The organism is Salisaeta longa DSM 21114, from assembly GCF_000419585.1.
GTDB classification, from domain to species: domain Bacteria; phylum Bacteroidota; class Rhodothermia; order Rhodothermales; family Salinibacteraceae; genus Salisaeta; species Salisaeta longa.
In genome coordinates this window covers 2,510,343-2,741,028 of the sequence record NZ_ATTH01000001.1, presented here as the reverse complement: position 1 = coordinate 2,741,028, position 230,686 = coordinate 2,510,343, and the positions used below count along the sequence as shown (strand labels likewise).

Sequence of the window (230,686 nt, the reverse complement as noted above, 5' to 3'; positions counted from 1 at the left end):
CGCAAGCGAAAGGCCCAAAAACGGGGCGGCGACGCGGCCCATCTGCAACTGGAGGATGCCGTGGTGGCCGCCGACGAATCGGCCGACGTTTTCCTTGCGCTCGACAAGGCCCTCTCCCAATTGGCCACGGTGGACGAACGCCTGGCCCGCGTGGTGGAGTATCGGTTCTTTGGCGGTATGCAGGAAAAAGAGATTGCTGAGCTGCTCGACCTCTCGCCGCGCACCATTCGCCGCGACTGGCGCAAAGCCAAAGCCTGGCTCAGCCGTGCCCTCAAGGAGTCGCCGGAACCGGTGCCTTCGGCCTAGGGCTCTATGTGGGCTCGCGGCGTGCACGTGAGCCTGTGGCAGACGTGGGGAACGCCCCAGCCGGGTGTCGTCCGCGCGGGGTTTTCAACAGCGCGTGCGCCCGGGCGCCGTATGCTGGTATGCTGTGCTTTATCAACCAAACAACACGACATGGCGGCTTCTGATCGGTGGGCAGAAATTAGTGCGCTATTGGATGCGGTGCTCGACCGCCCGCCCGATGAACAGGCGGCGTATCTGGAGGCCAACTGCGACGACCCCGCGCTGCGCCAGGAGGTGGAGGCGCTCCTTGCAGCAGAAGCTGATGCGCCGTCGTTCCTGGATGGCGCGGCTGCCGATCTTGCCGAGGACGCCTTCGCCTCTGGAGAGGCCATCCACGGCCCGGACCTGCTGTCGCCCGGCACCGAACTTCCCCCCTACCGCATTGAGGGGGTGCTGGGACGCGGCGGCATGAGCGTGGTGTACCGCGGCTCGCGCAGCGACGGATCGTTCACGCAAGACGTGGCGCTGAAGGTGATGCGCTCGTTTGCGGGCGATGCGTCGTTTGTGCAGCGCTTCCTGAACGAGCGCCAGATCCTGGCCTCCATCACGCACCCAAACATTGCGCGCGTCTTTGATGGCGGGACCACCGAGGACGGGCGCCCCTACTTTGTGATGGAGCTGGTGGAGGGCACGCCCATCACCACCTATTGCGATGAGCAGCGGGCCTCGATTGATGAACGCCTCGCCCTCTTCGACACGGTGTGCCGCGCGGTGCAGCACGCCCACCAGAACCTGATCGTGCACCGCGACCTCAAGCCGTCAAACATTTTGGTGACCAAGGACGGCACGGTGAAGCTGCTCGACTTTGGCATTGCCAAACTGCTGGATGAGGCGCCCGCCTTTGCGCCCGACGCGTCGCTTCCGCGCACGCGCACCGGGCTGCAACTGATGACTCCGGAGTACGCGGCCCCCGAGCAGGTGACCGGCGAAGCCATCACCACCGCAACCGACGTGTACGCGCTAGGCATCTTGCTCTACGAGCTACTGACCGGCCACCGCCCCTACCGGCTGGACGAGCGCTCTACCTACCAGCTGATTCAGGCGATTTGCGAGGACGCCCCCACGCGCCCCAGCACCATCGTCACGCGGACCTCGCCTGACCCTTCGGATGACCCGGCCGACGCCCGCCAAACCTCCACCGATCAGCTGCGGCGGCGCCTCAGCGGCGACCTCGACGCCATCATCCTTAAAACGCTCCGCAAGCCCCCGGCCGACCGCTACCCCACCGTTGATGCACTGACGGAAGATCTCGACCGGCACCGCTCCGATGCGCCGGTGCACGCACGCGCAGGCTCCACGGCCTACCGGGTGCAAAAGTTTGCGCGGCGGTACTGGGCCTCGCTGAGCACCGCGGCCGTCATCCTGCTGCTGCTCGTCACCTACGCGGTAACGGTGACGTGGCAGGCCGAGCAGATCGCACAGGAACGCGACAAGGCCGAGGCGGTGACCTCCTTCCTGACCCGCCTGTTTGAGCAAACCGATCCGCTCCGCCAGGGCAATCCCAACCTGAAGGTGCGCACCGTGCTCGACCGCGGCGCAGAGCGCATCGACACGCAGCTTGACGGCCAGCCCGCCGTGCGCTCGGATCTCCAAACCGTAATGGGCAACGTGTACACCAGCCTGGGCTTGTATCCGCCGGCCGACGCACTCCTGCAATCGGCCCTTGCCGCCCGGCACCGAACGGAGGCGCGCCCCGAGGCCCTCGCGGCCACCGAGCAGGCCCTCGCCTACTCGGCCTTTCGCCAGGGACGCTACGCCCGTGCCGATAGCCTCTACCGCGAAACCCTGGCGCACTACCGAGCGGCCTACGGCGCTACCGATGTCCGCCTGAATGACGCGCGCAACGGCTTGCTGATGACGCTCAACGAAACCGGCCGACACAAAGAGGCGGAAGCCATTGGTCGCACCAGCCTTGCGACGTACAAGGCCGCCGACGCCCCGGTGCCCGCTACGCTGCTGCACAATTTTGCCAGTACGCTGCAAAACATGGGGAAATTTGAGGAGTCGCTTGCGCTTCGCAAACGCGCCCTGCGCCGCTACCGCGAACAATACGGCAGCCGCCATCCGGCCATTGCCAACGTACTCGTGCGCCTGGCCTTCACCTACCACCGCATGGACTCGCTCGCGGTCGCCGAGTCGCTGTATTACGATGCGCTGAACATGCGCCGCAAGCTGCTCCCGGCCGGGCACCCGCACATCGCCTCGTCGCTCGTGCGCCTGAGCTGGCTGCTGGCCGAGCAGGGCCGCACGCAAGAGGCGGCCCCGCTCATTCGTGAGGGGCTGTCCATCCTACGCACGCTTCTGCCGGCCGACCACTGGCAGATTGCAGCCGCCGAGAGTGTACAGGCGCTGGTGTGGGCCCGGCAAGGAAAGGTTGCGGAGGCGCTGCCCGTCATGCAGCGCAGCTTCACGGTCTTCAAGCAGCAATTTGGGCTGGACAACTGGCGTACGCAGTCGGCGGCACGGGCGCTGATGGGCATGTACCAGGCCGCTGGACGGCCCCAGGCCGCCGCCCGCTATCAACGAATCGTGCAAGCGGCAGCCAACGTACCATCGGGCTCCTGATCATCCCACGCGGGCAAAGTCGAGATCGCGCCGCACGTAGTAGCGCTCAAAGTGCGTGCGGATGTCGGCGTGGGCCGGGTCGCGCAATTGCGGATCCTGCGCCACGATCTGCTGCGCGGCGGCCCGCGCTTCTTCGAGGATGTCCTGATCCTGCGTGATGTCGGCAATCTTGAGGTCGGGCAAGCCGCTTTGGCGCGTGCCAAAAAAGTCACCGGCCCCGCGAATCTTCAGGTCCACCTCGCTAATCTCGAAGCCGTCGTTGGTGCGCGCCATGGCCTGCAGGCGCTGCTTCGCCTCGGCCGATTGCTTGTACCCGGCCATCAGGATGCAGTAGCTTTGCTGGTCGCTGCGCCCCACGCGGCCCCGCAGCTGATGCAGCTGGCTGAGCCCAAACCGCTCGGCATGCTCAATGATCATCACCGTGGCATTGGCCACGTCGACGCCCACTTCAATCACGGTGGTTGACACCAGCAGATCGATGGCGCCGGCTTTGAAGCGGCGCATCACGTCGTCCTTTTCATCCGTGGGCAGTTGGCCGTGCACCAGGCCCACCGTAGCCTCCGGAAATTGGGCCTGCAGGGCCTCGTAGCCGCTCACCGCGTCTTTCAGGTCCACCTTTTCGCTTTCCTCCACCAGCGGATACACCACGTAGGCCTGGCGGCCCTGCGCCAGCTGGTCGCGCAGAAAGGCGTATACCTCGCCGCGGCGCTTTTCGGTGCGCAGGCGCGTTTCGACCGGCTTGCGGCCCGCGGGCATCTCGTCCATGATCGACACGTCGAGGTCGCCGTACAGCGTCATGGCCAGCGAGCGCGGAATAGGCGTCGCGGTCATCAGCAGCATGTGCGGGCGCTCGCCCTTCTCGAACATCGTGGCGCGCTGCTCTACCCCAAAGCGGTGCTGCTCATCTACAATGGCCAGTCCCAACCGGTCGAAGGCCACATCGTCTTGGATGAGCGCGTGCGTGCCCACGCCCACCGGCACCGTCCCTTCGGCCAGCGCGGCTTGCGCCTCACGGCGCTCGGCAGCCCCCTGGCTGCCGGTGAGCAGCGCGGGCGCCAGGTCGAGCGGCGCGAGGTATTGCTTCAGGCTGTGGTGGTGCTGCTCGGCCAAAATCTCGGTGGGCGCCATAAAGGCGCTCTGGTAGCCGTGCGACCACGCGTGGAGCATCGCGGCCACGGCCACCACCGTCTTGCCGCTGCCCACATCCCCCTGCACCAGCCGGTTCATCTGATGCCCCGACTGCGTATCGGCGATGACGTCTTTTAGCGCCTCCCGCTGCGCGCTCGTCAGCTCGAACGGCAGCACCTCGTTCACAAACCGGGTGAGCAGCGGCTGCGGCGCGCCAAACACCGCACCGGGCACGGCGCTGCGCTGCGCGCGCAGGGTGGCCAACAGCAACTGAATGTAAAACAACTCCTCAAACTTGAGGCGCACGGTGGCGCGGGCAAGCTCGGCCTGCGTTTTGGGGAAGTGGATCGCACGGCGCGCCACCCGTCCATCCATCAAGTCAAACGTGGAGCGGAGCGTCTCCGGAAACGGGTCGCGGAGTTCGAGGCCATGCTCCTTAAAAAACGTGTACACGATGCGGCGCACCCGTCGGCTGGTGAGCCCCACGTTGTCCATGGCCTCGCCGCCCGGGTAGAGCGCCACGATGCGGCCCGTATCCAGGCGGGCCTCGGCGGCATCGAGGCGGTCGTAGTCGGGGTGCGTCATCGAGAACCAGCGGCCAAAGCGCTGCACCTTGCCATGGAAGGCCACGCGGTCGCCCGCCTCGAAGGCGCGTTGCACCCAGCGGAAGCCCCGAAACCACACGGCTTTCATGCGGCCGCCGTCGGCCCCTTCCACCACCAGTTCGAGGCGCTTGGTGGACCGCCCGTCCACCACCCGGGCGTACTGCACGGTGCCCACCACCGTTACGGGATCGGGGCCTTCCGTCAGTTGGCGGATGGAGGCCACGGTGGAGCGATCGAGGTAGCGCCGCGGGTAGAAGTGCAAGAGGTCGCGCACGGTGCGCACCTGATGGGCCTCGGCCCACACCGACGCCCGTTTTTCGCCCACGCCTTTCAAAAAGCGCACCGGGCGATCCAAGATGTCTGATTCTGTTGATGCCGGCATGGCTTGTGCAGCGTCGGTTGCACAACGTGTAGCGGGTGTATTGCACGCGGGCGGCGCGGCATGGTGCCTTCCGTGCAGCCGCTACCGCTCCTCTGTCCGCTCCAGTTGCAGCGCATCCAAGATCGTTGTCATACCGGCGGCAAACTTCTTCGCCCCGCCCTGTGAGGGATGCCGCACGTAGGTCGGATCAGCGCCCACATCCCGCAGGGCGCGCTCGGCCTTGCGCCCCACGCCCACCACGCGCTCCGGTTGCACCGCGTCCAGCAGGCCCCGGGTGAGGTCGTCCCACCGCGCCACCTCGCGCCGCCGCGGCGTACGGATGGAGAGTGGCGCGCCCGCATCGTGCGGATGCAACGGTACGCTATTCCACACCATTACCTGCGCGGCGTACGGCTGCAGCGTGCGCCAAAAGATGGAGGCGCTGTACTCGGTATGCGGCGCGGGCGTCCGGCTGGTGCGTTGGCCGCCAAGCGGAAACGACGGATCGAGGAGCTGCGCTTCGCTGGTGATGGGCACGCCGGTAAACCGGCAGCCCCATGGGCCGGGGGCCTCAAGCAGCAAAAACAGCCGGGGCCGGGGCACGAGCTGTTCGAGGTAGGCACGCAGGTTGGCACGGCGCGTCGCAGCAGCTTGGGGACGGTCGAGGATGGGATGCGTGGTCGCGTACGGGTTAAACAGCGTGTCGGTCGAAGGCACATCCGAGAGATGCGTGTCTACCAGCGACCACAGGGTATCGTGCATGGGCGGCGAAAGGGCGTTGACGGGAGGTTCGAAGGCGGCACGTGCTGGCAATGCACGACCGGACCCGCAGATCCCTCTGCCGCCGGGTGGCGCCGGTGGGGGCGTGGATCGGACGGGCGGTTGCGTCGTAGCACAGAGCCCGCTGTCTTGTTGCCTTCGCCTGCTTCCTCGCTGTGTCTGTGCTCCGATTCACGCGTTTGGTTCTCCTCATCGGCCTGCTGGGGTGGGGTACGCCGCTACCGGCTCACGCGCAAACGGCCGTTCCGCCAGCGGTGGAGACGCCCGCAGCATCGTCGGCCTCGTACACGCTCGATACCGCACCGCGCGATGCCGCCCTCTACTACATTGCGGGCGACGAAGCGACGCTGTACCGCTTCCCCAACAGTCAAACGTCGCTGGCTACCCTTGCGGTGCGCACCCCCGTGCACCGGCACTACTGCAACGACGGGTGGTGCCAGATTGAAACCGAGAGCGGCCGCGTGGGCTACGTTGCGCGGCGCGCCATTTCCAATGTATGGATTCGCGTGTCGAAGCGCGGGCATCGGGTGGAGCTGTACCGCGGCGCTGCCCGCCTGCACACCTTCAAGGCCGACTTCGGCTACAACGCGTTCCTCGACAAGGTGCGCCAGGGCAGCACCAGCCGCCGCGACCACTGGCGCACGCCCGAGGGCCTGTTCTACATTGTGCGGAAGAATCCGAACAGCGCCTTCGATAAAGCCCTGGTCCTCAACTACCCCACGGCTGCCGACGCGCGCCGCGGGTTTGCGCAAGGGCTCATCTCGCGCACGACGCGCAACGCCATCGTGCAGGCCAATGCCCAGCGCCGCATGCCGCCCATGAATACGCCGCTCGGCGGCTGGATTGAGCTGCACGGCGATGGCACCGGTGCCGGCGTGAACTGGACGCAGGGCTGCATTGCACTGCACAACCGCGACATGCAGACGCTGTGGTGGTGGACGCAGGTAGGCACGCCTGTGCTCATTGAGTAGCGCCGTTTGCTTTTGCAGGGCGCGGCCCGTTTTCTTTTGCTTGCTTTGCTATCTCCATAACCAACGCCCCACCGCATGTTCACGCGTCTTGCTTCGCTCCTTTTTGCTGCGCTGTTGCTCATGGGCTGCGGCAGCAGCGGATCCGACCCGACCGCCGTTCCTGACGGCTGGACCGCCGCCGATACCCGCTGGTGGCGCCCCGGCACCGACACCACCCGCGCCTTTCGCTCGCTCACCGATCTGCAGGCGATGGGCCTCGCGGAGCAATCCCGCGCCATGATCTCGCAACAGGGCATCTCGCGGCAGCAGCTCAACCGCGCCGTGAAGCGTGCGCTTCTGCCGATGTATCGGCACAACCCCGAGGTCGTCGATTCGTTGTTTGCCGCCTATGCCGTGCCGGTCCTTCAGGATGCCGACCTGAGCGGCACGCCAGCGGCCATCAACAAGCGCGTGCGCGGCCCGCTCAAGCAAGAAGCGTATCAGGCCCTCAAGCGCCACTTCCGCGATCCGGTGGAAGTGCAGAGCGACGCCCCGCCGGTCGCCTACCCCGATAGCCTGCGCCAGCCGTCCACCAGCGGACGCGTGCGCCTGCAGGTGTACCTGAACAAAGAGGGCGTGCCCCAGGCCGTGCGCGTGCTGCAGGGCGTACACCCCACCCTAAACCGCATTGCCCTGCGCTCGGCCGCACTGCGGCGCTGGCAGCCCGCCTTCGTCTTGAACAATGGCGACTGGGCCCCCATTCCGTCCTGGGTGCACTTCACGCTCAACTTCCAAGCCCCCTCCACGTCGTAGCAGCCGGCGGATATGCGGTGTTTGTTTACCATCCAGGGCGAGGGCCGTGGCCACCTGACGCAGGCCCTTGCCCTGCAAGACCTGCTGGCGGAAGCGGGCCACGAGGTGTGCGCCGCACTCGTGGGCCATAGCGAAGAGCGCCCCGTGCCCGCGTTCTTCCGGGAGCGGTTGCGCGCGCCCATCACCTCAATGCCCAGCCCCACGTTTGTGGCCGATGCCCAGCGCCGCGCGGTGCATCCGTGGCGCTCGCTGCAGCGCGGGCTGCGGCGGCTGCCGATGCTGTACCGCACGCTCGACGCCATTGGCACCTGCATCGACCGGCACCGTCCAGACGTGGTGATCAACTTTTACGAGCCACTGACGGGTGCCTACATGCTGCGCGACCGGCCCGCAGTGCCCATGGTCAGCATCGCGCATCAGTACATGTTTTTGCATCCGGCCTACCGCTTCCCGCCGGGGCGCAGGCTGCACCGCTGGGGGGTCCAAGCGTTTACGCACCTCACCGCCGCGCGGGCCGCGGCCTGCCTGGCCCTCTCGCTCTATCCGGCGCCTGCGCACGGCCGCTTGCAGGTGCTGCCGCCGCTGCTGCGACGGGCCGTGCTCAACGCCCCACAACGTACGGCCGAGCCGTTTTATCTAGTGTACATCGTGAATAGCGGCTACGCCCAAGAGATCATTCGGTGGCACGAGCGCCACCCGGCGGTGCCGCTGCACTGCTTTTGGGACCGCCCCGCGGCTCCCGCCACCGACCGGTACGATGCCACCCTCACGTTTCACCGGCTCGACGACCGGCGCTTCATCGACCTCATGACCCGCTGCAAGGGCCTGGTGTGCACCGCGGGCTTCGAGTCGATCGCCGAGGCCATGTACCTCGGCAAGCCCGTACAGGTCGTTCCGGTGGAAGGCCACTACGAGCAGTGGTGCAACGCCTTCGACACGGTGCGCGCCGGCGCGGGCATCCGAAGCACCCACTTCGCACCGGCCCACCCCGAGCGCCTGTGCGCCGCTGGCCGGTCTCATCAAAACACCTTTCGGACGTGGGTGCAGCGCCACCGCACGCGCTACGTGGCGTGCATCGAACAGGCCGTGGCCTCCTTTCTTGAATGATTCTTCGCGGTTTGCGCCGCCAACAGCCCTCACCCTACGTTGCGATACGCCCACATGGCCATTACTTTCGAGGGTACCGTAACCCTGTCGTAACGTACAGGCACACGCTACCGTGCAGGCTTTCTTTCCATCTATCCAATAGCGCACTATGGCAACGGCAACAGCAGACCGCGAGCAGTGGGGATCTCGCATCGGTTTTGTACTGGCAGCCGCCGGTTCGGCCATTGGACTCGGTAACATCTGGCGGTTTCCATACATCACCGGCGAGAACGGCGGTGCCGCGTTCGTTGTCCTCTACCTGCTGTGCATTGCCTTCATCTGCCTGCCGTACTTGTTTGCGGAACTGGCGCTGGGGCGGAACAGCCAAAAGAACCCCGTGGGCGCCATCGCTGCCATCAAGGCCCGCACGCCCTGGATGCTCGTGGGGGCGCTGTGCGTGCTCACCGGTGTGTTCATCTTAAGCTACTACGGCGTGGTTGCGGGCTGGGCGTTTGGGTACATCTTTAAGGGCCTTGTGGCCCCTGCGACCGATGCCGGCACCTACTTTGCGTCGTTTATTGCTGATCCGTGGACGGTCATCCCGCTCATGGGGTTTTTCATGCTGTTTACCATCAGCATTGTGGCGAGCGGCGTTGAGCAGGGCATCGAGCGTGCCTCGAAGGTGCTCATGCCCATTCTGCTGGTGCTCATCCTGGTGGTCATCTTTCGGTCGGTCACACTGCCAGGGGCTGGGGCCGGGTTGGAGTTTTACCTAAACCCCGACTTCTCGAAGGTAGACGGCGGCGTTGTCCTTGCCGCGCTGGGGCAGGCGTTCTTCTCCCTTAGCCTGGGGATGGGCGCGATGATTACGTACGGCTCGTACCTGCCCAAAAGCGAGAACCTGCTGGTCTCGGGCGGCTACGTGGCGCTCTTCGACACCGCGATCGCACTCCTGGCAGGCCTCATGATTTTCCCCGCCGTGTTTGCGATGGGGCAGAACCCGAGCGAGGGACCGGCGCTCGTGTTTGTCATTTTGCCCGAAGTGTTTGGGGCCATGCCGCTGGGCTCGTTCGTGGGCGCGGTGTTCTTCACGCTGCTCTCCATCGCGGCCCTCACCTCTACCGTGTCGTTGTTGGAGGTCGTCGTGTCGTACTTCGTCGATGAAACGTCGTGGTCGCGCAAGAAGTCGGCGTGGCTCGTGGGTGGCTTCACCTTTCTGGTAGGCGTGCCGTCGGCGCTGTCGCAGGGCGGCTCGGATTTCTTCACGAATCAGCTTCAGCTGTTTGGGCAGACGGGCTTCTTGAACATCATGGATTACATTTGGGGCAATGTGTCGCTGGCCTTGGGCGCGCTGCTCCTTAGCATCTTCGTCTCGTGGGTATGGGGCGCCGATGCGGCCGTGCGTGAGCTGCAACAGGGCGCTGACGGCTTCACCGGTATGGCCGTGGCCGTGTGGCGCTTCTTCGTGAAGTACGTCTGCCCGCTCTTCATCGCGGCCATCTTGGTGGGCAAGGTGCTGGGCACCATTTAATCGAGCCCCCACGGGCTCACCCGCTATTATGCGCATTGCGTTCCTGCATGCCCTTCTCGCGATTGTCCTGGCCACGGGCGGCTGCGCCCCTGCGGCGATGGGCCAGCGCTCGGGGGCGCCTGCACGCGCGACACCTCGCGGGCTGTCGGTGCGTCCGGCGCTTACGCCTGCCGCCGACCGCTGGTGGGCGCGCGACAAGGCCAAGCACGTGGCGTTTAGCACGCTGTGGACCCTCTCCACGCAGTACGTGCTCGTACAGAAGGCCCACTGGACGCGCGGCGACGCGCTTCCGCTTTCCGTAGGCACGGCCGGCGCCGTGGGCGTGGCCAAGGAGGTGTACGACTGGCGCTGGGGCACAACGCGGCACTTTAGCCGCCGCGACCTGGTGGCCGATGCGGTAGGCATTGCCCTGGGCGTGGGCATCATTCTGCTGTAGCGCCGGGCGCTTGGATTCGCCACCGGGCTGGATCAATCCGCCGCGGCCCGCGGTTCACGGAGCGTCTCTTGTCTGTCCGGTCATTCCTGCTGCTCCATGAGCGTTAAAGACCACTGCGGCATCTTCGGCACGTTCAACGATCCGGAGGCCGCCCGCCACACCTACTATGGCCTGCATGCCCTGCAACACCGCGGCCAAGAATCCTCGGGCATCGTCACCTCCACCTTCGATGAGCAGCACGAACAGCCGGTAATGCCGGTGCACAAAGATTTTGGCCTCGTGCTGGACGCGTTCGACGATCCGGGGCTGTTCGACGAAAAGCTGCTGGGCGACGCGGCCATCGGCCACAACCGCTACTCGACGAGCGGCGCTGCGGCCAACCGGGCCAACATTCAGCCCTTCGTGGTGCACCACCGGCGCGGCAACCTGGCCCTCGCGCACAACGGCAACCTCTCGAACGCCCGCGAGCTGCGTACGAGCTTCAGCGAACGCGGCACCCTCTTCCAAACCACCAGCGATAGCGAGCTGATCTTGCATCTGGCGGCCCAGAGCCGTCGGCAGAACCATCTCGACCAGATCATCGACGCGCTCATGCAAATTGAGGGCGCCTACTCGCTCGTGCTCCTCACCGACGAGCAGCTCATTGCGGTGCGCGACCCCAACGGCTTTCGTCCGCTTGCCCTGGGCCGCATCGGCGCGCCCGACCAGCCCGGCGGCGCGGCGTACTGCGTGGCCAGCGAAACGTGCGCCTTCGACATGATCGGGGCCGAGTACGTGCGCGACATTGCGCCCGGCGAGGTGCTCGTCATCGACCGCGAGGGCTGCGCAAACGGCGGCTCCTTCACGAGCTACGAGCTGCCCAACAAGTTTGGCATCAGCCAGTGCGTGTTCGAGTACGTGTATTTCTCGCGGCCCGACTCCAAAATCTTTGGGGAAATGGTCGATAAGGTGCGGCGGCGCCTGGGCGTAGAGCTCGCCAAGGAAGCGCCGGTGCCCGAGGTGGGCGACGATGAGAAGACCCCGATCGTCATTCCGGTGCCCGACTCGGCCAACACCGCCACGCTGGGCTACGCCACCGAGTGCCAGAACATGGGCTATCGCTGCCGCTTCGAGCTGGGACTGATCCGCAATCATTACGTGGGCCGCACCTTCATTGCCCCGGGCCAAGACCGGCGCGAGATGAAGGTGCGCCTCAAGTTTAACACCGTCGAGGGCTTGCTGAAGGATCGCACCGTCATCGTGCTCGACGACTCGATTGTGCGTGGCACCACCGCCCGCTACCTCATCGACATGCTGCGCGACGCGGGCGCAAAGAGCGTGCATTTTCGCGTGTCGGCCCCGCCGGTTATCAGCCCGTGCTTCTACGGCATGGACTTCCCGAGCAAGGACGAGCTGCTGGCCAATCAGTTTGACAGCGTCGAGGAGATGGGCGACTGGCTGGGCGTCGACTCGCTGGCCTATCTCTCGCCCGAGGGCCTGATGCGCGCCGTACAAGGCGCCAACAAGTCGGAGATGGGCTATTGCAGCGCCTGCTTTACCGACAACTACCCGGTGCCCGTCAACAAAGACGCGGCGAAGGAGGAAAACGAGTGGCAGGTGTAGCGCACTCAACCCCGCGGGCCGCCAACGCCCGGAGACGTTGACGGCCCGTTGGATGGCACTGCGCTGTGCGATGCAGTTCCGCGCGGAAAGGGCGCGGGCTACGCGTCGTCGTCGGTGGGCGCGTCGTCAGTGGGATAGAGCGCCCCGCCCTGTGCCCGAAAGGCTTCGGCCTTGGCATCCAGCCCGGCTTTCAGGGCATCATCGGGCGAAAGGTTGTGCGCTGCGGCGTATTCCCGAACGTCCTGCGTGATCTTCATCGAGCAGAACTTGGGGCCGCACATCGAGCAAAAGTGCGCGCCCTTGGCCGCATCGTTGGGCAGCGTCTCGTCGTGGTACGCACACGCGCGCTCCGGGTCGAGGCCCAGGTTGAACTGGTCGGTCCACCGAAACTCGAAGCGCGCCTTCGACAGCGCGTTGTCGCGGGCCTGCGCGCCGGGATGCCCCTTTGCAAGGTCGGCCGCGTGCGCCGCAATCTTGTACGTGATGACGCCCTCGCGCACGTCGTGCTTATCGGGCAAGCCCAGGTGCTCTTTGGGCGTCACGTAGCACAGCATCGCCGTGCCAAACCATCCAATCATGGCCGCGCCAATGCCGCTGGTGATGTGGTCGTAGCCCGGCGCGATATCCGTCGTCAGCGGCCCCAGCGTGTAAAACGGCGCCTCCTCGCACCACTCCTGTTGCTTCTGCACGTTCTCCTGAATCATGTGCATGGGCACGTGGCCCGGCCCCTCGTTCATCACCTGCACGTCGTACGTCCACGCCCGCTTGGTGAGCGCGCCCTGCACGCGCAGCTCGTCAAACTGCGGGGCGTCGTTGGCGTCGGCGATGGCCCCGGGGCGCAGCCCGTCGCCAATGGAGAGGGACACGTCGTAGGCCGCGCAGATTTCACAGATCTCGTCCCAGTGCGTGTACAGGAAATTCTCCTCGTGATGCGCCAGGCACCACTTGGCCATGATGGAGCCGCCCCGCGACACGATGCCCGTCACCCGCTGGGCCGTCTTCGGAATAAAACGCAGCAGCACGCCCGCATGGATCGTGAAGTAGTCCACGCCCTGCTCGGCCTGCTCGATGATCGTATCGCGAAAGAGCGCCCACGACAGGTCTTCCGGCGCGCCGCCCACTTTTTCCAGGGCCTGATACAGCGGCACCGTGCCCACCGGCACCGGACTGTTGCGCAGGATCCAGGCGCGCGTCTCGTGGATGTTGTCGCCCGTCGAGAGGTCCATGATGGTGTCGGCGCCCCAGCGCGTGGCCCACACCATCTTCTCCACCTCCTCGGCGATGGAACTGGTGACGGCCGAGTTGCCCATGTTGGCGTTCACCTTCACCAGGAAGTTGCGCCCAATGATCATGGGCTCCAGCTCGGGGTGGTTGATGTTGGCCGGGATGATGGCGCGCCCGCGGGCCACCTCGGCACGCACAAACTCGGGCGTGATGGGATCGGGGATGGCGGCGCCGTGGGGTGCTCCGTCGTGCTGCTTTAGGAGGTCGCGGCCGGCGGCGGTGTCGCGCAGTGCATCGCGGCGCTGGTTCTCGCGGATGGCGATAAACTCCATCTCGGGCGTGATGATGCCCTGCCGGGCGTAGTGCATCTGCGTTACGCGGTGCCCGGACTTCGCCCGGCGCGGCGCGCGCTGCGCCTCAAACCGCAACGGTTCGGTGGAGGGGTCGTTACGCCGCTCGGTGGCGTAGGCCGAGGTGGGGCCGTCGAGCAGCTCGGTGTCGCCGCGCGCCTCGATCCAGTCGGCACGGAGCGGTGCCAGGCCCTTGCGCACGTCAACGGTCACCGCCGGATCGGTGTAGGGGCCGCTCGTGTCGTACACGGTAAGCGTGGGGTTGGCCTGCGCGCCGAAGGACGCGGGCGTGTCGGATTGGTCGATGGCCCGCATGGGCACGCGCACGCCGGGCTGGGTGCCATCAACGTAGATCTTGCGCGAGCCGGGCAGCGGACGCGTCATCTCGTCGGCTACGCGGGCGGCCTCGGGGCCAACGGCTGTAGTGGGGGCGCCGGCAGACGAAGCGCGGGCGTCGGTGGGGGTGGAGGGGGGACGGGTAGGCATAAGGTGGCTTGCAGCGTTTAGGGAATACAAAACGATGCGAAACCAGCGGTGCGCCGTGCACCGGCATGCCCTACGGCACCCACAGTCGGGAAGCTTTCCTTCGCCGGTATGAACCGGATCAGGTTCGAAGGGTGTTTCTCAGTCTGGCGCAACGGCTCAGACACCCCTAGCTTCGCATGACCTCAAGCTAACGCGGCACCCGCGCAAATACAACCGGCGTCTGCGCTGCCGTGCGCCTTTTGGTCTTCCTGGAAGGGAGGCGTTAGGTTAACCTGGAACGGAGGGCGCAAGGTCATCCTGGAGGGGCACTCTCCGCAATCGATCGTTTACCTTCGCACATGGAGATTGCCACGTCACTCCCTACGGTCGTTCCTCGCGATGACAAGGAGACTGCTTTTTGTGTAAACTAAGCCGAGTGGCCGAACCCTCGACGCGCGGTTTATCGGCGCTCACGTGGCGGCGCGTCGGGCGCGTTGTACACAGGGCCCAACAGCTGCTCCAGGCGATGGTCAATCATCGCCTCCTTCATGGCTTCGCGGCGCTGTAGCTGGCGCTGCAACTCGGCCAGTTGCTGCTGGATCTGCTCGATCTCGCGGCGGCGGTTCGCCTGCTTCAGGGCGAAGATGTCCCGTAGCATCGCGCGCAGCGAGTCGATCTGCTGAGCCCGGGTAGGACTTGGGGCCATCAGGCGAATGGCGCGTGCGTATTCCAGCGCCTGGGCCTCCAGGCTCCGTTCACGCAACAGCTGTTGGTAGAGCGTCTGGCTCTTGCGCTGCATGGCCTGCAGATACGATTGCTGGGCGTTGGTGCCCACGCTGCGCGGGGCCACGGCCCGCTCCACCATCGATGGCCGCGGCGAACGCACGATGACGGCGGCCTCGTGCGCCCGCACCTGGGCTTCGGTGACTGGAATGAGGCGGCTGCCTACGGCATACAGGCGGCCGTCGAGCTCGACCACCGGCTGCTGGATGCCGACAAACTGGTAGTGGGCCTCGATGCCCTGAATGTTGAGCGAGTCGGGCAGCAGCGCGCTCGACACCGCGCGGCCGTCAACGTACACCACCCCGTTCTGGATGGTGAGCGTGCGCACGTTTGGGGCCGACGATTGTGCGTACGCGGTGGTGGAGAGGGCCACGCACAATGCCACGAGCGTAGCCGTACGCTGCACAGTAGACGAGAAGATCGACATAGCAGAAAGCTTCATCATGAGGTACAACAGTTACGGCGTCGTCGGCTGCATGGCAGGCTGAAACGGGGCCCACGCGGCGGCGCGACTGCGACGCTCAAGCTGTTGCGCCTGGTGGTAGAGGCGCTGCACCTCGCCGCTGGTGTCCCAGGCCGGAAGCGAAGCCTCAGTGGCTGGGGCGGGCGGCGTACTGGCGGTCATTCTCGCAGGCGGCGCCTCCGTCTCCCATTGCCACCAGCCTACGCCAAGCAGCAGGGCCAGGGCCGTTGCCGCCACCGTGGCGCGCATCCAGCGATGACGACGAGGCCGGGCGCGCTCGGTTGCGGGCCGTGCACGACGCGCCGCCGCCTGCCGGTCGCGCGCAACCGCCCCGGCACGCGCCACTACGTCATCGACCACCGACGGCGCCGGGCGGTGCTGTCCGCGCACGGCATCCAGATGGGCTTTCGTCTCCTGCATCGCCTCGTAGCGCGCCCGCAGGGCCGGATCGTCGGCTAGCGCATTGGCCAGGGCCTCGGGGCAGGCCGTCTCGTTGTACAATATGGGAAGCAGTTGTAGCTCTTTTTCCATCACGTCATGTAGCCAATCCAAAAGTAGTTAGTCTAGGCGCCCGGCCAGCGAAGACTGGCCCGCTCCTTCAATCATTTTCCGGAGGTTCTTCAGCGCATAGCGCATGCGGCCCAGCGCCGTATTGATCGACACGTCGGTCAGCTCGGCAATCTCCCGGAACGTCAGGTCGGTTTCCTGGCGCAGCAGGAGCACTTCGCGTTGCTCGGGGGCTAGGTCTTGGATGTACGCATCCAATAGCTCGCGCTGCTGCCTCCGGTGCAGGGCTTCATCGGCCGCGGGCTCATCCGTTTCGAGGGTATCCCAGAAGGATCGCTCGTCGGGGGCGCGGTCGTCAACATCCGCCCACTTTTTCTGCTTGCGCAGGTGGTCGATGGTGGTGTTGTGGGCAATGCGCATCACCCAGCTCTTCCACTGGCCCTGGCGGTTGTACGACCCGCGGCGGCCGTTCATGGCGTCGATGACGCGCACAAACGTCTCCTGAAACAGGTCGTTGGCCACGGCGCGGTTTTTCACCATGCCCATGATGTATCCAAAAATTTGATTCTGGTACCGCTCCACCAGCTGACGAAAGGCCTGGTCATCGGCCTCGTCGAGGTAAGCAGCTACCAGCGCTTCGTCGCTGGGCGTGTCCGGCATCCGGGAAGAGACTGCGTGGCGAGCCATCGATCGAGTGCCTCGGGTGGGTGTAACGGAGGCAGGCGGTGGATTAGTATACGCGGGGCGCGGCCGCAAAGATCGCCGGTTATAGCAGGTTGTACGCATCCACGTCGATGCTTACGTGGTATCCGTTGCCGGGCGCCCCGCAGGCGTCGCGGGCCTGTTGCAAGGCCTGCTGCAGCGGAGGGTGGCGCCGCGCCTTTAGGATGATACGGTAGCGGTGTTGGCGCTTGACGCGCTGGATAAACGCGGGCTCGGGGCCCAAAACGGTAATGGCCTCGTGGGTGCAGAGGGCATCAACCCACGTGTTGGCCAAGCGCTCCACCCGCTGCTCGCGCGGCCCCCGCACCTCAACGCTGGCCACCGATCCAAACGGGGGGTAGTTGAATTGCTGCCGCTCCTGCAGGGCGTGCGCCGCAAAGGCCTCGTAGTCGTGCGCCTGGGCGCATTGGATGGCCACGTGCTTGGGCGTGCGCGTTTGAAGCAGGACCTCTCCGGCCCGTTCGGCGCGGCCCGCGCGGCCCGCCACCTGCGTGAGCAGCTGAAACGTCGTCTCCTCGGCCCGGAAGTCGGGGAAGCGCAGGCCCACATCGGCATCCACAATGCCCACCAGCGTAACGCGCGGAAAGTCGAGCCCCTTGGCAATCATCTGCGTACCCAGCAAAATGTCGCCGCCGGTGCGAAAGGCTTCCAGGATTTGGTGGTGGCCGTGCTTACCGCTCGTGGTGTCGCGGTCCATGCGCAGCACCGTAGCCGCCGGAAAGTGGCGTTTGAGGGCCTCTTCGATGCGCTGTGTGCCCTGCCCGAGGCGCGCGAGGGCCTCCGAGCCGCAGGTGGGACACCGCGCCGGCATGCGCTGGGCGCGCCCGCAGTAGTGACAGCGCAACTGGCGCTTGTGCTTGTGGTACGTGAGCGACACCGAGCATGCCGTGCACTCCGGCGCCCAGCCGCAATCCTCGCACTCAATCACCGGCGCAAAGCCGCGGCGGTTGTGCAGCACAATGACCTGCTCGTCGCGGTCTAGCCGCGTCGCGATGGCCTCGCGCAGCGGCGCCGAAAGGCCCTCGTCGAGCGTGCGCTTTTTGCGCTCCTTCGTCAGATCGATGACGCGCACCGGGGGCAGCTGTGCCGTGCGGCCGGCCGCGTTGGGCACACGCTCGGGAAGCGACAGCCGCGTGTACTTGCCCCATTCGGCGTTCATGTGGCTCTCCAGACTGGGCGTGGCCGAGCCCAGGATGCACACGGCGTCGTTTTGGTGGGCGCGCATGACGGCCACGTCGCGGGCATGGTAGCGCGGGGCCGGATCGAACTGCTTGTACGACGTCTCATGCTCCTCGTCGACCACGATCAGGCCCAGATTGTCGAGCGGCGCCAGCACGGCCGACCGCGGGCCGATCACCACCGAGCGACGGCCCGCGCGCAGCGCCCGCCAGGTGTCGTAGCGCTCCCCAGCGCTCATCTGCGAGTGCAGCACCGCCACGTCGTCGCCCACGTGCGCCCGAAAGCGCTGCACCGTTTGCGGCGTGAGGGCAATTTCGGGCACAAGGATGATGGCCGTGCGCCCGGCGGCCCGCGTGGCCTTGAGGGCGCGCAGGTACACCTCCGTTTTGCCGCTGCCGGTAACGCCGTGCAGCAGAAACGTCTCGTAGCGCGCATCCGCTGCAGCATCCGCTAGCGCCTCGACGGCCGCCTGCTGGTGTGCGTTGAGGGTATGATTGGGCGCGGGCGGCGGGGCGGGCAGGGCGTCGAGCGCCGAGCGGTGCACCGGCTGCTCGACCAGCTCCACCACGCCTTTATCGGCCAGGTTGCGCACGGTGCTGTACGACGCATCGGCGCGCTCCATGATGGTGGTGCGCAGGGGCAACGCCGGCGCCTCCCAGGCCGCGAGGGCCCGCACCACGGCCTGCTGCTTCGCCCCGCGCAGGTCGTCCAAGAGCGCGGCAAGCGCCTCGTCGGTTTGGTACGCCTCGGCCAGTTGGAGGTGCGTCTCGGTGCGTATCGTAACGTTGGGCTCGGACAGCGTGGTGGTGAGCGTGAGCAGCCCGTCGTCGGCCAGTTGCCGGAATAATGCCAGCGGAATCGTTTCGTTGACGCGCCGCCGCAGCGCGCGCACGGTAGTATCGGGATGCGCCGCCAGGTCGCGCAGCACCGCCTGGGCCCGCGCGTGCCCCGTCCAGCCGGTCGCCGGCGCCTCGGTGCGGCGCACGCGGCGCTGCGTGCGCACGTTGGTGCCCGACGGCAGGGCCGCCTTCAGCACAACGCCCCAGCTGCACACGTAGTAGCGCGCCATCCATCGGGTCAGCCGCAACAGCTCCTCCGACACGGCCGGGGTGTCATCCAGCACATCGGCGATGGGCTTCACCGCAAAGTCGAGCGTGTCCGGCGCGGGCCCTTCTCCTACAATGACGCCGGTGATGGTGCGCGATCGGAACGGCACCACCACCCGGCACCCCACGCGGGCGTCGGCCGTGAGCGCGTCGGGCACGCCGTAGGTAAAGGTGCCTTGCAGGGGGAGAAGCGGTGCAACGTTAACGGTCACAAACGGCAGAGGAATTAAGCGAAACGGCTACGCGCACCCCTCCCAACTTCTAACCCAAAGGCGATGATTCGCCCGCGGCGCTCCTGCCGCTGCTCTGTGCGGAGCGACCCGATGGGGCGATTTGTTACGTTTCGGTCGCGGGCGCGCAACGCATACGTTACATTGAGGAATCGCAATTTACGATGCTATCGAAGAGGTTACAGCGTATGCCAAGTGGAACTGCCCAAACCATTGCCTGTACATCGGACGGATCTGATTTTTCTACGTCGGCAGGTATTCCACGCCATTTTCTGTCGACCGGCGTACTTCCAACGGCCGTGCTGCCAGCCCGCAAACCCATGACGACCACCGCGCCTCATACACTTACGCTCCAGCTGCAGCCGCAGCAGCGCATCGACGTGATCGATGTGAACAAGCACGTGGAAGCCCACGCTGATGGTTTCCTGGAGACCTACGCACACGCGCTGTACTGCTCGCATCACACCACAGCGGGCTTCCTGGAGGAGACCATTTGCAAGCGGCTGGAGTGCCGCGACGGCATCCACGATTTCCTGGAGCCCTTTCAGGAAATCTTCCCCTTCGGCGCCGACTATCAGCACGATCAGATGCACCGCCGGACCGAGCTGAGTCCGGAGCAGCGCAAAACCGAACCCCGCAACGCCGACTCGCACCTTACCTTTATTGGGTCGGGGCTGGAAAATTGCGTGACGTACCCCAGCAGTCCGCAGCGGCCGGTCTTCTTCATCGACCTCGACGGCATCAACAAGGACAATGCGGCGGTACGCAACCGGCGCGCTACCGTGATTGGCTACAATACCGAGGAGGTGGTGCACGAAACCACCATTTCGGTGCCCGTCTCGCAACATCCCATTGACTCGGTGAGCTTGCGCGACCCGCGGCTCGGCGTTTTCGATGAGCTGCACGAGCTGATTGCCGCGCACGACATCACGCAAGGACGCGTGACGCTGGCCCTTCCGCGAGACGAGCAGCACGCGGGCCTTACGGTGAACGAGTACGAGACGCTGCTCATGAAGGAGGATCTGGCGCGTGTGCTGCGCGATCCGCTGCGCTTCATGGCGCGCAAGGGCCGCAGTGCGCTGCGCGACCCGCGCTCGGTGCCCGACAAGATGAAGAACTACGCGAAGTACGACCTCGTCCGTCTCGTAAACCGCGTCCTCGACACGCTGGGCCTCAGCGAGTCGCTCGTGGAGCGCGTCATTGACCGGTGCATGGCCTTTCCGGCCGAGCGCTTCCTGCGGATGAAGCGCCGCGTGAACCTGCTTGTCAACGAAGATCCGGCGAACGGCGAAGGCACCATCGTGCAGGGCCGCTACCAAAGCCCCATCTTGGTGCAGTGGCGCAACGAAACCGCCCAAGCCCGCGAAGTCACCGTCCGCCTTACGCGGTTTGCGTAACGGCTGTGCTGTTCGCGCAGGGGACGCGTGCCGGGCGCCGATCGGGGGAAACGTTTGGCCGCATCAGCGTACGAAACGGCCCTTTCCCACCCAACAACGGACGGACTGCCATGACGCTGTGTGCGGCGCTGCTCTGCACTTTTCTTCTTTTGGTTGGCTGCGCCACCCCCGACGATAGGCCGCGCGCGCCCGCCTCTTCGTCTGTCCCCCCTGCAGCATCCGGCCCCACGGCGCTGCCCGACTCGCTGCTCACCCCGCCCGACCCCGCCACGGCGGCGCGCTTCGACACCCTCATGGCGTACGCCCGCGCGGCAGATCTGCACACCGAGCCGGTGGGCCGCATCATGCAAGCCCTGGGCGTGCGCTTTAAGGGCGCGCCGTACCTGGCGGGCACCCTCGATGCGCCGCCGCGCGAGACGCTGGTTGTGCGCCTCGATGGCTTCGACTGCGTGACCTACATCGAAACGCTGCTGGCCATAGCGCAGGGCATAGCCCGGCAAGACTACCGCTACGCATCGTTTGCGCGCCGGCTGGCGGCCGGGCGCTACCGCAGCGGCCGCATGAACGGCTACTGCAGCCGCCTGCACTACTTCTCGGACTGGCTGCGCGACAACGCGGGCCGCGACCGCGTGCAGCCCCTCACGCAAGCCCTGGGCGGGCGCGTGCTGAAAGACTCGCTCACGTTTATGAGCGCGCACCGGTCGGCCTACGACAAATTTGCTACCAACGACAGCCTGTACGCGTGCATCCAGGCGATGGAGGCGCGCCTTGCGGGGCAGCCCATCTACTACGTCCCAGAGGATTCGATTCGGGCGGTGTATCCCAAGCTGAAGGCCGGAGACATTGTGGGCTTCGCGACGGACCTGAAGGGCCTCGACATGACGCACACGGGCCTCGTGTACCGGTTCGATGACGGCCGTGTGGGCCTGCTGCATGCCTCCACGACGGGCGGCGTGGAGGTTTTGCCCGATCTTCAACGCTACGTCCAACGGATCGACACGCAAATCGGTATTGTGGTAGCGCGGCCGCGCCCCGGTGCGTAGCCCCCTCCGATACTCCCCGAATCGATTGCAACGAGCCCCTCATGCAAGACATCGAACGGATCGGCGTGTACACCAGCGGCGGCGACGCTCCGGGCATGAATGCCTGCGTGCGCGCCGTGGTACGGGCCGCCGTGGCCAACGACCTGGAGGTCATGGGCATCCGGCGTGGCTACGAAGGAATGATCGAGGACGACTTTGTAGAGATGGACCGCCGCTCGGTGTCTAACATCTTGCAGAGCGGGGGCACCGTACTCAAGAGCGCCCGCTCGGAGGTCTTTCGTACCCCGGAGGGCCGCGAAAAAGCGGCAGCCAACCTACAAAAGTATGGCATCAGCGCGCTTGTGGCTGTGGGCGGCGACGGCACCTTCCGTGGCGCCTCGAAGCTGCACGAGGAGCACGGCATCGCCGTGGTGGGCTGTCCCGGCACCATCGACAACGACCTGTTTGGAACCGACGCAACCATCGGCTTTGATACGGCGCTGAACACGGCGCTGGAAAATATCGACCGGATCCGCGACACCGCCGACGCCCACAACCGCCTGTTCCTGGTGGAAGTGATGGGCCGCGATGCGGGCTTCATTGCGCTGCACAGCGGCATTGGCGGCGGGGCCGAGCTCGTCCTCATCCCCGAGACGATCACGGAGATGGACATGATTAAGGAGCGCATCCTCTCGCTCATGTCGGCGCAGCGGCGCTCCACCATCGTCATCGTGGCCGAGGGCGACGAGTTTGGCGGGGCCCGCGGCATTGAACAGGCGCTCCGCGAAGATTCCGACTTTGCCGACATTGACCTGCGCGCTACCATCCTGGGCCACACGCAACGCGGGGGCTCGCCGTCGGCCAGCGACCGCGTACTGGCCAGCCGGCTGGGCGTGGCCGCAGTAGAGGCGCTTGTCGACGGACACGCCGATGTAATGGTGGGCGTCGTGAACGGCGAAACAAAGCTGACGCCCCTCCGCAACGTGTACAGCCGCAAAAAGTCGATCGACTACGACCTGCTGAAGCTTACGCAGGTGCTAAGCTAACCGCGCTTCCGCCCGACGCCCTCCATCAACCGCAAGCGGCTATGTCCTGGACGCACGCAGCGCTCCATCGTGCAGGCTTACTTGCGCTTCTGCTGGTGGCCTACCTGTATGCGTGGACGCCGCTGCGCCACGCCGTCACCGCGCACGTGGCGCGGCCGCTGCTTGTACGGGCCGCTGGCGACTACGCCCTGGTAAGCGCTCCGCCCGGACGCCTGATCTTTGAGGCACCACACGCGCCAGCGGTTTCGTTCACCATGATCGGCGGCATCCTGCTGCTCCTGCCGGCGGCGCTGCTCCTCGTGGGCTGGCCGCACCGGCTGTACTGGCTGTACGTGGCCCTCTTTCACCTGGGGTTTGCCGGCGTGCTCATCGGGGCGGCTGCCCTCGCCGTGGCCGGCGCACCGGCCGGCCGCCTGCTCGATGACTTTTTGCGCACGCTGGTGCTGCGGGCCGTTGCCATTGGCGCGCCCATCGCGGCGTGGCTCGCGCATCGCCAAACCAGCTAGGAAGGAACCGGGGCATCGACCGGCACGAAGGCCTCGCGCACGCTGGCCTCCAGGGTTTGGGCAAGCATCTTTCGGTCGTCGGTAGCGTTCGGGGCTTTCTGGAAGGTGACCGTCGCCTGCACGCGCGGCAACTGCAGCAGGCCCCACCCGTGCGGCGCAAACGCCATGTCGCCCCACCAGCACACCGCATCGCTCGCGGGCGGCGCACCCTCGGGCGTGTCGTAGTGGATGGTGGCCACCTGCACGGGTTGCGTAGACGCGGCGATGGGGGCCAGGAGCGATGCCTTAAACGGTAGCACGCGGTCGCCCGCCGTGGTGGTCGCTTCCGGAAAGATCGCGATGCCCGCGCCGCGGTCGAGGGCGTCCTCCAGCAACCGGTTGATGCGCAGCACGTCGCGCCGGGCCTCGCGGTCGATGAAGAGCGTGCCGCCGATGATGGCCAAAAAGCCCAGCACCGGCCACGAGCGCACCTCCGCCTTGGCCACAAAGGCCGTGGGCGTTAGCCCCTGCAGCACAAACACATCGACGTAGCTGAGGTGGTTGGAGACCAAAAAGAAGGGCGGTGTGGGCACCGCGCCGCGCACTCGTATCCGCACGCCCGCCAAGAAGATAAGGCCGCGGGCCCACCACGACACCGAGCGGTCGCGCCACGAATAGCTGAACGGCAGGCCGCCCCAGCGCTCGTGCCCCCACACCAGGGCGTTGCCCGACAGCACCGGCACGAGCATCAGGAGCGTCCACCCGATGATGCCAAGCAGGCGGCGCACGGCGCGCGCTTTACCGATCGTACCCAAAGAAACGGGCGGCGGAGTCGCTGAGGGCGTTGATGTCGAAGAAGGCAAGGAAGTCGATGGTTTTGAATGCACGGTCGATAGCGGGCGAGCTGCAGATGCGCGTTCCCATGCGCAGGTAGACGCGCATCAGGCGTGGGATGGCAGAGGCATCGGCGGCGGACGGCGCGTCGTCACCGGCCAGTACACACGCGTGCCCCGGTTGGGGCGGCGCATGAAGCGTTGGATGGACCACACCTTCGTTCTGGAGATAGCGGTGCAGCGCCACCCCAACGGCAGGGTCCTGACTGTCTACCGAGCAGCAGCCGAAGAGGTAGCGCGCCTCGTGATGGGCCAGGTAGGCCCCAATGCCGCGCCACAGCAGGTTTAACACGGGCAGCGCCCGGTGGTCGCGGGCAATGCAGGCCCGGCCCACTTCCACCGCCTGCTGCTGGACCGCCAGCGGCCAACTGCTCAAATCGAACAGCGACGTGCTGTACCAGCCGTTGCCCGCTTGCGCCATGGCATGCGTTTGCATCCGGTAGGTGCCCACCACCGATTGCGTAGGGCTGTGTTGCACGATGAGGTGATGGCAGGCCGGGTCGTACGCATCGGCGTCACGCCCCGCGGGGCCGGCGGCAAGGCCCTGCGCTTTTTCCATGTTGAAGACCTGGTACCGCAGGCACTGCGCGGCCCGTATGGCGCGGACGGTGCGCGCAAAAAAAGCTTCGTACGCGCCGCTCGCAAAGGTCTCATCGGGGATTGAGGCGGCACGGGATTGCTCGGAAGCCGCAACCATGGCAATGGAAAGACGAGGAAAAAGCTATCGTTATACCGGCCACGCCTGCTGCGTCCACGCTTGCTCCCAGAACATCCACTCGTAGCGCACACTGGTTCGGAACGCCGCAACCGCTCGCTGCCGGGCCGCATCATCGGCCGCCTCGGCAAAGCGCTGCAGGCGCGTCAGCAGGTGGTCCATGTATTCGTTGAACGACGGGTCGCGGTAGGTGGCCAGCCAGTCGGCGTACGGGTGGTCGTCGGGAATCTCGGGAAGCACGCGTGCCAGCCGCTGGCCCAGGTCGACGTACAGCCACGGACACGGCGTAAGGGCCGCGGTGGCTTCCACCAACGAAGCCGTTTGCGCCTGACGGATCATGTGATCTTGGTAGGCCCGGTTGTTGGGCGTGAGCGTAAGGGTGCGAATGTCGTCGGGCGTGTAGCCCAACGTGGCACCATATTCCGCGTGCAATTCGCGTTCCACCACCAGGGCCAGGCGCGCCGCGTCGATAAACCACTCTTTGTCTGCAGGGCGCGGGCACCGTGTGGCGATGAGCGCCGCGGCGTCGGCAAAGGCTTCGAGGTAGCGGGCATCCTGCATCTGGTAAAATCGAAACCGGTCGGTCGCCAGCGAGCCTTCGGCCAGCGCTTGCACGAACGGATGGCCAAACGCGGCGCCCCATGCGTCGTGCGCCGCCTCCATACAGCGAACGGCAAACGGGGGCACCGCAAAGGGATACGCGTCGAGCGGGGTGGGCGCTTCGAGGGCGTCGGCAGATACAGACATGGCAGAACGTAGGATTGTGCACGGAAGCAGGACGGCTGGCCGTGCTGCGGGCCGAAGCGCGACGCCTACGCACCACGTCGCTTGGCTTTCCTTCGCCGGCATAATCCGGAGCAGGTTCGGGAGTATGTTCTCAGCGCTGCGCGCGGCGCAGGCACCTCCAGCCACGTGTAGAATAGTGGTTACGCACGTGGGTTGCAAGGGCCACTGGTTGGAACGCGCGCGGGCCGCGAACAATTTCAGCACCGCGTCACAATCCACCATCAACTGCTTGTTTATGGCCCATTTTGCCATTGTAGGCGCCGGGGCTGCTGGGTTGGCCGCGGCGTTTGCGCTCCAGCCGCAACCTATCAACTGCACGATCTTTGAGAAGAGCCGCGGCTACACCGGCCGGGCAGCAACGCGCGGCCGGCGCGAGGTGCGCTACGACCATGGGGCGAACTACATCAAGCCCACGTCGCCGCGCGTGCGGCGCCTCATCACCGAGGTGCTCCCCACCGATCAGCTGGAAGACATCGACGGGGCCATCTGGACCTTCGACCAAGACGGCACGCTGGCGCCGGGCGAAGACCGCAACGAGCCGCAGTGGACGTACCGCTCGGGCATCAGCACGCTGGGCAAGCTGCTCGTGCGCACCGGGCAGCTGACGGTGGAAACCGAGACGCGCATCGAGCGGCTCGACCGGCGCCGCGATGGCTGGCGCCTGATCGACGACGAGCACTCTTCGTACGGGCCGTTCGACGGCGTCCTCCTCACGCCGCCCGCCCCCCAAACGGCCGACCTGCTGGCCGCCAGCGCCCTGCCCGATGCCTTTAAGAACGCCTACGATGCACTGAGCGCGGTGGCGTACGATCCGCAGTTTAGCTACGTGCTGGGCTACGACCGCCGCCTGAAACGCCCCGGCGACTTCTACGCCGCCGTAAACACCGACAAGGCCCACGACGTGGCCTGGATTGCGTACGAGAACGACAAGCCCGGCCACGTGCCCAGCGGCCACAGCACCCTCGTGATACAGATGGCCCCGCACTGGACGACGCAGCGCGTTGACAGCGATCCGGACGACTTCTTCTCTGATGCCAAGGAAAAAGCGGCCGACGTGCTGGGCATCGATCTGCGCCGCCCGGCCTGGTACGACACGCAACGCTGGCGCTACGCGCTGCCCACCGCTGCGGCGGATCGCTCCACGCTGCACGGCTACGCCAGCGACGGCCTCTTCTTTGCGGGCGACTATGTGGCCGGCAAAGGCCGTGTGGGGCTGGCCCTCGACACGGGCTTCGACGCAGCGCTCCGCATCACCGACGCGCTCTCATGAGCATGCCCCTCGCTGACACTACGTTCGTCGTCACCGACACCGAGACGACGGGCACCAAAACGCCCACCGACCGAATCATCGAAATCGGCGCGGTGAAGCTCCGCGGCTCCACCATCGTCGACCGCTTTCAGCAGCTCATCAATCCCCAGCGCAGCATCCCGCGGCGCATCACGCGGCTCACCGGCATCAGCACGGGGATGGTTGTCGATGCGCCGCCAATGGACGACGTGCTGCCGGACTTTCTCGACTTTCTGGGCGACGGCGTGTTCGTGGCCCACAACCTGCCGTTCGATGAGCGCTTCGTGAACGCGGCCTGCTCACGCCTCGGGTACGATCCGCTGGCTAACGAGGGCCTGTGCACGCTGCGGCTCGCCCGTCGCCTGCTGCCCGGCCTGCGCAAGCGCGGGCTGTCGCGGCTGATCGACTTCTACGGCATCACCATCAACGGACGGCACCGCGCCCTGGGCGATGCCGAAGCCACTGCGGTGGTGCTCCAACGCTTTTTGAGCCAGCTCGCGTTTGAGCATGAGGTGGATACGACGAAGGAGCTCTTGGCCTTTCAGCACCGCAGCTACAAAACCGTGCGCTCGGCGCCCAAGCACCTGGAGCGCCTACGGACGGAGGTGCTCCCGGATGTACCCGACGCGCCCGGCGTGTATCGCATGACGCGAGCCAACGGCGAGGTGCTCTACATTGGCAAGGCCAAACGGCTGGCGCGGCGCGTGCGCAGCTACTTCACCGGCATTGAAAGCCACACGCCGCGGCGGCGTAAGCTCATGAAGCACATGCGCCGCCTGGAGTGGACCCCCACCGACACCGAGCTGGAGGCGCTGCTGCTGGAGTCGCGCCTCATCAAGCGCCACAAACCCCGCTACAACCGGGCGCAGCGACGCTACCGCAGCCGTCCGTTTTTGCGCCTGTCGACCGAGGAAGCCTTTCCGCGCCTGGGCTGGGAACGCACCCTGCACGATGACGCCGCCGAGTACTACGGTCCGCTGCGCAATGTGGAGCAGGCCGAACGCATCATCGAGCGCATCGGGCAGCAGCACCGCCTGCGCACCTGCGACAACGACACGCTGCGCCTGGGCCAGCGCTGCCTCTACGCCGACATGGACCGCTGCACGGCGCCGTGCGAAAACGACGACGAGACGCGCTATGCGCACGCCGTGGCCAACGTGCAAGCCGTGCTCACCGGCCGCGACCGTTCCATCCTCGACCACTTGCAGCAGCGCATGGCGCAAGCCTCCGAGCAGCTTGCTTTTGAGCAGGCCGCGGCGTTCCGCGACGATCACGCGCTGTTTGAGCGCTTCCTCGACCGCCAGGCCGCCCTGCAAGCGCCCGTGCGTCAGCAGCATGCGGTGGTGCTCTACCGGCCGCCGCACGCGGAAGGTCACACCCTTTTGCTCATCCGCCACGGCCGCTTTGTGGCCAGCCTGACCGGCGTTTCCAACAACGGATCCTCGATGCAACGCCTCACGCGCGCGCTCACCCCGCACTTTGCCCCCGATGTAGAGGCGCCCGCGGGGCTCTCGAAGCGAGCGGTGGACGAGATGCGGCTGCTTGCGCACTGGCTGTACGGCCACCGCGAGGCCATCCACGTGGTGCGCTGGAACGCGTCGGCGCCCGGGGCTTTCGCGGGCCGCGTGTTGGACGCACTGGACGCTGCCTGATGCGCCTTCGCAGCAAGCTGTTTGGCCACGCATTTTGGCGGCGCGCTCGCAAGGTTTTTGTAGTATCGCGTAATGTTGTCGCCCGTGGCGGAACCCAACGCCGTACGGCGCAATGCAAGTGCTCGTCCCTCATCGCCTGTGCGCATGCCTATGCCTTCTCGTGCAGCCCTCCGCAAATACCTGCCGCCCCTTCTTGGGCTGGTGCTCTTTGGTGCTGCCGCATGGTTTATTTACCACGAGGTGCGGGGCTTTCCGTACTACGAAGTAGGCGACTATCTTTCGCGCCTGCCCTTGCTCAACATCGGGTGGGGCATCGTGCTCACGGCCCTCAACTTCGTCATCCTCTCGGGCTACGATGTCCTCGCGCTCCGCTTTGCCCATCGCCGCCTGGCGTACCGGCGCGTGCTGCTGGCGTCGTTCATCGGCTACAGTTTTAGCCACGCCTTAGGGGGGGCGCTGGTTACCGGCGGCTCGGTGCGGTACCGGCTGTACTCGGAATGGGATGTGGACCCCTACACGATTGCCACAACGGTCGTGTTTGGCGGCGTTTCGTTCTGGATTGGGCTGCTGAGCATTGGCAGCCTGCTCCTGTTTATGGAGCCGCCGGCCCTGGTGGGCGCGCTTGAGATGAAGCAGCACGCCTGGATGGTGGGCATCCTTATCGGATTGCCGGTGGTGGCCTACGTGGTGACCGCGGCGGTTCGCTCGCGCCCTGTACGGCTGATGGGCACCGTCCTCCCCATGCCCAAGCTCTGGATGATTCCTGTGCAGGTGGGCCTGGCCGCACTGGAGCTGATGGTTACGGCGGCGGTGCTTTACATCTTGCTGCCCACCAGCGCTTCCATTCCCTTCTTTTACGTGGTGGGCGCGTTTGTACTGGCCCTTAGCGCAGGCGTACTGAGTCAGATTCCGGGCGGGTTGGGCGTGTTTGACGGCCTCCTGCTTCTCCTCTTGCAGCCGTATCTGGAAACTTCGACCATCGCGGGGGTGCTGCTGGCCTTTCGTGGTATCTTTCACTTGCTGCCCTTGGTGATCAGCGCCCTGATGCTGGGGCTGTACGAGGCGCTGCAATGGAGCGATGAGACCTCTTCGCCGATCAGCGAGTGGTCGACCTCAACGGAGGATGCCTAGCCCTTACCCGGCCGAGGAGGCGGCCGCCTGATGCACGCTGCGGATGTGACGGATGAGGGTGGCAGCATCGCGGACGCCGGCTTTGGGACGCGGCTCCGTGTACACTTCCAGGCTTAGGGGGCCGCGGAAGCCAAGGGCGTCGAGGAGCTGAAGCTGTTCGGACCAGTCGATCATTCCTTCGGTGAGCAGCGTGTCGGTCCAGTGCCCGTCTTCGGTGATCGTGCCGTTGCTGCACCGCACCAGGCTAATGCGCTCGCCCAGCGCCATGATGCCTTCGGCGGGATCTTCGCCGGCCCGCACGGCGGCCGCGGGGTCCCACACGGCGCGCACATTGGATCGGTCGATGGCGATAAGCAGATCGGCGAGGGCGGCGCCCGTCGGGCATCCGGTGGCGGGACCGTGCGCAAGGGCCAGGTGCACGTCGTGCCCGGCGGCCCGGTCACTGGCGCGGCGCAGCGCCTCGGCCATGGCGTCCACATCGGCCGTGGGCGTGGCCGCAAACGGCGGAATGACGATGCGCGGGCACCCGAGGCGCTCGGCAAAGCGCAGCGCCTCGTCCAGCCGAATCAGGTCGTTCATCCACGCGGCCCGCGCGGCCACGGGCCCCTCAAACAAGCTGGGGTTGATGGCGGCGACGAGCACGTGCCGGTCGCGCAGCTGCTCCACCACCTTCTTCTCGTTGACCTCCGGCACGCGATCCTCCGGCCCGCCCACGGTACGCAGCTCAATGCCTTCCAGCCCCCACAGGTTGGTGTAGTGCAGGGCGCGGTGCAGGTTGGGCGTAACGGTGTCGGTGAGCCAAACGGGAATCATGCAGGCAAGCTATAAGCAAAAAACGTCAGTGGGTAAGCGCATACGTTAGAATGTTCGTTCCCATGCGCAGTGCCGTGCGGCGCACATCGGGCGGATCGTGGTGCACGCTGGGCGCCTCCCACCCGTCGCTGATGTTGGTTTCGTACGTGTAGTACACCGCCAGGCGCCCCTCCACAAAGAGGCCGAAGCCCTGTGGCGCTTTGCCATCGTGCGCGTGGATCTTGGGCGGGCCGCCGCTGAACGAAAACGGCGTCTGGTAGATGGGATGGTCGAACGGCACCTCTTGCAGCGCGCGCTCGGGAAAGACCTTCTGCAGCTCGCGCCGGATGTGCTTATCCAGGCCGTAATCGTCGTCGACGTACAGGAAGCCGCCGCCCATCAGATAGCGCCGCAGGGTGCGTGCTTCTTCTGCACTGAACACCACATTCCCGTGGCCCGACAAGAAGAGCACGGGGTAGCGGAACAGGTCGCTGCCGGAGAGCTCCACCACGGCGGGCTCGGTAGCGATGGGAATGGCCGTTTGCTGCCGCACAAACTGCAGCAGGTTCGGGAGGGGCGTTTTGGCTTGGTACCAGTCGCCGCCGCCGTCGTACTTCACCGCGGCAACGGTAAACGGCGCGGCGCCACTGCCGCTACCAAGCGCCACCAGCGCACAGAGCAGCCCGATGCGAAGCAAGCGTAGCATAGCGATACAACACGGAAGAAAGCGGAACGCGGATGGCGTTGTACGCCCGAGGCGGACGCAAGATCACGCCGGGCGGTCGAGCGCCAGGAACGGAGCGAAGGCATCCAGGATGCGCCCCCGGAGCGCCGCGTTGGGGGCGAGCGGCTCCAGCGGCAACCGCACGCGGTCGGCCATGGCGCCGGTGGCCGCGAGCACCGTTTTTACGGGCACGGGATTGGTTTCCAGGAAGCACGCCCGCATGGCCGGCAGCAACGCCTCGTGCTGGGTGCGCGCCGCATCGAAGCGTCCGTTGAGGGCAGCGGCAACCATGGCGCAGAAGTCGTCGGGCACGGCGTTGGCCACCACCGAGACGACGCCGTCGGCCCCAAGCGCGGCCAGCGGGAGGAAGATTTCGTCGTCGCCCGCGTACACCGCAAACCCATCGGGGCGCCCCGCCAGGATGTCGCCAATTTGGGCCAGGTTGCCCGAGGCCTCCTTCACGCCCACCACCGTCTCTACCGTGGTGGCCAGCTTGAGCGTCGTGTCGGCACTGATGTTGAAGCTGGTGCGGCCCGGTACGTTGTACAGTAGGATGGGCAGCGGCGTGGCCTCGGCGATGGCCCGCACGTGGGCCTGAAAGCTAGCCTGCGAGGGTTTGTTGTAGTAGGGGCCCACCACCAGCAGCCCGTCAGCACCAGCGGCGGCGGCTTCTTCGGAGAAGCGGATGCTTTGGGCGGTGTTGTTCGTCCCGGTGCCCACAATCACCGGCACGCGCCCGGCGGTGTGCGCCACGGCGGCGTCCACGAGCGTCGCCCGTTCGGCATCGGTCACGGTCGGATTTTCGCCCGTGGTGCCCAGCACCACCAGCGCCGACACGCCGCCGTCGATTTGCGTGTCGATGAGGCGCCGAAACGCCGCGAGGTCGAGCGCGCCGTCAGCGGTGAACGGCGTCACGAGGGCCGGGGCCGCGCCCCGAAACAGAAGATCAGACATAAGGCAAGAGGAAGCTTGGAATCAGTCGGTGGGCGCTAGCCAGTCGTCGAGCACGTCGTCGAGCGTAAACACGCCGGTGCGGCCCTGCACCCACTCCGCACAGCGAAGCGCGCCAAAGGCGAACCCGGTGCGGCCCTTCGCGCGGTGCGAGAGCTCCAGGCGGTCGTGCGCGCCGTCGAACCCGACGGTGTGTTCGCCAAACGTGGTGCCCACGCGGGTCGACGACACGTGCAGCGCGGCCGGATCGATCCGTTCGTGCTGCGCCTCGGGGGTGGCGTGCGTCTTCCGGTCGAGCGCCGCCAGCACATCTTCGGCCAGCATCTCCGCCGTGCCGCTGGGGCTGTCGACCTTTTGGTTGTGGTGCGTCTCGTGGACGAACGCGTCGTAGTCGGGCAGCGCGTTGAGGAGGGGGAGGGCGCCGGCCAGGGCGCGGCGCAGCACCGCGATGCCAAGCGAGAAGTTGGCCGCGTAGAGGAGCGTGCCGTCGTGGGCCGTGAACCAGTCGTGCACCGTGGCGCGCGCGTCGTACCAGCCGGTGGTGCCCATGACGGCCGGCACCTGCCAGCGGGCGTAGCGCTTGAGGTGCGCGAGGGCCACATCGGGCAGCGAGAAGTCGATGACAGCGTCGACGCCCGCGAGGGCCGCGGGGGCCGCGTCGGTGAGCGGGCGGTCGGTGTTGAAGCGGGCGGCGATGGTATGGCCGCGATCGGGCGCGAGCGCCGCGACGGCCTGGCCCATCTGGCCGGTTCCAACAAGCGCGAGGGTCATGGGCACACAAGCATACGAACAAACACATGGACGTGTGTGCTATGAGCGGGCGGCGGTGTTGGTTGCACCCGCTGCGCCATAGAAACGAGCTACTCTTTCGTCTTTAGACGGGCTTTCAGCTGCGCCACATTCTCACGGATCTGATCCAGTGCCTTTTTCTTTCCTTCCGCCTACCGACCAATGGCGATTCCAAGCCCCATGAGCAGCGACGCGACCGATCCACCCGGTGGGCCGTGCGTAGTGCCGCTTATCATCCCCCGACCGTACACCCACCGTGAAAAGTGCGCACTGCCCCCATCCACCACAATGTAAAGGTCTCTGCGAGGATACTGCGTGCGTAGTAGTTCGTCGGACCCGCTACAGGAGGCCGACAATCCATTGCAATACATCGGGACGAAGTAGCGTCGCGAGTATCGCTACACCACTGCCCACAGCAAGTCCATACACCACATCTGCTCGACCAATGTCCGACCACCCCTTTCTGAATCCCCGGTTCAAAAGGATAAAGGCAACCATGCTAACGCCCATGGCCACCGGATGATTGGTGGACAGATCGTCTGCGCCAAGTTGGTAAGCCAGGGCTTTAAACCCCATCATTACCACCACCGCAACCGCAACAGACAAGGCCCAAAGGCCCGCCGAGCGCGCGAACGAATCCTTGGTCTCCTTAGTCGCTGCATCGTTCATCTCAACCTGTACAGCCCTTGACCTTTTTACAAAATACATCAAAGGATAAACAACCCATGACCTAAAAGTCAACGCATTGGCCTGGCAGCACGCAGGTTGGCTTGCTGCCCATCTTTCCTCGACAGGTCTGCCGGTTGCCGCGGCGCGGCTTCGCCTCATGCGTTTGCTTTGACGACAAACACCTCCGACCGGACATTTTTCGACGGCTCGGCATCCGGGCTCGTCTCGTATGACAGATGTACCCGGTAGCGCCCTTCCTCGCTTATGCGCACGGTAAAGCGGAAGGTGGCGCCAGGAGCGACTCGTTTGTCCTCCCAACCCAATACCGCCGGACACAGTACGACGCTGTGGGTTTTCCACGTTGCGCGCACCCGTCGCTCTACGCTGTAGGACAAGTTGGGGCCGCAGGTTGGGAGGAAGAGCGCTTGCGGCGATTTGTTGGTCACAACCAGCGTAACCTCCGCTACGGGATTGAGCGTGTATTGCGCTTGCTCGGAGACGACGGTGAGGGCTTCCTCGATGTCGGGCGCGCCCGTCACGTCACAGCCCCAGAGCACAAGGGGCAGGAGCAGAATCAGTGCAACCTTTCGGATGCTGCGTTGGACACTCATGATGCCGTAGAAGCTTTGAAGATGACGCGGCAAATGGCGGCACGCCGTCTATGCGGCCATCAGATGGTTTGCCGGTTCTGTCAGAATGTATACGTTCCGACAATGCCAAATACCAGCGCGTGGTACTGTTCGTTATATTGCGTATTAATACTAGTATCAGACCTCTCCATGAACGTAGCCCTGTACTCCATCGCAAGTCCAAGTGCCCATCGATCATTTACCCGGTACTGCGGCGTGAGCCCGACCCAGAACCCGCCGCCGTTTAGTGTGGCGACATATTTTTCGGGTCTTACGACGTCGTTCACGAATACGAACCGCGTGTAGCTTCCGCCCACGGCGGGGATGATCGCGATGCGATCGCTGACCTTCCATTGGTAGGCCAGTCCAACGCGCGGGGTATAGATGTTCGCGTTTGTACCCGCGCGGTCCCAATGCAACCGGTTGTACTGGAGCCCAAGACGAAGCGCAAAACGTCCGCCGATCGGCTGTCCCATCGTGACGCTACCGCCGACGACACCGTCGTACTGGGAAAGAAACGTATTGCCAATTGGAAGCGGATAGCTTGCTTCAAGCGATAGGGTGCGGTGTTGGGCGCACACCGGGGCGGCCCAGCAAAGGCCAACGACAAGGAGAAGGGAGAGGTATCTCATGCTGCAACTGTTTGATCTGTTCAACTACCAACGAGTGCAAGGGCTAGATAACGCCGCAGCTCAGGCGTTCATCATTTTTACCATACAAAAGCTGCAGCAAAGACGCCACCTTCAGACGTGATTGATACAGAAAACCGTCTTTCTGCTTTCATTACAAAGCATGAAGCGTAGCGCGCGTTGCCAGCGCGATTGGATGCAATCAGAACGGCCCGGTCCGTTGTCAGCTGTAGCGCAGTTTTACCGCCACGAGAGGTGTAGGCCAGCGACCTGTCACGTAGCGGCTCTGCTCTTCCTGCGCTCCGGGTCTGTCACCACTGCCAGAGACTCGCAGGTCGCACTCTTGCACCGCCACTGGTTGATAAATCGATGCGGCCGAAACAGTGCCGGATGCCCCCTCGCACTGACGTATCCCCGGACGCTTATTCAGTCACGGGGAATTATCGCGCTTCGTTCTCCAATGGAGGAAATGCTTCAACAAATGCTCTTGGCCTCGCAATACGTACACCTCGAAATGGATCAAGGACCAAAAGATTGTTGTCTCCACTGATGATCACTTCTGCACCGCCAGCAAGAGCCAGCTCCAGGAACTTATCGTCATCTGGATCGCGGCTCGCTTCTATTGTTTGTGACCGCTACAAATTGTGCTTCTCGATGCAATAACTCTTCAAATTCTTCTCGCTCACCTACGCTGAGATACGCCTCGAATTTTTCGCGTCCGGCCACGTCGTCGAACGCGCCTACGACCTCATCCGAGATCAAAAGCTGATAGTAATCCAACGCTTTGTCAAACGCTCTACGTGGGACAGAGGTGCTAATCAGGAGAGCACTAATAAGACTGTTGGTGTCGAAAACGCACGGAGGTCTATCCTTCATTCAGAAGTGAATCCAAGATTTCAGGAGTAAGTCCACGCTGTTTTGCTCGTCGACTGATCTCGTCCATATACGTTTTCAGGGACACCTGAGAGCGTGTAGCGCTGCGGAGCTTTAGGTTGAGCAGCGAATCGATCTTGCGACGTTCTTCCTCAGAAGCGGCCCGATAGGCTTGTGCAGCCTTGGCATCTACTCGGATGGTAATCTGGTCGGTCTTCATGAGATCCACCGTTCTTATGGTCGAGGTTTTTAGACAACGACTGCTCGCAGGTCGAGTTCGCGTGAAGCGGTCGAACGCTGCCGGATCGATTGCCTCAAATCTGAAAAAGCAAAAGAGGCGCTGCTGTAAGTAACTGACGTCAGACCGACACGGCCCGCACCGTGGCATCAGTGAGCGAATTTGTACGGACGAGCGGTCTGCCAGCCTTTTCCCTTAAGACCAAAGCGCAATGTCAAGTATGCCGGGCAAGGTCTTTTTAGTCCCTGTCGGCAGACGACACGTGTAACTGCTCGGCCGCCCACGCGAAGACGTCGTGGGCATGGCTCACCCGTGCGCGGGCCGCGGCCGCCGGAACGCCGTCGGTCCAGGTATCGGCGTAGAGCGCGGGCAGGCCGCCCCGCGCAAGGGCGTCCAGGGCCTCCTCCACCAAGGCGGGCACCGGCCCCGGCACATCCTCCCGCAGGACCGGCAGATGGTGCGTCACCGGCGGCGTCCCCCCGTGGCGCGCCTGCCACACGGCCTTCATGGCCCTCTCGGCGGCCAGGTGGGCCAGCACGGCGGCATGCCGCGCAAAACCGCCCGTCAGCAAGTGCTCGGCGGCGCGCAGGTCGGTGGTGGCCTGGGCCATCCAGTCGTCGGGAGAGCGCGGGGTGGGCATCACACGTCGATCAGGGTTTTTAACGCACGTTCGTGGATGCGCAGCGCGCGGTCGTCGTACAGCACGAAGCGAACGTACGTAACGACGTCCAGCGTAGGAGCCTCGTCCAGCACGGCTTGCAACGCGACGCGCGCGGCGTCCTCCATCGGATAGCCAAAGGCGCCCGTCGACAGCGCGGGCGTAGCGAGGCGCGCAATGCCTTCACCTTCGGCACAAGCCAGTACGTTGCGGTAGGCCGTAGCTAGCAATTCGTCGGAGGGCGTATCGCGGCCGTACACCGGCCCCAGGGCGTGGATGACAACGTCGTTGGGCAGGTTGTGCCCGCTCGTCACCACGGCCTCACCCGGCGCAAGGGGCGCCAGCGGAGCCGCCTCCTCGGCCAGTCCCGGACCCGCGGCGCGGTGCAGCGCGCCCGCCACCCCGCCGCCCGACCGCAGTTGCGCGTTGGCGGCATTCACCACCGCGGTCACATCGGCCTGATGGGCAATGTCGCCGGTGCGCACGTCGATCGTTACGTCGTGCGTGGTGTGCGTCATGGATCGGCTGAAGGCATCTCCGGGGGCTGTGCACGGCCCTGCACGACCCATCCGCCTAAAAGTTCGGGGCGATGCGCAGGCCAATAGATGGTCGGTAGCCCTCGCCGTTTACGTTGCGCAGGGGCCAGGCCACCTCCAGGCGCAGCTGGCGGTCGTCGAGGCCAATGCCAAACCCAGCGGAGGGCAGCACGTCGGCAGCGGCAAACCGCACGCCGGGCGCGCCCACCCAGCCCGCATCGGCAAAGAGCGAGAGGAAGACATCATCGAACGGATCGATCAGCGTGGCGTCGCGCATCAGCACGCTCACGGTGCCCACAAGGGCTTGCGTGCCGCGAAAGGCGTTCTGCGGATAGCCGCGCATCGTACCGCGTCCGCCCAGGGCAAACTGTCGTTGGATGGGCGTGCCAGCGGTGCCGTAGCCCCCGCGCAGACGCATGAGCAGCCGGGTGGCGTCCGATGTGCGCAGGTAGGCGCGGGCATCGGCGCGGTAGCGATTGAACGAGAAGTCGCCGCCCACGCCCTGTCCAAGTTCAGCCGTTACCCGCAGCGCGTGCCCCGTGGGAAGCGACGCACGGTTGCGCACGCGTCCGGTGGTGGCGGCAAGCACTACGGCGTGCAATTGCCCCGGTGCGATGGCCGGGTTGGGCCGGAAGCGATCGCCAAAGACCGACCAGTCGGTGCCTTGCGGCAACGAGCGATGCACGGCCGCCTCGAAGCCTCCGCTCAAGACCAGCGCGGGCCCCAGGCGCTGCATGGCATACGCCCGCACGCCCTGCGCCTCGTAGTAGTCGAAGGCGTCGTATCCCGCGACGAGGGCCGCGAGCGAGTTCTCCACCCAGGCGCTTTTCCAGGCGTCGATGGTGTGCGTGTTTTCGTGATAGAAGGCGCCGAGCTTGAGCCCCGACGCGCGCGTTTCGTACACGCGCACCTCGCCGCCCACGGCATAGCGGATGTCGCGCAGCGCGGTGGCGTAGCCGACCTGGCCGAACACTTTTGCGTGCCGGCTGCCGTGCCAGTTCAGCGGATCGCGGTGCAGGCCCACCACCAGCCCCTCGGCGCGGTTGTAGCGCACCGGCGGCACGTCGAGATACAGCGGCGACGCGGTGCGGAAGGGCGACGCGGCGTGGGTGTAGCCGACCGACGCCCCGGCATACGCGGGCCACGGCGGCGGATCGAACAGGGGGCGCACCGGCTCAACGGGATGCGTTGCGGCCGTGGGATCTGTCGAATCGGGCGGGGTCAGGGCGCGGGCTGCGGCGGGCGCGAGGCTCCACCCCAGAAGCAGCAAGAGGCACAGGATACGCATGGCAAGCAGCGGTAGATGAATCGAAGGATCGTTCTACGGGTACAGACGCCGCAACGCGCGCTTTCGTTACACCCCCCGGTCTTTTTATGGACATCGCAGCCCCCGCCAAAATTAACATCGGCCTTCACGTCTTGCGGAAGCGCCCAGACGGCTTCCACGACCTTGCCACCGTCTTTCATCGCATCGGCTGGGCCGACCGGATTACAGCGGAACCCGCCGAGGCGCTCACGCTCACCTGCTCCGATCCGGCGCTGCCCACCGACGCGGAGAACCTGTGCCTGCAGGCGGCGATGGCGCTGCGCGACGCCTTTGGCGTGTCCCATGGCGCACGCCTGCACCTCGACAAGCGCGTGCCTTACGGCGCGGGGCTGGGCAGCGGATCGAGCGACGCCGCGGCTACGCTGCGCCTGCTGGTTCGGCTCTGGGAGCTTGACGCGCCGCCCGCGCAGCTCCACGCCCTCGCCGCCCGGTTGGGATCGGACGTGCCCTTTTTTCTGCTCGATGCGCCGGCGGCCTACGCCACGGGTCGGGGCGAGCAGCTGACCCCGCTGCATACGGCCGGCGGCGGGCCGTTTCGGCTCACGCATCCGCTGGCGGTGGTGGTGCCGCCGGTGCACGTGTCGACGCCCGCGGCGTACGGCTGGGTGACGCCGTCGGATGACGACCGGCCCGACCTGCCGTCGCTGGTGCGTAGCAACGCCCCGGATCGGTGGCGCGCGGCCCTCGGGAATGATTTCGAGGCACCCGTCATGGACCGGCATCCGGCGGTGGGAACCGCGCGGCAACTCCTGTACGACAGCGGCGCCGTCTACGCGGCCCTCTCGGGCTCGGGCGCGGCCGTTTGGGGTGTGTTCGCTGATACCGATGCCGCGGCGCGGGCAGCCGCCACGGCCCGTACCCGCGCGGGCTGGCGGGCCTACCACGAGGCCCCACAGTAACACGCAGGCCGATTCGTCTTGAGGGAGGAACCGCCACCGTGAAGCGTATCCTTTTGCGGCATGGAGATCCTCACGTCATTTTAGTGCTGTAGGGCAAACCGGCCCGAATGGTCATCTGAACCATCGACGCTTGACGCTCCCCCCAACCTTTCATGTCATTGCGAGCGAAGGGATGATTTGCCAGAACGTTGGGCGGGCTGTTGCACAGCCGACTGAGCCATCGCTAAAAGACGAGCTGCATGCGTCCGAGGAGGGCATGCTCGGTGGGGCGATCGGCGGCCGCGCCGAAGGTATCGAACGCCGTCTGTTCGTAGTTGAGCACAAAGCGGACGTTTTGGTTGGGATACCAGCTGAAGCCCACGGCCCAGGCCCGCGCCGACTGCGCCGCCTCCGCCGGCCGCGCAAAGGCCGGAAAGGTGGCGGCATCCAACGAGAGGCCGTGCACGCGTGCATCCAGCGAAAATGCGCCGATGCCGCCCGCGTGGAGCGGCTGCTGCGGCACGAGGCGCCCGAAGCGCGCGTCTTCGCCCGTGAGCATGACGCCCGCCGCAACCTGCCACGCGGTGTGCGTGAGGGTGGCCTGGGCCCCGCCGTTTTGTACCGCCTGCGTCGCCCACACGTACTCGCCCATGAGGCCCACCGGCCCCACGTACCAGTAACCCTGCGGCGCGAGGTGCTGGCGAACGCCGTCGGCGACGGTGGACGGCGCGTAGGCAAAAAAGGATTGGCGTCCGGAGGTGCGAAACCGGCTGAGCTGGGCCGCCTGCGCCGTGCCCTGCGCCTCGCCCGCCGAAGCGCCAACGCCCAGGCCCAATCCGCGAAGGGCCGGGGCGCCCTGCGCAAACGGATGCACGAACACGCGCGCCGCCACATCGCTCAGGTTGTCGCTGTCGGTGCCCGCGCTGGTCCCGCTGGGCACGCCGTTAAAAACGCCCACGCTGTACTGCACCCGATCGGCGGCCGCGCTGCCATGCACCATCACGCCCGCGCTGCGGCCCGGCACCAACGCCGTGGGAAAGGCCCGCTCGATGAGGTGCATGTAGTAGGGGCTCTGGGCAAACTCAAGCCCCACGGGCATCTTAAACGTGCCGCCACGCAGCTGAAGCGCCGGCGCCAGCCGCATGTTCACGTACGCATCGTCGAGGCCTGCAGTCCCTTGCCCGAAGTTGGGCATGACGCGGACGCTAAAGCGCTCGTAGATCGTTCCCTCCACGATGATGCGCGCGCGGCGCAGGGCGAACTGCTCGGCGCCCGGGGCCGGCTGATCGGTCGGAAAAAAGCGGCCATCGGCCTGCACGGCGCCGCCCACGTGCACGGTTACCGCTTCCGTTTGCACGTTAAGCCCGGACGGTTGGGCATATCCATTGGCAACGAACAACACAAAGAGGGGCACGAAAGCCACAGCACGAAAGAGCGCACGACGCATAAACACGAGGTGTGGTGAGGAGAACGAGGCGATACCGAAACGTACGGCACGCGTCGTATGCGCCCGAGGCGGTAGCTGGTTCCCATCGCGCCGGAGCGGCGACAGCCCGCGCTGCACGCCGCAGGTGTCACGATTGACTGGCGCGCTCTAGGGTTTCGCGTTCCTCTGCGCTCAGCGCATCGTAGCCCTTCTCGCTGATCTTATCGAGGATGCGGTCGACCTCCTTATCCATTGCCCGGCTGCGCTGGCGCCACGCCCCTTTCTTGTTGCGCGCTGAGCCGTCGGTAGAGGACGAGCGTCGCATCCATCCGCCGCCCGATGCGGACGAGCTCGTAGAGTCGGAGCGGTCGGTAAAGGCGCGGGCCCACGAGGAGAGGTCGAGGCCGCGTTGCTCGCCGCGCACAAAGCCCCACGCCACCAACGCACCGCCCCAGTGGGCCGTCACCGACACGCTCGATCCGAACAGGAAAAAGAGCAGGTCGAGGGCCAAAAAGACGAGCAGCACATTCAGCAGCCGGAACGTGCCAAACAGGAACAGCGCGATCTTTTTGTAGGGATAGAAGAGCGCCACGCCCATCAGCACGGCAATCACCGACCCGGAGGCACCGTAGATGACGTCGCCCACAAAGAACGGCGCAATCGGGTGCAGCAGCACCGAAAGCAGCGCGCCGCCCACCCCACCCATCAGGTACAACGCCAGCAGCTGATGGCCGCCGTGCAACTCTTCCAGCTCGCGACCCACCCAGTAGAGCCAGAGCATGTTGAACAGGATGTGCAAGAAGCCGCCGAGGCCGCTGCCCAGGTGCAAAAAGCTGTAGGTGACGAGCTGCCACGGCTCCAGCAGAATGCCAGGCAGGGCCGGATGCAACGCCAGGTGATCCCACACGAAGCGCATGCCGGCCGGCCACAGGCCCAGGAGCACCGTAGCCACGTACAGCGCAGCGTTGATGGTGAGCAGCGCGCGCAGCACCGGCGGCTGCTGGCGGTACCAGGTCTGAAACTGATTCACGAGGCTCGGGCGTGAGGCATTGAGGACAGAAACAATCCGCGGGCCACGGGCCGCAGCGGATGATGTTATACCACCGGTGCGGCTAGAGGTTTTTGCGCAGAAGAAGCGTGGGCAGGACTCTAGCACGGGCAGCGAAATGCTCACGCATGGTTCGCGCAGTGCCAACAAAGTGGCAGATCTACTGGACGGGTTCTTTCAAAAAGAGCAGCGATCAAAGCCCTTGTCTTTTTGCATATTTGCATTTGGTTGTCTTATTTTAGAGTTACACTATGTGTGATAAACAAGAACAAACGCATACCCAGTCCGATGAGGATGTCTCGAAAACTCAAACGGGGGGGCAGATCCTCCTCTTAGCCTTCTGCTCCTTCATGCTTGCTCATGAAGCCCACGCTGGAGACTGCATCGCTACGGTGAATGCCTGTCTCCATATCGTGGATTATGAGTCAGATACCAATACAACGACGGTTACGGTGACTTGTGGAGGAAACGTGTCGTCTGAAACCTTCCAGGGAGACATAAGCACGCAAATGTGCCGCCTATACACCCAGGTGCGTGAAGCCTGACGCGTGGGAATAAAACAACCCGTAGACGCTCAAACAACCAATCCATATAGACACATGTACGCATTACTCCGCTTACCTTGTGTGCTCCTATTCATTTTTGCTTTCGCCTTTGGTGGCTGCGACGACCCGATGGCACAAGAGGCAAAACAGCCAGTAGCGCCCACGCCGTCGTTTTCGCTTGATTATGCAACGCCTGCAGAAGGCATTCCGACGCTGGAATCCCACGATGAGGCGACCGTGCGTGTCTTTATGCAGAACCTGACGGACACGTATCAAGCTCTTGAAGCGGCATCAAATGCCGACACGTGGCAGAAGGCTCATACGGCCGTTCAATCTATCCTGAACAAAGGAACGACTTGTCCCGAGCCGTTCATGTGCAAGCAAGCAGCCGCCTACTTCATGATCGAGCGCTGGCTCGTTCGTGCAAAGGCAAACGTCCCAGATGACGTTGTGGCATCGTACACGTCCATGCTAATCGACACAAAGAGCCCAATGGCGCGTGCAATCTTACCAGCACTGCAGGCGCTGAAGGACACCTGGAGCGCGGCACGCATTCAGAAGGCCGCACACGTAGCCGCACAGGCAGGCATCAAAGAATTGTCTGAGACGGCAAAATGCGCTGGATGCGACCCGCAGACCGTGCTCCGGTCAATTTCCAACAAGACAGATGGGGCGTACGATGCACTGACCTATGCGCGTGAAGATGCTGTCATGGCACTCCTTGAGATGGCGCAACCGAAGAAATAGGCGCTGCAACGACAATGCACGTGCCGGTAGTGCAGAAGTAACGAAGCCTCGGCAGACGGTTGTCTGTCGGGGCTTCTGGCGCTGGACGCTATGATTTGTCGCTGGATGCGTGTAGCATTACAGAACGATGTCGAGCGCATCGGTGAGCCGCTTGGCGCCTTCCAACGCGAGCCCCTCGGGCGGCGCCGACACGCGCTCCAGGTTGTTGTGCGGAACGACCGCGCGATCGAACCCGAGCTTGTCGATCTCCTTAAGGCGCGGCGGCAGCTGGCTGACGGTACGAATTTCACCCGCGAGGCCCACTTCCCCCACAAGCACCGCCGTCGTATCGCTGGGGATGTCGCGAAAGGACGAGGCCGCCGCCACGGCCACGCCAAGGTCGACGGCCGGCTCGTCGAGCGTCACGCCGCCGGCCACATTCACAAACACGTCGTAGTCGCTAAACGCGAGGCCCGCGCGCTTTTCGAGGACGGCCAGCAGCATCTGCAGGCGCTTGTACGGAAAGCCCGTCGTGGTACGTTGGGGCGTGCCGTACGAGCTGGGCGTCACCAGCGCCTGAATTTCCACGAGCACCGGGCGGGTGCCCTCCATCGAGCACACCACCGCCGAGCCGCTGACGCCGTAGCCGCGCTCCGATAGAAAAATCTCGCTGGGGTTGGGCACCTCGCGCAGGCCGTCTTCGCGCATCTCGAATACGCCAATCTCGTTGGCCGCGCCAAACCGGTTTTTGACGCTGCGCAAGATGCGGTACGCGTGGTGGCGGTCGCCCTCGAAGTAAAGGACGGTATCCACCATGTGCTCCAGCACGCGCGGCCCGGCGATGGTGCCCTTTTTGGTGACGTGGCCCACGAGGAAGCTCGAAAACTCGAGGTCTTTGGTGAGCTTGAGGAGCGAGGCAGTGCTCTCGCGCACCTGGCTCACCGACCCCGGCGCGCTCGTCAGGTCGGGCCGGTAGATGGTCTGGATCGAATCGACGACCATGAGGTCGGGCGCGAGGTCTTGCACCGCCGCGCTGATCTCCTCGACGTTGGTTTCGGCCATCAGGAAGAGGTTGTCGGTATCGACGCCCAGGCGCTGCGCACGCAGCTTCACCTGGCGCTTCGACTCCTCCCCCGTAACGTACAGGATGGTGTGGTGGGGCAGGTGGCGGCCCAGCTCCGTCATGAGCGTGCTCTTGCCGATGCCGGGGTCGCCCGCGATGAGGCTAAAGGAGCCCTGCATGATGCCGCCGCCCATCACGCGGTCGAACTCGGGGCGTCCGGTGCGCAGGCGCGCCGCCTCGGTGAGCTCCACGTCGGTGATGCGCTCGGGGGCCACGCGCGGGCCGCGGCCCGTTGTGCCGTTCGAGGGCGCGTCCGATGCCCCCTTGGGCACGCGGGCCTTCACTTCAGCAGCCGGGGCCTCCTCCACGAGCGTATTCCACGCGCCGCAGCCTGGACACTTGCCCATCCACTTGTGGGCGACGTGCCCGCATTCCTGACACACGAACTGCGGATTATCTTTGGCCATGGGGGCGCGGGGGCTCGGCAGGGGGGATGCGAAGCATGCAGCGACGCCCCGTATACGAGCGGGCCCGGCGGGGCGTTGCATTACTTACAGCGCTTTTCCTGTGCCGAACGACCCAATCGCTGTGTGATTACTTTTTTGTGTTTGTGCCGCTGACTCGCTTTTCTATCGTGCACTATTCATTGAATTGGTTCGTCTATGTCCGATATCAAACGCTTTCGCACAGCGAATGGAACGGTCGAAGAACTGAGCGACCGATCTCTTGCCGTGGAAAACCCATTCAGGAGCTCATCGAAAAACATCTAGACGCCTTCCTCGGGGTACAATTTCTTGCTTCCTAATTTAGCACCGGCCCAAAGCACGGCGGACGCATCGACTCGCTCGGACTCGACGAAAGTGGCTATCCAGTCATCATTGAGTACAAGCATGCGATATATCAGAATGTCATCAACCAGGGGCTCTTTTACTTGGACTGGCTGATGGACCATCGGGGCGACTTCGAGCTGCTGGTGATGGAGCAACTCGGCAACAATGCCGCAGAGACGATCGAACGGCGTCGGCGCAAGAACGACAAGCAGGCGCATCGTTGGGCAACGCGACAACCTATAAAACCGTCACGGATTATCTGGCGACCGTCAATCGGGAATTAATAGATCGCTACGAAGCGGTGCGAGCATACTGCACCGAACTCGGCGACGACGTCCAAGAGAACGCTCAAGTATTACGTTGCTTTCAAGCGGCGAAAGAACGTTGCGTGCGTGGAGGCCCCCCACCAGCAGTCCGGTGGTTGTGTACGTGAAACCTGACTTCGAGGACTCCGCGCTGATAGGCTGCATCGCAGCCGATGAAGCACTTCGGGACGTGCGCGACGTTGGGCACTACGGAACCGGTAATCTCGAAATCCGGCGCACGCATCCGGGAGATTTTGAACCCACGCAAGACCTAATCGCCCAGTAGCTACGAGCGCAGCTGATGGTTGATGACGCAAACGTCATTGGAGCCTTTACGTGCTTCTTTCCCTTCGACAAAGATCTTGCGAACAAAGCTGTAGCTAAACCTCTTGCAATTCTTCAGCGGTTTAGATAGATTAGTATGTGAGCGCTAAAAGCGATATACCACATCATCCAATCCTGCATGTTGAAGTTTCTCGGTAGCAATATGAAAACATAAAGGACTCCTTTTGATCACCTCCACCTCCTGATGCGCTTCCTGTCGCCCGTTGCGACTGTCTCTTGATATGGCCCGCACACGCACCGATACCCTCAACGTTTGGCCGGCGTTCACCGATACCATGCTAGCATTTGTGCTGGTATTGGTGTTGATGATCAGCTATCAGGTGGCCCGCTCTGTTGATCTTTCAAAACCTACGAAAGTCGATCCTGGGGTACGCCAGCGCGAACAAGATCAGCAGCGCGTTGCGCAACTTGTTAACTCGTTTCAGGCACAGGGATACAACATCCAGCTCAATACGAATGGGGTCATTCAAAACTTGTCGTTTGGTTCAGATGTGACGTTCCAGAGCGGTGATGCGGTACTCAGTGATCAAGGGAGCATGCTGCTTGATAAGTTGGCGCGCGCCATCACGGGGCACAGCGGCAATCAACGGTTGCAAACGCTCAAAGAGATCCAGGTGGCCGGGCACACCGACAACGTGCCAATCAACAATCAAAAGTTTCAGTCGAATTGGGAGTTAAGCACGGCACGCGCCACGCGCGTCGTGGAATCACTCATTGCCTCAGGCGTCGACCCAAGTAAGGTGACGATGTCAGCCACAGGATATGGGCAATACACGCCCCGTGCCTCCAACGCTACTCTTACGGGGCGAAAACGAAATCGCCGCATTGAGATGCGGCTCATTTACACCAACAAGCTTTCCCAAAAGGGATGAGGTACTGATGGATAAGACGAATCGCCACTACTTTCTGAAAGCGACATGTCCCTGATGGATATTGGAACCAACAAACCATGGGTTGTGGGGGGCGGCCTAGTTGTCGTTGCCTTACTCGTCACAATCGTTTTGTCTTCGTGCAACGGGTTATCGCAAGAAGAGGCTGCAGCCGTAACCGAGCGTGTAATGGATAAGGTGCGGCCTGTGGGCAGCCTTGTGTCGGTCCCGCAGAAAGATCTTGGTACCATTTCTGCTTACGTGGATCGGTCGCTAAGCATGCGTCCCTTCACTACGTCCTCCTCGTCCACGTATTTCGATTTACTACGTGGTCTAAGCAACTTGCTGGCAGGCAACATTCAGTTTTATGGATTTGGGTTTCCGTCAGAGGCGACCGGCCAAAAGGCAGCACCGATCAACCCGGTGCTGTTAGAGGAGGCTTCAGCGTACACATATGTAAACAACGACTACGGTTCTTTTTTTGCTTCGCTCGTTGACACGGCGCAGGCGCGCACGCACTTGGTGATAAGCGACGGCGTACAGTCGGACGTGGACGGTGCGCGCTTCGGGGAAATCGTCGCAGCCATTGGCAACTGGCTCGAAGGCGGAGGCGTCTTTACGCTCATGGCTTATCGGGCGCCCTACCGGGGCACATATTATCACGAAGTACCGACCACGGGAACCGTGCAATACGCGTGTGACAATCGTCCCTTTTACATTTTTGGGTTTTTTCCCTCGCTCGATGCCCAGAAGGAAGCGCTTAAGATTCTTCGGAGCGGTAGCATGGCACCTGCACATGTGATTCGGATTGGGCAAGCAAGCGCTGCGATTGTTGCCCAGGAACGAGCCTACGCCCCGGTAAACAAGAGACGAGCACCGCGGATACTGGCCAACTTCGTCAAACACGGACGCACAAGTGCGCGGTATGATCATGTGTACTCGGGACGTCCAACCACTCCCAATAAGCGTGTGCCGCTGAGCTACGAAGTTCGATTCGACAGCACTGCTCCCTGGACGAACCTTCCAGATCGCGAAATGGAAACAGTGCGCGGGTCGCTGCAACCATCGTATACGCACTGGCGGATCGACACACTGGAGGTAGACGTGGACCCTCCAAACGTAGCTCTGACGCTCACAGAAAAGCCGCGCGTATTCGAGGCCCGCACAATTCCCGTGGCCGGCCAGCCGCTGCGCGCTCATCTCGTGACGCCCATGCTGTATCAAGCCAGCCAAAGCCGCCAGCGCGTCGCATCACTCCTTACTATCGGCCTGGAGCCAGCCGGAGCTAACGCCCTGGTTCCTGATGCCTTCTCCACGCGCCGCGACGACCGTCCCTCGGCCTGTAGCCAAACGCTCAACATGAAGCGTACCATGGGCGCTATACTGCGCGAGCACTATGTCGTAGGCCGCGCGCTACTCATTTTGCAATGGACAACTTCCTAACCTTCCACTACTCACAATCTTCCGAATCCCCTGAAGCTTTATGGTCATTTTTCTCATCGCGATTGGCTGTGGTATCCTTGCATACATCGGCGCTTGGGTAAAAGCAGACAGCGATATCAAAACCCAGTGGAGCCATGACGGCCCCGGACGCATTGCCGATCGACTGCGGAGCCGAAACCGTACGTGGCTCGGCGTCTCGTTTGCTATTTTTGTAGGACTGGCACTGCTTGAGGCGTTCATCCCCGACGTGCACTATCTGTTGGAAGACCTGCAGTACGTCATTGGCTCCCAGCCGTTGGGAATGCTTACCCTTGGAAGTGGCGGGGGCATCTCGTGGGCGCTCTACCTACTTACGCTATTCGCTATCGCCCTCGGCATACTGTTTGGTGCTAAAACAGCCTGCAATGCCCACGGCACAACGCGCGGCATTGCGCTCGGCCAACTCATATGAGTGAGTGTTGCCTGCGCGTCGTGAAGTAAGACGCTTGGCCTGTCTCAGCCGCTCCTTTTTGCTTGATGGCGGCTGGCCAGACCCACGCGAGCGCTTTACGGCGGCCGTTCAACGAAGCACCATAGCTTTATCTTCTGCTCTTACGATAACCTCTTATGTCTGACACTCTTTTTCTGATTACTGGCGGTGGCACCGGCGCGAAGGTCGCAGAATCGTTTGTTCACTTGTGCGCGGCCGGGCTTGCCCCGCCCAACGTGCACATACTGATGATTGATACGGATGCGACCAACGGCAATGTGCAGCGGGCTGCAAGCACCGAAAAGGCGTATTCGAATCTTCAGCAATACCCTTGGAGCGTAGATACCACCGTAAAAGAAAGTGGGTGGAACCCATTAGATCGTGGGAGTGCCGTTGGAACCCGTCTGTTCTCAACAACGCTGCGCTTGTATCCACTAACCGATCCATTGGATACCGTTACGGATGGAGGACTCAAAACGATGGTCGGCGACGACCGCGACATGCGGCAAGTCCTCGAACTGTTCTTTGACGAAAGTGAGCGGTCTGCAAAATGCGATGACGGCTTTCGGGCACGCCCCAATCTTGGTTGCCTGCACATTACCAACCACCTAAACAATCGGCTGCGCAAGAACAAACACGCGCAACGCTTCTTGAGCGCCCTTGGCGGCGCTGGAAACGGTGCAACGGCTCCCGTTCCTATTGTTGTTACCGCCTCGGTATTTGGCGGCACCGGAGCCTCCCTGCTTCCTGTGGTACGTGGATGTGTGGAACGAGCCCTCAAGGAGGAAGGCCACCTTCGGAATCTTGAAGCACTGACGTGGAATGCGGTCAAAATCCTACCGCACTACCGACCGACACACCGCAAAGAAAGCGTAGATCCCGATCGTTTTCTGCTGGATACGGCTAGTGCGTTGCAGTTTTACAGTAAGGTATATGGCAGCACTGAGTCATCAACCTACGAGGGCGTTTATCTCATTGGGTCTGATAACCCAGCACGCAATACCGTTGAGCCCAGTTTGGGAAGCGAGAAGCAGTCAAACCCTTCGTACTTCGAGGAGTTTTTGGGTGCACTCGCTGTGCTTGATGCCGCGAACGCTGCCGGAGATTCCCATGCGCGGCCCATTCGAGCATTCGTGCCCAACACCGAACAGTCTAGCATTGGGTGGAAGACGTTACCATATGCCAACGGTGAGGAATTAAAAGAACAATGGGGATACCTCTTGCACCTGGCAGCATTTTACTTGCACGAGGGCGGCCGTGACGACCTGAGTAAAGGACTTGAGCGACTGCTGCGCAGTATCTCGCCCGACCATCTGCAGCACTTCGGCTGGTATCGAGACATTATCGACCCCTGGGCGGAAAATAACCCTTCGTATAAAGGAGCAAGCAAAAACCGCCGTCCTGAAATGATTCAGGATGATGCATCATTAGGCAGTTTTACCTATGGACATATGCGAACGGAAGTAGCCGAGTACTTCGGCCGCTTGCTGCTCTGGGCCGAGACGGCTCTCAACGGCCCAAGCATCGATCTATTGGACTATGACGATAGCGACTACGCGGCCGTCCATAGTGCGATGTCTCAGATTAGTCCCGACGATGTAAACACGAGACATGCGAAGGGCGAATCGCGCACCATTGCGCCAGACGAGGACAACGCCATGATCCGAACGCTGCGCGCAGCACTGGCTGCCATGATACGTCTGAGCAATAATGATCGCCGGGTGAAGACAAAAGTCGCTACGTTTAACCTTATAAAAGGAAATCGCATACCGCTTGCCATCACGCGCGGAGATGTAGAGGCTGCTTTGAGCCGCAACGGCCTGCACAGCGTTCCTGATGGATACACGCGAACGGCCGTGACGGCCTAATGCCTGCCGCCATCTGTCGTTTGTTGCCGACACGCCTATTGCAAATGCCGTACGTCTGTCGTTGACGAAGGCATTAAACACCGTAGATTCTTCAACATCAATTTTTTGCTTTCACATGTCTCGATTTCTTCCTCCCGGCAATGCATTTCCATTCAATTCCCAAGACGGGGCGTTCGCTGAGGGCCCGACCGAGCGTCTCGAACAAATTGGAAGCGCCATGAACGTAAAGGATGCCTCCACGCTGGGGCGCATTCCATCGCCCGTAACCCGCGCGTACCTGTTCTATGCGAATCTATTTTTGCGCTCCCTGGGCGACGCAGAGGACCGCGACGAGGGGCATGCGTTAGCCTCCAAAGGTCGCCAAACTTTGCAGGCCAAGGCACGCCGTACGCTGCGGGGATTGCTCGCGACGTTTGCGTTACGCGATGTTTTAGATCTTGACATTCGGCTTCGCAGCATCCGGCTCAGCGAAAACGCCACGGACACCATTCGCTCGGTGCTGGTGCCCGCGCTACAGGCTACGCCGGGCGGCACCGATCAGTGGAATCCGGTGCGCTTCTACACGATATGGAACGACGGAACGGAAGAAGTGCTTGCCGGACGCTCGCCACTCACGGGCATCTACCCGGCGGCCACCCCGCCCAAGCGCTTATCCGGCCTGTACTGGTACGACCATGCCGCCCCAAACGCCCCGGTGCAGTGGTATGACCCCACAAGCGAAATGCTCGATCCCGAGGGCGCGATTAAAATTAGCCCCGAGACCCGCGAGCGCATGCGCGTGCTGATGAAGGCTTGGCTAGAGTATGCCATTAGCAATGTGGGCCGCAGCAAATTGAAGACCTCTGGCATGGAGGATCGCGATGCTGAGGCGCTCTTGGATGAACTGATACGCTGGCGTGATGACCTGTACAGCGTAGCGGTTCCCGACGATGTGGAGGTTGACACCCGTTCCATAGCCGACGATAACACTCCGGCGTTCCCGCTTCTGGATATCGTGGTGGACGCCTCCGATAAGTTTCTTTGGAGCGACTTGCCCATCCACGATGGTCGTCTTCTTGTAACCCACGAGCAGCTGCGATCAGAGAATGTCCGCGTGTACGGCCGGTACTTTGGTGGCTCTAGCTTGTTTAAGAATGAAGAAACACAAAGAAATCGTGGTGCGGAGCACTACGACACCATCATTCAATCGCTGCCGCGCGAAGGAGAAAATCTGGGGCAAGCGCTGGGGCTGGGGAGTGAAGCCATCCCTGTGCCCTTTTTGAATGTCGACAATCTCTTTACGCCGAATCTCACGATACTTACGACGTACGACCCCGAGCATGAGGAGCGGGGGGGGCTTTCCGCGGAATGGAAAGGGCTGGAGATTCAGACAAACAATATTGTGGAGTACTGCCTGCTCCCATTCGATCCTAAAATCTTGGAGATCATTGACGCCGAAACGTTGCTGGCGTCGGCCGAGGCCAACCTATCGCGCGATGGACAAAACTACATCGTGCGGCTTCGCTTTGGCGAGACCACCATTACAAAGCAGTACAGCGCAACCGGCGACGGTGCATACTGCATTGATCAGGCCATTGGACGCGACCAGTTCGATCTGCGGCTCTTTCCTAACTACGATGTAAGCGCAGTACGCCATCTCATCACGGCAAGCGATGATGGCGCAGGCTCGTCTGATGACGTATACTACGCCCGCTTACGCCTCTCGCCCCACTGGGATTTTCGAGATGTGCACCCGTTTGCGAAGGATGCGGAAGGCGCTGTTCGCATGCGCATTACCGATAACAGCGTGGAAGTTGGCGATGAGATAGAGCGCGGGGGTAGTGTGCGAAGTACGGGGGCCGCAATGTTCTATTCCATGTCCACGCAGCCCGATGGCTTTCACGTGCCAGACCGCGGGTTCTGTCTGCTCGACCTCAAAGATCCACGCAAGCCCGGGCAAGATGCTACCGAATGGGCTGTGGGTATCGACTTTGGCACCTCCAACACCTGCCTCGCCGTACGCAACGCCAGCGACGAAGCAGCCGAGCCCGAGATTCTGCAGCTTCCGGTGCTTACCACCACACTCCTCGAACGGCCCAACTACAACGCCCAATTTGGGCACGTTTTTGAAGGAGCAAGCGCCGCGTTGGACTTCTTCTATAACTTTAGCGGAGGCGACGATGCGCTAATGTCGCAGCTGTACTTTCCCACCCAAATCCTTACGCAGCAAGAGGCCGTGAGCCCGGGCGGGTCGTTTGAAGTTAAAAACGGCTTGATCTATTTCGATAACATCAGCCTAGCCGACCCTACGCTGCTCAGTCTCATCAGAGGGTTCCCGCAAGTACAGAGCGATGTCGCGCAACGCTTTAATCTGAAGCAGGACATCAAGTGGGATAACCGCGACTGGCTGAAAGTCTTCATGCTCCACCTCCGTAAGCAGGTGGTCCTCACAGCTGCAAAAGAAAATAGGCGCATCACCGACATTCACTTTTCGTATCCAAAGTCGTTTACGTACACCTTCCGCAACGACTTTAGAGATGATCTGGAGATGGTGTGGGGCGATCTTGTAGATACGAGACCGCTTCCCATGACGAGCGAAAGCGAGGCCGCCCGCGATTACGTGGTGGAGGGATACAACCAACACATCATCTTTGATGTAGGCGGTGGAACGACGGATATCATTGCCTTTGACGGACAGGCCCCCATTTTCCAAACATCATTCCGTTTGGCCGCTGGGCAGATGAACGATTACGTGCTGGCGTCTCCGGACTTCCGTCGGCTGTTCGTGGAGGCTGTAAAAGAGCGGGCGCCGCGCGTCCTTGAGGGCCAGATCAGCGACAACCTGTTGGAGAAATTCCAGAGCGGTGCCACAAGCGCCAAGGATAAGGGCGTCGTTCTTCAGCTGTGGCTGGGGCTGTTGCAGCGTATTTCTGACGTGAGCGAAGCGGGCAGATCGCGCCTGTTGGAGCGCACGCTTAATCACATGCGCTCGCAAGCTGAAGGGGCCAACGTCGTGAAAGGATTTTTCCTTACCAGCACGCTCCTCATGGGCGGACTGTCGTACTACACGGGGCAGTTGCTGCGTGTGGCCGCTGATGGTGGATTTGACAACGAGCCGTTTGAACTGTCGAAGGTTACGCTCACCCTAACGGGTAACGGTAGCCGCTTATACAACGTGTTGGGCGACGCCGAATACGCCTTTGATGACGTCATGGAGCAGCTCTTTCGGGCAGGAGCCAAGATCGACAACAACGACCTCCGCCTCGACTTTGAGGGGCTGTACGATTACAACGGAACGCCCGCGCCCAAAGTCACCGTCGCACTTGGCCTGTTGCGCTCCCAAGATGGAGACGAAATGGAAGACATCCCTACCGCAAATGTTGCTGCGGAAGCGGGCTATCCTATGTCCGAAGGCGAAACCTCTTTCGATACCTCACTGGTCGAGCTGTACCAGTCGGTGCTTAACAGAGACACCCGCTTTGAACCGCCTCGTACGGCACCGCCCAACCTGACGAAGTTCTTTGATGTGCTGGGCGAGGCGATGCCGTACGGAAAGAATGGTCAGTTCCCCGTTGTCCCGGGAGTCGCAGAGCATTGGACCAATGACTTGAAAGGGCCGATGTACACGCATGCGGTGCCCGACATCAAAAACCGAGGGTACGCCAATGCGCAATTGGCTGAGGGCTTTGAGAAGATGCCAGAGAATGAGCGGCCGGCGCTGGAGCCGCTCTTCATCGCGCAGCTCGTGGGACTGATAGACGCCATCCGCGAGGAGTACGCTGCATAACGCGTTGCGCGCATTCGCTTGGTCTGCTCACTTTCCTTGCCTGCTCCTCATGATTGCTTCCGCCCGACGCCCACAGCCCCACAGCCCATATCGTCTTGTTTGCGCGCTCCTGGCGCTTGTGGGGCTCGCGGCCCTCGGGGGGGCGCCACCGGCCGAGGTTAAGCTAAAACTGCTCTACGAGACCCCTGATTCGTCAAATACGCTGCCAAAAGGTACGGTCGTGCTCGTGCTGCAGCGCAAAGGCAGCAAAGCACAAACGCTTGCGGAGGTGTATCGCGAAGCGAAGCCGCGCACGGCGCTAAAGAGTGCGCTTGTTAAGGCAGGCAAAGACTCGCTGGGAGCTGTGCGCGACACGTTGGACGCACAAGGGGAAACCAAGGACAAATACCAAAAAAAGGAAATCTACTACCTCTTGGCTGAAACGCCGGATGGTGTGCTGTACGAAAGCACCGTATACGGATCAGAGGGCGAGAGCAGGGTAGCTGGCTTTGATTTAGTCAAGAGCGGCAAGATGACTATGCACCCCGTGCCAAAGGATGCGCGCGAGCAGATGGATGGGGCATTCAGTCAAGCCATGGGTGACTCATCACCCGAGGACGATGGGAAGCAAAAGGACAAGCCTGGGGGTTCAGGACCGAAAGACGGCGGGTGGGGGCTCTGGCTGTGGGGAGTCCTTGGCATTGTAGCCGTAGGCGGCGTGGCCTTGTGGTTGGTTTGGCGCAGGCGCGCGGGGCACCCGGGGCCTCCCGAAAAACACCATGCGAAGGTGAAAGAAGCCGAGAACTATCAGGAAAGCAATCGAAAGACACACAACGTAGGAGATCCAACAGAGCCTAGGGGTAAGCGGGTTGACAGCATACGCCTGAAGACGCCGGGCGGAGAAGCTACGGCCTCCGACTCCGCGTCTCCTGCACCTGATGCGCGGGCCCCGCTTCAGGACGAACTGGACGCGCTGCGACAAGAAAACAAACGGCTCAAGCAAGAGAAGCAAACCCTCGAAGATAAAATAGCAGCGCTGGAGGGTGACAACGATCCCGCCACCTCCACTGGGACGGCGGCCTCGTCGGCGGCCGCTGCTCCAACGGCGCCTCCGAAGCAAACCCCTCAGGAAAAAGTGGGCGACGTTTTTACTACCTGGTGCACGAGCCAGCCCGCCACGATGGTTGACAGATATTATGTCTTCAAAAACAAGGTGGAGGCTATCGCATCAGACGTTCAATTTCGGCGGATCTTCCGTGAGAAAAATGCTTCGGGTATCTTGTTTACCAAGAATGCCAGCGACCCGGTTGAGCACTGGCTCGTGGAGATTCGCGGCGAGTACTTGCTGCTTCCGCAGCCTTCTCGCGGACGCTTTTCAGAGCTTGCGCCCTGTTTTGGGGGCGAAAACATGCCCCCGTCGGCTATATCCAGCGCAACGCCGGCTGTTTTGAAGCGAAAGAATGGTCGGTTCGTCCTAGCGCAAAAAGGCCGCGTATCGTAGCGCAGCCCCTTCTTTAGTTCTCGTTTCATTTCGTTCAACAGCAGTTGGCATGCTTGGTATTCCGTGGTATCTCGTCCCAATCGTTGGATATCTCCTGCTATATGCCGGATTGTACTTTGGGCCGCTGCTGTGGCGCGTGACGATCAGCGCGCCGGGCGACGCGGTAGAAACGTTGGAGCGACGGATCCAAAAAGAAGTGCGCAAGGAAAAGAAGCGCAGGGCTGCCCCCAACGGTACAACGAAGGAAGAGGCCGGCATGGCCTCCGATGAGTCTCCCGGCGATGAGTCTCTTAACGAGGAGGCTCCCAACGAGGAAGCATCTTATGCCGAAGGCCGCGCCTTCTCCGAGGCAGACGATGATCGTCCACCGTCCGCTAAAGACGACCCCACGGAACGAAGTCTGCTTTCTCGCACACTGGAGAGCTCATTTTCGAGTCGCATCGTGCAGCAGGCGGTTGAGCAGCTGCGCACCAAGTACCCACATGCCGACTTCCGGCGGTTCGAGCTGGAGCGGTTGCCGGCGTACGCGGCTTACGACGAACGCCTCACCGCCGCCCGCAACATGGCCGGGCTGTTCGTCTTGTTCGGATTGCTGGGTACCATGATTAAGCTTAACAGCATCGTCCGCCAAATTGGAGCCTCGGCGGCAAAAAACCAGGTAGCGGCCGATGTCTTTCTGAGCGACATGGGCAATATCATGGCCGATATTGGAGGGGCATTTGACAGCAGCATCTGGGGGCTGGCCGCCATGATTCTCTTTCTCGTTGCTATTGGCGTGCTCGACCGCTGGATGCAAAAGACCTTCGACACGCTCGACCGGACGATACAACTGGAGGTAGTGCCAGGACTCTCGAAGCTGCAACTGATGCAGGCACCCAACCTGTCCATTGGCGACCTGATTGATGAAACCAGCGGCCTGCTGAACAAACTGAATCACTCGGTGGAAGGCATGACAGAGGGCATGAATGCCTCCCTGGGCGAGCTAGCCACCGAGATTAATAAAATGATGCAAGACTTTGGCTCCTTCCAAAACCAGTATGCGCAACTCAACGACCTCATCACCTATCTGAAGGAGTACACCGAAAGCGTTGACAATGCAACCTCTGCAATTAAAGGGGCAAGCCACACGCTGGCAAACCCAATCAGCCAGATGAACCACGACCTAAACGAAACCATCCGCGAGCACATGGGGGTGGTGGGCGAGTCCATTACGGCCAGCGCCAACGACCGCGATGCGCTCATTAAAAGTTTTCGAGCTGTTGAGAACGACCTCAAGCGCCAGACCGAGGAGATCCGGACCCTGGCGCGCGCGAGCTTCGACGCGATGGAGGGACAACAATCGCGCAATGAGGAAATTCTGGAGAAGGAGATTGAACTGCTTGCTGAGCAGAGCGACGCCGTGCAGGCCGAGTTGCGCGCTGTAGCCGAGGCACTGCAAATGGCCAACAGCGAACAACTGGCCGAGATTATCGCACAGCTCAAGGAACGCGTAGACGCCAGCTCCGACACCTTGGCAAGCAGCGCCGGTGCCTTATCAAGCAGCGCCACCGATATTTCCCAAAGCGCCCAAGAGCTACGGCGCGCCTCCAACGGAATGAAGATCAGTAAGACCAGTCCGAACTCGGCGTTTGAGTGGATCTACCGTGCGGTACAGGAGGCGCGTAATGGAAGCAATTGACTTCTCCCCCGGCCAAAGCGCGGGGGATTCTCTCTTGCGAGATAGACTTTCTGTTTCAATGGACCTGCTTCGATCATTCGCTTACCTCTGAAGCGATTGCTTCATGGCAGAGACCGGCCGAAGTCTTACGTGTCCTCCGCAGACATTAGCACAATACGCAGAAATTTCTGTGCATGGTGCTCCCGTCAGCCCGACGGTACGTTTGTCTTACTCAATACGTTTGTCTTACTCAAAAAGCGCCGCCCTTGGTTATCGGTGCGACATCAAATGGCATCTCGAAGCAAGCTAATTGTTCCGTTGTGGCTGGCGAGAGAGTCTGTGTATCTTTCGGATAAATCCGGGAGTTTTACTACTCTCTCGCGCTCACTCAATACTATAACGTCATCCAATAGGCCAAAAGCTCGCTAGGAATGTCATGTCATCATCCTTTTCTTTTTTAGAAGACCAAGAGCCGGATCTCTACCAGCTGGCACGTATAGCCGAAGATCTCGTGCATCGCTCCCCCACCACCTGTCTGCGCGAGCTGCGCACCTTCGGGGAGGTGCTTACCAAACGCTTCATGCAGTTTGAGAACCTTGCAGTAGAAGGAATGACGCAGCATGACCGGCTTGTCAAGTTGCAGGAAGCCGGCATCATGCCCGAGCCCATTGTAACCTGCATGCATCAGATCCGAATGCGGGGGAACGACGCAAGCCACAACAATGAAGGGAGCGACCAGCGAGCGCAACGCCAACTGCGTAACGCATGGACGGCAGCCCGTTGGGTCCATGAGCGCCTGTACCCGCAGGCATCTCGCCCATCCTCATTTCAGCTTCCCAATCCCAAGGAAGAACGAAGCCACGAGGCCGTTCGCGAAGAGCTAGAGCTGCTCCGCGACCGCTTGGCAAAAGTAGAAGATGAACGTACTGAAGCACGTTCGTCTACGTCTGTAGCGCACTTGGAGAACCACATCAAAGAGCTTGAACAGAAGATCCAGCAGCGTAGCACCGCTTCGACGGCAAGGTCGACTCCAAAGCCTTCATCAGCCCCACGGGGGCCGTCCATTGGCACGCGTATAGGAGCTTCGCTACGATCTGTAAGCAGCCGTTTGGGGCGTGCGCTTCAAGCAATTCGCCAAACGGTGCAATCCATTGTGGGGGCTGTTTGGAGGGGCATCAGCAAGACGGTCCGAATGGTTGTGCGCGCCGTGCGGCGGGTGGTGCGGTGGGCGGTCATTCTCGCACTGGTGGGGGCGACATTTTTCTATTTTCCCACGTTGTATCGAACGGGGATGGGCTGGCTGCCGCAGGAGGCGCGCAAGGGATTGCCCGCTCCAACAGTGGTAGAGGAGACGCACCGCACGGTTTTGCCAATCCAAACGCGCGCCACTATCGTGGAATCCGTTGCGAGGGGCTGGGAGATTCTGCGCACCGAGGGCAAAGAACTGGCCGGTGATGCAAAAGCGGTCCTTGTCGATCAGTGGAAGGCGTGGCAGTCGGAAAAAAGCGCATCGGAGACCCGTTAAGCAGGCACGCCACGGCTGTTTTCCAGGGCGTGAGATTGGTAAAGGAATTATACGGTTACGGCTCTTCTCAGTAAGAAATTGTGAGGTGGCTCAAAGCTAAAGGGCGTCACAACACATTCTGTGTATCATTACCATTGCCCTCGGCCTTGTTTGATCAGAACTTCCTGTTCCAGGCCGCACCCGTAGTGCATTAGCAAATGTGCGACCGTCTTTGCTCTTGGCGGTGCGTCGTCCATCGAAGAAAGAAGTGCGCGATTGTCACGATAGAGGGACCGCTTGCCGTATCGTTGTAGCAGGTCTTCCAGATCAGAAGGGCAATACAACTGGACGCGCGAGCCGCAGCGCGCCCATAGTTTTTGATATTCTTGCACCCCCACCGGGTCGTAATCGGGGCAGTGGAGCAGCTCTGCTTGTTGCATGGCAGGGCTTGCGAGCCATTCAATCACGCGGCCCGACAGGCGTCCGCGGCCATACAGCGCCACGTCAAACGTGACGCCTAAATCCTCAGCGTGCAGAAAGGCGGTTTGATTTTCAATAATCGCAAGGGTGCCTTCAACAGATACACGGCGATGTGTCGTTAACACGACCGCCGCCGCCCCCGCTGTTGCCGTCAACTGGCCCACAGGTATCTCGACGCCATCGCACCGAATAGAACTGTCAGGACCTCCCCGAATCAACAGTACGTCGGCCTGTTGCGCCCCTCGCTTAGCATCCCGAAAATGCTGCACGCCGTCTACAGGGGACAAAGCCGCTCTATGCTGATCAGCTGCTATAGCCTCGGAAAGTCCGCTGGGATACCTTTGTACAGCAAAGCGCCGCAGCACTTCTCGATTCTCCACGATGAGCCGCTCTCCTGCGCCCGAGCGCTCACGCGCAAGAACGCTAGCATCCAGTAACGGCTGCAACACGCGTCGTTGTTTTTGGCTTATGGCACTCCAGGGCACTGCACCATCATCGAGCAAAGATGCTAACGTTTTGAGCAATCCATCGGCCATCGCATGGTATCATCGATTGGGAGAAAAGAGCAGTGCATGTTACGCAGGAAACGTGTCCGCGTCCACATCGGCGTCAGATGCAGGCTGCAGGCGGACACGCTGGTCTTGACTGAGGTACACCCGGTCGTCGGTAGAACGCAAGTAGTACAAGTGCTCCACGGCCGTCGACTCTGTTGGACTTGCCAAGATCGGGACGAAGTCCATCCGCTGTGCTGCTCGCACGATGCCCGCGAGATTTCGATCGTCTAAACTGGAGGCCTCGTCCAGATAGAAGGGGATCGTGCACCGTTCGTCATTGAGCAGGTCGTTAATCAACACCAGGTATACTAACACTTTGATGCTGATGCTTGTGCCATTAGACTCAATTGCCCGAAGGCCGTCATAAGATTTAACGGTTCCGTCAGCGGTTGTGACTTCAAAGGCCACATCGAATAACTCGGTGAGATGAATACGCGGGTGTTCCCGAAGCATTGCATCCAACCGTTTTACATCATCGGCATGCGCCTTAGCATTGCTAAATAGGGGCATGGCGTCCTGCTCGGCCATGCGTTTCAGCAAGCGAACAACATCGTTGTCAGGAGCAATTACCAGTTTCAGTTGCTTGAGGTCGGATATCGACGTGCCCCGTAGCCGTCGGTTAATGGCATCGACTTTGGCTTCGAGCGCGTCGAGGCTCTCCAATAGGTCGTTCAGCTTTCGCCCAATGCCCGTCATCAATTGTTGCCACATCCGCTCAGTCGCCGTGCGGCGTTGTGCCAGCCCGTCCAGTTCTTCCTGGAGCGCATCGAGGGTTTCTTGCAGCGTGTCACGCTCATACTGCGACGTGGTTTGGCGATGAATGCGGCGGAGCATGCCCTCCAGTTGCTTGTCGGTTCGCTGTTCTTCGTCCATGATTCTGTTGTACCGACTGGTTGCTGAACGACAATCGGAAAGCAAGTCCTCGGGAGAGACGCCATTGTTGTCCGATAAATGCTGCGCGGGGGCTTCTACCGGGGCTGTCTCGTTTGACGTATCCCACGCAGAGGGCGGCGCCTGCACCTCTTTTTGCGCTGCCTGTAGTGCACGCTGGACTTTCTGAATCTTTTGTTGCTGAGCACGGGCTGCTCGAATGTGTTCGTCGTGCGTCCAAATGTCGTCTCGGATGGCGTCACGCTCTTGGGTAACGGAGCGAATTTTTGCCTCTGTGTCTTCCTTCCGAGAGCGAAGCTCGGTTATCTTTGAAGCTGCAACTTGGGCTTCGCGATGTTGGCGCAGCCTCTCCTGCAATGCGTCGATGGTGTTCTGCAGCTCTTCTGCTTGGGCTTCTAACGTGCTCCGGTTCTCCGCAATGCGCAGCTGTTGCTGCAGGCGGTTTTTGTGCTGCTTGCTGTTTTCGATGTTCGTGCGTATGCGCTCGGGATCGATGTATTCGTCCAGCGGAGGAGCGGCAAGCCCATCTAGCGACAACGTTCCCCACGGTGCCCTCAAACAATCGTCGGACAACGCGTCATCCAAACGCCTAAGACGGTCCAGCAGGGCATCCACATCGGTCAAATGCAGATGGGGACTGCCTCGGTGCATGTCCAACAATTGGGGATTCAGCACACGAAACAGCCGGTCGAGGCGCTCCGCTCCCAGTTCCTTTCGAAGCATTGGACCTACCGCATCCTTGAGATTCGCCAACCGGCGCTGAGATTGCTCCAAGCCCGATGTCACTTGTCGCAGCTGTGTGCGAATCCGCTTCGGATCATGGGCGTCGATGGATTGCACCTTCGCCCGTAGGGAGATTTGTTTCTGCCGGTTGCGATTGAGCATGTGCTCGATTGTGTCGACATCGTGGGCTGCTGTGGCATCAGCAGCCGCCTGCATACGCTCCAACTCGCTCTCTACCTTGCCACGCACGCTGAGCAAGGCGTCGCGCTTTTCATCCAGCATGTGCCGCTCTTTCTGAAGGTGGTTTCGCGCATGCTCATCATTTTGAATCGCCTGTTTTACATCTGCAGCTTCGTCGTTCAGCTTGGTTTGTGCATCTGCAATTGCAGAGGTTAAGCAGCTCCATGCGTGCACGGCATCGGTGCGAAGCGTTTGCCGTTGCTCGTAAAGCGACAGCACCTGTTTGATGTCGTCTTCAATGCGTTCCAACTTCCGCACCACGTCCCGCTGGTCCTGCATTCTGTTAAACTGGCCCGCATATTCCTTCTTCAAATCCAACGACACGGTGCCCAGTTCGTCGGCGTACGTTTTGCAGAGCGTAGACCTGAGCGTCTTTTGGTCCAGATGCCGGAGCCGGATCAAGCCCTTAAACAGGTCGAGGAATCGGTTGTAGCCACGGTGGCTTTGTACAGGAACGAGCCCAAGACGTACCGTTTTGCTGTTGCCGATACCTGTTAGCGCCGCCCGCAGATGACGCGCTTCTAGGAGCCGAAAGTTCTTCAACGCCAGTTCGGGCTTTACCTCGTCGATGGGGCGCGGCGCATTGTTTTCGGTCAAGAAGTCGCTACGATTCCATGAGCCTTTATAGGCAAAGCGCTGCACGTTGTAGCGGTCGGTAGGACCCGTTCCATGTACGCCAAAGACTTGCAAACCCTCGGGGGTCTGGCACTCGAAAAGCACGTAGCTGTGTCGCTCTGGAAAGTAGTAGCGCCGCGTTTCGCGGAGGCTGTATCCCGCAAACGACATATGACTGAAGCTGTCGACGTACAACAGCTGAAGCAGATTCACCAGTGTGGTTTTGCCAACGTTGTTTGGTCCTACCAAATGCAACGGGCGGGTCAGGTCTACGTCGGCAAAGTCAAACGTACCGGAGCAGATAAGAACGAGGCGCGTGGGTCCGAGGATGGCCATAAGTGAATGGATTAAGGGGAGGGGACGAACATGCACGCCCGGTGTTTACGAATCGGGGGGGCGAGGAGCGGAAGGACCGTCAGGTTCGGTCTCATTGGGCTCCGCATCTGGAGTCATTTCAACAGCCTCTATACATAGATCCAGAAAGCGGTGGGCTGCAGTTCGAAACTGAAAGGCCCCATCGGCGCGGGTCTCGGCAAAGCCGTACCTCGTAAGCGACCCGATGACGCTATTAAGGTCGGCGGTATTCGTCACACCCACCTGTTCCATGTACGTGGCGTAACGTTCGGACGCAAGATGGGGAAGATCATCAACGTGCCACCAGGTGTCGAAGAAGTCCGGCACGATCGTCGGATACTCGTTGCTCATCCATTCGACCAAAACTAGCACAAACAATCCCATGGCTCGCGCTTTCTTGCCTGGATTTTGCGAGGAGCCAGCAAAAAGGTAGACCGTGCGTTCACGGTGCTTCCGCAGGTCCATACCAAATGCCTCAAACGCCGCCTTGTACGCATCAAACCGCTGCCAAAGGATCCGAAAGACTTCTCCATCAGCAGGGGTGTAATGGTAGCCTCGACGAAGTTGGCTGAAGATCTCGGAGAGATGCGGAAGGTCAGTCATGACAAGGCAATGAAAGATGACGTTTTAGGAGAAGCGTTTACGCGAACACAGGCGGGGGTGGCTGTGAGCACGTAGTCGCCGTGCGTGTAACTGCGGGGCGGCCCACGAAAAGAGACGTGCAGATCTGGAGCCTCTAGCACATACCGGTAGGCAGCCAAGAGATGACGCGTGGGGGCCGCTGCGTAGCGCTGCACAAGCCAAGCCATTACGTCGTGAATGGGAGAGGATTGCCGCGTGCGTGCAAGTACGTGGTTGCGGTTGGGAACATCTACTGGGAGATTATGGGCTGACGGTTGGGAAATCGGCGCGGGAGGTGCGGGCGTGTAAGCGCGCATATCCAAGAGAAAACCCCGCATGGCATCGTCGTCCAAGACCGTTCGTATGTTGAACCGAAGCAGTCGGATTTGCTTGGGAAGCTGCAGCGCATCAGGACCTTCATGATGCACCGTTTTCAGCAACTGAGACGCACCACGCACAAGCATAGAATCGCGCCGTTGTTCATCGAACAGGGGCAGCACTTCTTTCCGGGCTGCCTCGAAATTACGGAGAACATCGCGGCGTACGCGACGGAGGCGGGCGCTGGTAGATTTCAGTTCGCGTTGTACGGCAGGTGCACTATCAAATGCACGCTGAACGCGCTCAAGGGTCTTTCTTAGGCGTGCAAAGTGCGTTTCGGCAAGCCCATTTGTACGAACGATTTCCTCGAGCGGCCGAATATGGTCCTCCATCATTTCCAGAACGGCAGCGAAGCGTTCCTGAATGCTCGTATCAGACGTTGCCGCCCGCAACGTTGTCACCCGGTGGAGAATAGCCTCACGGTTTGTTTGGGAGCGCATGCGGATCTCTTCCAATTCAGTGTTGATCCGTTCTAATGCTCGGTTGGCCCCCTCTTGCGACGCTTGTTTACCACACTGAAGGAGACGGCTCCGGTCCGTGCCAATTTGCTCCAGGTGCGCACGAATCACCTTGGGCGTAATCAGTGATTGCTCATGCTGGAAGTTGCGCAAGGGCTTCTGAATGAGCGGCGTGAGCTCGTAGAAGGCCGATTTCTCCGGCAGCGGCTGGATGAGCCGATGGGTGCGCAACTGCTGAAAAACGTAAGAGGGCGCAGGAGCCGCAGATGCTCCCGCAAGCTCATCGCGTACATGTGCACGAATGTCGGCCTCTCGCATGCCGTGTGGCGCATCATGCACGGCTTGTAGCACGTGAAGATAGTCGTGCGCCAGACGCAGGAAATTTTTGAAGTCCGGATGGGTCATGCTACGTTAAGCCTTGCGACGTTGCTAGGGTACGCTACAAGATGACTACAGAAGAAGCGCTTGCCATTTTTTTTAACATTGGCGTTAAGAAATACAAATGCAACGATGCGTAAGACGAAATAAGACAAAGACCGTTGACACCTATTGCCCTATCAACTACAATCTGTTGGAGCCACCCGGCTGAACCGCGACCCACTCGACACGGCCCTCCCCTCGAAATTGGCTTTTCTCGCAGATGAGAGAACGACCGGCGGGTTGGGCCTACTGTGACGTTGGAAGCTCTTCACGAACGGCTGCATGACGATCCTCGGCGCTTGGTATTACGCCACAAGCATTGTACATTATACGCCGTCCGCTGCGCTTCGTCTCATGCCCCCTCGTCTCCCTGTATGCAGACCCACAACGAGATCGTCTCCTTTCTTTGGGGAACCGCCAACCTGATCCGCGACTCCTTCAAGCGCGGCAAATACCAGGACGTCATTCTGCCCTTCACCGTCCTTCGACGCATTGACAGCGTGCTGCAACCGACAAAGGAGGACGTGCTGCAGGCGTATCACACCTACAAGGACGACCTGGATAACCTGGACGGCCTGCTCCGCAAGAAGGCCGGATACGCTTTCTACAATACGTCGAACTACACCTTCGAGCGGCTGCTGCAGGAGGATCCGGCGCAGCTCGCGGACAACCTGAAGGCCTACATTGCAGGCTTCTCGCCAAACATGCGGGACGTAATCGACAAGTTCGACTTCCGCAATACGATCGACAAACTGGCGCAGGCTGGGCTGCTCTTCCAGGTCATGGAGCGGTTCAAGAATGCCGACCTGCATCCGGATACGGTGTCGAACGAGCAGATGGGCCTCGTCTTCGAGGAACTGATCCGCAAGTTCAACGAGGCGCTGGACGAGAATCCCGGGGAGCACTTTACGCCGCGCGAGGTCGTGCGCCTGATGACCGAATTGGTGCTGGCGGGCAAAACCGATGTGCTGGGCGAGGCCGGGCGCGTCTTCCGGATCTGCGATCCGTGCTGCGGGACCGGCGGGATGCTGACGGCGGCCCGCGACCGCATCTTCGAGATGAACGCTGACGCCGACATCTACCTGTACGGACAAGAGGTGAACCCCGAAACGTATGCGGTCTGCAAGTCGGATCTTTACCTGAAGACCGAGGATGGCCGCGACGCCGACCGGATCGCGTTCGGCTCCACGCTCTCAAAAGACAAGCATGCCGGGCAGCGGTTCGACTTCCAGCTCGCCAATCCGCCGTACGGTAAGGACTGGAAGCGTGACAAGAAGGATGTGACGGATGAAGCGGAGCGCGGGGCCTCCGGGCGCTTCGAGGCCGGAACGCCGCGCATCTCGGATGGGCAACTGCTCTTTCTGCAGCATATGATCGCCCACATGAAGCCGCCGAGCGAGGGCGGCGGGCGCATCTCGATTATCATGAACGGCTCGCCCCTCTTCACGGGGGATGCCGGAAGCGGCGAGAGCGAAATTCGCCGGTGGCTGCTCGAAAACGATTGGGTTGAAGCGATCATCCAGCTTCCGGAGCAGCTGTTCTACAACACCGGCATCGCCACCTACGTGTGGGTCCTCACGAACGTGAAGGAGGCGGCGCGTCGCGGCACCGTGCAGCTCATCGACGCTTCCGACATGTGGCAGCCGATGCGCAAAAGCCTCGGCGACAAGCGCCGCTACATCGGCGAGGGCGCGAACGGCGACCCGGACCAAGTGGCCGAGATCTTGTCGCTCTACAACACGATGGACGACAACGACGACCGCGTCCGCGTCTTCAATACCGAGGACTTCGGCTACCGTAAGATCCGCGTCGAGCGTCCGCTGCGCCTCAACATCGTGCCCAGCGACGAGCGCATTGAGCAGGTGTGGGAGCAGCGCTACTTCAAGCGCCTGGCCGAGAGCAAGAAGAAGGACCCCGAGGCACGGCAGCGGGCGATCGACGAAGGCGAGCGCACCCAAAAGCAGATCGTGGCCCTTCTGAAGACGATGCCAGCGGAGAAGCACACCAACTACGCCGACTTCCGCGACAGGCTGAAACAGCGGCTCAAGGACGAAGGCATCAAGGTGCGGAAGCCCGTGCGCACCGACATCCTCGATGCCCTCTCCGCGAAAGACCCCGACGCCGATCCGGTCCGCGACACCAAGGGCCGCCTCGAATCCGACACCGACCTGCGCGACTACGAAAACGTGCCGCTGAGCGAGGACGTGTTTGCGTATTTCGAGCGCGAGGTAAAACCGCACGTGCCCGACGCCTACATCGACGAAGACTACACCGACGAGCAAGACGGACGCGTCGGGCGCGTTGGCTATGAGATCAACTTCAACCGCTACTTCTACGAATACGAGCCGCCGCGCCCGCTCGCAGAGATCGAGGCGGACATCCGCGCCATCGAAAGCGACATCGTGGACATGCTGACGGAGGTGACAGCATGAGCATAGACGTTGGTGCGCTGGTTGAAGAGCTCAAACAGACAGGTGAGGATGATCGGATTACTGGAGGTAACCAAACCTACTACGAACCCACCGACCGATTGCTCGCCCCTCCAAGTCAAGTCCAGCCGGATCTTTTCGATAACGAACAGACTGCTGGAGGCGAAGCAACCACCCAAGATGAAAGAGAAACCACACAAGCTGACGAGCAATCCTCAAAGCTTGAGGAGGAAACCCAAAAGCTTGAGGAGGAAACCCAAAAGCCAAAAGACGCAACCCAAAAGCTGGATGCGTTGGTATCTGGGGGCCCCCTCCCGGACGCACTCAGGCAGATGATCCTTGAAGTACGAGGCCAAAGAACCTCGCGTGAGAGGTTGGAAGACGTGATTCATGCATTGTGTGCATGGCGCGCTCTTTCATCTTCGGAGGTGGCGGCACTTCTTGACAAAAACCCATCTCACATCAGCAGTAGTTATCTGGCTCCAATGACGAAAGACGGTCGGTTGGAGCGCACCCGCCCCGACGCGCCCCGCAGCCCTAACCAAACGTACCGTACAGCTTCAGACAAGTAGTCGCCCCCAATTGCACATCCCCTCATCCCGCATGAGCGCAAGCAACGCCCCCAACATCGCCCGCCCCTCCGCCTCGAACGCCGACGCACGTGTGTCGCCTCTCCCCCGCTACGACGCCTACAAAGATTCGGGCGTGGACTGGCTGGGGAAGATTCCGGAGCATTGGGAGACAATTCGCCTCAAGTTCCAGTCGGCATTCAAGGGGGGAGGAACGCCGTCAAAGGACAACAAGGAGTATTGGTCAGGAGACATTCCGTGGGTCTCCCCAAAGGACATGAAGGCAGACAGAATCACGGATACCCAAGACCACATCACACCGGAGGCAGTAAAGGAGAGCTCTACAAGTTTGGTAGAGCCTGGAAGCGTCTTAATCGTGGTGCGCTCCGGCATTCTGAAGCATACAATTCCAGTTGCGATTAACTCGGTTCAGGTGGCTCTGAACCAGGACTTGAAGGCGATGACACCAGCCGAAGACCTCGACTCTGCGTTTTTGGCATACCTCATTCGCGGTAAGAATGACGTTCTCCTCCTCGAATGGACGAATTCGGGGACGACAGTAGAGAGCCTGGAGCAGGACCGGATAGCGAATACGGAAGTGCCCGTCCCGCCCCTCCCCGAGCAGCGCGCCATCGCCGCATACCTCGACCGCGAGACCGCGCGCATCGACGCCCTCCTCGACAAGAAGCAGCGCCTGATCGAGCTGCTGGAGGAGAAGCGCACTGCCCTCATCAGTCACGCCGTCACCAAGGGCCTGGACGACGACGCGGAGATGCAGGACTCGGGCGTGGAGTGGCTAGAGAAAATTCCAGAATCGTGGTCCACTGCTCGGCTGCGATTTCTACTGGAAACGTCGCCGTCGAAGACTGAGGTCAAAGACTGGGACCCTGAGACGGAGGTGTCTTTCGTACCGATGGAGTCCGTTGGGGAAGGCGGCGGTTTGGATTTGAGTGAAACGAAACCTCTGGAAGACGTTGTTAGCGGGTACACTTACTTTCGAAACCAGGACGTGCTCGTCGCGAAGATTACTCCGTGCTTTGAAAACGGGAAAGGTGCTCTGGCACGGGATCTCGAAAATGGAGTTGGCTTCGGCACAACAGAGCTTCACGTGCTTCGGCCCGGAGACAATCTTGACGCCCGTTTTCTCTTTTATACGACCATGTCCCACCCCTTCCGGAAAATGGGGGAATCGACGATGTACGGAGCGGGAGGTCAGAAGCGGGTGTCTGACGACTTCATCCAGAACCTCCGGTGGCCCATCCCGCCCCTCGCCGAACAGCGCGCCATCGCCACGTACCTCGACCGCGAGACCGCGCGCATCGACGCGTTGGTGGACAAGATCCGTGACGGCATCGCCCGGCTGAAGGAGTACCGCACGGCGCTCGTTTCGGCGGCGGTGACGGGACGGATTGACGTGCGGGGGCAGGTATAACAGGCAGCAGGTCTGGCTTGTAATACAACCGAATACTGGCAAATTTTGGTGCCCTTCTGCGTCTTGACTTGACATGTAAGCGAAACATTTCTTGACTTTTAGCCTATCGCCTCTTACCTATCCCCGTACCAATGGACTTTGGATTCAAGCTTGTCTTGCTAGATGAAGGAGACTACGCAACGCTGTACTCTTTCCAGAAGGCTGGTGCCGAAAAGACGGAGTTGGAGCGGTTCTGGGCAACGGACGCTGTGCAGAAGGCACCCGACTGCGACAACCTAAGGGTGCGCCTGTACCAGGAGGTGCTGGATGAGCATAACTTCAATCACTACAAGTGCTTTCAGGGACCGGACCGGTGGTTTCGAGACGAGGGCAACGCGACCGACCCAGAAGGCGTTCATGCCGAGGCGCTCTGCGCAAGCATTCCGGCGAAAGACAAAAAGCACTTGCCGAAGCCGTATCCGCGCCTACGCCTCTACTGCTTTCGGATGCGCAAAATCCTCGTCGCCGGAAACGGCGGCGTCAAACGAGATCCACGCATCCAGGATGACGCTGTGCTGACAGCCGCCTGGAAGGACATCCGATACGTAATGAAGCGGGTCCACGAGCGCATTACGTGGACCGACACGCTCAACTTTGAGGAGTACACATTCGACGACGGATGCGTTGAAGACGAATACTTCTTCGAAGGCAATCATCACTTTGAAGCACGCGACCTCCCATGATGACTTCGAACCCTTCATTCGCTGTCTCCGAAGCGCGCATCGACAAGCGCGCCACCCGCTTGACCCACGCGATTGCGGAACGCATCCGCGACGCAATGGGCAACATGACGCAACGCGCCCTCGCCGAGGATCTTGGATACCGCAGCGGATCAACCGTGAGCGCGCACCTCAACGGTCGCACCAACCTGACGCTGAAGACGGTAGTGCGCTATGCTGTGGCGTTGGATGCAGACATCGTTTTCGTGCCCAATGTGAAGCGCCCGAAGAAACGCCGCCGTCGCGGGGGCAAGCGCACCATTTCGAAGGAGCGGAAGGCGCTGGCTGACATCGATCCGGTGAAGCGGAAGCTGCATCGGTTGCTGACGGATCTGACGGCTCGCATCGGCCAGATCATTGAAGCGGACAATGAGCTGTCGCAGCGTGAACTTGCGCGCAGGATGGATCGAGACGAAGCCTACGTCAGCCGTGGCCTGGCGGGAGGCATCAACTTCACGCTGAAGACGATTGCAGCGTTCGAGGAGGCGTTGGGTACACGCTTGCTTGCCGTAGCGGGCAATGGCGCAAATGGATCAAGCACAACGCACAAGCAAGGGGCGTTCGTCCCGCAGGTGCAGGCATCCAGCGACGGTGGGTACTGTAAGGATACGAGCGGCACGGCTACGCGAGCCGTTACGTTCTCCGACTATCTGATTCGCAAAGAACAAACGGCCACAGAAGATGAAGAGCTCCAAGCGGCTTAAGCAATGATTGCTCCCCTCCAGCTTCTTGATTATCGGTCGGAGCTCCTGACGTACGAGCGTCTTGATCCTGAACCGATTCCCGACGACGTAGACGCTGGCGTTGGCGTTGGGATCGAGCTTGAAACAACATTCGACAAGGAACGCAACGCTCGATGCGTGCACCTCACGGTTGCTTTCAACGCGGACGATGAACTACCCGAGGCCATGCGCCCCTATGTCATGCACCGCGGGCGGCTCCGCGTAACAGGATGGCTGACCTGGATCGATGAGGAAGTTGCAGCGCGTGATGATGCCGAGCGTCTGCTTCTCGTCAACGGTCTCTCGATGCTGTTTGGCATCGCACGCGTCCACATCTCCGATCTGACAAGCACAAGCCGCCGCCGACTGGTGCTGCCAAGTATTACCTTCAAACCGATTGTCGAGGAGTTTCTGCGGGGCGACCGTGAGTCGACCTTGGAACCTTCTTGATCAAATAAGCTACACTTGACGACATGTGTAGCATCTTCATCCAATATCAATGAGCGTTGCTGATTCAACGATCGCGTCCGCCCTACGGGAATTCCGGGCGGCGGGCGGAACGCTACGGGCCTCAGAAGCTCGCGCACGGGGCGTGCATCCCCGCACGCTCCGGCACCTGGAAGAGGCCGGAGCCATCGATAAGGTCAGCCGGGGGGTATACCGCTTGGCTGAAGCAGAACCAACGCGCTACGATGACCTGGTGATTGTTGCGAAGCGTGCGCCGAAAGCCGTTGTAACGCTGCTCACGGCGTTCGACGTTCACGATCTAACCGACGAGATTCCGCACGCGGTGTACATCGCGCTGCCGCGGGGCATCCACGCGCCGCGCCTCGACCACCCCCCGCTCCACACGGTTCACGTTTCGGAGCCGGCCTATAGCGCGGGCATCGAAACGCACGTGATTGGCGGCGTCGATGTCTCGATGTACAGTGCCCCCCGTGCCGTTGTCGACGGCTTCAAGTTTCGCTCAACGATTGGTGTTGACGTAGCGACGGACGCTCTGAAACGGTATTTGCAGCGTTCCGACCGTTCACTCCAGGATCTGCATCGCCATGCGGAGACGTGCAATATGACGAATGTGATGCAGCCCTATCTTGAGGCCCTGATGTAATCCTCCGAAGCTCTTCTCGGCAACCCACGCGGCATGAGTTCATCCATAGCAAATATGGCGCACTCCGTGCACACGCGTCTCAAAAATGCGGCGCGGGCGCAGGGACGTCCGTTCAATGACATCCTGCAACGGTACGGGATGGAGCGGTTTCTGTACCGGTTCAGCCAGACCGCACACGCGGCGGCCTTCACCCTGAAAGGAGCGCTTATGCTTCAGGCGCACAACATGACGTTGACGCGTCCAACGCGAGACATCGATATGCTGAGAGCTGGAGCAGATTGACGTGCGGCAGGAAGCGAAGACGAACGCGGAGCCATGAACGACACGCAGCCCCTGAAATGAACAAAACGTCGGCAGTTGGCTTTAATTGCCAACATTACGTCACAGCGTACCACGTTCAATAACCGATATCCGATCTGCTTCGCCGGATCGCTCTTCGCCGCGGAGACTGCGGTGGGCTCCGTTTCATTGTCCCGTCTACTGACATGCCTGCTTCCACAACCAAACGCGATCAGCTTCTCGATCTTGCCGACGAGACAGGCGTCTTCCGCACGCAGGACGCCGAAGAGCGTGGCATTCATCGGCAGTACCTCTCCCGGCTCGTTGATGCCGGAGAACTGATCCGTATTGGCCGGGGGCTTTACGAGCGCTCTGGACAAGACGTCACCGCCCACCACTCCCTCGCCGTCGCAGCGAAGCGGGTGCCGAAGGGAACGATCTGCCTCCTGTCTGCCCTGCAGTTCCACGACCTGACGACGCAGAACCCGTTTGACGTCTGGATGGCCATCGGACACAAGGACCGCGCGCCATCGGTCGATGCCGTCTCGCTCCGAACCGTGCGGATGTCCGGCACAGCCCGCACCGAAGGCATCGCAGAACACGACGTCGAAGGCGTTTCGGTCCCGATCTACAATCCAGCGAAGACCGTGGCCGACTGCTTCAAGTTTCGCAATAAGATCGGCCTCGATGTCGCCATCGAAGCGCTCCGAGAGTACGTCGAGAACCGTGGCTCTGTGGATGCCCTCTGGCACTACGCCGACGTCTGTCGAGTGCAAACCGTGATCCGCCCGTACATGGAGGCTGTGGCATGAGCCCAACGAATGTGTCGCAATCGGTTCGAGATCGGCTCCTCAACCGTTCGCGGGAGAGCGGAGAAAGCCACCAGGCGCTCCTAACGCGCTTTGCCTTGGAGCGGCTCCTGTATCGCATCGGGGCCTCTGATGTCGAGGATCAGTTCGTGTTGAAGGGGGCGTATGCCTTTCTCGTTTGGCAGAACGACTTGCACCGCCCCACGAAAGACCTCGATCTCCTTGGATACGGCGACCCGGCGCAACTCGAAGCGATCTTCCAAGCGGTGTGTCAGGTGGACGTGCCTGACGATGGCGTTTCGTTCGATCCCGACAGCGTGGAGGTTGCGGCCATCCGGGATCAGGAGACGTACGGTGGAGTGCGCGTGACCCTTAACGCATACGTGGGGAACGCACATCTTCCGCTCCAGATCGACGTGGGCTTCGGGGATGCGGTTCACCCAACGCCACAGACGACTACGTTTCCGACGCTCCTCAACTTCCCGGCGGCCACGCTTCGCACGTATCCCCGAGAAACCGTCATCGCCGAAAAGCTTCATGGCATGGTGGTCTTCGGGATCGCCAATAGCCGCATGAAGGACTTCTACGACGTTTGGTATCTGAGCCGAACGTTCGCCTTTGACGGTTCCACTCTGACCAAAGCCATCGACGCAACGTTCGAGTGCCGCGCTACCGGTCTCCCTGAACGTACGCCAAGTGCTCTCACGGAGGACTTTGCCCGTGACGATCGTAAGCAGACACAGTGGAAGGCGTTTGGCAAGCGGACACGACTGCAAGCATTCGAGGAAGATCTGCGTCCTGTGATCGACCAGATCCGACGGTTTCTCTACCGCCCCCTTGCGTCTCTTCGAACTGGAGATCCCTTCAACCAGCACTGGTCTCCAGAGGGCCCCTGGAAACCCCGTTCTTGAAAGCGAGCGATTCGTACACCCTCCCGCCTCCCGTCACGAACCCGAATCTCTATGCCCGTCGACACCTCCGAGAAGGATCTCGAAGCCGCCATCGAATCGGTCCTCGTCAGCGAAGCGAAGGGCACCTCGGCCGAGCCGGATGCGCCCTACGACGTGGGCGGCTACACGCCGGGCGGCTACCGCAAACGCTCGCCAGCCGACTACAACCGCGCGCGGTGCCTGATTCCCGGCGACCTGTTCGACTTCGTTGTCGCCACACAGCCCAGCGAGTGGCAGAAGCTCAAGAAGCAGTTTGGGACGGACGCGAAGGATCGGTTCGTTCAGAAGGTGTATCAGGAGATCGAGAAGCGCGGGACGCTGAACGTCCTGCGCCGTGGCGTCCGCATCCACGGCGCCCGCTTCAAGCTCGTCTACTTCAAGCCGTCTACGGCGCGGAATCCGGACCTGCAGGAGAAGTACCGCGCCAACGTCTTCACGGTTGTGCGGCAGCTTCCGTACAGCACCGACTCGGAGCACACGCTCGACCTGGGCCTCTTTCTGAACGGCCTGCCGATTTTTACGGCCGAGCTCAAAAATCCGCTGACGGGGCAGACCTACCGCGACGCGATTCATCAGTACCGCAGCGCCCGCGATCCGCGCGAGCCGTTCTTTCAGTTCGGCCGGTGCCTCGCCCACTTCGCCGTCGGAAGCGAGGAGGTCTACATGACGACGCACCTGCGCGGCGACGATACGTACTTCCTGCCGTTCAACCAGGGGTACGACGGCGGCGCTGGCAACCCGCCCAATGCACGCGGGCCCCGCACGAGCTATCTGTGGATGCACGTATGGGCCCGCGACAGCATCCTCAACCTGATTCAGCACTTCATTGCGACCATCGATCGGCTCGACGACGACGGCACCCCGACGGGAGAAAAAATCCTCATCTTCCCGCGCTACCATCAGATGCGCTCCGTTCGCCGCCTCGTCGCGGATGCACGAACGAACGGAGCCGGCCAGCGCTACCTCATCCAGCACTCGGCCGGCAGCGGAAAGAGCATTTCCATCGCGGTTCTCGCACACCAGCTCGCCTTTCTCAACGACGCCGACGACCAGTCCGTCTTCGACACCGTCATCGTCGTCACCGACCGCCGCGTCCTCGACAAGCAAATCGCGCAGGTCATCCTCCAGTTTGAACAAGAGCGCGGCGTCGTGGCCGACGTGAAGGAGGGTGCCAGCGGACTCGGGAAGGCGCTGAAAGAAGGCAAGCGCATCGTCATCGTCACGCTGCAAACGTTTCCCCATGTAGCGGAAGCGATTCGGAAGCGGAGGGGCCATCGGTTCGCCGTCATCATCGACGAGGCCCACAGCTCGCAAACCGGCGAATACCGGAAGCACCTGAACGATACCCTATCCGCGCCCTCGCTAGAAGCGGCAGAAGCGCAAGATGCAACCGACAGCGACCTTGAAGACAAGATTGCCGCCGAGATTCAGAAGCGCGGCCATCAGCCCAACGTGAGCAACTTTGCCTTTACCGCTACACCGAAATCCAAGACCTTGGAGCTGTTTGGCGATAAGCAGCCCGACGGCAGCTATGCCCCGTTCGATCTGTACTCGATGCGACAGGCCATCGACGAAGGGTTTATCCTCGACGTCCTTCAGAACTACACGACGTACACCGACTACTGGAACCTGCTGAAGCAGATCGACGAGGATCCGGCGTACGACTCGAAGAAGGCGTCGCGCCTCCTGCAATCGTTTGTGAGCCGACACGAGCACACGATTGGCAAGAAAACCGAGATCATGGTGCAGCACTTCGCCGAGAAGGTCGCCCACCGAATCGGCGGGCAGGCCAAGGCGATGATCGTCACCCGCTCCCGGCTGCACGCCGTCCGCTTCAAGGTCGCCTTCGACCGCTACCTTCAGGAAGAAGGATATCCGTACAAGGCGCTTGTCGCGTTTTCGGGGACGGTTGAGGATAAGGGCATCGAGCATACCGAGCGCTCAATGAACGGCTTCTCCGAGAGCCAAACGAGGCACGTGTTCGACCGCGACGCCTACCGATTCCTGATCGTGGCCAACAAATACCAGACCGGCTTCGACCAGCCGCTGCTGCACACGATGTATGTTGACAAGAAGCTTGGCGGCGTCAACGCGGTACAAACGCTCTCCCGCCTCAACCGAACGCATCCGCAAAAGAACGAAACCATGGTGCTGGATTTTGCCAACGAGGCCGAGGCCATCCGCGAGGCATTCCAGCCGTACTACGAGCGGACGACGCTGCAGGAGGGCACGGATCCGGGGCTGCTCTACGACCTGGAGCATCAGATCCGGGAGCACGGCATTGTGACCGACCGGGACCTGGACGACTTTGCCGGCATCTGGTTTTCTGGCACCGGCACGCAGAAGCAGCTGCACAGCGTCCTGGATCGCTGCGTTGACCGATACGAGCATGCGACCGAAGAAGAACAGTACGACGTTCGCCAGCACCTCGGCACGTTCGTCCGGCTCTACGCCTTCCTTGCGCAGGTGGTGCCGTTCGAAGACGTTGAACTGGAGAAACTGTACGTGCTGGCGAAGCCGCTCCTGTCGAAGCTAATCGCCCGCCTTGATCCGTCCGATATTCCGCGGGAGCTCTTGCAGTACGTCGACATCGATTCGTACCGCATCCAGGAGGCGCACACCGGTGGCATGGAGCTGCCGCAGGGGCAAAAGCCGCTTCCGCCACAGAAAGAATCCGACGGACGAGCATCGGCGACCGAGCCCGAGAAGGAGCCGCTATCGAGGATCTTGGAAGCGCTGAACGAGCGATTCGGGTACGACTTCGACGAAGACGATCGGATCTTTATCGAGCAATTACAGCGCAACGTTCGGGGTAGCGACGCCGTGCGCAAGAGCATCGAAGTCAACAGCGAGAGCGACGCCCGGCTTACGTTTGACGCCGTAGCCGAAGACGAGCTGCAGGAAATGATCGACAAGAACTTTAAGCTGTACAAGAAAATCGTCGACAACGACGCGTTTGGCCGGCTGCTATTCGACTTTTTGTTTGATCGCACCTTGGAAGCGATGCAAGCGCAGGCGACCGATGTGTGACGACAGGAGACCGAGCATCGCGCAGCGGCTGTGAAAAACCGCGGCCCGCGTGGGGCGAACCTTGACGCGCGCCCCGAGGTATGGTATGCTACAGCAGTGCTACCCGGAGGGGTGGCAGAGCCTGGTTGAATGCACCGGTCTTGAAAACCGGCAGGCCCCTCGCGGGTCTCGGGGGTTCGAATCCCTCCCCCTCCGCCGCCGGCCGCTTGGGGCACGCCCCGGGCGGCTTTTTTTCGTGGCGCGCCATAAATAGCGGACGCTACAGCACCATGCGCACGCCCACCGTCCACCACCGGCCCGGCATAGGCGCGTCGAAAACTTCGGAGTATGCGGTGTCGAAGAGGTTGCGCACCTGAAGCGTGAGCGTGGGCTGCGCGGCCCACGGGAGGCGGTATCCGGCCCGCACGTTCCACACGGTGAACGAGCGCGTGGCGCCATCCGGCGTTTGCATGCGCTCCTTCCACAGCCCGCTCGCCCCCACCGACGCCCGCCCCCACTGCAGCTGACCGGCGGTTTGGAGCAGGTGGCGCGCCTGGTACTGCGCGTAGGTGTACTGCAGGGCCGGATCGGCACCGTCGAGCGTCGCATCAAGCAGCGTATAGCCCACCTGAAGCCGCGCGCGGCGCCCCGGCGCCCACTGCTGCCGCAGCGTCGCTTCGGCCTCCAGCCCCCGGGTGGTGACGGCGTAGATGTTGCGCGCCACAAAGTACCGATCGCCCGGCCGCCGCGCATAGTCGATCAGGTTGTTGGTGGTGCGCACGAACGCGGTGGTGTGCAGCGTGAGCAGCGGGTGCGCCCGCCAGTCCAGGCCCGCCTCGTAGTTCCAGGCCGTCTCGGCGTTTAGGTTCGGGTTGCCCAGGCTGGCGTCGGGCGGCTCGGGCAGGGCGGTGTTGTAGAAGCGCTCCACATAGTTGGGCGCGCGCACCGCACGGCCCACGCCGCCCCGCAGCGTCCACGCGCCGCGGGTGTACGCGCCAAACAGTTGGGGCACAACCGCCCAGCCAAACACGGCATCGTAGTCGAGGCGCGCGCTGCCATTGAGGGTTACGCCGCTTACGGGCTGCCAGCGCAGATGCGTGAAGCCCCCCACCCGATGGTCGCTGTGGGCGCCCAGGTTGTTGCTGTCAATGGCGCGGAGGCTCGCCTGCACGCCGCCGGTGGCCACGAGGCCCGGCGACAGGCGGTGCTGCACGTAGCTCTTGCCCACCAGGCGCCGGCTGGTGTGCCGGTTGGGCGCGGGCACCTGCGGGTTGTACCAGTACGCGTCGGTGTGACGCTTGGCCGCCACCTGGGTGGTCCACTGCGTGCGGGCCGTGGGGGCGAAGCGCGCCCGCACCTGGCCCCACTGCGTGCCGGTGGCCTCGCGGGCGGTGTCGCTGGCAAACGCGGTGTAGTAGTGGTACGCGCTGAAGTCGCGGTCGTCGACGCCGGCGCGGGCGTAGAGCGACCAGTCGCCCAGGGCCTGCGCGAGCGCCGCGGTGGCCGTGCGCCGGTCGAAGCGCGTGTGCACCGCGCCGTTGGTGCCCGCAATGGCTTCGCCGTCGGTGCCTTGCAGGGCCGCTGCGGCGGTGACCGCGGTCGCCGCGCCCCCGTAGCGCGCGCTCCCTTCGGTGGCATACAGCTGATGCGCACCGTACCGCCCCGCCAGGGTGCCGCCCGACGAAAGCGCCGTGCCGCGCAGGCCCGCATGGGTGATGAGGTGCACCACCCCGCCGATGGCATCGGGGCCGTACAGCGCGGCCGCCGGACCGCGCAGCACCTCCACGCGGGCAATGGACGCTAGCGGCACGGGCAGATCCATCGCAAAGTGTCCGCTCATCGGGTCGTTGAGGCGCATGCCGTCCAGGAGTACCAGCACGCCGTTAAACGTGGAGCCGCGGATCGTGAGGTCGCCCTGCACGCCAAAGCCGCCCCGGCTCTGCACATCCACGCCGGCCACTACGTTCAGGAGCTGGTCGACGGAGGTCACGGGGAGCCGGTCGATGGCGCGGGCGTCCCACACCAGCACGCGCCGCCCCGTGGTTTGCGCGGGCGTCGCGTAGCGCGTGGCGGTTACCACCACCGAGTCCGAGAGCTGAACGGTCATCGCTACGTCGACGCTGTCGGCCGGCTGGGCGGCGAGCGGTGCGGCAGCGAGCATGAGGAGGCAAAAGCCAAGAACAGAGCGCATGGCGGGCAACGGCTGGTCGGGGGGCGGCGCACTACAGGGTACAACGCGCGCCCCGATTTCCCAAGCCGCGACACCCAATTTCCAAAAGCTTCGAGGCGACACGGGCGAATGACTGTTTTGTATTGCCCGTATGCAGCGGGACGCGCTGATTTTCTCACACACCCAGCTTGTAAAAACTATAGCGAATATCGTATACTGGAAAATCACCGGAGGGCTGAGCTGTGTGCAACAGGCACGGAATAGCCTTACCCCCTTGTACTTCGTACTCGTGCCCAGCACCATGTCCTCATCAAGCTTTGATGACCCCAACCGCGGGCAACCGCGGCCCTCGTACGATCAGATCGATCTGCCCCGCTCGGAGGACGAGGTGAAAGAGCTCCTGAAGCGGGTGGTGGAGGCGGCCAACAATTCGCTGGTCATTACGGATGTGAGCCAGCCCGACAATCCCATTGTGTACGTCAACCAGGGCTTCAAGGCGCTGACGGGCTACGACGAGGAGGAAATTTTGGGGCGCAACTGCCGGTTTTTGCAGATCGACGGGGCGGGCAACCACCACCGCGACCAAGTGGCCCTCGATACGCTGCGCACGGCGGTAGCGAACGGACGCTACTGCCGCACGGTGCTCCGCAACTTCCGAAAAAATGGCGAGATGTTTTGGAATGAGCTCTACCTGACGCCGGTGTATAACCCCGACGGGGAGGTGACGCACTTTGTGGGCGTGCAAAACGATGTGACCGAGCGCGTGCAGCTCAACAAAGATCTGGAGCGACGCGTGGAGGAGCGCACGCGCGCTTTGGAGCAGCAGACGCAGGCACTGGAGCAGCAGCGCGATGAGCTGGCGCGGGCCAAAGAAAACGCAGAAGCCGCCAGCCGGGCCAAGTCGGCCTTTTTGGCCAATATGAGCCACGAGATCCGCACGCCGCTCACCGCTATTTTGGGCCTGGCCGACGTGATGCGCGCCAAGAGCGAGGGCAACCAGTTCGACGAGCACATCCGGCGGATTAAGTCGGCCGGGAGCCGCCTCATGGATACGCTCTCATCGCTGCTCACGCTGGCCAAGCTCGAAGCCGACAGCATGAACGTGGACCTGGAGCCGGTGCCCGTGGCCGACGAGGTGTTGGAGGTGGTGGAGCTGTTTCGCGAGCGCGCCGAAAAGAAGGGCCTCGACATGCGCTTTTCGCTCGATGAGGCCGCACACCACGCCACCGCGCGGCTCGACGCCGGCGCCCTGAACAGCGTGCTGCAGAACCTCATTTCCAATGCGGTGAAGTTTACCGACACGGGCCACATCGAGGTGCGCGTAGAGGTGCAGCGCAACGGCGTAGCGCCGCAAATTTCCGTCTCCGTGGCCGACACCGGCATTGGCATCGGCGAAGGCTTTCAGTCGCAACTCTTCGAGAGCTTCCAGCAAGAGTCCGAGGGCCTGACGCGAGAATACGACGGCTCGGGCCTCGGCCTGTCCATCGCCAAGCAGCTCGTCGAGGCCATGGACGGCACCATCGCCGTGGCGTCGGAGGCCGGTGAGGGCAGCACGTTCACGGTGTCCTTTCCCCTTGCAGAAAACGGCACATCTGCCCGTGCAACCGAATCTGGAGCACCTGCAATGCCACGTTCCGATGGCCGCGTGTTGGCGGTCGAAGACAACGACAACACCGTCTTTTTGCTGCGCAGCCTGCTCGACGACGTCGTGGAGCTATCGGTGGCGCAAGACATGCAAGAGGCGCTGCAACAAACCGAAGCGCAGGCGTTTGATGTGCTCCTCATCGACATTAACTTAGGCGCAGGCGGCAGCGGCGTCGACGTGCTGCGGGCCCTGCGCGAGCGTCCGGCATATGCCGACGTGCCCATGGTGGCCGTTACGGCGGTGGCCATGCCGGGCGACCGGGAGCGGCTGCGCGCGGCGGGCTTCGACGAGTACCTCGCCAAACCGTTTGCTGCCGAGGCGCTGCTCGAAACGGTGGAGCGCTTCCTGTAGCCGGGCCTGGCCGGCGGGGCGACAGCAGCGGATCTGTACAGCCTCGTGCATCGTTAGGGCGTGCAATGGCTCTTGTCACGAATGGGTTATGTTCTATGGGCTCTCTTCGCCGCCCGGCATTCTGGTACGCGGTGGTTTGCATTCTTGTAGTGCCGCAGCTCTCGGCAGCGCACGGGCAAAGCCGCACGGCCCCGGAGCGACGCTTTGGCCTTGTGGCAGGCATTAACGCGGCCACGCTGCGCACGGCGCCAAACCCGGTAGGCTACCGAACGGCCTACCTCATTGGGGCAACCATGCTGCAGCCGCTCGGCGGCCGCTTTACCCTGCGGCCCGAGGTGCTCTTTAGCCAAAAGGGCGTGGCCGTCGCTTCCGAAAATGGCAGCGTGCGCTATGGCGCAGCCTACATCGAGCTGCCCCTGCTGCTGCAAGTGCGCGGGCCGCGCGTGGCGGCCTCCCGCCTGCACCTGATGGCCGGGCCCACCGTGTCGGTGAAAGTGAACGAACAGCTCAGCGTGGGCAACGCCGACGCCCGCTTTCCGCTCGAAGCCGATCAGTCGTTTTACCAGCGCCTCGACGCCGGCGCCGTAGGCGGCCTCGGCATCACGCTGGGCCCCGAGCCCGCGCGCATCGGCCTCACCCTGCGATACACCCTGGGCCTTGTGGATGTCGCGCACGCCGTGCGCACGCAGCCCTTCCCCGATCGGCCCTTTCCCGAAGACGGCGCGTACGGCATCTGGTCGGTAGTGGCCACCCTGCAGTTCTAACGCCCGCCGCTCCCTTTTCGCGTTTGTCCAGAGATTCTATCGCAGTGCATGTACCTCCGCACGCTTTCGCTCAACGGCTTCAAGAGCTTCGCCGACGACACCACCCTGACCTTTGACCGCGGCATTACGGCCATCGTAGGCCCCAACGGCTGTGGCAAATCGAACGTGGTTGATGCCGTGCGGTGGGTGATTGGCGAGCAGCGCCCCACGGTGCTCCGCTCCGATAAGATGCAGAACGTCATCTTCAACGGCACGGCCGATCGTAAGCCGCTGGGCATGGCCGAGGTGCAGCTCACCATCGAAAACAACCGCGGCGTGCTGCCCACCGAGTACAACGAAGTGACGGTGGGGCGGCGCCTCTTTCGCGACGGCACCTCCGAGTACCTGCTGAACGGCACCGAGTGCCGCCTGAAGGACATCACCAGCCTGTTCATGGATACGGGGATGGGCGCCGATGCCTACTCGGTGATCGAGCTGAAGATGATCGACGACATCCTCTCGGGAAACAAGGAGGAACGCCGCCGCCTGTTTGAGGAGGCCGCCGGCATCACGCGGTACAAGATGCGGCGGCGGCAGGCGCTGCGCAAGCTGGACAACACGCAGTCGGACCTCGACCGCATCCGCGACCTAACCGACGAGATTGGAAAACAGGTGCGGCGCCTCAAGCGGCAGTCGAAGAAGGCTGCCACCCACCAGGAGGTCACCGAGGAGCTGGCAACGGTGGAGCAGCACGTGCTGCAGGCCCGCTTCAACGCGCTCGCCGCGCGCCACGCGACGCGCACCCAGCAGCAGGCCGAGCAGCAGGAACAGGCCGAGACGCTGCAAGCCGCCATTGAGGCCAAAGAAGCTGCCCGCGAGGAAGCGCGTGCCACGCTCGACGAACGCACGACCGCCCTGGAGGCCGCGCGCGAGGCCCTGCAGGACCACCGCGCGCACATCCGCGACCTGGAGGCCGACCAGCGGGTGCAGCGCGAACGGCTGAATCAGGCGCGCCGCGACCGGGCGCGGGCCCAGGAGGCGCAAGAGGCCGCTGCAGAGGAGCAGGAGACGCTCCAGGCCGCTGCCGAGCGACTCACACAGGCCCTGCAAGAAGCGAAGCCCGCCACCGCCGCAGCTGAGCAAACCCGCGACGAAGCCCGCGCGGAACGCGACGAAGCCCGCGCCACGGCCGAGGCGTTGCGCGACGAGGTGCGCACCCATCGCGCGGCCGTCGAGGCGGCCGAGCAGGAGCAGGCCCGCCGCCGCCGTACGCTCGACCGCCTCACCAACCGGCAAGAGCTGCTGAGCGACGAAGCCGAGCGCGCACGCGACGAACACGCGACCCTTGCCGACGAACAAGAAACCCTTGACGCGCAAGTTGCAGCGGCCGAAACCGCCATTGCCGAGGCCCAAACGGCACGCGCCGCGGCACAGGACGCCCTGGCGGCTGCCCAATCGGAACGCGACGCGCGCGCGTCGGCGCTGGAGGAGGCCCAAGCGTCGCTGCGCACGGCCGAGCGCCGCCGCGACGCCGCCGCGGCTGAGGTTGACCTGCTGGAGGGCCTCGTGACCAGCTACGACGAGTTTTCGGACGCGGTGCAGTCGCTGGCGGAGGGGCCGCTCCCGGAGCTGGACACCGTGGCCGATGGATTGGCGTGCGACGATTCGCTGCGGCGCGCCCTCGACGCCGCCCTCGGAGACCTCGCGGCCTGCGTGGTGGTCGAGACGCCGGCCGAGGCCCGCGCGGCCATCGCGCACTTGCAAGACACCGAAGCCGGGCAGGCGACGTTTCTCATCACCGAGCGGCTGCCCGAACCGCCGCCCACGCCCGCCCTCAAGGGCGCTCGGCCGCTACGCCCGTTGGTGCGCGCCGCCAACGATACGTTCGCACGCATCGCCGATGTGCTGCTCAGCGGCGCCTTCGTGACCGACACGCTCCAAGACGCCGCGCGCAGTGCGCGCCAGGCCGCTACGTCCGTGCGGGTGTTTACGCCGGACGGCGCCTGGGCCGATGCCCGCGGCTTGCAACACGGCGGAAGTGCCGCCTCCGCATCGCCGGTGGCCAGTCGCCTGGGCCGCCACGAGCAGTTGCAAGAGGCCCGCGCCGCGCAGGCCGCCGCGCAAGAGTCGGTTGCTGCCGCCACGCGCGCCGTCGAAGAAGCCCAGGAGGCGCTCGATGCGTATGCGCTGGATGCCGAGCGGGCCGCGGTGGAGGCGCAAGAGGCGGCGCTGCAAAAGGCCGAGCGCCGCGCCGAGCGGGCGCGCTACGAGCAGGAACGCCTCACCGAACGCCGCACGGCCCTCGACGCGCGCATCGAAGAGATCACTGCCGAGCAGGAAACCATCGCCGCGCGCATCGACGACCTGGAGGCGGCCGTGGCCGAGGGCCGCGCCACCGCCGCGGAGGCCCGCACCGCCCGCGACACCGCCGTTGCGGCCCTTGAGGAGGCCGAGGAAAAGGAGCGCGCCGCTACCGAAGCCTTCAGCGAAGCCAACGTGGCCGCCGTGCAGGCCGCCAACCGGGCCGAAAACCTCGCGCGCGACCTGGAGCGCACCCGCACGCGCCTGGAGACGCTGGCGGACGAGACCGAGCGCCGCGCGCAAACCATCGACGAGCTGGAAGACACCATCGAGGCGGCGTTGGATCGGCAGACGGCGCTCGATGCGACCATTGACACGGCCCGTACCGAGCGGGCGTCGTTTGAGGAGGCGGTGGAAACCGCCGCGGCCGCGGTAGAAGAAACCAAGGCCGTCATCGAAGAACAGAACGACGCCCTGCGCACGCTCCGCTCCCAGCGTGAGGAGGCGGTGCAGGCGGCCAACGAACGAGCCGTGCAGGCCGCCGACCTGGAGGCCCGCCGCGCCGACCTGGTGGAGCGCGGCCAAGAAGCGTTTGGACGCGATATCGCCGATGCTCCGTTTCCGCTCCCCGACGACTTCGACCGCGAAGCGGCACAGGCGCGCGCCGAGACGCTTCGCACCAAGCGCGACCGCATCGGCGACGTGAATCCGCTGGCGCTTGAAGCCTACGAGGACGAGAAGGAACGGCTGGCCTTTCTCCAGGAGCAACAAGAGGATCTGGAGCACGCCGAAGAAACGCTTGTCGAGACGATCCACGAGATCAACCAAACGGCAGCCGAGCGCTTCAACGCGACCTACGAGGAGGTACACAGCAGCTTTCAGCGACTCTTTACCGAGCTCTTTGGGGACGGCGCCTCGGCTCGCTTGGAGCTCGAAGAAAGCGACGACCCGCTCGATGCCGGCATCCAGATTATCGCCCAGCCGAAGGGCAAGCGCCCGGTCACGCTCGAACAACTCTCCAGCGGCGAAAAAACGCTGACAGCCATCGCACTCCTGTTTGCCATCTACCTCGTCAAGCCAAGTCCGTTTTGCATCCTGGATGAGGTGGATGCGCCGTTGGACGATGCCAACGTGGAGCGCTTCATGGAGCTGATCCGGCGCTTTGAGCACGACACGCAGTTTATCCTCGTAACGCACAACCAGCGGACGATGGCCCTGGCGGACCGGCTCTACGGCATCACGATGGAAGAGCAGGGCGTCTCGAAGCTGGTGGGCGTGCAGTTCGACGAGGCCGTCGCCCTCACCGGCTGATGCGCACGTTTGCATGCGCTTTGGGATCGGGCACACAGCGCTGCTACGAGGACGGGGCTGCTTTGTGTGCGGGCAGCACCTCTTGCAGGGCGGCCTGCAGCTTTTCGGCGGTAAACGGCTTGGCCAGAAAGGTTTGCGCGCCAGCGTCGAGGGCCTGGTCGGTGCGCCCGTCGGCCAGCCCGCTGGCCGCGATGATCGGCAGGTCGGCGCTTCGCTCACGGGCCGCGCGGATCAGTTCAAAGCCGTCCATGCCGGGCATACGCAAGTCCGTGATGAGCGCATCGAAGCGGTCAGGCCCCGTGGCATCCAGCCGCTCAAGGGCCGCCGTGCCGCTGCCCGCCGTTTCTACGGCGTAGCCGGCATCCTCCAGCGTCTGCTTGGCGGTGTCCAGGATGAACGCCTCATCGTCAACCACGAGGATGCGTTCGCCCTGGCCTGCGCGCAAGGCTTCCGGCGCCGGGGTGCTGCGCTCGCGCGCATCGGCATCGGCCACCGGCAGGTACAGGTCGAAGGTCGTCCCCTCGCCCGGCGCGCTGTCCACATCCATAAAGCCGTTGTGGCTCTTGATGATGCTGTAGGCCGTCGAGAGGCCAAGGCCTGTGCCCTCGCCCTCGGGCTTTGTTGAAAAGAACGGCTCAAACACCTTGTCGACCACGTCGGGCGGAATGCCGCTGCCGGTGTCTTCCACCGAGACGCGCACGTACGTGCCCGGCGCGGCATCGAGGGTGCGGCGGGCGTCGGCGTCGGTAATGGTGACGGTGCTGGCGCTGATGGTGATGCGGCCGCCGTCGTCCATGGCGTCGCGGGCGTTCACGCACAGGTTCATGAGCACCTGCTGAATCTGCGTCGCGTCGCCCACAATGTTTGGAAGCTCCTCGGGCGGATCCGTGACCACCGAGATGGCGTCCGAGAACGTCTCGCCGGTGATCTTCTCCACCTCCTCGATGATGGTGCGCACGTCGAGCGCCACGCGCTCGCCCTCTACGCCGCGGGCAAACGCCAGCACCTGCTCGACCATGTTTGAGCCGCGCTCGGCGCTTTTCTGAATCATGGAGAGGGTGCGCTCGGCCTGGTCGTCGTCGCCAAACCGTTGTTGCAACACCTTCACGCCCAAAAGGATGGGGACGAGCAGGTTGCCCAGGTCGTGCGCGATGCCGCCCACGAGGCGGCCGATGCTTTCCATGCGCTGCGAGCGGAGAAACTGCGATTCGAGTTGCTTCCGCTCGGTGATGTCGGTGTTGATGACGAGGATGGATTGGGGCTGCCCGGCGTCGTTGCGCACAAGGGTCCAGCGGCTCTCCACGATGAGTTCCTCGTCATCGCGCGTTTGTTGCCGCAGCTCGCCGGTCCACTCGTCTTCGGCCTCGATGGTCGCGCGGGCCTCGGCGAGCTTCTCGTGCTGACTTTCGGGGTAGAGGCGGTCGCGGGCCGTGGTGCCCAGCACGTCGTCGGCGCTCCAGCCGGTGAGGCGCTCGGCGCTCTTGTTCCAGTACACCACGCGCCCGTCAAGGTCGTAGGCGATGATCGCATCGCGGGCCTTGTCGAGGAGCTGGGCCTGCTCGCGGATGCGTTGCTCGGCGGCGTGGCGCTCCACGGCATACCGAATGGAGCGCTCTAAAAGCGGCGCGTCGATCTGCTCTTTCGAGAGGTAATCGGCCGCCCCGGCCGTCATGGCGTCCAGGTCCACGCGCAGGTCGCCCTGGCCCGTGAGCAGAATGATGGGCGTGGGCACGCCGCCGCGTTCCTTCACCTCCTTGAGCAGGTCGAGCCCGTTGCGGGCCCCCAGGCGGTAGTCCACAAGGCACACGTCGTAGCTCCCGTCGAAGATGGCCTCGAGGCCTTCGTCGTAACTCTGCGCCCAGTCGATGGCGCACTGGATGGTTTGCGCCTTCGAGAGGAGCGCTTTGGTGATGAGGAAGTCGTCCTCATCATCCTCAATGAGCAGAAGGTCGAGCGCCTCGGGAGCTGTCATCATGTAGGATCAGTCGATTACTTCGCGCTCGGGCGGGAGCTTCACAATCTCGAACCAGAATTCCCCCAACGCCTTGATCGCATCGGCGAGGCCTTCGAAGGTAACCGGCTTCGTCACGAAGGCATTCACTCCCAAATCGTAGCTTTGCAAGATGTCTTGCTCGGCATCAGAGGTTGTTAACACAATGACCGGGATCCGACGGAGATCCGCATCTGATTTAATTTGCTTGAGGGCTTCACGGCCGTCCATGCGGGGCATGTTCAGGTCGAGCAAGATCAGGCCGGGGCGCGGCGAGGTGGAGGGGTCGCTGTAGGGCCCCTCGTGGCGCAGGTACTGCATGAGCTCCTCGCCATCCTCTACGGCCGAGATGTCGTTGGCAAGGCGGCTGCCCTTGAGCGCGCGCCGCGTAAACATGCGGTCGTCGGGGTCGTCCTCTGCCAAAAGAATGTCAATGCCGCGTGCTGTATTCATCCAACTGCGTCGTAAGTCCATAGGATGCTGTATCGGTCCGGCGCACGCGCGCTGCCGTACGGGTTACGCGGCAGGACGTACCGGAAGGTAAACAGTGAACGTTGTTCCCTCGTTGGGAACGCTCGCTACGGTAATATAGCCACTGTGGCGCTCCACGATGCGCCGGCAAATGGCCAGGCCCATCCCGGTGCCTTCGTAGGCACTGCGGCCGTGGAGACGCTTAAAAGGAGAAAAAATACGGTCGGCGTATTTGTTGTCGAACCCAATGCCGTTGTCGGCCACGGTCAGGCGGCACACCGGGCCGCTGGTATCGACATACACCTCCTCAGGCAGCGAATCGGCAGGTACAGTATCCGCGCGTACGGTTACAGCTGGAGGGACGTTCGGGCGGTGAAACTTGAGACCGTTGCCGATCAGGTTTTGGAGGAGCTGGCGAATTTGGGTGTGGTCGGCCGTAAGGGTGGGCAGCGGGCCAATGTCTACCGTGCCGTCTACGTCGCGGATGCGCAACTCGAGGTCGCTCTTTACGTTCGCCGCCACCGTGTTCAGGTCGACCGGCTTAAAGGGACGGCTCTGTGTGGTGACGCGAGAGTACACGAGCAGGTCAGAGATAAGCTGCGACATGCGCTGGGCTGCGTCCTGCATGCGCTCCAGGTAGTGGCGGCCGTCGTCGTCCACCACGTCCCCGTAGTCTTCCAGCACGAGATTCGAGAACGCACTAATTTTGCGCAGCGGCTCTTGCAGGTCATGCGAGGCCACATACGCAAAGTCGCGCAGGGCACGGTTGCGTTGCTCCAGCTTGGCATTGGTAGCCGCCATGGCCTGCGCAGCTTCTTTGCGCTCGGTAATATCGCGGAAGGTAACCGCTACGCCGTCCTCAATCTTGACGGCCATCACATGATACCACACCGTGCGCGGCCCCTCGTCGTCCTGCGCTACGGTACGCTCTACTTCAATCTGCTGCGGATCGCCTTCTGCAATAACCGCCTGGTAGGTGGCAAAGAGGTCGTCGGTTACAGCTTCGGGCAGCTCCTCGCTAAGGGACGTACCCACGAGGTCATCGGCGGAACGCCCAAACATCTTTTCGGCCTGTGGATTGGCCAGCAGGCACTCGAAGTCGGTGATGGTGCTTTGCGAGTTGCGCACGGCCGCAAGCACAAGGATGCCGTCGAGCGAGCTGGTGAGGACGCTGGACAAGAGGTCGCGCGAGGTTTGCAGCGCCTCGTCTTTGAGCTGCTGGTCGGTGACGTCCTGAAAGCAGGCCAAGACGCCGTACGGATCGTCGCTGTACGAGTCGAACAGCGGACGGGCGTTCACACGAATCCACCGGGGCGGCTCATCGGGCGGATAAATGCCCATGAGCGCATCTTCGATCGGCTCTCGCATAAAGTAGGCCCGCCAGAACGGAAATTCGGCGTTGGGCATCGGTGTGCCGTCGGGGCGCAGGCCGTTCCACTTGTCGTCGTTAAAGCGCGCCCCGATGATTTCATGCCGGGGCCGTCCAAAGATGCGAGCGGCCGTGGCATTGCAATCGCGAAAGATGCCGCGACGGTCCATGAGCAGCACGCCTTCGTTGACGGTGTTAAGCAGGGCATCAAAGCGACTGCCCATCTGCTCGCGGGCCGCGTGGGCCTGGCGCGCCAGCGTGCGATCCGTCAGAATGAGAACGCTGCCGGTCGGCCCGTCCGGCGGGTGCCACGGGCAGGCCGTCCAGTCGACCCAGTACTCCTTGCCGTTCACATGCTTGAGGCGCTGGTCGGTGCCGCGTTGGCGCACCTGCTCGCGGCGTGTCGTGTCCAGCACGTCCTGCCAGTGGCCAGCGGCGTCCTCCACCAGCTCGGCCCAGGGCGTAGGCCCTTCCATCTCGAAGACGGCGGCCCATTCCGGGCTCCACGCCTGCACCACCCCCTCGGCATCCAGCACGCCCACCACGCCCGGCCAGGCGTCTACCACCGACCGCAGCACGGCCAGCGGCTGGTTGAGCGACACGGCGGCCGCGGAAGCATTGGGGAATGTAGACTGAAGCGCCGAAGCCTGCGTCATGGAACCATAGCGCGCATGGGCAACCCTACCGGCATAGGCGTCGAGGGCGCGGCATGCGTCTGTAACGGGTTTGTAAACTATTCAAATATACGATGCAGTATGTTGCGTGTCAACATACCGCTGGAAGTTATAGGGGAAACCGGCGCTACGGGCGCTGGCTCCCGGGTTGCGCCGTTCCGTTGGCCACATGGGCACGTATTTCCTCCAGGTGGTCGCCCCCGAATTTTTCGAGGAAGGCGTTTGCGATGGTGTAGGCCACGGTGGCCTCGGCCACGGTCGACGCGGCCGGCACGCTCGTGATGTCGCTGCGCTCGTAGCGGGTGGTTTGGGCCTCGCCGGTGGCCAGGTCTACCGAGTCGAGCGGCTTAATGAGCGTGGGAATGGGTTTCATGTAGCCGCGCACGATGATGGGCATGCCGTTGGAGGTGCCGCCCTCAATGCCGCCGGCATGGTTGGTGCGGCGCGTGAGCGATCCGTCGCCGTCGGGTGCAATGGGGTCGTGCACCTGCGAGCCGGGGCGCGCGGCATTCTGCACGCCGTCGCCAATCTCGGCGGCTTTTTGGGCTTGAATGGAGCAGATGGCCTGGGCCAGCTGGCCGTCGAGGCGCCGGTCCCAGTGCACGTACGACCCCAGCCCGGGGGGCACGCCGGTAACAACCACCTCGTAGACCCCCCCCAGCGAGTCGCCGGCTTTCTTTGTGGCTTCGATGTGTTCGACGGCCTCCGCCGTGAGGTCGTCGTCGAGCATGCGCAGGGCACTTTCGTCGGCCGCTTCGTACAGGGCGCGGGCGCCGCCGTCCTCCAAGAGGGCATCCCGCCGGGCGGCCCAGTCGGACGCATCGTCGTAGGTGACGTCGCCCAGCCGCACCACGTGGCTGCCCACGGCAATGCCAAACTGTGCGAGCAGCTGGCGGGCCACCGAGCAGCACGCCACGCGCATGGCCGTCTCGCGCGCGCTGCTCCGGTCAATCACCGGACGGATGTCGTCGAAGTTGTACTTTTGCAGGCCGGCCAGGTCGGTATGGCCCGGTCGCGGCAGGGTGACGGGGTCGATGTCGTCGCCGGAGCCCTCCAGGGCCATCTTTTCGGGCCAGCCGGCGCGGTCCTTGGTGTAGGCGGCATTGTCGAGCCGAAAGGCAATGGGGCTGCCCATGGTCTTCCCAAACCGCAGCCCGCTATAAATGTGGACCTTGTCGTTCTCGATCTTCGAGCGGCCGCCGCGGCCGTAGCCCAGCCAGCGGCGCGCCAGGTGCGTATTGATGTCGGCAGCCGTCAGCGGAACGTGGGCGGGCATGCCCTCGATGATGCCAATGAGGGCCTCGCCGTGCGACTCGCCGGCGGTAAGGTAACGAAGCATAAAACTACACAAGACAAATGAAAAGAGCGGGCAGGATAGGCCGTGCTGCCCTTAAAGAAGTTCGTAGAAGGCCGTGGTGCCGTCGCTCCGGCGCACGCGCACCAGCATAGGCGGCTGGGCCGCTTCAATGCGTTGCGCGAGCTGCGCTGCGGCGTTTACCGCTTTACGGTTCACATGCGTGAGCACCACGTCGCGATTTAGGCCGGCCGCCGCAGCGCGGCCGCCGTCGCGCACATACGCCACGTACAAGCCATCAGCAGTGCCAAAGCGTTCGCGCTCCACCGCCGTAAGCGGCCGCACGCCAATCCCCCAGGCCGCAATGGGCGTCACCGCCGACGAATCAGGAGCGGGGGCGGCGTCCGGAAGCATCGGCGCATCGTCATCCGGCGCGGCATCGTTCGGCGGGCCTTGCAAGCGGTCGCGCCATTGCTGGTAGGCTGCATCGCTGCGTCCCATCAGGGTTACGCCCAGGCGCCGCTCGGCCCCGTCGCGCCACACGGTCAGTTGGATGGTGTCGCCCGGACGGTGGCGCGCCACGGCGCCTTGCAGCTCGTTGGTGGCGTTGACGGTGCGCCGGTTCACGGCCAGGATGACGTCGCCCGCCTGTACGCCGCCTTGCGCAGCGGCGCTTCCCGGCTGCACATCGGTCACGTACACCCCGCGGATGCCGCCCAGGTCAATCGCCTCGGCGCGCTCGTCGTTTACCGCGGCAATGCTTACGCCCAGGTAACCGCGCCGCACCTCGCCGTAGCGGATCAGGTCGCGGGCCACGCGCTCCATGAGGGCGCTGGGAATGGCAAAGCCGTAGCCCTCGCTGGTGCCGCTGTCGGTGGCAATGGCCGTGTTGATGCCGATGAGTTCGCCGGAGAGGTTGACGAGCGCCCCGCCCGAATTCCCCGGATTGATGGCCGCATCGGTCTGGATGAAATCCTCAATGCGGAAGCTGTTGTCGATGATGTTGATCTGGCGGCCCAGCGCACTCACGATGCCGGTGGTTACCGTAGAGGTCAACCGAAACGGGTTGCCCACGGCCATGACCCAGTCGCCCACCTGCACCTTCCGCGACGCCCCGATGGGTAGCGCAGGAAGAGGACGCGGGGCGTCAATCTTGAGGACCGCAAGGTCGGTGGCCGGGTCGGTGCCCACCAGCGTGCCCTGAAACTCGCGCTTGTCGGCCAGCGTGACGCGGATCGTCTCCGCATTTTTCACGACGTGGCGGTTGGTCACGATGTGGCCGTCTTCGCTGATGATGACGCCGCTGCCCACGCTCTGGTGCGGATTGGGCGAGCGGAAAAAGTCCTGCAGGTCGCCTTGAAAGCGGCCCGCCTGTCCATCGGGCGGATCGACAACCACTTCCAGATACACCACCGAAGCCGTCGCCTCGCGCGCCACCGAGCGAAAGGTTTCGTTGATGCCCGGCGAATGCGGCGTCACCGGCGCTGCTTCGGCCGAGTCGGCAGCGGGCTGCACCGGGTCGTTCGCGGCCCCCAGCACCACGCGGTTGGTTTGGGGCGTGGGCGGGCCGGCCGGCGGCGCGGGCGCCGTGATGAGCATAAAGAGGATGCCGCTGAGCAATCCCACCAGGAGCAAACCGATGCCGAGAAGGGCGGCCGTGGAGCGACGAAGCGTGTAAGCCATAAAACTCTCGGATGGGCGGCGACGGGCACGATAGACATAGGTCAGTAAAAAGCACCCTCCGCCGACCCAAATGTTTCGGCGCGCTTACGTCCGCGCCCGGTGTGGAACTGCGCCTCACGGACGTTCTTCTTACGTGGCGTACAGCTCCGCTCCACCCGCAACGCACCTTGCAGTATGCGCGTCAGTTATTGCGACGGTTACTACGTTCCGCTGCCCGACGGGCATCCCTTTCCCATGGCCAAGTTTCCGGCGCTGCATGCGCAGCTGCTGCGCGAGGGGCTGGTGCGCGCAGAAGATGTGGTGGCACCGCGCCCGGCCGATTGGTCGGATCTACTGACGGTGCACACGCGCGACTATCTCGACCGCCTCGCCCGCGGCGCGCTCACCGATCGGGAGGAGCGGCGCATGGGCCTGCCCTGGTCGCCCCGGCTGGTGCGGCGCTCGCGCTTGGCCGTGCAGGGGACGCTCAACGCCGCCCTGATGGCCCTACAGGACGGCGTGGCAGCCAACCTGGCAGGCGGTACGCACCACGCGGCCCCCGGCCACGGCGAAGGCTTCTGCGTGCTGAACGACGTGGCTGTGGCCATCCGCGTGCTGCAGCGGGCCTGCTGGGTGCAGCGCGTGCTGATTGTAGACCTCGACGTGCACCAGGGCAATGGCAACGCGGCGTTCTTTGCGGACGACCCCGCCGTCTACACTTTTTCGATGCACGGCGCCAAAAACTATCCTTTCCGCAAGCCGCCCTCCACCCACGATGTCGGCTTGCCCGATGACACGCCCGACGCTGCCTACCTCGATGCCCTTGCGGCACACCTCCCCACCGCCGTGGCTCGCGCACGCCCCGACCTGATCATCTACCTGGGCGGAATTGACGTGATGGCCGGCGATCGGTACGGCCGCCTCGCCCTCACGCGCGACGGCTTGCACGCCCGCGACCGCTTCGCGCTGCGCACCTTTGCTGCATCGGATGTTGCCACGGTGCTGCTGCTCTCGGGTGGGTACGCCACAACCCCTGCCGCCACGGCCGACCTGCACGCGGTCATGCACCGGGAGGCTGCAACGCTTTGGTAACAGAGCCTACGCCCGGCAAACATTTTAAGCGCGTGCCGCTGTGTTGTGGCACAAGCGTTCATTGATTGCTCATAACCCATCATTGATCGCTATGGCAACAGCAACCGCCGAACCAGCCGACACGCTTGCAACCCTCACGGCCGACTCGCTGAAGCGCGAGCTGCGCAGCGACCGGCCGCCCATCCTCATCAACGTTCTCGATGCCGAGGCCTATCAGGCGCGCCGCATTCCCGGCTCCATCAACGTGCCCACAGACAACATCGCTGTGGTTGAGGAGATTGTGCCGGATCGCGAGGCGCCGGTGGTGGTCTACTGCGCAAATGCCGACTGCACCGCGTCGCCGGAGGCGGCCCGCACGCTGCAAGAAATGGGCTACCGCAACGTGCGCGATTTTGAGGACGGCCTGCAGGGGTGGCGCGCGGCCGGCTACGACCTGATAGGCAACGCGGCGTCCTAACGCCCCAAAGCACGCGGCCCCCGGTTGGGGGACGTTTGAACAGATTGGCGGGCTACGCTCGTGGGCATCGTCCCAGCGGCGTAGCCCGCGCGTCATTGCAGGCCAAGGTTGTTAGAAAGCGCCTAAAACGGTGCATCGGCGCGTTGGCCGGTGCCGTCGCCGCCGGGCGGCCCGTTGTCCCAGTCGTCGTTGGGCGGGGGCGGGCCGTCGTCCCAGCCGCCGTCGTCGGGGAAGCCGCCCGGCCCGGGGCCGCCGCTCCGCGAGAGGTTTTCGAAGCGCGCGTACTTCTTCACGAAGGCCAGCTCGGCCACGCCAATCGGACCGTTCCGCTGCTTGCCAATGATCACTTCGGCGCGGCCCTCGGTGGGGTTGCCTTCGTTGTCGGTGGTAATGCCGTAGCGCTCGGCGCGGTAGATGAACGACACCACATCGGCATCCTGCTCGATAGAGCCGGATTCGCGCAGGTCCGAGAGCTGCGGGCGCTTGTCGCCGCCCCGGTTTTCAACGGCGCGGTTGAGCTGCGAGAGGGCAATCACCGGCAGGTTCAGCTCTTTGGCGAGGCCCTTCAGCGACCGCGAGATGTGGGCGATCTCTTGCTCGCGGTTGGCGCCGCTGCGGAGCTTGCCGGAGGCTTGCATCAGCTGCAGGTAGTCGACCACCACGAGGCCGATGTCGTGCTCGGCTTTCAGGCGGCGGCACTTGGCACGCAGCTCCAGCACGCTCAGGCCCGGTGTGTCGTCGATGTAGATGGGCGCTTCGCTGAGGCGGCCGGCGGTGCGGGCCAGGCGCTGCCAGTCGTCGTCCTTCATACGCCCGGTGCGGGCCCGGTGCGCATCCACGCGGGCCTCGGAGGTGAGCATGCGCTGCGCGAGCTGTTGCGCGCCCATCTCCAGCGAGAAGATGGCCACGCCGGTTTGCCGTTCAGGATGCGTGGCTGCGTTTAGCGCGCACGCCAGGCTAAACGCCGTCTTTCCCATCGACGGCCGTGCCGCAACGATAACCAGATCGGAGGGCTGCCAGCCGCTCGTGAGCCGGTCGAGCGCGTCGAAGCCGCTGGGCACGCCGGTAATGCCGGTATCTTGCCCGTGGATGGCCTCCAGCTGCTCCAGCGTATCTTTTACCACGTCGTTCATAGGCGCCGCCGCGCGGCGCATCTGCGTGTCCGAGATGCCAAAGATTTCGCTCTCGGCCTCGTCGAGCAGCTCAAAAGCGTCTGCGCCAGGCTCGTACGCGTCGCCCACTAGGCTCGTGAGCTTCTCGATGAGCTGCCGCAGCAGCGACTTCTCCGCAATGATGCGGGCGTGATATTCTACGTTGGCCGCCGAAGCCACCTGCGTCGTCAGCTCGGTGAGGTAGTACGGCCCGCCGATGTCGTCGATCGCGTCGCGCCGCTTCAACTCCTCGGTGAGCGTGACGAGGTCCACCGGATTGCCCCGCTCAAAGAGGCTGAGGATAGCGCCGTAAATTTTTTGATGCTTCGCGCTGTAGAACGCCTCCTCGGGCAGAATCTCGATGGCCTTGGGGATGGCCTCGCGCTCCAAGAGCATGGCGCCCAGCACGCTCATCTCCACATCGGTGGCCTGCGGCGGCACGCGGCCCGATTTTTTATGGACCGCCTCGGCCCGGGCCCGCCGGCGCTCGCTTTGGCGCCCGCGCATCTTGTCGAGCGGGTACGAGGGCCGCCCGCTGTCGTCGATGTTCAGGCGCTGCTTCGAGTCGTCGGAGTCGGCCATGGCATGGGGCACCTTGTGAACGAGCGGACTGATTAACGTACGGGCGCTGGCCCATTTCTACAAATGAAGAATGACGCCTCACGCGTGATAGGTTACGCGGCGTCGGTCAACGCATCGTAGCGCGTGCGGAGCAGCTTCATGTCCTCCCACGTGGGGCGCTTCCAGTTTGGGTTACGCAGCAGCGCGGCCGGGTGATAGGTAGCCATCACCGGAATGCCGTAGAAGTCGTGCTCTTTGCCGCGCAGCGACTTGAGCGACGAGCGCCGGTCGAGCAGCGTGTTGGCGGCCACCTTACCCACGCACAGGATAATCTGCGGGCGGATGAGTTCGATCTGCTTGTACAGGATCGGGATGTGCGCCTCCACTTCTTCCGCCTGCGGGTCGCGATTGTTGGGCGGGCGGCTCTTGAGGATGTTGGTGATGTAAATGTCGGAGCGATCGAAGTTGATCGCCGCCAAAATTTTGTCCAGGAGCTGCCCCGAGCGGCCCACGAACGGCTCGCCCTCTTTGTCTTCGTCGCGCCCGGGCGCTTCCCCAATGACGAGGAGGTCGGCCGTGGGCGTACCGACGCCAAACACCGGGTTCTGGCGCTCCTCATCGAGCGGGATGAACACAGTGTTGGCGACGATGGCTTCCAGTTCCTCAAGCGACTCCACATCGCGGTACGGCGCCTCCTCTGGGATGAGCGCGTGGATGCGTGCGTGCGGCGGGAGAGACGCGTCTTCGGTCGGGTCGATCGTGTTGCCGAACAGGTCTTGGTTGGGCATGTCGTCGTCGGAAGCGGTGGCAGAGCGATGAGCGTTTAGGGGAAGCCAGGAGCCCGTGAGGGCGCGTTCGTGCGCGAGCAGCTGGCGCGTGCTGCGAAGGAGGTCACGCATGGGGGGCTTCAATTACATGATCCAAAAGAGCGCCGGCCAGGGCAAATTTGTCCATCTGGGGGAACGCGGTGCGGGAGCCGTCCGCACCAAGCAAGGTAACGGCGTTGGTTGACGGCCCGAAGCCCGCGCCCTCCTCCGTCGGGTTGTTCAGCACAATCCAGTCCAAGTTTTTGGCTCGCAGCTTTTCTTTGGCGTGCGCGAGGCCGTCGTGGGTTTCCAGCGCGAAGCCCAGCAGGCGTTGCCCGTCGTGCTTGTGGGCGCCCAGCGTTTTCAGAATATCGGGCGTGCGCCGGAGACGAATGGTGAGATCATCGTCACGCTTTTTTTGCTTGCGGTCGGACGGATCGGCGGGCGTGTAGTCGGCAACGGCGGCGGCCATCAGCACCCAGTCGGCGGTGTCGCGGCGGCGCTGCACGGCCTCGTGCATGGCGGCGGCGGTGCGCACGTCGACGCGCGAGACGCCCGGCGGCGTGTCGAGCGTGGTTGGCCCGGCCACGAGGGTGACGCGGGCCCCGCGGGCGGCCGCGGCCTGCGCAAGGGCAACCCCCATTGTGCCGGTCGACGGGTTGGTGAGGTGCCGCACCGGGTCGATGGGTTCTTGCGTTGGGCCGGCGGTCACGAGCACGTGCTGGCCGCTGAGGGGGCCGTCGGTGGGCAGCAGGCGCTCGGCAATCTCGCGCACGATGGCCGCAGGTTCGGGCATGCGGCCCTGCCCCACCAGGCCGCTGGCGAGCGCGCCGTGCGCCGCCGGCATGACGTGATAGCCGTAGTCGGCAAGCTGCCTGAGGTTGCGCTGCGTGGCCGGGTGCTGGTACATGTCGCGGTCCATGGCGGGGCACACCAGGAGCGGGCAGTTGGCCGAGAGCACCGTGGCGGTGAGCATCGAGTCGCTGAAGCCCCCGGCCAGCTTGGCGATCGTTTGGGCCGTTGCAGGGGCAATGACGAACAGATCGGCCCAGGTGCCCAACGTGACGTGCTGCGTCCACGAGCCGTCTTCGTTGGCCGGAAAGATTTCGGTGAGGACTTTCCGCTCGGAGAGGGTGCCCAGCGTGAGCGGCGGAATAAAGCGGGCGGCGTCGGGCGTCATGAGCACCTGCACGGCGGCACCGGCACGCTTTAGGAGACGCACGAGCAGGGCTGCTTTATACGCCGCAATACTTCCCGTAACGCCCAACAGCAGGCGCCGGTCGGTGAGGTCGGGGAGGGCCATGACGGCACACGAGGCACGAGACAACAAAACATCCGGCGGCCCGGCCCTGCAGGGTGGTGCACAGGCTTCATCGGCGCCGGATGCGAGGCGGACAACGGACGCCGGTGCTTATTCTTCGTTGGCGTGACGGAAGTACAGCTCGTCGTCCACAAAGTCTTTGATGGCGCGCTCGGTAGGCTCGGGGCGCTTCTCGAACTCCTTCGAGGCGGCCGCTTGCTCTTCTTGCATGTGCACGTCTTCCATCTCCGGCCCGAAGCCCTCAAAATACTGGAGCTTCTCCTCAATCTCCGTTTGCTCGTTCGACGCAATTTGGCGGGCACGCTTCGAGAGGATCGCTACCGTCTCGTAGATATTTCCGGTACGTGCAGCAAGGTCATCGACGTCGAGGGTTTGGATAGCCATCGGCGGCAGGCGATTCTATAAAGAGTGGCGTGTGCGTTAGCTTTCGATAAACTGCCGGATGTACGCCAGGGTTTCGTCGACGGCTTTGTCGAGGTCGTCATTCACAACAACGGCATCGAAGCGATCGGCCTGCTGCATCTCCCAGCGCGCACGGTCGAGGCGCTCGGCCACGTCGTGCTCGTCCTCGGTGCCGCGCCCGCGCAGGCGGCGCTCCAGCTCCTCCATCGACGGCGGCTGAATGAAGCACACGAGCGCATCGTCTCCAAACTGCTGCTTGACGTTCAGGGCGCCTTTTACGTCAATATCGAGCAGCACCCCGCCGGTGCGGCCTTTTGCGTCCACTTCCGATTGCAGCGTGCCGTAGAACATGCCGGGGTACACTTCTTCGTATTCGAGCAGCTGGCCCGCCTCCATTTTTTCCTGAAAGTCGTCCGTCGACAGGAAATAATAGTCGGTGCCATGCGCTTCGCCCGGACGCGGCGCGCGCGTGGTGGCCGACACCGAAAAGTCGACCGTGGGGAGTTGGGGCATCACGCGGCGGGCAATGGTCGTTTTGCCCGCCCCACTGGGAGCGGTGAGGACAATGATGCGACGAGCAGACATACAGGGCAGACCGTTCAATGCGTTCGGACGAGAGCGGCCGCCGGGTGCGGCCGTTGGGCAGGAGGACCACGTGGCGCCGGAGAAAACAGCCCCTAGCGGTGGCTCGGCCCGGGCTTATTCGACGTTATTAATTTGCTCGCGGAGCTTTTCGATTTCTTCCTTGATGCCCACCGCATGGCGCGACACCACATCGTCGTTGGCCTTTGCGCCAATGGTGTTGGCCTCGCGGTGCATCTCCTGCACCAAAAACTTGAGCTTGCGGCCCACCGGCTCAGCGCTCTCCAGCGCGGTTTCAAACTGATCGACGTGCGACCGCAGGCGCACGCACTCCTCGTTGATGTCGAGCTTGTCGGCGATGATGGCAATTTCGGTTTCGAGGCGGTCGCGGTCGAGGCGATCGTCGTCGAGCAGCTCGGCCAGACGGGTGCGCAGGCGCTCTTGGTGCTCCTCAACCCGCTGCGGCGCCCGCTCTTGGATGACCGCCAAGTGGTCGCTCATGGCATTCAGGCGGTCCTGCAGGTCGTCGTGCAGGGCAGCGCCTTCCTCGCGGCGCATGGCATCGAGCGCATCGATGGCGTCCGCAAGCGCCGCTTCTACGGCAGGCCACACCGCCGCTAGGCGGGCGTCGGGATCCTCGTCGTCCGGTTCTTCGGTGGTAAACACGCCCGAAAAGTGCAGCAGGTGCTCCAGGCGAATGGGCTCCTGCAGTTGGGCGGCGGCGCGCAGGCGCTCAAGCACCTGTTTGTAGTGCACCGCCGCGGCGGTATCCACGCGGACGGCGGGCGTGTCGGCGTCTTCGGCATCGAGGCGCACGTTCACCTTGAAGCGGCCGCGGTCGAACCGGTTTTTGATCTGCGTCTCGATGGCGCGTTCGCGGGGCGCAAGCAGGTCGGGGGCGCGCAGCGAGAGATCGAAATGCCGTTTGTTCACCGATCGAATTTCTACGGTGGCGGTAACGCCTTCGGCCGTGGCCGTGCCGCGGCCAAAGCCGGTCATGCTAGCAATCATAACATCGAGAACGAGACGAGCGGGGCTGCGAGATATACGACAGCCGAGCGCTCCGGGTGAACACTCGGCCATGGACGGGACACACATCAGCGGAGGGGGAGGGATTCGAACCCTCGGTACCGCAGGACGGCACACTCGCTTTCCAGGCGAGCCCCTTCGACCGCTCGGGCACCCCTCCAAACAAACGGGGGCACGGCCCCCGGTGGCAAAACGTCAGACTTGCATGATTTCCTCTACCTTGCGTTCCATCAGCTGGTCGATGCGCTCCGTAAATTCGTCGGTAAGCGCCTGGATGTCTTCTTCGCCGCCGTACAAGACGTCCTCCGACAGGTTTTCCTCGGCGATGGTTTGCTTCAGCTCGTCCTTAAACTCGCGCCGGATATTGCGAATGGAGATTTTGGCGTCTTCGGCGCGCTCGCGCACGGTTTTGGCAATTTCCTTGCGGCGCTCCTCGGAGAGCGGCGGCACGGGAATGCGAATTTGCTGGCCGTCGTTGTTCGGGTTGAGGCCCAGGTCGGAGGTCATGATGGCCCGCTCGATGTCCTGGATGGCGTTCTTGTCGAACGGCTGGATGAGGAGCAGATCGGCCTGCGGCGCGGTGATGGTGGCGAGCTGGTTGAGCGGCGTCTGGCTGCCGTAGTAGTCCACGCGAATATTTTCGAGCATGGCCGGGCGGGCGCGGCCCACGCGAAAGGCCTTAAGCTCGGAGCGCAGGTACTCCAGCGTTTCGTCCATCTGCGTGTGGGCGTCGTCCAGCAGATTTTGAATGGGGTCGTCAGCCATAATGCAATAGGGGATGAACGGAAAGGAAGCGTTGGGATTACGCGGGCTGCGTGGCGGGCGCGTCGTCGTTCCAGTGCACGCGGGTGCCTATGGCGGTGTTGCCTTGTAGCACGCGGGCCAGGTTGCCTTCAACGCCCATGTTGAACACGATGATCGGCATCTCCGACTCCTGGCACAGCGTAAAGGCTGTCATGTCCATCACCCGCAGCCCGCGCCGAATCACTTCGTCGCCGTGAATACGGGCGAAGCGCGTGGCCTCGGGGTTTTCTTCGGGGTCTTCGGCAAACACGCCGTTTACGCGCGTGCCCTTCAAAATCACCTCGGCATCAATCTCAAGGCCGCGCAACGCAGCCGCCGTATCGGTTGTAAAGTACGGATTGCCCGTTCCTGCACCAAAAATGACGACGCGCCCCTTTTCAAGATGGCGCATCGCCCGCCGCCGGATGAACGGCTCGGCAATCTCCTCCATCTTGATGCTCGACTGCAAGCGCGTCTTGAGTCCGGCTTGCTCCAGGGCATCTTGCAGGGCCATGCCGTTAATCATTGTGGCCAGCATGCCCATGTAGTCGGCGTGGGCGCGCGTCATGCCCTTCATGGCATTCTGCACCCCACGAAAGATATTGCCGCCGCCAATCACGATGGCGATTTCGGCGCCCAGCGCTACGGCTTGTTTAATTTCCTGCGCGTAGGTACGCAGCACCGACTCGTCGATGCCAAACGAGCGATCGGCGCCCAGGAGGGCTTCGCCGCTAAGTTTGAGCAGGACGCGCCGGTGCGTGAGCGACGACGCGGCAGCTTCGGGCGATGCATCGGCCATGGGAGAGACTAGCAAACCGGGTGAGGAAGAACGAGTTGGCGCGGTGATGCGCGCACGTCGGGGGGTTTAGTTGCCCAGGGCGTAGCGCACAAACCGCTGCACGTCAACGCCGGCCTCGTCAAGCATGTCGCCCACGCTCATCGAGCCGTCCTTCACGAATTTCTGCTCCAGCAGCACGTTGTCCTCAAAGAAGCGGTTGAGCTTGCCCTGCACGATGTTGTCGATGACGTGCTCGGGCTTGCCCTCGTTGAGCGCAGCCTCGCGTGCAATCTCCATCTCCTTCTCCTGCTTCTCTTCGGAGACTTCCTCGCGGCGCACAGCAATGGGGTTCATGGCAGCCACCTGCATGGCCGCGTCGCGGCCGGCATCGTGCACGTCGCCGTCGCCCGTCACCTCAATCAAAACGCCCAGCTTCGAGCCGGGGTGTACGTACGACAGGATCGTGCCCGCGTCGCTGTCGAGCACATCGAAGCGGCGGATGGCAATTTTCTCGCCGATCCGGCCTGTGATGGCTGCCAGCTCTTCGTCAATCGTGTGGTCGTCGTCAAACGGAAGCGCCTTCAGGGCATCAAGGGCGCTCGGCTGCTCGGCCAGCACCTGATCGGCGATGGTGGCGGCAAACGTTTGGAAGTCGTCGTTGCGCGCAACGAAGTCCGTTTCGCAGTTGACCTCCACAATGGCGCCGGTGCTTTCGTCGTCGCTGATGCGCGTAACGACCAGGCCCTCTTCGGCGGTGCGGTCGGCCCGCTTGGCCGCTACCTTCTGACCTTTCTTGCGCAGCAGTTCAACCGCTGCCTCAAAATCGCCGTCGGCTTCTTTCAGGGCTTTCTTGCAGTCCATCATGCCCACGCCGGTCGCGTCGCGCAGCTTTTTAATGTCTTGTACGGAAATGCTCATGCGTTCAGGGAGTCTCTGTCAACAGTCAAGGATCCAGCGGAAAAAAGCCGGACCGTGCGATGCACGACCCGGCGGACCGAAACGGCCTTAGGATTACGATTGCTTTTTCGCCTGTCGCTCTTTCTGGCCTTCTTGGATGGCCGCGGCGATGGTGCTTGTTACCAGCTCGATGGAGCTGAGCGCATCGTCGTTGGCCGGGATGGGGTAATCAATGTCCCGCGGGTCGCCGTTGGTATCTACCATGGCAATGATGGGAATGCCCAGCTTGAGGGACTCGCTCACGGCGATGTCCTCGCGGCGCACATCCACAATAAAGATGGCCCCGGGCACGCGCGGCATATTGCGAATGCCGCCCAGGGTGTTTTCGAGCTTCTCATGCTCGCGGAGGCGCATGAGCTTTTCTTTCTTCTTGAGCTTGTCGAGCGTGCCGTCTTTTTCCATCTTCTCGATCTCCTCCATGCGGCGAATCGAGCGACGGATGGTTTGGAAGTTGGTCATGGTGCCGCCCAACCAGCGGTCAACCATAAACGGCATGTTGCAGGCTTCGGCGTGGCGCCGCACGATGTCGGAGGCCTGCTTTTTGGTGCCGGCAAACAGGATGCTCTTGCCGCGGCGCGCGAAGCGACGGGCCGCCTTGGCTGCTTCGGCGAGCATGCCCTGCGTTTGCATCAGGTCGATGATGTGGATGTTATTCCGCTTCATGAAGATGTACGGCTCCATGCGCGGATTCCACCGGCTCGTGAGGTGGCCAAAGTGGGCGCCGGCCTTCAGCAGCTCCTCGATGCTCACGAGCGGATCCGCGTCCGCGTCGTCTGCATCGTCATCATCCGCCGCGTCGTCTTCGTCTACGTCGTCTTCGTCTACGTCATCCGTGTCGCCCGCCTCATCCGAGACGTCTGCTTCCTCATCGTCGGCATCGTCCGCGTCGGTGTCATCCGTCGCAGGCGCATCGTCCGCAGCAGATGCGTCCGTCGCCGCATCCTCGGCGGCGGCGTCCGTATCGGCTGCCGAAGCCGCATCGTCGGTGTCGGTGGTGTCGTCGGTCTCCGCTGCAGCAGCGGCTTCTTTTGGCGTTTGTTCGTCAGCCATGTTCGGTGGTTGGATTACAGGGTAGATGGGTTACGCTACTACGACCGTCGGTTGCTCGGCGAAACCACGCAGCGCGCGGTCACCCCGCCGCAGCATCGGGCCGTATGATTGATGGAAGGCCGGAGCGCGCGGCGAGGACTTGCACACCTCGCCCGGCGCCTCCGGAATTGCGTTGGGTTAACGCTTGCTGTACTGGCCTTTCTTGCGCGCTTTGGGCTGGCCGTACTTTTTGCGCTCGACCATGCGGTCGTCGCGCGTCAGGAAGCCGGCGTCGCGCAGGGGCTTGCGCAGCTCCTCGTTATAAGAGACGAGCGCGCGGGCGATGCCCAGCCGAATCGCCTCGGCCTGCCCGGTAAGTCCGCCGCCGGAGGCATTCACGACGACGTTGAAGTCGCCGATGGTTTCGGTGGCCACAAACGGCTGGTCGAGCGCGCGGCGGCGCCAGGCTACCGGAAAGTACTCGGACGCGTCTTTGCCGTTTACAACGAAGGTGGTGCCATCGCCGGGGCGAAGGTAGACGCGCGCCGTCGAGGTCTTGCGACGGCCCACGGCGTTAAACTGTGTGATTGAAGCCATAAAAAAGCGGAGGTTGTCAAAACGAGGAAGCAACGGAGCGCATCAAGCGTGCGCGGTAGGCGCTACAAGTCCAGCGGCTGGGGCTGTTGGGCGTCGTGCGGGTGGTCGGCACCGGCGTATATCTTCAGCTTCTTCAGCATGCGGCGCGCCAGGGGGCCGCTGGGCATCATGCCCTTTACGGCGTGCTCCAGGATGTACGTCGGCTTTTGCTCGCGCACCTCTTCAGGCGTCAGCTCGCGTTCGCCACCCGGATAGCCGCTGTAGGTACGGTACGTTTTATCGGTCTCTTTGCGTCCGGTAAACCGTGCCTTGTCGGCATTGACGACGACCACATAGTCGCCGGTGTCGATGTGCGGCGTAAACGACGGCTTGTGCTTGCCGCGCAGCACGTGCGCGATGCGCGAGGCAAGGCGACCCACCACCTCGTCCGTCGCATCGATCACGTACCAGGCACGCTCCACATCATCGGGTTTGGCGCTATACGTCTTAAAGCTCTGCGTGTCCATATCAATTTATGCATCCAAGGGCTAAACGGTACCGGAAGCCATGAAGCAGATGGGGCGCGCGACAGGTCTTTGCTGCACCAGTCATCGGCGCGTAGCCCCGTTCCATGGCCGGGAAGGGAACGTAGACAATTCAGTCTCCTTCCCACGTATCCTCTGTGGATAGGTTTTCAAGCATCCCTGTATTCCATCAATCTTGATGGAAGGCCCGGGTGCGTTGTTTTTCTTGACGTCTGGCATTAAATTGCGTTCATTGGCGTTGCGGTCATTTAAGATTTGTTAGGCTCGGCGCCGATCAGCCATCTTGCCTTCGTTCTACCAGTTTCAGTTAGTTGGTACGGTACGCTCGCCCATGTCGTCCCCTCCCTTTCAGCGTGTTGCCGAGGTGTTGCCTTTTGCCCTGGATGATACCGCCGCGGTGAACGACGTGTTTGCGCGGTGGTGCGCCAACGCATCGCAAAAAGACTTGAAGCTGGTTGAGCTGTGGACGTACGGATACGTGCAGCGCTACTACTTCTACAAGATGATTCGGGGCGAACTGAAGCAAGCCTCCGACCTGGACGCACTTGTTGAGAAGGCGCACACGCGGGCGCAGTCCTCGCGCGATACGGTGCGCAACCCGAAGCGGTACGCAAACTGGGTGAGCGTCATCTGCAAGCATACGTTCTTGAACTACCAGCGGGGCGACCGGCACATGGACTCGCTGGATGACGAGGAGGCCCCAACGCTCCCGGCCGATACCCTGCCGCCCATCCCCGAAGGCGCCTTCCTGCGACAACCGATTGAGAATGCCATCGAGGCCCTGCCGGATTACCTGCAGGTGACCGCGCGGATGTGCCTGCTGGAGCATGCCTCGTTCGAGGAGGTGAGCGAAGCCATCGGAAAATCTGTGGGCACCGTTCGGGCATACAAGTCGCGCGCGCTGAAGCAACTGCGCCAAGACGAGGGTCTAAGGGAATATTTTGACGCATGGAAGCAGCGGTAATGGAGCAACCTGCGACTTATTTACAATTCAGTCCGTTACGTTGGGTAGCGAGGCGTGTCATACAAACAGTTTAACCGAGTACATAGTATTTGAGATCGATAGCTACGTGCTGAGGCCGGCGTGGTATTGCGGCTGTGGCGCGTTGGATGAGACAGAAGCTCTTCATGGATGATCAGCGATTAGAAGATCACATTTTGAACTACAGCGCGCTGTCGGCAGAAGACCAGGCAGCGGTTGAGGAGGCGGTGCGCCATCGTCCGCAGATGCAGGCGCTCCTGCGCGATGTGAAGGCGCTCGAAGCCCTGGGGCAGCAGGCGTATGCCCCGGCTACCGGCGCGGAGGCCCACCCGCTGCTCGCCTACTACGTGGCCGTGCAGTTCATGCATCCGGGCGACGTGGCCCCCGCGCTCAAGGCGCGCTTCGAGGTGCTCGAAGCCCAACTGGCGACGGACGAAACGCTGCAGGCAACCTACGAGCGGTACCGCCAGCGGGCTGCGGACGCCGCCGAGCACTTCGACCGCGCCGATGAGCAGTTCGAGGCGCTTACCGGCTTTGCGTTAGACGATACGCTGCTCGACGATTCGTCTGATGATGGGTCGCCCGACGCCTCGGGCGACAGGGAGGGGCCGGCGCCGTCGGTGGCCGAGCGCCCGCCGGAAGGCACAAGCAAACACATGCATCTATGGGGCGCCCCAATGCGCACGGTCACGCGCTGGGCCGTGGCCGCGGTGCTTCTTGTGGGCCTCACGTACGGCGCGCTCTACGCGATCGGCCGCGCGCAGCAGTCTACGGCCGAACGCCTTGCGGCCGTGTCGATGCAGGAAACGCGCATCGAGGGCTACACGACGCGTACGCGGAGCGCCGCCGACGCCGCCAAGGCACCAACCACCCCCGACGCCCGCTTTCTACGGGCGCTGCAGGCGCTCCGTTCGGCCCGCTCGGCCCCGCTCGGCCTGTTTCCGTCGTACGACTCCACCGCCCTTCGACAGGCAACCCAAGACCTAACCTACGTCCTGACGCACACGCCCGAGGGCTCCTTCCTCGCCCTTGAGGCCCGCTTCTTCCTCGGCAAGGCCCTGCTTGCCCAGGGCAAGATTGAAGCCGCCCGCCAGCAGTTCAAGACCGTTGCGCTGCTGCAGGGGCGCCGGTCGCAAGACGCGCACCGCATCCTGCGGAAGCTGCAGGCGGCCTACCCCGCAGCGCCGCCATCGGCTTCCTGAATCTTGCATGGAGACACACGGCGGACGACGCACAGGGGAGCCGAATGGTGAGCGTCCGCCCCTCGGCTCTCCTACGCATTGACCCGACAGGAGGCGAAGGGCCGGCAAGAGAACGCATGCGCCTGTTACGTATTCCAAGGAGCGGACGCGTTCTCATTTGCCCACTCACCGATTGCCGTTCTCATGAAGCACGCCCTCGCGTACGCCAACGACCACGCCGATACGTTCGTTGAGCAGCTCGAAGCGCTTCTGCGTATTCCATCGGTAAGCACCGACTCGGCCTACGCCGATGAGGTACAACAGGCGGCCCACTGGCTGGCCGATCATCTGGAGGGGCTTGGCGTGCAGCACGCCGAAGTGTGCCCTACCGCGGGCCATCCGGTGGTGTACGCCGAGCACGTCACCGGCGACTACAAGCCGACCGTGCTGGTCTACGGCCACTACGACGTGCAACCGCCCGACCCGGAGGAGCTGTGGGAGACGCCGCCGTTTGAGCCGACGCGCAAAAACGGGACGCTTTATGCCCGCGGCGCGTGCGACGACAAGGGGCAAATGTTTATGCACCTGAAGGCGCTGGAGGCGTACCTGAAGGCCGAAGAGACGCCGCCCGTAAACCTGCTGTTTGTGCTGGAGGGCGAGGAGGAAACCGGCTCGCCGCACCTCGTGCCGTTCATCAAAGAGCACAAGGCGCGGCTCTCGCAGGCCGACGTCGTGGTGGTCTCGGATACGAGCATGTTTGCGCCTGGTGTGCCGTCGATTACGTACGGGTTGCGCGGGCTGGCGTATGCCGAAATCTCGCTTACGGGCCCGCAGCGCGACCTGCACTCGGGCCTGTACGGCGGCGCGGTCGAGAATCCGGCCAACGCCCTCAGCGCGCTCATCGGCAGCCTGCACGACGACGACCACCGCGTCACCATTCCGGGATTTTACGACGACGTGCGGCCGCTCACCGACGAGGAGCGCGCGACGTACGCGGCGCTTCCGTTTGATCAGGCGGAGTGGATGGACGAGATTGGGCTGCGCGAGGTGTGCACCGAGAACGGCTATAGCGTGCTGGAGGCCATCTCGGCGCGGCCAACGCTCGACGTCAACGGCCTGTGGAGCGGCTACACGGGCGAAGGGGCCAAGACGGTGCTGCCGTCGGTGGCGCATGCCAAACTGTCGATGCGCCTGGTGCCAAACCAGCAACCCGACGCCATCTACGACAAGCTGGAGGCGTGCCTGCGCGCCCGCGTGCCCGAGACCATGCGGCTGGAGGTGAAGCGCCTGCACGGCGGCAAGCCGGTGCTGGTGGATCGCTCGCACCCGGCCATGCAGGCAGCGCAGGAGGCCATGTCTACCGTATACGATACCGAAACGCGTCTCATCCGCGACGGCGGCTCCATCCCGATCGTGGCCGACTTCAAGGAAATCCTGGGCCTGGAGACGGTGCTCATGGGCTTTGGGCTCCACTCGGATGCCATTCACTCGCCCAACGAGCACTTTGGCCTCGACCGCTTCCACGCAGGCATTCAGTCCATCATTCGGTTTCACGCGCGCTACGCAGCACAAACGGCCTAGCGCAGCTCTATCGCTTGTGTGCTTGTGAGCTTCAATCGCCTCATGGATACCCACCGTCGTTGGATGCAGCAAGCCTTTCGCGAAGCCGAGCGGGCCTACGAGGCCGATGAGGTGCCTGTGGGCGCGGTGGTGGTGCGCGGCGGGCGCGTGGTGGGCCGCGGCCACAACCGGGTGGAGCGCCTGCAAGACCCCACCGCCCACGCCGAGGTGATTGCCATCACCGCGGCCTGCGATACGCTGGGCACTAAATTCCTCACCGACTGCACGCTCTACGTGACGTTAGAGCCCTGCCCCATGTGCGCCGGCGCGCTGGTCAATGCACGGCTGCAGCGCCTCGTCTTCGGCGCGCGCGACGCAAAGGCCGGGGCTGCCTCCACCCTCTACAGCATCGTCTCCGACGACCGGCTCAACCACAGCATGGAGGTCATTGAGGGCGTGTTGAGCGATCGCGCGGCCGACCTGCTCCGCGCCTTTTTCCGTCACCGCCGCTCCGCCACCGAATGACCTTAGGCATTGTCTCCGACACGCACGGCTACCTGCACCCGGCGCTGCTCGACGACCTCGCCGGCGTCGATCACATCTTTCATGCGGGCGACATCGGCGACCTGTCGATTCTGGATGCCCTCGAAACGATTGCGCCCGTTACGGCGGTGTTCGGCAACGTGGACGGCTGGGACATCCGCCATCGCTGCGAGGAGCGCGTGCGCCGGACGTGCGCGGGCGTCGATGTTGCCATGACGCACATTGCCGGGCGGCCGGGCCGCTGGCAGCGGCGCGTTGACGACTGGCTGGCGCAGGATCCGCCCGACGTGTTCATCTGCGGGCACAGCCACATCCTGCAGGTTGAGCGCGTGCCGTCGCTGGGCAATCTCCTGTTCGTGAACCCCGGCGCGGCGGGCCGCCAGGGCTTCCACCAGGAAAAGACGTGCGTGCGGCTCCGGCTGACCAACGGAGCACCGGCCCAGGCCGACGTGATTCATCTGGACGGCTGAGCGCGGCGGCGCGTCTTACGCTCCCTCCTCGAAGGCCGCATCGAAGGCGCGATCGGACGGCGGGAAGTCGAGGGCACGCACCCGCTTGCAGGCCTCTTCGGCCCCGTGGGCGCGGTCCATCCCGGCGTCTTCCCACTCAATGGAGAGCGGGCCGTCGTAGCCGATGCGGTTGAGGCGGCGCATGATCTCCTCAAACCGCACCTTGCCCCGGCCAATGGAGCGGAAGTCCCAGTACCGATCCTCGTGCCCAAACGGCAGATGGCCGCCAAAGACGCCCGCCGTGCGCGGCCCGTCGGCCCACCATACGTCCTTCATGTGGACGTGAAAGATGCGGGCGGCGTGCGTGTCGATGAAGTCGAGGTAGTCGGCGCGCTGATAGGCGAAGTGGCTCGGGTCGTAGTTGAACCCAAACGCCGGATGATGGTCGACGGCTTCAAGGGCGCGCTGCGCCGAGGCGCCATCAAATGCAATTTCGGTGGGATGAACCTCCAGCGCAAAGCGCACGCCGGCTTTGTCAAATACGTCCAGGATGGGCGCCCACCGGTCGGCAAAATCCCGAAAGCCGGCGTCAATATGTTCAGGGGAAATGGGGGGGAAGGCATAGAAGAGGTGCCAGATGCTGGAGCCCGTAAAGCCGGTGACGGTGTCTACGCCCAGGGCCCTGGCCGCGTGCGCAGTGGCTTTCATCTCCTCGATGGCGCGTACCGTAACGCCGGCGGGGTCGCCGTCGCCCCACACGCGCGCAGGCAAGATGGCCTGATGGCGCGCGTCGACCCGGTCGCACACGGCTTGCCCCACCAGGTGATTGCTGATGGCCCACACCTTCAGGTCGTGCGCGGCAAGGGCGTCGCGGACGCTTTGCACGTAGCCATCGTCGCTTGCGGCGCGCCGCACATCGAAGTGGTCGACGGCACAGGCCATCTCGATGCCGTCGTAGCCCCAGCGGGGCACGTGGTCGAGGATGGTGTCAAACGAAAGGTCGGTCCACTGACCGGTAAACAGGGTGACGGGGCGAGGCATAGGCATGGCGGGAATGCTTAGCAGAGCGTGCGTTACGGCGCAGGCGGCGTGTAGCGGGCATCCACCCAGGCGTCTTGGCGACCGCTTTTGAGTGCCGTTTCGATAAAGTGGACGCCGATGGCGCCATCCTGCACCGTTGGAAAGTCATGATCGAGCGGATCGACCGTGGTGCCCGCGATGCGCGCGCCAATGGTGCGGGCGGCGCTGCGGTAGATGTTGGCGAAGGCCTCGATGAAGCCCTCGGGGTGGCCGGCCGGCAGGCGGGTGTAGTGCTGCGCGGCGGCCGCGAGGTATTCGCTGCCGTGGGTGTACACCTGGTGGGGCTGTCCGTTGCGGCGCACCACCAGGCGGTGCGGATCTTCCTGGCGCCAGTCGAGCGACCCGGTGGTGCCATAGACGCGCATCCGCAGGTTGTTCTCCTCGCCCTGGCTGACTTGCGAGCAATAGAGGACGCCCCGCACGTCGTTCGTGTAGCGCACCAGCATGTTCACGTCGTCGTCTACCGCCCGACCCTCCACCACGGTGCCCACATCGGCACACAGGCGGGTCATGTCTAGACCGGTGACGTAGCGCACCAGGTGTTCGGCGTGCGTGCCAATGTCGCCCAGGGCGCCGGCCCCCGCGCGCTGCGGGTCGGTGCGCCAGTCGGCCTGCTTGTCATCCGCGGCCGCCGGGGCGCTCAGCCAGCCCTGGGGGTACGCAACGACAACCTTGCGCAGCGTGCCCAGGGCACCATCGGCAACCATCGCGCGGGCCTGCTTCACCAGCGGATACCCGGCATAGGTGTGCGTTAGCGCGAACACCACGTCGTGCGCGGCAACGAGCTCACACAGCGCCTCGGCGTCTGCAAGGGTGGTGGTGAGCGGCTTGTCGCAGATCACGTGGATGCCCGCCTCGATGAACGCGCGGGCCACGTCGTAGTGCAAGAAGTTGGGCGTTACGATAGACACCGCGTCGATGCGCTGCTCGCGGGGCAGGGCCGCTTCGCGCGCGGCCATCTCCTCGTACGAGGCGTAGACGCGCGCCGGGTCGAGGTGCAGCGCCGCGCCCTGGGTCTTCGACTTTTCGGGATCGGACGAGAACGCCCCAGCTACGAGGTCGAGTGCGCCGTCGAGCGCGGCGGCGGCGCGGTGCACGGCGCCAATAAAAGCGCCGGGGCCGCCGCCCACCATGCCGTACCGAATCGGACGATGAAGGGCCATGACGTTGCGGGAGGTTGGTGGCGAAAAGCGAAACGGCGCTGCCTAGGCGCGCCCAAAACAGCGAGTGCTTAGGGCAAGAGGCCTTGCAGATGTTGCATGCTGGCGCGCAGCGAGGCCAGCGGATCGCTGGGATTGTCGTGCTCCACAAAGCCGTACTGCAATCCGGCCGTGGTAGCATGAGAAAAGAGCGCCCCAAAGTCAATGGTGCCCTCCCCGACCGGCGCCATGGCACCGCTAGCGGTGCGATCTTTGAGGTGCCAGAGCGGAAAGCGCCCGGGGTACTTCCGAAAATAGGCCACCGGATCGACGTCCGCGGCATGCATCCAATACACATCCGCCTCCATCTGCACCAGATCGTCTTCGGTGGCCGATAGCAAGAGGTCATAGGGCACGGTGCCGTCGAGCGCGGCAAACTCAAAGTCGTGGTTGTGATAGGCCAGCTGCACGCCGGCGTCGGCGCAGCGTTGCCCAAACGTGTTGAGCAGCTCGGCGATGCGGCGGTAGGCGTCGAGCGAGCCGCGATCCTTCTCCTGCAGATACGCACACACGAGGTAGCGGTGGCCCAGGGCCTGGGCCCGGTCGATGAGGGCTTGCGGGCGCTCGCGGATGTCGGCGGGCATGCAATGGGCCGAGGGGGCTGCAAGCTGCAACCGCTTGAGCAGTGCCCCGACCCCGGCCGACGACTGATCGTAGTAGCCGGCAAACTCGAGGGTTTGGTAGCCCATGCCGGCCAGCTGCTCGATGGTGCCTACAAAGTCGTTGGCCAGGAGCGTGCGCACCGTGTACAGCTGCACGCCAATGGGACGAATGGCCGCGGCCCGCGCGCTGGTCGTATCGGCTACGGCAGAAGACGCAGCGGACGGCTTGGGATCGGCGGTGCAGGCGGTGAGCGCGGCGACGGCCGACCCGCCCGTGAGGCTCGCCGCAAGCTGTAGGAAGGAGCGTCGGTTCATGCGGCAATGTTGGGTGTGAGTGAGAAGAACAAGGCGGCCTACCGTACTACAGGGTGCCGTTTTCCAGCTGACGCACGGCGTATTCCGCGGCCCGCGCGGTGAGGGCCATGTACGTAAGCGAGGGGTTTTGGCAGGCGGCGCTGGTCATGCAGGCGCCGTCGGTAACGAAAAGATTCGGCACGTCGTGCGCCTGATTGTGGGCGTTGAGGACAGACGTTTGGGGATCGCGGCCCATGCGGGCGCCGCCCATCTCGTGGATGCCCTCACCGGGCCAGTACCGATCTTCGAACACTGTGATGTCGGTAGCACCCGCTGCATCAAGCATCTCGGCTGCCGCCGCTTTCATGTCCTCGCGCATGCGGCGCTCATTTTCGCCCAGGGTCACGTGCATCCGTAGCGCCGGCATGCCCCACGGGTCGGTAGTGCTTTCATCGAGCGTCACGTAGTTGTCCTCGTACGGCAGTATTTCCCCAAAGCCGTAGAACATCATCTTCCACGGCCCCGGCTCGCGGATGCGGTCTTTGAGGCCCGCCCCGATGCCCTCTTCGTTGAGCGCGCGGCCCCAGCTCTCGCGGTATGCGCCGCCCTGGTAGCCGTAGCCCCGCAAAAAGTCGACGGCGTCGCCGCCGCCCGGCAGGTTCCGAAAGCGCGGCACGTAGATGCCGTTGGGCCGGTTGCCGTAGTAGTAGGTGTCGTCGTAGCCCGGCATGGTGCCCACGGCGCCCACTTTAAAGTGGTGGTCCATGATAAACTTGCCCAGCGTGCCGCTGCTGTTGGCCAGGCCGTTGGGAAACGCCTGCGAGGTCGAGTTGAGCAAGATCTTGGTGCTGCCCAGCGCCGAAGCGCACAAGAAAATGACGTCGGCGGTATAGGTGCGCTCCGCTTTGGTCTCCCGGTCGATGACGCGCACGCCGGTGGCCCGGCCGGTGGCGTCGTCGTACAGCACGCTGTGCACAATGCTGTTGCATTGCATGGTCATGCGGCCGGTTTTGCGGGCCGCGGGCAGCGTGCTGCTCTGGCTGGAGAAGTAGGCCCCCACGCTGCAGCCCCGGTCGCAGGGTCCGCAAAAGTGGCACGCCTGACGTCCCTGCTCGGGCTTCGGCTCGGTGAGAATAGCCGCGCGCCCGATGGTCATGGTGCGCTCCGGAAAGTTCTCCTCGATGCGCGAGCGCAGGTCTTTCTCCACCACGTTCATGGCCATGGGCGGCAAAAACTCGCTGTCGGGCAGTTGCGGCAGGTTTTCCTCCCGGCCGGTAATGCCTGCGTAGCGCTCCACGTAGCTGTACCAGGGCGCTACATCATCGTAGCGTATGGGCCAATCGACGGCCACGCCCTCCTCCGCATTGGCGCGAAAGTCCATCGGACTCCACCGGTACGTTTGGCGGCCCCACGTAAGCGAGCGCCCGCCCTTCTGGTACCCGCGGATCCACAAAAACGGGGTGTCTTCGTCGAAGGTGTACGGGTGCTGGGTGTCGTTAACGAAGAAGTGGTTGTTGTACGGATTCACCGGCCCTGCCATCGACTGGCGCGGCTGCTCCTCTTTCATCTGTTGTTTGTTGCCCTGGCCGTTGTAGGGCATCTCCCACGGGGCCTTGTGCTCGGTGGGGTAGTCGCCGTGCTGCACGTCGGGCCCGCGCTCTAGCACAAGGGTTTGCAGGCCGCGCTCGGTGAGCTCCTTGGCGGCCCACCCGCCCGAGATGCCCGAGCCCACGACGATGGCGTCGTAGTGATTGCTGCGATCAGACGATTGTACGTAAGGCATAACACACTGCAAAGGAAAGACAGAAAGAGACCGGCGGTTAATCTTGCGACCAGGCGCGCCCGATGTCGGCAAAGGGCACGTTGCCGTCGTAGTAGCCCGGCACGATGTTGAGGCGTAGCTCCTGGGTGGCGCCCACTTCGGAGGTGTAGTAGCCCACGAGGGTGAGCTCTTTGAACATGCGGAAGAAGGAGGGCGCCTCGGGATCGGGCGGCGGCGCATCGGGGCCAAAGGTGTCGTCGTCGAGGGTGGCCACGGCGGCCGTCTGCAGCGCACGCGAGAGTTCAGCAAACGGGCGTTGGTGCGCGGCGCGCACTTGTGCGCCGAACGCTTGCAGACCGTCCATGAAGCGCTTCCGATCCTTCGCCAAAAAGCTGTCGCCCACCATGCGATCGATGAACCGCGGCACGCCGGCCGCGCGGGCCCCAGGCGTGTCCGTCGGCGGAATGATGATGTCGGTCATGGGCGCCACGAGCTCAAACTGCGCCTCGGACAAGAGGACGAGCGGCCCGTCGCTGGTGGGCGCACAGCCGGTGAGGGCGCTGCTCCACACAGGCGCCGAGACGAGCCCGCCCACGAGGAGGGCGGTGCGCTTGAGCGCCTCGCGGCGCGAGATGTTAGCGGAGGAAGCCATAAGCCAAAAGCTAAGGTCAGACGTTAAGAGGCATCGGAGGTGGCGGCAAGGGATTCGACTTCGTAGCCCCCGCGCCGCCGGTCGCGCAGGTAGAGGCCGCCAAAAATGAGGATGAGGAGGGCCGTAAAGGGCACGATGTAGCGAAAGGACATGCGTCCGCCGTAGTTGTCGGCCGGCCCCAGCAGGCCTGCAGCCCGGTCGGGCAGGGCCTGCGCGGTGGCGTTGGTGGTAGACTCCACGGCGGCTTTACTATCCACCACGGCGCGCAGTGCGTTGGCGGTGGTGCCCTGCGGCAGCGCGCCGCTTTGCTGGTGGGCGGCAAGGGCCTTTTGGGCCGTCGTGATTGCGCGTTCGAGGTCGCCCGTGAAGCCGCTGGGCACGTCGGCGGTGAGGGCCGGATACGTAGCGCGCACCGTTTGCAAAACGTCCACCACGCGCGCCTCGGGCAGCCGTTCGTGGGCGTATTCGTCGGCGATGCCGCCCATTTGCGGAGCGGTGACGAGGCCCACAACGGCCATGCCCACCGCGCCCATCAGGCCCAGCCCCAGGGCGCCGGTACGCGGCATGCGCTCGTTGACAAAGCCGAGCATGGTGGGCCAAAAATACGCGACGCCCAGCGCAAACACCGTTGCCGAGCCGAAGGCCATGAGGGCCGTGTCGGCGTAGCTCAGCCAGAGGAGCCCGCCGGTGGCGACGACGGATGACGCCAGGAGCACCAGCGTGGGCGAAAAGCGGCCCACGATCTTATCCGAGTTGTAGCGCATGAGCGCCATGAGGCCGTTGATCCAGGCGAGCACAAGCACCCCGATGCCCACAAAGCCCCCGGCGGCCTGGCTCAGGCCCGACTCCAGCACGGCGGGCACCCATCGGTTGGGGCCCAGCTCGGTGGAGGCGGTAAGCGCCATGCAAAAGAGCATCAGCCACATCAGCGGCGTGGCAAACGTGGCCTTAAACATCTGGCCAGTGCTCACGCCAGCCTGTACGTTCTCGGTCGGCGGAAACGAGGCGCGCAGCATCAGCACGCCGTAGACCACCGTAGGAATGAGGATCAGTCCCAGTTTGAGCTCCCACGCCCCGAGGCCCACTTGGTCCAACACAAAACTTCCGACCCCACCCAGCACCACACCGCCCGGAAACCAGACGTGAAATTGGTTGAGCTTAACGGCTTTGTTGTTGGGGTAGAGGGTGGCAACCAGCGGATTACACGCCGCCTCTACCAGCCCGTTGGCCATCGCAATGACGAGCGCGCCGGCAAAGAGCATCCCAAAGCCGGTGGCGCCAATCATGCAGGCGGTGCCCGCGAGGTGGCCCACAAACGACAGGCGCAAGAGCGTGCGCATGCCCAGCGTGTCGCAAAGCGGCGCAAACACCACCTGCGACACGGCAAAGCCCCACAGCGCCGCCCCGCCAATCCACCCCACTTCCGCATTGGTGAGGATGAATTCGCGCTTCAGGGCCAGCATGATCGCGCCCACGGTGGCAAAGGCCACGGATGTGGCGATGAGCGCTATGCAACTGCCAAGGAATAAACGCTTACGGTCGATGTCGGGGAGCGGGGCGCTCATAAAGCCAGGGGCTGCACACGAGAAGGGCTGCGGGTTACGGGTTCAGCGTGCGAATCTTGATGTCGCGAAACCACACCGGATCGCCGTGATCTTGCAGGGCAATGTAGCCGCTATCGAAAGAAGCGTAGCCCGGCATCTCGCCAAATTTGCTGTTTTGCACGCGCTGCGTCCACTCCTCGCTGCCAATGACGTAGCGCACCAGTTGGGTGCCGTTCAGGTAGTGCGTCACGGTATCGCCGCGCACCACCAGGCGGGCTTCGTTCCACTGCCCCACCGGCTTGGTGACGTCTTGCGCCGGGGCGTAGAGGGCATAGTTGGCACCGGCGGTGGTCTTGGGATTTTCGCCGTTCGGATGCCGCTTGTTGTCGAGCACCTGCATCTCGGGGCCGGTTTGCCACGGCCACTCGTAGCCCTCTTCGCGCACGTTGAACATGATGCCGCTGTTGCCGCCTTCCGAGATGCGCCATTCCAGCCGCAGATCGAAGTGGTCGTACATCTGACGCGTGATGATATCGTCGGGCGCGTCGTCGTTCGCACCGGTAAAGTGCATCGCCCCGCGGGCAATCGTCCAATCGTCGGGCATCGAATCCTGCGTAAACCCACGCCATTGCGCCATCGACGTGCCGTCGAACAACAGGCGCCACCCGTTGGCCTGGGCCGCCTGCGATAGGGCATTGACGGAGTCGGGGAGGGGCGCGGCCGCCGCGTTGGAAGCGTCGGGGGCGGAGGCGGCATCAGGCGTGGCCGAGGCGTCGGGCGCGTCGGAGCCGCACCCTACGAGCAGGCCGGCAAGGAAAAGCGTGCTTGCCAGGCAACAACAGCGGGTCCACATAAAGACGGAAAAGCAGGTGGTGGAGAATCGGTGAACGATTTGAAAGATAGGGTGAAGGAGGCATATTTCCAAATAGTTACGGCATTATTTTGCAGAAGAGCGCCAACGAGCGCCGCAAACCATAAAAAAGCCGCAGCCGTCGCCTACACAACGGTGCAGGTGACAGCTACGGCAGGCCCATTCACGAACCGCTCGTGACGTTGGCGGCGTCGCGAGTGATTACCTGAAAATGGGAGGCGTGGTGAGGACCAGCCCCGCTAGAACCGGAAGAGCAGCCCGCCCATGATGTTGAACAGCGAAACGTCGCCGCCCACCTTGGCTTTGGCTTGCACAAACGGCTGCAGGCTGCCGGTCTGGAATTTGGCGCCGCCCACCAGGTTCAGGCCGATGTCGGTGTCGCTGCCGGTGCCAAACGAGCCGGCATCGAACGAGGTGCGCACAATGCCGAGCCCGCCGCCCGCGTACGGCGTGAAGACCTGGTCGCTGCCCGTAAACTCGTAGAGCGCGTTCAGGCTAACATTGAAGAGGCTGACGCCGTCGGTGCTGACGAAGTAGTAGTCGAAGGCCGGGTTGATAACCACCGGCAAGCTGGCGGAGCTGATGCGCGCGTCGGCACCGAGGAAGATGTCGCCCCCGATGTCTGCGGCATCGCCCAGGCTAATGCCAAGGCGCGGCCCAACCTCAACCGTTGTTTGGGCGGTCGCGGAGGCCGGCAGCAGCAAAAGCAAGACGGCAAGCACCGAGAGACCTGTAGAGAGATAGCGCATGGTAAAAAGGGTTCGGTTTGTGTGAGATACGTGCACGGGCCATAGGCCCGATCAAGGATGCACTTTCCACTGCGTAAACACCGCTCCGCACAGGACACATGCCGGGCGCGCGGAGCCCGGCGGCATGCATTAAAACAGGTTCTTAGTCGCCCCGCTCGATGCCGTACTTGTTGAGCTTGTTGTAGAGATGCGAGCGCTGGATGCCGATGGTTTCCGCCGTTTGGCTCACGTTCCAGTCGTGCGCATTGAGCTTGTGCTGGATGAAGGCCCGCTCGAAGGCATCGCGGGCTTCGGTGAAGTCCTCGTGGCTGTGGATGAGGTCGGTAGCCAGCGAGTCGCCGGGCGCCGAGGGGCCAATGTGGCGCTCTACGGCTTCGGCGGTGATGGTGTCGCCGTCGGCCAGGATGAGCAGCCGCTCGACCACGTTCTGCAGCTCGCGCACATTGCCGCGCCACGGGGCTTGGCGGAGGTGCTGAATGGCCGCGTCGGTAAAGGTGCGGGGCTGCATGCCGTGCCGGCGGGCCAGGTGCTGGGCGAAGTGGCGCGCGAGCGGCGGAATATCGTCGCGGCGATGCCGCAGCGGCGGCACGTCAATCAGGATGACGCCAATGCGATGGTACAGGTCTTCCCGAAAGCGGCCCTCCTCCATCTCGGCCATCAGGTCTTTGTTCGTGGCCGCAACCACGCGCACGTCCACCTCGATGGGCTGGCCTCCGCCCACGCGCTGGATGGTCGATTCTTGCAGGGCACGTAGCACCTTCGCCTGGGCCGAGGCGCTCATGTCGCCAATTTCGTCAAGGAAGAGCGTACCGCCGTCGGCCTGCTCAAACTTACCGATGCGCTGCTGCGTGGCGCCGGTGAAGCTGCCCTTTTCGTGGCCAAACAGCTCACTCTCGATCAGCTCGCTGGGGATGGCCGCGCAGTTGACCTCCACGAGGGGCGCGTCGGCACGGCCCGACTTCTGGTGGATCCACCGCGCGACCAGCTCCTTGCCCGTACCGTTTTCGCCGGTGATGAGCACGCGCGCCTCGGTGGCGGCCACCCGGTCGATGGTGGCCTTGATGTCGGCAATGGCGTCGCTCTCGCCGATGATGGGGGAGAGGTCGCCGGCCTGCTCGGTAATCATTTGCCGCATGCGCTGATTTTCCACCTCCAGCGTGTTGCGGTCGAGCGCATTGCGAACGGTGACGAGCAGGCGGTTGAGGTCGGGCGGCTTCTCGATGAAGTCGTACGCGCCGAGCTTGGTGGCCTCCACGGCGGTCTCGATGGTGGCGTGGCCGCTGATCATGATGACGGGCAGCGTGGGCTGTTCGTCGGCCAGGGTGCGCAGGACCTCCATGCCATCGGGGGCGGGCATCTTGATGTCGAGCAGCACGGCATCGTACGTGGTTTCGCGGAGCATGGTGAGGGCTTCGCTGCCCTCGGTGGCCACGTCGACCGCGTAGTCCTCATACTCCAGAATTTCCCGCAGCGTGCGGCGGATGCTTCCTTCGTCGTCAACAACCAGGATGGTGGGCATGGCGCAGTGGGTGAGCCTTGGGGATTGCCAGCGTTAGGGGGCCATTGCAGCAGGCGGCACGTTGCCCGTGAGCAGGTCGTCGGTGGTGGTGACGGTGAGCGTGCGCCCGAAGGTGTCTTCAAAGCGCGCCGCTTCTTGCCGCACGGCCCACACTTCAAGCTCCGGATCGGCGTTGGTATGCAGGGCAAGGGTTAAGCGTTCGCTGGTGAGGGCGAGCCGCAGGGCGCGCACGTTCTGGAAGTGGCTCCGGTCGAGGCCCTCGGCAATGCGTAGCAGCACGCTCAGCTTCCGCACGCGCTGCTGCTGCGCGGGCGTGAGGGCAGCAAAGGACGGGTGCGTGGCGTCGGGCGACGCGCCGCGGTGATAGCGGGCCACAAGGGCAATGATGGAGACCTCCAGCGGCTGAAACCCGCGCAGATCGGCGTTCTGGATCAGGTAATGCGAGTGGAGGTGGTGGTCGGGGTGGTTGATGTGGTAGCCCACGTCGTGGAGCAGGGCCGCGTACTCCAGCAGCTCGGCATCGGCGGCAGGGCCCGCGTACAACGGCGCGCACACGTCGAAGAGAAGCCCCGCGGTGGCAGCCACGTGCTGGGCATGCTGCTCCTCCCACGAGAAGCGGAAGCCAATCTCGTAGACGCTGCGGCGCCGCACCGTGCGGAACGGCGCCAGGTAGCGCAGCCGCTGGTAGTTGTCTTCAATAAACTGCACCACCATGCCCTCGCGCAGGGCGTGCGACGACACCCGCAGGCGCCGGATGGGAAGCTGGGCGAGCAGCTCGTCCATGAGCAGCGCCCCCGCGCCAATCTGATCGGCGCGTTGCGGGTCGATGGCCGCCAGGGCCATGCGCTCCTCGGCGGCCGCGTCAATCACGCGGCGCAGGGCCGTCCGAAAGTCGCCGGCGGCGAGGTCCTGCTGGAAGATGGTGCGCTCGCCATCGCCGTGGGCATTCACGCACACGCGGGCCAGGCTCTTGACCGTGCCCGACGAGCCCACGATGGTCTCGACGCGGTGGGCCCGCGCCGCCTCCAGAACCGCTTCCAGCGACATGCGAAAATGCGCGCGCATCGCGTCCTGCTCATCCGGCGTGATGGGGTCGGTCGTCACGAACTGCTCGGTCATGCGGGCCGCCCCCAGTTTTAGGCTCGTGGCGAGGTGCACCGTGCCCTTGGCCACGACGATAAACTCCACCGAGCCGCCGCCCACGTCCACAATCATCGACGGCTCCGAGAGGTCGACGGCCCGCGCGACGCCCTGATAGATGAGCTGGGCTTCCTGCGCTCCGCTGATCGGCCGGATGCGCAGGCCAAGGGTGTCCCACACGCGCTCGATGAACGCCCCGCCGTTTTGGGCCTCGCGGATTGCGCTTGTGGCGTAGGCAAGAAACTCGCGGACGTTCCACCCCCGCGCCAGCAGATCGATACGCCGCAGGGCTTGCACGCCGCGCTCCATGGCCTCGGGCGGCAGCACATGATCCATCAGCCCGTGCTCGCCCAGGCGCACCATTTCCTTCATGCGGTCGATGACCTTGAAGCTGCCGTTGGGGTGGGCATCCACAATGACGGCGTGGAAGGAGTTGGTGCCCAGGTCAATCACGCACAGGCGCACCGGCGAGGCGGCTCCGTTGGCCTCGTACGAGGTATGCGGAAGGTGAATACACGCCGTGCGTTCGCGAACCGAGGAAGGCATGAGCGGTGGTGCTTTCAAGAAAATACCGGATGGAAAAGAAAACGAAGCGATCCGAGCGAAACAGCACGGTGCGGGTTCTTCCTGTAAAATTTCTGGACAGTTTGGCGATATCGGGCAGTGTAGCGTGCACAATGACGCGGGAGGCGATGCATCCGGCGCAGCCACAAGTGCTCAGGAGATCCCGAAGTGGTAGGTGCCGCGGCGCAGCAGCATCAGAAAGAACGGCACGCCGCACAGGGCCGTGAGGATGCCCACGGGAAGTTCCTGTCCGGGCAGGAGGCTCCGCGCCGCCACGTCGGCCCACAAGAGGAAGAGGGCGCCGCCGAGGAAGCTGAGCGGCAGCACGCGCCGGTGCGGCACGCCCACCACCGCGCGCACGGCATGCGGCACGATGAGCCCCACAAAGCCGATGGCGCCCGAGACGGCCACGAGGGTGCCGGTGATGAGGGCCGCGAGAGCGAGCAGCACGTGCTTGAGCGTCTCGACGGGCACCCCCAGGTGCAGTGCGGCCTCCTCGCCCAGGAGGAACGCATCCAACGGACGGGCCAGGGCCCACAGCACCACGCCCCCGCTAAGCGTAACGACCGCCGGTACCGTCAGCATGGTCCACTGCGTGCCGCTTAGCGAGCCCAGCAGCCAAAACAGCACCGCCCGCAGTTTGTCGGGCTCCGGCGACGCAAACGTGATGAAGGAGGTGACGGCGCCCATCAGGGCCGAGAGGGCGACGCCCGCGAGCAGCAGGCGGGGGATGGACAGGCGCGCGCCGCGCTGGGCCACGGCGTACACCACCAGCAGCGTGGCCCATCCGCCCCCCACTGCCGCCAGCGGCATGGAGACGTGGCGCGCCACGAGCGGCGGCAGAAAGCCCAGGTAGAACAGCGAGGCCCCGGCCGAGGCACCGCTGGAGATGCCCAGCACGTACGGCTCGGCCAGCGGATTGCGCACCAGCGCCTGCATGGCGACGCCCACCACCGAGAGGCCGCCGCCCACAAGGAGCGCGAGCACCGCGCGGGGAAGGCGCAGCTGCCACACGATACGCGCGGCCACCGGCGCGTCGACCGGCGGCCCGCCCAGCTGCGCCCACAGGACGCGCGCGGCCAGCGTCCACGACACCTCTACGCTGCCCATAGCCGTCGCCCCCACCACCGACCCGCCCACCGCGAGCAGCAATCCAAGGCTCAACAGGAGCGGGCGGCGGGGCATACGGAGCGGGCGGTTCCAGGGCACAGTGGAGCAGCCCTAACGCTGCGCCCAGCCGGACGGTTTTCGGAAGCCGGGCACGATTTTAACTCCGAGCGTACAACTGCTCATCGAGTTCTCTTCTCCTGAATGGGCGGCTGGCGGAATGGCGCGATCATAATCATGTAGGCATGAGAAAAAATTGTGGGGTTATCGATGGCATTTCTGTTCCACAGCGCTTTACGTGCATGGCCGTCACCCAAAGTTCCCGCCTGCTGAAGCACGCCAAGGCCGGGCGGCCCTTGGCGCACCACGCACGACCTATCTCCGCTCCAGCGGAGACTTCTCAACGTGCTAGGCAACCGGGGCCGATGGCGCTCTCGGACCTCATCGAGACGATCGATTCAGGCGGCTCGATTTTCCTGAACGCTCCAAGGGGAAACAGCGTACACATACTGTCCCTTAACCGATGATACCATCCATGCGCACCCTCGACGCCATTCGGCGGCAGCTCCGGGCCGAGATGCCTGTCCTGCGCGAGCGCTACCACGTGGAGCAGCTCGGCATCTGTGGCTCATACGTGCGCGAGGAACAAACCGAGGCGAGCGACCTGGACCTGCTCGTGACCTTCACCGAGACGCCGGGGCTCTTCGATTTCATTGGACTCAAGCACTACCTCGAAGATACGCTCGGCCTTTCGGTGGATCTGGGCATGCCGGATGCGCTAAAAGAAGGCCCTGCGGCCGACAACATCCGCCGGGAGGTGGAATACCTGTGAGCCGTGGCCAGACGCAGTACATTCTCGACATTGTGGAGGCCATGGACGCGGCCGAAGCGTTCGTCGAAGACGTGACGTTCGAAGCACTGGAAGGCGACCGGCGCACGCAGTACGCCCTGCAGCGAGCCTTCGAGATTATTGGAGAGGCAACGAAACAGATCGACGAGTCAATTCAGAAGCGCTATCCCGATGTGCCATGGCGCAAAATGGCTGGCATGCGAGACATCCTTGCTCACCAGTACTTCGCTGTGAACCTGGAGGTCGTATGGAATGCGGTCCATGAAGACTTTCCCGAGGTACAGCTGCACCTCCAAGCAATTCTGGAGGAGCTGCAGACGACAGGAAAGGACCAGTAGAAAACCCAGCGGGCCGCCGATTCCAGACAGCTCAAGGCATTTGGTCCCTCGAAATGGTGCCGGAGGTGGGACTCGAACCCACACGGTGCACAAGCACCAACGGATTTTAAGTCCGTTGCGTCTGCCGATTCCGCCACTCCGGCCTATGCTACAGCTGCTCCAATTGCGTGCGTGCTTTAGCATACGCACTGGGCCGCTGCCGTACAACCTTGCGCGCCGGCCGCGCCAATGCAAGCCGCGTTCTGCGAAACTTTCGGTGAATCAAGCGATACTGCCGGTCCCTGGATTCCCGATTGCCCCGCCGCACGCCGTATGGATGCTTCGCCCCCCTGGCTCGCCGCCCTCTTGAACTGTGCCGAAACGGCGGCCCCACGGGCGTACGTTCCCTTCTCGGAGGCACCGGTGGGCGCTGCGCTGCTCCTCACCGACGGCCACTGGATTCCCGGCGTGCGCGTCGAGAGCGCGTCGTTCTCGCTCACCCTGCCTGCGCTGCACAACGCGTTCACCACGGCGGTGGCGCTGCAGGCCACCGCGCGCATCGTGGGCGTGGCCTGCAGCCGGCCCGTGCGCCCCGAGGAGGCCACCTACCTGGAAGGGCTTTCCGTGCCCCTCACGCCGACAACCGACCGCGTGTGGCACGTGCACGGCAGGCACGGGCCCGAGCAGATCGGCGATCCGCTGTCGCCGCTCTTGGAGGCGGCGCCGGTTGATGACGCGGCCGGCCGGGCCCTGGCGCGCCGCGTGGCGGAGCGGGCCTATGTCCCGGCTTCGGCGTTTCCGGTGGGCGCTGTGCTCGAAACAACGAACGGGTGGGTGTCCGGGGTGAACGTGGAGCATCCGGACTGGGCGCGCATCCTGTGTGCCGAGCGCAATGCCCTGGGCACGGCCCGCTCATATGGCTTGCACCCGGCCGATCGGCTCTACCTTACCTGCCTGCGCGATCCCCACGGGTCGCCCTGCGGGGCCTGCCGGCAATGGCTCGTGGAGCACGCGCCGCAGGCCACGGTCATTATGGATCGTGGCGATGACTCGGCGGTTCATCAGGCAGCCGTCCCCGACCTCCTGCCCGATTCGTTTAACGGGCGCACAATGCTGAACGCTTAACCTCCTGACCCTTTTCGGATACGTCCATGCTGGTTGATGTTGCACTGTTCGTTGTTGGGCTCATCGCGCTGTACTACGGAGCGGAGGGCCTCATTGCCGGGGCGTCAAGCGTCGCACTCCGCTACGGCATCCGTCCCATCCTGGTAGGCCTCACCATCGTGGCGCTGGGCACCTCGATGCCCGAGTTTGTGGTGAACCTCCTTGCCGCCGTACAGGGCGAGTCGGCGCTGGCGCTGGGCAACATCGTGGGCTCCAACATTGCCAACATCGCGCTTATCCTGGGCGTCTGCGCGTTGGTGGTGCCGCTTACCGTGCAGGCGCCGGTGCTCAAAAAGGAGTATCCGTTCATGCTGCTTACCATGCTCGTGTTTTACGGATTGGCGTGGGACGGCGCGGTTACGGCGCTCGACGGCGGCATCCTGCTGGTGGGCCTGGTGGCGCTGCTTACGTACCTGGCGTCGCAGGGCCGCACGGCCGAGGCGGTGTCTGCCGAGGAGGTCGGCGTCTCTGGCGTCCGCCGCACGCTCTACATCGTGGGCGGCATTGTGGGGCTGGCCGTTGGCGCACACTGGATGGTGGAGAGCGCCGTCTCGATGGCCGACCGCTTCGGCATCGATCATGCCGTGGTGGGCCTCACCGTGGTGGCGCTGGGCACGAGCCTGCCCGAGCTGGCCGCGTCGCTCGTGGGCACGCTCAAAGACGAAGCCGATCTCTCGTTTGGCAACGTGGTGGGCAGCAACATGCTCAACGTCCTGTTTGTGGTGGGCCTCGTGGCGCTGTTTCGTCCGCTGGATGTGGATGCTGCAGCGCTGCGGATTCACTTTCCGGTGATGATTGGATTTGCATTGTTGCTGTTGCCCCTGGCGCGCACCCATTACGAGTTGGCGCGCTGGGAGGGGGGCTTGCTGGTAAGCGGCTTTGTGGCCTACATGGGCTATCTGATCGTCCCGTACCTGTAGTCATGCGCACCGGCCGAATACTTTGGAGCCTGGGGCTTCTCGTGCTCTGCACGGCGGGGGCGGCGCACGGACAGTCGGCACCTGCGGATGCGGAGCGCACGTTCTGGGTGTTTTTGGAGCGGCAGCCGGCGGCGTGTCCGGGGACCGATGCGGCCCGGGCCCGGCGCGCGCTACGGGGGCGCAACGGCGTGCACTGCTGGCAGCTACCGCCTGCTACCCAGCGCGCGCTGCGGGCAACCGCCGGTCCGCTACGCACCGTCAGCCGGTGGCTGGGCGCTGTAAGCGTGGCCTTGACGCCCGCGGAGCGCCGGGCGGTGGAGGCGCTGCCGATGGTGCGCCGGGTGCAGCCGCTGGGCCTTCGGTTGCAGCGGACCGCCGTGCGCGCTCCGGAGGTGGTACAGCCGGGCCTCGCGGGGTTGCAGCTCGCAACCGTAAACGCCGTGCGCGCCCTCGACGACGGTTTCGATGGCCGCGGCGTGCACCTCGGGTTTATGGATGCCTCGTATCGCGGCTTCCAACACACGGTGTTTGCGCCCCTGCGCGCCTCGGGCCGCCTGCGCGGGCTGCGCGATTTTACGCCGGGCACGCAGCAGGGCCAGCATGGCCAGATGGTGGCCTCGGTTGCGGTGGGCTACCAGCCGGGGCGCTACGTGGGGCCGGCGCACGGCGCTACCGTGTGGGCCGCAACGACCGAGCACACCCCCTACGAGCGGAATATCGAAGAGGACTTTTTTGTGGCGGGCCTGGAGTGGCTGGAGCGCCAAGGGGTGGATGTCGTCAACATCTCGCTGGGCTACACGCGCTTCGATGAGGGGGAACGCAGCTACATGCCGGCGGCGCTGGATGGCGACACGGCGGTGACGACGCGTGCGGCCGACCGGGCCGCGGCCCTGGGCGTAACGGTCGTTACAAGCGCGGGCAACGGCGGCTGCGCGCGCGCCGAACGCTGCTGGTACTATGTGGGCACGCCGGCCGATGCCGACTCGGTGATCACCGTGGGCGCCGTCCGCCCCGACTCGTCGCGCGCTTCGTTTAGCGCACGCGGCCCCACGGCCGACGGCCGCATCAAACCCGACGTAGCAGCGCTGGGCACGCGCGTTGCTGTTGCCAACGGCCGCGATACGTTTGTGCGCGGCGGCGGGACCTCGTTTGCCGCGCCCATGGTGAGCGGCATCGCAGCGCAGATGCTGCAGGCCAACCCGCGCCTCCGGCCCCTCCAGGTGCGGGCCATCCTGCGGCAGACGGCCTCGCACCCGGGCCGCCCCAACAACCGCACGGGCTGGGGCATCGCAGACGGCACGGCCGCCGTGCGCACCGCGGTGGCATGGACGCGCCTCTGGCCGCCGCCGCTCACGCAAATCGAACCGCCGTACCCGCTGCGGGCCACCCGCCGGGTGCAGGTTGTAGTGCGCGCCGCGGCGGGGGCGCGCCACGCCCGCATCACCCTCGTCGACCGGCTCGGACGGGTGCAGATAGCCCAGACGATGCCGCTACGCGCGGGCTACAACCGCCACGCGCTCTCCGTACACAGCCTACCGCCTGGCGTGTACGGCTACCGGGTGCAGGCCGACGGACACACGCGCCGTGGGGTTGTGTCCGTGTTGCCCCCATCATAAACGCCGAGGGCCTGCATGCGGCAGCACTGGCAAACCTGCATGACACGTTTGCAGCAATTGGAACGACCGACGAGGTGCTCGCGGATTGGCATGCGGCGGGCGATGCAAACAATTCGACCCGCGGGTAACCCTCCGCGGCGCGGCTACGCAGCGGCCGCGCGCTCCTGATCGCGGTACTGCAGATCGTACAGCTTGCGGTACAGGCCCTCGTGAGCCAGCAGCTCCTGATGGGTGCCGCGCTCGCGAATCTCGCCTTTGTGCATCACCAAAATCTGATCGGCATCGCGGATGGTGGAGAGGCGGTGCGCGATAGCCAGCGTGGTGCGGTTTTCGGTCAGGCGCTCCAGCGCGTTCTGAATGAGCTGCTCCGTCTCGGTGTCTACGCTGGAGGTGGCTTCGTCGAGCACCATCACCGCTGGATCGTACAGCAGCGCCCGCACAAACGCCAAGAGCTGCCGCTGCCCGTGCGAAAGCGACGACCCGCGCTCTTTCACGTCTTGCTGATAGCCGTTGGGCAGGCGCTCGATAAAGTCGCTGGCTTGCACCAAATCGGCCGCGCGCTTCATCGTGTCGGGGTCGATGGTGTCGTCGCCCAGCGTCAGATTCCGCTCTACGGAGCCCGAGAACAAAAATACGTCTTGCAACACCAATCCCAGGTGCTGGCGGAGATCATCGAGGCGCAGGTCGCGGATGTTTACGCCGTCGAGGAAGATGTCGCCTCGCTGCACGTCATAAAACCGCAGCAGCACGTTCATCACGGTCGACTTGCCCGCGCCCGTGGCGCCCACCAAAGCGAGCGTCTCGCCGGGCTCCACCGTGAATGACACGTCCTTCAGAATCCAGTCGGGGGCGCCCTCCGCATCGTCCTCGTACGCAAACCAGACGTTCCGAAACTCGATCCGGCCCGCCACGGCGTCCAGCGTCACCGGGTCGTCGCGCTCGGCGAGGCGTTCGTCCTCATCGACCAGCCCGTAGATGCGTTCCGCCCCCGAAAGGGCGCGCTGCAGCGTGTCGTACTGGTTGGAGAGGTTGCGGATGGGCTGGAAGAACTGCCGCACGTACTGCAAGAACGCAATGAGCACGCCCAGCGTGAGCGTGCCGGTCATGGAGCGCAGCCCGCCAAACCACAGAACGGCGCCCAGGGCCACATCCGATACAATTTGAACCGCCGGCCAAAAGACGGCGAAGTAGAAGATGGTTTTGATTTGCGCCTGCCGGTGGTCGTCGTTGATCGACCGGAAGCGCTCCATCTCGTCGGCCTCGCGCCCAAAGAGCTGCACGATGGCCATCCCGGTGACGTGCTCTTGGATGAACGCATTCATGCGTGAGACCTGCTTGCGCGTCTCGCGGTACATGGCCCGCGCGTTTTTGCGAAACCACGCCGTCACCGCAATCATGAGCGGCAGCACGGCCAGCGTGACGAGGGCGAGCGTCACGTTGTAGTAGAACATGAAGGCGGCGATGAACAGCACGCGCATGCTGTCGCCCAAAATGACGACCACGCCGGAGGAGAGCAGGTCGCTGAGGGCCTGCACGTCGCTCGTGGTGCGCGTGATGAGCTTGCCGATGGGCGTGCGGTCGAAAAACGACAGGGGCTGCCGCTGGATGTGCTCGAAGACGCGCGTGCGCAGGTCGTCGATGGCGTGCTGGCCGATCCACTGCGTAAGGTAGTTTTTGCCGAACGCAAACACGCCTTCGCCCACGAGCGCAAGCACCAGAAAGCCAATGATGCGCCCCAGGCCGTCGAGGTCGCCCGTCACGATGTAGTTGTCGATGGCCTGCTGGATGAGCCACGGGCGCAGCGGCCCCAGCAGCGACGCGGTAACGGTAATGACGAGCGCAAGCACCACCCACCCGCGATAGGGCGCGAGCGTCGCGATCATGCGGCGCAAGAGGGTACCGTTGAGCGCATCCAGCTTCTGCTCTTCGGTGCGTGCGTCGGTTGTAGACGAAGAAGCCACGTGCAGGAGGCCAAAGATCGGAGGTCCAGAACAGTTGCCCAACTCACACCGGCAAATCCATGTTGCGCCACGTGCCAGCCGCGGGCCGCTTGTTGCCCGGGCTTTCACGATTCGCGGGATGTCTCGCGCGGGTCGAGCACGAAGGGCCGACCCTCTTCGGCGGCCACCGACGCGCTGAATACGTCACGTGCCTCTTCCACAAGTACCTCGGGGGTGGGGTAGCGGGCACTGAAGTGGGTGAGCGCAAGCTGCTTGGCCCCGGCGGCTTGCGCTACGCGGGCCGCCTCGCGGGCGGTGCTGTGGCCGGTGTCGGCGGCGCGGGCGCGGTGCGCTTCGCTGAATGTGGCGTCGTGCACGAGGAGGTCGGCGTGGCGGGCCAGCGCGCGGCCCGCGGCACACGGACGCGTATCGGTGACGTACGCCCACGTAACGCCCGGTCGCGGCGGCCCCATAACGTCGCGCGGATGCACCACGGTGCCGTCGTCGCGCGTCACGGGGGTGCCGCGCTGCAGGGTGCCAAAGAGGCGTTCGTCCGTGACGCCCAGCGCCCGGGCCTTTTCCGGAAAGAAGCGCCCCGGCCGATCGTCTTCGTCCACCCGATAGCCCGCGGTAAACGTCCGGTGCGTCAGCGGGCGCGCCGTCACGCGGAGCCCGTCCGCGGCGTACACCGTCTGCTGCGTGAGCGATTCGTCGAGCAGCACGCGCTCAATAGGAAACGGCTGCCGGTCGGGATCCAGGCCGGGCAGTGCCTGCAGCATGGAATCGAGGGGCGCCGGGGCGACAAGCGTAAGCGGGGCCTGGCGCTGGTTGAGGGCCATCGAGGAGAGGAGGCCGGGCAATCCGAAGCAGTGATCGCCGTGGAGGTGCGTGATGAAGATGGCTGCGATGCGTGCCAGCGCGTAGCCTTCCTCGCGCAGTCGGTACTGTGTGCCCTCGCCGCAATCCAACAGGTAGAGCGTGCCGTGGCGCTGCATCACCCAAGCCGAAAGGTGACGACCGTGCGCCGGCGTGGCAGACGCTGTGCCCAGCGGGCAAACAACTGTTTCCATGAACACACCACGCAGATCAGGGGCTTACCGGCGACGCCACCAGAGGAGCAGGGCGGCCAGACCGGCGCCGGCAAGGGCAGCGGCCCAGGGGTGATGCCGAGCGGCCACGCGGGCCGCGCGCGCCGGGTGCACCTCGGCCTGGGCAAGACGCAGCAGGCGCGCCGAAGCGTTGGGTTGGGCGCCCGCGCCCAGCCGCCCCAGCACCGTTCCGTCGCAGCGGATCTCCAGTGTGAGGTCGCCATGCCGTAGCGCCGCATCGAGCCACTCGGTACGGGTTGCGCCCGCCGCATCGGCAAGTTGTCGGAACGTGCGCAGCCGGGGCACCTCTACCATGAGGGTTGCTCCGCGCCCGCGCACCGTCACCGGCGCACCGTCGACGGTAATCGAAAGATCGGCGTCAATGCTGAGGGGACGGCGCGGCACGGGCGGGGGCGGCTTGTGGGGGATCGGAGGTGCGGGCGCAACGGGGTTAGCTGGCGTTGTCGCGCGTGCGGATGCGGAGCGTGCCGTTCATGCGCCACTGGGCGTGGTCGGCGCCATCGCCCACCTTGCTGGGCACCGACAGCTCAAAGTCGTCAAACTCATAGGTGATCTCGGCATCGCGGCCCGTCAGCTTGTCGTACAGGCCAATGGCCAGTTCGGGCCACGTGCGGGTGTCATCGGAAGCGTCAGCCATGGGGCAGTTGGATTAGATGAAGGAATCGCAGCGTGTCAATCAAAATGTATGCGCGACCGCAGGAGTTCTTGTGCAGGTGCTATATTCCTGTAATTCGGCCGCGGACCTTAACAATGGTGTCGCGCGGGCACGGAAGGGCGTGTGGTCCGTTCAGAGAACAAATGGAATAGCACAACACGACCCCGCACCATGGCAGCAGCTAAACACATTCTGGTCACGGGCGCCACGGGATACGTGGGCGGCCGGCTGGTGCCATGCCTGCTGCGGGAGGGCTACCGCGTGCGGTGTTTTGTGCGCGACGCCCGCCGCGTACAGGCGCGCCCGTGGGCCGATCGGGTGGAGATTGTGGAGGGCGATGCGCTGGAGCGCGACACGGTTGGGCCCGCCATGCAAGGCATCGACGCGGCGTACTATCTCATCCATTCGCTGGGCGCCGGGGCGTCGTTTGCCGAACGCGACCGGATGGCCGCGACCAACGTGCGTGCGGCAGCCGCGGACGCCGGCGTGGGGCGCATCATCTACCTGGGCGGCATCCAGCCCAAGGGCGAGCAGCAATCGAAGCACCTTCGCAGCCGGCTCGAAACCGGCGACGTGCTGCGCGAGGGCCCGGTGCCCGTCACCGAACTGCGGGCGGCGGTGATTGTAGGATCGGGCAGCCTGTCGTTTGAACTGGTGCGGTCGCTCACCGAGCGCGTGCCCGTCATGCTGTGCCCGCGCTGGGTGCAAACGCCCACGCAGCCCATCGCCATCCGCAACGTCCTGCAGTACCTCGTCGCGACGCTCTCCACCCCCGAGAGCACCGGCGAGACCATCGAGATTGGCGGCAGCGACGTGCTCACCTACGGCGATATGTTTCAGATTTACGCGAAGGTGCGCGGGCTGAAGCGGCGCATCGTCAACGTGCCGTTTCTTACGCCGCGGCTTTCGTCGTACTGGGTGGGTTTCGTCACGCCGGTGTCGTCGACCATCGCGCGGCCGCTCATCGAGGGGCTCGACAACGAAGTGACCGTCGACCGGCCCGAGGTGGCACGGACGATGTTTCCGAGCGTGCGGCCCATCAGCTACGAGGCGGCGGTGCGGCTGGCGCTGCGGCGCGCCGCGAGCGGCGATTTGCCCACGGTGTGGAACAGCGCGCAGTCGTCCGTTCCTTCAGCCCCCGACGATACGCCGACGCTGGAGGTGACCGAAGGGCTCTTTCGGGAGACGCGCACCGCTACGGTGCAGACCTCGCCTGCGGCGGCGTTTGCGGAAATTGAGCGGCTGGGCGGACGCAACGGCTGGGGCTATGCCGATTCGCTTTGGCGCCTGCGCGGACGGATCGATCAACTGCTGGGCGGCGTCGGATTTCGCGCGGGCCGCCGCGATGCGGAGACCCTGCGCCCCGGCGATGCCGTCGACTTCTGGCGGGTTGAGGCGCTAGAGGCCAACCGCCTGGTACGGTTTCGCGCCGAGATGAAGCTGCCGGGGCGGGCATGGCTTCAGTACGAGGTGACGCCCGCCGCAGCGGAGACGCGCATTACGCAGACGGTCTTCTTTGAGCCGCGCGGGCTGTGGGGCACGCTCTACTGGTACCTGGTGGCCCCGGTGCACCGATGGGTCTTCCGCGGCATGCTGCGGGCGCTTACGCAGCGGATTCGGCAGCGGGAAGCCCCAGCCGCTCGCGAAGCGTTGCCCACGACGTAAACGCGAAGCCGCGGGCGTCGGTGGTGGCGTCTTTGGGCGGCTCGTCGCGCAGGTACCAGGCCACGCGCCACCCGGCCCGCTGCCCACCTTGTACATCCGAGGGAAAGGAGTCGCCCACGTACAAGATGCGCTCCGGCGGCGTCTCGGCGGCCGCGCTGGCCTGCGCAAACACCTCCGGGTGCGGCTTCATGTAGCCGGTTTCCTCGCTGATGATCACGGCCTGCGCGCGCTCCGCCAGCACCGGAAATTGCTTCAGCTTTTGGGCTTGCACCTCCGCAAAGCCGTTGGTGAGCAGGCCCACCGGGTACCGCTGCGCAATGGCCTCGAACGCCGTGTGGGCGCCGGGGACGAAGCGCCAGTGGGCGCCGTAGCGCTGCATGTAGTAGCTGCCCACGCGGGCCGCATCGGCGTGCGGCGCCTCCACCGCTTCCAGAAGCTTCACAAAGCGCTGGTCCTTTACGTCGGTTTTGTCAATGGCCCCCTGCGCGTACTGCCGCCACAGCGGCGCGTTGATGGTGTGATAAAGCGTTTGGAGCTCATCGACGGAATAGCGTCCAAACGTCTCCAGGTAGCGGGTGCGCACGTCCGCGAGGGCCGCGCGCTCGGCGTGGCGGTGGTCAAGCAGCGTATCGTCGATGTCGAAGTACACAAACGCAACGTCCATAGGCCGTGGGGAAGAAGAGACAAAAGCGATGCGTTGGATACGCCAGCCGCAGGGGACCGTTGCGTGTCGCTTCAGGGCCTTGCGGCTGCGCAGCACCCCTCTCCGCTTCCCTTGGGCCCTAGGTGTTGAGACACTGCCTGAAGAATCAGCGGCTCAACGAGCCTGCGCGCTCCGAGGGGGCGCCCGTGCGCAGCCGACGCGTGCCCTGCCTCATGTGGCGCCTGTAGATCGGCATCACGATTCCAAGCAGTGCGTATGGCCAGCCGCCAATTGGCAGGGCATTCGGAAAGGCCGCAGCGGTTATCGTCGACAGCAGAGCTGCGATGAACAGGATGCACCACGTACCGAGCTCCATACGCGTCTCGATGCGCTCCGTCTCATCCAGCGCCAGCGCGTGGCGATGCCGCCACGCGTGCAGGTTAAGCAGCGCAATAGTCATGGACATGAACATGAAGCCGATGCCGTAGATCACGAACATCAGGTTTACATCGTGCACGCTGGTGATACCAAGCGTGCGAATGTCGGGCCCAATCGGCAGGCCGATCAAGCTCGCGGTGGCGCCTGTGACGGCGCGGGCCATGTAGCGCAGCGGGTAGACGAAGACGAGGATGGTGAACACGAGAAGGCAACTAAGCACAATGCTCGTGCCATCATCCAGGCCGTAACGCCGGCTCCAGCGGTGGTGTCCATTCCAGAACACCATGAGCAGGGTTGCGCTGAAAACGAAGCCTGGCACGTGTACGAGCGCGCCGGTCAGCGCCTGCATGGTCGTGGGCGGATCGAGCGAAATGACAAGCAGCGTCAACGCGAACGCGAATGCTGCGTCCGTAAAGGTCTCGATGCGCGTCGTATCCAGCCCGCGCAGCCTGAATCCGCCTGCGTCACGTGGGGTGGCCATCGCGCGCGCCTCCTCTGCAGCATGCACCGCTCAATCGTCGGTCGTGCTGATTCAATGGGCTCATTTGCTTCACATAAGTTCAAAAGAGCCCCCTTTACACCCCTAGCGAGGGCGGGGTTTCTGCACGGGTGTTTTTGGCTTCTGGCATAACGGATGATCTCTGCCGCAAAGGGCAATGGAAGGGCGCAGCGCCAGCAACCGAAATGCCGCCGTCAGAAATTAGCCGCTGCCCGTCGTCGGCAGCAGTGCTGGGTCATATGGGGCTGGAGACTAGCGCGGCGGTTCGAGAAATCGGGAGAATCCTTTGGCCCGGAGCCCTTCTTTCAGTTTCTGATCGCCTGTCCAGAGGCGTTCTCCGGTTTCAAGCGCAATGGCCACGTGCGGCGCATCGGTTAGGTCCACGTCCTGGCATAGCTCAGCGGCTTTGGCCCGGTTGGCCGGCGCGATAAGCTCTTCCTTGTAAAGCTCCAATTCGCGCAACAGCTCGTAGAAAAGGTGCACGATATCCTCGTCGCCAAGACGGCTGAGCCGCACGATCTTCCCCTTGTGCTTGAAGAGCTCAACCACGGCAAGTTCGTTGATCAGAAAACGCCGGTTGGAGGTCAGAAGTACCTCCGTGAAGTGTGCGCTTTTGCGCAGAAGAGCGGAAAACAGAACGTTGGTGTCAACGACAACAGGCCCACTCACACGTTAGGAGGCTGCGTACTTGGGTTTAATGCGCTCCCAGACCGAGCGGTCGATCTCATCCGCTAGCTTCGCCGCATCCTCTGCGCTGAGCTGGCTGCGCTTGCGAATCGATTCGAGCTCGACAAAGTCAAGAAGCCGCGTGAGCGCGTCGTGATTGACGAGCTCGCCGTTGAAGCGAACGACGATATCGCCCTGCTCGTTGGCAATTTCGTAGGACTTGCTCATGACAGCAACGGGCTGAAGTAGAGGGAAGCACAATTTAGACTCCCAGCCGCTGCGCTTGGTTCGAGGACCACTTCCTCGCTCCGCACAAACTCTGATGCGATTTTCTTTACGGCGTCGATGACCTCTGGACGGTTACAGGACCCGCACGACGTAGCACCGAAGTAGAATATGACGTAGCTTTTCTTCGACTCCGAATTGGGCAACGGCCTGCTGAGGTGGCTGAATCAGACGTCCAGAAAGCACAGCAAGAAGGAGCAGGGCGGTGCGCAGGGGCATGGCTTTCACTTCCTGAGTTGAGAAGAATCTCATGGCGATTGCTGCGGCATGACGTGGAGGCTCAGATGCAAGCCTGTTTCCAACTGTGAAGCGAGCAGATGTGGTGCCAGCACTTGAAAGCGGCAAAGCCGCAGGCAGGCTTTTCACCTGCAGCGTTGTGTTATGCCGCTACGGATATGACTGCGCCTTTTGTTGCTTTCCGCGCTGCATCCACAATTTCAGGTACTAGTGGAAGAAGTGTCTCGTACTCGTTGGTTGGCGCTACGACCGTCACAATGGCCAGCTCCCGCCCTTCAAAATTCTGCTGGTACTCAATGCCCTGGTCCATCGTGAGCAATGCGTCGAACGCTTCTTCCGCCCGGTCGAGCAGCGCTCCGTTCCGGTCGAGCAGCGCTCCGTTCTTTACACCGGCCCATCCGCGTTCCGGAACGGTCACTACCTCAATGCCTCGCTCCATGAGGCGCCACTTGAGCTTGCGCGGGATGTTTTCATCGAAAAGAACCGTCATGCCGCACGCGGGGGGTGATCTTCAGCAAGCGCGGCCTCTTCGGCCAGCTGCAAAAACGCTTCGGCCTGCTCGCGCCGAACGCTCGGAAAGTCGTCGATAAATTCGTCGAGGCGCTTGCCATGCCGAAGATGCTGAACAAGCGAGTCGACCGGAACGCGCGTCCCTGTGAAGACGGGGGCCCCACCCTGAATGTCTGGATCCCGGTGGAAAATCTCTTCGCGTTTCATGGCACGTCCTGCATCGAAAGGAGAGGGCATGAAGCAACAATGAAAATAAAACGCACCCTACCCATCGGATGATTCACAGCTGCGAGTATAGCGGCATAACGGTGTAGCTCTGCGGAAGCGGGTACTGCTACCTTACAGAGGCGGCACGTGAGGTGCTACCTTTTGACAGCGAGCACCAGCCCGCCGTCCGCAGCAGAGATGGGGTATAGCGCTTCTTGGTCTTACCACAGAAGGTCAATGTCGTAGTCCGCGAACGCCTCATCCTTGCTCACGACCGACAGGGCTTCCACCTGCACCTGCGCGATGATCATACGGTCGAATGGGTCGCGGTGATGAAAAGGTAATTTCTGTCTCAAGCTAACCTGTATCTTAGTTTTGCTCTACTTTTTTTGAATATCGTTAATCTCTTCATCTGATAAATTGAGAATTTTACTAACCTGATCTTCAATTTCTGATATAGAAGCTGATCCGCCCAAATTTTTCAGAGCTTGAATAGTTAGATTGAAAAGGTCTTCGTATTTATATTGAAAAACTTCTGACATCTCAGTGATTTAGTTTAAGCGGTATAACGGCAAAGTTCACCTGCGGTGGAATCTCTGGCAGCGTCCCTAAAATGAAGGAAACCGTTCTGGCAAGGGCACAGCAGCAAACGACGCCGAAATGCCCACCGTCAGGTGCAACGGTGGGTTATGCGGCGGATTGGCGTTCAAGAAATGAGTCTATCGTACTCAGCGTGCGTCCCAACCCAGAACCACACGATCCCTTCAGGCTTCTCTCTCCCCAACGCTCTGTAATGCAGACCGACGCGCACCGACCATAGCTGCTCCTTATTTCCGATCTTCTTGAAGTGCAGGGACGGATGACGTGGATTGGACTTGAGCAGTTCGAATTTCCGATCTGCCATCTCCTGAATGTCTTCGGGCAGATTGCGGTAATGCTTCCAGAATCGCGGAAGAGTGAAATGCTTCACAGTGGTTTCGCTTCTCCAGCTTCATACTCTTCGTCGACCTCCTCCAAGAGGGCATCCAATCGTCCTGCGTCAAGGTCTCGTTCAATCTGCTTGTCCCAGACGTTCGCCTGGTAATCCGCGAGCCACGCCGAAAGCTCGGCCAGTTCCTCAGGAGAAAGCTGGGTGATTGCATTCTCGATTTCTTTCACACTCATGTCTGGCACCTTCCTTTTGCTGGAACTGATAGTCTTCAACTACAACAGCATCGCCCGTGTTCGGATGTAGCCGCATAACGGCAGAATTCAGCCGCGAAGGGCGGTAGTGCGGTTAGAAAAAGCTACGGATGCGCCAACGTCCGCGCAATCGCATCAGACTTTGAAGCCCTTCGTCGGCTGCTATGAATTGTTATGTGGCGCATTTATCCTGTTCTTTCAGCTATCAGGGTCTCAAGCCGCGTAAGCCACCATTTTCGCGCTCTGTCTTTTTTGATCGAGTGTCCCCAAATGCGTTTTACGAGCCAACCTTTTTCCTCAAGTTCATTGGTAACTTCTCGGTCTCGACGCTTGTTGCGGCTGATTTTCTTTTCCCAATAATCTCGGTTGGATTCAGGCATTCGTAAATGTTCCGGGCAACCGTGCCAGAAGCAACTGTCCAAGAAAATTGCAACACGAGCCTCCCGCTCAACAAGATCCGGTTTGCCCGGCAAATCATCGGCGTGAAACTCAAAGGAACCGAAATCTCTTTCTCACAGTGTCTTGAGGGACAGTCCACAAGCAACCTGATGAACCTAAGAAAGCTGCGCTCCTGGAACCGTCCACGACCTTCGAATCGTCGTGTAGAGGCGTTGCTTCGGTTCCAGAGAGGCAGTGGGATTCCAGATGAAACTGACGTCCGGTGTGGCGACGAGATTGCGAACGAGCGCCACAACGTAAGCGCCGGATTTCTGAGAGGCCACGCGCCATTCTTTATCCGTGAATAGAATTCCTCCACTCTGTTCCGCCATTCCTTTCACCTCTACGAACGTGGTGGCCGATGAGTCCTGAATTTCGAAGTCGTAGCCGCACGCATGGTAGCGCCTGTCGTGCAGAAGGCCGGGCGCAGGTCGGTTGGTTTCAGCATGGAAGTCGATGAAGAAGTCTTCAGCCATGCGTCCCGTTTTCATTCGAGAAGCCGGTGAAGCCGACTCTCGCACGGGCTTTTTGTCGGTTTCTATCACCTCTCTTACAACTTCCTGCACGTCGTCTGCGTCGCGGAAAGTCGGATCTTGCAAAATGCCGCGCACCACGTCGTAGAGTCCTTCCTCATCCATTTCGCCGAACATCTCAACGATCTTCTGCCGGCTGGGGCGCAGGTCGCGCTTGTGCCACCCTTTACGCGGGTTGTCGTGCAGCGGATCGAACTCGTCCCGCATATTTTTCACAGTGCTCGCCTTTACGCCAAGCGCCTGCCCGACGGCTCTGTGGGCGGACTTCTTTGTGTTACGCCCAAGCCGTTCATAAGCCGCCGCATCGAACCGCGAGATGTAGTAGGCCACAACGAGCGCGAGTGCGTTGCAGTCGTCCATTGCTTTCATGGCGCCTTCTTTGCCGCTTTGGTCGTTGGAAGCACGTTACCAACGCAACGAGCTTGATTTACGATCCTGTCATGACAAAATGTGCAAGGTACGACCATGAACAGAAAAAATGTTGACAATCAGTTACGCCTCAATTTCAGTGGAGACGAAATCGAAGGAGCGTTCGCGGACGAGCGCGAGATAGAGGCGCTGCGTCACTTCGGCTCGTGGTGCGAGGCGCAAAAGCGGCACGGCGAGCTTCCCGTTCGCAGCCGCGTGTACGCCGCGCTGATTACGCTTGACCGGCTCCTGAAGAACTACAACCTCGACCGAAAAGCGCACACTACGTCGTCTGGCGCACAGGTCAAAATGCAGACGCCGCACAACGTCTCTAAAATACTCGCGCGGTTTGGCGAGACGAGGCCCATTCCGGCAGAGGCAGGACGCACAAGTTCTGGCTCGCTTCACGCGGCGGAAGAACTTCTCGAAGCGCTTCGAGCTACCCGTCTTGACGAGTTGGGCGATGAAGCCCGCAATGCCGTTCTGACGCGGATGCTGGAGCATCTGGTCTGGGTGGCGGGCGAATACGCCAAATGTGAATGGCGCAAGCGAGCTCGAATTGCTGTCGAGTACGATCCGACGCGCAACGCGACGCAAATCATAGCCGATGCGCTCGACAAGGCAGAGAGCAAAGCCGGTGCGGTTGCGCAACATCTCGTTGGCGCAAAGTTGCAACTCCGCCTGCCAGACATTGAGATTCCAAACCACGGTTATTCAACGGCGGACGTGCAGACCGGGCGGCGCGGCGACTTCGAGATCAACGATTCCGTTTTCCACGTCACAGTTGCACCGATGGACGGGCACTATCAGAAATGCGTAAAGGACTTGCGGGCAGGCTATGAAGTGCACTTGATGGTCAGGGATTCCATGAAGGGCAGCATCCGGCAGATTGCCCATGAGACCCATGATCCAAATATCAGCGTGCAATCCATCGAAGGCTTCATCGGGCAGAACCTGAATGAGATTGCCGCCTTTTCGAGAGACGCCTTCAAGAAGCAATTCAAAGCATTGCTTGATCTATACAACGAGCGCGTCGCCGCTGTCGAAGCAGATAAGTCACTGCTGATCGACATTCCTGAAAATCTGTCCAACTGACCGTTCCGGTCAAGCGGCAACGCCTGCGCCGCATAACCTATGCTTATATCAACACACTTGACATAGCACGCATCTATCATTTCGCGCAAACACCTGAACCTCAATGCGATGGCTGTAGCGGGCCCGGTGCTATGTCAACTCGGTTGGCATAGGACGTTGTGATTCCTGGAGCTTTGTTTTTCCATGCGCAATGGGATCTTCATGTACCTTAGGTACCGCTCATGAAAAAGTCAACGTATCCTTCGCTAATGCTGGTCGCCCACGGCCATCGCCGGCTCCATCTTCCAGCATGCGACGCCCCAGGGCGATCACGTCCACCGCGCCCAGTGTGCGGTTTCACACCACCGGGGCCCGCCCGCGTTCGCTCGTTGATGCTTCATACAGTATATAGCGCCCCTCACGACAGCCCGCGCTCGAACATGGCGTATTCTTTGTCCGCCACCGCGCCCAGCGACTCGACGTGGTTCTTGAGGCGGTCGTTGCTGTCCAGCACCCAGCTCATCTCGCACGCGTCAAAGCCCAGCTTCGGCCCCTCCACAATCGTTTCGAGCACCAGCAGCGCGTCCAGGCCTTTCCCCTGAAACGCCTTGCGCACGCCCATCAGCGGCATGCGGCATTCGTAGATGCCGAAGTGCGCGTAGGCCAGCAGCTTGGGCAGGCCCAGCGGAAAGAGCCGCCCGCTGGGAATTTCCTTGAGGGCCCGGTTGATGTTGGGCAGCGTGATGGAGAACGCCACGGGCGTGCCTTCGTGCTCGATTAAGAAGACCAGGTCGGGCTCTACAATCTGCTTCATCTGGCCGGCGAGCTGCTCAAACTCGGCCTCGGTCATGGGCACGTGGCCCCAGTTGTCCGACCACGCATCGTTGTAGATGTCGAGGATCGTGCGCGCATCCTCTGCGAAGCGGTCCATGTTGAGCGTGCGGATGGACAGGCCGGGCGTGCGCCGGTGTACGAGGGCCGCGCCGCGCTTGAGGCGGTCGACCTGCACGTACTTTTTGTGGACGTAGTACGCCCACATCGTCATGGCCCGCGTAAAGCCGTAGCGCGTCAAAAAGTCCTCGTAGAACGGCGGGTTGTAGGGCATCAGGATGAACGGTTCTTCCTCGAAGCCATCCACCAGCAGGCCGGCGGTGTCGTTTAGCGACGGGTTCGCCGGCCCGCGCATGTGCGTCAGGTTGCGGTCGCGGAGCCACGCGGCCGCCGTGTCGAGAAGCGCCTCGGCCACGGCGTAATCCTCAATGCACTCAAAAAAGCCGAAGAACCCCGCCCCGTCGTCGTACTTTTGCAGGTGCATGCCATTCTCGATGGCTGCGATGCGCCCCACCACTGTACCCGAGGCGTCGGTCGCCAGAAACTGCTCGATCGCGCCGTGCTCGAAGAATGGATTCTTGGACGGGTCGAGGGTGTGCTTTACGTCGCGGCGCAGCGGCGGCACCCAGGCCGGGTAGGTGCCGGGGTACAGCTGAAAGGGCAGGTCGATGAAGCGCTTGCGATCGGCGCGGCCCGCGACGGGGCGAACGGTAACGGCCATAAGGGGACAGGGGCGATGGTGAGCACGACGGCGACACAACAAAAGCGCGCCCGGCGGAGACCCGAGCGCGCTTCATGCTACACAGAGCAGCCTGTAGGGTTACGCCGCGTTGGCGTGGTGACCGTTCGAGCCAATGACGCCGTGCTTCAGGCCCACCTTGCGGAAGGCCGACAGGATGTGGTCGAGCTCGGTGTCGGTGTGCGTGGCCATGTACGACGTGCGCATGAGGGCTTGCCCGGGCGGCACGGCGGGCGGCACCACCGCGTTCACAAACACCCCTTCCTCGATGAGGTCGCGCCAGAAGGTAAAGCACGTCTCCAGGTCGCCCACCACCACGGGGATGATGGGCGACTCGCTGTCCCACACGTCGAAGCCCAGCTCGCGGAACCCGTCGCGCATGTATTCCGAAATCTCCCAGAGGCGGTCGAGGCGCTCCGGCTCGTCCTGCAGAATCTCCAGACACTTCAGCACGGTGGCCGTGTTGGCCGGCGGCATCGACGCGCTAAACACGTGGGGCGAGCTCTCGTGGCGGATGAACTCGATGACATCCTCGTCGCCCACGGCAAAGCCGCCCAGCGAGGAGAAGCTCTTCGAGAAGGTGCCCGTGATGAGGTCCACCTCGTCCTTCAATCCAAAGGTGGCCGCCGAGCCGGTGCCGCCGGGGCCCACGACGCCAATGGCGTGCGCGTCGTCGAGCATGAGGGCCGCATCAAACTCGTCGGCAAGCTGCAGGAGCTCGGGGATCCGGGCAATTTTGCCGCTCATCGAGAAGACGCCATCGGTGGTGATGAGCTTGCCCGCCGCGGGGCGCTCCTCGTCCACCCGCTCCAGCATCTGCCGGAGGTGCGCCATGTCGTTGTGGCGGTAGCGACGGGTGTCGGCCAGGCTGGTGCGCGTGCCCGCGTTGATGCACGCGTGGTTGTCCTTGTCGGAGAAGATCACATCGCCCCGACCGGCCACGGCCTCAATGACGCCTTCGTTGGTCATGTAGCCGGTGGAAAACAGAACGCACGCCTCTTTGCCCATGAAGTCGGCCAGACGCTCTTCCAGCTCCAAGTGCAAGTCGAGCGTGCCATTCAGGAAGCGGCTGCCGGTGCAGCCCGTGCCGTACTTGGCAATGGCCTCTTGGGCGGCCGCCTTCACGCGGGGATCGGACGTGAGCCCGAGGTAGTTGTTCGACCCGGCCATCACCAGCTCTTGACCGTTCATGACGGCACGGGAGCCATCGTTGCGCTCAATGGGGCGAAAGTATGGGTAAAGGTCGGCTTCCTTCGACTGTGCGTAGTCGCCCGAGGGGTCAAAAAAGCGCTGGCACTTGTCAAACAGCGACGGTTTAGACGCGTCGGCTGGTGCCTCGGGAGAGGCAGCAGGCGTGGGCTCTGAGGCGGGCGTCGTACGGTCGGGCATGGTCATAAACATCGGGAGGTCGTGCGTACAATAAGCAGACCGGGCCTACGGGCCGTGGGCGCTGCTCGACTTATAGCAAAGGCAACGGATATCGTATAGTCCGTCTGTGTGCAGCCGCGGGACGCAAAGCAAAGGTAACACCGCCCCCTAGCTTCACACATTTATCACAAATAACCTATGCACAGCGGATGCTGCAATCGCTTTCCGAATAGATTCCCGATCCATGGGGTTTCTGAGGCGACGAGATGTTAACAAGATGTAAGCCCTTCCGCCATCAATTTGGAGTCGGCTTCACATCAGAAACGGATGGAGAACGTGGCGGCTGCGCCGTGTGGGGTGGGCAGCACGCGCGCCTCCACGGTGCCCACATCAAACGTGAGCAGGTGCGCGCTTACGTACGCATCGAGCACGGTGAGGCCATAAAAGATAACCGACCCCACGACCGAGAGATCGCGCCACCGGCGGTACTTGTCGCGCTGCCGACGCAGCACGCGGGCCGACACCTGCCCGCCCAAATCGGCGGTGATTTTGTTGTAGGCGTCCTCGAAGTTGGCATACGGATTGGGCGCGTCGGGCGTGCGCTCGGTCTCAATCTTGTACAGGTGCGCGTGGCGATACAGCACGTATTGCTGGTTCATGCGCACGATGGAGTAGCCCAACCCGCCCAGCCCGGCGTACACAAACGGCATTTTGTAGTACTGCCGGTTGTAGTACTGCCCCCAGCTTGGCACAGCCAGTGCGCGCCACAGGGCGCCTTGGGGCGAATGATCGGGCGCGAAGCCCTTGCGACGCAAAATCTCCGTCCGAATGCTGTCGGGCTGCGCGTGCACGGGGGCCGCGGCGGCGCCCCACAGCCCTCCAACGATAAGCGCGTACGCAAGCCAGCGGAGCATAGGCAATGGCTTACGCATCAAGCAGCAATTCCATCAGGCGCTCCAGGTCTTCCTGCGAGTAGTAGGCGAGCTCGATGCGCCCTTCGTCGTTGGATTTGTGCTGGATGCGCACCTGTGTGCTGAAGCGGGAGCGGAGCTTGCTGCGCAGGTCTTCGAGCTGCAGGTCGTTGCGCGACGGGGCCGGATCGGGCGCGGGCGGCGCGTCATCATCATCGTCGTCACTGGCGTCGGCAGATTGCGCCTCGTGCCACGCGCGCACCTCGCGCTCTACGGTGCGTACCGACCACTCCTCGGCGATGGTGCGCTGCAAAAACGTAAGCTGTACCTCGGTGTCGTCGATGGCGATGAGCGCGCGGGCATGGCCTTGGGCGATGTCGCCGTCTCGCAGCGCCGCCTGAATGCGGGGCGGCAGCTTCAGGAGGCGCAGGAAGTTGGCCACCGTCGAGCGGCTCTTGCCCACCTTTTCGGACACCTCCTCCTGGGTGAGGCTGCATTCGTCGATGAGGCGCTGGTAGCCCATGGCCACCTCGATGGGGTTGAGCTCCTCGCGCTGGACGTTTTCCACAAGGGCCATCTCCAGCATCTGCTCGGAGTCGGCCTTGCGCACAAAGGCAGGCACATGCTCCAGCCCCGCCCGGCGCGCGGCCCGCCAGCGGCGCTCGCCCGATATGATTTCAAACTGCCCGCCGCCTAGCGCCCGCACGGTGATGGGCTGGATGATGCCCAGCTGCTCGATGGAGGCGGCCAGCTCGCCCAGGGCTTCGTCGCTAAACGACTGCCGCGGCTGGTACGGGTTGGGCCGTATCGCCTCGACGGCCACTTCGGCCACGCGCCCAAGCAGCCGGCTGCCCTCAGCGCGCGCCGGCGCGTCGGCCCCAGAGGACCCGTCGTCCTGTTCGTCGGACGGAAGCAGGGCGCTGAGGCCTTTGCCTAATGCACGTTTGTTAGCCATACTAAAGCGTTGGTGTGTCGTAAAGCGGCGAAAAGCCTGTCATCACTCCGAAAACGAGAAGCCGTTGGCGGGTGTTGCATCGGAGGCATCAGGCAGGGGTGGCGCATCGTCGGTCGTATCGCCAGCCGCGGCGCCCGCGATGTCCGGGTTGTTGTCCAGAATCTCGCGGGCCAGGGCCATGTAGTTGCGGGCGCCCTTGCTGCTTGCATCGTGCAAAATGACCGGTTTGCCAAAGCTGGGCGCTTCCGAGAGGCGCACGTTCCGCTGCACAATCGTCTGGAATACCTTGTCGCCAAAGTAGCGGCGCACCTCGTCGGCCACTTGGTTCGAAAGGCGCAGGCGCGAGTCGAACATGGTCAGCAACACGCCCTCCAGCGCCAGCTCCGGGTTCAGGTGCTGCCGCACAATCTTGATGGTGTTCAGCAGCTGCCCCAGGCCTTCCAGCGCAAAATATTCGGCCTGCACGGGCACCAGCACGCCGTCGGCCGCCGTGAGGGCGTTCAACGTGAGCAGCCCCAGCGAGGGCGGGCAGTCGATGATGATGACGTCGTACTTGCGGCGGGCGCGCTTCAGGGCGCGCTTCAAGATCTGCTCGCGCTCCATCACGTCAATCATCTCAATCTCGGCGCCCACCAGGTTGATGTGGCTGGGCACGAGGTCTAAAAACGGAAGTTCGGTAGAGCGCGCCGCCTCGTCGATGCTCACGTCGCCAATCAGCACCTCGTACACCGAGGCGTCAACGTCTTGCGGGTCAACGCCAATGCCCGAGGAGCAGTTGGCCTGCGGGTCGATGTCGATGAGCAGGGTTGAGTACTCGCTAGCGGCCAGCGAAGCCGCCAGGTTGATGGCCGTCGTGGTTTTGCCCACGCCGCCCTTCTGGTTTGCAATGGCAATGACTTTGCCCATAGGGCCATCCGCGGTCTGGTAGCATCCGGTGGCGGGAACGGCGCTATGTGAACGCCGCTAATGGGCAATGTACCAAAGCGGGCGGGGGAATGTCTACCGCTGCTGCATGAGGGAACGGAAAAGAAATCATCACGATTCGGCCGCTTTTGCTTCGTTCCAAAGGGCCTCGGTGGTATCCGTGCTTGCTTCGGCGATGGGCGTGCCGCGGCGCGCCAGTTGCGCTTCGATGTAGCCAAAGCGCCGCGCAAACTTCTGGTTGGCAGCCCGCAGGGCACTCTCGGCGGAGTGACCCGCGAGGCGCGCGTAGTTCACCAGCGCAAACAGCACGTCGCCCAGCTCCTCGGATTGCCGGGCGGGCGAGGCGTCGTTGGCCTGCGTCGCCTTCCACTCGCGCAGTTCCTCCTCCACCTTCTCCCAGGCCGCCTCGGGAGTGCGAAAGTCGAAGCCTACGCCGGCGGCTTTTTCTTGCATCCGCTGCGCTTGTAGGAGCGCGGGCAACCGAGCGGGCACGCCATCGAGCGCCGAGGCTGCGCCCTCATCAGCATCCGGTGTGGCGTCTGCCGCAGCATCGCGCTCGGCCTGCTTAATCTGCTCCCACGACGCGCGCACCGCGGCGGGATCGTCGGCCGCCTCGTCGCCAAACACGTGCGGGTGGCGGCGAATCAGCTTGTCCATCTCGGCGCGCATCACATCCAGCACCGTAAAGCAGTCGCGCTCGTCGGCGATGGTGCTATGAAACAGCACGTGCAAAAAGATGTCGCCCAGCTCCTCCATCAGGGCCTGGTCGTCTTCCGCCTCAATGGCGGCCACCACCTCGTAGCATTCCTCCACCAGCAACTCCTTCACGGACGTGTGCGTCTGGGCGCGGTCCCACGGGCAGTCACGGCGGAGCTGCCGCACGATGGCCGCAAAGTCGGCAAAGGCTTCGGTTTGGGCGTCGGGCGTTTGAAAGCGAGGGTCGTAAACGTAATGATCGGTGGGCATGGCGTTGGGGATTGCGGCAAATCAGCGGTCGGTGCATGGTACACCCAAGCGCGCAACGGGTGTCATGGAGCGAACGAGGCGCGCAGCGATCCGCCAGCCATGAGGCACGGTACGGCGCCGGCCCTGCCCTGCAGACGTAACCCATCCGCTACACGCGGGCGGCCGGATGAACCTTGCTTGCGAGCCTTCGTTGGCGCTGCCGGAGGATTACGCGACGAATCATCCCTCGAAACGGCGCGTACATGTGCTCCAATTTAGAATCAATCTAATAACCGATCGCGTGCCTGCATGAGCGCACCCGACACCGCCGCCCCCACATCCATTCCCGAAGCTACGGTCCTCTTTGCGGGCGACTCGGGCGACGGGATGCAACTGACCGGCTCGCAGTTTACGCTGGCCTCGGCCTATGCCCACAACGACCTCGCCACGCTCCCGGATTACCCCGCGGAGATTCGCGCGCCGGCGGGCACTACTTATGGCGTGAGCGGCTTCCAGCTTCACTTTGGGGCCGTCGACATTCACACGCCGGGCGACAAGGTAGACCTCCTCATTGCCATGAACGCGGCGGCGCTCAAGGTGCACAAGCATCGCGTGCGCACCGGCGGCACCATCGCCGTAAACACCGATGCGTTTGCCGACCGCGACCTTGACCTGGCCGACCTCGACAGCAATCCGCTGACGGACGGCTCACTGGCCGACTACGAGGTGATCGAGATCCCGCTGACGACGCTCACGCGCGACGCGCTGGCCGACACCTCGCTGTCGAAGAAGCAGGTGGACCGCTCCAAGAATATGTTTGCGCTGGGGCTCGCCCTGTGGATGTACTCGCGGCCCGTGGCGCCCGCCGAGGACTGGATCCGCCAGAAGTTTGCCGACCAACCGGCGATCCGCGACGCCAACCTGCACGTGCTACGCAAGGGCACGCACTACGGCGAGACGATTGAGGCCATCGGGCATCGCTACACCGTCGATGCGGCGGCCATGAAGCCGGGCACCTACCGGGCCATCCGCGGCGCGCAGGCGCTGGCGCTGGGTCTTGTGGCGGCGGGCGACCAAAGCGGCTTGGATGTGTTCTACGGCTCGTATCCCATCACGCCGGCCTCCGACATCCTCCACGAAATTAGCAAGCACAAAAACTTTGGCGTCATCACCTTCCAGGCCGAGGACGAGATTGCGGCGGTGGGCTCGGCCGTGGGGGCCAGCTTTAGTGGGAACTTGGGCGTGTGCGCCACGAGCGGTCCGGGCGTTGCGCTCAAAACCGAGACGATTGGGTTGGCCGTGATGACCGAGCTGCCGCTTGTGGTGATTAACATGCAGCGCGGCGGGCCCTCCACCGGATTGCCCACCAAGCCGGAGCAGGGCGACCTGTTGCAGGCCCTGTACGGCCGGAACGGCGAGGCGCCGCTGCCGGTGATCGCGCCCACCTCGCCGGGCGACTGCTTCTATGCGGCGTACGAGGCCGCGCGCATCGCCACGAAGTACATGACGCCGGTGATGCTGCTGGCCGACGGGTACCTCGGCAACGGCTCGGAGGCGTGGCGCATCCCGTCGATTGACGACCTGCCGCCGTTCGATGTGCGCTTCGAGACCGGTCCTACAGACCGCACGATGCACAAGGACGACGACGGCAACGACCAGTTTCTGCCGTATGTGCGCCACGAGGACACCCTGGCCCGCGTGTGGGCCCGGCCCGGCACGCCCAAGCTGGAGCATCGCATTGGCGGGCTGGAGAAGGAAGCACGCACCGGCAACGTGTCGTACGATGCGGAAAATCATCAGCGGATGGTGGAGACGCGGGCCGCGAAAGTTGAGCGAGTGGCACAGGATTACCCGCCCACGGCGGTGCACGGCGCCACCGAAGGCGAGCTCCTGGTGCTGGGCTGGGGCTCCACCAAGGGTGCCATCGAAGAGGCCGTGGAACGCGTGAATGAGAGCGGGCGCCGCGTGGGCCGCGTGCAACTGCGGCATGTCTTCCCGCTGCCGCGCGACCTGGAGGAGATCCTGGATCGGTTCGAGACCATTCTCGTGCCCGAGCTGAACAACGGGCAGCTCATCCGCCTGCTGCGCGACACCTACCTCCGCGACTTTCAGCCGCTCAACAAAATTCAGGGCCGCCCTTTCCGGGCGGAGGAAATTGTGGCGGCCATCGAGAACCACCTTGGCTAACGGCTACGCCGCGCGCCCCTTTTTGCTGCACTTGCCTTCTCAGACGTTTCGTTATGGCTGACAACACCACCAACGGTTCGAAGGAGCCGAACACCAAAAAGCCCAACCTGCCGCCGGGCCTTTCGAAAGACAGCGGCACCAAGAAGCCCGCAGGCCCTTCCGACACGAAAAAACCCGCCGGCCCGCCGGGCGCGAAGAAACCCAAGGGCCCCGGCAAAAAACCCAAGGGCCCCGGCAAAAAACCCGCCATGCCGCCCGGGTTTAGCGGCGACGGCGGCGGCAACGGCCTCTCCCGCAAAGACTTTCAGTCGGATCAAGACGTGCGGTGGTGCCCGGGGTGCGGCGACTATGCCATCCTCTCAACGGTGCAGCGCGTGCTGCCCGAGCTGGGCGTCGACAAGGAGAACGTCGTGTTCATCAGCGGCATCGGCTGCTCGGGGCGCTTCCCGTACTACATGGACACGTACGGCATGCACTCCATTCACGGGCGCGCGCCGGCGTTTGCCACCGGCCTGAAGGTGAGCAACCCGGCGCTCGACGTGTGGATTGTGACGGGCGACGGCGATGCGCTCTCCATTGGCGGCAACCACCTGATTCACGCCCTGCGCCGCAACATCGACACGCAAATCCTGCTGTTCAACAACAAGATTTACGGCCTTACCAAAGGGCAGTACAGCCCGACCTCGGAGCTCGGCAAGGTGACCAAGAGCACGCCGTACGGCTCGGTGGATGCGCCCTTTAACCCGGTGGCGGTGGCGCTGGGGGCCGATGCGTCGTTCGTGGGGCGCACCATGGACCGCGACCCGAAGCACATGAAGGCCCTGATGAAAGCGGCCCACGCGCATGCCGGGGCGTCTTTTCTGGAGATCTACCAGAACTGCAACATCTTCAACGACGGCGCCTTCTTCGAATTCACCGAGCGCGACACGAAGTCCGAGCGCGCGCTGTTTGTGGAGGACGGACAGCCGCTGACGTATGCCAACGGCACGAAGGGGCTGCGCCTGGACGGCCTTTCGCTGGAGGCCATCGACCTGGAGAGCGATCGCTGGTCGGTGAGCGACTGCCTCGTCTACGACACGTCCGACCGGCAGATGGCCCACCTGCTGGGGCGCATCTTTTGGGAGGACGACCTGCCGCGGCCCTTTGGCGTGCTCTATCAAGAAGCGCGGCCCACGTACGGCGATCTCGTGCATCAGCAGCTGGAAGCCGTTACCGAAAAGAAAGGCGCGGGCACCCTGCACGACCTGCTGCACAGCGGCGATACCTGGACGATCGACTAGTGCGCGGGCGCCAAACGTAACGGTTCTGCTAAGATATAGATCGCGGCTGTCACTTCTGCCCCGGGCGCCTGTACCTTCCACAAATACTTGTTGCCACACACACTTTGACACACGACGATGATTGGATCGAACTGGAGCGGAGACAAAGACTTAGGACTTCTCGTGCTGCGCGTGGGCGCGGGCCTCTACCTGGCGCTGGGGCACGGCCTGGGGAAAATCACCGGCGGCACGGAAGCATGGGCGCAGGTGGGCGGCGCCACCGCGCTGATTGGGCTCGACTTTGCCCCCGCCTTTTGGGGCTTTCTGGCAGCCATTGCTGAGTTTGCAGGGTCGCTCTTGGTGGTGATTGGCCTCGCGGCTCGTCCGGCGTCCCTCCTGGTCGTTCTCACGATGGGCATGGCCATGCTCATGCACCTGATGACCGGCAACGGGAGTCCCGAGATGGCCGTCTTGTACCTCTTGGCTTTCGCCGTGGTGCTTATCGCGGGCCCCGGGAAGTACAGCGTAGACGCCAAGCTGTAAACCTGGCGCAACGCATTCGCAGCAACGGGCACGTCGGGCCATAGGCTGGGCGTGCCTTTTTGCATTCGCCCCCCCAACATCCCTGCACCGGGCCGTGATCGCACCGGTGCACCTGAACGCGTACCGACACAGCGCGCTGTGTCGGCTGAGAGGACACTTGTGGTATGAACGGCCCCAAGGCAACCGCACCAATTGGAGGGTCAGACTGATACCGATCAGGAGTGATTTGCAGAATGGGGACGACATGCCCCAGAAGAAGGAGCTGACTTGAAGTGCTCACGGCGGATTCACGATTCCTCGTGCCGTTGTTCTTCTCGCATGTCTTGCTGATTGCATTATGCGGCAGATTTTTGCTCGTCTGCGGAAATTGCACTCACGGAATGACCTAAAGACCCCCTCCGGGATGACCTTGCGGCCTCACCACGGGCATGACCTAAAGGCCCGCTCGCTCGCAATGACAAGAGTGTAAAATGTAGAAACGATACGTGAATCGTTCAGATGGTGGTTAGGGTTAATTTATTCATCTGCACGCGCAGCGTACGAAAAAGCAAACATCAATGTGTCATTGCGAGGAGCGAACGGAGTGAGTGACGTGGCAATCTCCATGTCCGAGCAGGAACGCCCCATTGCGAAGATTGCACTTCCAGCATGACCTTGCGCCCCCCCTTCCAGGATGACCTAGCCTTCCTTCCAAGATGCCCAGGGCCCTTGCGTCAATTGTGCTTATTCGTGCTGTAGCCGTTCAGGAGTGATGTGCAAAATGACGACGCCATACCGCGGAAGCAGGGGCTGACTTTGAAGCGCTCAGAGCGGATTCACGATGACTCGTGCGATTGACCTGTGAACCGCTCTCCGCGCTTGTGCGTTGTCAGCCTTCACTCATTCTCCAAAAAAATGACGAACGCAATGACAGACGTTAAGCGTTGGGCTTCGGTCGACACTGCCGTGCTGGTGCTGCGCATCGGCATTGGCATCTCGTTTGTGTTTGTGTACGGCGCGGCGAAGATTTTTGGCGGTCCGGAGCAGTGGGCCGGCCTCGGGCAGAAGATGCGCGTGCTGGGCATCACGGTTTGGCCCACGGTGTGGGGCTTTTTGGGCGCGGCATCGGAGTTTGTGGGCGGTCTGCTCCTTATGCTCGGCCTGTTTTTCCGCCCGGCGCTCGCGTTTTTGTGCGCCACCATGCTCGTGGCCGCGGCGGGGCACATCAGCGGCGCCATTGACGGCGGACCCTGGCACGCCACCGAGATGCTCACCGTGTTTATTGCGCTACTGCTTACGGGCCCCGGGCGCTACAGCCTCGACCACTGGTGGGCCGCGCGGTCGCGCCCAACGACCGCCGTCAACGACCCGTAACAATTCGTTGACGGTCGGCGCGCGGGAATCTTATCGGCCGTTCAGGCGGTCTATACCCTGCACGCGTTCTTCAACAAACGGCAAGGTGACGACATGGCAAAAGACATCCTGATGATCGTCGGCGATTTCGGCGAAGACTACGAGACGATGGTGCCATTTCAGGCGCTGCAGATGGTGGGTCACACGGTCCACGCGGTGTGCCCCGAGAAGCGCAAGGGCCAAACGGTAAAAACGGCGATCCACGACTTTGAGGGCGACCAGACGTACACGGAGAAGCCGGGGCACAATTTTGCCCTCAACGCCACGTTTGATGACATCGATCCGGCCAACTACGACGCCCTCTGTTTGCCGGGCGGCCGTGCGCCGGAGTACCTGCGCCTCAACGACCGCGTGATTTCGATCGTGCAGCACTTTGCGAACGAGAACAAGCCCATCGCCGCCGTCTGCCACGCGGCCCAACTGCTTGCCGCGGCGGATGTGCTGGAGGGCAAGCGCTGCTCGGCCTACCCGGCGTGCGCGCCCGAGGTGGAGGCCGCCGGTGGCACGTACGTTGCGCCCGAGAGCGGCTCCGTGGTCGACGGCAACTTGGTAACGGCCCCCGATTGGTCGAAGCATGTGCCGTGGCTTGCGTCGTTCCTGGAGGTGCTGGGCACGCGCATCGAGGACGCGGATCCGGTCACTGCGTAGCGCGCATCATCGGTTCAGATAGTGGGCGCGCCGGGTTGCAGCGATGCGATCCGGCGCGCCTGTGTGATGCAGGGACAACGGCTTACGCTGTGTTTGAAAAATCTACGGAGCGCGCGAGTTCAAACACAGCCTAGTCCTCACGGAGTGCCGTGGCCGGGCGCACCTGCATCATCCGGTAGGCCGGATAGGCCCCGGCCAGCAGCGCCGCCACCAGCGCCAGTGCCACCGCCTGCAGTAGCACCTCGCCCGAGACCGTCACCTGCAGCGTCCACCCAAACGAGCGCTTGTTGATGACGTGCACCAGCACGTACGCCAGCAGGTAGCCCAGCGGGAGCGCAAGCAGCCCCGCCATAAGACCCATAAGCCCCGTCTGCAGCGTCACGTAGCCGCCCACCTGCGGCGGCGTCATGCCCGTTGCGCGCAGCACCGCCAGCTCGCGCTGCCGCTCCAGTTGCAGCGCCATCAGCGCGGTGAGCACGCCAATGAACGCCACGATAACGGCCAGAAGGCGCAGCACGGCCGTAATGGTGAACGTGCGATCGAAGATTTTGAGGGACGCCTCGCGCAGGGTCTTGTTGGACTGGATGATGACGTCCTGCGTGCTGCCGGCCAGCCGCGCCCGCATCCGCTGAATGAGCGCGTCTACGGATTGGCCGTCCGCCGCGTAGAGCGCGAGCCCCGAGATGCCGCGGTCGTCGTAGAGCCCGGTGTAGGTGGAGCGGCTCATGAGCAGCGTACCCACATCCGAGCCGTAATCGTAGTAGATGCCGCGCACCGGCAGCGCCCGCCAGCCGCGGTCGGTTTGCAGGCGCACGGTGTCGCCCACCGCCACGCGGTGCTTGTAGGCGTACGGTTCGGAGGCCAGCACAAACGACCCGCCCTGAAACGCCGGCCAGATCGCGGAGGCGTCGCCCGCTTTCAGCCGGTAGATGTCCTCGATCTGCGGGCCGGGGGCCACGGCCACCAGCTCGGCCTGTCCGTCGCGGGTACGCACCGTGACGCGGCGCACCGTGTGGCTCGACGCGACGCCCGCGGTGGTCTTGAGGCGGTGCACCGTGTCGTGCTGCAGGGTGGCATTCGAGCGCCGGAAGACGAGGCTGGGCGGCTGCACGTACACGTCGGCCTGCAGGGCCTGCCTCAGCCACGACACCACCGTGCCGCGGAAGCTCTGAATCATGACGCCCACGCCCACCGTGGATGCCACCGCGATGGTGAGCGCCGCGATGGCCACGGCCGTGCGGCTCAGCGTAGTGGCCACCCCACGCGCCGCCATGCGGCCCAGCACGCCGGCAAGGCGCCCCATGAGCGGACGCACGCCGCGCGCCAGGCCCCACACCACCAGCGGAATGACGAGCGCCGCCGCGGCCAGCACGCCCAGCAGCCCGGCGTAGCCCATCCAGATGCTGCGCGTAGGCCACAGCAGCAGCGCCGTTGCCCCAAGCGCCACCACCGCCCCCGCCCCCGCCAGGCGCGGCGCCAGCATCCGGATTGAGGTCTCCTGCGCCGAGCGCTGCAGCACCGTGCTCACCGTTGCGCGCGTGGCCTCGCGGGCCGGCGGGAGGGCCGCCGCCAACGTGGTGCCCATCCCCAGGGCCGCGCCCTTCAGGAGCGTCCACGGTGCCACCGAGAGCTCGCGCACCGTCACCACAAAGTAGAGGTCGTTGATGGTTTGGGTGATGAGCTGCACGAGCCCCAGCGCCAGGACGATGCCGCCCAGCAATCCCAGGGCGGTGCCCGCAAGGCCCAGCAGCGCCGCCTCGCCCAGAATCAGGCCAAAGACTTGCCGCCGCGTGACGCCCAGCGCCCGCAGCCGCCCGATGAGGCCACGCCGCTGCACCACCGAAAACGTCATCGTGTTGTAGATGAGAAACGCGCCCACCACCAGCGCGAGCAGGCTGAGCGCCGTAAGGTTCAGCTCAAAGGCGCGGGTCATTTGCGCGATGGTCGAGGTGCGCGTGCCCGTAGGCCGTAGCTGCGCACCCGGCGGCAACGCGGATCGGATCGCCGCGAGCGTCGGCCGCCCGTCCGCCCCTTTGGGAACGATGAGGTCGATGCGCGACAGTTGCCCGGGCATGTCAAAGAGGTCCTGCGCCGTCGAGATGTCCACCACCAGCAGGTTGCGGATGGCGCTGCGCGTGCGTTCGCTCTTGGGCCGTAGCAGCGCGCCCACCACGAGCCGGTGCGACACGCCTTCTACGGCCAGACGCAGCGTGTCGCCCGCCTGCACGCCCAGGGCCTGCGCGGTGGATTGGGCCATGAGCGCCGTGGGCCGCGTGATGAACGTGCCCACGTCGATGCCCTGCGCGCCGGTGGCGACGTACGGCCGGAAGGGTGCCTCGGAGAACGGATCGACACCTAGCACCTGCATCGTACGGCCGGAGGGCGCGAGCGCTCCATAGCCTTCCACCACGGGCGCGGCCTTCCTGAGGCCCAGCTGCACCGTGAGGCGGCGGTAAACATCGCCGGAGAGGTCGTTCGCGGCGCCCACCACCTGATGGGTGGCCTTGCCGGTCACGGTTTGGGCCGACAGGCGAAAGGCGCGGCTGGCGCTGGTGTTGGCCAGATCGATTGATACGACGACGGCCACGCCCAGGGCGACGCCCAGCACCGAAAGGCCCATGAGCCACGGATGCCGCGTGAGGTACCGAAAACTGGCGCGCTGCAGGAGAGTCATACCGAAGCGGACGACAAGAAAAGACGGATTAAGAAGCGGCGGCCACGTCCTGGAGGCGGGCCTCGGTGAGGCGGCCCTGGTGCAGCGTCAGCACCCGATCGGCACGGTCGGCCAGGGCGCGATCGTGTGTGGCAACAAGCAGTGTGGTGCCGGTATCGCGGACGAGCGTCGTGAGCAGATCGAGCACCTGCTGCCCGGTTTCGTAGTCGAGGTTGCCGGTGGGCTCGTCGGCCAGCACAAGCAGCGGCTCGGTGGAGAGGGCGCGCGCCACGGCGACGCGCTGTTGTTCGCCGCCGGAGAGGCGATCGGGGAAGCTGTCGCCGCGGTTGGGCACGCCCACGCGGTTCAGCACCTCCAGGGCGCGTTGCTCCGCTGCGTCATCCAGCGCACCGCTGAGCTCCAGGGGCAGCGTGATGTTCTCGGCCACCGTGAGCGTGGAGATGAGGTTGAAGGACTGAAAAATGAACCCAATGTGTCGGCGCCGGAAGCGCGTGCGTTCGGTCTCGTTGAGCGTGGTAAGCTCGGTGTCGCCGATGCGCACGCGGCCCGCGTCGGGCCGATCGATGCCGCTGATGATGTTGAGCAGTGTGCTTTTGCCGGCACCGCTGCGGCCCATCAGCACCACAAACGCGCCGCCGTCGAGCGAGAGATCGAGTCCGTTGAGCACGGTGCGGGTTGTATCGCCTTCCTGGTACGACTTCACGACGTCGCGCAGCGCAATAAGCGGGGCCTTGGCGGACATAAGCACAGCGGTTTGACAAACAGAGGAACGGTTGATCCACGCGCGGGCGGCGGCGGCTGTTCTTGCGCGGGCCGCGCCGGGGTGTAACGTGTTGGCCACGTCCCCCCACGTGCACTCGTTCTTCGCGATGACAAGCAGGGGGCTGCTGCTTTCGCGCATTGGGCGTACACTTGCACAAACCGGCCCGAACGGCCATCTGAACCATCGGCGCTTGACCCTTCATCCAACCACTCATGTCATTGCTCATCCAACCACTCATGTCATTGCGAGCGACTGAAAGGAGCGCGGGGGCCTTTAGGTCATGCCGTAGGTGCAATCTCCGCAAACGAGCAAAAACCTGCCGCACAGTGCAATCAGCGTCACATCCTGGAAGTCAGTGCCTTTAAGGGGCAATCTCCGCAATGGGACGCTCCTGCCCGTACATGGAGATCGCCACGTCCCTCCCTCCGGTCAGTCCTCGCGATGACAAGCAGGGGGCTGCTGCTTTCGCACGTTGGGCGTACACTTGCACAAACCGGCCCGAACGGCCATCTGAACCATTGACGTATCGCCCCCTCATTTTACCCTGTTGTCACTGCGAGCGAACGGAGCGAGCGCGACCCCCAAGCCGTGATACAGCAGACCTTTCACGTCCGGGGATGCGCGCGCCGATGGTAGACTACGCAACGTACGCGTTGATCAGACCTTGCCGCGAACCTGAATCTTCGGGTGCTCGTTACGGCTGCATCGGATAGCCCCTCGTTTCTCGCGCTTCGTGTATGGATGCTTCGTCTCCTTCGGCATCGCCCGCCGCCGTCAGCACCATTGTGGATCAGGTCGCCCGGCTTTGTACCAAGCATCCGTTAGCGCCCAAGTGGGTGCTGGTGCCGTATCAGCAACTGGGGCGCGCCCTGGTGACGGCCGTCGCACGCTCGGTGGCGCCCTGCAGCGGGCTGCGGTGCATTACGCCGTGGCATCTGGCGAAAGAACTGGCTAGCGAGCGCCTTCCGCCCGATCAGCGGCTCATTGACGGCGTGGGCCGCGAGGTGCTGGTGGGCGATCTGCTGCGTGCGATGGAGGACGCCGCGCTGGACGCGCCGGAGCGCCTCGTGCGGCCGCTGGCGGACGCACTTGCCACGCTGCGCGCGACCAACGTAACGCCCGCCGATCTTCCGGGGCGCAATGCCGCGGGCCTGGCGCAGTACCTGCCCGCTTTGTTGCAAGCCTACGAGGATCGCTTGCAGGCGGAGGGCCTGTACGACCGCGCCGATGTCTTTCGGTGGGCGGCCGCATCCGTGCCGCAGCGTGTGCCGCCACAGGCGGTGGTCGCCGTTCCGGGCGAGACCGAGTTGCATCAGCGGGCGCTGCAGCTTGTGCTGGCCCTGCGCGACCACAGCGCCCAGACCTACACCCTCGCGCCGCCGCGCAGCGACCAGGCGCCGGCCCATACCGCCGCGGCGCTCTTGGGCGACCGCCCCGGTATCGAACAGCTTCGTGCCGAACCCCGCGGGCCGCGCCACATCACACCAGTACGCGCCGCCGGTCCCATCCGCGAGGTGCGCGCCGTCCTGCGGCGCATCCTGGATCGCGAGACGCCCCTCGACCAGGTGGAAATCGCCTACGCGGCCTCCCAGCCCTACCTCCCGCTGCTGATTGATGAGGCCGAAAAGGCGGGGGTGCCCGCGACCGCCGGGCCGGGCCTGCCCGGGCCCACGCTGCGTCCGTTTCAGGCGCTCATCGGCGCTTACCGATGGCTGGCGAACGGCTTTGCCGCCGACGAACTGATTCACCTGCTGCGCGCCCGCCTCCTGCGGATTGGGCCGTGGCTGAGCCGGCAACAAGACGCCGCGGCCAACGATCCGGGCCACTGGTACGCGGCGCTGGATACCGCGCCAACGGTCGACGGGCCACAGGCCGCGTCGCTGCTCGCCGAAAGCCGCTACCCGCCGCATCGCAACGGCTACGAGCAGATCCTGTCGGCCCGCATCGACCGCTGCGCCGAGGCGTCCACCGACGAGCGCCAGCGCACCCACGACCGGCTCGTGGTGGTGCGCGCGTGGCTCCGCGACGTCATTGGCTCCCTCCCGGAACCGGTGACGGTCGGCGCGATGGCCGATTGGAGCGAAGCCCTGCTCGACCGCTTCGGACCGTCGCTCGATGCCTGCCCGCTCGGTACGCAGCGTCCCCCGCTTCCCAGCGCATCCGGTGCCACAGACCGCCCCGGGACGTACGACCAGGTGGCGCATCGCGTGCTGCACGCCACGATCTTTCCGGAGTGGCGCACCCTTGCGGTCGACCCGCCCCAGTCGCTGGGCGCCGTGCTGCCGGTGCTGCGCAACGAACTTACGTCGCGGTACGTGGGCGCGCGGCGGCCGCAGCCCGGGGCGCTGCATATCGTACCGCTCGACAGCGCCGGCTTCATGGGGCGCACCGATCTGTACGTGGTGGGCCTCGACAACGAGACGACCGCTGTGGCCTCGCTCGACGACCCGGTGTTGCGCGGGCCGGTGCGGGCGACGCTCTCGGAGGAGCAAGCCGCCACCGTGGCGCACCCGCGCCGCGCCGCCGATGCCGCCGCCTGGCGCTTTCGCGCGGCCCTCGACCGGCACACCGGGGCGCAGACGCTCGTGGCGATGCACTTTGATCCGGCCACCGGCGAGGAGCGGTTTGCCTCGACGCTGTACCGCGACCACCTCGCCGCCCACCAGGTACCGCCCGGCACTGCCGCGCGCGAAGGATTCGTGCCGCCGGCGCAGCTTCCGGCCCTGTCGGCTGATGAGGCGTGGCTCGTAGCTACCCACCCGGCATCGGCCCCGCCCGCGGCCGGCGATCCGCCCCCCTCCACGGCGTGGTCTACGGCGCGGGCTGCGCTGCACGCCCAGCACCCGTGGATACGCGATGGCGAACAGGCGCGGGCTGCGCGGGCCGCCGACCGCTACACCGCCTACGACGGCCTGCTGTCTGCCGCCGACTACCCGGCGCTCGATCCGCTCGACCCGTCGTACCGCGGCGCGCCCCTCTCTGCCAACCGCCTGCAGACGCTCGCCGCCTCGCCCTACGCCTACTTCGTGAAGTACGTGCTGCGCGTGCGACCGCTCAACGAGCCTGCGCTGCACGACGAGCCGTGGCTCGATGCACTGCGCAAGGGCGCCATCTTGCACCGGGCCTTCGAGCAGTTCATGCGCGAAGACCCCGAGGCGCTGGCTACCGACGCGGCCCACGAGCGGCTGATGGACCACATCGACGCGTGCATCGACGATTGGGCGGCCCGCGACCACATCGGGGCGGGCACGTCGCGCGATAGCATCCGCAAACGACTGATGCTTCCGGCCCGGCTGTTTGTGGAAAGCGAGCGGCAGCGCGCCGACGCCTTCGAGCCGCTACACGTAGAGTGGGGCTTTGGCTACCGGGGCGCCCGCAAGCGGCGGGGCGACGCGGGGCCCTTCCGCCTGAGGCTCCCCGACGGTGCGGCGGTGCCGCTGCGTGGCCGCATCGACCGCATCGACACGGCCGCCGACGGCCGGCTCCACCTGTGGGACTACAAGACGGGCAGCCGCTACAGCTTCGACACCGAGTGGCCCCTGAAGCACGGCGAGACGCTGCAGTGGGCGCTCTACGGAGCCGTTGCACACCAACACTTCGACCGTCCAGTTGCAGAATCAGGCTACGCGTTTTTCTCCGTGAAAGAGATGGGCAACCGCCTGTCGTGGCCGCTCGACGAACGCGCCGAGACCGCCCTGCACGGCACCCTCCGCCACCTCATGCGCCTCCTGCGCACCGGTACGTTTCCCATGCGCCCCGACCTGGACGCGGCAAGCAGTTGGGCGTTTGGCGCGTACGACGCTCTCGTGCCCGACCTAGACGCACGGAAGCGCGCGCTGGCCGCCAAAGCATTTCCCGAAGAAGCGCGTCCGGTCCCGCATTTTCTTCAGTAGCACCGATCCGTCGCCGCATCCATCGCATCCCTCCACCGCGCTATGTCTACCGCCCCCAACGCCTCCGCCGACCACGCCGCCCGCGCCTGCATCGGGCCGTGGCAACCCGACGAGCCCCTCCCGTCGCTGGACTCCTTCGAGGCCGACACGAACTTTGTTGTGCGCGCCGCGGCGGGATCGGGCAAAACGACGACGCTGGTGGCCCGCATGGTGGCGCTGCTGCGCACCGGCGCGGCCCGTCCGCGCGACCTGGCAGCCATCACGTTCACGCGCAAAGCCGCCGGCGAGATGAAGGAACGCTTTCATGCCGAGCTGCGCCGCACGGCCGAAGCCCTCACGCAACGCGCACACACATCGGACGCGCCCACCGAGGAGCTGCACCGGATCCGGCAGGCCCAGGCCGAGGCAGAGCAATGCTTCATTGGCACGCTGCACGCGTTTTATGGACGCATCTTGCGCACCTACGCGTTTGAGGCGGCGCTTCCCCTTGATTTTATGGTGGGCGCCGAGGAAGACGACCTTGCGCCGCTGCGCACCGCCACGTGGCAGGCCTACGTGCAGGAGCGCGCCGGCGACCCGCTGCGCGTTGAGCTGGAGGACACGCTGGGGCTGCCGATGGAGCGGCTGGAGAGCTTGTATGCCACGTTCAGCGCGCACCCCGAGCTGACGCCGTACACCAACGCGCCCGACGCGCCGCCCGCGCTTGACGAGGCGGTGGACACCGCGCGGGCGTTCGTGGAGCGGTGGCAAGCGCTACGCCCGGACCCGCCGCTGGGCGACCGCGACCGCGCCCAACAAGCGCTGGATCGGGCCGAAGACATGATGCGCCATCTGCCGCTCGACACCCCCGCCCACCAGGCCCGCTTTCTTCAGGCCTTGTGCAAAGGAACCAAAGAGAAAAAGGGACGCGTGAAGTTAAACCGCTGGGGCGCATCGGGGAGTGAGGCGTACGAATCTGCTCGGCACCTGCGCGACAACGCCTATCCGGCCCTTTATGCAGCCGTGCAGCCGCCCCTAACGGAATGGACGGCGTATGCCCACCGCCAAGCCGTAGCGTTTGTAACCCCCGCCGCCGAGCGGTACACCGCGCGCCGCCGGGCCGAGGGGCTGCTGACCCACCACGACGTGCTGTACTGGACCCGCGAGCTGCTCCGCGATCACCCCGACATCCGGACGGCCGTGCACCAGCGCTTCCCGCGCCTGCTGGTCGACGAATTTCAGGACACCGACCCGCTCCAGGCCGAGATTTTGTTCCTGCTGACCAGCACCGACCCCACCGCCACCGACTGGCGCACCTGCACGCCCCGGCCCGGCAGCCTGTTCATCGTAGGCGACGACAAGCAATCTATCTACCGCTTCCGGCGCGCCGACATCACCATTTTTGAGGCCGTCACCGAGCGGATGGAGGCAACCGGCGGGCGCGTCACATCGCTCCGGCTCAATTTTCGCTCGCGCCCCGAGATCCTTCAATTTTGCGACGACGCCTTCACGGAGCTGTTTGCGGAGCATCAGGACGAGGGGACGGACGAGGAAACCGTGCAGGCCAGCTACGAGCCGTTTGCTGCGCACCGCCCCGCGGGCCGAACGGATGCGTGCGTTCGCGTGCTGAAAACCGGCGCGTACGGCCGCAACACGGATGCTTTTTTTGCGGATGAGGCCCAGCAGATTGCCCGGTTCATTCGCGCGGCCGTCGATCGCGGCACGGCCCATCCGATGGCGGGGCCCCAAGACGCCGCCGATGTGGTGTTTCCGGGCGGAGCGGCCTACGGCGACTTCATGGTGCTCACCCGTAAAAAGAAGCGGTTGTCGATGTACGCCAAAGCGCTGGCCGCGCACAACATCCCGTTTGCCATTACCGGCAGCGAGGACCTGGGCGATGGCCCGGCGGTGCAGGATCTGCTGGCGGCGCTGCGGGCGGCTGTGCGCCCCGACGATGCCGTGGCGCAACTCGCGTACCTGCGCAGCGGCCTCGTGGGCTGCAGCGACGACGACCTCTACGCCTACCGCGTGGCCTGCGATGCGGCCGACGGTGCGGCGTTCGATGCGCTGTCCGGGGCGCGCCAGGCGGCCGTGCGCGACGCGCTGCCGTCCGACACCGCCCGGCGTCTCGCGGGCGCCGCGGAGCGGCTGGCCGATGTGCGCACGCTCCTGCAATCGAAGCGGCCCGCACTGGCGCTGCACGACGTGGTGGAGCGGCTGGGGCTGCTCCCGGCCGTAGCCACGCCGTCCGACCCCTCGGGGCGCGCACTGCAGGCCGGACGCCTTCTCACCGCGCTCGACCTCCTGCAACGCCACGCCGGCGAGGGCGCGCACTGGTCGGACCTCGTCAACGTCCTGCACGACATCGTGCACGGCGAGGAGCCAGAAGACAGCCGCACGCTCCACAGCGGCTCCCCGCAAGCCGTGCGCATCATGAACGTGCATCAGGCGAAGGGGCTGGAGGCGCCCGTGGTGTTCTTGGCAGGGCCCAAGGGCCGGTCGCACGGCCAGGCCACCCAGCACGTGTACCGCCCCGCCGACGGCCCCGCACGCCTCGTGGCCCCGCTCATGCAGCAGGGCTCCTACCGCGCAACGGCCACCCACGCGCCCCGCGGATGGAACGATGTGTTTGCGCCGCTGGAGGACGCGCACCAGGCCGCCGAGGAGCATCGCCTGCGCTACGTGGCCGCCACACGCGCCGAAAATCTGCTGGTGATTGCCTACGGTCCCAAAAAGGACGGCGATCCCTGCGCGTCGACGTGGCAGCCGCTGCATGCGTACACCGAAGCCATTGACGCCCCGCGCCTGCGCACTGGGGCACCGGCCGATGGCGAAGCGGCCCCCGCCGATCCGCCCCCCATGCCCCACGTGCATGCGCCGCCCCCCGCGGATGGAGGTGGCGACCGTCCGGACGCTCTCACGCGGCCCACCTTTGCAACGGCCACCGTGAGCGGCGGGAAGCACAACGCCACGCCCCTGCGGTGGACGAGCGGGTACGGCGCGGCCTACGGGACGGTCATCCACGACGCCCTGGAGCGGTGGGTGCAGGCCCGTGCCGACGACCCGCGGCCCCCGGCGGTTGCGGTGCTTCAGGAGCGCCTGGCGGCCGTCAATGCACGCCTGGAAGCGCCCGACCCGTCGCTCGATGCCGCGGCCCTCGCCCGGCGCGCACACACCACCCTGGAGCGCTTCCGCCAGACCCCGCTGGCCGCGCAGATCCGAGACGCCGACGTAGCCTACGCCGAATATCCGTTTGTGACGTGCACGCCCGACGCCGAGGGGACGCCCGTGGTGATGCGCGGCGTCATCGACCTGCTGTACCGGGACGCCGACGGCTGGCACATCGTCGACTACAAAACCGATCGCCTACCCAACGACGCCACGCTGCCGTACGTGCCCGACGATCACCCGTACGTGCAGCAGGTGCGGCAGTACGCCCGCTACTGGAACGCCCAGCCCGACGCGCGCGTCGCCTCGGCCGGGCTCTGGTTTACCGATACCGAGACGCTGCAGCCCATCGACCTCAGTGCGTAACGACACACGCGCAATAAAAAAGCCCCTCGACCAAAAAAGCCGAGGGGCTGCAACGTACTACAAGCTACTAACTACTAGTGGAGATGCCGGGAGTCGAACCCGGGTCCGAGTGGCCGTACACGTTGAACCTCTACCTGCATAGTGGACAGCATTTGAGTGTCGCTTCGGCCTAGAGCCCGTCCACCGGGCCAAGCCGTCGCCAAGGCTGATTGATTTTAACGCTCGTCCGTGCAGCCGGAACGGACAAGCGCAAGGCTATCTAATCGATGTCTCTAACCGGCCAATAGCCGAGCCGAGAAAGAGACAGATGGCGGGTTTACGCCGCCATCGCGTACGAGTAATCGTCCGCAGTTACACGTTCCTGACCTGATTTACGAGCGTATCAGGAAGCTCGGCAGGACAGTCCACTGCACGTTTACCACCCGTCGAAGCCGTGTCATCCCCATATGTAAAAGAACACCGCTGTCGTGATTAGCGGATCGTATTGGATGCATCCATTCGCTACTTTGTTCCGAGCGCATGGCGTGCGGTTGGCCAAACCCGCCGGAACAGCCCTCTGAACCACCAACGCTCCGTTTCCTCACGTTCTCTCTGTTGTCATTGCGAGCGAACGCAGTGAGCCTGGAGGCCTTTGGATCATCCTGGAGCGGAAGCCGAAGGTCATCATGGAAGGGCAATCTCCCCAACCGATCGTTTTTGCGCGTACAGGGAGATCGCCACGTAGCTCGCTTTGCGCTCACTCCTCGCGATGACAAGAAGGGTATTGCTTTTCTGTACGTTGCGCGTGCAGTTGGGCGAACCGAGCCGAATGGCCGTCTGAACCACCAACGCATCGTTTTGGCACTCCGTCCTCAATGTCATTGCGAGGAGCGAAGGCGAGGGCCGTAGGTCATGCCTGTGGTACGTGGCAATCTCCGCAAACGAGCAAAAATCAGTCGCGGGGCGTGTCACGAAAATTCCCACGTGATTCGCGAAGTGTTGCGCCGCGCACCTGACCCGGTCCGCTGCGTTTTATACCTTACCGGTGCGCCCCTTTTCAGCCAACGACGCCTGCTATGCCCACTGCGCTGCCCAACGACCCGGAAGTAACCGCCGCCCTGGCCCAAGAGCACGGCCTAACGGCCGAAGAATATGGGTGGATTGTTGATGCCCTGGGCCGCACGCCTACGTTTGTGGAGCTGGGCATCTACTCGGTGATGTGGAGCGAGCACTGCTCGTATAAAAACTCGCTGAACCTGCTAAAGACCCTGCCCAGCGACGGCCCACAACTTCTTGTGGCCGCCGGCGAGGAAAACGCGGGCCTCGTGGATATTGGCGACGGGCTCGGGGTAGCGTTTAAGATGGAAAGCCACAACCACCCGTCGGCCGTGGAGCCGTACCAGGGCGCGGCCACCGGGGTGGGCGGCATCCATCGCGACATCTTTACGATGGGCGCGCGGCCCATGTGCGCGCTCAACTCGCTGCGGTTTGGTCCGCTCGACGATGCGCGGGTGCGCTACCTGTTTGATGGGGTGGTGGGCGGCATCGGCGACTACGGCAACTCGTTTGGCGTGCCCACCGTGGCCGGCGACGTCTACTTTGACGAAGCCTACGAAGGCAATCCGCTGGTGAACGCAATGAGCGTGGGCGTGGTAAAGGCCGACGAAATTGCGAGCGCGGTGGCCCGCGAACCGGGAGCCGCGGTGTACATCGTGGGATCGGCCACCGGGCGCGACGGCATCCACGGCGCCACGTTTGCGTCGGAAGAAATCTCGGACGCGAGTGAAGACCGCCGCCCCAGCGTGCAGGTGGGCGATCCGTTTACCGAGAAGCTGTTGCTGGAGGCCACCCTGGAGGCCATTCGGGCCGGGGTTACGCTGGCCGTGCAAGACATGGGGGCGGCGGGCATTACCAGCTCGTCGTTCGAGATGAGCGCGTCCGGCGGCACCGGCATGCGGCTGCAACTCGATCGCGTGCCCACCCGCGAAACGGAGATGACACCCTACGAGATTATGCTCTCGGAGAGTCAGGAGCGCATGCTGATTGTGGCTGCGCCCGGCCGCGAAGACGACCTGCAAGCCATCTTTGAGAAGTGGGATTTGAACGCCGTCGAGATTGGCACCGTCACGGATACGGGACGGGTGGAGGTGCTATGGCATGGCGAGACCGTGGCCGACCTGGAGGCCACGCACCTGGACGCCGGCAGCGGGGCGCCGGTGTACACCCGCGAGACCAAGCGGCCTTCGTACCTCGACACCGTGCATGCCTTTGACGATGCCTCGATAGAGGACCTGACGCCCGCGACGGCCGGCGAGGCGCTGGTGGAGCTGCTCGCTGCGCCCAACATCGCCAGCAAGCGCTGGGTGTTTGAGCAGTACGATACCACCGTGCGCACCAACACCGTGGTGGGGCCGGGGCCCAGCGATGCTGCGGTACTGCGCATCAAGGGCACCCGCAAGGGGCTCGCCGTAAAGAGCGACTGCAACGGCCGCTACGTGTACCTGAACCCGCGCCGCGGGGCGCAAATTGCGGTGGCCGAGGCCGCGCGTAACGTGACGTGCGCGGGCGGGCGGCCGGTCGCCATCACCAACTGCCTCAACTTTGGCAATCCGTACAAGCCGGAGGTGTACTGGACGTTTGCGGAGGCGGTGGGCGGCATTGGCGACGCCTGCCGGGCGCTGGATACGCCCGTTACCGGCGGCAACGTGTCGTTGTACAACGAGCACCCGGAGGGCGCGATCTTTCCCACGCCCTCGATTGGCATGCTGGGCATCGTCGACGACATCGCGGCGCACCCCACCACGGCCGCCGTGCAGGCCCCGGGCGATGTGGTGGTGCTCCTCACCCCGGCGGCGTGGACGCACGCCCGCAGCATTGGCGGCTCGGAGTACCTGGCGTTTTCCCACGGCCAAACCGCGGGCGACGCGCCGCACCTCGACCTCGACGAGGAGGCCGCGGTGCAGCAGGCCCTGCGCACGCTCATCCGCAACGGCGTGGTGCAACACGCCCACGACGTCTCGGACGGCGGCCTCGCGGTGGCGCTGGCCGAGTCGGTGCTGCCGGCCGAGGGCTTGGGGCTGGATCTTGCATTGCCCGCCGCCCCCGGCGCGCGCCTCGATGCGGTCCTCTTTGGCGAAGATCAGTCGCGGATTGTTTGCAGCGTACCGGCCGACGCCGCCGACGCGCTGTCCGACACCCTCCCTGCGACCGTGCGCGCGCACCGGCTGGGCACCGTAACCACCGACGGGCGCTTGCGCATCGCTGCGGCCGAGGGGCCCGTCCTCATCGATGCGCCCGTGGATACGCTCCGCACCGCCTACGAAGGGACGCTCCCCTCCCGCATGCGGTAGGGCCTCCTGCCACGATGGCAGGCCCGGCCCCCAACCTGCACCGCGGAACGGAACTTGCTTTATAGCATTCATGCGATAAAGCGTAGCGCAAAAGCGGTCGTTTGTAACGCATCGCTTCGTGCACGCACACATAGCTACATTGGATTCTTCACGTACAGCAACGCCCTTATGGCAAGCGAGAACGTAGTAACCCTGACCGACGACAACTTTGAAGACGAGGTACTGAATGCCGACGTGCCCGTGCTGGTGGACTTTTGGGCCACGTGGTGCGGTCCGTGCCGCATGATTGCACCGGTGATTGACGAACTGGCCGACGACTACGCGGGCCGCGTGAAGATCGGCAAGCTGGACGTGGACGACAACCCGCGCATGGCGCAAGAGTACGGCGTGCGCTCCATCCCCACGCTCCTGTTCTTTAAGGGGGGCGACGTGGCCGACCAGATGATGGGCGCCGCGCCGAAGGGACAGCTCGCCAAGAAGCTGGATCAGCTGATTGGACAGCCCGCGTAACGGATTGTTACCCTTTCATTCGCTGCGCGTAGGCCTATTGGGGGCTGCGCGCAGCGTGCGTTGTTTTCTCGATTCTTTTCCTGAATCCTTCTATGGCTTCTACCAACGGTACCATGCCCGATCGATCGGCGTTTGACGGCATCGACTTTTCCGGCGCCGAGGTGCGCCCGGTGGTTATTATTGGCACCGGTCCGGCCGGTTGGACCGCCGCGCTGTATACCGCGCGCGCCGACCTGAACCCGCTGGTGTACATGGGCCCCGAGCCCGGCGGACAGCTCACCACTACCACCGACGTGGAAAACTTTCCCGGCTTCCCGGAAGGCATCATGGGGCCGGAGATGATGAACAAGTTTCAGGAACAGGCCGAGCGCTTTGGCACCGAAACGCGCTACGGCACCGTCACCGATGTCGACTTCTCGGAGCGCCCGTACCGGCTGCTCGTCGACGAGGAGACGCCGCTCTACGCCCAAACGGTCATTGTGGCCACGGGCGCTTCCGCCAAATACCTGGGGTTGGAAAATGAGCAACGCCTCATCGGAAAAGGGGTAACGGCCTGCGCGACCTGCGACGGCGCGTTCTTCCGGGATGAGACCGTGGCCGTGGTGGGCGGCGGCGACAGCGCGATGGAGGAGGCGACCTTCCTTACCAAGTTTGCCGCGAAGGTGTATGTCATTCACCGCCGCGACGAGCTGCGGGCCTCCAAAATTATGCAGGAGCGCGCGTTTGAAAACGACAAGATCGAGTTTGTGTGGGACACTGAGGTGACCGACGTGCTAGGCGAGGACCAGGTGACGGGCCTGGAGGTCATCAACAACAAGACGGGCGAAACCCGCGTGATGGACGACGTGACGGGGCTGTTTTTGGCCATTGGCCACACGCCCAACACCGAGCCGTTTGAGGGCTGGCTGGCGATGGACGACAACGGCTACATCCTCACCAAGCCCGATTCGACATACACGGACGTGCCGGGCGTTTTTGCCTGTGGCGACGCGCAAGATCATGTGTACCGCCAGGCCGTAACCGCGGCGGGCACCGGCTGCATGGCCGCGATTGATGCCGAGCGGTGGCTGGCCGAGCACGGCGCCATCGAAGCGCCGCGCACCGAGACCGAGTACCACGCCGCTGAAGCAGAACCGAGCATTGAAGCGCAAACGGCATGAATCCTGCACCGAGGACATCGCGTATGTCCACCGGTTTGCCAGGAAGCACGCATTACGTGTCGATCATGCCCATCAAGCCTTTTATTATCGTCATCGCGCTGGGTAGCGTCCTGTGGGGGTGTCAGAACAGCCCGCAGCAGGACGCGCCTTCGCCCAATCGTCCCGTGGCATCCACGCCGGCCGCTGCTGCGCGGGCCCCGGCCGATGAGCCGCTGGCCGTTACGCCAACCGGAACGGTGGCCGCGCACGTTCGCAACGCGATACGGGCCACCAAGGTGCGCAAGGCCCTGTTGCGGTACGAGGCGCTGCGGCCGTACAACTTTGAAGCCTCCGTATCGGGCGGGCACCTTACGCTGCGGGGCGACGTCCCGACGCGCGCGCTCCACCGCAAGGCCCTGCAAGCCGCACGCACCGTAGACGGCATCGAGCGCATCACCAACGCCGTCACCATACAAGGCCGCTCGGCCGAGATGGTGCGGGCCGCCACCGCCGCCGACCCCGCCGCGCAGTCGTCGGCGTACTACACCGTGCAAACCGGCGATACGCTGTGGAGCATCGCGCGGCAGTACAGCGCCTCGGTGCGCGAACTGAAGCAACTGAACAACCTCGACTCGGGCAGCATTCGGCCCGGCCAGCGGATTCGGGTGCGCTGATGATCCCATGCGCCCTTTGTGAAGGCATCGTTCCGCAGGATCGTGCCGCCGCTGTCGTCGTACGGACTGTTACGCGTTTCCTTCGCTATTTTTGCGCCCTTTGACCCGCGTTCACTCTCATGGCTGCTAACGCCTCGCCCAACCCCTACACCCAGGTCATCGACCTGACCTCAAAGTCGCAACGCAAAGCCCGCCGCGACGAGGTGGGAACGCTCGAAGCCCCCGATCCGCCGCTCGACGAAGCGACGCTCGAAAGCTTGCCGCACCGCGTAGAGCAGGCCGTGTACGCCGCCGGCTGGGCCGACATGATGGAGGTGCAAAAGAAGGCCATCCCGTACATGCTGGCCGACCGCGACCTGATTGTGCAAGCCCAAACCGGATCGGGCAAAACGGGGGCGTTTTTGCTCCCGCTGTTCGACCGGATCGACCCGGAGAAGGAGGAGGCACAGGCGCTCATTTTGACGCCCACGCGCGAGCTGGCCCGCCAGATCAAGGAAGAGTTTGAGCGGATGAAGCTGGGCACGCCCGAAACGAATCAGCTGGAGGTGGCGCTTCTGTACGGCGGCGTCGGCTACGGCCCGCAGATTGAGGCACTGAAGGGCGGCGCGCAGCTGGTGGTGGGCACGCCGGGGCGCACGCTCGACCATCTCAAGAAGAAAAACTTCAAGGCGGATACCGTCCACCAGTTCATTCTGGACGAGGCCGACGAGATGCTGTCGATGGGCTTCCTGCCCGATATTGAGGAGATTGAGGGCTACCTGACGTACGACAAGCGGGCCTCGCACATGGTGAGCGCCACGATGCCGCCCAAGGTGCGCAACGCGGCGCGCGCGTTCCTGCGCGACCCCGGCTTTCTGTCGCTGAGCACCGAGCAGGTGAGCGTCTCGGCGATGGACTACCGGTACTACCTCGTAAACCCGATGGATAAAGACCGGACGCTGGAGCGGCTGATTGCGCTGGAGGAGCCGGAGTCGGCCATCATCTTCGCCAACACCAAGAAGGAAGTCAGCTACCTGCAGCAATTTCTTTCCAACCAGGGCATCGCCGTCGACGAGATGTCGGGCGACCTGTCGCAGCGCGACCGCGAGAAGGCCATCGACCGGCTGCGCAGTGGCGAAACGCGCATGATGGTAGCCACCGACGTGGCGGCCCGCGGCATCGACGTGTCGGACCTGAGCCACGTGTTCATCTACGACGTGCCGCAGGATCACGAGTACATCATCCACCGCTCCGGCCGCACCGCGCGCGCCGGGAAGGAAGGCACCGCCATCATCCTGGCCACGCACGAGGACGAATTTGAGCTGGAGCGCATGGCCAAGGCGTACGACATTGAGCTGGAGAAGGCCGAGCTGCCCGAAGATCCGGCCGATACGGCCACGGCGCTGCTGGAAGACCGCCGGCGCGACAGCACCGCCGATGACGAGACCGTGCGTCAGTTTCTGCCGCTTGTGGATCAGCTCGCGCAAGAGCGCCCCGAGCTCCTGGCCACCGTCATCGCCGACCTGTACGAGGCCGCGCAGGCCGCGGAAGAAGAAGCAGAAGAGACCGCCGCGTAACGCGCCGTTCACGACCCTGCGCGGCTGCGCCCGCGGCTCGCTTCCCTACCCGGCGGCCGCGCCTCACTCCACCTCCAGCAACATAAAGCCGTAGGGCGGCAGCTCGATCGCCGCGGCCTCCATGCGCACGCCCTCGATGGCATCGGTGAGCACGCGGGAGCGGAAGGTGGCCGGCACGGGCACGGTGGCCGCGCGGTCGCGCACGTTCACGGCAATAAGAAGCGTATCCTCGGTGGCCGTGCGCGTGTACAGCAGCACGTCGTCGGTGGAGGCATCGAGCACGTCGAGCGCCCCCTCGCGCAGGGCCTCGCTGTCGCTGTAGAGGCTGAAGAACGTCCGGAAGAACGGGCGCATCGCGCTCTCTTGCGACCAGTCGTACGGCGTCGCCTCGAAAAACGGCACCGGCTCGCGCACGCCCAGCTCCTGCCCGTTGTAGATGAGCGGGATGCCGGACATGGTGAAGGCGAGCATGGTCGCCGCTTGAGCGCCTGCTATCCCGTCGAAGAGCGCGGGCGGCGGGGCATCCCAGGCCGTCTCGTCGTGATTGGTGGTAAAGCGCAGCCGCTCGGCCCCGGGCGGAAGCGCCTGCAAGGTGGTATCCACCTGCGCAGCGAGTGTGCGCACCGAGGCGGTATCGGCCCACACCTTTTTCAGCGCGCCGTAAAACGGCCAGGCGTAGGTCCAGTCGAAGCCGTTTTGGTGGATGGCCGGATCGGCATGCTCGGCCAGCATCAGCACAGGCTTGATCGTCTCGACCGAGTCGATGGCCGCCGTCCAGAAGCTGTCGGGCACCCACCCGGCCACGTCGCAGCGGTAGCCGTCGATGTTGAACGCGCGCACCCAGTACTGCATCACGTCAATCATCTCCTGGCGCAGCGCCGGGTTGTCGTAGTTGAGATCGGCCACGTCGGTCCAGTTGGTCGTGTCGCCGCTCGGACTCACCGGCACCATGGGCGCGCCGCCGGTGTACCACGCGGGGTGCGCCTCGGTCCACGGATGATCCCAGGCCGTGTGATTGGCCACAAAGTCGATGATCACCTTGATGCCCCGCGCGTGGGCCGCGTCCACAAAAGCGCGAAAATCCTCTTTCGTGCCGTAGTTCGGATTCACGGCGTAGTAGTCGCGGATGGCGTAAGGCGAGCCCAGCGCCCCCTTGCGGCGCTCCTCGCCAATCGGGTGAATCGGCATCAGCCAGATCGTGTTGATGCCCAGCCGGTCCAGCGCGTCCAGCCGGCCGATGGCCGCGCGAAATGTGCCCGCTTCGGTAAAGTCGGGGATGAACAGCTCGTAGACCGCCGCATCCGATACCCACGCCGGTTCGCCGACACCTTCAATGGACGCATCGGCCGCGGGCGCCGCTTCGGGTTGCGTGGCGGGCGGGGCCTTCTGGCAGCCGGCGACCAGGAGTCCGGCGGTGAGGAGCGCAGCAACGAGGGAGCGAAGCATGGGAGCACAGGGCAAGCGAGCGGGCAGCGGACAACCGTAAGGATAGGAAGCGCCCGGTACTTTGTCCAATGGCCGTGGGCCTTGCATGAACGGAGCCAAAAACGATACGTTGATAGTTCAGATGACTATTCAGATTGATTTGACCAACTGCACGCCCAGCGGATCAAAAAAGCAAAAACCTATGTGTCATTGCGAGGAACGAACGGAGTGAGTGACGTGGCAATCTCCATGTACGAGCAAGAGCGGCCCGTTACGGAGGTTACCGCGCACCACAGGCATGACCTAAAGGCCTCTCTTCCAGGGATGACCCGTTCCCTATGGTGTACGGTGCGTTCATGCGCATTTGCAATGATTCCGCGTACAGGACGGCCGCGCGGGGTTTACTTTCTGGCGCATGTGTTGCATACTGCATGGTTGTAGCATCGCACCCCTTCCCTTCTCGCTCGCCTGTATCCCATGATTGTGCGTACGCTCCTTGCTCGCCTGGCTGTATGCTTGCTCGTGTGCACCCCGTGGGCGGCGTCCGCGTGGGCGGCCGATGCGCGCGCACCGGTGACCGACCTCACGTTTGTGGAGCGCTCCGACGGCCGCGGCTACGTGATCCGAGTACGCGCCCCCGAGGGCATTCCGGCATACAACGCCCCCACCCACGACGGCCGCACCTTGCGCTGGACCCTGTACGGTTCGCGGCGCGCCGCTTCGTTCGAGCCACCTGCGCCCGAGGGCCCCGTGGCCGACTACACCCTGCGGGAACAGGGCGGCCACCTGCTGCTCACCTTTACGCTCAAACCCGACGCGCGCGTTCGGGCATCCGCCTACCGCGACGGCGCCTCATCCGATGTTCTGCTCAACCTGACCACCTCAGGCCGCGCGGCCCCCGTTGCCGACCGCTCGCCCGACCCGTCCCCACCGTCCACCGCCGACGGCCCCTCGTCTACCGGCGCGGCACGCTGGGCGCTCGATACCATCGTCATTGATGCCGGCCACGGCGGCAAAGACCCGGGCGCCCAAGCCCACGGGCTCCAAGAAAAGGACATCGTGCTCGACATTGCCCTGAAGGCCGGCGAGTACATCGAAAACCGCCTGGGCATCAACGTGGTGTACACGCGCACCACCGACCGCTTTATTCCGCTGAAGAAGCGCGGCAAGATTGCAAACGAGGCCGAGGCCAAGCTCTTTGTGTCCATCCACGTGAACGCGGCCGGCGCTGTCTCAGCTCACGGCACCGAAACGTTCTTCCTCGGGCAGCACAAGAGCGAGGCCGCCCGCAAGGTGATGAAACGCGAGAACAGCGTCATCAAGTACGAGGACAACCAGTCGGCGTACGATACTTTCGATAGCCAAGCCCTGGTGCGGTACACGCTCACGCAGAGCGCCTACATGCGGCAGAGCCAGAAGCTCGCCAAAATCATTGAAGATCAGTTTGCCAACCGGGTCAACCGCCACAGCCGCGGCGTAAAGCAAGCCGGGTTTTACGTCTTGTGGAGCGCCTCGATGCCCGCGGTGCTCGTCGAAACGGGATTTGTGACCAACCCGAGCGATGCGCGCTTTCTGGGCAGCGAGATGGGCCGCGATTATATCGCCAGTGCGATCTTTCGGGCCGTGCGCGCCTACCGCGACCAGTACGAACGCGGAATCAAATCGGCGGCGCGCTAAAGCCTGTTGGCGCGGCTACGGGGCGCGCTTAGGTCCACAGCCGTGGCACGTCCATCCGCACGTCAAAGAGCAGCACCTCGCTGTCTTCGGCAACCCGAAACTCAAGCCGATCGGCGGCGGTGATGCCTACGCCGTCGCCCGCCTCCAGCGTCGTGCCGCATACCGTGAGCGCTCCGTGCACCATCTGCACCCAGGCCCCGCGGCCTTTGCCCAGCGCGTGCGTCACAACATCGCCCGGCGCAAAGCGGCCGGCGTAGATGAACGCATCGGTATTGATGGCCATGCTCTCGCCACGCCCATCCGGTGAGATGTACATCCGAAACCGGCCCTGCCGCTCCTCGGGCGTATACTTTTTCTGATCGTACGCGAACGTCGTGCCGGCCCGGTCGGGCACCAGCCACATCTGGTAGTTGTGCTCTACCGTATCGTGATGGTTCTCTTCGGCATGAATCATCCCGCGGCTGCCCGCGCTGATCCGTTGCATCTCGCCCGCCGTAATCGTGGCGGTGTGCCCAAAGTTGTCGGCGTGCGTAAGCGTGCCCGACGCCACGTACGTCACAATTTCCACGTCGCGGTGTGGGTGCTTGCTAAACCCCTCGTGGGGCTGAATGTGGTTCTCGACCATGACGCGCAACGGGCCGAAATGGACCCAGTCGGGGTCATGATACTCGGCAAACGAGAACGTCATCCAGTTGTCCGTCCACCCCATATCCGAAAACCCGCGGTCGTCGCTGCGCCGCACGCGAAGGTTCGGAGACGTGTCTGCTGCAGAAGCCATCGCTGATGCCCCATCTTTTTGCGGATATCGATGTGACGCCATACGCCACACGGGCGCTGACGCTTTCTCAACCAGATAAATCGATGGAAGCATGCAACTGTTCCTAGTTGCAACACATAAAGATTTGTTTACGCCTGATTGTTGAATGCAAACCGCTGCTTTCGGCCGTCGTCAAGTGCGCAAGCGCAACAAGTCCGTAAGAACTCCCGGAAACCGCCGGTCGTGCGAATCTCTCAAGCCGCTTTGGACTTAGCAGTTTGTGTATTGCCTTCACGTCGTTCACGTGTTATGCCTCCTGAAGCCGCTTCCGACGCTCCCCAGACCATTGCGATTGCTGGCACCAGCGGACTCGTGGGCACGGCCGTGCGCGAGGAGCTGGCAGGCCCGCATCGCTTTCTGGCACTTACGCGGTCGCCGGTGCGTGCGAAAGTGCATGCCGACACGCCGCACGTGACGTGGCGGCATTGCGATCTGTTCGATCCGTACGACGTGAAGCAGGCGCTGGAGGGCGCCGACCGCGCGCTCTACCTCGTGCATTCGATGCTGCCTTCGTCGCGCATGACGCAGGGCCGCACGGCGGACCTGGATCTGCTGCTGGCCGACAATTTTGCGCGGGCGGCCGAGGCGGCCGGCGTGCAGCACATCCTCACCATTGGCGGATTGGTTCCCGACGCCCACACCCTCCCGCGCGCGCTGCAACACCGGCTCGATATTGAGCGCACCCTGGCCTCGGGGCGCGTGCCCGTTACCACGCTGCGGGCTGGCCTCATCGTAGGCCCCGGCGGCACGTGGCTGGAGCTCATGCTAAACCTGGTGCGGCGCCTGCCCGTCATGATTTTGCCGGCCTGGACGCAGGCCCGCACGCAACCCATTGCCCTTCCCGACGTGGTGCGCGCACTCAACCGCCTGCTCAACCAGCCCGCACCCACCCAAAATCAGGTGTTCGACATTGGCGGGCCCACCGTCATGACGTATCGCTCGCTCCTGAAGCGCAGCGCGCGCGTGCTGGACCTCAAGCGCCCCATGGCCACCGTGCCCATCGACGCGCCGCAGCTCTCCAAGCTGTGGGTTCGCGTCTTTAGCGGCGCCCCGTGGGCCCTCGTCAGTCCGCTCATCGACAGCCTACGCCTGGGTGCCACCGTGCGCGACAATCCGCTGCAGCGGTGGCTGGTGCGTGACGCCGAGTCGTACGAGCGCGCACTGCAACGGTGCGTGGATGCCCAGGGCCGCCCGGTGCCCAACCCGCGGGCCGACCTCCGCGCGCGCGACGACGCGGCCATCGAGGCGCAAAGCCGCGCCCGCTCGGTGCAACGCCTGCCGCTGCCGCCCGGCTACACCGCCCACGACGTGGCCAATGCCTACGTCCGCTGGCTGCCGCGCTTCGGCTGGCCCTTCCTGCGCTGCACGGTCACCAAGGGCCGCGTCTGCCGATTTTTTCTGCGCCCGCTCCCCACGCCCATCCTAACGCTGGAGTTCGACCCGGCGCGTAGCCCCTCGGGACGGCAACTGTTTGAGGTGACCGGCGGCCTTCTCGCCGCGCCCGCTGCCAAGCGCCGCGGACGCCTCGAATTTCGGCGCGCGCTGGACGGGTCGTGCGTCATCGCGGCGGTGCACGACTTTGCCCCCCGCCTGCCGTGGACGCTGTACACGAGCACGCAAGCCCTCGTTCATCTGCTGGTGATGCGCCGCTTTGGCGCGCACCTGCAACGATTGGCGCAGCGCGAACGTACAGACGCTCCGGCACACCAGCACGCGTAGCACACACCTTGCACACATGGGGCTTACCGAGCATCAGCAGGCAGCGTACGACGAGGTCTACGAGCGACTGGCCAGCGGCGAACGCTTCACGGGCCTGCGCGGCTACGCAGGAACCGGCAAAACGTACCTGGCCGCCCGCCTTGTGGAGCGCCTCATGGCCGAAGACTGTCCCGTGTACGTGTGCGCGCCGACGCACAAGGCCGTGCAGGTGCTGCGCGAGCAGATGACCCACACGGAGGCGCCCGCCCAAACGGTGCACTCGTTTCTGGGGCTGCGCCTCGCCCCCGACGGCTCGGGCGGCTATGCCCTGGAGCCCGACGACCGCGAGCGCGAGCCCACCGCTGGCGTGGTGATCGTCGACGAAGCCTCGATGATTGGCCGCGCCGAGTGGTCGTTTATCGAGAAGACGCCCATCTTTGTGCAATGGCTGTTTGTGGGCGACCCGGCCCAGCTGCCTCCGGTAAACGAAGACGACTCGATGGCCCTGCAGGCCCCCGGCCCCACCCTCACCGAGGTGCACCGCCAGGCCAAAGACAATCCGATTTTGCAGCTGGCCACCCAAATTCGCGCGGGCGACGGGGGGCCGTTCCGCAGCGCATTCGACGGCGACGCGGGCGTAGCGATCACCGACCGGCGCACCGGCTTTTTGGATAGCATCCTGCGCGCCTTTCAGCACGAAGACGGTGCCGCCACAGACACGCGCGTGCTGGCGTACCGCAACAAAACCGTCCGCCGCTACAACCGCGAAATCCGCATGGCGCGCTACGGCGACGATGCGCCCCGCTTTGCGAAAGACGAGTGGATTGTGGCCCGCGAGTCGTGGTACCACGAGCAGGTGCCCATCCTAACGAACAGCGAGGAGCTGCGCGTCATCTCGGCGACGCCCGATACGGTGGCCATCGACGACATGAGCGAGTGGGCCATCTGGAAGCTGAAGGTGCACGCCCCCGGCGATACGCAAACGCGCACGGCCCACGTGCTGCACGAGAAAGAGCACGAGCGCTTTCAGGAAGAACTTGACCGGCGCCGCAAAGCAGCGGTCGAGGAGCCCTCGAAGTGGTCTGCGTACTACGATTTGCGCGAGCGCTTTGCACGGGTCGATTACGCATACGCCAGTACGGTGCACAAGGCGCAAGGCTCTACCTACGACACCGTGTTTGTGGATCACCGCGACTTGCGCGCGTGCCGCGGCGAGGAAGAGCGCGCCCTGCGCTACGTGGCGGTTACGCGTCCGCGCCGCCGCCTGGCCCTTTTGGTGTAACGAATCGCCGGATTCAGCGCTGCGGGGGGGCGGGCGTTCGGCGCCGCTTGGGCGTTTGCGGCTCGGTGTTAGGCTCGCGCCGCGACGGGTTGGGCACGCGCGGCGGACTGCTTGGCGTGGAGGGCGTAGATGGCGTGCGCTTCGGTTGGCGCCGGGGCTGCCGGCGGGGCGTGCGTTTGGGTGCTGGCATGAGAGGGGAACGCATTGTGGCCAGATAACAACTCGTTACCCTCAATGAACACGCGGCCCGCGTGTTGGATGCCCGCGGAGCGGTGTTACGAAGCCTTTTCGTTTTCCCGCGGGCCGGCCCACGTGCGCTGCGGGGCATCGGCACGCAGGGGTCAGAAGTCTGCCAGCGCCTCCAGAAAGTCGGGGCCGTAGCGTTTTTGCTTCATGTCGCCCACGCCCGGCAACCGGCGGAAATCCGCCAGCGTCGCAGGCCGCTTCTCCACCATCGCCCACAAGGTTTTGTCGTGGAAGATGACGTACGGGGGCACCTCTTGCGCCTTCGCCAGCGCCGCGCGCGTTTCCCGCAAGGCATCGAACAAGTCTCGCTCGGGGCCGTGCGAGGGCCGCTCGCTATCGGCGGCCGCCGGCGCCACCGGCGCTTTGCTGGGCCGCCGCAGCTCCACCGCCGTCTCGCCGCGCAGCACCGGCGCGCACGACGGATCGAGCTGCAGCGCGCCATACCCGGCCATGTCGACGCGGATGAGCCCCTTGGCAACCAGCTGACGAATGATCGATCGCCACGCGCGCTTCGGCCGGTTGTCGCCCACGCCGTGGGTGGGAAGCGCATCGTGCCCATGCTGCCGAATTTTCTTCGTGTTGCTGCCCGTCAGCACGTCGGCGATGTGGGCGGCACCAAAGCGCTGCTCGGTGCGCGCAATACACGACAGCACCTTTTGCGCGGCCTCGGTGCCCTGCCACGTGTGCGGCGGCTGCAAGCAGTTGTCGCAGTTATCGCAGCGCGCGTGCGGGTACGTCTCGTCGAAGTATCCCAACAGCACCGTGCGGCGGCAGGCGGTCGACTCGCAGTAGCCAAACAGCGCGTCCAGCTTCTGATGCTGCCGCCGGCTGAAGTCGTTAGCGGCGCCGTCGTCGATGAAGCGGTGCATACGCACGATGTCGGCCAGGCGGTACGCCATCCACGCGCTCGCCGGTTCCCCATCGCGGCCCGCGCGGCCCGTCTCCTGATAGTAGGCTTCCAGCGTCTTCGGCACATCCAGGTGGGCCACAAAGCGCACATCCGGCTTGTTGATGCCCATCCCAAACGCCACCGTAGCCACCACCACCAGGTCGTCGGCGTGCAGAAAGCGCTCCTGATGCGCCGCCCGCTGTTCATCGGAGAGGCCCGCGTGGTACGGAACGGCCGTGCGCCCCTGCGCCGAGAGCCATTCGGCCGTCTGCTCCACCCGCTTGCGCGAGAGGCAATACACGATGCCCGCCCCGTGCGGGTGCTCGCGATTCAAAAAGCGCAGCAGCTGCGTGCGGGCGTTACGGCGCTTGGGCACCACCGTGTAGCGGATGTTGGGCCGGTCGAAGCCCGCCACGAACAGCGCGTCGTCGTCGAGGTGCAGGCGCTGTACAATGGACTGCTGCGTGGGCGCGTCGGCGGTGGCCGTCACGGCGATGCACGGCACCTCCGGAAAAGCCGTCCGCAATTCGCTCAGTTGCAGGTACTCGGGGCGGAAGTCGTGGCCCCATTGCGAAATGCAGTGGGCCTCGTCGATGGCCAGGAGGGCCACGGTGGCACAGTGCAGCAGGCGCTGAAAGCGCGGCCGCATGATGCGCTCGGGCGCCACGTAGCACAGATCGAGCGTACCGTCTACGAGCTGCTGCTCCACCGCCCGGCGCTCGTCAGTCGACTGGCCCGAGTTGATGACGGCCGCAGACACGCCGCGCTGCCGAAGCGCCGCCACCTGGTCTTCCATCAGCGCAATGAGTGGCGACACGACAATGCCTACGCCGTCGCGCATAAGCGCGGGCAGCTGGTAGCACAGCGACTTGCCGCCGCCCGTGGGCATGATAACAACCGCATGCTGTCCATTAAGCAGGCGACGTACGATGCGCTCCTGGTACGGCCGAAAGGTGTCGTGGCCAAACACCGACTGAAGCACGTCGGCCGGCTGGGCGCGCGAAGGGACAACGGGCGAAGGCATAGACAGGGCGCAAGGCGAAGAGACGAATCCGCAGGGATCGTGGGTTAGCGTTCGTCGTCCTCAGCCAGGGCCACGTAGCGTCCAATGAACGTCACGGCGCGCTCGCCCGCGGCATCGATGCGGCATTTTAGGTCGAGGCGCGCACGGCCCCAGCGCTCCAGCATCTCCCGAAAGCGCTCCAGCGCATCCTCATCGGGGCGCTCGCACACCACCGAAATATTTTCGCACACCGGCTTCAGGTACTCAATATCGCTCTCCTGTATCAGAATTTCGGCGCGGCGGCGGATGTCTTCCTTCATGTCCTCCACCACCTGATAGGCCATGGCCCAGCCTGTAAGCGTCGCGAGCATGCTGAGGCTGCCGCCAAACGCGGTGCCCATGTGGTTGGCGTTGGGCTGCAAAGGGGCCGACGCACGCAGCGCCTCGTCATCAGCCGACAGGGAGAACTCCAGATGCCGTGTGATGGGCATCTCTTGGACGATGAGCTCCTCCAGCCGCTTCATTGCCTCTTCGGTGAGCGTAGCCATGCTTTAGGGAACAACGGTGCGTAAACGGACAGCAGGTGACGTAGCATCACTGTAGAAGCGACAGCACGATCAAGCGTTCCCATAATCGCGGGCGTGCGGCGAATTTATCTGGCCCCGTACCACATACGGCCGCCCCAGACGCGATGCGTCCACGAGCGGCCGTTACGTGGATCTGTTTTAACCAAGCGCTGCGGTGAACGTCAGCGCGTTCGCGGCCGAAGCCGCGGGGTGCTTTACGAAGCAGCCACCCAGGAGGTGCAGTACCCCTGCGGATTGACCGGTCCGGGGAAGAGCTGGCAACCGCCGCAATTCTTTCCAGCCTCGGCCTGCTGGTAGAGCTGACAATTGGCGCAGTTCTTATTCGGGTTGGGGGAGTTCTCAACGTACTGCAGCGACTTCACCATCTGCGAGCGCATCTTCTTCTCGCTTGCCGAGAGGCCCGAGAGGTCGTCGCAGGATGCGGCAGCTGTTTTCGTCTGTCCGCCGCCCGCGGCTTGTCCACCGCCAGCACCGCCACCCGCAGCGGCTTTGTCCTTCGAGCCGCCGCCACAGGCCGACAGCAAGACGCCAGCACCGGCGCCGGCTACGCTCAGGAGGCCCATCCGTTGCAGAAAGGCACGGCGCGATACATCCGTTTTCTGTTGCTCGTCCATAAGAACGTGTTGCTTGTGTGCGCAAATACGAAGCGGGCCCGGCCGCCGGTTGTGGGCGACGGACCCTTGGGGTTCAATGTAGGGTACGGACGTCCCCCAGGGAAGTCAAGCGCTCCTGAGTGGAGACCGCACCAATGCTGTAACGCTTCCTTGAACCTAACAGCAGCGGCCCTCAATCCTTCCCTGTATGCCCCGAAGGCCCTGTACGCAAAGCAAGATACGTGGTGTGGGGCCTGGCCCTACAGCCTGCATACACGGCAAAGCGCTGCCGTGCTGCTTGTCTACAACCAGTCTACCTCCAATCTTTGGCAGAGGCGTAACCGGGCGCCGGGCGTGTCCTATAAGCTTACGGAAGACGCTTTTTCTCAAAACCACGAACAACTGCTATGTGGAACGGAGCGCACCTTCACCTCATGGTGAACCATTTGCCCATTTTAGGTACGCTGTTTGGCGCCCTGGGTCTGGCCTACGGGCTGCTGCGTGCCCAGGCTGCGGTGCAGCGGGCCGCGCTGGGCCTGCTCGTCATTGCCGCGCTGGGGGGCGTTGCGGCCTATTACAGCGGGGAAAGCGCTGAAGACATTGTTGAAGGGCTGGCCGGGGTATCGCACGCGTGGATCGAGGCCCACGAGAGCACCGGCGAGTACACGATATACGCGGGCGTCGCGACGGGCCTTCTGGCGCTGCTTACGCTGTGGATGAGCCGCGGCCGCGAGCTGTTGCACCGCGGCCTTGTCGTCACGACGCTGGTGCTCAGCCTTGGCACGTTTGGCTTGGCGGCCTACGCGGCCAATCAGGGCGGCAAGATAAGCCACCCGGAGCTGCGCTCAGGTACCACGCCCGCCGCCGCGCAGCCCGCGCAAAACTCGCACGACGACGAAGCTTCGGACGATCACTGAGCACGGACGGCCGAGCCCCGCAGCTCATAGGGGCGGCTATCAAAGCCCAGGGCAATCGCGCCAATCTTTGGGGGGCGTCCTCACGCCGTTCAGGAATGATGTGCAAAATGGCAGCAGCATCACCCGAAAGTCCATGGCATCCTCAAAGCGTAAAGGGCGGATTCACGATTGCTCGTGCGATTGCTCTGCAACGAAGCCCGCACGGTTGCAGGTGCCCGGCCGCGCTCGTACCTTCAGGGCGGTTTCTGTTCCTTAATATCCGTATCTCGTATGCGTCTGCGTTGGCTTGTTGCTGCTTGCTTGCTCCTCCTTTCCTCTCCTGCGTATGCGCAACCAGCCCCCGACGGCGCCGACACGTGGGACATTACCGCGGCCCACGGGCCGACGAAGACGGTCACGTTTACGACGACCGAAGGCACGTGGATGAACCTGGACGTACATCCCAGCGGCCAAACCATCGTCTTCGACCTGCTGGGCGACATCTACACGCTGCCCATCGACGGCGGCACCGCCACGCGCATTGCCGGTGGCCCCGCACTGCAAATCCAGCCGCGCTACAGCCCCGACGGATCGCGCATCAGCTACACCAGCGACCGCGACGGCGCCGATAACATTTGGACGATGGCAGCCGACGGCTCCGACCGGCAGCAGGTAACCGATGCGGACTTCCGCCTGCTCAACAACGCGGTGTGGACGCCCGACGGGCAGTACCTCATCGCCCGCAAACACTTTACCTCCACCCGCTCGCTGGGCGCGGGCGAGATGTGGATGTACCACCGCAGCGGCGGCGACGGCGTGCGCCTGACCGAGCGCCGCACCAACCAGAAAGACGCCGGCGAACCCGCCGTAAGCCCCGACGGCCGCTACCTGTACTACAGCGAGGACATGACGTCTGGCGAAACGTTCGCGTACAACAAAGATCCAAACGGCCAAATTTACGTCATTCGCCGGCTCAACATGGAAACCGGCGCGCTCGACAACCTCATTACCGGCGCCGGGGGCGCCGTGCGGCCGCAACCTTCGCCCGATGGCCGCTACATTGCCTTCGTGCGGCGCGTGCGCGACGAGAGTGTCCTCTTCCTTTACGACCGGCAGACGGGTGCCGAGGCGGCCCTCTACGATGGCCTCACCAAGGATCAGCAGGAAACCTGGGCCATCTTTGGCGTCTACCCCAATTTCGACTGGACGCCCGACAGCCAGCATATTGTCTTTTACGCCCGGGGCGGCTTCCACAAAATCAACGTAGAGACCCGCGCCGTAACCGACATTCCGTTTGAGGCGAAGGTGGAGCAGCGCGTGACGGAGGCGGTTGCGTTTAGCCACGACATCGGCAACGAGCAGTTTACGGCCAAGATGATCCGCGATGCGGTGACCTCGCCCGACGGCCAGACGCTCGTCTTTCACGCCGTGGGCCGCCTCTGGCGCAAAGCCCTCCCCAGCGGCACGCCGCAGCCGCTCACGTCGCCCGACCGGTTTGCGTACGATCCGGCCTTCAGTCCGGACGGGCAGCAGATCGTGTACACGACGTGGGACGACGCGGCCCGCGGCGGCATCCACCTGATGAATGCCGACGGCTCGAACGCGCGTGAGCTCTCGCAGCGCCCCGGCTACTACTACAACCCGCAGTTTTCGCCCGACGGCTCGAAGGTCGTGTACCGGCGCGCCACCGGCAACAACATGCTCGGCTTCGTTTATGGCGTGGCCCCGGGGCTGTACTGGATGGACGTGGCCACCGGCACGCGCCACTTCATTCGGGAAGCCGGCCGCACGCCGCAATTTTCGGCCGACGGCTCGCGGATTTACTTTCTGAGCGGCGGGGGCATTGGCAAAACGTACCAGAGCGTGCGCCTTGACGGCGGCGGCCTCCGCACCTTGTTCGACCTGAAGTACGTCGACGCCGTGCTGCCGAGTCCGGACGGCCGGTGGGTGGCTTTTCGCGACCTCTACAACGTGTACATCGCGCCGTTTCCGTCGACGGCGGGGCCCATCACGCTGAGCAAAGACATGACGGCGCTGCCGGTGCAACAGGTGACGCGCGATGCCGGCACGGCGCTGCACTGGTCGGCCGATAGCGAGCGCTTGCACTGGGTGCTGGGGCCGGAGTACTTTGCGCGGGATTTGCAGGATACGTTCGCATTTGTCGCGGGCGGCGCGGCGCGTTCGCAGGAACTGCCGGCCATCGACACGACGGGAACGCCCATCGGCCTTACCCTGCCCACCGATCGCCCCACGGGCCGCATGGCCTTTACCAACGCGCGCCTCATCACGATGGACCCTGCGCGGACCGGCGACGGCGTCATCGAAAACGGTACCATCGTCATCAACCGCAATCGCATTGCCGCGGTGGGGCCTGCCGCCGACGTCTCCATCCCCGACGGCACGACGGTCATCGATGCGGCCGGCCGCACCATTATGCCCGGGCTGGTGGACGTGCACGCCCACGCCAACCATTTCTTCTCGGGCCTTCTTCCGGAAGCCAACTGGAGCTACTACGCGAACCTCGCCTATGGCGTCACGACCATGCACGACCCGTCGGCCACCACCGAGACGGTGTTCAGCATGAGCGAGCTCGTGAAGGCCGGACGCATGGTGGGGCCGCGCAGCTTTTCCACCGGCACCATCCTGTACGGCGCCGACGGCGACTTTAAGGCGGTCATCAATGACCTCGCCGACGCCCGCTCGCATCTGCGGCGCCTCAAGGCCGTGGGCGCCTTCTCGGTAAAGAGCTACAACCAGCCCCGGCGCAACCAGCGGCAACAGGTGCTGGAAGCTGCCCGCGCCTACGAGATGCTAGTGATGCCCGAGGGCGGCTCCACGTTCTTCCACAACCTGACCATGATTCAGGACGGCCACACCGGCATTGAGCACGCGCTGCCCATTGCGCCGCTGTACCGCGACGTGCTGCGCCTGTGGGAAGCCACCGACGTCCGCTACACGCCTACGTTAATGGTGGGCTACGGCGGCCTGTGGGGCGAAAACTACTTCTACCAGATGCGCGACGTCTGGAGAAACGAGAAGCTGCTCACGTTTACGCCGCGGCCCATCATCGATGCGCGGGCCCGGCGGCGCGTGAAGGCCCCGGCCTCGGCGTTTTACCACAAGCAACTCGCGGCCTCCGCGAACGACCTGTGGGACCGTGGCGTGGGCGTACAACTCGGCGCGCACGGACAGCTGCAGGGCCTCGGGGCGCACTGGGAATTGTGGATGTTTGCCCAGGGCGGCATGACGCCCATGGAGGCTCTCCGCGCGGCCACGCTCAGCGGCGCGCGCTACCTGGGCCTGCACAACGACATTGGATCGCTGACGGAGGGCAAGCTGGCCGATCTGCTGGTGCTGTCGAAGAATCCGCTGGCGGACATCCGTAACAGCACGAGCATCGAGCAGGTGATGGTGGGCGGCCGCCTCTACGACGCCGACACCATGGACGAGGTGGGTAACCATCCCAACGAGCGCCCCAAGCTGTACTGGGAGCGTGACGAAACCAGCAACGCCTTCATCTGGCGCGATGGCGGCTTTGCCGTGCCCCACGCCTGCGAGGTGCACTAGGCGCTGCCTGCAATCCCGGTGGGGAGCGCGCTCAGCCAAAAGCACCGCTTCCGCCGCGGGCGCGTTCGGCCGCTGACCTTTTAGACAGCACCTAATGATTATTGCCGTCACCAATGACGGGCCCCGGCGGGGCGCACAACTCGCAACATTTCGCGATAACTTTTTGAACCCTCCGTGGGCCGCGAAGCACCACACGGCGGCATCCGCCGTTGTAGTGTTACGCGTTGTTTGCACCATCGGCGTGGGGCACGCCCGCGCAGAGCCTTCAAGCAGCGCCCGAGGCGCCAGCCTTCGCACATCGCAGAACCCCTTACTCAACCAAGCACGCCATATGTCAGAGCACACAAGCGAATCGAACGGCTGCCCCGTGATGCACAATGGGACGGACGCGCCCCCGGAAGGGCGCACCCCGGCCCGCAACCGCCAGTGGTGGCCCGAAAGCCTCGACCTCGAAATCCTCGACCAGAACGTCCAGAACGTCAGCCCATGGGGCGACGACTTCGACTATGCCGCGGCGTTTCAGTCGGTCGACTACGACGCCCTGAAGGCCGACATCGAAGCCGTCATGACGGACTCTAAGGACTGGTGGCCCGCCGACTACGGGCACTACGGCCCGCTCTTTATCCGGATGGCCTGGCACAGCGCCGGCACCTACCGCACCACCGACGGCCGCGGCGGTGCAGCGGGCGGACGGCAGCGACTGGCGCCCCTTAGCAGCTGGCCCGACAACGCCAACCTCGACAAGGCCCGGCGCCTGCTGTGGCCCGTCAAGCAAAAGTACGGGCGCAAGATCTCGTGGGCCGACCTCATGGTCTTGGCCGGCAACGTGGCCCTGGAGTCGATGGGCTTCAAGACGTTTGGCTTTGCCGGCGGCCGCGAGGACGACTTCAAACCGGACGGCTCGGTCGACTGGGGCCCCGAGAACGAGATGGAGACCTGGAACCGGTTCAACGAAAACGACGAGCTCGAAAACCCGCTCGGCGCCACCGTGATGGGCCTCATCTACGTGAACCCCGAGGGCCCGGAAGGCACCCCCGATCCCGAGTGGTCGGCCCGTCGCATCCGCCTGTCGTTTAGCCGAATGGCCATGAACGACGTGGAGACCGCCGCACTCATTGCCGGCGGCCACACCTTTGGAAAGGTGCACGGCGCCAGCACCGACGACCATCTGCAGGCCGAGCCCGAAGCCGCACCCATCGAGCAGCAGGGCCTGGGCTGGCACAACACGCACGGCACCGGCAAGGGCGCCGACACCATCACCAGCGGCATTGAAGGGCCCTGGACCGAAGCGCCCACCCAGTGGGACCTCGGCTACCTCAACAACCTGCTCGACTACGCGTGGGAGCCCCACAAAGGCCCCGGCGGCGCGTGGCAGTGGCGGCCGAAAGACGAGGAGCTGAAGGGCACCGTGCCCGACGCCCACGACCCGTCGAACACCGTGGACCCGATGATGCTCACCACCGACATCGCCCTGAAGCGCGATCCGGACTATCGGGCCATCATCGAGGACTTCCGCGACGACCCCGATTTCTTCCAGGAATCCTTCGCGAAGGCCTGGTACAAGCTGATCCACCGCGACATGGGGCCGCCCGTTCGCTTCATTGGCCCCGAGGTGCCCGATGAGGAGATGCTCTGGCAGGACCCGCTGCCGTCGGCCGACTACGACACGATCGGCGCAGACGAGATTGCCTCGCTCAAGGAAACCATCCTGGCTACCGACCTCACCGTGCCCCAGCTGGTGAAGACCGCCTGGGCCTCGGCGTCTACCTATCGCGACAGCGACAAGCGCGGCGGTGCCAACGGCGCCCGCATTCGGCTCGAACCCCAGAAGCACTGGGCGGTGAACGAGCCGGAGCAGCTGCAGACGGTGCTGGAAACGCTGGAAGGCATCCAGTCCGACTTCAACGCGTCGCGCAGCGACAACGTGCGCGTCTCGCTGGCCGATCTGATCGTGCTGGGCGGCCATGCCGCTGTTGAACACGCCGCGGCGGCCGCGGGCTACGACGTGGAGGTGCCGTTTGCACCCGGCCGCGTAGATGCCACGCAAGAGCAAACGGACGTCGACTCGTTCGAGGCCCTCAAGCCCACCGCCGACGGCTTCCGCAACTACCTCGCCGACAACCCGGCGCAAGACTGGAAGCCCGAGGAGTTTTTGGTCGACAAGGCCGACCTGCTCGACCTCTCACCGGCCGAGATGACCGTGCTGGTGGGCGGCCTGCGGGCGCTCAACGCCACCTATCAGGACAGCGGTGTGGGCGTGCTCACCGACCGTCCCGGCACGCTGACGAACGACTTCTTCGTTAACCTGCTCTCGATGGATTACGAGTGGGCGGCGGTGGAGGACGGCAAGAACGTCTACGAAATCCGCGACCGGGCCACCGGCGAGGTGCAGTGGACGGCCTCCCGCGTAGACCTCATCTTCGGCGCGCACTCCCGCCTGCGGGCGCTCGCCGAGGTGTACGGCAGCGATGACGCCGAGGAGCAATTCGTGCACGACTTCGTGCGCGCCTGGCAGAAAGTGATGACGCTGGATCGCTTCGATCTGGCGTAACGCCACCGTCTCACGTACCGAGGCACCGCAGCCCCGTCCATTCGCTGGACGGGGCTGTTTTTTGTATCCCCCTCATCGCAATTGGCCAACCAACTCTATATTCTTTTTTAATAAAATGTTTATATTTTGAGATGGGGACTGAGGCATATACCAGGTCGCTCAGACGTCTCAAGATCGCCATGAGGGAAGGGTTTATGTAGTAGCGATCAGATTTTATTCTCCAGGAACCTTAGCAGTCCCCTCCATTATATTCTTACACAAGAATTTACTTAATCAAATGCGACGCAGCTGCATGGTTGGCACGATGATAAAGCGACACCGTTACTGCTCATCGCTTTTCTCTATACGGCATCTTTTGGGACGGCTTTTGGTCGTGGGGATGCTCGTATGCATCAGCGCACCGGTAGCGACCGCCCAGCCCTTCGCACCAACGTCAGATACTTCGGAGCCTCTTTCGTTGTCGCTTAGTGACGCCCTATCGCGGGCCCAGTCCGAAAGTTTTGCTGTGCGGAGTGCGAGAGCCCAGGAGCAGGCGGCCCGCGCGCAGAAGCGACAATCTCTAGCCGTCTTCCTCCCGCGCCTAACGGCTGCCGAGCAATTTGGGACGACCACCGACCCCGTCAATGCATTTGGATTCAAGCTGAAGCAAGAGCGATTTACACAGCAGGACTTTCAAGTTGGGGCGCTCAATAACCCGCAACGTACTGACAATTTTGCAACAACGTTGGAAGTTGAGCAACCCCTCCTTAACATCGATGGCTTCTTTGCACGACGAGCTGCGGCAGCAGGCGCACGCGCAGCACGCCAGAGAACAGAGCGCACACAGGCTGTTGTCGCGTTTCGTGTAAAGAAAAGCTACTACCGAGTGGTGCTTACTGAGCGGCAGTTGGCCGTTATCGATGCGGCGCTTCGTGCCGCTCGCGCTAATGTCAAGCAGGCGCAGGCTCTCTTTGATGAGGGGATGATCAACCGGGCCGATCTCTTGGCAGCACGTGTCCGTGTGCTGGCCCTAGAAAACCAGCGTTCGTCCGTGCGCGCCCGGCGTCGCAACGTGGCCGATCGGCTGCGTCTGTTGTTGGGCATCCGTGACGATGTGCAGATTGCTCCCACAGACTCACTTGTACAAGAGGGCGTAGCGATTCCTCCCATTGACATACACGCCGTCAACCAGCGCCGCTCAGACATGGACGCGCTGCGCTACCGAGCCGACGCGGCACGCGAGCAGGTGCGCGCCCGTTGGCTGGCCTTCGTACCTAAGCTAAATGCTCGCGGCACCTACGGCTGGTACGACGACACGCCCTTGGGTACGCATGGTGCCAGCTACACGATAGGGGCCTCGCTGTCGTGGAGCCTATTTGAAGGCTACCGGCAGGTGGGTCGGGCACAACAAGCCGGGGCCGAGTTGCAACATGCCGAAATTAGCCTGCAGCAGCAAGCGCTGCGAAATGAAGTAGACATTCTGGCAGCACGGCGAACTATAGAAACGGCGCGTGAACGAATTGCGCAGGCGCGCCAAGCTGTAGAGCAGGCAAAAGAGAGCCTCCGCATCCGTACCGATCGCTACGCCGAGGGAATGGCTCGCACCACCGATGTCCTTCAGGCCGAGGCAACGCTCGCCGAACGACGGCTGGCTCTTTTACGAGCGCTCTATCAGCATAACGTGGCCGTCTACCGCCTAGAGCTTCTCATCGAGCAGCCCCTAACCAACAACTAACTGCCTCCTGGGCCCCTGTATCGACTTTCTTACACCAATCCGATCCATTCATGCCTACGGTTTTCCGCTATTCCCGCCCTGTGCTCGTTGCGCTTACCCTTGGCCTCATGACCACCCTCACGGCCTGCAGCACCGACACGGCCATTCCCGACTCTTCCGCGGATGCGCCCATACCTGTCGATGTCATTGCTGCAACGGCAACGGCGCAGCAGCAGATGCTTCGTTACACGGGTACCATTCAGGGGGCACAGCGTGTACCCTTGTCCACCAAATTAATGGGTATCGTTACGGAACTCAACGTTGAAACGGGCGATCGTGTGCGCAAAGGCCAAACCCTGGTGCGCGTACGAAGCGAGAATCTTGAGGCGCAAAAGCGGCAGGTGAACGCTCGACTGCAGGGAGCGCGGGCCGCGCTCCAGAATGCAAAAATCAACTTTGAACGCATTCAGAGGCTGTACAAGCAGAAAAGCGCCACGAAAAAAGCATTTGACGATGCGCAAACGGCCTATGAACGTGCTAGAGCGCAGGTTGAGGCTTTGAACGGCCAACTCGCCGAGATCAATGAGATGCTCGCGTATGCGACCGTCGATGCGCCCATCACCGGGTATGTGGTAGACAAGCGCACCGAGGAGGGCGCGCTAGCCGTCCCCGGGCAACCACTTCTGGTTGTTGAGACGCTGGATGCGCTCAAAGCGGTGGTGCAGGTACCTGAGGCCGACATCAATCGCTTCGCTACGGGCGACTCGGTAACAGTCGAAGTGGGTGCAGCGGGCAATGTAGCACGCCGCGGTGTCGTCACGCAAATTGATCCGGCCGGCAACTATGCAAGTCGACAGTTTAAGGTACAGGTGCGCCTACTGCGTCAAAACATGGGCGCCCTAAAGTCTGGCATGTACGCACAAGTGCTCCATCCATCTGGTGTGGAGCAGACGCTCACTGTGCCAGAGGAAGCACTTGTTACGCGCGGCCAACTTACAGGGCTCTTTGTCGTGAAGGACAGCACGGCCTTGCTTCGTTGGATCCGTACAGGCGAGCAGCGCGGCAACCGTATCGAAGTGCTGTCGGGCCTGCGCCAGGGCGAGCGCTACATTACCAGTATTAGCGGACGCATGCGCGACGGCCAGCCGGTTCGTCCGCGATGAGCGTGCGTCGATTCATCTCCTCTTTCACATGCTGTAATCAAAAACTTTTGCTATGGCTCAAACAAACGGTCTTGCTGCTACGATTGCCCGCGGCTTCATCAACTCTAAGCTAACGCCTTTGTTAATGGCCGCCTTCTTGGGGATCGGTCTATACAGCGCGTGGCTTACGCCAAAGGAGGAAGATCCGCAAATTGAGGTTCCAATGGCGGACATAGCAGTGCGCTACCCGGGGGCTACCCCGCAGGAGGTGCAGCGGCGCGTAGCGGCCCCCCTTGAACGTCTGGTTTCCAACATCGCTGGGGTCGAGTATGTCTACGCAACGTCGATGCCCGGCCAGGCGCTCGTGTCTGTGCGATTTTATGTGGGCGCGCCTTCCGAGCAGAGCATGGTGAAGCTCTATGAGGAGATGCTCAAGCACATGGACCAGATGCCGCCCGGTGCCAGCATGCCGCTCATTCAGTCGCGCGCGGTGGACGATGTGCCGGTGCTCACGCTTACGCTCCACAGTGATGATCCCAACTACCACAGCTACCAGCTGCGCCGCATCGCCCATGAGATGGCGACAGACCTAAAGACAATCAACGGCGTAGCGGCCGTGAACGTGCACGGAGGCCATAAGCGTGCCTTAAACGTTACGCTCGACCCAAACCGTCTCGCGGCCTACCACCTCGATCCGGTATCCATCGCCCAGCAGATACAAGCGGCTAACCGTCAGACCGATGCAGGCACTTTTGAGCATGGCGACACGTCGTTCCTTGTAGAGACGGGCGCATTTCTTTCCTCTGCTAAGGAAGTCCGCAATCTTGTAGTAGGCATGCACCAGGGGAGCCCCGTTTACTTGAAGCAGGTAGCCACTGTACGCGACGGGCCCGGCGAACCCAGCCAATACGTGGCTTTTGGCTATGGCGCAGGCCACGCCACGCATGTAACAGATCATGAAGCGCCTACTGCTACACAGGCGCAGCCGAACCCAACGCATGGCGGACTCCAGCCAGCGGTCACTATTGCCGTTGCCAAACGGAGCGGGCAGGATGCCATGACCATTGCCGAGCAAGCACTCGACAAACTGGCGGTCATGCAATCGACGCTTGTGCCCGATGAAGTAACAGTGACGACCACGCGCAACTACGGTGAGTCTGCCTCCGATAAGGTAAGCGAGCTGTTGCTACACTTGCTCATGGCCATTGCAGCGGTAACGCTTATCGTTGCGCTGGCGATGGGCTGGCGGGGCGGCCTCGTTGTGTTCCTGTCGGTCCCTATCAGCTTCGCCCTCACCCTGTTCGTGTACTACTTTTTTGGCTACACGCTCAACCGGATTACGCTGTTCGCGCTCATTTTCGTGACCGGTATCGTGGTGGATGACTCCATTATTGTTGCGGAGAACATGGAGCGTCACTTCCAGATGAAGCGGTTGCCTAAGTTCCAATCGGCGCTGGTTGCAATCAATGAGGTGGGCAACCCGACTATCTTAGCCACGCTCACTGTGATTGCCGCCGTTTTGCCCATGGCCTTCGTCTCGGGCCTTATGGGACCATACATGAGCCCGATGCCCATTGGGGCATCCATGGCCATGACGTTCTCGCTGATCGTGGCACTAATTATCACCCCATATCTCGCATATCGCCTCATCGCGAGCCATAGTGCGGAAGAGGAGGGAGAACCGTCGGACTACAGCCTTGAGGACACCGCTATCTATCGCACCTATGCAGCCACCATCGAACCGCTGCTCAACAGCTCATGGAAGCGGTGGACGTTTATTGGCGTGACGGCCGCGTTGCTTCTTGGCTCCATATCGCTTTTCTACTTCCGTGCAGTTACGGTCAAGATGCTGCCGTATGACGACCAAAACGAGTTTCAGGTTATTGTGGACATGCCCGAGGGCACTACGCTAGAGCGCACCAACGCTGTGCTCCGTGAGCTTGCTGCGTACCTAACCAGCCAGCCTGAGGTAACCAACGTGCAGACGTATGCCGGCGATGCAGCGCCGGTCAACCTCAACGGTCTTGTGCGGCACTACGACATGCGCTCGGCACCGCACCAAGGGGATATTCAGGTGAACTTAGTGCCTGCGCACAGCCGTGCGGAGCAAAGCCATGCCATTGCAAAGCGCATGCGCGGGCCGCTTCAAAACATTGGTGCCCCTTACGAGGCTAACATTAAGGTGGCAGAGGTGCCCCCCGGCCCGCCCGTTCGTGCAACGCTTGTCGCTGAGATTTACGGGCCTAATTTCGAGACGCAGCTTGCATTGGCCGACAGCGTCAAACAAGTGTTTGAGGCCACGAAGGGGGTGGTGGATGTTGATTGGCGCGTAGAAGCCGATCAAACGAAGTACACGTTTACGATAAACAAGGAGAAGGCGATGCGCGCCGGCATCCCGGCTGCCCGCATAGCACAGACGATGCGGCTGGCCCTTGGGGGCCAAGAGGTTACCACAATGCACCTGCCCGAAGAGCGTGAGCCGGTTAGCGTGCATATGCAACTGAGCCAAGAAAACCGCTCCAGCTTGGCTGATCTTAAGAATCTACGCGTGAGGGCAGGAGGCAACGCTGTGCTTGCTCTTGCTGACCTTGTCACGATCGACAAAACGGTGCGCGCCAAACACATCGACCGAAAAAACCAACAGCGTGTCGTTTATGTGATGGGCAACGTGGCAGGCGCCATTGAGAGCCCCGTCTATGCCATACTCGATATGGAAGAGCGACTGAATGCTATCGAGACACCGAAAGGCTACTCGCTTAGCCAGCTCTACACTGACCAGCCCTTTGCTTCCAACGACTACGCACTGAAATGGGATGGCGAGTGGCGTATTACGTACAAGGTCTTTCGCGACCTCGGCATCGCCTTCGCTATCGTGTTGCTCATCATCTATATTTTGATAGTTGGTTGGTTTCAAGATTTCATGGTGCCGCTTGTGATGATGGTTGCCATCCCGCTTTCGCTTATCGGTATTGTGCTTGGGCATTGGCTACTCGGGGCCTTTTTCACGGCCACGTCTATGATTGGCTTTATTGCCCTAGCTGGCATCATGGTACGGAATTCCGTCCTGCTCATCGACTTCATCAACCTGCGGCTGGCCGATGACGTGCCATTGCGACAGGCGGTGGTGGAGGCTGGAGCTGTACGCACGCGCCCCATCCTTCTGACGGCTGGCACTGTGGTCATCGGCGCTGTGGTCATCCTTTTTGATCCGGTCTTCCAGGGCCTTGCAATCTCGCTGATGGGCGGTTCTATCGCTTCTACTGCGCTGACGCTCCTTATTGTACCGCTCATTTACTTCATGATACGGAAGGAACTGGCAGATACTACACTTGTCAGCGGGCCCACGAACGGCATGTCGGCAGAGGCTCCATCGTCCGATGGAGACAACGCCCCTGCCGCTCCATCGGAAGACGCACCAGGTGTGGACGACGAAGAATGAATAGTCACCAAGGGCGGTTGTGTGCTGGGTGTTGACGAATCTGAGATCGTACGCTAGCAATCCTGGATTAGAATCTTGGAGCACGTCCCTTTCCAGCATTGCACACCGCCGTATTTCCGCTACTTACTTCTCTAATTCTCTGTTGCTATGAAGCTTGTTGCCATCATGAGCCTCGACGTGTATCGCGATGAGTTGCATCGCATCTACCGTAATCACAAAATTCAGGTGTTCAGCGAGATTGACATCGAAGGCTACCACCACAGCCAACCCTCGCCGGCAACGGCAATCGGATGGTTCGGGCGATCAAACTCGCCAGCCTACTCGACGCTGACGTGGGCTTTCCTGGGGAACGACCAGGCGGACGACCTGATGGGCGCAATCAAGGAATATAACGATACCCATAACCTCGACCATCCCGTCCGTGCCTTCGAGATGCCCGTCGACCGCGCGGTTTAACGCTCTCTAGTTTCGAAGGTCGATTATCGAGTGGGTGGGTTTCGCCTGCTCACTTCTCTGGTCGGCAAAGAAACGCATTACACCGCCACCTCAAACTCTGAAAGATCCCGCGCATAGCTCAGGCATGCCGCTACGTCTTCCGGTTCTAAATCGGGAGACTCCCGCTGGAGGTCTTCCGTCGTGGTGCCGTTGGCGAGGTAGCCCAGAATGAGGCTCACGGGAAGGCGTGTGCCTTTTAGGCGTGGCTTTCCCTTCAGTACGTCAGGTGTGCTGACGATGTGTTCTTGCCAGTTCATGATCCTGCTTTGCGATATGGGAACGCACAATCCAAATCGGCAAACCTTCGAGCAGGCGGAATGCTTCGATGATGCGTACAGCGACACATAACCTATAGTTATGTCAACGCTCTTGACACACGCCTGTGCATCTGTTAAGAGCAAGCGGCTAACATGTCCTAGACGTACAATTGGCCTGAGCGAACTCCAACCTGCATCCTCTCCGTTTCTTGCCATGGGTGCCGCTCCACCGACACGGCACGACCGCGTTCGTGCAACCTGTCGCTGCTTGCGATATAGCCGCCGCACGGAGACGCCGTACGTCCGCTGGATTGTGCGCGTCGTCCGGTTTCCCGGTCTGCGGCGGCCGCGCGGTACGAAGCCCGATGGAAAAGATCTGAATGCGTCATTCCGCATCCGAACGATGATGGACGCGCTCGCCGTTACTACCGCAGCCCGCGTTAGGCCGTGGGGAGCTGCCGCATCACGTGGGCCATCTCGATGGCCGCGCAGGCTGCGTCGGCGCCTTTGTTGCCGGCCTTGGTGCCGGCCCGCTCGATGGCTTGCTCAATGGTTTCGGTGGTGATCACGCCAAAGATGACGGGCACCTCGGTGTCGAGGGCGGCCCGCTGCAACCCGCTGGCCGCGCCGGAGCACACGTAGTCGTAGTGCGTGGTGGCCCCGCGGATGACGGCCCCCAGCCCAATGATGGCGTCGTACGCTCCGCTCTGCGCGAGGCGACGCGCCGCCACGGGCAGCTCGAGCGCGCCGGGGCACCACACCACGGGCGTCTCCTCGGTGTCGGCGCCGTGCCGCTTGAGCGCCTGCAACGCGCCGTCGAGCAGCTGCTCGGTGATAAATTCGTTGAAGCGGCTAACGACAATCGCAAAGCGGGCGTCGCCAGCCACGAGCGATCCTTCGATGAAACGCGGCATGAGCGGGGCGGCTTGGAATGGAAGACAACACACGAGCGCTACGCCTACGCAATGGCTTCGCACAGTCGTTCCCAGTGCTGCCGTGAAATCCCGTACCGCCCGCGGCGCGCTTCGTGCGCGGGCTCCCCGTGGTCGTCCGAACCGCCGGTCTGCAGCAGCCCGTGGCGGTCGGCCAGCTGGCGGTAGTAGCGCACCAGGTACGGCTCGTGCGAGGGATGCATCACCTCCAGCCCGTCGAGCCCGGCGTCGATGAGGGCCTGGATGGTGGCGGTGGAGGTCCAGTGCCCCGGATGCGCCAACACGCCCACGCCCCCGGCGGCGTGCACGCGCTCCAGGGCGCCGGCGGCCGGCACGCCGGGGTTGGCGACGTAGGCCGGCCGCCCCTCACGCAGCCACTCGCGAAACGCGTCGTCTTCGGTGGCCACCCAGCCGCCGGCCACCAGCGCGCGGGCCACGTGCGGCCGCCCCCATACGTCGGGCACGGGCGTGGTCGCGGCTCGCACGTCGTCCATGGTCAGCGGAATGTCGTGGGCGTTGAGGCGCTCCAGGATGGCGTGTAGCCGGGTTTCGCGTGTTGTGCGGTAGGCGTCGAGGTGCGCCTGCATGGCGGGGTGCTGCGGCGCACATCCGTAGGCGAGCAGGTGCACGCCGGTGCCGTCGACCGTAACGCTGAGCTCTACGCCGGTGCAAAACTTGAGTCCGGCCTGCGTGGCGGCTTGTTGCGCAGCCTCGACGCCCGCAAAGGTGTCGTGGTCGGTGATGGCGAGCGCCGCGAGTCCGGTGCGGGCGAGCGCTGCAACCACCGCGCCGGGCGCGTCGCGGCCGTCGGAGCAGTGGGTGTGCAGGTGCAAATCGGCGTACATAAAACCGCGCGTTGTATGAACGTAACACGTGCTTGGCGTACGTCGCGGCCCGCCAATTGATCGTGCCACCGGGCTCCTCCCGGGGCGGCCCTTCGGTTTTATGTGGAAAACGCTTGCGCAAACCGCTTCCACAAGAACCGTATCCTGGGCGCGCCAATAGAACGCCTGCATACGTTTCCGTAATTTGGTGCTGCTCATGAATCGACTGTGGAGTCCGTGGCGCGCCGCCTACGTGGCCGATGCGAACACCTCAACCGACCGCCCCGAGGCGCCATCGGTGTTTGCGGCCATCGCGGCCGACGATGCCGACGAGGACAACCTGGTGCTGTGGCGCGGCGAGCATGTGTTTGTCGTCATGAACCGCTATCCGTACAACAACGGCCACTTGCTCATCGTGCCGTACCGGGTAGTGGCTGCGTACGATGCGCTGACGACGGCCGAGCAGCGGGCGCTTGCGGCGGCCACCGATCGGTGCATCCGCTGGCTGCGCACGGCGCTTCAGCCCGATGGCTTTAACGTGGGCATGAACCTGGGCCGCGCGGCGGGCGCGGGCATCCCGGACCACCTGCACCGGCATGTGCTGCCGCGTTGGGCGGGCGATACCAACTTCATGACGGCGACCAGCGAGACGCGGGTGCTGCCCGAGTCGCTCCGCGATACCTATCAGCGGCTGCGAGCGGCTATCGACGCTGAGGATACGTCCGACGGAGCCTCGTCGCCCACTGCTTCGTAACGTGCCTGTGCCTGCTGCCCTCCCCACCTGTTCCGTTTTATGCCCGCCTCGTCGCCCGTCTCCATACGAAACGTCGTTGGATCGGCGCTGCTGAGCCTGCTGGTGCTGGCCGGCTTGGCCTACTACACGTTCGATCTGTCGGCTTTTCAAAAGATTGTGAGCCACGTGAATGCGTGGTGGCTCGTGGCGGGGCTGGGGCTGGTGGCTGTGCGCGCGTTCTTGGGCGGCTGGCGCCTCAAGCACGTGTCGCAAGGCCGCCTGAGCCTGGGCATGGCCACGCGGGCGCAAATTGCGTGGGAGTTTTTCTCCAACGTGACGCCCTCGGCTGTGGGCGGCGGGCCGCTCACCATGGTGTTCATTGCCCGCGAGCGGCGCATCCCGATGGGCGACTCGTCGGCGTTTATGCTGTTCTCGATGCTGCTCGATCAGCTCTGGTTTGCGGCGACGGTGGCGTGCTTGCTGGCCTCGTCGTTCGTGATACCGCTCATTCCGCCCAGCGTGGGCACCATCGGGCAATGGGCCTTTGGCGGCTACCTGCTGATTGTTATCGCGTGGGCGTCGTTTTTTGCGTACGCGCTCATCTTTCGCCCCAGCTTGCTGGAGTGGGCCGCCGATCGCCTCTTTCGGCTGCCGTACCTGTCGCGCTTCCGTGAACGCGTGATGCGCGAGATGAAGACGTTTGCGCGCCGCGGGCGTCGGCTGCGCAGCGAGTCGGCGGGGTTCTACGTAAAGGGCTTTCTCATCACCGCCGGCATGAACCTCTCGCGCTACGCGCTCATTGTGGCGGTGGTGTGGAGCGTGTATCCGGCGGCGAAGGGCCTTTTGCTGATGCTTCGCTCTGCGACGCTTTCCATGGGCGGCCTCATCATGATTACGCCCGGCGGCGCGGGCGGGCTGGAAGGGCTCTACGCCGTGCTCATCGGTCCGCTCATGCCCGCAACCCTGATGGTACCTACGTTGCTCACGTGGCGCCTGCTGGGCTTCTACCTGTTCATTGCCGTGGGTGCCTACATCTTTACGCGGCACGTGCAGCGGCATCCGCTCGCGGCCCGCGAGATGTCGTCGATGGCCCAGGAGCACACCAACGGATCGGCCGATACGGCCGCCCCCTCACCGGCTTCTTCTTCGTCCTCTGCTGCCCCATGAGCACTTCGTTGCCTGCACGGTCCGACCGCACCGCCGCCGTTGAACGCTTCGACTTTCGCTCGGTGCATCCGCGCCTCCGCTTTGGCACGGCCAGCGATCGGTACGCGGGCTGGATCGGCCAGATCTACCCGGAGGGCGCCTACGACACCACCGCGCGCCGCCGCACCCTCGCGGGCCGTCGCTTTGAGGAACGCAAGGTGCCCGTCGCCTCCGTCGCGGATTACTTCCAGCATTTCAACGTGCTGGAAATCGACTTTACGTTCTACCAGCCGTTGCTTACCGACGATAACGCCCCGTCGCGTACGCTCCACACGCTGCGCACCTATGCCGCGCATGCCCCCGCCGACGCCCGCTTTTTGGTGAAGGCGCCGCAGCAGTATATTGCACGCTCGCTGCGCCGCGGCGGCGACTTCGTGGCCAACGACACGTTCCTAGCCCTCGACGCCTACCGCACCCGCTTCCACGCGCCGCTGCAGGAGTGCCTGGGCGACCGCCTCGCCGGCATCATCTTTCAGCAAGAGTACCAGCGCACCGCCGACAGCCCCTCGCCCCAGCAGAACGTGGATACGCTCGATGCGTTTTTTGCGCCACTGGCCGGCGATGTGCCGCTGCACCTTGAACTGCGCTCCGAGCATCTGCTCACCGACGTGTACTTCGATTGGCTGGCCACGCGCGGGCTGGGCTTCGTGTTTAGCCATTGGACCTGGCTGCCCATGATCCGCGAGCAGTGGTCCTTGTGCGACGGGCGCTTTACGAGCGGCCCCGATGAGGCCGTCGCCCGCCTGCTGACCCCCCGCGACATGAAATACGCCGACGCGTACGCTGCCGCCCATCCGTTTGACGCGCCCGCCGAGGCGCTTGCCGAGACCCCGCAAGCCCACGCCATGGTGCTCGACACCGTCGCCCTCGCCTATCAGGCGCTCGATGCCGACGTGACGCTGAACGTGGTGGCCAACAACCGCGCCTGGGGCAACGCCCCCGACCTGGCCCGCACCATCGCCCAGCGCTTTTTGGCCGAGGAAGAAAAGCGCGCCGCGTAGCTACTCCGGCCGCGTGATGCGCACCGCCTGCTGCACGCGGGCGTAGCTGCCAAACACGCCGGTGCCGCCCTCTACGTGCTCAATGATGTTCGGAATTTCGCCGGGGGCAAGCGCGCCTTGCTGCGCCGTTTGCGAGCGCAGCATATCGAACAGGTTGTCGTCCGGCACGCTGATGGCAACGCGGTTTGGCCCGTAAAACGCCACGCCAATCCAGGGCAGGTCGACCGTAATGGTACCGTCGGGGTTGGTGGTAAAGTTGGCGGCGTTCAGCAGCCCCGAGGTGACGAGCCGCAGCTCCTCGATGGGCTGCTCTGCCGGGTCGTACGAGTCGGCGTAGAACGGGGTGAGTTGATTGACGAGCTGCGAGTCGGGCCGGGTGAAGTCGAGCTGCGAGGTCACCGAAAAGATAACGGAGAGCGGGCGGGCGCCCACGTCGCTACGCGTGATCCGAAAGGACGGCTGCGCGCCGCCTCGGAACGGCACCGTGGGGTTGGTGGCGCGCACGATGCTGAAGGTGTCGGGCACGGTGGTGGTGGCCTGCAGGCGCGTGCCATTGGCCAGCGTGGCGCGCAGCCGGTACGTGGCCCGCGGCGCAACCTGCACGCCCGGCGTAACGGGTACGTACACCCCGGCCGAGTCGCCCGCTACGTACGGATACGTGGCCTGTACGGTTTGCCCATCGGCGCCCAGGCGCTCCACCACCACCGTGGCGCCGGTAAGCCCCGGCAGCGGGTCGGTGCTGTTGACGGGCGCCGCGCGCGACAGCCACACCGGCGCGAGCGAGTCGCCCGCCACCTGGTACGACTGCACCACGGCCTCGGGGCGCACATCGTTTGAGGCGGTATCGCATCCCACCCAACTTCCAACCAGCAAGAGCAGCAGAAGGCAGCGTCGCATGATGTTTTTAAAACGTGAGGGTAAGCGATAGATTGGGAAGCGGCACCGGAATTTGCGGCACCTCGGTACGCGTGACGGTACCGTCGTTTTCAAACTCGAACAGATAAAACCAGGGGTTGCGCCGCCCATAGGCGTTGATGACCTGCAACTGCGCCGTGTATTCGACGCTGCCCCACCACGTGCCGGCGCGCTCAATGCCCACGTCCAGCCGATGATACGGCGGCAGGCGCTCGGCGTTGAACGGACTTACGAGCACCACGCGCGGCTGCACCTCGGGCGAAAATGGGTCGTTGAGCGTGTAGCGGAATTGGGGTTCGGTGTACGGCTGTCCCGTTGCAAAATTGAAGGCCGAGGTGAGGGTCCAGTGACGGCTCAGGTCGTACGTAGCCGTCAGGGTTACGTCGTGGGTGCGGTCAAACTTGGGCGTGTAGAACTGCGGGCCGTCCGTCTCGGAGACGTTGACAAACGGAAACTTGCGCTCGGTGCGGCTGAGGGTGTAGCCCAGGAGCCCGGTGAGGCGGCCGCGCCCCTTGCGCAGCAGCACCTCGAGCCCATAGGCGCGGCCCTCGCCGAAGCGAAAGGCATCGGCATAGGGCAGCCCGGCGCGGTCGGGCAGGAACGGGTTGAGCTCGAACAGGTCGTTCATGGTACGGCCGTACGCCTCCACATCGAGCCGCCATGACGGCGTCAGCTGCGCCTTAACGCCCAGGGCCAGCTGGTCGCCCCATGACGGCGGCACGCCTTCATCGGCAATCAGCCACGTGTCAAATCCGGTAAACAGCTCGCTCGATTCCAGCGTGATGAACTGGTAGTACCGCCCGCCAGCGGCCTGCAAGCGCACCTGCGGCGTCAGCTGGTAGTCGACGGCCAGGCGGGGCGCCACGCGCCAAAACGGACCGCTGGCAAAGTAATTGCCGCGCAGCCCCGCCGTGATTTCCCACGCGGGCGCCGGCCGGTAGCGATCTTGCACGTACACCGACGTGTACGCGCTGCCCACGTCCTGCTGAAAGGTTTCGCTGCCGTCAAACGTATTCCGCAGCCCAAACGACAGCGCGCCGGTCCAAAAGCCCGCCTTTACCGTATGCACCGGGCTCGGCGTCCACTCTACATCGCCCTTCAGCGAGGCGTCGATCACCTCGTTACGCTGCGTAAACCGCGTACCATTAATGGTAGCCACCGGCGTGCTCAGGTAGCGCGAGAAGGTGCCTGTCAGGTTGGCAAAGACGGTGTTGGAGAACAGGTGCGTCCAGGTGCTGCTGACGGTTTGGTTGCCGTACTGGATGTCGAACCGGCCATCGGCCAAAAACTCGATGTTCAGAAAATCCTGCCCGCCGTACAGGCCCAGGGTCACCGTGTCATTGGGACCGACGCGGTAGGTGGCTTTCGCGTTGACATCGTAGAAGGAGAAGCTATCGGGGATGCCGTCTACGTTAGCGCTGCGCAGCGCCGCCAGCAGGGGCTCTAGGGTGGAGCGCCGCACCGCTACCATGTACGAGCCCTCGGCGGTCGAGTCGCCGCGCACGTCGAGCGGCCCCTCCACGTAGGCGCGGCCCGAGAGGAGGCCCAGGCTGAGCCCGCCTACGGTTTGGCGCCGGTTGCCCTCCTTGTTGTACACCGCCAGCACGCTGCCCAGGCGGCCCCCGTACGTGGCCGGGTAGGAGCCCTTGTACAGCGTCACATCCTTGATGGCATCCGGGTTGAACGCCGAGAACAGGCCAAAGAAGTGCGTCGGGTTGTAGACGGTGGTGCGATCGAGCAGGATGAGCGTTTGGTCGGGGCTGCCGCCGCGCACGTAAAGGCCGCTGGAAAAGTCGGAGGCCGACTTGATGCCCGGCAGCCGCTGCAGGGCGCGAAAGAGATCGGGCTGCAGCACGGTAGGCAGTTGCTTGACGAGCGCCGCGTCGATGGAGGTCACGCCAATGGACTGCGATGCCTCGTCCTCCGCGCGCGCGTCGGTGACCACCACCTCCTCGGCGCGAATGCCGGTGGGCTGTAGGGCAATGTCGAGCCGCCGGGTTTCGCCGGGCTGCAGCACCACGGTCGTTTCAAACCGCTCGTAGCCCACGTACGACGCGACCAGGGTGAGGGTATCGGCCGGCACATCGGGAATGATGTAGTACCCCGAACTGTTGGTGGCCGCGCCGCGGCTCGTGCCCAGCACCGCCACGTTGGCCCCAAGGAGCGTTTCGCCGGTGGCGGCATCGCGCACGTACCCGCTAATCGTCGCTGTTTGCCCGGCGGCCGGGGGGGCGAGAGGGACAAACCACAGAACAAGAAGCAGCCAGCGCAGGCGCATGAACACGGGAGCGTTTGGCACAAGAAGAAAGAGACGCGATTGTCTATCCAGACTTACGACTGACAAAAGGAACGCGTTACGTCTGGTTCGTGAATATGTTGACGGAAACGCGACCCACGCCCGCCACAAAAAAAGCCCTCACCCAACCGCGTGGTTGGGTGAGGGCTTCGGATGTTGCTCCGATGAACGATACAGGCGCGAAGCTGCGGGGGCTTACGAGCTGCTTCCTTGCTGCTCCTTCATCGGCTGATCAATCGACAGATCGGTTTGTACGATCTCCGGATTGGCGCGCACGGTTACCTGCCGCATGAGCTCGTCGAGCTCGCTGCGGAACGCCTCTTGGCGTTTCTCTTGCACGAGCGCCTGACGGGCCCGCGTGGTATCCATCGGGGTGCCCGCGTCGGTGAGGCGAATCAGGTGAAACCCGAAGCGCGTGCGCACCGGCTCTTGCGTCACGTCGCCGGAGTCTTGCAGTGCAAAGGCGGCCTCGGCGAACGGCTCCACCATCCGGTCGCGCGAGAACATGCCCAGGTCGCCACCGCGCGTGGCCGACGGCCCCTCGCTATGGCGCCGCGCCAAGCCGGTAAAGCTCGCACCGGCCTCCAGGCTATCGAGAAGGGCCATCGCGGCTTGACGGGCCGAATCGACTTTCGTCTGCGGCGCATTCTCCCCTACCTTGATGAGAATGTGCTGCGCCCCAATGCGACGGTTTTCTTTGCTGTATTGCTGGATTTCCTCTTGCGTCGGAGCGCTGGCTGTTTTCATCAGCTCGTCGCGCAGCATCCGCTGGCGCATCTGGTTGGCCATGATGCCGCGCAGCGAGTCGCGGGTGAGGTTGTTGGACTGCAAGGCTTTCTCGAAGGCTTCCTCGCCCCCCATCCGCATGATCTGCTGCTGGATGGCCTGGCTGATGCGCGCCGAATCGGGCTGCAGGTTGCGCTCCTCCGAAGCGCCCCGCATCACGTGCTGCGCCACAAACTGGTTTACCACCGCCTGATGGATGCGGTCCATCTGGCTCATCCGCTGGTTTGGTGGCATGCGCTGCATCACGAAATTAAGCTGCTGCTGGTAGTTGCTCGCCTCTAGCGTATCGGTCCCATAGGGCGACGACAAAACCAGCGCGTATGTCGAATCGGCAAGCGGATCGCCTACAGCATACGGGGTGGGGTCATCAGACGATGATGTGTCGGAGGACGAGCTTTCGCTTTGTCCGCATCCGGCACCAATCAGGCCAATGCTTACCACCAACAGCATCGCCCACAAGCGCGAAATCTTCATAAGGGTGTTTTTTCTTTCAGACGTAAGATGAATGATCGTCGCGCACACCGGCGCATAGTACGGCGGAAAGACGTACAGGCCCTTCTCGTTTGCGGCTCGCTGCACGCTCCCGTCCAAAACGCCATGCGCATGCCACGTTGCCGTGTGCAACGGGCCGGGGGCTGTTAAACGCCTCCGCGGATTCGTCCGCACGCTGACGTTTAAGCAGATCCCAAGCCATATCCTGCGCATGGTGTGCGCGTCGGTGGTCGCACGCACCGACAATTAGACATGTTTCTTTGCATCTTTGATTTGGGAACGCTATACTACGTGTCCTGTTGGATATCGCATGAATCTGAAACCCCAAGGTGGGACGTACGTCGGACATGGTGTGTTACCTGCCGCGTTCGTCTAGCCTGGTCCAGGACGCCGGCCTCTCACGCCGGTAACACGGGTTCAAATCCCGTACGCGGTACACATTGTAGCAGTACGCCTTGCAGTACGATCCCCTCGAGGCGCTGGCCATCTTCCTCCCTCCCCCCCGGGCCAGTGCCTCTTTTTTTGTCTCTACGGTTTTTTGTGGGCCGGTCGCCGTGGGCTCACACGTCGCGGCATCGTTGCCTCTTCGCATTGCGATCGCCCCGGCGCGTTCTTACCATTCAGGCAACCATGCCTGCCCACCACTGCTTCGCATCCGATGCTCCGATCGACCTGCTGTTTGCTGCTATCCGTTGGCCTCTTGCTGATCTGCCGCCCGGCGCACGCCCAAGAACGGGGCGACCAGCTCCCCCGCGTGAGCCCAAACGCCTCGGTCACCCAAACGATTGGACTGACCAACGTGGCGGTCTCCTACGGACGCCCCAGCATGCGCGGGCGCACCATCTTTGGGGAGCTTGTGCCCTACGGCGCGGTGTGGCGTACGGGGGCGAACGAAGCCACCACCATCTCTTTTTCGACGCCCGTGCAGATTAAGGGACAGTCGCTTGCGGCCGGTACGTATGCGCTGTTTACCATCCCGCGATCCAATACCTGGACGATCATCTTCAACCGTCAGGCGAAGCAGTGGGGCGCCTACAACTATGACAAGGCCGAGGACGCCCTGCGCGTGGATGTGACGCCGCAGTCGGGCGTCACGCGTGAGATGTTTACCGTGACGTTTACTGACGTGTCGAGCACGGAAGGCACCTTGATGCTGCACTGGTCGGACGTCCGTGTGCCGGTGCCCCTCTCCGTTGATACGCCTGCGCTGTTGGCCGCGCGCGCGGCGCAGGCCATCGACGAGTCGACGGACTGGCAGGTGCCGCTGCAGTACGCGGCCTACGCCTTGTCGAACGATCTGATGCCCGAAACGGCGCTGCAGTGGGCCGAGGCGTCCATTGCCCGCGCGCCGCACTTCCAAAACCTGGCGGTGAAGGCCCGGCTGTTGGCGCAGCTGGAGCGCTACGAAGCCGCGGTGGCCGCGGCTGAACGTGCCCTAACGCAAGCCGAGCAGGCCAGCGAACCGCCGCGCGGCGTGGAAGGGCTGCGCAACGACCTGCAGTCGTGGAAGCAGTCGTAACCGCCGCATGCCCGATTTCCTTGCACCTGACATCTGCCGTATGCGCTGCGTCGTTTATGCTCTTGTGGGAAGCCTGCTGCTCGTTTGGGCCGGGTGCGAACCGTCTTCGCCGCCGCTGTCGGCGGCGGCCGTGGTAGACAGCGCGCGGGCCGCGCATGGAAGTGCGCGCTTGCACGATGCCGTCGTCCGCTTCACCTTCCGCGACGCCCGCTTTACCCTCCGGCAGAACGACGGGCGCTACCGTTACGAGCAAACGTTCACCGATACGCTCGGACGGCGGGTGGTGGAAGGGCTAAGCAACGACAGCGTGTACCGCGCCATCGACGGCACGCCGGTGCGCCCCTTGCCCGACAGCGCGCGCGACGCCATCGCCACGGCGGTGAACTCCGTGCGTTACTTTGCGCTGCTGCCCGGCCCGCTCAACGACCCCGCCGTGCAGCTGGGCCCGCTGACGCGCGACACCATCCGCGGCGTGCCCTACTATCAGGTGCCGGTCACTTTCCGCAAACAGGGCGGCGGCAAAGACCACGAGGACGTGTTCGTGTACTGGTTTCATCCCGAGACCTTTGCCATGAACTACCTGGCCTATGCCTACGGCGTGGGCCCTGGCGAGTCGTTCGGGACGCGCTTTCGGGTGGCCTATAACGAGCGCCGCGTGGGCGGCGTGCGCTTTGCGGATTTTCGCAACTACACCGACACGACGCTCGCAGCCGATCAGTTGGGGCGCTACCCCGAGCGCATGGCCCGCGATGCCCTCACGCTGGTGTCGCGCATTGCGCTGGATAGCGTGCGGGTGGAGCCGCTTCCCTAGCGCGGAGCGGATAGCGACCAAGGGCTAGCCCATCCCGATGGAAAAGAGGCGCTCCAGGTCGTGCGAGGAGTAGACCCGAAACCCGATGAGCGTCTCGGAGTCGGTGATGCCTTCGATGCCGCGGATGTGCTCGGTGACGAGCGCGGCCAGCGCGTCGTTGCTTTCCACGCGCAGAATGGCCACGAGGTCGTAGCGGCCGGCCACCGAGTGCACCTCGCTGACGCCGCTGAGCGTAACGAGGGCATCGGCTACGTCGTTGACGGCATCGCGTTCGGTGTGCAGGAGTACAATGGCAGTTACCATAGATTCAGGTGTTGAGTTGGAGGGCGTCGGTTGGGTACAACATACAACGCGGGCCGCGCATCCCCAAACCGACCCGGCGTCTGCGGGCATTCATTTCTCCCGATGACGCATGGTTTTTGGTTTTTTGTGCGTTGCACGTGCAGCTACGTAGTCAGCCGTGAGAGACCATCTGAACCGTTGACGGCACGATTGTGCATCCTAGAGGGCCAATCTCCGCAGATGAAATCCTCGGGGGCAAAGCAAAAGGCCCTGCCGGGTGGCAGCGCCTTTGCCTGATGCCTGTCTTCATGAAACGGCGACACAAGCGCCGCCGCGGAGCCGTGGGTGACTAAAACGGCAGATCGTCGTCCGGCTCAAAACTGTCTTCTTGCTGCGAACCGCTGCCGCCACTCGACCCTTGCTGCTTCCGGGATTCTTGGGTTTGGTCGAAATTGTCCGGGCGGCTCTGGTCCGGCAGGCCGCCGCTGCGGCCGTTGCTGCGGCCTTCGCCGCTCAAGAACAGCACCTCACGGGCGCGCACCTCGGTGCGGTACTGCGTCTCGCCGTCTCGATCTTCCCACGAGTTGGTTTGCAGTTGGCCTTCTACGTACACTTGGCGCCCCTTGCTGAGGTACTCGCCGCACGTCTCGGCCAGGCGGCCCCAGGTAACCACGGTGTGCCACTCGGTGCGATCTTGCCACTCGCCATGCTTATCTTTGTAGCTCTCCGTGGTCGCAATGCGCAGGTTGCACACCGCGGTGCCGCTGTTGGTGTAACGCAGGTCGGGGTCTTGCCCCAGGTTGCCAATCAGGATTACTTTGTTTACGCCGCGAGCCATAGGTCTGAAGTCGTTGTGGTATCGGAAAACGCGAGAACCGCAAAGCTGTATGTAGCAAAACGCTTACGCACGACGCCCGCGGATTATCCGGACGCGCAAGCCCTCCGCACATGAAAAACACACATGAAGCGGTTCTGGGGAGATAGACACACCGGTAACGGGAACGTAACGTGCGGCGTTCGGCTTCTGTTGGATGGTTCTTGCTTGTACACGTTTCGCTGCCTGTGCCCCGCCTCCGCCTGCTCATTGAATACGACGGCGCCGCCTTCCACGGCTGGCAAGTGCAGCCGGATGTGCGCACCGTGCAGGGGGCGCTCGAGGAGGCCCTCGCCACCATGGGCCACGCGGTGCGCATAACCGGCTCGGGACGCACCGATGCGGGGGTGCACGCCCGCGGGCAGGTGGCGCACGTCGACCTGCCGGCGACGGTCGATCCGTTTCGGCTGCGGCGCTCGCTCAATGGCCTCACGCCCCCGGGCTGCGCGGTGCGCGCGATCACCGAAGCGGCGCCCGACTTCCACGCGCGCTACGATGCCCGCCGGCGGCGCTACCACTACTACATCAGCACGCAGCCGCTGGCGCTAGACCGCCACCGCCGCGCGTTTATCCGCCCCGTGCCCGCCATGGATCGCATGAACCGCGCGGCCCGCGACCTGTTGGGCACGCACCACTTTGGCGCCTTCTGCCGCACGCAGTCCGACACCGAAAACCGCGTGTGCACCCTTTTTACGGCCAAGTGGCGTGCCGGTCCGCGCCCGGGCCTGTGGCGCTTCGTGGTGGTCGGCAATCGCTTTTTGCATGGTATGGTGCGGGCCCTTGTGGGCACCTTGCTCGACATTGGACACGACCGCCGCCCGGTCGACGCCCTGCCCGACATCCTGGCCACGCGCGACCGGCGCGCCGCGGGTCCGGCGGCCGATGCCCATGGCCTCGTGCTGGAATCCGTGCGCTACAAAACGCCGCTCGCGTGGCCCACGTTAGCGTCCAACCGCTGATGCTGCTTCTGCTCCTTTGTTTTCCGTTCCGCCCCCTGCATGCCTGCTCCTGCCCCTTCGCTGCCCGACGCCCTCCGCGACCTGAAGCGTTACCTCGACGGCCTCGTGGCGCGCTACGAACAGCCCGCCTTCATCGACCACGACCCCATCGGCATCCCGCACGGCTTCGACGATCCAAAGGATCAGGCCGTCATCGGGCTGTACGCGGCCCTGCTCGCGTGGGGACGGCGCAGCACCGTCATCAACAAGCTGGAGGAGCTGTCGGCGCGCATGGACTACCGGCCGCATCGGTTTGTGTGGACGTTCGATGCGGAACGCGACGCGGCCGCCCTCGACGGCTTCGTGCACCGCACCTTTCAGCCAACCGATGCCTTCTGGTTCACGCACAACCTGCACCGCGCGCTCCGAACCCACGGAAGCATCGAAGCCCTCTTTGCCGATCACCTATCCCCCGACGCCCCGCACGTCGGGCCGGCCATTCAGGGGTTTAGCACCACCCTCCTGAACGCCGATCCGCGCACGCCGCAGCGCCTGCGCAAGCACCTGGCGCGGCCCGCGGCCAAGAGCGCCTGCAAGCGGATCAACATGTACCTGCGGTGGATGGTGCGCCCCGGGCCCGTCGATTTTGGGCTGTGGACGCGCATCACCCCCGACCAACTGCTGCTACCGGTGGATGTGCATGCCGGACGGCAGGCCCGCGCGCTTGGGCTACTCGACCGAAAGTCGAACGACTGGAAGGCGGTGCAGCGCCTCACCGACATCTGCCGCCGCATGGCGCCGCACGACCCGGCGCGCTACGACTTTGCATTCTTTGGCATTGGCGCTCACGACGACGCGCTCGATCCGCGGTTTACGGGCGAGAACCGCTTCGACCGCAGCGTGCTGCCCACGGCGTGATAGTCGCGCTTGTAGTACAGCACCGCGCCCGCATCGGGCGGCAGCACCACGTCCATCACGCGGCCCACAAAGAGGGTGTGGTCGCCTGCCGGAAGCGCCCCGTGCGGCGTGCACAGGAGCACAGCCGACGTATCGGCCAGCACCGGCAGCCCGTCGGCCCGGCGCTCATGCGCCACGGGCGCCCACAGCTCGTCGGCCGATAGGTCGGGCAGGGCAAAGTGCTGCGCCAGGTGCGCCTGTTCCTCCGTAAGCACATGCACCGCGTACCGCTCGGCCCGCTCCAGCAACGCATGCATGCTGGCATCGTGCGCCACGTTGAAGCTCACCAGCGGCGGCTCAAGCGCAACGCTCGTAAACGACCCAATCGTGATGCCGCGCCCGCCCGACGGACCGGCGGCCGTAACAACAACAACGGGCGAGGGCACGCGGCGCATCGCCGAGCGAAAACGTTCGGATGTGGAGGGATCGGACATGGAATGAACCTTGGCAACGGTCAATAAAACAAAAACGCACGCGCCGAATGAGCCGACGCGTGCGCAGCAGAAGCGCTAGGTGGTGGAAACGCTCGCCTTACGAAAACACGTCACGGACGCGGTTGAAGAACGACTTCTTCGGCGTGCCCGGTTCCGGGTCGGGTTGAAAGTTTGGATGATCGTAGAGTTCTTCGAGGATCTCAAACTCGTCGTCGTCCAGTTGCTGCGGCGTCCACACGTGCACCCGAATCATCTGGTCGCCCGTGCGATTGCTGTTGAGGTCGGGCAGGCCGCGCCCCTTCATACGCAGGATGCGCCCCGGCTGCACGCCGGCATCCACCTGCAAGCGCGCACGGCCCTTCAGGGTTGGAATTTCCACCTCGGTACCCAGCGTAGCTTCGGGGAAAGACAGGTGCAGGTCGTAGTAAATGTCGAGACCGTCGCGCACAAATTCCGCGTGGTCTTTCTGCTTGATCTCGATGCGCAAGTCACCCGCCGGACCGCCGCGCAAGCCCGCGTTGCCCGCGTCGGAGATCGTGAGGTAGTTGCCCTCCATGACGCCCGCGGGCACCGTTACCGATACGGTTTCTTCGCCCTCTAAGCGTCCCTGACCGCCGCAATTTTGGCACTTGTTTTCGATGATGCGGCCCTCGCCGTTGCACTTCGGACACGCCTGCACGTTGACAAACTGCCCAAACACGGATTGCGACACCTGTCGCATCTCGCCGGTGCCGTCGCACTGGTCGCACATCACGTAGTTTTCGCCCTCCAGGCCGCCTTCGGCCCCGGTGCCGTCGCACACCTCGCAGGCGGTGTACTTACGCACCTTAATGTTTTTCTCAACGCCCTGCGCAATCTCCTCCAGGGTAAGCGGCAACGTGACGCGCAGATCGCTGCCGGGGCGCCCGCGGGTGCGCCGCGAGCGGCCGGAAGCGGCGCCGCCAAAGATGTCGTTGAAGGCGCTGAAGATGTCATTGATGTCCTGAAAGCCGACGCCGTTGCCGCTTTCGCCGAGGCCCGCGTGGCCATACTGATCGTAGCGCTGGCGCTTTTTGGGGTCGGAGAGCACCTCGTACGCCTCCGCCGCCGCCTTAAACTTTTGCTCCGCCTCCGGATCGTCGGGGTTGCGGTCCGGGTGGTATTCCATGGCCATCTTGCGATAGGCCCGCTTGATGTCTTTGTCAGAAGCGCTGGAATCGAGGCCCAGCGTGTCGTAATAGTCCTGCGGCATGAAGGGCGTGTGGTTAGGGGCAGAGCGTAGGCGAGAGGCAGCGTCAACGCTGCAACGAGTTAAGCGTCGGTAGAGGTATCGTCGGGCGCATCGTCAGAGGCATCGTCGGGGGCGGTTGCGACGATGACGCGGCTGTAACGGATGACGCGGTCGCCGAGGCGATAGCCCGAGCGGGCCTCGCTGAGCACCGTGCCGGGGGCCGCGTCGTCGGTGGGCTGTTGCATGAGCGCCTCGTGCAGCGACTCGTCGAAGGCAGCGCCTTCGGCTTCGATGCGCTCAACGCCAAGCGCCGACAGCTCGTCCAAAAACTTCTGGTGGACCATCTGCACGCCGCCCCGCAGCGACTCGTAGGCCGCCGCGGGGTCGTCCGCCGACTCGAGCTGATCGGCCGCGTCCAGCGAGCGCTCCAGGTCGTCGAGCACGTCAAGCATGGCCCGCACCGCGTCCACCTTACCCGCGGTAAACTGCCGCGACTGCTCGCGGTCGGTGCGCCGGCGGTAGTTTTCAAACTCGGCCGCCTTGCGTAGCAGCTTGTTATTGATGGCGTCGCGCTCTTCTTCGAGCGCTTCAAGCTCTTCTTCCAGCGCCTCGATGCGGTCGCGCAGCGCCTCGGGCGAAGATTCTTCGGTTTCAGGGGCCTCGGTCGTCTCAGCGTCAGGGGTTTGTCCGTCGGCCGCTTGAGCGTCCGCGGCTTGTGCTTCGGTGGTTTCGGTGTTGGAGGGCGTGTCGGGAGTGCTCACGCGATGCGGGGGAATGTAGGGTTGGTAATGACGGAGGGGGGCGATGTTACGCGGCCCGCGAGGATTCGGGGGCGGGTCGGTTCAACTCGGCGGCCAGGGTGCGCACAAGGGCCACGGCGCGTCCGTAGTTCATGCGGGTGGGCCCAATCACCCCCAGCGTGCCGATGGTGTTGCCCAGCCGGTACGGCGAGGTCACGATGGAAAACGACGCCATGTCTTCGCGCGTCGTCTCGCTTCCGATGCGGATAAACGCCTCGCCGACTGCCTGCGGATCTTGCTCGTGCACATTTTCCAGCCACTGAACCACGCGGTCTTCGTCCTCAATCACTTCAATGAGGTGGCGCACGTCATCCGGCTCCTGGAATTCGGGCTGCGTCAAGATGTTCTGCGTGCCGCCCAGTTGCAAGCGCCCCTCGCGCGGCTCGCTAAATAACGGCGCGGACTCGTTCAGGATGAGCTGGATGATGCCGGTTTCGTCGTCAATGTCCTGCACGCGCTCGGCGTGCGTGTCGCGAATCTCCTGCAGCGTGAGCCCGGCCAGGCGCTCGTTCAAGATGGAAAGCATCCGGTCGAGTTCGCTGCGACGCACGTCCTGCATCTCAAACTCCAGGACGATGGTTTTCACCAGGCCACCCTCTACGCTCAGCACAAACATGAGGCGCTGGCCGGTGAGCGGCACCGCGTCGAGGCGTTCCAGCACGCCGCTCGACAGGTTGGGACTGACCGCGAGGCCCAGCAGGTTGGTGAGCCGGCTGAGCAGGCGCGAGCTTTCGCGCAGCAGCGTATCGGTGTCGCGCACGAGGGCCGCGAGCTCGGCTTTCAGGGTCTCACGCTCGGCAGCCGAAAGCGAGGGCGTGTCCATCAGCTCGTCAACGAACGTGCGATAGCCCAGGGCCGTCGGCACGCGGCCGGCGGAGGTGTACGGATGGCCCAGGTAGCCCATGTCCTCCAGGTCGCGCATGGTGTTGCGCACCGAGGCGGCACTCAGGCCAATGTCGTACCGCTTGGCCAGCGACCGCGATCCCACCGGCCCGGCCGTGTCGATGAACTGCTGCACGACGAGCCGCAGGATGTTGCGCTCGCGCTCGCTGAGCGACGGACGCTCGGAATGGGATGCATCGGGGAGGGAAGCCATAGAAGCCGTTGTGCTCACACGCGTTCACAGGGTTGTGCGTCGTCCTTGCGAACGTACTTGAATGACAGCAAAGGTCTTGCCAGACGTCTTCTTGCGGCGCGATGCCGCATAATGGCATACTTCATGTGTTTTCGGGAGTTTCCCTGCCGGCAGGCCCTCGCGGTGTAACCGCTTTCGGCTGTTGTTCGTCTAAACCAAAACGGCCGATGCATGGAAACGTGCGTTTGCGCCGTGCGGTAGTAGATGCCCCTGCACGCTTCCTTCTTCCTGAACAGACGTTCTCATGCGCTTTCTCTCCACGCTGCTCGCGAGCGTCATTGGCACGCTCGTGGGATTTGCTGTGCTGTTTCTCCTGGCGTTCCTCTTCTTTTTTGCCATCTCGCTCTCGTCGTCGCCGGCGCCGTCGGTGCTGCCCGGCTCGGTGCTCGAGGTGACCATCGACGGGCCGATCCCTGAGCGGGCCGCTGACGATCCCTTCGCGGCGGCGTTTGGCGAGGGCTCCAGCTACGACCTGATCGACCTGAAGGGTGCCCTGCGCAAGGCCGCGGCCGACGAGCGCATCCAGGCCGTGTGGCTGCGCACGCGCGCTGCAGCCCCGCTGCAGTGGGCCACGCTGGAAGAAATTCGTCACGCGCTGATGCGCTTTAAGGAGAGCGGCAAGCCGCTTATCGCCTCCAGCGAAGATTTTGGCATGGGCGAGAAGGCGTACTTTTTGGCCAGTGTGGCCGACAGCGTGTTTGCCGCCCCCCTGGCGCCGTTTCAGCTCAACGGCTTTTCCATCACGCAACCGTTCTTCGCCGAGGCGCTCAACAAGCTGAACGTGGAGCCGAAGATCGTGCGCGCTGGGCAGTTCAAAAGTGCGGTGGAGCCGTTCCTGCGGCGCAACCTCTCCGACGCCAACCGCCTGCAGCTCAACGCCTTGCTGGAAACGCAAAACACGCACTTTAAGCGGGCCGTCGCGCAGGCGCGGGGTGTGACGCCCGAGCGCCTGGAGCAACTGGCCGACCAAAACGCGGTGCTGGGCGCCGAGGGTGCACTGCAGGCTGGCCTAATCGACGAACTGCGCTATTACGATGAGGTGAGCACCCTGCTAAGGGCCAAAACCAACGGCACCCTCACCACCGTGTCGGTGGACGGGTACAAGCGCGTGCCGGCGGCGTCGGTGGGGCTGGAGCCGCAAAGCCGGGGCCGCATCGACGTGGTGTATGCCACCGGAAGCATTGTGAGCGGCGATCCAAGCACCAACCCGTTCGGCAACGATCAGGCCTCGGCCGGCTCCATTCCGTTCCGCGAAGCAATGAAAGAGGCGCGCACCAGCGACGAAACGAAGGCCGTGGTGCTGCGCATCAACTCGCCGGGCGGTAGCGCAGCGGCCTCCGAGGCGATGTGGCGCGCCGTGCGGCTCACCGCCGCCGAGAAGCCCGTCATCGTGTCGATGGGCGACCTCGCGGCTTCCGGCGGCTACTACATCGCGGCCGCTGCCGATTCCATCGTGGCCAACCCGCTCACCATCACCGGTTCCATCGGCGTCTTTGGCCTGTTCTTTGACGCGAGCGGCTTGTTCGAAGAGAACCTCGGGGTTACGTTCGACGGCGTGCAAACGAGTCCGCTGGCCGACATCTACTCCCAGGTTCAGCCCTTCACGGCCCGCGAGCGCACGCTCCTGGAGCAGTCAATCGACAAAACCTACAACACCTTCTTGCAGCGCGTGGCCGCCGGGCGGGGCATGGACACCACCCGCGTGCACGAGATTGCCCAGGGCCGCGTGTGGTCGGGCGAGGATGCCAAAGAGGTGGGCCTCGTCGATGTGCTAGGCGGCCTGCACGAGGCCATCAACATCGCGGCCGAAAAAGCCGGCATGGGCGACGGCCCGCACCGCGTGCGGCTTCTGCCCCGCCCGCAAACGTTCATCGAGCAGCTCAACGAGCAGCTCTACGGACAAGCGGCGCAGCTGTGGCAGGCCTGGACGGCCTCGCCGCTGGAGCGCCTCTGGATGGAACAGCAACGCACCCTGCGGCGCCTCGCGGGCATGCACGGATCAACCCAGGCGCGCCTGCCGGTGTCCATTGGTATCAACTGATCGCTGTTCGGGCCCTCAACGGGTCAACGGAAAAACGCCGCGGCTGCAAAGCGCCCGAAGCAGCTGTAGCAGTGCTACAGCGACGCATCGAGACACAGCAGCCCGCGGCGTTCCGGCGGGTACGGCCTGCTAGATGTCTTTACTCATCTGGCACAGAACGGCCGCTGTGGACGGAGCCGGTGCTAATTCCCTTCGGTTTCCGGTACATCTTTAAAGCAGAGGTACCAGTCTTTGCAGTCGTATCCTTCCGCATCGGCGGCTGTGATACGCCCTTCGGCATCCGCAAGCGACTGTGGCGATCCGAGCAGAACGGGCTGTCCCGGCGCCCACCCTTCCGGCGTAGCAACGGCATGGGCATCTGCCGTTTGCAGCGCTTTCACCGTACGAACCACTTCGGCAATCGAGCGTCCTGCTTCCATTGGATAGTACAACATCGTACGGAGGACTCCCTCCGGATCGATGATAAATGTGGTGCGCACCGATGCTGTGTCGCTCGCGCCGGGATGAATCATCCCATAGGCCGAGGCTACATCCATCGATACGTCGTCGATAATGGGAAACAGGATTTCAACCCCCAGTTTCTCCTTAATGCGCTGCGTCCAAGCGATATGGGAATGGTAACTGTCGATGGACAGCCCCAACAATTCCGTGTTCAATGCCTGGAACTCTTCGTAGTGCTCAGCGAACGCCACAAACTCGGTGGTGCACACCGGGGTAAAGTCCGCTGGGTGCGAAAATAGGACCAGCCACTGCCCCTTGTAATCATCGAGCGATACCATGCCGTGCGTGGTTTTCGCTTCAAACGCAGGTGCCGGCTCATTGAGGCGCGGCAAACGAGGGGGCGACTCGGATACTGGTGTAGTTGTCTCTGTCATGACGCCTTAAGTCATTTGGATTAGCGTGCGCGAGCAAAGAAAGCGTGCATCGGTACTGCTTTTGTTGTGTTTACAAGTACATACAAGCAGGGAAATGGATGCCTGATTCTGCAGTGATTTACACAACCCTAACCTCACGTTCATGCTTTCAGGGGCGCTTGCATGCGGCCCATTCGACCTCTCGCATCGAAACGTAGGTATCCTCCTTGGGGGCCCATGCTATCAAGTGCACCCAGCGGCCCTGAGCGCTCGGTGCGGGTGTTGCCGCGCACGGGCAGGGGTGCGTCATGTCGTTCATACCGTAGGGTGTACCCATCGGTGCTGATGTTTGGCTTTCTTTTATGAAGCGAGGGCAAAGGCTCGACTTTCTGGGTCGGGCCCCCGATCTTTTGGTGCCCACGGCCTTTCCCGACTTGCTTTTGTGCCGCCATGCGCCTGTTGTGTTGCCTGCTTGCCCTCCTCGTTGCCGGTCCGCTGCACGCCCAGCCCCAGCCCACAGCGCCCCCCGAGCCGCCCGAAGGCCCGTGGTCGATCAAGGATGTGCTGAAGCAGCGCTCGCTCTCGCAGGTCGACATCGGTCCGCAGGGGCAGCGCATCCTGTGGGTGAAGCGGGTGCCCGACTTCGAGGAGGACCGCACCACCTCCGATGTGTACCTGACCTACCGCGATGACCCCAACGGCGGCACCGCGCCGGCCACGGTGCGCCTGACCCGCAGCGGCAACAACAGCGCACCACAGTGGAGCCCCGACGGCACGCATATCGCGTTTCGCTCCTCCCGCGCCACAGAAACCAAAGAAGACGACGGGCCGCAGATCTGGCTGATGGACGCCCGCGGCGGCGCGCCCTACCCCGTCACGTCGCTGCCCCACGGGGCGGGCGACTTCCAATGGCGCTCGAACGATGAACTGCTCGTCGTGGCCCGCGCCAAGGACACGCGCTACGAGCAGGCCCTGAAGGACGCCAAAGACGACGCCATCGTCATCGAGGACACATCGCTGTACTACCCCACGCGCCTGTTGCGCGTCAACGTGCACACGCAAGAGGTGACGCGCGCGTCGAACAACCAGGGGCGCATCCGTGATGTTGCTGTTGCCCCCGGCGGCCGCTATGTGGTGTACAGCATCGACCCCTCGCCCGTCGATGCCGATGCCCGCCGGCAACCGCTGCAATACCTGCTGGACCTGCAAACGGGCACGCGCACCGAACTCTTCACCGGCCAATACTTCGATCCCGAAAACTACACGTGGACGCCCGACGGCGCCGGCTTCTATGCCACCGACTCGTTTAGCTCCGATCCGGAGCACGAGGGCGCCGGCATCACCGAACTCTACTACTTTACGCTGGCCGACCGCTCCTACCAAAAGGTGCCGCTCAACTGGCCCAACGGCGTGGGCTACGGCGGCTATGCCGTTACCGACGACGGCGTGCACGTGCAACTGGCCGACGGTCCGCTGCTCAAGCCGCGGTTCTATCGGAAGACCGCCGCAGGGTGGCAGCCGCAACCCATCGACGACGCCCGCCTGCAGCATAGCACCTCGTTTTCGATTGGGCCGCGGGGGGAAACCGTCGTGTTCAGCCACTCCACCGCCGACACGCCGCCGGTGTACCGCGTCGGATCGTACGCGCGCGGCACCATCCGCGACGAAGAAACGCTGGTGACGCTGAACGCCTACCTCGACGCCAAGCCCATCCCGCGGGCCGAGGTGGTGCGCTGGCAGGGCGCCAACGGCGATACCGTCAACGGCATCCTGCACTACCCGCTCAACTACAGCCCCGACCGCCGCTACCCGCTCGTTACCGTCATTCATGGCGGCCCAAGCGGCGTTGACCTCGACGCGTGGCGCCTGGGCTGGACCGTCTACGCCCCGCTGTGGGCGCAGCGCGGCGCGTTCGTCTTCCGCCCCAACTACCACGGCTCCGGCCATCACGGCCTCGCGTTCGTCGAGTCGATCAAGGGGAAATACTACGAGCTGGAAATTCCGGATATCGTGCAGGGCATTCAGCACCTGGCCGACGAGGGCCTCGTGGACACCGATTCGCTGGGCGTGATGGGCTGGTCGAACGGCGCCATCCTCACCATTCAGCTCACGGTAGAGCATCCCGAGCTGTTTACGGTAGCCGCGCCGGGGGCGGGCGACGTCAACTGGACGAGCGACTACGGCAACTGCGCGTTCGGCGCGCGCTTCGACAACTCGTACTTCAAGGGGCCACCGTGGGAATTCACCCAGCACTACATCGAAAAGAGTCCGCTGTTTGAGATGGAGAAGGTGATCACGCCCACGCTCATCCACTTTGGCACGGAAGACCGGGCCGTGCCCAGCGAACAGGGCTGGGAGCACTACCGCGCCCTGCAACAGATTGGGAAAGCCCCCGTGCGCTACCTCCGCTATCCCGGCGAGCCACACGGCTTCCGGCGCCTCTCGCATCAGCGGCGCAAGGTGGAAGAAGACCTGAAGTGGTTCGATACGTACCTGTTCGACACCACCTCGATGGAAGAGCGCGTGGCCGACCGGCTCCTTGCCGATACAGCACCGCTGGCACGGCTGGAACGCCACGCGCCGCCCGCGATGGCGGACGGGCGCTACGGCGTGATGCAGGACGGACGCTTGCTCCCGGAGATGGTGGCGCTGGGCGATTCGCTGCTCGTGGGCCGCTTTGAGGTGACGCAGGCGCAGTGGGCCGCGTATAGCGAAACTTCCGTGCCCGCAGGCCGCGCCAACCATCCGGCGCACGGCCTTACCGCCGCTCAGGCGCAAGCGTACGTCGACTGGCTGAATGCGCAGACCGGCGCGTCGTACCGCCTCCCCACGCAGGCAGAAGCCAAAGCGCTCCAGAAGCAGGCCGGGGCATCCGAGAACACCCCCGCGTACTGGGCCGGCTACACGCCCACCGCCGACGCCTACGAAAGGATTCGCGCGCGGCTGTTGCGCCAGTCGCCCGCCACGCTGCTGATGCCCGTGGGCAGCCGCCCGCCCGGCAGCGCCGACGGCGTGCTGCTGTACGACCTGAACGGCAACGTCGCCGAGTGGGCCACCACGTCCAGCGGCGCCGTGCCGACGGGCGCGTCGGCCGTGACGCTCACGCCAACCTGGAGCCCCGATGCGCCCGCTGTGCCCCCGGCCTATCGCGGCCTGCGGGTTGTGCGCGAAGCACCCTAACGCTCCGCAGCCGCTGATGCCTGTTCGGGGCCTTGACGGACGATGGCTCCAAACATGCGGCCGGTGGGACCATCGGCCGCCCGGTACGAAAAGAAGCGGTCGGTGTGCGACAGGGTGCTGAGGCGATCGGCGCCGATGGCATCAGGCGGCACGCCGGCGGCCACGAGCTGTGCCTGCAGCGCCGCCGGCAGATCGACGTGCGGCCTGGCGTGTCCGTTGGGCGGGCGCACGAAGGCCGCGTCAAACTGCGCCGCCACCTCGGGCCCCACCTCGAAGTCGGCTGGCCCGATGCACGGGCTGATGTACGCCCGGAGATGCGCGGGCGTCGCGCCGCGGGCCGTCATGGCCGCCACGGTGGCGCGCACAACGCCTGCCACCGCCCCGCGCCAGCCCGCGTGGCACGCCCCCACAACGCCGCTTTGGGGATCGGCCAGCAGCACCGCTGCGCAGTCGGCGACGGCAATTGCCAGCACCACCCCCGGCACATCGGTAACGAGGCCATCGCAGAAGGGCGTGTGGCCGGGGGCCGTTACGGTCGCCACCTCGGCGCCATGCACCTGTCCGGCCGTTGCCAGCGCCTCCGGCCCCCGCCCGAGGCGCGCGCAAAACCGAGACCGGTTCGTGGCCACGCGGGCCGGGTCGTCGCCCACATGATCGCCCAGGTTGAGGCTGGCGTACGGCGGGGTGCTCACGCCGCCGTGGCGCGTGCTGAAGGCCGCGCGCACCGTGGGGACGTCCGAAAAAACGGCCGGGCGCAGCACAATCCGCGGATCAGACATGGCGAGGCAGGTTGGTGGACGGAGCAGTCACGCCTCACGTACTTCCCCGCGCAGCGTTCGGTTCACCGCGGGCGTGAAGCGCCGCACCTTGCCATTTTGTTACTCAACGTCCCTCGGACGGCTTGAAGCCTCGGCCGCTTCAACGGCATCTGTGCCGTACAGCCAGGCAAAGCCCCCTGGAATCAAAAGCATACCCCCAAGGAGCATGTAACCTAGACTATTCAAGAAGAGCCCCAGCGCACCCGACTCCTGCACGGTGGCCATGTGGTAATCCCAGTACACCATAAAGGCAAATAACAAAGCCACCAGGGCCCATAGCGGCCAGGGCACGCGCTTGTACGCAGCGATCACCTGCGCAATGCGTTCTTTAGAATTGTCGTGTGGGCTGGACATACGTTCTATCGACGCTTTGTTCGCTGAACCATTGGACATCACTGCAGGAGCCGATCAGCTGTCTCACCGAATGTCAACAGCTGGACGGTTACACGATACGTACGACAGAGCCCCCAAGCAACATACCATGTGACTTTTCTTTGACCCTGAGGATGCGACCGCCCACGGAGGAGGCTTCACCTGAAGCCTCGAACGCCGCACAAGGATGAAATGAGCGGTGCACACCGGTATGGCGTTCACTTGCTCCGTTGAGAAAGATTCAAGAGCGATGCGGCCTAACGGTCGCATTCACTTGGGCCGGGCTCGCTAGCATCGCTTCTGAAATGTACCGAAACGCTTTGATAAACGCATGGCAGCAAGGAAAGCTGCCAACCCCACCGCCAGATGCAACGCTGGGTTATGACGCTTCTGAAGTTCCTCTCATGATCCGCTGAGTTGGGGGCCGCGTAAAAGCAGCATGCCATGAAGAACGGCCCCACCAGCGAAAACAACGAGGAGAACCCAAACCGCAGGTCCTGGCCTTGCCGGAAAGCCACCAATTAAGGCAAGTGCCCCAACAAGGGAAAAGGCCTGATTGCCAAGGACGACGGCTCGACCGTAGATACCGCCAACGGGGGCATGCCGTACGATCCAGTTTGAGGCAGCGAAGCCAATGAAAGCCGCTCCCAAAAGCTGGGCGAAAAGAGCGTGTGCGGCGGTCTCTTCGTAATTCATAGCCATGCTAAACCCTTCGGGCATGAAGAGCAGGGCGACGCCAATGAGTACCAGCGTTCCGGCGTACAATGTGAGTAGTTCAGAAGTATACTTCATGCGCTTCTGCGAATGGGCTCCATACTGTGGAATGCTGCCACCTTGTGTTCATGCTTGTTCCGGTAGTTCGTTGCATGCAACGGCATGGCCGTTGGCCTCATGCGCCGTCAGTAGAGCGTCGTTTTCCGAAAAGTAGCGATAGCAAGATGCCTTCGGTCAGCAGAACGATTACCCACAGCAAAAGCTCTAACATGACGAGCAGAACGGGCTCCCCGAACATGTTGAAGGGCACGTGGAACTCAAAGTAGAGGGCCATCAATCCCCAAAGTATGGCTGCAAAAGCAACGCCACGCCTGACGACCTTGCCGCGCGGGAGGACGGGCTCAATGTATACGAACACAAGCCCGTGAATCATGCCGATGCCTGCCGCAATCGCAAGGTAGAGGAGTCCGTTTGAGAACATGAGCGGAAGCGGCTCCATCTCAAACAGTACTGCAATCACCTTTTCGCTCTGAAACGCTGGATCGAAAAGCACACCCGAGAAAAGATGGAAAAACAGAATATTGCTTATCACGTTGGCGACGACAAATGCGATTGCACCGCTAAGAATGCCTCGCAGCCATTTATTCTCAGGCATGTTTAGTCTCTTCCACTTTCGCTTCTACTGATTATTGATTGGATTCTGCAAGCGGTATAACGGTGAAACTCTGCCACGACGGTTAGCGAAAAGGTACAGAGCCAGCAGCTGAAACGCTACCGCCGGAAATTAGCCGCCGCCCGTCGTCGGCAGCAGCGCGGGGTTATGTAGTGCTTTACGGCCAACGTCAAATGAACTCGATGTGCCCGCGCATCTCCTCGGGTGTTAAGACCTGAGCAACGAGCGTGAGTCCTTGTACCATGGCTCCGACCGTACGTCCTTGCGGCGCGTACACGATACCGGCGTGCTCGATCCCTTCAGCGGACAGCCGAAGAAAGTCGTCGTCATGGGTGATGACGACCCGCCTCTCGTCTCGTGCAAATGACATGTGCTCGTCATCACTCCCCGAGCATGCCGGTCTCGGCCAGCGTCAGGACATCGACGCCACGGCGCCCCCCTTCGGGATGGCATATCCGACGTGCTCATCGAAGTAGAACCGGACGACCTCGCTCACGCCCCGCCTCGCAGCTTCCTTTTGAGCAGCGACGGCGTCTTTTAGCGCATCTCCCGGACGAAGGCGTCTCCTTGGGCGATTGCTTCGTCTAACGCGCTCTGGTGGGCGAAATAGTAGGCCAAGGCGGCATAAATGTCGGCTAGTTCGAGGTCGTACTCGCTGGCGATCTCATCGGCGCTCCATCCGAGGCGGTCATGCCAGATGACAACGTTCTGTACGGTGATGCGGCGACCGTCGACGCGCGGCTTTCCGCCGCACACGCCGGGCGTTTTCACGATGCGCTCGTCAAGCGTCTTGGTAGCCATGGCCGTAGAACGATCAGATGAGGCAGCAAACTCGCATATTAGACCGGAAAAGACGACGGCAGTTGCAGCGCGCTACATAACGGCTTGGCGCTCACCGGCCCAGGCCCTGCGGCCACCGTGTCTCAAGTTCAGGACAACTTGTGGCGGTAGCAATAACGATCATGAAAACGCCGACCAGCTCTGGTTCCGCTACAGCGCCTTGTTGTGCCCACCATCGTTGCTCTCATCTCGTAACCAGGCCACGTCAACCTGGTCTTGTGGCCGACCCGTGGCTTCCTTATTCTGAGCCGGATGTGACCGGCTGATGATGGGATCCTGACTCCTTTGATCTCGACCTCATGCCGCTGGAGCCCGGCAGCGGCCTCCTCGAAGGTGGCATACTCGCCCTCCTGCGTTTCAGCGTGAATTTCGTCCTCGATTATGAACATGGAAGAGAGTTGCAATCCATGACGGCGGTATAACGATGAAGCTCAGGCGCGAACCCCTCCAACATACGGTGAGGGCACAAGAAGCGCCAGCGTTTGAAGGTGGCAAGCGGCCCGCCAAGTTCGACGCCTGCAGCGTGGGGTTATATGGCCTTCCAGTTGGTTTAGGAGCGCTCGGTGAGATGCACCTTGACCCAATTGGCAAATGCGTCTCGTTCGATCTCACCGGCAGCCAGCGATAGGAGAGTCCGCTCCTGCTCGTCCACTGGAGCCTCAATCTCGTAACCGTTGAGCACCAGAAACACCTCCATGGCCGCGTGCGCCACTCGCTTGTTTCCGTCGACAAACGCATGGTTCTTAGCAAGCGAAAAGCCCAAGACGGCGGCCTTCTCGGCAACCGTCGGATACAGGTCCTCGCCGCCGAAGGTCATGCGGGGCTGCTCGACGGCGGAGGCCAACGCGCCTCGATCACGGAGTCCTTCGCTCCCGCCAGACTGCTCAAGAAGACGTACATGCAGCCCCAGGACTTCTTCGACCGTCAGATACCGCATCAGGCCAAGCGGCGGTACAGTTCGGCATTCTTCGCCAAGACGTGTTGAGCCGCCTGTTCGAAGTCGTCGTCCAGGCTTTTGAACTGCTCCTCGACGCTGCTTCGCACAAGGTCCTCGACCGAAACGCCCAGCCGCCGGGCGAGAGTCTCAAGCCGATCGGCCGTCTCGTCTGAAAGGTTAATGGTAAGCGTCTTCATCGCCGTAAAGAAGTTATTTTGGATATTATTTCAACGTAGAGCGGGCATCGGGTTTCCCTGAAGGTGTTTAGGCCATATAACCTATACTTATATCAACACACTTGACATAGCACGCATCCATAATTTCGCGCAAACACCTGAAACTCAATGCGATGGGCGTATCGAGCCCGGTGCTATGTCAACAAAGTGGGCGTAGCACGTTATGCGATATCGCATGTAGCCATGGACCGGCATGCGAGGGTAATGATTACAAAATGTACAGGTGATCTGAAAGAACTGCAAACAGGAGGCCCTGGCAAGGGGCCGCGCGGGCGACAGCCGCCAGCAAACGGAGCCATCGCTAGGGGGAAGCCCGCGACTCGCCTGCTTCGGCCGGGTGCATGTAGCCGCGAAACGGCATGTCGTCGCCCACCGGCTCCCACGCGCCGGCCGCGAAGGTCCGGGCCTCGGCCATGGCTTCGATGCCTACATCCCTGAGCGTAGGCCGCCCGGTGCCTTCACGTTACCTTCAACGGCGCACGTTGTGCCATGCGGCGACTCAGCTCCTCCCCCGACCTCGTTCTGATGGGCTACATTCAGCAGGTCGCGCACAAGATGATCGGCTATCTCCTCATCGTAGCCACGTGCGCGGAAGATTTGAATTGCCGACGGCATGCAAGCGTCCCATCCGATCCACGGCCCAGCGGGCGCTGCGTATGCGGCGCGCCCGCTTGCCGCCCCGCTTCATGCTAAAAGTAGACCGACAACCCAAACCGCACCCCGTTTCCGCCCAGGCGAATGGTCGTGGTATTTATTTCGCTGACCTCACGCATGCCATTGCCTTCCAGCTCTCGTTCTTCACGCGTGTGATTGACCTCAAGGGATCCGCGATATTCGGCATGCAAACTCATTGCGGGCTGAAAAAACCACTCCACGCCAGCGTATCCTATGCCGGAGACGCCGTACGATGTAACCTGGCGCGTTTCTTCGGAGGTGTCTCGCGTATCGGTCTGTCGGCGAACGCCAACATTCACGCCGGGGCCATACCCATAGAAGAATTTAATGTCCTGATCTGGATTTGTATAATGCATCCAGGTATAGTCAATTCCAACCCCTAAATCTAGGCTGGACCTCTCAAGGTCATCTGCATTTTCAGAGAGATTTGTCCGGCGATAGCTATTGTCAAGGCTCACCCCAATCCGCCGGGCCCGATCCTCAGATAATTGCTGCTTGTAAGAGAAGGCGGTGCCCGAAAAGGAATCCAGGTCGAAGTTATTCGAGATCTGAAACTGGAGGGCCGTTGCCCCGGGCTGCAGGGACGTTGTGCTTCCGTCGCCTTGTGCGCTGTTATCGCGGTCTTGCGCGCTAGCGGCAAACGGAGTGGCGACGATGATCGATAGGGCGAGGAAAAATGCGGTACTCCAGTTCATAGCCAACGGCTGGTTGCTTGCATGATGTTTGAGCAGGGCACAAGGCGCAGCGGGCAAAACCAGGGGGATGGCGCCGAACATGACGTATGTCACGTCGCGGGAAGGCAGTGGTCTACCCACGCGTTTGTTCGCCCGTTAACACGCCCTTCACTCGATAAGGTAATATTAGGCCTGACAAAGTGCAAGCCGTTGGTTTATTGCGGGCTGATATTGGGCCGAGTTGGCCTCGCGGCTCGTCCACTACACCAAAGGCCCGGCGGAGGGCCGGGCCTTTCGCGTGCATCGCCGCATGTGAGACATACACCCTTAAATCAGGGAGTGCGACTGGCCGCCGTCTACGTTGAGGCAGGCGCCCGTCACGAGGCTCGCGCGCTTCGAGCAGAGAAAGGCGACCACGTCGGCCACTTCGTCCACGCGGCCAAACCGCCCGATGGGCAGGTTCTCTTCCACGAAGGCTTCCATCTCGTCGGGCTTCTCTTTGACGCGCCGGTCCCAGCTGCCGCCCGGAAACCGAATCGAGCCCGGCGCCACGGTGTTTACCCGCACGCCCTGCGGCGTTAGCTCTTGGGCCATCACCTTCCCCAGGCTGATGAGGGCCGACTTCGTCGTGTTGTACAGCGACAACCCAGCGCCGCCCAACTCGCGCCCAAAGATGGAGCTGATGAAGCAGATGGCCCCGCCACCGTCGGCCGTAAGATGCGGCACCGCGGCCCGACTGGCCCGCACGTGCGACATCAGGTTCAGGTCGATGATCGCTTGCCAGTCCTCGTCGCTCACCTCCGCAAATGCGCCGCGCCGGTTGCCCCCCACGTTGCCCGCGTACACATCGAGGCGGCCAAAGCGCTCCACCGTCTCCTCAATGAGGGTGGCCGGCGCCGCAGCGTCGGTCATGTCCAGCGGAAGCGCCAGCACCTCCCGGCCCGTCGCATCTCGAATCTCCTCGGCCGTATCGCGGAGCGTGTCGGCGCTGCGTGCGCAGATCGCCACGTCGCAGCCTGCCGCCGCAAAGCGATGCGCAATGCCTTTGCCAATGCCACGGCTCGCGCCGCTTACCACGGCAACCTTTCCGTCCAGTCCCAAATCCATAAAGGTGTGATTTTTGCTGATTAGATACAGTACATACGCAACTGCCGGTCTCCAAGGCAATTTACGAACCGCCGGCAGGGTTTCCTCCCCTACTGTTCATCGCTTAAAATTGGTATCAATGGACAACGCTTCGCCCGATCCTTCGTTTGAGGATTCACTCCACGCTCTGGAGCGCATCGTTGAAAAGCTGGAAAACGACCCGCCGCCCCTCGAAGAAGCCCTCGCGTTCTACGAAGAGGGCACGGCGCACGCAACCGACTGCATGGAGACGCTCGATGACGCCGAACAGCGCATCACCGAGTTGTCGTTGGATGACGATGCGTAGCGCGCTCTTTTCCCCAACCTGCTTCCTACGCTATGGCGGATGATGGCTCTTCGGAGCGCACGTCGGCGGCGCTGCTCCAATCCATGGCCCTGCTGGCTACGCTTTCGACGGCGGCCGATGTGAATCAGGCCATGAAGGAACGCCGGGCGGGGCACGATCCGGCGGCCCAGGAGACGCCCGGCCGCGCCCGCGCTGGGCTGCAGGCGGCCTGCGAGACCCTCATGGAGGTGCTCATGCAACTGCTGATGGGGCCCGTATCGCACGATGCCGAGGCGCCGCCCACGCATGCCGACGCGGTGCGTCACTTCGATTGCCTCATGAAGCTCCGCCGCGCCGAGCGCCTCACGCACGCGGTGCACCAACGCCTCCTCAGCTTGTACCCCGACGTGTCGGAAGCGCTGGTGGAGGAGGCGCGCGTCGTCGAACAGCAGCTTACGGCCCTGCGCGCAGAGGACGCCGATGCAACGGTGTCCTTTGGTGCAGCAATTGAGCGGGCCATCGGGCTGGTGGTGTGGGCGCGCCACGAGGTGGCTTGATGCTTCACGAGTATACCGCAGCAGACACGGGCGCGTAGATGTGTGCGCTGCGCGGCGGCACCACATCGGCAGCCCGCCGCGCATCCTCAGACGCAAACGGTCCCACCGGCGTAAGCGCGGCGCGCTCGGGGGCCACATCATCGGGCAGGGCCATCGGCTCCTCGCCCGCGTTGAAGGCGCACAGCACCGCCTCGTCGTCTAGCGTGCGCCGGAAGACGAGCAGGTCGCCGGTTGCGGCCACCCCTTCAAAGGTACCGGTGCGCAGGGCCGGGTATTCGTGGCGGAGGGCCGTAGCGGATTTGTAGAAGTCGAGCAGCGCGTCGTCCCAGTGCTCGGGCGCATCCCACGGAAATGCGCCGCGGCAGTGCGGGTCGCCCGCGGCCGACAGCCCAATCTCGTCGCCGTAGTAGATGCACGGCGCGCCCGGCAGCGTCATCTGCAGAAGCACCGCGAGCCGCTGGGCCGCCGGGTCGTCGTCCAGTAACCAGCGCGCCCGCGGCGTGTCGTGACTGTCGATGAGGTTGAGCTGCGCATGCGTAACGGCCGGATCGTAGCGGTGCATCAGCGCCTCGAAGCGCGCGGCCGTCGCGGGGGCCGCGGCCGTTTCAAGCGGCAACTGATCGTGCGAAAAGTCGCGCATCGAGCGCGCCGCATAGCTCAGTATGGCATCCATGAGCGGGTAGTTCATCACCGCATCAAACTGATCCCCCTGCAGCCAGTGGCCAGCATGCCCCCAAATTTCCCCTACGATGTACGCCTCGGGGTTGGCCGTCTTGACGCGTTCGCGAAAGGTTCGCCAGAAGGCGTCGTCGTCAATCTCGTTGGGTACGTCCAGCCGCCAGCCGTCGATGCCGAAGTCGATCCAGTGCTGCGCCACATCCAGCAGAAAGTCCTGGACTTCCGGATTGTCGGTATTAAATTCCGGAAGCGCTGGAATATCGTACCACGCGTCGTAGTTGTGCGGCGTCTCCGGATCGGGGGCGTAGGGCCGCAGCGGCCAGTCGTGGATGATGAACCAATCGAGATACGGCGAGGTGCGTCCGTTTTCCAGGATGTGGTGAAACGCCCAAAAGCCGCGGCTCGCGTGGTTAAACACGCCGTCGAGCACCACCCGGATGTCGCGGGCATGCGCCGCATCCAGCAGCGCGCGCAGCGCATCGTTCCCGCCCAATAGCGGATCGACCCGGTAGTAGTCGTACGTGTGGTAGCGGTGGTTGGCCGCCGAGGCAAAGATGGGGTTGAGGTAGAGCGCCGTCACGCCGAGCGCTTCGATGTAGTCGAGCCGGTCGACCACGCCGTACAGGTCGCCGCCTTGAAAGCCTTGCTCCTCCGGCGGCGCGCCCCACGGCTTGAGGGCCAGGCCCTGTTGCTCAGCGACGCGCCCGCTGCGCGCAAAGCGGTCCGGAAAAATCTGATAGAAGACGGCATCGTGGACCCACGAGGGCGTTTCGAACGACATGATGGTTGTGCGTACATCTCGTAAAGCGGCGAACAGGGTGCAAGCAAACGGCGCTTATTCCGAAGCGGAAGCCCCCGCGGCCTGCGTTTCATCGAAGAGGCTGCGCACGTACGACAGCTCGTCGTCGTTGGTGGTATGCCCCAGGCCGGGATAGATGCGCAGCTCCACGGCGGCTTCCATCGTGCGTAGCGCCTCGGCCGAGGCATGCACCCGCTCGGCCGGGATGTGCGGGTCGTCGTCGCTGCATCCCATAAACACGGGCGTTCCATCGAGCGAGCCGTCGTGGTGCAGATCGGCATCGGGCGGCCCGATGAGTCCGCCGCTGAGGCCCACCACGCCGCCGTACCGTTGCGGATGGCGCGCTGCGTATTCGAGGCTCAGGCACGCGCCCTGCGAGAAGCCCAGGAGCACCACGCGCGCCGCCGGGCGGTCGGCCGTGGCGCGGGCCACGAGGCGATCTACCGTGTGCAGGGCCGAGGTGAGGTACGGCTCGTTGGCGTCGCGCGGCGCCATAAACGATTGCGGATACCACGTGCGGCGGTGGGCCTGCGGCGCCAGCACGGCAACGTTTGAGGTGTCGAGGGCGTCGGCCAGCGACAGCATGCCCTGGGCCGTAGCGCCCCGGCCGTGCAGTAGAATGAGGGCGTAGCGGGCCGTATCGAGGGGCGCGCCGTACGTAAGCACCGGCTGATCTTCGTGGATGGGGGACGAGGCCGAAGGCATAGGCGAATGCAAAAACACGGGCAGAAGGTACCGAACCGTACCGCTGGTGAATGGAAGCTACGACGCGTCGGGCTGCTCCACAACCGCGAGCGTGCACCGGCTGGTGCAGATGAGGCGCCCCTCGCTGTCGCGCAGGTCGATCGTCCACACCTGCGTGCGGCGGCCCACATGCACCGGGGCGGCCACGGCGCGCAGGCGGCCGGTGCGCATTGAGCGCACGTGGTTGGCATTGATCTCTACCCCCATGGCGCCGTAGCCGGGCGGAGCCGCGAGGTAGGCCCCCACGCTGGCTGCGCTTTCGGCAAGCACCACGCTCACGCCGCCGTGCAGGTACCCAAACGGCTGGTGGTGCCGCGGCGTAACGGGCATTGTGGCCACCACGCGCTCGGCCGATACTTCCTCAAACTCGATGCCGAGAACGTCCGTGACGCCCGTCCACTCGGACGGATGCAGCGGTTTTTGGGTGGGCTGCGGGTCGGTCATGGCTGGTTGGGCGTGGGCGAGGGAGCATCGGAGGCGTCGTGGGCCGTACCGTTGGGGCTGTCATCCGCCGCCTGTTGCTCACGCGCGCGACGCGCGAGCTCCTCGGGCGTCCACTGCTTGCTCACCTCCTGCTCACGCTCCATGAACCGGTACACCGGAATCAGAAGGGCCGCCGCCAGCAAGCCAAAGCCCACCAGCGTTACCAAAATTATCGGGAGGTATTCCGATCGAAAAATATAGGTCATGCGCAGGAAGCCGGTGATTGAAAAAGAGACGCCGCGCAGCACGAGCGCTCGCTTAACAAGCGCCCAGGGGTGATACGATACCAACCAAGGCCCTCCAGCGGTCCCGCGCCCCCTGGCATCTTCTGCCTTTGTCCCGTAAATCTTACCACTATTTTGACAATATCCGATCGCTTTCTTAGATAGCTATCGGTGCATTTTTCTTCTCCCCTGATTGCCATGCGTACGTTTTCCGTGTTCCTTCGCTTTCTCACCTGCTTTTTGGTTCTGGCCACAGTGAGCGTTTGTTCGAGTTATGCCCAAACGAGCGCGACCCTCGCGGGCGTTGTGACGGGCGCCAACGACGGGGCCCCGCTTATTGGCGCCAACGTGGTGCTCCGAACCCCCGGCGACGAGGTCGTCCGCGGCGCATCCACCGACGTGACAGGGGCGTATGCCCTAGCCAACATTCCGCCCGGCTCGTATGTGCTAGAAGTCAGCTACATCGGCTATCAGCGGCGCACCGTTCCCGTAACGCTGGAGGCCGGCGAGCAGCGTACGCTCGACGTGGCGCTCCCGTTGGCCACGTCGGGCCTCGAAACGGTGGTTGTTTCCGTATCGCGTCGGCAAGAGCGCTTGCTCAACGCGCCGGCGTCAATCTCGGTGCTAGAGGCCGAGGAGTTTCAGCAGCAGTCGGTTACGTCATCGGTGGAAGCGCTTCAACCGGTGGCGGGCGTCGACATGGCGCAGACGGGCATCGACCGCCGCGAGGTGGCCCTGCGCGGCTTCAATCAGGCCTTTAACGGTGCCACCTACGTGCTTACGGATTACCGTGAGGCGGCTGTGCCGTCGCTCAACGTGAATGCCTTCAACGTGATGCCGGCGCTCCCCATCGACCTGGAGCGCGTGGAGGTGGTGCGCGGCCCCGGCTCGGCGCTGTACGGTCCGGGCGTAGACGCGGGCGTGGTCCACT

At 63.6% G+C, this 230,686-nt stretch carries 198 protein-coding genes, 4 tRNA genes, 1 other RNA gene, 4 pseudogenes and 1 riboswitch (2 of these 208 only partly in view); of the genes and pseudogenes, 89 read left to right on the top strand and 118 right to left on the bottom strand.

What is annotated here, in order from left to right; all coding sequences use genetic code 11:
* A protein-coding gene (locus SALLO_RS16850) for a sigma-70 family RNA polymerase sigma factor (protein WP_022836454.1) crosses the window boundary here: on the top strand, positions 1-306 show its 3' portion. Its footprint begins 273 nt before the window's first position; the window shows 306 of its 579 coding nt (coding positions 274-579); its start codon lies off the left edge, out of view; its stop codon occupies positions 304-306.
* 150 nt (positions 307-456) lie between these two features.
* Positions 457-2,910, top strand: coding sequence for a serine/threonine-protein kinase (locus tag SALLO_RS0111505; protein ID WP_022836453.1), 2,454 nt, complete (start codon positions 457-459; stop codon positions 2,908-2,910).
* Here the strand turns inward: SALLO_RS0111505 and recG are convergent, their stop codons facing one another.
* Positions 2,911-5,025, bottom strand: a complete 2,115-nt coding sequence (recG, locus tag SALLO_RS0111500) for an ATP-dependent DNA helicase RecG (protein ID WP_022836452.1) — start codon at positions 5,023-5,025, stop codon at positions 2,911-2,913.
* Between the two features lie 81 nt (positions 5,026-5,106).
* Positions 5,107-5,766 (bottom strand): uracil-DNA glycosylase, encoded by a 660-nt coding sequence (locus SALLO_RS0111495; protein ID WP_022836451.1) that lies wholly within the window; start codon positions 5,764-5,766, stop codon positions 5,107-5,109.
* 173 nt (positions 5,767-5,939) lie between these two features.
* On the opposite strand from SALLO_RS0111495, the gene SALLO_RS16845 reads away from it, so the two are divergent.
* The 6 genes from SALLO_RS16845 (at position 5,940) to purF (ending at position 12,202) form a co-directional block, all read left to right on the top strand.
* Positions 5,940-6,755 (top strand): L,D-transpeptidase family protein, encoded by an 816-nt coding sequence (locus SALLO_RS16845; RefSeq protein WP_022836450.1) that lies wholly within the window; start codon positions 5,940-5,942, stop codon positions 6,753-6,755.
* A gap of 75 nt (positions 6,756-6,830) precedes the next feature.
* The gene (locus SALLO_RS0111485) at positions 6,831-7,547 is read left to right on the top strand and encodes a TonB family protein (RefSeq protein ID WP_022836449.1); all 717 of its coding nucleotides are present in this window, start codon (positions 6,831-6,833) and stop codon (positions 7,545-7,547) included.
* A gap of 12 nt (positions 7,548-7,559) precedes the next feature.
* Positions 7,560-8,654: a glycosyltransferase family protein gene (locus SALLO_RS16840; protein ID WP_022836448.1), complete on the top strand. Its 1,095-nt coding sequence runs from the start codon at positions 7,560-7,562 to the stop codon at positions 8,652-8,654.
* 148 nt (positions 8,655-8,802) lie between these two features.
* Complete coding sequence (locus tag SALLO_RS0111475) at positions 8,803-10,164, top strand: sodium-dependent transporter (RefSeq protein WP_022836447.1); 1,362 nt, start codon at positions 8,803-8,805, stop codon at positions 10,162-10,164.
* A gap of 28 nt (positions 10,165-10,192) precedes the next feature.
* Positions 10,193-10,600: a hypothetical protein gene (locus SALLO_RS17900; protein WP_022836446.1), complete on the top strand. Its 408-nt coding sequence runs from the start codon at positions 10,193-10,195 to the stop codon at positions 10,598-10,600.
* Between the two features lie 96 nt (positions 10,601-10,696).
* Positions 10,697-12,202 carry an amidophosphoribosyltransferase gene (gene purF, locus SALLO_RS0111465; RefSeq protein ID WP_022836445.1) on the top strand — a complete coding sequence of 502 codons (1,506 nt, stop codon included), beginning with the start codon at positions 10,697-10,699 and terminating at the stop codon, positions 12,200-12,202.
* A gap of 98 nt (positions 12,203-12,300) precedes the next feature.
* On the opposite strand, the gene thiC is transcribed toward purF, so the two are convergent.
* The 5 genes from thiC to priA form a co-directional block, all read right to left on the bottom strand.
* Positions 12,301-14,160, bottom strand: coding sequence for a phosphomethylpyrimidine synthase ThiC (gene thiC, locus SALLO_RS16830; protein ID WP_051141449.1), 1,860 nt, complete (start codon positions 14,158-14,160; stop codon positions 12,301-12,303).
* 180 nt (positions 14,161-14,340) lie between these two features.
* Positions 14,341-14,440: riboswitch (TPP riboswitch) on the bottom strand.
* A gap of 261 nt (positions 14,441-14,701) precedes the next feature.
* Entirely contained in the window at positions 14,702-15,469 is a 768-nt protein-coding gene (locus SALLO_RS0111455) for a hypothetical protein (RefSeq protein WP_157621427.1), read from the bottom strand.
* 12 nt (positions 15,470-15,481) lie between these two features.
* Positions 15,482-16,018, bottom strand: a complete 537-nt coding sequence (locus SALLO_RS0111450) for a hypothetical protein (RefSeq protein ID WP_022836442.1) — start codon at positions 16,016-16,018, stop codon at positions 15,482-15,484.
* Between the two features lie 27 nt (positions 16,019-16,045).
* Entirely contained in the window at positions 16,046-16,681 is a 636-nt protein-coding gene (locus SALLO_RS16825) for a sigma-70 family RNA polymerase sigma factor (RefSeq protein WP_228702808.1), read from the bottom strand.
* Between the two features lie 79 nt (positions 16,682-16,760).
* Entirely contained in the window at positions 16,761-19,214 is a 2,454-nt protein-coding gene (gene priA, locus SALLO_RS0111440; protein ID WP_022836440.1) for a replication restart helicase PriA, read from the bottom strand.
* Positions 19,215-19,552: 338 nt separating this feature from the next.
* On the opposite strand from priA, the gene SALLO_RS0111435 reads away from it, so the two are divergent.
* The 4 genes from SALLO_RS0111435 (at position 19,553) to SALLO_RS0111420 (ending at position 23,203) form a co-directional block, all read left to right on the top strand.
* Positions 19,553-20,629, top strand: a complete 1,077-nt coding sequence (locus SALLO_RS0111435; RefSeq protein WP_028567186.1) for a YjbQ family protein — start codon at positions 19,553-19,555, stop codon at positions 20,627-20,629.
* A gap of 110 nt (positions 20,630-20,739) precedes the next feature.
* Positions 20,740-21,672, top strand: coding sequence for an N-acetylmuramoyl-L-alanine amidase-like domain-containing protein (locus tag SALLO_RS16820; RefSeq protein ID WP_022836438.1), 933 nt, complete (start codon positions 20,740-20,742; stop codon positions 21,670-21,672).
* Between the two features lie 41 nt (positions 21,673-21,713).
* Positions 21,714-22,697: a 6-phosphofructokinase gene (pfkA, locus tag SALLO_RS0111425; RefSeq protein WP_022836437.1), complete on the top strand. Its 984-nt coding sequence runs from the start codon at positions 21,714-21,716 to the stop codon at positions 22,695-22,697.
* 41 nt (positions 22,698-22,738) lie between these two features.
* Positions 22,739-23,203, top strand: coding sequence for a hypothetical protein (locus tag SALLO_RS0111420; protein ID WP_022836436.1), 465 nt, complete (start codon positions 22,739-22,741; stop codon positions 23,201-23,203).
* Here the strand turns inward: SALLO_RS0111420 and SALLO_RS17895 are convergent.
* From SALLO_RS17895 to tenA, 3 genes are read right to left on the bottom strand one after another with little or no spacing between them, the layout of a single operon-like run.
* Positions 23,200-23,970 carry a lysophospholipid acyltransferase family protein gene (locus SALLO_RS17895; RefSeq protein WP_157621425.1) on the bottom strand — a complete coding sequence of 257 codons (771 nt, stop codon included), beginning with the start codon at positions 23,968-23,970 and terminating at the stop codon, positions 23,200-23,202. The genes SALLO_RS0111420 and SALLO_RS17895 overlap by 4 nt on opposite strands.
* Before the next feature lie 10 nt (positions 23,971-23,980).
* The gene (locus SALLO_RS0111410) at positions 23,981-24,772 is read right to left on the bottom strand and encodes a GNAT family N-acetyltransferase (RefSeq protein WP_022836434.1); all 792 of its coding nucleotides are present in this window, start codon (positions 24,770-24,772) and stop codon (positions 23,981-23,983) included.
* Between the two features lie 30 nt (positions 24,773-24,802).
* Positions 24,803-25,537 carry a thiaminase II gene (tenA, locus tag SALLO_RS0111405; protein WP_022836433.1) on the bottom strand — a complete coding sequence of 245 codons (735 nt, stop codon included), beginning with the start codon at positions 25,535-25,537 and terminating at the stop codon, positions 24,803-24,805.
* Positions 25,538-25,811: 274 nt separating this feature from the next.
* Here tenA and SALLO_RS0111400 point away from each other — a divergent pair, with 274 nt between their 5' ends.
* The 3 genes from SALLO_RS0111400 (at position 25,812) to SALLO_RS0111390 (ending at position 29,647) form a co-directional block, all read left to right on the top strand.
* Positions 25,812-26,846, top strand: coding sequence for an NAD(P)/FAD-dependent oxidoreductase (locus tag SALLO_RS0111400; protein ID WP_022836432.1), 1,035 nt, complete (start codon positions 25,812-25,814; stop codon positions 26,844-26,846).
* 2 nt (positions 26,847-26,848) lie between these two features.
* Positions 26,849-28,516 (top strand): DEDD exonuclease domain-containing protein, encoded by a 1,668-nt coding sequence (locus tag SALLO_RS16810; RefSeq protein ID WP_051141375.1) that lies wholly within the window; start codon positions 26,849-26,851, stop codon positions 28,514-28,516.
* A 150-nt stretch (positions 28,517-28,666) separates the two neighbouring features.
* Positions 28,667-29,647: a lysylphosphatidylglycerol synthase domain-containing protein gene (locus SALLO_RS0111390; protein WP_022836430.1), complete on the top strand. Its 981-nt coding sequence runs from the start codon at positions 28,667-28,669 to the stop codon at positions 29,645-29,647.
* A 3-nt stretch (positions 29,648-29,650) separates the two neighbouring features.
* On the opposite strand, the gene SALLO_RS0111385 is transcribed toward SALLO_RS0111390, so the two are convergent.
* The 12 genes from SALLO_RS0111385 to SALLO_RS16800 all read right to left on the bottom strand — a co-directional run bounded on the left by SALLO_RS0111385 (position 29,651) and on the right by SALLO_RS16800 (position 38,423).
* Positions 29,651-30,460, bottom strand: a complete 810-nt coding sequence (locus SALLO_RS0111385; protein WP_022836429.1) for a sugar phosphate isomerase/epimerase family protein — start codon at positions 30,458-30,460, stop codon at positions 29,651-29,653.
* A gap of 25 nt (positions 30,461-30,485) precedes the next feature.
* The gene (locus SALLO_RS0111380; RefSeq protein WP_022836428.1) at positions 30,486-31,145 is read right to left on the bottom strand and encodes a DUF4159 domain-containing protein; all 660 of its coding nucleotides are present in this window, start codon (positions 31,143-31,145) and stop codon (positions 30,486-30,488) included.
* A gap of 63 nt (positions 31,146-31,208) precedes the next feature.
* Positions 31,209-32,117, bottom strand: a complete 909-nt coding sequence (dapA, locus tag SALLO_RS0111375; protein WP_022836427.1) for a 4-hydroxy-tetrahydrodipicolinate synthase — start codon at positions 32,115-32,117, stop codon at positions 31,209-31,211.
* Positions 32,118-32,138: 21 nt separating this feature from the next.
* Positions 32,139-32,885, bottom strand: coding sequence for a 4-hydroxy-tetrahydrodipicolinate reductase (dapB, locus tag SALLO_RS0111370; RefSeq protein WP_022836426.1), 747 nt, complete (start codon positions 32,883-32,885; stop codon positions 32,139-32,141).
* Between the two features lie 357 nt (positions 32,886-33,242).
* On the bottom strand, positions 33,243-33,572 hold the full coding sequence (locus tag SALLO_RS0111365; protein WP_028567181.1) for a hypothetical protein: 330 nt from the start codon (positions 33,570-33,572) through the stop codon (positions 33,243-33,245).
* Between the two features lie 155 nt (positions 33,573-33,727).
* Positions 33,728-34,183, bottom strand: coding sequence for a hypothetical protein (locus tag SALLO_RS0111360; RefSeq protein ID WP_157621421.1), 456 nt, complete (start codon positions 34,181-34,183; stop codon positions 33,728-33,730).
* 80 nt (positions 34,184-34,263) lie between these two features.
* Positions 34,264-34,833 carry a hypothetical protein gene (locus SALLO_RS0111355; RefSeq protein ID WP_022836423.1) on the bottom strand — a complete coding sequence of 190 codons (570 nt, stop codon included), beginning with the start codon at positions 34,831-34,833 and terminating at the stop codon, positions 34,264-34,266.
* A gap of 437 nt (positions 34,834-35,270) precedes the next feature.
* Positions 35,271-35,453: a putative toxin-antitoxin system toxin component, PIN family gene (locus SALLO_RS18975; RefSeq protein ID WP_084696270.1), complete on the bottom strand. Its 183-nt coding sequence runs from the start codon at positions 35,451-35,453 to the stop codon at positions 35,271-35,273.
* 242 nt (positions 35,454-35,695) lie between these two features.
* The gene (locus SALLO_RS18275) at positions 35,696-35,923 is read right to left on the bottom strand and encodes a hypothetical protein (protein ID WP_084696269.1); all 228 of its coding nucleotides are present in this window, start codon (positions 35,921-35,923) and stop codon (positions 35,696-35,698) included.
* Positions 35,924-36,179: 256 nt separating this feature from the next.
* Positions 36,180-36,581: a HEPN domain-containing protein gene (locus SALLO_RS16805; protein ID WP_022836421.1), complete on the bottom strand. Its 402-nt coding sequence runs from the start codon at positions 36,579-36,581 to the stop codon at positions 36,180-36,182.
* Positions 36,581-37,117 carry a macro domain-containing protein gene (locus tag SALLO_RS0111340; RefSeq protein ID WP_022836420.1) on the bottom strand — a complete coding sequence of 179 codons (537 nt, stop codon included), beginning with the start codon at positions 37,115-37,117 and terminating at the stop codon, positions 36,581-36,583. The genes SALLO_RS16805 and SALLO_RS0111340 overlap by 1 nt, the downstream gene beginning before the upstream one ends.
* Positions 37,118-37,172: 55 nt before the next feature.
* Positions 37,173-38,423, bottom strand: a complete 1,251-nt coding sequence (locus SALLO_RS16800) for a BamA/TamA family outer membrane protein (RefSeq protein ID WP_022836419.1) — start codon at positions 38,421-38,423, stop codon at positions 37,173-37,175.
* An 86-nt stretch (positions 38,424-38,509) separates the two neighbouring features.
* Between SALLO_RS16800 and ispE the strand changes: the two genes are divergently transcribed.
* A complete protein-coding gene (ispE, locus tag SALLO_RS16795) occupies positions 38,510-39,361 on the top strand; it encodes a 4-(cytidine 5'-diphospho)-2-C-methyl-D-erythritol kinase (RefSeq protein WP_022836418.1) in 852 nt (283 codons plus the stop codon).
* Positions 39,362-39,584: 223 nt separating this feature from the next.
* Here ispE and SALLO_RS16790 read toward each other — a convergent pair whose 3' ends face one another.
* A complete protein-coding gene (locus SALLO_RS16790) occupies positions 39,585-40,787 on the bottom strand; it encodes an OprO/OprP family phosphate-selective porin (RefSeq protein WP_022836417.1) in 1,203 nt (400 codons plus the stop codon).
* A 127-nt stretch (positions 40,788-40,914) separates the two neighbouring features.
* The gene (locus tag SALLO_RS0111320) at positions 40,915-41,796 is read right to left on the bottom strand and encodes a rhomboid family intramembrane serine protease (RefSeq protein WP_022836416.1); all 882 of its coding nucleotides are present in this window, start codon (positions 41,794-41,796) and stop codon (positions 40,915-40,917) included.
* A 617-nt stretch (positions 41,797-42,413) separates the two neighbouring features.
* On the opposite strand from SALLO_RS0111320, the gene SALLO_RS0111310 reads away from it, so the two are divergent.
* Positions 42,414-43,106 carry a hypothetical protein gene (locus tag SALLO_RS0111310; RefSeq protein ID WP_022836415.1) on the top strand — a complete coding sequence of 231 codons (693 nt, stop codon included), beginning with the start codon at positions 42,414-42,416 and terminating at the stop codon, positions 43,104-43,106.
* A 117-nt stretch (positions 43,107-43,223) separates the two neighbouring features.
* On the opposite strand, the gene radA is transcribed toward SALLO_RS0111310, so the two are convergent.
* Positions 43,224-44,615, bottom strand: coding sequence for a DNA repair protein RadA (radA, locus tag SALLO_RS0111305; protein WP_022836414.1), 1,392 nt, complete (start codon positions 44,613-44,615; stop codon positions 43,224-43,226).
* A 195-nt stretch (positions 44,616-44,810) separates the two neighbouring features.
* Here radA and SALLO_RS18970 point away from each other — a divergent pair.
* The 9 genes and pseudogenes from SALLO_RS18970 (at position 44,811) to SALLO_RS18485 (ending at position 58,705) form a co-directional block, all read left to right on the top strand.
* A pseudogene (locus SALLO_RS18970) lies at positions 44,811-45,569 on the top strand (DUF5655 domain-containing protein).
* A 280-nt stretch (positions 45,570-45,849) separates the two neighbouring features.
* The gene (locus SALLO_RS17890) at positions 45,850-46,500 is read left to right on the top strand and encodes an OmpA/MotB family protein (RefSeq protein ID WP_022836412.1); all 651 of its coding nucleotides are present in this window, start codon (positions 45,850-45,852) and stop codon (positions 46,498-46,500) included.
* Positions 46,501-46,776: 276 nt separating this feature from the next.
* Positions 46,777-47,940: a hypothetical protein gene (locus SALLO_RS0111285; RefSeq protein WP_157621419.1), complete on the top strand. Its 1,164-nt coding sequence runs from the start codon at positions 46,777-46,779 to the stop codon at positions 47,938-47,940.
* A 40-nt stretch (positions 47,941-47,980) separates the two neighbouring features.
* Positions 47,981-48,391, top strand: coding sequence for a hypothetical protein (locus SALLO_RS0111280; protein WP_022836410.1), 411 nt, complete (start codon positions 47,981-47,983; stop codon positions 48,389-48,391).
* A gap of 155 nt (positions 48,392-48,546) precedes the next feature.
* A complete protein-coding gene (locus SALLO_RS0111275; RefSeq protein WP_022836409.1) occupies positions 48,547-50,277 on the top strand; it encodes a hypothetical protein in 1,731 nt (576 codons plus the stop codon).
* Positions 50,278-50,392: 115 nt separating this feature from the next.
* On the top strand, positions 50,393-54,043 hold the full coding sequence (locus SALLO_RS0111270; protein WP_157621417.1) for an acetate and sugar kinases/Hsc70/actin family protein: 3,651 nt from the start codon (positions 50,393-50,395) through the stop codon (positions 54,041-54,043).
* A gap of 49 nt (positions 54,044-54,092) precedes the next feature.
* Positions 54,093-55,523 (top strand): cell division protein ZapB, encoded by a 1,431-nt coding sequence (locus tag SALLO_RS0111265; RefSeq protein WP_022836407.1) that lies wholly within the window; start codon positions 54,093-54,095, stop codon positions 55,521-55,523.
* Positions 55,524-55,572: 49 nt separating this feature from the next.
* On the top strand, positions 55,573-57,201 hold the full coding sequence (locus SALLO_RS0111260) for a MotA/TolQ/ExbB proton channel family protein (protein WP_040605768.1): 1,629 nt from the start codon (positions 55,573-55,575) through the stop codon (positions 57,199-57,201).
* 415 nt (positions 57,202-57,616) lie between these two features.
* Positions 57,617-58,705, top strand: coding sequence for a DUF4145 domain-containing protein (locus tag SALLO_RS18485; protein ID WP_157621415.1), 1,089 nt, complete (start codon positions 57,617-57,619; stop codon positions 58,703-58,705).
* Between the two features lie 128 nt (positions 58,706-58,833).
* On the opposite strand, the gene SALLO_RS0111245 is transcribed toward SALLO_RS18485, so the two are convergent.
* Genes SALLO_RS0111245 through SALLO_RS18480 form a run of 4 tightly spaced genes read right to left on the bottom strand, consistent with a single transcriptional unit; the run spans position 58,834 to position 64,403 of the window.
* Entirely contained in the window at positions 58,834-59,700 is an 867-nt protein-coding gene (locus SALLO_RS0111245) for a hypothetical protein (protein ID WP_022836403.1), read from the bottom strand.
* 39 nt (positions 59,701-59,739) lie between these two features.
* A complete protein-coding gene (locus SALLO_RS0111235) occupies positions 59,740-62,523 on the bottom strand; it encodes a hypothetical protein (RefSeq protein ID WP_022836402.1) in 2,784 nt (927 codons plus the stop codon).
* A 45-nt stretch (positions 62,524-62,568) separates the two neighbouring features.
* The gene (locus tag SALLO_RS0111230; RefSeq protein WP_022836401.1) at positions 62,569-63,144 is read right to left on the bottom strand and encodes a condensin complex protein MksE; all 576 of its coding nucleotides are present in this window, start codon (positions 63,142-63,144) and stop codon (positions 62,569-62,571) included.
* Positions 63,141-64,403, bottom strand: coding sequence for a hypothetical protein (locus SALLO_RS18480; protein ID WP_157621413.1), 1,263 nt, complete (start codon positions 64,401-64,403; stop codon positions 63,141-63,143). The genes SALLO_RS0111230 and SALLO_RS18480 overlap by 4 nt, the downstream gene beginning before the upstream one ends.
* Before the next feature lie 389 nt (positions 64,404-64,792).
* On the opposite strand from SALLO_RS18480, the gene SALLO_RS0111215 reads away from it, so the two are divergent.
* The 11 genes from SALLO_RS0111215 (at position 64,793) to SALLO_RS0111160 (ending at position 76,702) form a co-directional block, all read left to right on the top strand.
* Entirely contained in the window at positions 64,793-66,850 is a 2,058-nt protein-coding gene (locus tag SALLO_RS0111215; protein WP_022836398.1) for a type I restriction-modification system subunit M, read from the top strand.
* Entirely contained in the window at positions 66,847-67,419 is a 573-nt protein-coding gene (locus SALLO_RS0111210) for a Fic family protein (protein ID WP_022836397.1), read from the top strand. The genes SALLO_RS0111215 and SALLO_RS0111210 overlap by 4 nt, the downstream gene beginning before the upstream one ends.
* Positions 67,420-67,450: 31 nt before the next feature.
* Positions 67,451-68,848 carry a restriction endonuclease subunit S gene (locus SALLO_RS16775; RefSeq protein ID WP_022836396.1) on the top strand — a complete coding sequence of 466 codons (1,398 nt, stop codon included), beginning with the start codon at positions 67,451-67,453 and terminating at the stop codon, positions 68,846-68,848.
* A 155-nt stretch (positions 68,849-69,003) separates the two neighbouring features.
* Positions 69,004-69,570 (top strand): hypothetical protein, encoded by a 567-nt coding sequence (locus SALLO_RS0111200; protein WP_169577925.1) that lies wholly within the window; start codon positions 69,004-69,006, stop codon positions 69,568-69,570.
* Entirely contained in the window at positions 69,567-70,310 is a 744-nt protein-coding gene (locus SALLO_RS17885) for a helix-turn-helix domain-containing protein (protein ID WP_157621411.1), read from the top strand. Before SALLO_RS0111200 ends, SALLO_RS17885 begins: the two co-directional genes overlap by 4 nt.
* A 3-nt stretch (positions 70,311-70,313) precedes the next feature.
* Positions 70,314-70,778 carry a hypothetical protein gene (locus tag SALLO_RS0111190; RefSeq protein WP_022836393.1) on the top strand — a complete coding sequence of 155 codons (465 nt, stop codon included), beginning with the start codon at positions 70,314-70,316 and terminating at the stop codon, positions 70,776-70,778.
* Positions 70,779-70,827: 49 nt separating this feature from the next.
* Positions 70,828-71,439 (top strand): type IV toxin-antitoxin system AbiEi family antitoxin domain-containing protein, encoded by a 612-nt coding sequence (locus SALLO_RS0111185; RefSeq protein ID WP_022836392.1) that lies wholly within the window; start codon positions 70,828-70,830, stop codon positions 71,437-71,439.
* A 485-nt stretch (positions 71,440-71,924) separates the two neighbouring features.
* Complete coding sequence (locus tag SALLO_RS0111175; protein ID WP_022836390.1) at positions 71,925-72,530, top strand: type IV toxin-antitoxin system AbiEi family antitoxin domain-containing protein; 606 nt, start codon at positions 71,925-71,927, stop codon at positions 72,528-72,530.
* On the top strand, positions 72,527-73,438 hold the full coding sequence (locus SALLO_RS0111170; protein WP_022836389.1) for a nucleotidyl transferase AbiEii/AbiGii toxin family protein: 912 nt from the start codon (positions 72,527-72,529) through the stop codon (positions 73,436-73,438). The genes SALLO_RS0111175 and SALLO_RS0111170 overlap by 4 nt, the downstream gene beginning before the upstream one ends.
* Before the next feature lie 51 nt (positions 73,439-73,489).
* On the top strand, positions 73,490-76,507 hold the full coding sequence (locus SALLO_RS0111165; RefSeq protein ID WP_022836388.1) for a type I restriction endonuclease subunit R: 3,018 nt from the start codon (positions 73,490-73,492) through the stop codon (positions 76,505-76,507).
* Positions 76,508-76,612: 105 nt separating this feature from the next.
* Positions 76,613-76,702, top strand: a tRNA-Ser gene (locus SALLO_RS0111160).
* Positions 76,703-76,766: 64 nt separating this feature from the next.
* Here SALLO_RS0111160 and SALLO_RS0111155 read toward each other — a convergent pair.
* Positions 76,767-78,677, bottom strand: a complete 1,911-nt coding sequence (locus SALLO_RS0111155) for a TonB-dependent receptor plug domain-containing protein (RefSeq protein ID WP_022836387.1) — start codon at positions 78,675-78,677, stop codon at positions 76,767-76,769.
* 280 nt (positions 78,678-78,957) lie between these two features.
* Here SALLO_RS0111155 and SALLO_RS0111150 point away from each other — a divergent pair, with 280 nt between their 5' ends.
* The 3 genes from SALLO_RS0111150 (at position 78,958) to smc (ending at position 85,007) form a co-directional block, all read left to right on the top strand.
* A complete protein-coding gene (locus SALLO_RS0111150) occupies positions 78,958-80,652 on the top strand; it encodes an ATP-binding protein (RefSeq protein WP_022836386.1) in 1,695 nt (564 codons plus the stop codon).
* Between the two features lie 95 nt (positions 80,653-80,747).
* Positions 80,748-81,416 (top strand): porin family protein, encoded by a 669-nt coding sequence (locus SALLO_RS16765; protein ID WP_022836385.1) that lies wholly within the window; start codon positions 80,748-80,750, stop codon positions 81,414-81,416.
* A 48-nt stretch (positions 81,417-81,464) separates the two neighbouring features.
* Entirely contained in the window at positions 81,465-85,007 is a 3,543-nt protein-coding gene (gene smc / locus SALLO_RS0111140) for a chromosome segregation protein SMC (protein WP_022836384.1), read from the top strand.
* 43 nt (positions 85,008-85,050) lie between these two features.
* On the opposite strand, the gene SALLO_RS0111135 is transcribed toward smc, so the two are convergent.
* The 5 genes from SALLO_RS0111135 to SALLO_RS0111115 form a co-directional block, all read right to left on the bottom strand.
* Positions 85,051-86,982 (bottom strand): hybrid sensor histidine kinase/response regulator, encoded by a 1,932-nt coding sequence (locus SALLO_RS0111135; RefSeq protein WP_028567172.1) that lies wholly within the window; start codon positions 86,980-86,982, stop codon positions 85,051-85,053.
* A 6-nt stretch (positions 86,983-86,988) separates the two neighbouring features.
* Positions 86,989-87,471, bottom strand: coding sequence for a response regulator (locus SALLO_RS0111130; RefSeq protein ID WP_228702807.1), 483 nt, complete (start codon positions 87,469-87,471; stop codon positions 86,989-86,991).
* Positions 87,472-87,513: 42 nt separating this feature from the next.
* A complete protein-coding gene (locus SALLO_RS17880; protein ID WP_022836381.1) occupies positions 87,514-89,493 on the bottom strand; it encodes a PAS domain-containing sensor histidine kinase in 1,980 nt (659 codons plus the stop codon).
* A gap of 145 nt (positions 89,494-89,638) precedes the next feature.
* Positions 89,639-90,850: a chorismate synthase gene (aroC, locus tag SALLO_RS16755; protein WP_022836380.1), complete on the bottom strand. Its 1,212-nt coding sequence runs from the start codon at positions 90,848-90,850 to the stop codon at positions 89,639-89,641.
* A 51-nt stretch (positions 90,851-90,901) separates the two neighbouring features.
* The gene (locus SALLO_RS0111115; RefSeq protein ID WP_022836379.1) at positions 90,902-92,488 is read right to left on the bottom strand and encodes a trypsin-like peptidase domain-containing protein; all 1,587 of its coding nucleotides are present in this window, start codon (positions 92,486-92,488) and stop codon (positions 90,902-90,904) included.
* A 174-nt stretch (positions 92,489-92,662) separates the two neighbouring features.
* On the opposite strand from SALLO_RS0111115, the gene SALLO_RS0111110 reads away from it, so the two are divergent.
* Together SALLO_RS0111110 and SALLO_RS0111105 are read left to right on the top strand one after the other, a co-directional pair.
* Entirely contained in the window at positions 92,663-93,559 is an 897-nt protein-coding gene (locus SALLO_RS0111110) for a histone deacetylase family protein (RefSeq protein ID WP_022836378.1), read from the top strand.
* 91 nt (positions 93,560-93,650) lie between these two features.
* Positions 93,651-94,016 (top strand): rhodanese-like domain-containing protein, encoded by a 366-nt coding sequence (locus SALLO_RS0111105; RefSeq protein WP_022836377.1) that lies wholly within the window; start codon positions 93,651-93,653, stop codon positions 94,014-94,016.
* A 122-nt stretch (positions 94,017-94,138) separates the two neighbouring features.
* Here SALLO_RS0111105 and dnaB read toward each other — a convergent pair whose 3' ends face one another.
* The 13 genes from dnaB to rplM all read right to left on the bottom strand — a co-directional run bounded on the left by dnaB (position 94,139) and on the right by rplM (position 104,518).
* The gene (gene dnaB, locus SALLO_RS16750; protein WP_022836376.1) at positions 94,139-95,749 is read right to left on the bottom strand and encodes a replicative DNA helicase; all 1,611 of its coding nucleotides are present in this window, start codon (positions 95,747-95,749) and stop codon (positions 94,139-94,141) included.
* 92 nt (positions 95,750-95,841) lie between these two features.
* A complete protein-coding gene (locus tag SALLO_RS0111095) occupies positions 95,842-96,627 on the bottom strand; it encodes a uracil-DNA glycosylase (protein WP_022836375.1) in 786 nt (261 codons plus the stop codon).
* Positions 96,620-97,837, bottom strand: a complete 1,218-nt coding sequence (gene coaBC / locus SALLO_RS0111090; protein WP_022836374.1) for a bifunctional phosphopantothenoylcysteine decarboxylase/phosphopantothenate--cysteine ligase CoaBC — start codon at positions 97,835-97,837, stop codon at positions 96,620-96,622. The genes SALLO_RS0111095 and coaBC overlap by 8 nt, the downstream gene beginning before the upstream one ends.
* Before the next feature lie 108 nt (positions 97,838-97,945).
* The gene (locus SALLO_RS0111085) at positions 97,946-98,239 is read right to left on the bottom strand and encodes a DNA-directed RNA polymerase subunit omega (protein WP_022836373.1); all 294 of its coding nucleotides are present in this window, start codon (positions 98,237-98,239) and stop codon (positions 97,946-97,948) included.
* A 36-nt stretch (positions 98,240-98,275) separates the two neighbouring features.
* Positions 98,276-98,842, bottom strand: a complete 567-nt coding sequence (gene gmk, locus SALLO_RS0111080) for a guanylate kinase (protein WP_022836372.1) — start codon at positions 98,840-98,842, stop codon at positions 98,276-98,278.
* Positions 98,843-98,956: 114 nt separating this feature from the next.
* Positions 98,957-99,850 (bottom strand): YicC/YloC family endoribonuclease, encoded by an 894-nt coding sequence (locus tag SALLO_RS0111075; protein WP_022836371.1) that lies wholly within the window; start codon positions 99,848-99,850, stop codon positions 98,957-98,959.
* Between the two features lie 90 nt (positions 99,851-99,940).
* Positions 99,941-100,028: transfer RNA gene (locus tag SALLO_RS0111070), tRNA-Ser, on the bottom strand.
* Positions 100,029-100,063: 35 nt separating this feature from the next.
* Positions 100,064-100,633: a ribosome recycling factor gene (gene frr / locus SALLO_RS0111065; RefSeq protein WP_022836370.1), complete on the bottom strand. Its 570-nt coding sequence runs from the start codon at positions 100,631-100,633 to the stop codon at positions 100,064-100,066.
* 37 nt (positions 100,634-100,670) lie between these two features.
* The gene (gene pyrH, locus SALLO_RS0111060) at positions 100,671-101,450 is read right to left on the bottom strand and encodes a UMP kinase (RefSeq protein ID WP_022836369.1); all 780 of its coding nucleotides are present in this window, start codon (positions 101,448-101,450) and stop codon (positions 100,671-100,673) included.
* A 66-nt stretch (positions 101,451-101,516) separates the two neighbouring features.
* Positions 101,517-102,347 (bottom strand): translation elongation factor Ts, encoded by an 831-nt coding sequence (gene tsf, locus SALLO_RS0111055; RefSeq protein WP_022836368.1) that lies wholly within the window; start codon positions 102,345-102,347, stop codon positions 101,517-101,519.
* Between the two features lie 93 nt (positions 102,348-102,440).
* Positions 102,441-103,436 carry a 30S ribosomal protein S2 gene (gene rpsB, locus SALLO_RS0111050; RefSeq protein WP_022836367.1) on the bottom strand — a complete coding sequence of 332 codons (996 nt, stop codon included), beginning with the start codon at positions 103,434-103,436 and terminating at the stop codon, positions 102,441-102,443.
* Positions 103,437-103,613: 177 nt separating this feature from the next.
* Complete coding sequence (gene rpsI / locus SALLO_RS0111045; RefSeq protein ID WP_028567170.1) at positions 103,614-104,003, bottom strand: 30S ribosomal protein S9; 390 nt, start codon at positions 104,001-104,003, stop codon at positions 103,614-103,616.
* A 71-nt stretch (positions 104,004-104,074) separates the two neighbouring features.
* Positions 104,075-104,518, bottom strand: a complete 444-nt coding sequence (rplM, locus tag SALLO_RS0111040; RefSeq protein WP_022836365.1) for a 50S ribosomal protein L13 — start codon at positions 104,516-104,518, stop codon at positions 104,075-104,077.
* A 349-nt stretch (positions 104,519-104,867) separates the two neighbouring features.
* Here rplM and SALLO_RS0111035 point away from each other — a divergent pair, with 349 nt between their 5' ends.
* The 5 genes from SALLO_RS0111035 (at position 104,868) to SALLO_RS0111015 (ending at position 109,272) form a co-directional block, all read left to right on the top strand.
* Positions 104,868-105,500 (top strand): RNA polymerase sigma factor, encoded by a 633-nt coding sequence (locus tag SALLO_RS0111035; RefSeq protein ID WP_022836364.1) that lies wholly within the window; start codon positions 104,868-104,870, stop codon positions 105,498-105,500.
* 164 nt (positions 105,501-105,664) lie between these two features.
* Positions 105,665-106,720 carry a hypothetical protein gene (locus tag SALLO_RS0111030; RefSeq protein WP_028567169.1) on the top strand — a complete coding sequence of 352 codons (1,056 nt, stop codon included), beginning with the start codon at positions 105,665-105,667 and terminating at the stop codon, positions 106,718-106,720.
* Positions 106,721-106,903: 183 nt separating this feature from the next.
* Complete coding sequence (locus SALLO_RS0111025) at positions 106,904-108,280, top strand: dipeptidase (RefSeq protein WP_022836362.1); 1,377 nt, start codon at positions 106,904-106,906, stop codon at positions 108,278-108,280.
* A 42-nt stretch (positions 108,281-108,322) separates the two neighbouring features.
* A complete protein-coding gene (gene tadA / locus SALLO_RS0111020; RefSeq protein ID WP_228702806.1) occupies positions 108,323-108,784 on the top strand; it encodes a tRNA adenosine(34) deaminase TadA in 462 nt (153 codons plus the stop codon).
* On the top strand, positions 108,781-109,272 hold the full coding sequence (locus tag SALLO_RS0111015) for a metallophosphoesterase family protein (RefSeq protein WP_022836360.1): 492 nt from the start codon (positions 108,781-108,783) through the stop codon (positions 109,270-109,272). The genes tadA and SALLO_RS0111015 overlap by 4 nt, the downstream gene beginning before the upstream one ends.
* Before the next feature lie 15 nt (positions 109,273-109,287).
* On the opposite strand, the gene SALLO_RS0111010 is transcribed toward SALLO_RS0111015, so the two are convergent.
* The 11 genes from SALLO_RS0111010 to SALLO_RS0110960 form a co-directional block, all read right to left on the bottom strand.
* Positions 109,288-110,292 (bottom strand): sugar phosphate isomerase/epimerase family protein, encoded by a 1,005-nt coding sequence (locus SALLO_RS0111010; protein WP_022836359.1) that lies wholly within the window; start codon positions 110,290-110,292, stop codon positions 109,288-109,290.
* 32 nt (positions 110,293-110,324) lie between these two features.
* The gene (locus tag SALLO_RS0111005) at positions 110,325-111,494 is read right to left on the bottom strand and encodes a Gfo/Idh/MocA family protein (RefSeq protein WP_022836358.1); all 1,170 of its coding nucleotides are present in this window, start codon (positions 111,492-111,494) and stop codon (positions 110,325-110,327) included.
* Positions 111,495-111,562: 68 nt separating this feature from the next.
* A complete protein-coding gene (locus tag SALLO_RS0111000; protein WP_022836357.1) occupies positions 111,563-112,447 on the bottom strand; it encodes a sugar phosphate isomerase/epimerase family protein in 885 nt (294 codons plus the stop codon).
* A gap of 46 nt (positions 112,448-112,493) precedes the next feature.
* A complete protein-coding gene (locus tag SALLO_RS0110995; RefSeq protein WP_022836356.1) occupies positions 112,494-114,209 on the bottom strand; it encodes a GMC oxidoreductase in 1,716 nt (571 codons plus the stop codon).
* A gap of 37 nt (positions 114,210-114,246) precedes the next feature.
* Positions 114,247-114,840: a gluconate 2-dehydrogenase subunit 3 family protein gene (locus tag SALLO_RS0110990; protein WP_022836355.1), complete on the bottom strand. Its 594-nt coding sequence runs from the start codon at positions 114,838-114,840 to the stop codon at positions 114,247-114,249.
* A gap of 23 nt (positions 114,841-114,863) precedes the next feature.
* Positions 114,864-116,405, bottom strand: a complete 1,542-nt coding sequence (locus SALLO_RS16745; RefSeq protein WP_022836354.1) for an MFS transporter — start codon at positions 116,403-116,405, stop codon at positions 114,864-114,866.
* A gap of 34 nt (positions 116,406-116,439) precedes the next feature.
* On the bottom strand, positions 116,440-117,237 hold the full coding sequence (locus SALLO_RS16740; protein WP_022836353.1) for a 3-keto-disaccharide hydrolase: 798 nt from the start codon (positions 117,235-117,237) through the stop codon (positions 116,440-116,442).
* Between the two features lie 257 nt (positions 117,238-117,494).
* Complete coding sequence (locus tag SALLO_RS0110975) at positions 117,495-118,004, bottom strand: outer membrane beta-barrel protein (protein WP_022836352.1); 510 nt, start codon at positions 118,002-118,004, stop codon at positions 117,495-117,497.
* A 142-nt stretch (positions 118,005-118,146) separates the two neighbouring features.
* Positions 118,147-119,523, bottom strand: coding sequence for a sigma-54-dependent transcriptional regulator (locus tag SALLO_RS0110970; RefSeq protein ID WP_022836351.1), 1,377 nt, complete (start codon positions 119,521-119,523; stop codon positions 118,147-118,149).
* A gap of 33 nt (positions 119,524-119,556) precedes the next feature.
* The gene (locus SALLO_RS16735) at positions 119,557-121,209 is read right to left on the bottom strand and encodes a Ppx/GppA phosphatase family protein (protein WP_022836350.1); all 1,653 of its coding nucleotides are present in this window, start codon (positions 121,207-121,209) and stop codon (positions 119,557-119,559) included.
* A 171-nt stretch (positions 121,210-121,380) separates the two neighbouring features.
* Complete coding sequence (locus SALLO_RS0110960) at positions 121,381-122,412, bottom strand: FecCD family ABC transporter permease (RefSeq protein ID WP_022836349.1); 1,032 nt, start codon at positions 122,410-122,412, stop codon at positions 121,381-121,383.
* A gap of 457 nt (positions 122,413-122,869) precedes the next feature.
* On the opposite strand from SALLO_RS0110960, the gene SALLO_RS0110955 reads away from it, so the two are divergent.
* Both SALLO_RS0110955 and SALLO_RS0110950 read left to right on the top strand, forming a co-directional pair.
* Positions 122,870-123,166 carry a nucleotidyltransferase family protein gene (locus tag SALLO_RS0110955; RefSeq protein WP_022836348.1) on the top strand — a complete coding sequence of 99 codons (297 nt, stop codon included), beginning with the start codon at positions 122,870-122,872 and terminating at the stop codon, positions 123,164-123,166.
* Positions 123,163-123,522 (top strand): HepT-like ribonuclease domain-containing protein, encoded by a 360-nt coding sequence (locus SALLO_RS0110950; RefSeq protein WP_022836347.1) that lies wholly within the window; start codon positions 123,163-123,165, stop codon positions 123,520-123,522. The genes SALLO_RS0110955 and SALLO_RS0110950 overlap by 4 nt, the downstream gene beginning before the upstream one ends.
* Before the next feature lie 54 nt (positions 123,523-123,576).
* On the opposite strand, the gene SALLO_RS0110945 is transcribed toward SALLO_RS0110950, so the two are convergent.
* A tRNA-Leu gene (locus tag SALLO_RS0110945) sits at positions 123,577-123,665 on the bottom strand.
* A gap of 169 nt (positions 123,666-123,834) precedes the next feature.
* On the opposite strand from SALLO_RS0110945, the gene SALLO_RS17875 reads away from it, so the two are divergent.
* Genes SALLO_RS17875 through SALLO_RS16730 form a run of 3 tightly spaced genes read left to right on the top strand, consistent with a single transcriptional unit; the run spans position 123,835 to position 127,201 of the window.
* Positions 123,835-124,626 (top strand): cytidine deaminase, encoded by a 792-nt coding sequence (locus SALLO_RS17875; RefSeq protein ID WP_051141370.1) that lies wholly within the window; start codon positions 123,835-123,837, stop codon positions 124,624-124,626.
* A gap of 26 nt (positions 124,627-124,652) precedes the next feature.
* Positions 124,653-125,585: a calcium/sodium antiporter gene (locus SALLO_RS0110935; protein ID WP_022836346.1), complete on the top strand. Its 933-nt coding sequence runs from the start codon at positions 124,653-124,655 to the stop codon at positions 125,583-125,585.
* A 2-nt stretch (positions 125,586-125,587) separates the two neighbouring features.
* A complete protein-coding gene (locus SALLO_RS16730) occupies positions 125,588-127,201 on the top strand; it encodes a S8 family serine peptidase (protein ID WP_051141369.1) in 1,614 nt (537 codons plus the stop codon).
* A gap of 143 nt (positions 127,202-127,344) precedes the next feature.
* Here the strand turns inward: SALLO_RS16730 and SALLO_RS0110925 are convergent, their stop codons facing one another.
* From SALLO_RS0110925 to SALLO_RS0110910, 4 genes are all read right to left on the bottom strand, one after another.
* The gene (locus SALLO_RS0110925) at positions 127,345-129,162 is read right to left on the bottom strand and encodes an ABC transporter ATP-binding protein (protein WP_228702805.1); all 1,818 of its coding nucleotides are present in this window, start codon (positions 129,160-129,162) and stop codon (positions 127,345-127,347) included.
* A 104-nt stretch (positions 129,163-129,266) separates the two neighbouring features.
* Positions 129,267-130,211 (bottom strand): ribonuclease Z, encoded by a 945-nt coding sequence (locus SALLO_RS0110920; protein WP_022836343.1) that lies wholly within the window; start codon positions 130,209-130,211, stop codon positions 129,267-129,269.
* A gap of 24 nt (positions 130,212-130,235) precedes the next feature.
* Complete coding sequence (locus SALLO_RS0110915) at positions 130,236-130,634, bottom strand: hypothetical protein (protein WP_022836342.1); 399 nt, start codon at positions 130,632-130,634, stop codon at positions 130,236-130,238.
* 46 nt (positions 130,635-130,680) lie between these two features.
* On the bottom strand, positions 130,681-130,887 hold the full coding sequence (locus SALLO_RS0110910) for a hypothetical protein (protein ID WP_022836341.1): 207 nt from the start codon (positions 130,885-130,887) through the stop codon (positions 130,681-130,683).
* A 189-nt stretch (positions 130,888-131,076) separates the two neighbouring features.
* On the opposite strand from SALLO_RS0110910, the gene SALLO_RS0110905 reads away from it, so the two are divergent.
* Positions 131,077-132,570 (top strand): SDR family oxidoreductase, encoded by a 1,494-nt coding sequence (locus SALLO_RS0110905; RefSeq protein WP_022836340.1) that lies wholly within the window; start codon positions 131,077-131,079, stop codon positions 132,568-132,570.
* Here the strand turns inward: SALLO_RS0110905 and SALLO_RS0110900 are convergent.
* From SALLO_RS0110900 to SALLO_RS0110850, 12 genes and pseudogenes are all read right to left on the bottom strand, one after another.
* Positions 132,509-133,234, bottom strand: coding sequence for an HAD family hydrolase (locus SALLO_RS0110900; RefSeq protein ID WP_022836339.1), 726 nt, complete (start codon positions 133,232-133,234; stop codon positions 132,509-132,511). The two genes, SALLO_RS0110905 and SALLO_RS0110900, sit on opposite strands and share 62 nt — an antisense overlap.
* A gap of 145 nt (positions 133,235-133,379) precedes the next feature.
* Positions 133,380-134,132, bottom strand: coding sequence for a TMEM175 family protein (locus tag SALLO_RS0110895; RefSeq protein WP_028567163.1), 753 nt, complete (start codon positions 134,130-134,132; stop codon positions 133,380-133,382).
* Between the two features lie 270 nt (positions 134,133-134,402).
* Positions 134,403-134,819 carry a PIN domain-containing protein gene (locus SALLO_RS0110890; RefSeq protein ID WP_022836337.1) on the bottom strand — a complete coding sequence of 139 codons (417 nt, stop codon included), beginning with the start codon at positions 134,817-134,819 and terminating at the stop codon, positions 134,403-134,405.
* A gap of 3 nt (positions 134,820-134,822) precedes the next feature.
* Positions 134,823-135,044, bottom strand: a complete 222-nt coding sequence (locus SALLO_RS0110885; protein ID WP_022836336.1) for a hypothetical protein — start codon at positions 135,042-135,044, stop codon at positions 134,823-134,825.
* Between the two features lie 436 nt (positions 135,045-135,480).
* A complete protein-coding gene (locus SALLO_RS0110875; RefSeq protein ID WP_022836334.1) occupies positions 135,481-135,828 on the bottom strand; it encodes a DUF5615 family PIN-like protein in 348 nt (115 codons plus the stop codon).
* Positions 135,825-136,055 (bottom strand): DUF433 domain-containing protein, encoded by a 231-nt coding sequence (locus SALLO_RS18965; protein ID WP_022836333.1) that lies wholly within the window; start codon positions 136,053-136,055, stop codon positions 135,825-135,827. Before SALLO_RS18965 ends, SALLO_RS0110875 begins: the two co-directional genes overlap by 4 nt.
* 221 nt (positions 136,056-136,276) lie before the next feature.
* Positions 136,277-136,399 (bottom strand): annotated as a pseudogene (locus tag SALLO_RS18960) (PIN domain nuclease); the annotation flags it as partial.
* 36 nt (positions 136,400-136,435) lie between these two features.
* On the bottom strand, positions 136,436-136,597 hold the full coding sequence (locus tag SALLO_RS18475) for a hypothetical protein (protein WP_157621409.1): 162 nt from the start codon (positions 136,595-136,597) through the stop codon (positions 136,436-136,438).
* 164 nt (positions 136,598-136,761) lie between these two features.
* On the bottom strand, positions 136,762-137,025 hold the full coding sequence (locus SALLO_RS18955; RefSeq protein WP_022836331.1) for a ParE family toxin-like protein: 264 nt from the start codon (positions 137,023-137,025) through the stop codon (positions 136,762-136,764).
* Complete coding sequence (locus tag SALLO_RS0110855; protein WP_022836330.1) at positions 137,022-137,219, bottom strand: hypothetical protein; 198 nt, start codon at positions 137,217-137,219, stop codon at positions 137,022-137,024. Before SALLO_RS0110855 ends, SALLO_RS18955 begins: the two co-directional genes overlap by 4 nt.
* Positions 137,220-137,422: 203 nt before the next feature.
* A pseudogene (locus SALLO_RS18950) lies at positions 137,423-137,719 on the bottom strand (hypothetical protein); the annotation flags it as partial.
* A 72-nt stretch (positions 137,720-137,791) separates the two neighbouring features.
* The gene (locus tag SALLO_RS0110850) at positions 137,792-138,577 is read right to left on the bottom strand and encodes a DUF3883 domain-containing protein (RefSeq protein WP_028567162.1); all 786 of its coding nucleotides are present in this window, start codon (positions 138,575-138,577) and stop codon (positions 137,792-137,794) included.
* A gap of 96 nt (positions 138,578-138,673) precedes the next feature.
* On the opposite strand from SALLO_RS0110850, the gene SALLO_RS0110845 reads away from it, so the two are divergent.
* Complete coding sequence (locus SALLO_RS0110845; RefSeq protein WP_022836327.1) at positions 138,674-139,711, top strand: DUF4928 family protein; 1,038 nt, start codon at positions 138,674-138,676, stop codon at positions 139,709-139,711.
* Positions 139,712-140,108: 397 nt separating this feature from the next.
* Here SALLO_RS0110845 and SALLO_RS0110840 read toward each other — a convergent pair whose 3' ends face one another.
* From SALLO_RS0110840 to mazG, 6 genes are all read right to left on the bottom strand, one after another.
* The gene (locus SALLO_RS0110840) at positions 140,109-141,242 is read right to left on the bottom strand and encodes a GNAT family N-acetyltransferase (protein ID WP_022836326.1); all 1,134 of its coding nucleotides are present in this window, start codon (positions 141,240-141,242) and stop codon (positions 140,109-140,111) included.
* Between the two features lie 99 nt (positions 141,243-141,341).
* Positions 141,342-142,649 (bottom strand): aminotransferase class I/II-fold pyridoxal phosphate-dependent enzyme, encoded by a 1,308-nt coding sequence (locus tag SALLO_RS0110835; RefSeq protein WP_040606263.1) that lies wholly within the window; start codon positions 142,647-142,649, stop codon positions 141,342-141,344.
* A 296-nt stretch (positions 142,650-142,945) separates the two neighbouring features.
* Entirely contained in the window at positions 142,946-143,542 is a 597-nt protein-coding gene (locus tag SALLO_RS16725; RefSeq protein ID WP_051141368.1) for a DUF5683 domain-containing protein, read from the bottom strand.
* A 10-nt stretch (positions 143,543-143,552) separates the two neighbouring features.
* Positions 143,553-144,494 (bottom strand): ParB/RepB/Spo0J family partition protein, encoded by a 942-nt coding sequence (locus SALLO_RS0110825; protein ID WP_022836323.1) that lies wholly within the window; start codon positions 144,492-144,494, stop codon positions 143,553-143,555.
* Positions 144,495-144,536: 42 nt separating this feature from the next.
* A complete protein-coding gene (locus tag SALLO_RS16720; RefSeq protein WP_022836322.1) occupies positions 144,537-145,400 on the bottom strand; it encodes a ParA family protein in 864 nt (287 codons plus the stop codon).
* A gap of 129 nt (positions 145,401-145,529) precedes the next feature.
* Entirely contained in the window at positions 145,530-146,384 is an 855-nt protein-coding gene (mazG, locus tag SALLO_RS0110815; RefSeq protein WP_022836321.1) for a nucleoside triphosphate pyrophosphohydrolase, read from the bottom strand.
* Between the two features lie 288 nt (positions 146,385-146,672).
* Between mazG and SALLO_RS0110810 the strand changes: the two genes are divergently transcribed.
* The 5 genes from SALLO_RS0110810 (at position 146,673) to SALLO_RS0110790 (ending at position 152,392) form a co-directional block, all read left to right on the top strand.
* Complete coding sequence (locus SALLO_RS0110810) at positions 146,673-148,550, top strand: 2-oxoacid:acceptor oxidoreductase subunit alpha (protein WP_022836320.1); 1,878 nt, start codon at positions 146,673-146,675, stop codon at positions 148,548-148,550.
* 248 nt (positions 148,551-148,798) lie between these two features.
* Entirely contained in the window at positions 148,799-149,830 is a 1,032-nt protein-coding gene (locus tag SALLO_RS0110805) for a 2-oxoacid:ferredoxin oxidoreductase subunit beta (protein ID WP_407689960.1), read from the top strand.
* 117 nt (positions 149,831-149,947) lie between these two features.
* Positions 149,948-150,352 carry a DoxX family protein gene (locus SALLO_RS0110800; protein ID WP_022836318.1) on the top strand — a complete coding sequence of 135 codons (405 nt, stop codon included), beginning with the start codon at positions 149,948-149,950 and terminating at the stop codon, positions 150,350-150,352.
* A gap of 906 nt (positions 150,353-151,258) precedes the next feature.
* Positions 151,259-151,705 carry a DoxX family protein gene (locus tag SALLO_RS0110795; protein ID WP_022836317.1) on the top strand — a complete coding sequence of 149 codons (447 nt, stop codon included), beginning with the start codon at positions 151,259-151,261 and terminating at the stop codon, positions 151,703-151,705.
* Positions 151,706-151,798: 93 nt separating this feature from the next.
* On the top strand, positions 151,799-152,392 hold the full coding sequence (locus SALLO_RS0110790) for a DJ-1/PfpI family protein (RefSeq protein WP_022836316.1): 594 nt from the start codon (positions 151,799-151,801) through the stop codon (positions 152,390-152,392).
* A 130-nt stretch (positions 152,393-152,522) separates the two neighbouring features.
* Here SALLO_RS0110790 and SALLO_RS18800 read toward each other — a convergent pair whose 3' ends face one another.
* Positions 152,523-155,066: an FtsX-like permease family protein gene (locus SALLO_RS18800; protein WP_022836315.1), complete on the bottom strand. Its 2,544-nt coding sequence runs from the start codon at positions 155,064-155,066 to the stop codon at positions 152,523-152,525.
* Positions 155,067-155,094: 28 nt separating this feature from the next.
* Complete coding sequence (locus SALLO_RS0110780) at positions 155,095-155,808, bottom strand: ABC transporter ATP-binding protein (RefSeq protein WP_028567158.1); 714 nt, start codon at positions 155,806-155,808, stop codon at positions 155,095-155,097.
* 758 nt (positions 155,809-156,566) lie between these two features.
* Here SALLO_RS0110780 and SALLO_RS0110775 point away from each other — a divergent pair.
* Together SALLO_RS0110775 and SALLO_RS16715 are read left to right on the top strand one after the other, a co-directional pair.
* Entirely contained in the window at positions 156,567-159,722 is a 3,156-nt protein-coding gene (locus tag SALLO_RS0110775; RefSeq protein ID WP_022836313.1) for a PD-(D/E)XK nuclease family protein, read from the top strand.
* Positions 159,723-159,764: 42 nt separating this feature from the next.
* Positions 159,765-163,235 (top strand): UvrD-helicase domain-containing protein, encoded by a 3,471-nt coding sequence (locus tag SALLO_RS16715; RefSeq protein WP_022836312.1) that lies wholly within the window; start codon positions 159,765-159,767, stop codon positions 163,233-163,235.
* 75 nt (positions 163,236-163,310) lie between these two features.
* On the opposite strand, the gene ssrA is transcribed toward SALLO_RS16715, so the two are convergent.
* Positions 163,311-163,679: a transfer-messenger RNA gene (gene ssrA / locus SALLO_RS18260) on the bottom strand.
* Positions 163,680-164,290: 611 nt separating this feature from the next.
* Here ssrA and purL point away from each other — a divergent pair.
* From purL to SALLO_RS0110740, 5 genes are all read left to right on the top strand, one after another.
* A complete protein-coding gene (purL, locus tag SALLO_RS0110760; RefSeq protein WP_022836310.1) occupies positions 164,291-166,564 on the top strand; it encodes a phosphoribosylformylglycinamidine synthase subunit PurL in 2,274 nt (757 codons plus the stop codon).
* Positions 166,565-166,732: 168 nt separating this feature from the next.
* Positions 166,733-167,074 carry a thioredoxin gene (gene trxA / locus SALLO_RS0110755; protein ID WP_022836309.1) on the top strand — a complete coding sequence of 114 codons (342 nt, stop codon included), beginning with the start codon at positions 166,733-166,735 and terminating at the stop codon, positions 167,072-167,074.
* Between the two features lie 92 nt (positions 167,075-167,166).
* On the top strand, positions 167,167-168,234 hold the full coding sequence (gene trxB, locus SALLO_RS16710; protein WP_084696263.1) for a thioredoxin-disulfide reductase: 1,068 nt from the start codon (positions 167,167-167,169) through the stop codon (positions 168,232-168,234).
* Positions 168,235-168,299: 65 nt separating this feature from the next.
* Positions 168,300-168,887 (top strand): LysM peptidoglycan-binding domain-containing protein, encoded by a 588-nt coding sequence (locus SALLO_RS17870; RefSeq protein ID WP_022836307.1) that lies wholly within the window; start codon positions 168,300-168,302, stop codon positions 168,885-168,887.
* 119 nt (positions 168,888-169,006) lie between these two features.
* Positions 169,007-170,443: a DEAD/DEAH box helicase gene (locus SALLO_RS0110740; RefSeq protein WP_022836306.1), complete on the top strand. Its 1,437-nt coding sequence runs from the start codon at positions 169,007-169,009 to the stop codon at positions 170,441-170,443.
* 63 nt (positions 170,444-170,506) lie between these two features.
* Here the strand turns inward: SALLO_RS0110740 and SALLO_RS16700 are convergent, their stop codons facing one another.
* On the bottom strand, positions 170,507-171,889 hold the full coding sequence (locus tag SALLO_RS16700) for an alpha-amylase family glycosyl hydrolase (RefSeq protein WP_022836305.1): 1,383 nt from the start codon (positions 171,887-171,889) through the stop codon (positions 170,507-170,509).
* A 456-nt stretch (positions 171,890-172,345) separates the two neighbouring features.
* On the opposite strand from SALLO_RS16700, the gene SALLO_RS0110730 reads away from it, so the two are divergent.
* Positions 172,346-173,545, top strand: coding sequence for an N-acetylmuramoyl-L-alanine amidase family protein (locus SALLO_RS0110730; RefSeq protein WP_022836304.1), 1,200 nt, complete (start codon positions 172,346-172,348; stop codon positions 173,543-173,545).
* A gap of 28 nt (positions 173,546-173,573) precedes the next feature.
* Here the strand turns inward: SALLO_RS0110730 and SALLO_RS0110725 are convergent, their stop codons facing one another.
* A complete protein-coding gene (locus tag SALLO_RS0110725) occupies positions 173,574-174,323 on the bottom strand; it encodes a pirin family protein (protein WP_022836303.1) in 750 nt (249 codons plus the stop codon).
* Between the two features lie 288 nt (positions 174,324-174,611).
* Here SALLO_RS0110725 and SALLO_RS0110720 point away from each other — a divergent pair, with 288 nt between their 5' ends.
* Both SALLO_RS0110720 and SALLO_RS0110715 read left to right on the top strand, forming a co-directional pair.
* On the top strand, positions 174,612-176,081 hold the full coding sequence (locus SALLO_RS0110720; RefSeq protein ID WP_028567155.1) for an NAD(P)H-binding protein: 1,470 nt from the start codon (positions 174,612-174,614) through the stop codon (positions 176,079-176,081).
* A gap of 16 nt (positions 176,082-176,097) precedes the next feature.
* Complete coding sequence (locus SALLO_RS0110715) at positions 176,098-177,342, top strand: ATP-dependent DNA helicase (RefSeq protein ID WP_028567154.1); 1,245 nt, start codon at positions 176,098-176,100, stop codon at positions 177,340-177,342.
* 13 nt (positions 177,343-177,355) lie between these two features.
* On the opposite strand, the gene SALLO_RS18470 is transcribed toward SALLO_RS0110715, so the two are convergent.
* From SALLO_RS18470 to SALLO_RS0110700, 4 genes are all read right to left on the bottom strand, one after another.
* Positions 177,356-177,532, bottom strand: coding sequence for a hypothetical protein (locus SALLO_RS18470; RefSeq protein ID WP_157621407.1), 177 nt, complete (start codon positions 177,530-177,532; stop codon positions 177,356-177,358).
* A 151-nt stretch (positions 177,533-177,683) separates the two neighbouring features.
* A complete protein-coding gene (recQ, locus tag SALLO_RS0110710) occupies positions 177,684-179,501 on the bottom strand; it encodes a DNA helicase RecQ (protein WP_022836301.1) in 1,818 nt (605 codons plus the stop codon).
* 44 nt (positions 179,502-179,545) lie between these two features.
* Positions 179,546-180,028 carry a YiiD C-terminal domain-containing protein gene (locus tag SALLO_RS16695; RefSeq protein WP_022836300.1) on the bottom strand — a complete coding sequence of 161 codons (483 nt, stop codon included), beginning with the start codon at positions 180,026-180,028 and terminating at the stop codon, positions 179,546-179,548.
* A 233-nt stretch (positions 180,029-180,261) separates the two neighbouring features.
* Entirely contained in the window at positions 180,262-180,681 is a 420-nt protein-coding gene (locus SALLO_RS0110700; RefSeq protein ID WP_022836299.1) for a high-potential iron-sulfur protein, read from the bottom strand.
* 386 nt (positions 180,682-181,067) lie between these two features.
* On the opposite strand from SALLO_RS0110700, the gene SALLO_RS16690 reads away from it, so the two are divergent.
* From SALLO_RS16690 to SALLO_RS0110665, 7 genes are all read left to right on the top strand, one after another.
* Complete coding sequence (locus SALLO_RS16690; protein ID WP_022836298.1) at positions 181,068-181,577, top strand: hypothetical protein; 510 nt, start codon at positions 181,068-181,070, stop codon at positions 181,575-181,577.
* Positions 181,578-181,847: 270 nt separating this feature from the next.
* Positions 181,848-185,123 (top strand): amidohydrolase family protein, encoded by a 3,276-nt coding sequence (locus SALLO_RS0110690; RefSeq protein ID WP_040605766.1) that lies wholly within the window; start codon positions 181,848-181,850, stop codon positions 185,121-185,123.
* 331 nt (positions 185,124-185,454) lie between these two features.
* Positions 185,455-187,674: a catalase/peroxidase HPI gene (katG, locus tag SALLO_RS0110685; protein ID WP_169577924.1), complete on the top strand. Its 2,220-nt coding sequence runs from the start codon at positions 185,455-185,457 to the stop codon at positions 187,672-187,674.
* Between the two features lie 292 nt (positions 187,675-187,966).
* The gene (locus SALLO_RS18255; protein WP_022836295.1) at positions 187,967-189,388 is read left to right on the top strand and encodes a TolC family protein; all 1,422 of its coding nucleotides are present in this window, start codon (positions 187,967-187,969) and stop codon (positions 189,386-189,388) included.
* 50 nt (positions 189,389-189,438) lie between these two features.
* Complete coding sequence (locus SALLO_RS16680) at positions 189,439-190,530, top strand: efflux RND transporter periplasmic adaptor subunit (RefSeq protein WP_022836294.1); 1,092 nt, start codon at positions 189,439-189,441, stop codon at positions 190,528-190,530.
* Between the two features lie 52 nt (positions 190,531-190,582).
* The gene (locus tag SALLO_RS16675) at positions 190,583-193,948 is read left to right on the top strand and encodes an efflux RND transporter permease subunit (protein ID WP_022836293.1); all 3,366 of its coding nucleotides are present in this window, start codon (positions 190,583-190,585) and stop codon (positions 193,946-193,948) included.
* 147 nt (positions 193,949-194,095) lie between these two features.
* Positions 194,096-194,404 carry a hypothetical protein gene (locus SALLO_RS0110665; protein WP_022836292.1) on the top strand — a complete coding sequence of 103 codons (309 nt, stop codon included), beginning with the start codon at positions 194,096-194,098 and terminating at the stop codon, positions 194,402-194,404.
* Positions 194,405-194,481: 77 nt separating this feature from the next.
* Here SALLO_RS0110665 and SALLO_RS0110660 read toward each other — a convergent pair whose 3' ends face one another.
* The 3 genes from SALLO_RS0110660 to SALLO_RS16670 form a co-directional block, all read right to left on the bottom strand.
* Positions 194,482-194,700 carry a DUF433 domain-containing protein gene (locus tag SALLO_RS0110660; protein ID WP_022836291.1) on the bottom strand — a complete coding sequence of 73 codons (219 nt, stop codon included), beginning with the start codon at positions 194,698-194,700 and terminating at the stop codon, positions 194,482-194,484.
* A gap of 440 nt (positions 194,701-195,140) precedes the next feature.
* On the bottom strand, positions 195,141-195,614 hold the full coding sequence (gene ribH, locus SALLO_RS0110650) for a 6,7-dimethyl-8-ribityllumazine synthase (protein WP_022836289.1): 474 nt from the start codon (positions 195,612-195,614) through the stop codon (positions 195,141-195,143).
* 44 nt (positions 195,615-195,658) lie between these two features.
* Entirely contained in the window at positions 195,659-196,477 is an 819-nt protein-coding gene (locus SALLO_RS16670; RefSeq protein ID WP_022836288.1) for a PHP domain-containing protein, read from the bottom strand.
* 196 nt (positions 196,478-196,673) lie between these two features.
* On the opposite strand from SALLO_RS16670, the gene SALLO_RS0110640 reads away from it, so the two are divergent.
* Genes SALLO_RS0110640 through SALLO_RS0110630 form a run of 3 tightly spaced genes read left to right on the top strand, consistent with a single transcriptional unit; the run spans position 196,674 to position 199,396 of the window.
* On the top strand, positions 196,674-197,210 hold the full coding sequence (locus SALLO_RS0110640) for an HIT family protein (RefSeq protein WP_028567152.1): 537 nt from the start codon (positions 196,674-196,676) through the stop codon (positions 197,208-197,210).
* 39 nt (positions 197,211-197,249) lie between these two features.
* Entirely contained in the window at positions 197,250-198,356 is a 1,107-nt protein-coding gene (locus SALLO_RS16665; protein WP_022836286.1) for a lysylphosphatidylglycerol synthase transmembrane domain-containing protein, read from the top strand.
* Positions 198,353-199,396, top strand: a complete 1,044-nt coding sequence (locus SALLO_RS0110630; protein WP_022836285.1) for a DUF72 domain-containing protein — start codon at positions 198,353-198,355, stop codon at positions 199,394-199,396. The genes SALLO_RS16665 and SALLO_RS0110630 overlap by 4 nt, the downstream gene beginning before the upstream one ends.
* On the opposite strand, the gene SALLO_RS16660 is transcribed toward SALLO_RS0110630, so the two are convergent.
* The 3 genes from SALLO_RS16660 to SALLO_RS16655 form a co-directional block, all read right to left on the bottom strand.
* A complete protein-coding gene (locus tag SALLO_RS16660) occupies positions 199,397-200,293 on the bottom strand; it encodes a DUF4249 family protein (protein WP_022836284.1) in 897 nt (298 codons plus the stop codon).
* Between the two features lie 7 nt (positions 200,294-200,300).
* On the bottom strand, positions 200,301-202,610 hold the full coding sequence (locus SALLO_RS0110620; RefSeq protein ID WP_228702803.1) for a TonB-dependent receptor: 2,310 nt from the start codon (positions 202,608-202,610) through the stop codon (positions 200,301-200,303).
* A 192-nt stretch (positions 202,611-202,802) separates the two neighbouring features.
* Positions 202,803-203,867, bottom strand: coding sequence for a peptidylprolyl isomerase (locus tag SALLO_RS16655; RefSeq protein WP_084696331.1), 1,065 nt, complete (start codon positions 203,865-203,867; stop codon positions 202,803-202,805).
* Between the two features lie 379 nt (positions 203,868-204,246).
* Between SALLO_RS16655 and SALLO_RS0110610 the strand changes: the two genes are divergently transcribed.
* The 3 genes from SALLO_RS0110610 (at position 204,247) to SALLO_RS0110600 (ending at position 206,215) form a co-directional block, all read left to right on the top strand.
* Positions 204,247-204,321: transfer RNA gene (locus SALLO_RS0110610), tRNA-Glu, on the top strand.
* Positions 204,322-204,564: 243 nt separating this feature from the next.
* Entirely contained in the window at positions 204,565-205,404 is an 840-nt protein-coding gene (locus SALLO_RS18250; RefSeq protein ID WP_022836281.1) for a DUF2911 domain-containing protein, read from the top strand.
* 40 nt (positions 205,405-205,444) lie between these two features.
* Positions 205,445-206,215 carry a DUF6503 family protein gene (locus SALLO_RS0110600; RefSeq protein WP_028567150.1) on the top strand — a complete coding sequence of 257 codons (771 nt, stop codon included), beginning with the start codon at positions 205,445-205,447 and terminating at the stop codon, positions 206,213-206,215.
* A 24-nt stretch (positions 206,216-206,239) separates the two neighbouring features.
* Here SALLO_RS0110600 and SALLO_RS0110595 read toward each other — a convergent pair whose 3' ends face one another.
* Together SALLO_RS0110595 and SALLO_RS0110590 are read right to left on the bottom strand one after the other, a co-directional pair.
* A complete protein-coding gene (locus tag SALLO_RS0110595; protein ID WP_022836279.1) occupies positions 206,240-206,518 on the bottom strand; it encodes an Lrp/AsnC family transcriptional regulator in 279 nt (92 codons plus the stop codon).
* A gap of 328 nt (positions 206,519-206,846) precedes the next feature.
* On the bottom strand, positions 206,847-207,335 hold the full coding sequence (locus SALLO_RS0110590) for a single-stranded DNA-binding protein (protein WP_028567149.1): 489 nt from the start codon (positions 207,333-207,335) through the stop codon (positions 206,847-206,849).
* 224 nt (positions 207,336-207,559) lie between these two features.
* Between SALLO_RS0110590 and truA the strand changes: the two genes are divergently transcribed.
* On the top strand, positions 207,560-208,330 hold the full coding sequence (gene truA / locus SALLO_RS0110585) for a tRNA pseudouridine(38-40) synthase TruA (protein ID WP_028567148.1): 771 nt from the start codon (positions 207,560-207,562) through the stop codon (positions 208,328-208,330).
* A 39-nt stretch (positions 208,331-208,369) separates the two neighbouring features.
* Positions 208,370-209,227 (top strand): TIGR02757 family protein, encoded by an 858-nt coding sequence (locus tag SALLO_RS0110580; protein WP_022836277.1) that lies wholly within the window; start codon positions 208,370-208,372, stop codon positions 209,225-209,227.
* On the opposite strand, the gene SALLO_RS16645 is transcribed toward SALLO_RS0110580, so the two are convergent.
* The 4 genes from SALLO_RS16645 to hrcA all read right to left on the bottom strand — a co-directional run bounded on the left by SALLO_RS16645 (position 209,155) and on the right by hrcA (position 212,806).
* Positions 209,155-209,700: a flavin reductase family protein gene (locus SALLO_RS16645; protein ID WP_022836276.1), complete on the bottom strand. Its 546-nt coding sequence runs from the start codon at positions 209,698-209,700 to the stop codon at positions 209,155-209,157. The two genes, SALLO_RS0110580 and SALLO_RS16645, sit on opposite strands and share 73 nt — an antisense overlap.
* A 97-nt stretch (positions 209,701-209,797) precedes the next feature.
* A complete protein-coding gene (gene dnaJ, locus SALLO_RS0110570) occupies positions 209,798-210,931 on the bottom strand; it encodes a molecular chaperone DnaJ (RefSeq protein WP_022836275.1) in 1,134 nt (377 codons plus the stop codon).
* Positions 210,932-210,990: 59 nt separating this feature from the next.
* The gene (locus tag SALLO_RS16640) at positions 210,991-211,671 is read right to left on the bottom strand and encodes a nucleotide exchange factor GrpE (RefSeq protein ID WP_022836274.1); all 681 of its coding nucleotides are present in this window, start codon (positions 211,669-211,671) and stop codon (positions 210,991-210,993) included.
* A 46-nt stretch (positions 211,672-211,717) separates the two neighbouring features.
* Positions 211,718-212,806, bottom strand: coding sequence for a heat-inducible transcriptional repressor HrcA (hrcA, locus tag SALLO_RS16635; RefSeq protein ID WP_022836273.1), 1,089 nt, complete (start codon positions 212,804-212,806; stop codon positions 211,718-211,720).
* Between the two features lie 283 nt (positions 212,807-213,089).
* Here hrcA and sppA point away from each other — a divergent pair, with 283 nt between their 5' ends.
* Complete coding sequence (gene sppA, locus SALLO_RS0110555) at positions 213,090-214,886, top strand: signal peptide peptidase SppA (RefSeq protein ID WP_022836272.1); 1,797 nt, start codon at positions 213,090-213,092, stop codon at positions 214,884-214,886.
* Positions 214,887-215,068: 182 nt separating this feature from the next.
* Here the strand turns inward: sppA and SALLO_RS0110550 are convergent, their stop codons facing one another.
* Positions 215,069-215,761 (bottom strand): peroxiredoxin, encoded by a 693-nt coding sequence (locus tag SALLO_RS0110550; protein WP_040605765.1) that lies wholly within the window; start codon positions 215,759-215,761, stop codon positions 215,069-215,071.
* Between the two features lie 429 nt (positions 215,762-216,190).
* On the opposite strand from SALLO_RS0110550, the gene SALLO_RS16630 reads away from it, so the two are divergent.
* Positions 216,191-218,920 (top strand): S9 family peptidase, encoded by a 2,730-nt coding sequence (locus SALLO_RS16630; protein WP_022836270.1) that lies wholly within the window; start codon positions 216,191-216,193, stop codon positions 218,918-218,920.
* Here SALLO_RS16630 and pgeF read toward each other — a convergent pair.
* The 10 genes and pseudogenes from pgeF to SALLO_RS0110485 all read right to left on the bottom strand — a co-directional run bounded on the left by pgeF (position 218,917) and on the right by SALLO_RS0110485 (position 225,966).
* The gene (gene pgeF / locus SALLO_RS16625) at positions 218,917-219,699 is read right to left on the bottom strand and encodes a peptidoglycan editing factor PgeF (RefSeq protein WP_022836269.1); all 783 of its coding nucleotides are present in this window, start codon (positions 219,697-219,699) and stop codon (positions 218,917-218,919) included. The two genes, SALLO_RS16630 and pgeF, sit on opposite strands and share 4 nt — an antisense overlap.
* Before the next feature lie 99 nt (positions 219,700-219,798).
* Positions 219,799-220,092: a hypothetical protein gene (locus SALLO_RS0110535; protein WP_022836268.1), complete on the bottom strand. Its 294-nt coding sequence runs from the start codon at positions 220,090-220,092 to the stop codon at positions 219,799-219,801.
* Positions 220,093-220,512: 420 nt separating this feature from the next.
* Positions 220,513-220,902, bottom strand: coding sequence for a hypothetical protein (locus tag SALLO_RS0110530; RefSeq protein WP_022836267.1), 390 nt, complete (start codon positions 220,900-220,902; stop codon positions 220,513-220,515).
* A gap of 97 nt (positions 220,903-220,999) precedes the next feature.
* The gene (locus SALLO_RS0110525) at positions 221,000-221,479 is read right to left on the bottom strand and encodes a hypothetical protein (protein WP_022836266.1); all 480 of its coding nucleotides are present in this window, start codon (positions 221,477-221,479) and stop codon (positions 221,000-221,002) included.
* A gap of 187 nt (positions 221,480-221,666) precedes the next feature.
* Positions 221,667-221,870, bottom strand: a pseudogene (locus SALLO_RS17860) (DUF5615 family PIN-like protein); the annotation flags it as partial.
* A 164-nt stretch (positions 221,871-222,034) separates the two neighbouring features.
* Positions 222,035-222,298, bottom strand: a complete 264-nt coding sequence (locus tag SALLO_RS16615; RefSeq protein ID WP_051141363.1) for a DUF433 domain-containing protein — start codon at positions 222,296-222,298, stop codon at positions 222,035-222,037.
* A 589-nt stretch (positions 222,299-222,887) separates the two neighbouring features.
* Complete coding sequence (locus SALLO_RS0110505; protein WP_028567146.1) at positions 222,888-223,277, bottom strand: type II toxin-antitoxin system death-on-curing family toxin; 390 nt, start codon at positions 223,275-223,277, stop codon at positions 222,888-222,890.
* On the bottom strand, positions 223,274-223,471 hold the full coding sequence (locus tag SALLO_RS0110500; protein ID WP_022836263.1) for a ribbon-helix-helix domain-containing protein: 198 nt from the start codon (positions 223,469-223,471) through the stop codon (positions 223,274-223,276). The genes SALLO_RS0110505 and SALLO_RS0110500 overlap by 4 nt, the downstream gene beginning before the upstream one ends.
* 728 nt (positions 223,472-224,199) lie before the next feature.
* Positions 224,200-224,880, bottom strand: coding sequence for a hypothetical protein (locus SALLO_RS0110490; RefSeq protein WP_157621403.1), 681 nt, complete (start codon positions 224,878-224,880; stop codon positions 224,200-224,202).
* A gap of 306 nt (positions 224,881-225,186) precedes the next feature.
* Positions 225,187-225,966, bottom strand: coding sequence for an SDR family NAD(P)-dependent oxidoreductase (locus tag SALLO_RS0110485; protein ID WP_022836260.1), 780 nt, complete (start codon positions 225,964-225,966; stop codon positions 225,187-225,189).
* A 118-nt stretch (positions 225,967-226,084) separates the two neighbouring features.
* Between SALLO_RS0110485 and xseB the strand changes: the two genes are divergently transcribed.
* Positions 226,085-226,291 (top strand): exodeoxyribonuclease VII small subunit, encoded by a 207-nt coding sequence (gene xseB / locus SALLO_RS0110480; RefSeq protein WP_022836259.1) that lies wholly within the window; start codon positions 226,085-226,087, stop codon positions 226,289-226,291.
* A 32-nt stretch (positions 226,292-226,323) separates the two neighbouring features.
* Entirely contained in the window at positions 226,324-226,827 is a 504-nt protein-coding gene (locus SALLO_RS0110475) for a hypothetical protein (protein ID WP_022836258.1), read from the top strand.
* A 4-nt stretch (positions 226,828-226,831) separates the two neighbouring features.
* Here the strand turns inward: SALLO_RS0110475 and SALLO_RS16610 are convergent, their stop codons facing one another.
* The 4 genes from SALLO_RS16610 to SALLO_RS0110455 are packed head-to-tail and all read right to left on the bottom strand — an operon-like array spanning position 226,832 to position 229,737.
* Positions 226,832-228,286, bottom strand: coding sequence for a glycoside hydrolase family 13 protein (locus tag SALLO_RS16610; RefSeq protein ID WP_022836257.1), 1,455 nt, complete (start codon positions 228,284-228,286; stop codon positions 226,832-226,834).
* Between the two features lie 54 nt (positions 228,287-228,340).
* Positions 228,341-229,009 carry an alpha/beta hydrolase gene (locus SALLO_RS0110465; protein WP_022836256.1) on the bottom strand — a complete coding sequence of 223 codons (669 nt, stop codon included), beginning with the start codon at positions 229,007-229,009 and terminating at the stop codon, positions 228,341-228,343.
* A gap of 57 nt (positions 229,010-229,066) precedes the next feature.
* Complete coding sequence (locus tag SALLO_RS0110460; protein WP_022836255.1) at positions 229,067-229,492, bottom strand: hotdog fold thioesterase; 426 nt, start codon at positions 229,490-229,492, stop codon at positions 229,067-229,069.
* Entirely contained in the window at positions 229,489-229,737 is a 249-nt protein-coding gene (locus SALLO_RS0110455) for a hypothetical protein (protein ID WP_028567144.1), read from the bottom strand. Before SALLO_RS0110455 ends, SALLO_RS0110460 begins: the two co-directional genes overlap by 4 nt.
* 216 nt (positions 229,738-229,953) lie before the next feature.
* Between SALLO_RS0110455 and SALLO_RS17855 the strand changes: the two genes are divergently transcribed.
* Positions 229,954-230,686, top strand: partial view of a TonB-dependent receptor gene (locus tag SALLO_RS17855; protein ID WP_051141362.1) — the beginning only. 2,165 nt of this gene lie beyond the right edge of the window; 733 of the gene's 2,898 nt are visible here — the first part of the coding sequence; its start codon is at positions 229,954-229,956; its stop codon lies beyond the right edge, outside the window.

Excerpts from the sequence above, each read along its gene's own strand:
- SALLO_RS0110900 (WP_022836339.1), bottom strand. The coding sequence starts at position 133,234 with ATGGACGTTGCGTTTGTGTACTTCGACATCGACGATACGCTGCTTGAC.
- SALLO_RS16715 (WP_022836312.1), top strand. The coding sequence starts at position 159,765 with ATGTCTACCGCCCCCAACGCCTCCGCCGACCACGCCGCCCGCGCCTGC.
- SALLO_RS16810 (WP_051141375.1), top strand. The coding sequence starts at position 26,849 with ATGCCCCTCGCTGACACTACGTTCGTCGTCACCGACACCGAGACGACG.
- SALLO_RS0110835 (WP_040606263.1), bottom strand. The coding sequence starts at position 142,649 with ATGCCCGACCGTACGACGCCCGCCTCAGAGCCCACGCCTGCTGCCTCT.
- SALLO_RS16655 (WP_084696331.1), bottom strand. The coding sequence starts at position 203,867 with ATGAAGATTTCGCGCTTGTGGGCGATGCTGTTGGTGGTAAGCATTGGC.
- SALLO_RS0110630 (WP_022836285.1), top strand. The coding sequence starts at position 198,353 with ATGAGCACTTCGTTGCCTGCACGGTCCGACCGCACCGCCGCCGTTGAA.
- SALLO_RS0111105 (WP_022836377.1), top strand. The coding sequence starts at position 93,651 with ATGGCAACAGCAACCGCCGAACCAGCCGACACGCTTGCAACCCTCACG.
- SALLO_RS0110715 (WP_028567154.1), top strand. The coding sequence starts at position 176,098 with ATGGGGCTTACCGAGCATCAGCAGGCAGCGTACGACGAGGTCTACGAG.
- SALLO_RS0110500 (WP_022836263.1), bottom strand. The coding sequence starts at position 223,471 with ATGAAGACGCTTACCATTAACCTTTCAGACGAGACGGCCGATCGGCTT.
- SALLO_RS17875 (WP_051141370.1), top strand. The coding sequence starts at position 123,835 with ATGGATGCTTCGCCCCCCTGGCTCGCCGCCCTCTTGAACTGTGCCGAA.
- SALLO_RS0110895 (WP_028567163.1), bottom strand. The coding sequence starts at position 134,132 with ATGGCCACCCCACGTGACGCAGGCGGATTCAGGCTGCGCGGGCTGGAT.
- SALLO_RS0110935 (WP_022836346.1), top strand. The coding sequence starts at position 124,653 with ATGCTGGTTGATGTTGCACTGTTCGTTGTTGGGCTCATCGCGCTGTAC.
- SALLO_RS0111235 (WP_022836402.1), bottom strand. The coding sequence starts at position 62,523 with ATGGCCATCCTCGGACCCACGCGCCTCGTTCTTATCTGCTCCGGTACG.
- SALLO_RS0110810 (WP_022836320.1), top strand. The coding sequence starts at position 146,673 with ATGAGCGCACCCGACACCGCCGCCCCCACATCCATTCCCGAAGCTACG.
- SALLO_RS0111085 (WP_022836373.1), bottom strand. The coding sequence starts at position 98,239 with ATGGCTATCCAAACCCTCGACGTCGATGACCTTGCTGCACGTACCGGA.
- hrcA (WP_022836273.1), bottom strand. The coding sequence starts at position 212,806 with ATGGCTTCCCTCCCCGATGCATCCCATTCCGAGCGTCCGTCGCTCAGC.
- SALLO_RS0111285 (WP_157621419.1), top strand. The coding sequence starts at position 46,777 with ATGCGTCCCTTCACTACGTCCTCCTCGTCCACGTATTTCGATTTACTA.
- SALLO_RS0110600 (WP_028567150.1), top strand. The coding sequence starts at position 205,445 with ATGCGCTGCGTCGTTTATGCTCTTGTGGGAAGCCTGCTGCTCGTTTGG.
- SALLO_RS0111400 (WP_022836432.1), top strand. The coding sequence starts at position 25,812 with ATGGCCCATTTTGCCATTGTAGGCGCCGGGGCTGCTGGGTTGGCCGCG.
- thiC (WP_051141449.1), bottom strand. The coding sequence starts at position 14,160 with ATGACGCGTCCGCTGCCCGGCTCGCGCAAGATCTACGTTGATGGCACC.
- SALLO_RS0110800 (WP_022836318.1), top strand. The coding sequence starts at position 149,948 with ATGATTGGATCGAACTGGAGCGGAGACAAAGACTTAGGACTTCTCGTG.
- SALLO_RS0111015 (WP_022836360.1), top strand. The coding sequence starts at position 108,781 with ATGACCTTAGGCATTGTCTCCGACACGCACGGCTACCTGCACCCGGCG.
- SALLO_RS0111000 (WP_022836357.1), bottom strand. The coding sequence starts at position 112,447 with ATGAACCGACGCTCCTTCCTACAGCTTGCGGCGAGCCTCACGGGCGGG.
- SALLO_RS18475 (WP_157621409.1), bottom strand. The coding sequence starts at position 136,597 with ATGTCAGAAGTTTTTCAATATAAATACGAAGACCTTTTCAATCTAACT.
- SALLO_RS0111455 (WP_157621427.1), bottom strand. The coding sequence starts at position 15,469 with ATGATGAAGCTTTCTGCTATGTCGATCTTCTCGTCTACTGTGCAGCGT.
- SALLO_RS0110550 (WP_040605765.1), bottom strand. The coding sequence starts at position 215,761 with ATGACAGAGACAACTACACCAGTATCCGAGTCGCCCCCTCGTTTGCCG.
- SALLO_RS0110960 (WP_022836349.1), bottom strand. The coding sequence starts at position 122,412 with ATGCCCCGCCGCCCGCTCCTGTTGAGCCTTGGATTGCTGCTCGCGGTG.
- SALLO_RS0111190 (WP_022836393.1), top strand. The coding sequence starts at position 70,314 with ATGATTGCTCCCCTCCAGCTTCTTGATTATCGGTCGGAGCTCCTGACG.
- SALLO_RS0110840 (WP_022836326.1), bottom strand. The coding sequence starts at position 141,242 with ATGGCCGTTACCGTTCGCCCCGTCGCGGGCCGCGCCGATCGCAAGCGC.
- SALLO_RS0110905 (WP_022836340.1), top strand. The coding sequence starts at position 131,077 with ATGGCAGCAGCTAAACACATTCTGGTCACGGGCGCCACGGGATACGTG.
- SALLO_RS0110790 (WP_022836316.1), top strand. The coding sequence starts at position 151,799 with ATGGCAAAAGACATCCTGATGATCGTCGGCGATTTCGGCGAAGACTAC.
- trxA (WP_022836309.1), top strand. The coding sequence starts at position 166,733 with ATGGCAAGCGAGAACGTAGTAACCCTGACCGACGACAACTTTGAAGAC.
- SALLO_RS16790 (WP_022836417.1), bottom strand. The coding sequence starts at position 40,787 with ATGCGTCGTGCGCTCTTTCGTGCTGTGGCTTTCGTGCCCCTCTTTGTG.
- SALLO_RS16615 (WP_051141363.1), bottom strand. The coding sequence starts at position 222,298 with ATGGCTACCAAGACGCTTGACGAGCGCATCGTGAAAACGCCCGGCGTG.
- SALLO_RS0110460 (WP_022836255.1), bottom strand. The coding sequence starts at position 229,492 with ATGACCGACCCGCAGCCCACCCAAAAACCGCTGCATCCGTCCGAGTGG.
- SALLO_RS0110875 (WP_022836334.1), bottom strand. The coding sequence starts at position 135,828 with ATGACGGTTCTTTTCGATGAAAACATCCCGCGCAAGCTCAAGTGGCGC.
- SALLO_RS0110825 (WP_022836323.1), bottom strand. The coding sequence starts at position 144,494 with ATGGCTAACAAACGTGCATTAGGCAAAGGCCTCAGCGCCCTGCTTCCG.
- SALLO_RS0111030 (WP_028567169.1), top strand. The coding sequence starts at position 105,665 with ATGGATGATCAGCGATTAGAAGATCACATTTTGAACTACAGCGCGCTG.
- SALLO_RS17885 (WP_157621411.1), top strand. The coding sequence starts at position 69,567 with ATGATGACTTCGAACCCTTCATTCGCTGTCTCCGAAGCGCGCATCGAC.
- SALLO_RS16825 (WP_228702808.1), bottom strand. The coding sequence starts at position 16,681 with ATGGCTCGCCACGCAGTCTCTTCCCGGATGCCGGACACGCCCAGCGAC.
- SALLO_RS0111185 (WP_022836392.1), top strand. The coding sequence starts at position 70,828 with ATGAGCGTTGCTGATTCAACGATCGCGTCCGCCCTACGGGAATTCCGG.
- katG (WP_169577924.1), top strand. The coding sequence starts at position 185,455 with ATGTCAGAGCACACAAGCGAATCGAACGGCTGCCCCGTGATGCACAAT.
- SALLO_RS0110485 (WP_022836260.1), bottom strand. The coding sequence starts at position 225,966 with ATGGATTTGGGACTGGACGGAAAGGTTGCCGTGGTAAGCGGCGCGAGC.
- ispE (WP_022836418.1), top strand. The coding sequence starts at position 38,510 with ATGGACATCGCAGCCCCCGCCAAAATTAACATCGGCCTTCACGTCTTG.
- SALLO_RS0110595 (WP_022836279.1), bottom strand. The coding sequence starts at position 206,518 with ATGGTAACTGCCATTGTACTCCTGCACACCGAACGCGATGCCGTCAAC.
- SALLO_RS0110690 (WP_040605766.1), top strand. The coding sequence starts at position 181,848 with ATGCGTCTGCGTTGGCTTGTTGCTGCTTGCTTGCTCCTCCTTTCCTCT.
- SALLO_RS0110465 (WP_022836256.1), bottom strand. The coding sequence starts at position 229,009 with ATGCCTTCGGCCTCGTCCCCCATCCACGAAGATCAGCCGGTGCTTACG.
- radA (WP_022836414.1), bottom strand. The coding sequence starts at position 44,615 with ATGGCCAAAGATAATCCGCAGTTCGTGTGTCAGGAATGCGGGCACGTC.
- SALLO_RS16765 (WP_022836385.1), top strand. The coding sequence starts at position 80,748 with ATGGGCTCTCTTCGCCGCCCGGCATTCTGGTACGCGGTGGTTTGCATT.
- tadA (WP_228702806.1), top strand. The coding sequence starts at position 108,323 with ATGGATACCCACCGTCGTTGGATGCAGCAAGCCTTTCGCGAAGCCGAG.
- SALLO_RS0111475 (WP_022836447.1), top strand. The coding sequence starts at position 8,803 with ATGGCAACGGCAACAGCAGACCGCGAGCAGTGGGGATCTCGCATCGGT.
- SALLO_RS0111210 (WP_022836397.1), top strand. The coding sequence starts at position 66,847 with ATGAGCATAGACGTTGGTGCGCTGGTTGAAGAGCTCAAACAGACAGGT.
- smc (WP_022836384.1), top strand. The coding sequence starts at position 81,465 with ATGTACCTCCGCACGCTTTCGCTCAACGGCTTCAAGAGCTTCGCCGAC.
- SALLO_RS16700 (WP_022836305.1), bottom strand. The coding sequence starts at position 171,889 with ATGCTTCGCTCCCTCGTTGCTGCGCTCCTCACCGCCGGACTCCTGGTC.
- SALLO_RS0111095 (WP_022836375.1), bottom strand. The coding sequence starts at position 96,627 with ATGCGTGACCTCCTTCGCAGCACGCGCCAGCTGCTCGCGCACGAACGC.
- SALLO_RS0110955 (WP_022836348.1), top strand. The coding sequence starts at position 122,870 with ATGCGCACCCTCGACGCCATTCGGCGGCAGCTCCGGGCCGAGATGCCT.
- SALLO_RS0111075 (WP_022836371.1), bottom strand. The coding sequence starts at position 99,850 with ATGATTGCTAGCATGACCGGCTTTGGCCGCGGCACGGCCACGGCCGAA.
- SALLO_RS0110455 (WP_028567144.1), bottom strand. The coding sequence starts at position 229,737 with ATGACCTATATTTTTCGATCGGAATACCTCCCGATAATTTTGGTAACG.
- SALLO_RS0110490 (WP_157621403.1), bottom strand. The coding sequence starts at position 224,880 with ATGAACTGGAGTACCGCATTTTTCCTCGCCCTATCGATCATCGTCGCC.
- SALLO_RS0110990 (WP_022836355.1), bottom strand. The coding sequence starts at position 114,840 with ATGGCTTCCTCCGCTAACATCTCGCGCCGCGAGGCGCTCAAGCGCACC.
- SALLO_RS0111010 (WP_022836359.1), bottom strand. The coding sequence starts at position 110,292 with ATGCCTCGCCCCGTCACCCTGTTTACCGGTCAGTGGACCGACCTTTCG.
- sppA (WP_022836272.1), top strand. The coding sequence starts at position 213,090 with ATGCGCTTTCTCTCCACGCTGCTCGCGAGCGTCATTGGCACGCTCGTG.
- purL (WP_022836310.1), top strand. The coding sequence starts at position 164,291 with ATGCCCACTGCGCTGCCCAACGACCCGGAAGTAACCGCCGCCCTGGCC.
- SALLO_RS0110475 (WP_022836258.1), top strand. The coding sequence starts at position 226,324 with ATGGCGGATGATGGCTCTTCGGAGCGCACGTCGGCGGCGCTGCTCCAA.
- SALLO_RS17870 (WP_022836307.1), top strand. The coding sequence starts at position 168,300 with ATGCCCATCAAGCCTTTTATTATCGTCATCGCGCTGGGTAGCGTCCTG.
- SALLO_RS16730 (WP_051141369.1), top strand. The coding sequence starts at position 125,588 with ATGCGCACCGGCCGAATACTTTGGAGCCTGGGGCTTCTCGTGCTCTGC.
- tsf (WP_022836368.1), bottom strand. The coding sequence starts at position 102,347 with ATGAGCATTTCCGTACAAGACATTAAAAAGCTGCGCGACGCGACCGGC.
- SALLO_RS0111505 (WP_022836453.1), top strand. The coding sequence starts at position 457 with ATGGCGGCTTCTGATCGGTGGGCAGAAATTAGTGCGCTATTGGATGCG.
- SALLO_RS16735 (WP_022836350.1), bottom strand. The coding sequence starts at position 121,209 with ATGCCTTCCTCGGTTCGCGAACGCACGGCGTGTATTCACCTTCCGCAT.
- SALLO_RS0110885 (WP_022836336.1), bottom strand. The coding sequence starts at position 135,044 with ATGAGCAAGTCCTACGAAATTGCCAACGAGCAGGGCGATATCGTCGTT.
- SALLO_RS18800 (WP_022836315.1), bottom strand. The coding sequence starts at position 155,066 with ATGACTCTCCTGCAGCGCGCCAGTTTTCGGTACCTCACGCGGCATCCG.
- trxB (WP_084696263.1), top strand. The coding sequence starts at position 167,167 with ATGGCTTCTACCAACGGTACCATGCCCGATCGATCGGCGTTTGACGGC.
- tenA (WP_022836433.1), bottom strand. The coding sequence starts at position 25,537 with ATGTCTGTATCTGCCGACGCCCTCGAAGCGCCCACCCCGCTCGACGCG.
- SALLO_RS0110975 (WP_022836352.1), bottom strand. The coding sequence starts at position 118,004 with ATGCGCTATCTCTCTACAGGTCTCTCGGTGCTTGCCGTCTTGCTTTTG.
- SALLO_RS0111155 (WP_022836387.1), bottom strand. The coding sequence starts at position 78,677 with ATGCGCTCTGTTCTTGGCTTTTGCCTCCTCATGCTCGCTGCCGCACCG.
- SALLO_RS16645 (WP_022836276.1), bottom strand. The coding sequence starts at position 209,700 with ATGTCCGATCCCTCCACATCCGAACGTTTTCGCTCGGCGATGCGCCGC.
- SALLO_RS0111005 (WP_022836358.1), bottom strand. The coding sequence starts at position 111,494 with ATGGCCCTTCATCGTCCGATTCGGTACGGCATGGTGGGCGGCGGCCCC.
- SALLO_RS0111410 (WP_022836434.1), bottom strand. The coding sequence starts at position 24,772 with ATGGTTGCGGCTTCCGAGCAATCCCGTGCCGCCTCAATCCCCGATGAG.
- SALLO_RS18965 (WP_022836333.1), bottom strand. The coding sequence starts at position 136,055 with ATGAAACGCGAAGAGATTTTCCACCGGGATCCAGACATTCAGGGTGGG.
- SALLO_RS0111340 (WP_022836420.1), bottom strand. The coding sequence starts at position 37,117 with ATGACGCACACCACGCACGACGTAACGATCGACGTGCGCACCGGCGAC.
- SALLO_RS0111495 (WP_022836451.1), bottom strand. The coding sequence starts at position 5,766 with ATGCACGATACCCTGTGGTCGCTGGTAGACACGCATCTCTCGGATGTG.
- SALLO_RS16740 (WP_022836353.1), bottom strand. The coding sequence starts at position 117,237 with ATGTGGACCCGCTGTTGTTGCCTGGCAAGCACGCTTTTCCTTGCCGGC.
- ribH (WP_022836289.1), bottom strand. The coding sequence starts at position 195,614 with ATGCCGCGTTTCATCGAAGGATCGCTCGTGGCTGGCGACGCCCGCTTT.
- SALLO_RS0111115 (WP_022836379.1), bottom strand. The coding sequence starts at position 92,488 with ATGGCTTACACGCTTCGTCGCTCCACGGCCGCCCTTCTCGGCATCGGT.
- SALLO_RS0110700 (WP_022836299.1), bottom strand. The coding sequence starts at position 180,681 with ATGGACGAGCAACAGAAAACGGATGTATCGCGCCGTGCCTTTCTGCAA.
- coaBC (WP_022836374.1), bottom strand. The coding sequence starts at position 97,837 with ATGGCCCTCCCCGACCTCACCGACCGGCGCCTGCTGTTGGGCGTTACG.
- SALLO_RS0110530 (WP_022836267.1), bottom strand. The coding sequence starts at position 220,902 with ATGAAGTATACTTCTGAACTACTCACATTGTACGCCGGAACGCTGGTA.
- SALLO_RS0110665 (WP_022836292.1), top strand. The coding sequence starts at position 194,096 with ATGAAGCTTGTTGCCATCATGAGCCTCGACGTGTATCGCGATGAGTTG.
- xseB (WP_022836259.1), top strand. The coding sequence starts at position 226,085 with ATGGACAACGCTTCGCCCGATCCTTCGTTTGAGGATTCACTCCACGCT.
- SALLO_RS0111170 (WP_022836389.1), top strand. The coding sequence starts at position 72,527 with ATGAGCCCAACGAATGTGTCGCAATCGGTTCGAGATCGGCTCCTCAAC.
- SALLO_RS0110845 (WP_022836327.1), top strand. The coding sequence starts at position 138,674 with ATGAACAGAAAAAATGTTGACAATCAGTTACGCCTCAATTTCAGTGGA.
- SALLO_RS0111360 (WP_157621421.1), bottom strand. The coding sequence starts at position 34,183 with ATGAGTGTCCAACGCAGCATCCGAAAGGTTGCACTGATTCTGCTCCTG.
- SALLO_RS0111245 (WP_022836403.1), bottom strand. The coding sequence starts at position 59,700 with ATGGCCGATGGATTGCTCAAAACGTTAGCATCTTTGCTCGATGATGGT.
- SALLO_RS0111450 (WP_022836442.1), bottom strand. The coding sequence starts at position 16,018 with ATGGAAAAAGAGCTACAACTGCTTCCCATATTGTACAACGAGACGGCC.
- SALLO_RS0110995 (WP_022836356.1), bottom strand. The coding sequence starts at position 114,209 with ATGCCTTACGTACAATCGTCTGATCGCAGCAATCACTACGACGCCATC.
- SALLO_RS0111275 (WP_022836409.1), top strand. The coding sequence starts at position 48,547 with ATGTCTGACACTCTTTTTCTGATTACTGGCGGTGGCACCGGCGCGAAG.
- gmk (WP_022836372.1), bottom strand. The coding sequence starts at position 98,842 with ATGTCTGCTCGTCGCATCATTGTCCTCACCGCTCCCAGTGGGGCGGGC.
- SALLO_RS17900 (WP_022836446.1), top strand. The coding sequence starts at position 10,193 with ATGCGCATTGCGTTCCTGCATGCCCTTCTCGCGATTGTCCTGGCCACG.
- SALLO_RS0111270 (WP_157621417.1), top strand. The coding sequence starts at position 50,393 with ATGTCTCGATTTCTTCCTCCCGGCAATGCATTTCCATTCAATTCCCAA.
- SALLO_RS17890 (WP_022836412.1), top strand. The coding sequence starts at position 45,850 with ATGGCCCGCACACGCACCGATACCCTCAACGTTTGGCCGGCGTTCACC.
- SALLO_RS0110660 (WP_022836291.1), bottom strand. The coding sequence starts at position 194,700 with ATGAACTGGCAAGAACACATCGTCAGCACACCTGACGTACTGAAGGGA.
- SALLO_RS0110805 (WP_407689960.1), top strand. The coding sequence starts at position 148,799 with ATGCCGCCCGGGTTTAGCGGCGACGGCGGCGGCAACGGCCTCTCCCGC.
- SALLO_RS0111110 (WP_022836378.1), top strand. The coding sequence starts at position 92,663 with ATGCGCGTCAGTTATTGCGACGGTTACTACGTTCCGCTGCCCGACGGG.
- pgeF (WP_022836269.1), bottom strand. The coding sequence starts at position 219,699 with ATGTCTGATCCGCGGATTGTGCTGCGCCCGGCCGTTTTTTCGGACGTC.
- recG (WP_022836452.1), bottom strand. The coding sequence starts at position 5,025 with ATGCCGGCATCAACAGAATCAGACATCTTGGATCGCCCGGTGCGCTTT.
- SALLO_RS16675 (WP_022836293.1), top strand. The coding sequence starts at position 190,583 with ATGGCTCAAACAAACGGTCTTGCTGCTACGATTGCCCGCGGCTTCATC.
- SALLO_RS0110920 (WP_022836343.1), bottom strand. The coding sequence starts at position 130,211 with ATGGAAACAGTTGTTTGCCCGCTGGGCACAGCGTCTGCCACGCCGGCG.
- SALLO_RS0111365 (WP_028567181.1), bottom strand. The coding sequence starts at position 33,572 with ATGAACGATGCAGCGACTAAGGAGACCAAGGATTCGTTCGCGCGCTCG.
- SALLO_RS0111355 (WP_022836423.1), bottom strand. The coding sequence starts at position 34,833 with ATGAGATACCTCTCCCTTCTCCTTGTCGTTGGCCTTTGCTGGGCCGCC.
- dapA (WP_022836427.1), bottom strand. The coding sequence starts at position 32,117 with ATGTCTGATCTTCTGTTTCGGGGCGCGGCCCCGGCCCTCGTGACGCCG.
- SALLO_RS16800 (WP_022836419.1), bottom strand. The coding sequence starts at position 38,423 with ATGCGTATCCTGTGCCTCTTGCTGCTTCTGGGGTGGAGCCTCGCGCCC.
- SALLO_RS0110970 (WP_022836351.1), bottom strand. The coding sequence starts at position 119,523 with ATGCCCACCATCCTGGTTGTTGACGACGAAGGAAGCATCCGCCGCACG.
- SALLO_RS17880 (WP_022836381.1), bottom strand. The coding sequence starts at position 89,493 with ATGACGCAGGCTTCGGCGCTTCAGTCTACATTCCCCAATGCTTCCGCG.
- SALLO_RS0110580 (WP_022836277.1), top strand. The coding sequence starts at position 208,370 with ATGCCTGCTCCTGCCCCTTCGCTGCCCGACGCCCTCCGCGACCTGAAG.
- SALLO_RS0110590 (WP_028567149.1), bottom strand. The coding sequence starts at position 207,335 with ATGGCTCGCGGCGTAAACAAAGTAATCCTGATTGGCAACCTGGGGCAA.
- SALLO_RS0110775 (WP_022836313.1), top strand. The coding sequence starts at position 156,567 with ATGGATGCTTCGTCTCCTTCGGCATCGCCCGCCGCCGTCAGCACCATT.
- SALLO_RS0111025 (WP_022836362.1), top strand. The coding sequence starts at position 106,904 with ATGAAGCACGCCCTCGCGTACGCCAACGACCACGCCGATACGTTCGTT.
- SALLO_RS0111135 (WP_028567172.1), bottom strand. The coding sequence starts at position 86,982 with ATGATGACAGCTCCCGAGGCGCTCGACCTTCTGCTCATTGAGGATGAT.
- SALLO_RS0111130 (WP_228702807.1), bottom strand. The coding sequence starts at position 87,471 with ATGGACTTACGACGCAGTTGGATGAATACAGCACGCGGCATTGACATT.
- SALLO_RS0110850 (WP_028567162.1), bottom strand. The coding sequence starts at position 138,577 with ATGAAAGCAATGGACGACTGCAACGCACTCGCGCTCGTTGTGGCCTAC.
- rpsB (WP_022836367.1), bottom strand. The coding sequence starts at position 103,436 with ATGGCTGACGAACAAACGCCAAAAGAAGCCGCTGCTGCAGCGGAGACC.
- dnaJ (WP_022836275.1), bottom strand. The coding sequence starts at position 210,931 with ATGCCGCAGGACTATTACGACACGCTGGGCCTCGATTCCAGCGCTTCT.
- dapB (WP_022836426.1), bottom strand. The coding sequence starts at position 32,885 with ATGACCCTCGCGCTTGTTGGAACCGGCCAGATGGGCCAGGCCGTCGCG.
- SALLO_RS18275 (WP_084696269.1), bottom strand. The coding sequence starts at position 35,923 with ATGAAGACCGACCAGATTACCATCCGAGTAGATGCCAAGGCTGCACAA.
- rplM (WP_022836365.1), bottom strand. The coding sequence starts at position 104,518 with ATGGACACGCAGAGCTTTAAGACGTATAGCGCCAAACCCGATGATGTG.
- SALLO_RS0110780 (WP_028567158.1), bottom strand. The coding sequence starts at position 155,808 with ATGTCCGCCAAGGCCCCGCTTATTGCGCTGCGCGACGTCGTGAAGTCG.
- SALLO_RS0110795 (WP_022836317.1), top strand. The coding sequence starts at position 151,259 with ATGACAGACGTTAAGCGTTGGGCTTCGGTCGACACTGCCGTGCTGGTG.
- SALLO_RS0110720 (WP_028567155.1), top strand. The coding sequence starts at position 174,612 with ATGCCTCCTGAAGCCGCTTCCGACGCTCCCCAGACCATTGCGATTGCT.
- SALLO_RS0111035 (WP_022836364.1), top strand. The coding sequence starts at position 104,868 with ATGTCGTCCCCTCCCTTTCAGCGTGTTGCCGAGGTGTTGCCTTTTGCC.
- SALLO_RS16820 (WP_022836438.1), top strand. The coding sequence starts at position 20,740 with ATGACGCTGTGTGCGGCGCTGCTCTGCACTTTTCTTCTTTTGGTTGGC.
- SALLO_RS0110855 (WP_022836330.1), bottom strand. The coding sequence starts at position 137,219 with ATGAGTGTGAAAGAAATCGAGAATGCAATCACCCAGCTTTCTCCTGAG.
- SALLO_RS16720 (WP_022836322.1), bottom strand. The coding sequence starts at position 145,400 with ATGGGCAAAGTCATTGCCATTGCAAACCAGAAGGGCGGCGTGGGCAAA.
- recQ (WP_022836301.1), bottom strand. The coding sequence starts at position 179,501 with ATGCCTTCGCCCGTTGTCCCTTCGCGCGCCCAGCCGGCCGACGTGCTT.
- SALLO_RS0110740 (WP_022836306.1), top strand. The coding sequence starts at position 169,007 with ATGGCTGCTAACGCCTCGCCCAACCCCTACACCCAGGTCATCGACCTG.
- SALLO_RS0111390 (WP_022836430.1), top strand. The coding sequence starts at position 28,667 with ATGCCTTCTCGTGCAGCCCTCCGCAAATACCTGCCGCCCCTTCTTGGG.
- mazG (WP_022836321.1), bottom strand. The coding sequence starts at position 146,384 with ATGCCCACCGATCATTACGTTTACGACCCTCGCTTTCAAACGCCCGAC.
- SALLO_RS0111150 (WP_022836386.1), top strand. The coding sequence starts at position 78,958 with ATGTCCTCATCAAGCTTTGATGACCCCAACCGCGGGCAACCGCGGCCC.
- SALLO_RS0111280 (WP_022836410.1), top strand. The coding sequence starts at position 47,981 with ATGGTCATTTTTCTCATCGCGATTGGCTGTGGTATCCTTGCATACATC.
- SALLO_RS0111165 (WP_022836388.1), top strand. The coding sequence starts at position 73,490 with ATGCCCGTCGACACCTCCGAGAAGGATCTCGAAGCCGCCATCGAATCG.
- aroC (WP_022836380.1), bottom strand. The coding sequence starts at position 90,850 with ATGCTTCGTTACCTTACCGCCGGCGAGTCGCACGGCGAGGCCCTCATT.
- SALLO_RS16745 (WP_022836354.1), bottom strand. The coding sequence starts at position 116,405 with ATGAGCGCCCCGCTCCCCGACATCGACCGTAAGCGTTTATTCCTTGGC.
- SALLO_RS0110730 (WP_022836304.1), top strand. The coding sequence starts at position 172,346 with ATGATTGTGCGTACGCTCCTTGCTCGCCTGGCTGTATGCTTGCTCGTG.
- pyrH (WP_022836369.1), bottom strand. The coding sequence starts at position 101,450 with ATGGCCGATGCATCGCCCGAAGCTGCCGCGTCGTCGCTCACGCACCGG.
- purF (WP_022836445.1), top strand. The coding sequence starts at position 10,697 with ATGAGCGTTAAAGACCACTGCGGCATCTTCGGCACGTTCAACGATCCG.
- SALLO_RS0111385 (WP_022836429.1), bottom strand. The coding sequence starts at position 30,460 with ATGATTCCCGTTTGGCTCACCGACACCGTTACGCCCAACCTGCACCGC.
- SALLO_RS0110525 (WP_022836266.1), bottom strand. The coding sequence starts at position 221,479 with ATGCCTGAGAATAAATGGCTGCGAGGCATTCTTAGCGGTGCAATCGCA.
- SALLO_RS16805 (WP_022836421.1), bottom strand. The coding sequence starts at position 36,581 with ATGCCCACCCCGCGCTCTCCCGACGACTGGATGGCCCAGGCCACCACC.
- SALLO_RS18480 (WP_157621413.1), bottom strand. The coding sequence starts at position 64,403 with ATGACCCATCCGGACTTCAAAAATTTCCTGCGTCTGGCGCACGACTAT.
- SALLO_RS16775 (WP_022836396.1), top strand. The coding sequence starts at position 67,451 with ATGAGCGCAAGCAACGCCCCCAACATCGCCCGCCCCTCCGCCTCGAAC.
- SALLO_RS18485 (WP_157621415.1), top strand. The coding sequence starts at position 57,617 with ATGTCATCATCCTTTTCTTTTTTAGAAGACCAAGAGCCGGATCTCTAC.
- frr (WP_022836370.1), bottom strand. The coding sequence starts at position 100,633 with ATGGCTGACGACCCCATTCAAAATCTGCTGGACGACGCCCACACGCAG.
- SALLO_RS16630 (WP_022836270.1), top strand. The coding sequence starts at position 216,191 with ATGCGCCTGTTGTGTTGCCTGCTTGCCCTCCTCGTTGCCGGTCCGCTG.
- SALLO_RS16725 (WP_051141368.1), bottom strand. The coding sequence starts at position 143,542 with ATGCTCCGCTGGCTTGCGTACGCGCTTATCGTTGGAGGGCTGTGGGGC.
- SALLO_RS16690 (WP_022836298.1), top strand. The coding sequence starts at position 181,068 with ATGTGGAACGGAGCGCACCTTCACCTCATGGTGAACCATTTGCCCATT.
- SALLO_RS16665 (WP_022836286.1), top strand. The coding sequence starts at position 197,250 with ATGCCCGCCTCGTCGCCCGTCTCCATACGAAACGTCGTTGGATCGGCG.
- SALLO_RS0111485 (WP_022836449.1), top strand. The coding sequence starts at position 6,831 with ATGTTCACGCGTCTTGCTTCGCTCCTTTTTGCTGCGCTGTTGCTCATG.
- pfkA (WP_022836437.1), top strand. The coding sequence starts at position 21,714 with ATGCAAGACATCGAACGGATCGGCGTGTACACCAGCGGCGGCGACGCT.
- SALLO_RS16610 (WP_022836257.1), bottom strand. The coding sequence starts at position 228,286 with ATGTCGTTCGAAACGCCCTCGTGGGTCCACGATGCCGTCTTCTATCAG.
- SALLO_RS0111265 (WP_022836407.1), top strand. The coding sequence starts at position 54,093 with ATGATTGCTTCCGCCCGACGCCCACAGCCCCACAGCCCATATCGTCTT.
- SALLO_RS0111380 (WP_022836428.1), bottom strand. The coding sequence starts at position 31,145 with ATGCTACGCTTGCTTCGCATCGGGCTGCTCTGTGCGCTGGTGGCGCTT.
- SALLO_RS16680 (WP_022836294.1), top strand. The coding sequence starts at position 189,439 with ATGCCTACGGTTTTCCGCTATTCCCGCCCTGTGCTCGTTGCGCTTACC.
- SALLO_RS0111175 (WP_022836390.1), top strand. The coding sequence starts at position 71,925 with ATGCCTGCTTCCACAACCAAACGCGATCAGCTTCTCGATCTTGCCGAC.
- SALLO_RS16670 (WP_022836288.1), bottom strand. The coding sequence starts at position 196,477 with ATGTACGCCGATTTGCACCTGCACACCCACTGCTCCGACGGCCGCGAC.
- SALLO_RS0110725 (WP_022836303.1), bottom strand. The coding sequence starts at position 174,323 with ATGGCTTCTGCAGCAGACACGTCTCCGAACCTTCGCGTGCGGCGCAGC.
- SALLO_RS0111310 (WP_022836415.1), top strand. The coding sequence starts at position 42,414 with ATGTACGCATTACTCCGCTTACCTTGTGTGCTCCTATTCATTTTTGCT.
- SALLO_RS18255 (WP_022836295.1), top strand. The coding sequence starts at position 187,967 with ATGGTTGGCACGATGATAAAGCGACACCGTTACTGCTCATCGCTTTTC.
- SALLO_RS16840 (WP_022836448.1), top strand. The coding sequence starts at position 7,560 with ATGCGGTGTTTGTTTACCATCCAGGGCGAGGGCCGTGGCCACCTGACG.
- SALLO_RS16660 (WP_022836284.1), bottom strand. The coding sequence starts at position 200,293 with ATGCGACGCTGCCTTCTGCTGCTCTTGCTGGTTGGAAGTTGGGTGGGA.
- SALLO_RS0111435 (WP_028567186.1), top strand. The coding sequence starts at position 19,553 with ATGACGACCACCGCGCCTCATACACTTACGCTCCAGCTGCAGCCGCAG.
- SALLO_RS0110910 (WP_022836341.1), bottom strand. The coding sequence starts at position 130,887 with ATGGCTGACGCTTCCGATGACACCCGCACGTGGCCCGAACTGGCCATT.
- SALLO_RS0111215 (WP_022836398.1), top strand. The coding sequence starts at position 64,793 with ATGCAGACCCACAACGAGATCGTCTCCTTTCTTTGGGGAACCGCCAAC.
- SALLO_RS0111260 (WP_040605768.1), top strand. The coding sequence starts at position 55,573 with ATGCTTGGTATTCCGTGGTATCTCGTCCCAATCGTTGGATATCTCCTG.
- SALLO_RS0110640 (WP_028567152.1), top strand. The coding sequence starts at position 196,674 with ATGAATCGACTGTGGAGTCCGTGGCGCGCCGCCTACGTGGCCGATGCG.
- SALLO_RS18470 (WP_157621407.1), bottom strand. The coding sequence starts at position 177,532 with ATGCCAGCACCCAAACGCACGCCCCGCCGGCAGCCCCGGCGCCAACCG.
- dnaB (WP_022836376.1), bottom strand. The coding sequence starts at position 95,749 with ATGGCCGACTCCGACGACTCGAAGCAGCGCCTGAACATCGACGACAGC.
- SALLO_RS0111420 (WP_022836436.1), top strand. The coding sequence starts at position 22,739 with ATGTCCTGGACGCACGCAGCGCTCCATCGTGCAGGCTTACTTGCGCTT.
- SALLO_RS0111230 (WP_022836401.1), bottom strand. The coding sequence starts at position 63,144 with ATGACTGACCTTCCGCATCTCTCCGAGATCTTCAGCCAACTTCGTCGA.
- SALLO_RS0110535 (WP_022836268.1), bottom strand. The coding sequence starts at position 220,092 with ATGTCCAGCCCACACGACAATTCTAAAGAACGCATTGCGCAGGTGATC.
- SALLO_RS16695 (WP_022836300.1), bottom strand. The coding sequence starts at position 180,028 with ATGGCTACGCTCACCGAAGAGGCAATGAAGCGGCTGGAGGAGCTCATC.